Origin of the sequence: Mycobacterium sp. URHB0044 (assembly GCF_000620625.1) — a bacterium.
Taxonomy (GTDB): Bacteria; Actinomycetota; Actinomycetes; order Mycobacteriales; family Mycobacteriaceae; genus Mycobacterium.
Map to the genome: position 1 here is coordinate 56,517 of NZ_JIAW01000013.1, position 170,035 is coordinate 226,551.

Sequence of the window (170,035 nt, forward strand, 5' to 3'; positions counted from 1 at the left end):
GCAAGGTCTCCTGGCTGGCACTGGGCACCCTGCTGATCATCGCCATCGTCATCGCGTTCATCGGTGGCTGGGTCGGCAACAAGACAGCAGAAACCGTCGAGGCGTTCACCACGTCGAAGGTGACGCTGGAGACGGACAACAACCCGGAGGCGCCGGCGGGCCGGTTCGCGACGGTCGCGTCCGCGGTCGCCGACTCGGTGGTGACCATCGAGGCCGTCAGCGACAACGAGGGCTCGCAGGGTTCGGGCGTCGTCGTCGACGGCCGCGGCTACATCGTCACCAACAACCACGTCATCTCCGAAGCTGCCAGCAATCCCAGTGCGTACAAGATCACCGTGGTGTTCAACGACGGCAAGGAAGTGCCCGCCAACCTGGTGGGCCGCGATCCGAAGACCGACCTGGCCGTGCTGAAGGTCGACAACGTCGACAACCTCGTCGTCGCGCGCTTCGGCGATTCCGAGAAGGTCAAGGTCGGCGAGGAAGTCATCGCTGCGGGCGCTCCGCTGGGCCTGCGCAGCACCGTCACGCACGGCATCGTCAGCGCCCTGCACCGGCCGGTTCCGTTGTCCGGTGACGGCTCCGACACCGACACGGTGATCGACGGTATCCAGACCGACGCGTCGATCAACCACGGCAACTCCGGTGGCCCGCTGATCAACATGAGCTCCGAGATCATCGGCATCAACACAGCCGGTAAGTCCTTGTCCGACAGCGCAAGTGGGTTGGGCTTCGCGATCCCCGTCAACGAGGTCAAGGACGTAGTCCAAACCCTGATCAAGGATGGCAAGGTCTCGCATCCGACCCTCGGCCTGAACGCCGTTTCGGTCAGCAACTCCGTCGCCTCCGGTGCGCTGATCAAGAACGTCGTGGCCGGCGGGCCCGCCGACCGGGCGGGCATCCTCGAGAACGACGTCGTGGTGAAGGTGGGCAACCGCAAGGTGGCCGACGCCGACGAGATGGTGGTCGCGGTACGTCAGCTCAAGATCGGCCAGGACGCGCCGATCGAGGTGGTCCGCGACGGCCGTCCCGTCACCCTGATCGTCAACCCCGGCCCCGACAACCCTGCCGCGTAGTCATGTTCGGCAACGTCGGCTGGGGTGAGATGCTCGTGCTGGTGGTCGCCGGTCTGGTGATCCTCGGCCCGGAACGGCTGCCCGGCGCAATCCGCTGGACGACGGGTGCCATCAAGCAGGCCCGCGAATACCTCAGCGGCGCGACCAGTCAGTTGCGTGAGGACCTCGGCCCCGAGTTCGAGGATCTGCGTCAGCCGCTCAGCGAGCTGCAGAAGCTGCGGGGCATGACGCCGCGCGCCGCCCTGACCAAGCACCTGTTCGACGGCGACGACTCGTTCATCACCGGCAACTTCGAGAAGCCAGTCTCGGCAACGCCTCCGACACCTCCGACGCCCCCTGCGGCCAAGCCTGAGCCGCCTGCCACGACGCCGTTCGACAGCGACGCAACCTAGCTCGCTAGCGGCCAGCCGGGTCCAGGCCCAGCGACATCCCGGCCAACCCCCGCTTGCGCGACGACAATGCGTCGGCGACCTTGCGCAGTTCCTTGCCTGCGGCGGAGTCGGGGGCACTGAGCACCAGCGGGACACCCGTATCGCCCGCGGCGACCAATGCCGGGTCGAGCGGGATCTGACCGAGCAGGGGCACGTCGGCGCCCACCGCGCGGGACAGGCTTTCGGCCACCAGCGCGCCGCCGCCCTCGCCGAACAGGTTCATCGTGGTGCCGTCGGGCAGCAGCAGGCCCGACATGTTCTCCACCACGCCGACGATCTTCTGGCGGGTCTGCAGCGCAATGGCTCCGGCACGTTCGGCGACCTCGGCGGCGGCCAACTGCGGCGTGGTCACCACCAGGATCTCGGCGCCAGGAATCAACTGCGACACCGAGATCGCGATGTCACCCGTCCCCGGCGGCAGATCGAGCAGCAGCACGTCCAGGTCGCCCCAGTACACGTCGGCGAGGAACTGCTGCAACGCGCGATGCAGCATCGGCCCGCGCCACACGACCGGAGTGTTGCCTTGGGTGAACATGGCGATCGAGATCACCCGCACGTCGTGCGCGATGGGCGGCAGGATCATCGACTCCACCTGGGTGGGCCGGTCCTCGGTGCCCATCATGCGGGGCACGGAGTGGCCGTAGATGTCGGCGTCGAGCACGCCGACCGACAAACCGCGTGCCGCCATGGCGGCAGCCAGATTGACGGTGACGCTTGACTTGCCGACGCCGCCCTTGCCCGACGCCACCGCGTAGACGCGGGTCAGCGAGCCGGGCTGGGCGAAGGGGATGACGGGTTCGCGGGAGTCGCCGCGCAGCAGCTTGCGCAGCTCGGCGCGCTGCTCGTCGTTCATCACGTCGAGGGTGACCTTCACCGCGCCCGTACCGGGAACGTCGGCGGCGGCGGCGCTCACGCGGTCGGTGATCTCGCTCTTCTTGGGGCACGCCGAGGTGGTCAGGTAGATCTCGACGTGCACGCCGGCATCGTCGTCGACGGTGACGTTCTTGACCATGCCGACTTCGGTGATCGGCCTGCGCAGCTCGGGGTCGATGACCTTGCCGAGCGCAGAGCGAACCGCGGATTCGAGGTCGGTAGGTGTAGGAGACATCGTCTCCGAGTCTAGGCCGCGTGCAACGGCCGACCGGGAGCGGTCAGGCCACGGGGCCCGGTGCAGGCCCGGTCGGCACCATGACGGGCGCCGGTTCGGGGGGCGGGGCGAACGGCAGGGGCGCCGGAGGTGGCGGTGGTGGGAACAGCGGTGGCGGGAACGGCGGAGGCGGCGCGAACGGTGCCGGAGGCAGCCCGAACGGTGCAGGCGGCGCCACCGGAAGCGCGGCGGTCGGCGTCGCCGGCAGCTGTTGCCCCAGGCAGAACACCGCGCAGTTCTGCGGGGGTGCCTGCAGTGCGTCCGCCGGACCGGGAAGCGGACCCGGTGCGGGACCGAGCCGGCCGGCCATCTCGGGCATCATCGTCAAGAGCGCCAGCGGGTCCGTGGCAGGCAGTCCCGCCGCATTGAGCGGTAGGCCGGGACCCAAACCCTCTGGGTTGGCGTCGAGGTGCGCGTCGCCGAGGGCAGGTACCGGCCCGGTCAGCGGCGGCAGGTCGAGCGGAACCACGCCGGTGGCGTAGGCCGCGGCCCAGCCCAGCACGTTGCGGGCATAGGGCACCGAGTTGTTGTAGCGCAGGATGGCTGCCATCACCTGGGACGGATCACGCAGGTTGAGGTTGCCGCTGCACAGGTAGCGCGCGGCGGCGAGCGTCGAGTCGTACAGGTTCTGCACGTCGGCCTTGCCGTCGCCGTCACCGTCGGAGGCGTAGCGAGCCCACGTGCCTGGCAGGAACTGCATCGGGCCCATGGCGCGCGCATAGGTGACCCGCCCGGCCTGCACGCTCTGCACGATGACCTCGTTGCCTGCCAGCGTGCCGTCGAGGGAAGGTCCGTAGATGGGGCTGACGGGCGTACCACGGGAATCGGTGGCGCCGCCGTTGGCGTGCATCGACTCGATGCGGCCGATGCCGGCCAGCAGGTTCCAGCTGATGCCGCATCCAGGGACGGCGCCCGCCATCATGCGCTCGGCGTTCTGGTAGGCGTTCAGCGCCATCGCTGGAATACGAAGGCTGCCTGGGGCATTCACCACGATCGACGGCGGTGGGGCGGAGGTGCCAGGGGACGCGAAGCGGAACGGGGCGGGCCGCTTGATGGCGGCGACGACGGTGGCTCCCGAATCGTCGCCGGTGCTGGCGACGGCGGCCAGCGGGGTAATCCCGTTGTCGCCCATGGAGGTGTGACCGGTGTGCGACGACGCGCCGACCGCTCCGGCGAGCACCATCGGGGCGAGCACCGCGACGCCGAAGGCAGGCGTCCGCATGACGCGCTCCACGCGACGCCGCACCTTCGCGAAGGCGTCGCTTCCGCCTATGGGCACTCAACCGTCCTAGCGTGATCGAGCAACGTTGTGAACCAAGTCACCATACCTACTGAAGATTGTTGCGTTGCAGCAATGCCCGACCACGTTTCAGCTCAGTCGCTTGGACCGTTTGTCCGCACCGTCGACCTTGCCCGGTTTCTCCTTGCCCGCGCCGTCCTGCGGGGGCCGCAGCTCGTTGATCAGCTCACGCAATTCCTCGAGTTCACGGCGAAGGTAATCACGCGTGGCGACCTCGCCGACGGCCAGTCGCAACGCCGCCAATTCGCGGGCCAGGTACTCGGTGTCGGCCTTGGTCTGCTCGGCACGGCGCCGGTCCTCCTCGAGTGCCACCCGGTCGCGGTTCTCCTGTCGGTTCTGCGCCAGCAGGATCAATGGCGCGGCGTAGGCCGCCTGCGTGGAGAAGGCCAGGTTGAGCAGGATGAACGGATACGGGTCCCAGCGCAGCGTCACCGCGAACAGGTTCAGCAGGATCCACACCACCACGAACACGGTCTGGATCGCCAGGTAGCGCCCAGTGCCGAGGAATCGGGCGAAGGACTCGCCGAAGCGGCCGGCGGCCTCGACGTCGAACTGCGGCGTGAACCGTCGTCGCGACGTGCGCGGCGTGTCGAGCCGTTGGCGGGCCGACAGGTCGCTCACGACCCGGCTCCGGTGGCGGCGCTACCGGTGGGCAGTTCGGGTTCGTCGGCGCTGAGGCGCCAGTCGTGCGGCAGCAAATGATCGAGCACGTCGTCGACGGTGACGGCGCCAAGCAGATGGTTCTCCGCGTCGACGACCGGCCCGCACAACATGTTGTAGGCGGCGAAGTATCGCGTCACGGCCGCCAGGGAGGTGTCGGGGGTGAGGTTGGGCAGGTCGCTGTCGATGATCCCGCTGACGAGCGCCGCGGGTGGCTCTCGCAGCAGCCGCTGCAGATGCACGCACCCGAGGTACCGCCCGGTCGGGGTGGACGTCGGAGGCCGCACGACGAACGACAGCGACGCCAGCGCGGGCGTCAGGTCGGGGTCGCGCACCCGCGCCAGGGCCTCGGCCACGGTGGTGTCGGGCGCGAGCACCACGGGCTCCGGGGTCATCAGACCACCGGCGGTGTCGGGAGAGTGCTTGAGCAGCCGTCGAACGGGCTCCGAGTCCTCCGGATCCATCCGGGCCAGCAGCACCTCGGCCCGCGATGCGCCGAGTTCGCCGAGCAGATCGGCCGCGTCGTCGGGGTCCATCTCCTCGAGCACGTCGGCGGCGCGGTCGGTGTCCAGCTGCTCGAGGAGCTCGGCCTGCTCGCTCTCGGGCAGCTCCTGCAGGATGTCGGCCAGCCGCTCGTCGTCGAGGGCGTTGACGATCTCGTAGCGTCGCTTGGCAGGCAGCTCGCGGATGGCGTCGGCGACCTCGATGGGGCGTTGCCCCTCGAACTGGGCAAGCAGCTGCGCGACGGCCTGGCCGGGCAGCGCAAGGGCCGACGGAGTCAGGCCCGCCACGTGCTGCCAGTCGACGACGTGCACGGTGGTGCGGCGCCCGAGCCGGCGGTGGCTGCGCACGGCGATTCTGGTGACCATCCAGTCGCGCGAGCGCACCTGCTCGATCGCCAGGTCGGCGACGACCACGTCCATTCCGGCGAGGTTCTCGAGCTCCGGATCGGTGACCCGCACGCGGGTGTCGAGCACCTGGCCAAGCACCAGCACTTCACCGGGGCGCTGTGCGAACCGGCGCAGCGACACGTTGGCGGTGGTCAGCGTGACGGCGTTGGGTTCGATGGCGGTCACGCGCAGGATGGGAACGAAAATCCTTCTGCGACTGAGCAATTCGACGACGAGGCCGAGCACGCGAGGCTGTTGGCGGACGCTGCTGATGCTGATCACCACGTCGCGGACACGTCCGATGGACTCGCCGTCCGGGCCGAGCACCACCATCCCCGCTAGTCGGGCCGCGTAGACCCTGTTCACCGCCACCATGACTCAAAGGGTAGAGAGTGAACGCGTGGACAACCTGTATCGCCCCCGTCGAACGTGCCTTTCGGTTCCAGGCAGTAGCGACAAGATGATTGAGAAGGCCAAGGGCCTGCCCGCCGACGAGGTGTTCCTCGATCTGGAGGACGCCGTCGCACCCGACGCCAAGGCGGAGGCTCGTGCTCGGGTCGCGGCAGCCCTGGCACAGCCCGGCTGGTCGGGCCAATTGCGCGGCGTAAGGGTCAACGACTGGACCACGCCGTGGACCCATGCCGACGTCATCGAGGTCGTCGCCGCGGCGGGTGAACACCTCGACCTCGTCGTGTTGCCGAAGGTGACCGACGCCTCCCATGTTCACGCGCTCGACCTATTGCTCACCCAACTCGAGACCATCCACGGGCTGCCGCCGGGGCGCATCGGCATCGAGGCGCAGATCGAGAACGCCAAGGGCCTGACCAACGTCGACGCGATCGCTGCCGGTCCGCGCGTTCAGGCGCTGGTGCTCGGGCCCGCCGACATGATGGCGAGCCTGAACATGCGGACGCTCGTCGTCGGCGAGCAACCGGAGGGCTACGACGTCGGCGACGCCTACCACCACGTGTTCATGCGCATCCTGATCGCCGCGCGCACCCACGGCATCAACGCCATCGACGGGCCGTACCTCAAGGTGCGCGACGTCGAGGCGTTCCGCCGGATCGCCGGACGTTCGGCCGCGCTCGGCTACGACGGCAAGTGGGTGCTGCACCCCGATCAAATCGACGCGGGCAACGACATCTTCAGCCCGCGCCAAGACGACTACGACCACGCCGAGCTGATCCTCGAGGCCTACGACTGGCACACGTCGCGGGCCGGCGGCGCAAGGGGCGCAGTGATGCTCGGCGACGAAATGATCGACGAGGCCAGCCGCAAGATGGCATTGGTGATCGCGGGCAAGGGCCGGGCAGCCGGCATGTCGCGCACCGGTGAACCGTTCCGGCCGCCTGAGTAGCCGCTAGACCAACGACCAGCCGCTGGCGTACAACCCGATGAAGAGCAGCAGGTAGAGCACCCACCCCACCGTCACCAGACCGCCGATGATGGTGCCCGCCAGCGCGATGCCGTAGCCGTCCTGGCCCGTGCGCTTGGTCTCGCGCATCGCGATGACGCCGAGGAAGAGCCCGATGATCGACGGCAACCCGCAGAACAGCAGGCCGGCCAGCGCGGTCGCGAGCGCACCGATCGCCTTGCCGTTGGTGCCCAGCGGCTTCACCGGCCGGTACGGGTCGTACGGATCCGTCGCATACGGGTAGCCGCCGGCGTAGGGCGGATAACCCGGCGGCGGATATCCGGGTGGCGGATACCCGGGAGGTCCGGAGTAGCCGGGCCCGTAGACGGGCGGAGGCAGCCCGACGTTGTTCGGGTAGTCCACCGGTGCGTACGGGTCGTGCTGGCGCGGCGAGTTCTCCAGTGGCGGGTATTCGCCGCCTCCCGGATTGACGTACGGCTGGTCCGGGCCGCTGGTCACGGTCAGGAAGCCAGTACCGAGATGGTCCAGATCAGACTGATCAGCAGCGACGCCGCACCGATGGCGATACCCGCGATGGCAAGGCCGCGGCCGTTCGCGCCGGTGGCCTTGATCTGGTTGAGCGCGATGATGCCCAGCACGATGCCGATGATCGAACCGATGCCGCAGAAGAACCCGATCACCGACGCGACCACGGAGGCGATCGCCATGGTGTTCGTGGACGCGGTCGGTGCGCCGTACGGGTTGTAGCCACCGCCGTATGCCGCCGCCGGCGGGGGACCGTAGCCCGGAGGGGGGCCGTAGCCGGGCGGGGGACCGTAGCCGGGGGGAGTGCCGTAGGACGGCGGAGGCGGCGGCGGGTAACCGGTGCCGTAGCCGGGCGGCGGATACGCCTGCGGATCACCCGGTGGCGGGTAGGCCCCAGGAGGCGGGTAGCCGCCTTGGTCGCCGGGCGGCGGGTAGCCGCCTTGGTCGAACGACGGCGGCGGGTAGGCCGGGGCATCGTAGGACGGGGCATCGTAGGACGGCGCGTCCGTCGATGGCGGCGGGTACGCCGGAGGTTGCTGGGACTGCTCGATTGGCGGCGCCTCGTAGCCACCCGACGCCGGCTCGCCTGCGCCCGCTCCTGTCTCGGGTGACGGCGTCTGGCCTGCGTCTCCGCCCGGATTCGTCATGGCGTCAAACCTAGCGCACGCGCCGATTGCCGGTGGCCGGTCCACATTCGGGGCACCATTGGGTGTGCCCGGGCGTTGTCCGACTGGACGTTCGACTGGTTGGCTGTCCGAAGGCCGGAGGAGAAGACAAAGATGACCAGTCCGCTACAACCTGGACAGAAGCCGGGCCGCGGCGGCCCCGCTGGACTGCCGACGCCGCCGAAGGGATGGCCGATCGGCTCCTATCCCACCTACGCCGAGGCGCAACGGGCGGTGGATTACCTGTCCGACCAAGAGTTTCTGGTGCAGCAGGTGACCATCGTCGGCGTCGACTTGATGCAGGTCGAACGCGTGACGGGACGGCTGACGTGGCCGCGGGTACTCGGCGGCGGTGCGCTGACGGGCGCCTGGCTCGGCCTGTTCATCGGGCTGGTGCTCGGCTTCTTCAGCCCCAGCCCGTGGGGTTCGTTGATCGCTGGGCTGGTGGCCGGTGTGTTCTTCGGACTCATCACCTCGGGCCTGCAATACGCGATGGCTCGCGGCACAAGAGATTTCAGTTCGACGATGCAACTGGTTGCCGGCCGCTACGACGTGCTGTGCGATCCCCAGGGCGCAGAGCAGGGTCGGGATCTGCTGGCGCGCTTGACGATCTGAGCCCGTCGCCGCCCATCTCCGATGCCGTTCTGGTGAACCCTGAAGTTCGCTGACCCGGGGGCCCGCAGGTCACGATTGCGACGCGCGGGGCGAAAGTGTTGCACATCACGCGTAATTCGCTCTACGGTTTGCGCGCGGGACGAACTCGCACGGACAGGAGGCGGGCGGTGCGCGCTCTGCGGCTGCGGGCTGCGGTGTTGGCTGCGCTGACGACGGCGTCGATGGTGTCGGCGTGCGGGTCGCAGTCCAACGGAATCGTCATCAACTACTACACACCGGCCAGCGAGATGGCCACGTTCACGGCCGTGGCGAAGCGCTGCAACGAAGAGCTCGGTGGGCGCTTCACCATCAAGCAGATCAGCCTGCCCAAGGGCGCCGACGATCAGCGTCTGCAGCTGGCTCGCCGGCTCACCGGCAATGACAAGACGCTCGACGTGATGGCCCTCGACGTGGTGTGGACCGCCGAGTTCGCGGAGGCCGGTTGGGCGTTGCCGCTCTCCGACGACCCGGCGGGCAAGGCGGAGGCCGACGCCAAGAGCAATACGTTGCCAGGACCGCTCAAGACGGCGGAGTGGCAGGACAAGTTGTACGCCGCGCCGATCACCACTAATACCCAATTGCTTTGGTACCGCGCTGATTTGATGGACGAACCGCCAAACACGTGGGATGGCATGGTGTCCGAGGCGGCACGTCTGCACGCCGCGGGGAAGCCCAGCTGGATCGCGTTGCAGGCCAAGCAGTACGAGGGCCTGGTGGTGTGGTTCAACACGTTGCTGGAGAGCGCCGGAGGCCAAGTGCTCTCCGACGACGGCAAGTCCGTGACGCTCACCGATACCCCAGAGCACCGCGCGGCGACGGTGAAGGCGCTGCAGATCATCAAAGCGGTTGCCACGGCCCCAGGGGCCGACCCGTCGATCACGCAGACGGACGAAGGCACCGCGCGCCTGGCGCTGGAACAGGGCAAAGCCGCCCTCGAGGTGAACTGGCCGTTCGTGTTGCCGTCGCTGCTGGAGAACGCCGTCAAGGGCGGCGTGTCCTTCCTCCCGCTCAACGACGACCCCGCGCTGGCCGGCAGCATCAACGACGTCGGGACGTTCTCGCCAACCGACGAGCAGTTCCGAGCCGCCTACGACGCCAGCAAGAAGGTGTTCGGCTTCGCCACCTACCCCGGCGTGCAGCAGGGCGAGCCCGCCAAGGTCACGATCGGCGGCTTGAACCTCGCGGTCGCGAAGACCAGCCAGCACAGGGCTGAAGCCTTCGAGGCCATCCGGTGCATGCGCAACGTGGAGAATCAGCGGTACACCTCGATCGAGGGCGGCTTGCCCGCCGTACGTGAGTCGCTCTACGACGATCCGGCGTTCCAGGCCAAGTACCCGCAGTACGAGATCATCCGCCAGCAGCTGACCAACGCCGCGGTACGACCCGCGACGCCCGTCTACCAGGCGGTGTCGACACGCATCTCGGCGACGCTGGCGCCGATCACCGACATCGAACCCGAGCGCGACGCCGACGAGCTCGCCGATCAGGTACAGAAGGCCATCGACGGGAAGGGGCTGATCCCGTGACGGCATCCGTCGCAGAGCAGGCTGCAGCGCCCGGCGACGCCACCGACGACAGTCGTTCGGACCGACGGCTGGCGTTCTGGTTGGTGAGTCCGGCCGTCATCCTGATGATCGCCGTCACCGCGTACCCGATCGCCTACGCCGTATGGCTCAGCCTGCAGCGCTACAACCTGGCCGCACCCGACGACACCAAGTTCGTCTGGTTCGCCAACTACCAGACCATCCTCACCGACCGGTACTGGTGGACCGCGTTCGTGGTCACCCTGGCCATCACCATCGTCTCGGTGGCCATCGAGTTCGTGCTCGGCATGGCGCTGGCCCTGGTGATGCACCGGACGATCTTCGGCAAGGGCGCCGTGCGCACCGCGATCCTGGTCCCGTACGGCATCGTCACCGTCGCGGCGTCCTACAGCTGGTACTACGCCTGGACGCCCGGGACCGGATACCTGGCCAATCTGCTGCCCACCGGCAGCGCGCCGCTGACCGAGCAGCTGCCCTCGCTGGCGATCGTCGTGCTGGCCGAGGTGTGGAAGACGACGCCGTTCATGGCGCTGCTGCTGCTCGCCGGGCTGGCGCTGGTGCCGCAGGACCTGCTCAACGCCGCACAGGTCGACGGTGCCGGCGCGTGGAAGCGCCTGATCAAGGTGATCCTGCCGATGATCAAGCCGGCCATCCTGGTGGCGTTGCTGTTCCGCACCCTCGACGCGTTCCGCATCTTCGACAACATCTACGTGCTGACCGGCGGGGCCAACGACACCGGCTCGGTGTCGATCCTGGGCTACGACAACCTGTTCAAGGCATTCAACCTCGGACTCGGGTCGGCGATCAGCGTGCTGGTCTTCCTGTCCGTCGCGGTGATCGCCTTCATCTACATCAAGGTGTTCGGCGCGTCGGCGCCCGGCTCGGACGACGAGGGGAGCCGCTGATGTCCGATCGGGTCGGCCCCGGCCGTGCGACGGGGTGGACCGTCGTCAACGTCCTGGTGGTGCTCTACGCCCTGTTCCCCGTGCTGTGGATCCTGTCGCTGTCGTTGAAGCCGACGTCAAGTGTCAAGGACGGCAAGCTGATTCCGGCGCAGGTGACGTTCGACAACTACAAGGCCATCTTCCAGGGCAACATCTTCAGTTCGGCGCTGGTGAACTCGATCGGCATCGGGCTGATCACCACGGTGATCGCGGTGCTGCTGGGCGGAATGGCGGCGTACGCGATCGCGAGGCTCGCGTTCCCCGGCAAGAAGGCATTGGTGGGCGTCGCGTTGTTGATCGCGATGTTCCCCCAGATCTCGCTGGTGACACCGCTTTTCAACATCGAACGCCGGCTCGGGCTGTTCGACACCTGGCCGGGCCTCATCCTGCCGTACATCACGTTCGCGCTGCCGCTGGCGATCTACACCATGTCGGCGTTCTTCCGGGAGATCCCATGGGATCTGGAGAAGGCGGCCAAGATGGACGGCGCCACCCCGGGGCAGGCCTTCCGCAAGGTGATCGCGCCGCTGGCGGCGCCGGGCATCGTGACGGCGGCCATCCTGGTCTTCATCTTCGCCTGGAACGACCTGTTGCTGGCGCTGTCGCTGACGGCGACGCAGCGGGCGATCACGGCGCCGGTGGCGATCGCGAACTTCACCGGCAGTTCGCAATTCGAGGAGCCGACCGGATCCATTGCCGCCGGCGCGATGGTCATCACCGTGCCGATCATCATCTTCGTACTAATCTTCCAACGACGGATCGTCGCCGGTTTGACGTCCGGTGCGGTGAAGGGGTAATTCGATGGCCGAAATCGTGCTCGACCACGTGTCCAAGAGCTATCCCAATGGCGCTGTGGCGGTTAAGGATCTGTCAATCAGCATCGCCGACGGGGAGTTCATCATCCTGGTCGGGCCTTCGGGCTGCGGGAAGTCGACCACGCTCAACATGATCGCCGGGCTGGAGGACATCAGCTCGGGCGAGCTCAGCATCGGCGGCGAGCGGGTCAACGAGAAGGCCCCCAAGGACCGCGACATCGCGATGGTGTTCCAGTCGTATGCGCTCTACCCGCACATGACCGTCCGGCAGAACATCGCGTTTCCGCTCACGCTGGCCAAGGTGAGCAAGGCCGACATCGCGACCAAGGTCGAGCAGACGGCGAAGGTCCTCGATCTGACCGAGCTGCTCGACCGCAAGCCCGGGCAATTGTCCGGCGGGCAGCGCCAGCGGGTGGCGATGGGCCGCGCCATCGTGCGGGACCCGAAGGCGTTCCTGATGGACGAACCGCTGAGCAACCTCGACGCCAAGCTGCGCGTGCAGATGCGTTCGGAGATCGCGCGTTTGCAGAACCGGCTCGGCACCACGACGGTCTACGTGACGCACGACCAGACCGAGGCGATGACCCTCGGCGACCGCGTGGTCGTCATGCTGGCGGGCGTCGCGCAGCAGATCGGCACGCCCGAGGAGCTGTACAACCGTCCTGCGAACCTGTTCGTGGCCGGCTTCATCGGGTCGCCGGCGATGAACTTCTTCCCGGCCACCCTGACCGACGTGGGAGTGCGGTTGCCGTTCGGCGACGTCACCCTGACCTCTGAGGTCCACGACGTGCTGGGGCTTCATCCCAAGCCCAACAACGTGATCGTCGGCGTACGCCCCGAGAACATCGAGGACGTCGCGTTGATCGACACCTACGCGCGCATCAGGGCCCTGACGTTCACCGTCACCGTCGACTTCGTGGAGTCGCTTGGCGCCGACAAGTATCTGCACTTCCACACCGAGGGCGAAGGCGCGGAGGCCGCCCAGCTCGCCGAGCTGGCGGTCGAGTCCGGGGCCCCCAAGAACCAGTTCGTGGCAAGGGTTTCCGCCGAGTCGACCGTGACCGCAGGGCAGACCGTCGAGCTCGCGTTCGACACGTCCAAGCTGACGTTGTTCGACGCGGACACGGGAGTCAACCTGTCCATCCCGCCCGCCGAGTGACCGACGTCCTCACCGAGGTCCGCGCGCGTCTGACCGAACACTTCGCAGCGGCCGGGATCACCGCCGAACCCGTTTCGGCCAGTGTGACGTTCCTTGGCGCGGAGTCCATCGAGGTGCTGCGTTACGGACCGGTCGGGCGCGATGTCTATCACTATGTGTCCCTTGGCTGTTCACGTCACCCGATGATCGAGCCCACCGAGATGGTGGCCGACCCCACGGCCGGTCCGCGCGCCGAGGTCGTGGTGTCGCTGCGCGGCCCGACGCCCACCGGACTGGCCCGATCCATTGCCGTGGTCGCGGCGGCTCCAGCCGTCGAAGGTTTGGTGCTCGGTCCCGACGCGCTCGTCGACCTCGAGACCCCCTTGTGGGAGGGCGCTCCGTTCACTGCGATGTTGTTGGGCGCCAGCGACATCGATGACGTTCGGCTGCCAGCACCCCTTGATGCGGTGACGGTGTTGTCGGCCACTCCGATCACCGCGACTGAGGCGGCCTGGGTGCGGCTCAAGGGAGCCGAGGCGATGCGGGAGGCCTGGCGGGTGGACGGTGTCGACGTGCTCGATCCTCGGCGGCCGGCCGCTCAGCCGCGCTAGCGCTACGGGGCGATTCGACTGAGGAGAAGAACGCCGTGACGACCGGAAATCTGGCCACCCACTACCACCGCTACCTGCAGTGCCTCAACGAACGGCGCTGGGACGACCTGCACGAATTCGTCGACGACGAGTTGACCTACAACTCGACGCGGATGCGCCTGGCCGACTATCGCGCGGCGCGGCAAGCCGAAGTCCTAGCGATTCCGGATCTTCGGTTCACCGCAGAACTCGTCGTCGCCGACACCGATACCGTCGCGGCGCGGCTGTACTTCCGGTGCACCCCGCAGCAGCCCTTTCTCGGGTTCGAGCCAACGGGCACGCTGATGTCGTTCGCGGAGCACGTCTTCTACAGGTTTCGCGACCAAAGGATCACCGAGGTGTGGTCATTGATCGACACCCAAGCCATCGCCGAGCAGATCGCCCGGCAAGGTGATCGCTGAGTCCCTTAAGGCGATCGATCAGAAGTCTCCCTCGAGGCGATTGCTCTCCACCTTGGCGACGGTGTTGCCGCTCGCGTCGAGTAGCCGTGCGCCGACGTAGATTTCGTCGATGCCGCCGTCGCCGATGTTCTCGAACGTCCCGCTGTCCTCGTCCAGCTGCGCGTGCTTCAGCGCGGTCGCGCGCTGGAAGTGCAGGCCGTCGGGCGCCGCGAAGAGGTCGGCAGTGACGGGCCCGAAGAGCAGGTCGTCGTCGTTGGTGTCGTCGCCCCAGTATCTCAGCGCAATGGTGTAGTTGCCGTGGTTGATGGTGTCCTGTGCCGCAGCCTGACTCATCGAAACCAGGCCGTCGACGTACACGACCTGCTCCATGTAGTTGCCGCCGGGAGAACGGGTCGAGTCACTCACCGCCATGCGGATGCTGCTCGACATCGCCAGTGTGGTCGGGCCGGCGTGCGCCAGCGCCGGTGGTAGCACAACGCCGACAGTCATTGACAGAGCGACGAATGCGGCAGCCTTGATCACCGGGTGATTCGTGGACATGGTGTTGTTCCTCGCGTTCGGTTGGGTGTTCGGGGCGGAGATCGGCGACGTACACGATGTCCGTTCACAGTGAATACGCAGGCGGCCGGTGAAAGGTTCAGACATCGCCGGTCGACGGGTCGATCACGGAGCCGACCAGGTGGATGGCGTCGGCGGGCAGGCCGGCAAGTTGGGCGTGCTCGCGGATGGCATCGGGATCCTCGGCGATGTAGACGCAGAAGATCTTGTCGGCGGTGACGTAGCTCTGTTGCCACTTCACGCGGGGCGAGAGCGTGGCCAGGGCTTCGTTCGATACCGCGGACGCGGCGCGCAGCTCTGCCGGTGAGAGCCTGCCGGCGCCGGGCATGGTGCGTTCGATGACGTATTTCGACATTGCTTCGTTTCCTCGTGAATTCGGCCCGGTTTCGGGTTCTGGTGTGTGACACCATCAGCCTCTAGGGGTGGAGGGAAGCAGCCAATGACCGATCAACCCGAACTCCGTGCCGAAACACCGGATTACGCGGATCCGGCACGATGACGGCCGTGGAGCCGACGCCGTTGCGTGCCGCTCTGGAGAATCTGCGCCTCGACGGCGTCATCTTCTTCCGCGCCGAGTTCACCGAGAACTGGGCATTCGAATCCCCGTTGCAGGACCTGACGAAGGCGCTGCGGCCGGGCGCCGCCAGCATGATCATGTTCCACATCGTCGCCGCGGGCCGGTGCTGGATCTCGTTGCCCGGCGGCGAAAGACACTGGGCCAACCGCGGCGACGTGATCGTGTTGCCCTACGGCGACGACTACCTGATGGGTGGGGAGGAATCGGCGGAGGTCGTTCCGCTCGTGCAGTTGATGAGCAGGCCGCCGTGGGAAACCATGCCGGTGCTCCTGCACGGCGCCGGTGGTGAGCGCACCGACATCGTCTGCGGGCACATGCATTCCGACGATCCGCTGTTCGATCCAGCCATGCGGGCGTTGCCACCGGTGTTCGTCGTGCGCGTCCCCGACGGACCTGCTGCGCGCTGGGTCGCTTCGAGCATCAACTACGCGCTCGAGGTCACCACCGACGCGCTGCCTGCGCCGCCGTCCTCGACGCGACTGCCGGAACTGTTGCTCACCGAGGTCCTGAGGATCCATCTCGCCACGGCGCCGATGGCCGAACACGGTTGGATCGCCGCGCTTCACGATCGGGTGTTGGCGCCGGCGATGGCCGCGCTACACGCTGCGCCGGAGAGGAAGTGGACGTTGACCGAGATCGCCCGTACCGCAGCGGTTTCCCGCTCGGTACTGGATCAGCGGTTCCGCGACGTCCTCGGCCGGTCGCCGATTCGGTATCTGACGGAATGGCGCATGCACGTCGCCGACGATCTGCTGCGCACGACCGACCTCAGCGTCAGCGCGGTCTCCCGACGTGTGGGGTACGAATCCGAGGTGGCGTTTAGCCGAGCGTTCCGGCGTAGCCACGGCAGCGCGCCGGGCGCGTGGCGCACCGCGCAGCAGCCGTCGAGCTGAGCTAGAGCCAGTGGTTGCGCCGGAACGTCGTGTAGAGCACCGTGCACACGGTCGCCATCACCACCAGCACCGCGGGATAGCCCCATACCTGGTGCAATTCGGGCATGTGGTCGAAGTTCATCCCGTAGATGCCTGCCAACGCGGTGGGCACTGCGGCGATCGCCACCCACGCCGAGATCTTGCGCATGTCGAGGTTCTGCTGCATCGACACCTTGCCCACCGCGGCCTGCACCAGTGAACTGAGTACCTCGTCGTAGCTGGAGATCCGGTCGGAGGCCTGCGTGTTGTGGTCGAGCACGTCGCGCATGTACCGCCGGACCTCCTTGGAGATCAGGTCGTTGTGGTCGCTGCCGATTCGCTGCAGCGCCAGCGTCAGCGGACCGACCGCCCTGCGCATTTCGACGACTTCCCGCTTGAGCAGATAGATGTGCTCGATGTCGGTGGGGCTGTCCGGTGAGAAGACGTTCTCCTCCATCGCATCGATGTCGTTCTCGACGAGATCGGTGACCTCCAGGTAGGAGTCGACGACGTGATCGGAGATGGCGTGCATCACCGCGTAGGGACCGAGCCTGCAGTTCGCCGGCGAGGTGTCCATGTGCCTGCGCACGCTGGCCAGCCCGCCGTGATCACCGTGCCGGACGGTGACGACGAAGTCGCGCCCGACGAAGATCATGATTTCGCCGGTCTCGACGATCTCGCGGGCCATGGCCACCGACTCGTGTTCGACGTAGTTCACGGTCTTCAGTACAAGGAACAATGTGTCGTCGTAGCGCTCGAGCTTGGGGCGCTGGTGCGCGTGCACCGCATCCTCGACGGCGAGTTCGTGCAGTCCGAACACGTCGGCCACGGCCTGCATCTGGTGTTCGTCGGGTTCGTGCAGACCGATCCACACGAACGCCGTGACGCCGTCCTGCTCGAGCTCGTGCACCTTTGTCAGCGCCGCGGCGTGGGTGTACTTGCCCGGTAGCCGGGCCCCGTCGGCATAGACGCCGCAGTCGACCATCGCACGCGCCACCGGCACGTGGATCGAACTGGGCAGAGGCGTAGTGGTCCTGCGGGTGTTGGGACGCAGCATCGATGGCTGCATGGAACGGAAAGACGGCATGCGCTGACCTCCCGTCGCGGCGACGCAGCCCACGTCGGGGCCTCGAAATCGACAGGGGTGATGCTACGCCCCAAGCCTGTTTACCGATCTGCTCACGAGTGGGGAACCCACCCGGGTGAGGTTGTTGTGTGAAGTACCCTGACGCCCGTGTCTAACGGAACCATTGATTCCTCGCGCTCGTCAGCGGAGCGAACGCCACAGGTCGTCATCGACGATGCGGAGATCTTCGCCGCCCACGAGGGCGGCAAGCTCTCGGTAGCGCTCAACGAGCCGCTGGACACCCAGCGCGCCCTTTCCATCGCCTACACGCCGGGCGTAGCCCAGGTCAGCCGCGCGATCGCGACCGACCACACGCTGGCCGCCAAGTACACCTGGGCCAACCGGCTGGTGGCGGTCATCAGTGACGGCAGTGCCGTGCTCGGCCTCGGCGACATCGGCCCCGCCGCGTCGTTGCCCGTGATGGAGGGCAAGAGCGCGCTGTTCAAGACGTTCGGCGGGCTGGATTCCATTCCGATCGTTCTGGACACCAAGGATCCCGACGAGATCGTCGAGACGATCGTGCGGCTGCGCCCGACGTTCGGCGCCGTCAACCTGGAGGACATCTCGGCTCCGCGCTGCTTCGAGATCGAGCGCAGGGTCATCGAGGCGCTGGACTGCCCGGTGATGCACGACGATCAGCACGGCACCGCGATCGTGGTGCTGGCGGCGCTGATCGGCGCCACCAAGGTCCTCGACCGGGACATCCACTCACTTCGGCTGGTGATCTCCGGCGCTGGCGCCGCGGGTGTGGCGTGCGCCAACATCTTGATCGCCAAGGGCATCACCAACGTCGTCCTGCTCGACTCCAAGGGCATCGTGCACAGCGGCCGCGACGACCTCAACCCGTTCAAGGCCGAGCTGGCCGAGAAGACGAACCCGGAGGGGCGAACCGGTGGGATCGCCGAAGCGCTCGACGGCGCCGACGTGTTCCTCGGCGTCTCCGCCGGGCTGGTTCCCGAAGAACTCATCGCGACGATGGCGCCGGGTGGCATCGTCTTCGCGCTGTCGAACCCCGACCCCGAAATCCACCCCGACGCGGCACGCAAGTACGCCGCCGTGGTGGCCACCGGGCGGAGCGACTTCCCGAACCAGATCAACAACGTGCTGGCCTTTCCCGGGGTGTTCCGCGGGGCGCTGGACGCGGGTGCGCGTCGGATCACCGAGGCGATGAAGGTCGCCGCGGCCGAGGCGATCTTCTCCGTGGTCGGCGACGACCTGGCCGTCGACCACATCGTGCCCAGCGCGCTGGATCCGCGCGTCGGACCGGCCGTGGCGGCCGCGGTGGCGGCGGCGTCGAAGGTCTGAGCCGCGCGATGCGCCGGCTGGCGGTCGCGCTGGTCGCGCTGCTGATCGCCGGCTGTGGGGGTCCGTCGGGGCCGCCGTCGATCGCGGTCGGCGCCGGCGATGATCCCGAATCGGTGCTGCTGGCCCACGTGTATGCGGCGGCACTGCGGTACTACGGCAGCCCGGCGCACGTGGAGTCGGGCTCCGACCCCGTCGCCGAGCTCGACACCGGTGACGTCACGGTGGTCCCGGGACTGACGGGCCGGCTGTTGAAGCGCTTCGCCCCCGATGCGGCGGCGCGCGCCGACGAGCAGGTGTACCGATCGATGATCTCCGCGTTACCCGAGGGCATCGGCGCGGGTGACTACGCCCAGTCGGCCCAGGACAAGCCCGCGTTGGCGGTCACCGAGGCGACGGCGCGGGCATGGAACGGGCACGACCTGACGTCAGCGGTCCGGCACTGCGGCGCCATCGAGGCGGGCGCCGTCGCCAGTGCAGATGCCAGTGCCGACCCTCCTGCCGCGATCGGCACCTGCCGGCTGCCCGCGGCGCGCGAATTCCCCGATGCCGCAACGTTGTTCGGCGCATTGCGGGCGGGTGAGGTGAACGCGGCGTGGACGTCGACCGCCGCTCCCAACCTGCCCGACGACGTGGTGGTGTTGTCCGACCGGACGGCGCTGGTCCGCGCGGAGAACGTGGTGCCGCTGTACCGGCGCAACGAGCTGACCGAACAGCAGGTCATCGCGCTCAACCAAGTTGCGGGTGAACTCGACACCGGGGGATTGGCCGACATGCGGCGTCAGGTTGCCGACGGCACCGATCCCGGCGCCGTTGCGGGCGCCTGGCTGGACGCCCACCCGCTGGGCCACTAGACCGCGTCAGTGCACCGACGGCATCTTGGCGAGAACCGTCGAGAACAGCTTCTGATACCCCGACCCGGTGAGCCGCACGATGACGTCGAGCGCCTTGGCATCGGGCCCGACGAGCACGCGCGCCTTGCCCTTGCGGACCGCGTCGAGAATGATCGTCGCGGCCTTCTCCGGCGTGGTCATGGTGAGCTTCTTGTCGAAGAAGTCGGTCAACGTCGCGGTGTCGACGCCTTCGGCGGCGGTCGAGTTGCGCATGATCGCGGTCTTGATGCCGCCGGGGTGCACGGTGGTGACCTTGACGGGGTGGCCGTTGGCCATCATCTCCTGGCGCAGCGCCTCGGTGAAGCCGCGAACGGCGAACTTCGCCGAGTTGTAGGCCGCCTGGCCGGGGACCGAGAAGATGCCGAAGAGGCTGGAGACGTTGACGACGTGGCCGTCGCCGGACTCGATGAGGTGCGGCAGGAAGGCCTTCGTGCCGTTGACGACGCCCCAGAAGTCGACGTCCATCACGCGCTCGATGTCCTTGAACGGGGTGACTTCGACGTCACCCACGTACGCGATGCCCGCGTTGTTGTAGATCTGGTTGACGTGGCCGAAGTGCGCCTTCACGGCGTCGGCGTACAGCAGGAAGGCCTCGCGCTCGGTGACGTTGAGCCGGTCGGCCTTGACCGGTGCGCCGATGGCCTTCAGGCGCTCCTCGGTGAGCGCGAGACCTTCGGTGTCGACGTCGCTGATCGCCACCTTGGCGCCCGAGCGGCCCAGCTCGAGGGCCAGTGCCTGCCCGATGCCGGAACCGGCTCCCGTCACCACGGCTACCTTGCCGGCGAACCCCTGCATGTGAACTCCTCGTGTCAGTTGACTCCCGTCGAGGGTAATCGGTACCCGCGGTCCCGCATACAGGGGGCCGGGGTCGTCAGCCCGGCTTCGTCGCGGTGATCAGGTGGGTGCCCATCCCCGGGCCCCACCACATGCGCCAGCCGAGGTCGCGGCGGGCGACATCGGTCCAGCCGAGCTCGCGCAGCTGGCGGACGTGCCGCCGCGTCGCCCAGAGGTCGGCGAGTACCAGGCGCCCACCCGGGCGCAGCACTCGAGCCGCCTCGCTGATCGCCTTCGCCCGGCCGGCGTTGGTCGGGATGTTGTGGACGACGAGGCTGCTGACGATCACGTCGAACCTGTCGTCGTCGAACGGCAGATCCGTGATGTCGGCGGTGTGCACCTCGACGCGGTCGGCAACCCCTTCCAACGCCGCGTTGGCCAACGTGTTGGTGGGGGAGTTGTCCGTCTGGTCGGCGCGCCAGATGTCGACGCCGATCGCCCGACCCTCCGGGAGCAGCTTGGCGGCGGCAAGCAGCACCGCGCCGCGTCCACACCCGAGGTCGAGCAGCGTCTCGTCACCGCGCAGCCCCAAACCCTCGAGGATCTGCGCCCATGCCTCGAACTTGCCGACGCGGGTGGTGCGGATGAACAGCGCCGCCGTCGCACCGAGGGTGGCACCCACGGCGCCCGTGACGGCCGCGGCGATCGGTCTGCCCTTGGCGAGATTGCGTGCCGCCACGGCCAGCAATGCCGCGTCGGTGGTGGCGACGACGGCGGCCACTGCCGGTGCGGGCACCGCGCGGTAGTCCCCATCGAAGCCGTAGTCGGCGTTGTGGTGGCGAAGGTCTACCAGAGTCATGTCTCTACGGTAAGGCGGCGCGAATCGACGTGGGGCGCCACCTCATCACCAGACGAGAGGACTCAGCTGAAGGCCTCGTCGAGGATCTCCTGCTGCTCGACGGCGTGCACCTTCGAGCTACCCGACGACGGCGCCGACATGGCGCGCCGCGAGATCCGCTTGATGCCGGTCAGCTTGTCCGGCAACAGCTCTGGCATCGAGAGCCCGAACGTCGGCCACGCGCCCTGGTTGGCCGGCTCCTCCTGCACCCAGAAGTACTGCTCGGTGTTCGGGTACTGGTCGAGCGTGGCGCCGAGGCGCCGCTTCGGCAGCGGGTAGAGCTGCTCGACGCGGACGATGGCGATGTCGTCGCGGTTGTCCTTGGCCTTGCGCGCCACCAGGTCGTAGTAGATCTTGCCGCTGGTCAGCAGGACCCGCTTCACCTTCGAACGGTCGCCGTCGCCCTCGGCGTATGTCGGCTCCTCGAGGATCGAGCGGAACTTCTGCTCGGTGAAGTCGCGGATGTCGCTGACGGCTTCCTTCTTGCGCAGCATCGACTTCGGCGTGAAGACGATCAGCGGCCGGTGAATCCCGTCCAGCGCGTGCCTGCGCAGCAGGTGGAAGTAGTTGGCAGGAGTCGACGGCATCGCGACGGTCATGGATCCCTCGGCGCACACCTGCAGGAACCGCTCGATGCGACCCGACGTGTGGTCGGGGCCCTGGCCTTCGTGGCCGTGCGGCAGCAGCAGCACGACGTCGGACAGCTGGCCCCACTTGGCCTCACCGGAGCTGATGAACTCGTCGATGATGGACTGCGCGCCGTTGACGAAGTCGCCGAACTGCGCCTCCCACAGCACCACCGCGTCGGGGTCGCCGACGGAGTAGCCGTACTCGAAGCCGACCGCCGCGTACTCCGACAGCGCCGAGTCGTACACCATGAACCGGCCGCCGGTTGGGGTGCCGTCGGTGTTGACGGTCAGCAGCTGCAGCGGCGTGAACTCCTGGCCGGTCTTGCGGTCGATGATCACCGAGTGGCGCTGCGTGAACGTGCCGCGCCGGGTGTCCTGGCCGGACAACCGGATGGTCTTGCCCTCGGCGACCAGCGTGCCCAGCGCCAGCAATTCGCCGAACGCCCAGTCCACCTTGCCCTCGTAGGCCATCTCGCGGCGCTTCTCCAGCACCGGCTTGACGCGCGGGTGCACGGTGAAGCCGTCCGGCACGGCCAGATGGGCGTCGCCGATCCGGGCGAGCAGCGACTTGTCCACCGCGGTGTCCAGCCCTTGCGGCGTGACCTGATCGGATTCCACCGACTCGCTGGGCTCGATCTCGTGCTTCTCGAGTTCGCGGACCTCGTTGAACACCCGCTCGAGTTGGCCCTGGTAGTCGCGCAGGGCGTCCTCGGCCTCCTTGATCGAGATGTCGCCGCGGCCGATGAGGGCCTCGGTGTAGGTCTTGCGGACGCCGCGCTTGGTGTCGATGACGTCGTACATGCCTGGTTGCGTCATCGACGGGTCGTCGCCCTCGTTGTGCCCGCGACGGCGGTAGCACAGCATGTCGATGATGACGTCCTTCTTGAACTGCTGACGGAAGTCGACCGCCAACCGCGCCACCCACGCGGCGGCCTCGGGATCGTCGCCGTTGACGTGGAAGATGGGCGCCCCCACCATCTTTGCGACGTCCGTGCAGTACTCGCTGGAGCGCGAGTCGTGCGGCGACGTGGTGAAGCCGATCTGGTTGTTGACGATGATGTGGATGGTGCCGCCGGTGCGGTAGCCGCGCAGCAGTGCGAGGTTCAGCGTCTCGGCCACCACGCCTTGGCCGGCGAACGCCGCGTCGCCGTGCAGCATCATCGGCACCACCGAGAAGCCGTCCGGGCCGTCGCCCTTATTCAGCAGGTCCTGCTTGGCGCGGACCAGGCCCTCGAGCACGGGGTCGACGGCCTCCAGGTGCGACGGGTTGGCCACCAGCGACACGTCGATGTCGTTGTCGCCGAACATCTGCAGATAGTTGCCGTTGGCGCCGAGGTGGTACTTGACGTCACCGGAGCCGTGCGCCTGCGACGGGTTCAGGTTGCCCTCGAACTCGCTGAAGATCTGCGACGAGGGCTTGCCGACGATGTTGGCCAGAACGTTGAGCCGGCCGCGGTGCGGCATGCCGATCACGACTTCGTCGAGCGCGTGCTCGGCGCTCTGGTCGAGGACGGCGTCCATCATCGGGATGACACCCTCGGCGCCCTCCAGCGAGAAGCGCTTCTGCCCAACGTATTTGGTCTGCAGGAACGTCTCGAACGCTTCGGCGGCGTTGAGCTTGCTCAGGATGTACTTCTGCTCGGCGACCGTCGGCTTGTCGTGCTTGACCTCGACGCGTTCCTGGATCCAGCGCTGCTGATCCGGCTCGAGGATGTGGGTGTACTCCACACCGACGTGGCGGCAGTACGCGTCGCGCAGCACCGAGAGCACGTCGCGCAGCTTCTTGTACTCGGCACCGGCGAACCCGTCGACCTTGAACACGCGGTCCAGATCCCACAACGTCAACCCGTGGGTCAGCACGTCGAGATCCGGGTGGCTGCGGAACCGGGTCTTGTCGAGCCGCAGCGGGTCAATGTCGGCCATCAGGTGACCGCGGTTGCGATAGGCGGCGATCAGCTCGATGACGCGCGCGTTCTTGTCCTCGATGGAGTCGGGGTTGTCCCTGCGCCAGCGCACCGGCTCGTAGGGGATGCCGAGCTCGCGGAAGATCTCGTCGAAGAAGTCGTCGGACAGCAGCAGCTCGTGCACGGTGCGCAGGAAGTCGCCGGACTCGGCGCCCTGAATGATGCGGTGGTCGTAGGTCGACGTCAGGGTGATGAGCTTGCCGATGCCCAGCTCGGCGATGCGCTCGTCGCTGGCGCCCTGGAATTCGGCGGGGTACTCCATCGCGCCGACGCCGATGATGGCGCCCTGGCCGCGCATGAGGCGCGGCACGGAGTGCACGGTGCCGATGGTGCCGGGGTTGGTCAGCGAGATCGTGACGCCGGAGAAGTCCTCGGCGGTCAGCTTGCCGTCGCGCGCACGCCGCACGATGTCCTCGTAGGCGGCGATGAACTGGCCGAAGCGCATGGACTCGCACTTCTTGATGGCCGCGACCACGAGCTGCCGGTTGCCGTCCTTGCCCTGCAGGTCGATGGCGAGGCCCAGGTTCGTGTGGGCCGGGGTGACCGTGTTCGGCTTGCCGTCGATCTCGCTGAAGTGGCGGTTCATGTTCGGGAACTTGGTGACCGCCCGCACGATCGCGTACCCGATGAGGTGGGTGAACGAGATCTTGCCGCCACGGGTGCGCTTGAGGTGGTTGTTGATGACGACGCGATTGTCGATCATCAGCTTGGCCGGGATGGCGCGCACGCTGGTGGCCGTCGGCACGTCCAGCGATGCGTTCATGTTCTTGACCACGGCGGCCGCAGCGCCGCGCAGCACGGCCGTCTCGTCGCCTTCGGCCGCGGGTGGTCCGGCAGCTGCCTTGGGCTTCGCAGCTTCGGGCGCCGGCTTGGCGGGCGGTGGGGTCTGCTTGGCGGGCTCGGCTGGGGGTGGCTTTGGTGCAGCGGGTGCTGCTGCGGCTGGCGTCGGAGTCGGTGCCTTCGCGGCGGGCGGCGGAGCGGGGGCAGGCGTCGGCGGTGTGATGGGCTGTCCGTTGCCGTTCGAAGCCGTTGTGTCCGTGGTCGGTTCGGGGGAGTAGTCGACGAGAAACTCGTGCCAACTGGGATCCACTGACGACGGATCGTCGCGGAATTTGCGGTACATCTCCTCGACCAGCCACTCGTTCTGTCCGAATGGTGATGGTGAACTGCTCACGGCAGCTACTCGCCTCGTTTCCTTCTGCCCCGGCGAGCGTCGTGTTCGCTCGCTGATCTCTTCTATGCGGTTACCCGCCCTTGCGCCGAATCAAGGCTATCCCTCGCAACGAGGGCAGACCACGGCAACGGGCTTGTGGTCATTGTGTTATTGACTACTTGGCGTTATTGACTCGTGGTATCGGCGACGCTTCGTTGCGGCGCCTACTTCGCCGGCTACTGCTTCGGTGGGGGAAGCACGAGCAACGTCGACGGCCAGCGTGGCGGCGGGTTGCCGAACGCCTGCCGGGCGTTGCCGATGATCTTGCGCCCCATCAGGCGGTTGCCGACGCCGCCGACGACCGCGCCGACGCCGACGGGAAGCATCTTGCCGAACGCGATCGCGCCGCGCTTGAGCGTGTAGCGCTTGACGAAGTACCTCAGCAGCCGCGAGTTGAGCTGGGACACCGCGGGCAGCGGCAACGACGCGGCACCGTCGGCCAGCCATGCGCCGCTGGTCCGCCCCGACCCGATGAGATCCGCGAGGGCGTGCTTGCTGTCCTCGCCGACCAGCACCGCGAGGACCAGCGCGCGCCTGCGCTCACGGTGTTCGGCGGGGATGCCGTGCACCTCGGCGACGGCGAGCACGAAGACGGCCGTCGCCTCGAGGAAGACCACCGTCTCACCGGCCACTGCGGACAGTGCGACGAGCGTGCCGATCCCGGGGAACGCCGCCGCGGAGCCGACGGCCGCGCCGCTGGCCATCACCGCGGCGAGGTAGTGCTTCTCGAGCTTGCCGATGATCTCGGCGGGCGTCGCGTCCGGATTCTGCTGACGGAGCCGTTCGACGTAGGCCCGCACCGCCGGCGCCTGCACCCGCGCCCCGCGTTCGATGATCTGGGACAGCGTCCGCGCCGCGACGCTCGGGTTGTCAGCCGAGTCATTGCCAACCGCTGGAACACGGCTCTTGGCGCTGGAACGAGCGCTCATCTCTCGGCCTCCCTGTGCGTTTCCGACTGATCATCAAGGCTACTGCGTCGACAACGAACGCCGTGGGGTGCGGTGTGCCCGCGAGTGACGGCGGTCACGGTTCGCGATCGTCGGACCATCTCGGGAAGAAAATATTCATACGCGGTGCTAACAATCTTCATGGCACCATCGCCCTTCGTGGACCTCAGGAGCGCCGAATCAGTGGCAATCGACAGCCGGTCGGAAGACGGGCCGAGGCCCAGCCGCACCCGGATGATCGTGGTGCTCGGCCTGCTCGTCGCCCTTGGCCCTCTGACCATCGACATGTACCTGCCCGCGCTGCCGGGCATCGCGAACGAACTCGGCGTCTCGTCGTCTGTGGCCCAGTTGACGCTGACCGGCACGTTGGCGGGGCTGGCGTTGGGGCAGCTCATCGTCGGCCCGCTGTCTGATTCACTGGGTCGGCGCCGCCCGCTGATGGCGGGAATCGTGTTGCACATGCTGGCGTCGCTGCTGTGCCTGATCGCGCCGAACATCGTCGTGCTTGGCGCCGCCCGCACGTTGCAGGGCATGGGCGCGGCCGCCGCGATGGTGGTGGCGATCGCGATCGTGGGTGACCTGTTCACCGACTCTGCTGCCGCCACCGTGATGTCCCGGTTGATGCTCGTCCTCGGCGTGGCACCCGTGGTGGCACCGTCGCTGGGCGCGGCGGTGTTGTTGAAGGCGTCGTGGCACTGGGTGTTCGCGGTACTCGTCGTGCTCGCGGGGCTGCTCCTGTTGCTCGCCGTGCTGGCGCTGCCCGAGACGCTGCCGCAGTCCCACCGCAGGCCGCTGCGGGTGGGCGGAATCTTCGCGACCTACGGCGAACTGCTGCGCGACCTGCGATTCGTCATCCTGGTGTTGGTCGCCGCGCTCGGCATGTCGGGCCTGTTCGCCTACATCGCCGGGGCGTCGTTCGTGATGCAGGGTCGCTACGGCCTCGATCAGCAGGCGTTCGCGCTGGTCTTCGGCGCAGGCGCGGTGGCGCTGATCGGTGCGACGCAGTTCAACGTCGTCCTCCTGCGCCGGTTCACGCCGCAGGTGATCGTGCTGTGGGCGCTGGTCGCCTCGTCGCTGTTCGGGGTCGTGTTCGTCGGGCTCGCCGTGGCGGGCGTCGGCGGACTTGCCGCGTTCGTGGTCCCGGTGTGGGCGATCCTGGCGGCCATGGGCCTGGTCATCCCGAATGCGCCCGCGTTGGCGTTGACCCGCCACGCCGACGCCGCCGGTACGTCGGCCGCGCTTCTCGGGGCCGCGCAGTTCGGCCTCGGTGCGGCGGTGGCGCCGCTGGTCGGCGTGCTCGGCAACGACGAGCTTGCGCTCGCGGTGGTCATGACCACCGGCGTGGTGATCGCCTTGTTCGCTCTGCTGGCCGCGGGCCTGCGCAAGTCCGATGCCGAGGACGACGCCGTCGCGGCCGGGATGGTCGGCGACCCGGCGTGATGGGCTCGGTGCGCTGAACATCCGACTTGTCGGGATAACGCCGGGTCCGTAGCGTCGGCTGGACAGCTCCGTTACGCATGCCCGAGTAGATGTTGCAGACAGTGCTTCCCCAGCTGGTGCCCCCACCCGTTCCGCACGCCGTCACGGCGCCGGGCGGTCACGTGACGGGAGCGGCGGTATGACGCGCCCGAGCGGGCTCGCCGTGGCGCCGGCGTCGACGGACAACCCGTGGCACGCGCTGTGGGCGCTGCTGGTCGGCTTCTTCATGATCCTGGTCGACGCGACGATCGTCGCGGTGGCCAATCCGTCGATCATGGATCACCTCGGAGCGGACTACGACGCCGTCATCTGGGTGACCAGCGCCTACCTGCTCGCGTACGCGGTCCCGCTGCTTCTTGCGGGCCGGCTCGGTGACCGCTTCGGGCCGAAGAACCTCTATCTGGTCGGGTTGGCGGTGTTCACCGCGGCATCGCTGTGGTGTGGGTTGTCGGGCAGCATCGAGACGCTCATCGCGGCGCGGGTGGTGCAGGGGCTCGGCGCGGCGCTGCTCACCCCGCAGACCCTTTCGACGATCACGCGGATCTTCCCGCCCGAGCGGCGCGGCGTCGCGCTGAGCGTCTGGGGCGCCACCGCGGGCGTGGCGACGCTCCTGGGTCCGCTGGCGGGCGGAGTCCTCGTCGACGGGCTGGGTTGGCAGTGGATCTTCATCGTCAACGTGCCGATCGGGGTGATCGGGCTCGGCCTGGCGTACTACCTGGTGCCCAGCCTGCCGACGAAGATGCACGACTTCGACGTGCTCGGCGTGGTGCTGTCCGGCACCGGGATGTTCCTCGTCGTCTTCGCGCTGCAGGAGGGCCAGTCGCATCACTGGGCCCTGTGGATCTGGGGCATGATCGCCGCCGGTGTGGTGTTCGTCGCCGGCTTCGTCTACTGGCAGGCGGTCAACCCGGGCGAGCCGCTCATCCCGCTGAAGATCTTCCGGGACAACGACTTCAGCCTCGCGAACGTGGGCATCGCCGTGATCGGCTTCTCGGTGACGGCCATGGTGGTTCCCGTGTTCTTCTACGCGCAGGCGGTGTGCGGGCTGTCGCCGACGCGGGCGGCGCTGCTGACCGCGCCGATGCCGATCGCGACGGGCGTGTTGGCGCGGTTCGTCGGCCAGCTCGTCGATCGTGCGCACCCACGACCGATCGTCGGATTCGGCTTCTCGGCGCTGTCGATCGCGCTGACCTGGTTGTCGGTCGAGATGACGCCGACGACGCCTATCTGGCGGCTGGTGCTGCCGTTCATCCTCATCGGCGTCGGCATGGCGTTCATCTGGTCACCGCTGGCGGCGACCGCGACGCGCAACCTGCCCGGTCCGTTGGCCGGTGCCGGCTCGGGGGTCTACAACACCACCCGGCAGGTCGGCAGCGTCCTGGGCAGCGCCAGCATTGCCGCGTTCATGACGTCGCGGATCAGCGCCGAGATGCCCGGCGGCGGCGCGGCGCCCGCGGCGGCCGAGGGTTCGGTCACCAAGCTGCCCGCGTTCCTGCACGAGCCGTTCTCGGCCGCGTTGTCGCAGTCGCTGCTGCTGCCGGCGTTCGTCGCGCTGTTCGGCGTCGTCGCTGCGCTCTTCCTGCGCGGATTCGGTGACGTGCCCGCTCAGCCGGCGGCGGACGAACCCGACCACCTCCCCGACGAACACGACTACTTCCCCGACGACGACGAATACGTCGAGTACACGATCGACTGGGACGAGCCACATCCGCCGCGTCGTGCTGCCCCATCCCCAGTGGTCGCCGTTCCCCCGCCCGCCGACATGCTGGACGTCGACCTGCTAGACGAAGGCGAAACCGAACCGCTGCCCACGCACGTCGAGCCCCCGTTGCCCGCACCCGCCGACAGCTGGCACGCCGGTCCCGTCGAGTCCTGGCACAGCCTGCTCGACGACGAACCCTTGGATGAGCCCGAACCGACGCCCTATCCCGAGCCGATCGGATTCGCGCACAACGGTTTTCACGTCGAGCACGAGGAACGCTTCCAGCCGCTGCCGCCCGAGCGAAGCGGCAGGCACTCCCGGAGTGGGGACGACGACGGGGGCACCTACGGCAGGCACTCGACGCGGTTCCGCGACGAATGACTCAGCCGAACAGCACCGCGGGATTGAGGTAGCCGCGCGGGTCGAAGGCCGCCTTCACCGCCCGCATCGCGGCTATGTCGGCGTCGGTGCGCGACATCGACAGGTAGTCGCGCTTGCGGCTGCCGACACCGTGCTCTGAGCTGACGTTGCCGTGGAAGTCCGCGATCAACGCCATCATCGCCGAGTACAGCTGCTTCTCCCGCTCGCCGTCGAGCGCACAGCGCACCAGGTTCAGGTGCAGGTTGCCCTCGCCGACGTGACCGAACAGCACCGGTATGGCGTCCGGCGCGTACTCGGCGACGAGCGTGGTCGACGCGGCGGCGAACCCTTCGATCATCGACAGCGGCAGGGACACGTCGAACTTCAGCGGCGGCCCGTAGAGCCCGAGCACCTCGGCGACGGACTCGCGCACCTGCCAAAGGCGTTGTTGCGCATTGACGTCGATGCCGACGGCGGGCTCGCCCGCGAGATCGGCCCGCTCGAGCGCTTCGGCCAGCCGCTCGGTCTGGTCGGTGTCGCCTGCCAGTTCGATCAGCAGTTGCCAGGCGCCCTCGACCGGTGCGCCGACGCCGAGGTGCTCGGCCGTCAGCGCGCTCGCCCGGGCGTCGATCAGCTCGAGGGCGGCGATGCCGTCGGCGTCGCGGAACTCGCGGCCGACGGCGATCAGCGCGCCGAGGTCGGCGAACCCGACCACCGCCGTGACGCGGTGCGCGGGGGACGGGTGCAGCCGCAGGTCCACTCCGGTGATCACGCCGAGCGTGCCCTCGGCACCGATGAACAGCGACACCAGGTCGTAACCGGTGTTGTCGCGGCGGACCTCGCTGTGCCTGCGCACCAGCGCACCGTCGGGCAGCACCACGTCGAGTCCGAGCACCTGTTCGCCCATGTTGCCGTAGCGCACGGTGCGCAATCCGCCGGCGTTGGTGGACGCCATGCCGCCGATCGTCGCCGAGTCCCTGGCGGCGAGGTCGACCCCGAACAGGAGGCCCGCGTCGGCTGCCGCGCGTTGCACCGCGGCGAGCGTGGCTCCCGCGCCGACGCGGACGCGCCGCTCGACCGTGTCGACTTCGCCGATGTCGGTGAGCCGCTCGGTGGACAGCAGAACGTCGTCGTGTTCGGGCACCGTCCCCGCGACCAGCGACGTCCGCCCGCCCTGGATCGTCACGCAGACGCCGGCGGCATGGCAGGCGCGCAGGACCTCCGCGACCTCGTCGTCGGAGCCGGGCCGCACCAGCGCGCCCGCATGGCCGCGGTAGCGGCCGGTGTGGTCGACACTGCGGCCGTCGAGCACGTCCGGATCGGAGCTGACGTGACTTGCGCCGACGATCGCGGCGAGCCGGTCGGTCAGTGCCGGGGGCAGCGAATCCGTCATCCCGTGGGTGTATCACACGGCACGAGCGCCAGGAACGCACCGAGGTCGATCAGGCCCTGCGGGGTGGACGGCAGGTACTCGGTAAGCAGCGTCGACCGGACGATGATCGCTGCGTACTTCGCCCTGCTGATCGCGACGTTGAGCCGGTTCCTGTTGAGCAGGAACGAGATTCCGCGTGGCACGTCGTCCGCCGTCGAGGCCGTCATCGAGACGAACACGACCGCGGCCTGCCTGCCCTGGAACTTGTCGACGGTGCCGACCTCGACATCTGGGAGATCGGCGGCGTCGAGCCTGCGGCGCAGCATCACCACCTGCGCGTTGTACGGGGTGACGATCAGGACGTCCTGCTGGCCCAACGGCCGGGTGCCCGCCTCGTCGGTCCACGGGATGCCTAACAGGCGGCCGATCTCCGCGACGATCGCGTCGGCCTCCTCGGGGCTGTCGGTCGAGTTGCCGTCGTGGTCGACGGCCAGCACGGTCACGCCCGGCGCCACCCCGTCGAGGCTGCGGGCCCCGCTGACCTCTTCGCGGGACTGCAGCCGCCCGTCGTAGGACAGCCGCGACACCGGTGCGCATACCGCGGGATGCATCCGGAACGAGCAGTCGAGGAAGTAGCCGCGTTCGGCAGGCAGGATGTGGTGGCCCTCCACCAGCCAGCCGAGGGCGGACTCGTTCACCGGCTCCGGATGGGTGCCCTGACTCACCTGCGGCAGCTGCTGCGGGTCGCCGAGCAGCATCAGGTTCCTGGCCGAGGACGCCACCGCGATGGTGTTGGCGAGGTTGAACTGGCCGGCCTCCTCGACGACGAGTAGGTCGAGGGCGAGGCGGGGAACGCGGCCACGGTTGGCGAAATCCCAAGCGGTGCCCCCGATTACGCATCCTTCGTGGTCGGCGATGAACGACGCGTAATCCTTCTCGTCGACCTCGCGCCACGCTGCGTTCGGGGCCTTCTTCTTGCCGACGCAGTCCGGGTCGACGCCCGCCTCGATCACGCAGCCCAGGAGGTTCTCGACCACGGCGTGCGATTGCGCGACCACGCCGATGCGCCACCCGTGCTCCTTCACCAGTCGCGCGATGACCGTCGACGAGGTGAACGTCTTGCCGGTGCCTGGAGGTCCGTGCACGGCGAGGTAGGACGAGTCCAGATCGAGTAGTGCCCTGGTGATGTCGTCGGCGACATCGCCGTCCCGAGGCAGCGGGCCGCCGCTGATCGTGCGGGGCGCCCGGCGCAGCAGGACGTCGGTGACGGCATCGGCAGGCAGGTTCGGAAGCCCGGCCGCGACCATGGCCGCAGTGTCCGCGATGGAGTCCTGGAGCGGTTTGGTGTTGATGGGTCCGCCCGGCGTGAGGGCGAATGGCAACTGGTCGAAGACACCACCGTTCTTGGGCTGCCGCTCGACCACGACGGCCTCCGTGGGCGCCTCGGGGTTGTCGCACTCGACGACCGTCACCGTTCCGAACGCCCTGCGGTCCGGGTCGTCGGCCAATCCTTCCGGGGCAGGCGGGTCGTATAGCGCGAACATCTCCCTGCCGAGTCCGCCGTTGGCGAGTTCACCGATCAACTTGAGGTGGCGTTGGGGCTTGCGCGCCTTGGGCGGCTGGTGCCAGTCGGCGACGATCTCGATCCGGTCGGCGATGAAGACGTCGGTGTTGTCGGCCCACTCGTCGACGGGGTTGTTGACGCGGTCGAAGTGCGCCCACCAGAACGGCTTGTCCTCGCGCTTGTGGAAGCCACGGGCGGCGGCCACCATCGCGACGGCCGTCTGCGTGGGGGTGCGTTCCTCGATGCTGTCGCCCGCGAACTTGAGCAGTCGGCGTTCGAGTTCGTCCGCGGGCTCGGCTGCGGCTCCGTCGGTCACCACCAGCGGGCCGCGCGGGGGCACCCCCGACTCGATGGCGCGCGCCATCAACCAGTCGCGCAGCCTGCGCGTCGAACGGCAGTCGTAACGGTTGTAGTCCTCGATCTCCTTGAGCACGATGGCCGCCTCGTGGGCGCTTCCCGCGTCGCGCAGTTCGCAGAACCGGGCGTACTGGGTGATCGAGTCGGTGGCCGTGGTGACCTCGCCGCTACGGAGCTCGTTGCCCATGTAGAGCGGTTCGAGATACTTGATGCTGTAGCTCTCGGTGCCCACCCGAATGCTCTTGCGCACCAACGGGTACAGATCGACGAGGACGCCGTTGCGCAGCATTTCGTCGACATCGTGCTCGCCGACACCATAGCGTCCGGCCAAGCGCAGCAGCGTGCTCTTCTCGTATGCCGCGTAGTGGTAGACGTGCATGCCGGGGTACTTCTTGAGCCGTTTGCGCACCATGGCAAGGAAGTCGACGAGGGCTTGGCGCTCACTCGCCCGGTCGTGCGCCCAGTACGGGGTGAACTCGTCAGTGGTGGTCAGAACGCCCCACAGGTACTCGAGTCCCCACTCGTGGCCGTCGACCGTCCAGAGCGGGTCGCCCTCGAAGTCGAAGAAGAGATCGCCCTTGTTCGCGTCGGGCAGCACCATCAGCGGCTGGGCGTCGAGCACTTCGTACGGCGGCTTGCCGTCCACCCGAGCCGCGACCTGAAGGCGGGCCTGCGCGGTGAGCACATTCACCGTGCGGGCCGATAGTTCGGGCACGGGTCCGGTGTGGCCGGCCAGGTCGTGCAGGGTGCTCACCCCGGCGTCGATGAGCCGAGCCCGCTGGGTGACCCGCATGCCGGCGACGAGCAGCAGGTCGTCGTGCTCGCGGACCTGGACGTCGCATTCGGGGCAGCGGAAGCAGGCCCGCACCCGTTGGTCCTCCCACGTCACCGCGGCCCCGCCTGCGAGGTGGCCGTCCAGCAGCCGCTGCAACGCGGCCCGCCGCGGGAGGTAGACCGGGAGCAGCTCGTCGACCCGGTAGCTCGCGACCGCGCCGTCGCCGAGGACGAGCTCCACCTCGTCGGCCACCGGCACACCGGCTCTGGCGAGGGTGTCGGCGTAGGCGGCGAGTTGCAGCAGCGCCTCGACCTTCACCGAGCGTGCGAGCTTGGTGTCCCGCAGCCGGTAACGATCGCCGTCCAGCACCAGGAAGTCCGCGAAGCCGGCGAACCGGCCGTCGAACATCGCCGCCTGGTAGATGACGGGAGCGCGGCGCTCGACGGCACGCATGGTCTGTTCGGCCGCGGCGCGCAGTCCGGCGTCGGTGTAGGGCGGGCGGCCGATGATCGTGACGTCGCCGCCGAACTCGGTGCGCAGGTCGTCGAGCTGACGGCGCTCGTGGTCGTCACCGAGAGTCGCAGTGCGGGCGAGCAGTTCGTCGTCGGCCGAAATTCTGGGGCCCCGCCCGAGTTTCGCGTCGAACGCCCGCAACAACGCGTACTCACACCGCGCCGCGGCAGCGAGATCGGAGGCGCTGTAGATGACGTGGGCGTCGGCTCCCGCGTTGGATGTCGCCGCCGGGGCGGCTCCGGTGGACGTCAGGAACACGTCCGCCACTGTAGGGCAGTGCGCCGACGAATCCGGGGCGCTTCAGCCGGTGTTGCCGATGAGTTCCACGCCGTTGCCGTTCCAGTGGAACCGCACGACGCTCTTCAACCCCGTGGACCCTGGTGAGTACATCAGCGCAACGGTGTCACCGGTCGTCGCCTGGTCGTCGATGCCGTTGAAGCCGTAGGTGTCGGGAACGCCGGTCGGGATGAACTTGCCGAGGTGGAACATCACCGCACGCGTGTTGGGGTTGGCGGCGTTGGTGTTGGCCTTGACGATCACCACCGACAACGGCGCGCATTCGTTGAAGTTGCCCGCCAGCGGCTCGGGACTCCACGGCTGATTGCTGCGCGGGTCGCGCGGCAACTCGGACACGGCCCTGGCGATCTCGGGGGCGGCGAGGTTCTCCGCGCACGGATCGGCAGGGGGAGAGGTGGCGGTGGGGCCTGCGGCCACGGTCGGTTCGGGGGCAGGTCGGGCGGTCGGCGCGGTCGTCGCCGAGGCTTGCGGCGTCTTGGAGACGGTGGAGTCGCTGGACCCGCATCCGGCAAGCACGAACACCGCCGCCAGCATCGCGACCCACTTCACAACAGGGCACGGTACCGGTCGTGTTGCCGCTCGGCAGATGGCGCCAGGATCTACCCGTAGACTCCTACCTCGATGACCTCGCCTGACACCGACGCGCACGACGCCTCACCGACCTTCGCCGACCTGCAGATTCACCCAGCGGTACTGCAGGCCATTGCCGACGTCGGATATGAGTCCCCGTCGGCGATCCAGGCCGCCACCATCCCGGCGATGCTGGCGGGTTCCGACGTCGTCGGCCTGGCGCAGACCGGTACCGGCAAGACGGCCGCGTTCGCCATCCCGATCCTGTCCAAGATCGACACGTCCAGCCGCATCACGCAGGCGTTGGTGCTGGCGCCGACGCGTGAGTTGGCGTTGCAGGTGGCGGAGGCGTTCAGCCGCTACGGCGCGCATCTGAAGGTGAACGTGTTGCCGATCTACGGCGGCTCCCCGTACGGCCCGCAGATGGCCGGGCTCAAGCGTGGCGCCCAGGTGGTCGTCGGCACTCCGGGCCGCGTGATCGACCACCTCGAGAAGGGCAGCCTGGACCTCTCGCACCTGGACTACCTGGTGCTCGACGAGGCCGATGAGATGCTGCAGATGGGCTTCGCCGAGGACGTCGAACGCATCCTCGAGGGCACCCCCGAGTACAAGCAGGTGGCGCTGTTCTCGGCCACCATGCCGGGGGCCATCCGCAAGATCACGACGAAGTACCTGCACGACCCGGTCCAGGTCAAGGTCGAGTCCAAGACCGCGACCGCCGACAACATCACGCAGCGCTACATCCAGGTCGCGGGTCCGCGCAAGATGGACGCGCTGACCAGGGTGCTCGAGGTCGAGACCTTCGAGGCGATGATCGTCTTCGTCCGCACCAAGCAGGCCACCGAGGAAGTCGCCGAAAAGCTGCGGGCGCGTGGGTTTTCCGCGGCGGCGATCAACGGTGACATCGCCCAGGCGCAGCGCGAGCGCACCATCGCCGCGCTCAAGGACGGCAGCATCGACATCCTGGTGGCGACCGACGTCGCGGCGCGCGGGCTGGACGTCGAACGCATCTCGCACGTGCTCAACTACGACATCCCGCACGACACGGAGTCGTACGTGCACCGCATCGGTCGCACCGGCCGGGCCGGTCGTTCGGGCACCGCGCTGCTCTTCGTGTCGCCGCGGGAACGCCACATGCTGGCGGCGATCGAACGGACCACCCGTCAGAAGCTGGTCGAGGAGCGACTGCCGACGGTCGACGACGTCAACGCCCAGCGGGTGGAGAAGTTCCGCGATTCGATCACCGAGGCGCTCAGCGCGCCAGGAATCGAGTTGTTCCGCAAGCTGATCGAGGGTTACGAGCAGGACCACGACGTCCCCATGGCGGACATCGCCGCTGCGTTGGCGTTGCAGAGTCGCGGTGGCGGGGAGTTCCTGATGACGGAACCGCCGCCGGAGAAGCGTCGGGAGCGCGACGACCGTCCGGCCCGCGGGGACGGCCCGCCGCACAAGCGGCACGACCGCAATCGCGACGACCTCATCACCTACCGCATCGCGGTGGGCAAGCGGCACAAGGTCGCCCCCGGCGCCATCGTCGGTGCGATCGCCAACGAGGGCGGCTTGCACCGCAGCGATTTCGGCCACATCTCCATCCGGCCCGAGTACTCGCTGGTGGAACTGCCCGCGAAGATGTCCTCGGAGACCCTGAAGAAGCTGGAGCGCACCAGAATTCAGGGTGTGCTGATCAATCTCGAACCCGATCGCGGCCCCAAGCGACATAAGCCGAAGTGACGCTGCGGCACGGCCTCGATGCACAAGGCGGGCTGGAATCCGTAACGGCCAGCCGGGTGGACTCGCTGACCGGCATCCGCGCCGTCGCCGCCATCCTCGTGGTGCTGACGCACGCGGCGTACACCACCGGCAAGTACACCCACGGCTATGCCGGATTGATCTACTCCCGCATGGAGATCGGGGTGCCGATCTTCTTCGTGTTGTCGGGTTTCCTGTTGTTCGGTCCGTGGGTACGGGCTTCGAGGGACGGCAGGGACGGGCCCTCGGTGCGGCGCTATGCCTGGCACCGGGTGCGGCGCATCATGCCCGCCTACGTCGTCACGGTGCTGGCGGCCTACGTCGTCTACCATTTCCGCACGGCAGGACCGAATCCCGGGCACACCTGGCTCGGTCTCTTCCGCAACCTCACCCTCACGCAGATCTACACCGACGACTACCTGTTCTCCTACCTGCATCAAGGACTGACCCAGATGTGGAGTCTGGCGGTGGAGGTCGCGTTCTACGTGGCGCTGCCGGTGCTGGCCTGGCTGCTACTGGTGGTGCTGTGCCGAAGGCAATGGCGCCCAGTGCTCTTGATGGTCGGCCTCTCGGTGCTGGCGCTCGCCACGCCGGCGTGGTTGGTGTTGGTACACACGACGGACTGGTTGCCCGACGGCGCACGGCTGTGGCTGCCGACGTATCTGGCGTGGTTCGTCGGCGGCATGATGCTCGCCGCGCTGCGGGAGATGGGCGTTCGCGCCTACGCCCTGGTGTGCATCCCCTTGGCGATCGTCTGCTACTTCATTGCCTCGACGCCCATCGCGGGTGCGCCCACCACGTCGCCGTCGGAACTGCGCGAGGGGTTGGCGAAGGCCGCCTTCTACGCCGTCATCTCCACGCTGGCGGTGGCGCCGCTCGCGCTGGGCAATCGCGGGTGGTACGCGCGGTTCATGGCGAGCAGGCCGATGGTGTTCCTCGGCGAGATCTCCTACGAGATCTTCCTGATCCATCTGGTCACCATGGAGTTGGTGATGGTCGACGTCCTGCACTTCCCGATCTACACGGGCTCGATGCCCGCGTTGTTCGTGGTGACGATGGTGGTGACGATTCCGTTGGCATGGCTGCTGCACCGGTTCACCCGGGTCAAGACCTGAGCCTCGCGGCGGCCCAAACCCCGCCGAGACTGCTAGGAGATCGCGATCCGGCGTGATTTCGCGATCTCCCGGCAGTCTCGGCGCGTCGCGCTAGACCGCGTCTGGTTGGGTCGGCACGACCGTCGGCAACACGAACTCCTCGAGCATCGCCCGCTCGTCGGCGTCGTCGTGACCAGGAAACATCAGCAGCGAGATCATCACGCGCACCACCCAACGGGCCCGGTCCTCGACGTGATCGGTGCCCAGCGAGCGGAGGAACGCCTCGGTCAAACCCTTGATCACCTCGGAGCGTTCGGCCATCTCACCGCCGATGGGCCGCTGCGCGGGTGCGAACCACGCTGACAGCGCCGGGCTTTCGCGCACACTGCGCAGTGACGCGACGATGCCCTCGATCAGACGCTGCCGCGGGTCGGCGATGCTCGCGATCCGCTCGCCCATTCCGGCGAAGATGCGGTAGGTCTCGCGGTGCACGTATGCGGTGTACAGGGCGTCGCGGTTCTCGAAGTAGCGGTACAGCGTCGCCCTCGAACACCCTGCGGCCTTGGCGATTTCATTCATCCCGACGGCTGCGGCGCCTTTTTGCGTGAACAGGTCCTCGGCGGCGTCGAGGATGCGGTCGGCGGCTACCTCGGTCCGGCGGGCGGCCAGCCAGTTGCCCGGCATCAGGTCACCCTGAACGGCACCGACAGCGGCCGCCGCACGTAACTGCCACCGGCCCAGACGATCCCATCCTCGTCGACTTCGAAGTTCGGAATGCGGGCCATCAGCTCGGTCAATGCGACGCGGGACTGCATGCGTGCGGCCGCGGCGCCCAGGCAGTGATGCGCGCCGTGGCTGAAGGTCATGATGTTGCGCGGCTTACGGGTGACGTCCAATTGCGCTGCGTCGTCGCCGTATTGGCGCTCGTCGTGGTTGGCCGAGGCGTACAGCAGCAGTGCGCGTCTGCCTTCGGGAATGGTGGTGTCACCGATCGTCACGTCCCGGGTGACGGTTCTGGCCAGGCACTGCACCGGTGACGTCATCCGGAGGAATTCGTCGACACTGTCGGGGATCAGCTCCGGGTGGTCGGCCAGCAGCTTGCGTTGGTCGGGTCGCCGGTGCAGCAATTGTATTGAACCACCGAGCATTCCGGTGGTGGTGTCATTGCCGCCCGTGACCATCGTGAAGGTGAATGCAAGAATCGAAAGGGTGCCCGCGATGTCGCCGTCGGCACCCACTCCGGCGGCGACCAGGTGCGAGACGGTGTCGTCTGCCGGCTCGTGGCGGCGGCGTTCGATGAGTGCGGTGAAGTACGCCATCATCTCGCCGAGCTTGTCGCCGAGATTCTCCAGCGCCCCGCCGATGCCGCCCTCGGCGGTGTTGGCCGCGACGATCGCGTCGGTCCAGCCGTCGAACTGGTCGCGGTCCTCGTCCGGCACGCCGAGGTAGTGCGCGACGACCATCGACGGCAGCGGCTTGAAGAGTTCGGCGACGATGTCGCCTCCGCCGTTCGAGCGCAACCCCTCGATGCGCTCGACGACGAACTCCCGGACCTTCGGCTCCACCGCCTCGACCTGCCGCGGCGTGAAGCCGCGCGACACCAGCTTGCGAAATTCGGTGTGCGCGGGCGGATCCTGCATGACCATCGGCGGGTTGTCGGCCAGGCCGATCATCTCCAGCTCGCCGTAGTTGACCGTCAGCCCCTCCGCCGACGAGAACGTCTGATGATCGCGTGCGGCGGCGAAGACGTCGGCATGGCGGGACAGCACGTAGTAGTCGTGATCGGGCTTGTCGTCGGGAACCACGTGGTGCACCGGGTCGTGCTCGCGCAGCGCGCGGTACATCGGCCATGGGTCGGGCCAGGTGTCGGCGCCGGCCAGCCGGAACCTGGCTGACGTGGCGTGAGACAAGCTAGCTGACATGTCTCATGTTTACGACAGTTCAATGCTGATGTCAATGTTCCGCATCGTTGCGGTTCGTGGCTCCCAACGCCGGTCTTTTTGCTCAACGGCTGCGCTGACCTGCGCAGATGGACTTGTCACACCCCTTGGGCATACTTCGCACATACGTTCGAAGCAGGAGGTGATTACGGTGGCGGTCGATCTCGACGACGTGGCGGCTCGTCAGTCACGCTTGCTGGCTGCGGTCGCCGAGTTGGCCGCCTTGCCCTTCGAAGAGCTGCCCGCCGACGTGCTCGATTCCGTGTTGTGCAGCATCGAGTCCGCCGAGCGCGTTCTGTCGACCGTCGGGTACGACGCAATCAACGCCCTGCGCGCTCATTGGCCCAAGCGCCTCGGGCGGCTGCGTGATCACCTCGCCAACATGCTGCGAAATCCGTCGACCCCAGCCGTCAGCCACGGGCGAATGGGCATCACCGAAGGCCGAAGAAACCACCCGAACCAGACGCCGCTTGACCGCGGTTGCCGCCTGAGCAACCGGTGCGCGTGGGAGGTCTGCCACGACGCCAGCGGCCTGGCTGGGTCGTGGTGGTGGACATCGACCCGGCCACGGGGAAGGCGGTTACTCGCCGTTGACCCCACGGGTTTACGGCATGGACCGTCGCTGCCGAAAATCGGCGACGTCCGCCGATCGGTGGACAAGAGATTCATCCCCTCCCTCCACCGGACGCCCGACATACACCGCGTCACATCCAGGACACAGTTGACTCATCGCCGGAACTCGCCGGCGGACGACTGAAAAACCAGTCAACACAGAAGGATTGACGAAATGACACCCAAAGCGCACGCGTTCGCTCGATATTGCGCCCTGCCGTTGGCAATCGCCGCCGTCATGGGCCTCGGCGTGGCAGTCGGCTTGGCCACCATGGCCAAAGCCGACCCCGCAGCCCCCACCACTACGACGGTCCCGGCTGGCCCTGGCTACCAGTACTACCCGGACTACTACGCCACTCCCGCGCCGACGCAGGCGCCCGGCTGGCCGAGCCACCACGGCCCGGGCCACATGAACTAACACCGTCGGGCACGCCCTCCCACGACCGGGAGGGCGTGTTCATCGCCGGCCTAGATCGCGGCGCCCGGATTCAGGATGTTGTCCGGATCCAACGCCTTCTTGATCCGGTGGTTGAGCTCCATCGCCTCCGGCCCGAGATATCCCGCGAGCCAGGGCCGTTTGAGTCTGCCGACGCCGTGCTCGCCGGTGATCGTCCCGCCCAGGCCGACGGCGAGATCCATGATCTGGCCGAACGCCGTCTGGGCCCGCTCGGTCTCGTCGTGGTTGGTGGGGTCGTACACGATCAGCGGGTGGGTGTTGCCGTCGCCGGCATGCGCGATCACCGAGATCATCAGGCCGTGCTGCTCGGCGATCTTCTCCACGCCGGAGACGAGGTCGGCCAGCGAGGGCAGCGGCACTCCGACGTCCTCGAGCAGCAGCGAGCCCTTCGCCTCGACGGCAGGGATGGCGAACCGGCGCGCCGCGACGAACGCCTCGCCCTCGTCGGGGTCATCGGTCGAATAGACCTCCGTCGCACCGTGTTCGGTGAAGACGCGGGCCATGTACTCGGTGTCCTCGACGCCCGCAGCCCCGCGGTCGTCGGACGCGGCGACCATCATGGCGGCGGCGTTGCGGTCCAGGCCCATCTTCAGTTTGTCCTCGACCGCGTTGATCGCCACGGCGTCCATGAACTCGAGCATCGATGGCCGGATCTTGCCGGTGATCGTGACGACGGCGTCCGCAGCAGACGCCACCGAATCGAACGAAGCCACCACCGTGCAGCCCCTGTGCTGTGGCGGCAGCAGGCGCAGCGTCACCTCGGTGATCACGCCGAGCGTGCCCTCGCTGCCCACGAACAGTTTCGTCAAGCTCAGTCCCGCAACGTCTTTGAGCCGCGGCCCGCCAAGGCGGACGGCGGTGCCGTCGGCCAGCACCACCTGTAGGCCCAGCACGTAGTCGGTCGTGACGCCGTACTTCACGCAGCAGAGGCCCCCGGCGTTGGTGGCGATGTTGCCGCCGATGCTGCAGATCTCGAACGACGACGGGTCGGGCGGATACCAGAGGCCGTATTCGGCGACGGCCTTCTTGACCTCGGCGTTGAACAGGCCGGGTTGCGTGACGGCCGTGCGGGTCACGGGGTCGACGACGATGTCGCGCATGCGCTCGGTCGACAGCACGATGCCACCGTCGAGCGCGGTGGCGCCGCCCGACAGTCCGGTGCCCGCACCGCGCGGCACGACCGGCACGCGGTGTGCGGAGGCCCAGCGCAACACGGCCTGAACCTCTTCCGTGCGGCGTGGCCTGACGACGGCCATCGCGGTACCCGCATTCGGGTCGGCCGCGCGGTCCTGACGGTACGAGGCGACGATGTCGGGATCGGTGACGACGGTGCCTTCGGGTAGCTCGGCGATGAGTTCTTCCAGCGCGGAGTCCATTCCTCGATGGTAGGCGTCGGCGCGGATCCGACCGGGCTAACCGCCGAGCGCTCTTGCGAGCAGCGTCGCCAATTTGTCGAGATAGCCCGGCTCCGCGCGTCCACCGCGGACGGTGAGCCGCCAATAGATGGGCGCGGCCAGGACATCGAGCGCGAGCTCCAGGTCGGTATCCGGGCTCAGTTCGCCGCGCGCGATGGCACGCTGAAGCATTTCGCGACCCTGTTCGCGTCGTGGTTGGCCGATCATGCCGTCGACGAGCGTGTTCAGCTCGGGGTTTCGTGCCATCTCCGCCACCAGGTCGGGAAGTATCCGGGAGAACCGCGGATGGGACAGCCACCGCATGACTGCACCCAGCAACTCTCGGATGTCTCCGTGCAGCGACCCGGTGTCGGACGCCGGAGCCTGCGCGACGCTGAATTCAGCGACGACGGCCATCGCCATCTCCTGCTTGGACGGCCAGCGCCGGTAGAGCGCGCTCTTGCCGACTCCCGCGCGCTTGGCGACGGCTTCCATGGAGAGCCGCGCGTAGCCCTGGTCGGCCAATTCGTCGAGAACGGCCTCGGTGATGGCCGTGGTGATCGCGGGCTGCAGCACGGCTGCGCCGGTGGGCGCTCGACGGGTCATGGGCAGAGTATAGCGAGTGGACGATACGGACCCGTCCCGCGTATAGTTTACGATGGGACGGTACCGTATCGTCCGAACCTTGGGAGGTAAGCATGACGGCTGAGAAGCTCGTGAAGCACGCCCTGGAACTGCTACTCGCGCACGACGTGGCGGCCTTCGCCGCCCTGTGGGCCGAAGACGGCGTGCTGGAATTCCCCTTCGCTGCGCCCGGCTACCCGGCCAGAGTGGAAGGCCGCGCCGCGGTCGCAGAGTACATGCGCGGTTATCCGGACATTCTCGACATCAAGGAGATTCGGCAATTGGTGCTGCACCAGACCGTCGATCCCGAAGTCGTGGTCGTCGAGTTTGAGGTGGCAGGCGTCGTCGTCTCCAGCGGCGCGCCGTACCAAATGACCTACATCGCGGTGATCACGGTGCGGAACAACGAGATTCAGCGCTACCGCGACTACTGGAGTCCGTTGGCTGCCGCGGAACTGCTGGGCGGCAGCGACCAGTTGTCGAGCGCATTCGCATGGCCGGCGGATGACTGACGTCCTCGTCATGGGCGCTACCGGAACCACGGGCAGCCGGGTCGCCGCCCTTCTGGCCGGACGCGGCGTCACCACCCGGTTGGCGACGCGAACCCCGAAGTCGACCGGCCAGATTCGGTTCGACTGGTCCGACCGCGACACGTATGAGGACGCACTGCGCGGCGTTTCGGCGGTCTACCTCATCGCGCCGATCGGCGTCGCGGATCCAGTCCCGCTGGCCGAACCGTTTCTCGAAGAGGCGGTGCGGCAACGGGTCCGACGTGTCGTCCAGCTGAGCTCGTCGGCGGTTCCGGAGGGGTCGCCTGGTCTTGGCGCAATGCATCGCCTGGTCCGCACGGCCATGCCGGAGTGGGCGGTGTTGCGGCCCTCGTGGTTCATGCAGAACTTCTCCGGCGACCACCTCGTCGCGCGAGGTGTCCGCGACGGTGAGATCGTCACCGCAACCGGAGACGGCAGAGTGGCCTTCATCGACGCGGGTGACATCGCCGCCGTAGCGGCTCGCGCACTGACGGACGAAGTTCCGCACAACACCGAGCACATCCTGACGGGCCCCGAGGCGCTCAGTTACGCAGATGCCGCCGACATCCTGACCCGGCACACTGGCAGGACCGTCCGGCACCGGTCGGTGCCCGCCGACGAGGCAGCGCGCCGCATCACCGAACATGGCATCCCCGCCGATTTCGCACAGGTGCTCGCCGCGATGGACGTCGACATCCGCGACGGTGCCGAAGACCGCGTCACGAACACGGTCGAAACGGTCACCGGCCGTCCGGCTCGCAGTTTCAGTACGTTCGCGGCGGAGGAGTTCGAATCTGGTAGACCCTTGTACCGTGCGGATTCTGATCACGGGGAGTTCCGGGCACCTGGGCGAGGCGCTCTGTCGGGTCCTGGCGGCTGACGGTAACGAAATCGTGGGATTCGACGTTCTGCCGTCGCCCCACACCGCGGTCGTCGGCTCGATCGTCGACCGTGCCCTGGTGGGGCGTGTCATGGACGGCATCGACGCCGTCGTCCACACCGCGACACTGCACAAGCCGCACGTCGGAACCCACAGCCGATCCGATTTCGTCGAGTCCAACGTGACCGGGACGCTGAACCTGCTCGAAGCGGCCGCCGACGCAGGCGTGGGCAGCTTCGTCTTCACCAGCACCACCAGCACATTCGGGCGGGCACTGAGCCCACCGCCGGGCGAGCCGGCCGCCTGGATCACCGAGGACGTCGCGCCGGTGGTGAAGAACGTCTACGGCGCAACGAAGACCGCCGCGGAAGACCTGTGCGAGCTCGTTGCACGCGACCGGGGACTGCCGTGCGTGATCCTGCGTACGTCGAGGTTCTTTCCCGAAGCCGACGACCGCGACGACGTCCGGTCCGCCTACGACGATCTCAACCTCAAGGTCAACGAACTGCTGCACCGTCGCGTCGACCTCGACGACGTGGTCACCGCCCACCGCCTGGCCGTCGAACGTGCTCCCACACTGGGCTTCGGCCGCTACATCGTCAGCGCTACAACACCATTCGTCGTCGACGACGTCGCCGCGCTGGCACGGGACACGCCTGGCGTCGTGCGTCGGCTGTACCCGGACGTCGACGAGGTGTACGCGTCGCTCGGATGGACCATGTTCCCGGTGATCGACCGGGTGTACGTCAACGCCAGGGCGCGACGCGACCTGGGCTGGTCACCTCGCTACGACTTCCGCCATGCCCTGGACCGACTTGCGGAGGGTCTCGATCCGCGCAGTCCGCTCGCACTCGCCGTGGGCGCGAAGGGATATCACGCCACGAGCACGGGCGTGTACACGACCGGCTGATCAGGGCACCATCCACGACAACACGGGGGAGGCCTGCAGTCCGGACAGAATGCACAGCAGGACCAGGAACCCGAGGCTCCACAGGATGACGCGGCGGAAGATGTCGCCCTCCTTGCCGTTGAGGCCGACCGCCGCGGCGGCGATCGCGAGGTTCTGCGGCGAGATCATCTTGCCAAGCACGCCACCGGAACTGTTCGACGCCGCCATCAGCACGTCCGACAGTCCCGCCTGATTCGCAGCGGCGACCTGCAGTGCCCCGAAGAGCGAGTTGGACGAGGTGTCGGAGCCGGTGACGGCGACGCCGAGCCAACCGAGGATGGGCGACAGCACCGCGAACGCCCCGCCTGCCGCGGCCATCCAGGTGCCGAGCGTGATGGTCTGACCGGACAGGTTCATCACGAATGCCAGTGCGAGGACCGTCATTACGGTCAAGATTGCCCAGCGGAGCTGATGCAGCGTCGCGCCGTACGCCTTCAGCGCGCATGGCACCGACAGTCGCAGCGCCACCATCGTCAGGATGCCTGCGACGAGCATCTGCGTGCCCGGCGTAGTCAGCAGGTTGAGGGTGAACTTCGTCAGGGTCGACGGGTCGCCTTTGGCGTTGACGACGTGCAGGCCGGGCCAGTTGATCGCGAACGTCGCCTTGTCGAGCAGCTTTTTGATCGCGGGAATCTGGCAGATCACGAAGACCCCGATGATGATTGCGTAGGGCGCGTACGCCTTTGTCACCTCGGCGCGCGAGTCATGGTGGCCGTCTGTTTGTTCGACGCGTCGGGTTGAGTCGGCCGACGGTTCGTCGCCCGTCGGACCCGCAACGCCCGCCGATACCGCTTCCCCGGTCGCTCCGCTCCTGCCCGCCGAACCGGCGACCACGGGCTGCTCCGTATACGCGTGCCGGGGCTGCCAGACCCGCACCAACGCGACCACCGCGGCGGCGGACACCAGGGACGCCACGACGTCGGCCAACGGCACCGAGACGAAGTTCGACGTTGCGTACTGCGCGACGGCGAACACGAAGCCGCAGACCACTGCGGCTGGCCAGGTTTCGCGCACGCCACGCCAGCCGTCGACGACCATGACCAGGGCGAGCGGTACGAACAGCGCAAGCAGCGGCGTCTGCCGCCCGACCATCGCGCCGAGCGTGTCGACGGGCAGATCCGTGACCTTGCCCAACGTGATGATGGGCGTGGCCATTGCGCCGAACGCGACGGGCGCGGTGTTGGCGACCAGCGCGAGCACGGCGGCCTTCAGCGGCTTGAAGCCCAAGGCCATCAGCATCACCGAGGTCACGGCGACGGGCGTGCCGAACCCGGCGAGCGCCTCGATCAGCGCGCCGAACGAGAACGCGATGATGATGGACTGGATCCGCTGGTCGTCGCTGACCGAGGAGAAGGAGCGCCGCAGCACGTCGAAATGTCCTGTCTCGACGGTCATCTGGTAAACCCAGATCGCATTGATGACGATCCAGAGGATCGGGAAGAACCCGAACGCGGCGCCCTCGGTCCCGGCCAACAGGGTCTGCCCGATGGGCATGCCGTAGACCACGACGGCGATCACGATGCTCGTCGCGAGCGATATCAGTGACGCCACCCAGGCGGTCATCTTGACGGCGCCGAGCAGAACGAACAACAACAGCAGCGGTATTGCCGCAACCACGGCACTCCAGGCAAGGGAATTGGCGACCGGATCAAGAACTTGCTGGTACACGGCTGACCTCGATTGTGGCGTGAGTCACTAAGTGAACCGGTTTACCCGCGCCGCGGGCGGTTCTAACGCCCGCTAGGCGTGTTCGGGCGTGCGGTCGAGGTCGCGCAGCGACGGCAGCCCCAATGCGACGAGCCCCAGCACCACCATCGGCAAGGACAGCGCGAAGAACGTCGCCTTCAGGCCTGCCGCGTCGGCGAGCGGCCCCGCGAGGATCAGGCCCAGCGGTCCCGCCGCGTAGGTCAGCGAGCCCATCACCCCGACCACCCGGCCGCGCAGGTGCAGTGGCGCACGGGTCTGCATGACGTAGTTGTAGATCGGCGCCATCGGGCCGTAGACGAAGCCGACGACCGCGCACAACACCAGGATCACCGGCAGCGGCGGCAGGAACGCGATGATCGTCATCGCCACGCCCAACGTCAGCACGGCGATCAACATCGTGGTGCGCCGCTTGACGTACTTCGACGTCACCGCATATCCCAGCGCACCCACCAGCCCGCCGACCGACAGTGCCATCAGCACCCAGCCCAGTTGCGCGGGTTCGTCGCGGTCCGTGAAGTACTTCGGGAACAGCACGCTCTCCATCGGCATGTACAGCCCCGTCGCGGCGAGGTCGATGAACGCCAGCGTGCGCAACACCTTCAGGTTCCACACGAACGACAGCCCCTCGACCACCCCCGCCCACACGCCATCGGGCAGGGCATCGCGGTCCGGCTTGCCCGCACCCTCCAGGCGCAGCACGGCGATCGAGACGATCGACAGACCGAATGCCCCGGCCGTCACCCACATGGTGTTGACGCCACCCAGGGTGGTGATCAGGAGGCCGCCGATGCCGGGACCCACGATGTAGGCCAGGTTGAAGGTGGCCTCGTACACGCTGTTCGCGTGGTCGAGCGTCCAGCCGGCCCGCGTCGCCGCCTCGGGCAGCATCGTTTCGCGTGCGGTCATCCCTGCCGGGTCGAAGAATGCGCCGAGCGCGGCCAGACCGGCGAGCACCGCGACGTTGATCGCGTCCACCCCGAACATCAGGGCGATCACTGGGACCGCGGCCACCGACAGCGCCGACAGCGCGTCGGAGATCATCGACACCCGGCGCCGCCCGAGGTAGTCGACCGCCGCACCGGCGATCAGGGTCGCCACCAACAGTGGCAACGTCCCCGCCATGGCGACGATCGACGCGTCCAACGCGGATCCGTTGCGCTGCAGCACCAGCCAGGGAAAGGCGATCATCGAGATGCCGTTGCCCGCGCCGGCCGTCAGCGCAGCGAACAGGATCAGATACAGCGGGCCGCGCTTCTTGATGATCATGGGGTATCGCGGCTGAATGTAGCAGTGGCCGTCACCCGTCGGCGACGGATTTTCTGGGCGCAGGCACAGTAGTTGCGCAGTGCAGGGCACAGTGGAGTCGTGCAGTTGCCGCATCCGCGCACCGGCGCACCGTACGACTCGCCGGTGCCGCCCGGTTCCGGCTGGCCGGGAGACCCTGCCACACCGCACACCGCGGTGGCGTCGTCGGCGGCGCAGGTGGCGTCGCTGGCGGAGGCGGTCGCGACGCTCGACGAGCTCGACGCGCTGGTGTCGGTCTGCCGGGCCTGCCCGCGCCTGGTCGAGTGGCGCGAGGAGGTGGCGATCGTCAAGCGCAAGTCGTTCGCCGACGAGCCGTACTGGGGTCGGCCGATCCCCGGCTGGGGTGCGCCGCGTGCGCGGATCGTGATCGTCGGCCTTGCGCCTGCCGCGCACGGCGGCAATCGCACGGGGCGGGTGTTCACCGGCGACCGGTCGGGCGACTTCCTGTTCGCCGCCCTGCACCGAGCCGGTCTGGCCAACCAGGCGCCCAGCATCGACGCGGCGGATGGCTTGGCGCTCAACGATGTTCGGATGGCCGCGGCGGTGCGCTGCGCGCCGCCTGCCAACGTGCCGACGCCGGCCGAGCGGTCGACGTGCGCGCCGTGGCTCGATGCGGAGTGGCGTCTGCTCGGACCCGACGCGCGGGTCCTCATCGCGTTGGGCGGCTTCGCCTGGCGGGCCGCGCTCGACATGCTTCGCGCGGGCGGTGGAGTCGTCGGCGTTCCGCAGCCGAAGTTCGGCCACGGCGCGACAGCGGCGGTGTCCACCCCGTACGGCGAGATCACGCTCGTCGGGTGCTACCACCCCAGCCAGCAGAACACGTTCACCGGCAAGCTCACCCCGGCGATGCTCGACGACGTCTTCGCCACGGCCAAACGGCTGGCCAACGAGTGATTTGGGCACGTCTGGGTGCGGTGACCGCAACCCGACGTGCACAAATCGCTGGGAACGTATGGCAGACGACTGGCGTTGACCCACACGTGCGACTCTCCGTTCTCGACCTCATTCCCGTCCGCAGCGACCAGACCACCGCTGACGCCCTGCAGGCGACCGTCGGGGTGGCGCAGACCGCCGACGCGCTGGGCTACACCCGCTACTGGGTGGCCGAGCACCACAACATGCCCGCCGTCGCGGCCACCAGCCCGCCCGTCGTGCTCGGCTACCTGGCCGGGCAGACCCATCAGCTCCGGCTCGGCTCGGGCGGCGTCATGCTGCCCAATCACGCGCCTTTGGCAGTGGCCGAGCAGTTCGCGCTGCTGGAGGCCGCCGCGCCGGGTCGCATCGACCTGGGCATCGGCCGCGCGCCAGGCTCCGATCCGGTGACCTCCATGGCGTTGCGCGGCGCCGCGGGCCGCGACGACACGGACATCGAGAAGTTCCCGCAGTACCTCGACGACGTGGCCGCGCTGATGAGCGCCACCGGCGTGCACGTGTCGATCAGGGGCCGAAACCTGATGGAGGACAACTACGTTCTGAAGGCGACGCCAGCCGCGGGCAGCGAACCGCGGTTGTGGCTGCTCGGCTCGTCGCTCTACTCGGCGCACCTAGCCGCCGCGAAGGGGCTGCCGTACGTGTTCGCCCACCACTTCTCGGGGCAGGGCACCGAGGAGGCGCTGGCCGTCTACCGCTCTGAGTTCCGGCCAAGCGACCTGGCGCCCGCTCCCACCACGTTCATGACCGTCAACGCATCGGTCGCGGCCACCCGTGCCGAGGCGGAAGCCCTGATGCTCCCGAACTTGCACATGATGGCCTTGCTGCGCACCGGCCAGCCGCTGCGCGCGCTGGACCTCGTCGAGGACGCGCAGGGCCTGGTACTGAGCCACCAGCAGCAGGCCATCGTCGATGCGGGGCTGTCCCGCGCGATCGTCGGATCCCCGACGGAGGCCGCCGATCAGGTGCGCGAGCTGGCGGAGCACTTCGGGGTCGACGAGGTCATGGTCAACCCCGTCGCCTCCGCGTATCGCGGCGTCGACCCGGCGACCGCGCCCGCCCGCGAGACGACGCTCGAGCTGCTCGCCAAGGAGCTCTTCTAGGGCGCGACGGCGAGCCGTCAATTAGGCACGACGGCGAGCCGTCAATTAGGCAGAAGCCTGATGATCGGAATCGGCCGCGTGGTGCGTTCCTGATATCCCTTGTAGCGGTTCTCGTTGCCCCGCATGTTGTTGACGACCTCCCACAACCGCGGGTAGTCCGGGTCATCCGGCGTGATGGGCTTCGCCGTGACGGCGAATCGCTTTGGGCCGACGTTGATCTCGACGTTCGGGTTGGCCTTGAGGTTGTGGTACCAACCCGGTGCCTTGGGATCGCCACCCTTCGACGCCACGACCAGATAGTCGTCACCGTCATGGGCATAGCTGAGCGAGTTGGCGCGCTTCTGGCCCGTCTTCGCTCCGACCGTGTGCAGGATCAGTTGCGACGGGCCGCCGGGGATCGTGTGTCCGATCCGGCCGCCTGAGCGCTTGTAGACGTTGTCGTGCAGCATCAGCAGCGGTTTGCCGACGTTGTTCTCGAGCCAACGGGAGATGTTCATCGCCTCAGTCTGTCACCGGAGGCCGACGCGCTAGGCGTCGATTTCCGCCAATGCCTCGCGAAGGATGCGCCCGGATTCCTCGCGGTCGGGGTCGCGGCGCAGCAGCATGCCCTTGGCGAACGACAGTTTGTCGCCGTTGCGGCGGGGGACCACGTGCAGGTGGATGTGAAACACGGATTGGAACGCGGCCTTGCCGTCGTTGATGGCGATGTTGTTGCCGTCGGCCTTGAGCTCTGAATTCCGTGCCGCCTTGGCTATCCGTTGCCCGATGCGCACCATCTCGGCGATGGTGTCCGGAGGGGTATCCGTCAGGTCGACGGTGTGCTTCTTGGGGATGACGAGGGTGTGCCCGCGGGTGAAGGGGCGGATGTCGAGGATGGCGAGATACTCGTCGTCCTCGTAGACCCGGATCGCGGGTGCCTCCCCGGCGACGATGGCGCAGAACACACATGACATGCAGGCAACGTTAGCGTGATCCCGAAACGCCGAGTGTGATCCGTTGTACGTTGACGACGTGGCAGCAGACGTCGACTTGGAGGCGTTGGGCCTGCTCGACGGCCTCGAAGGGGAGGCACGCCAGGAGCGCGCCGAACTCATCGCGTGGCTGATCGACCGGGGCTTCGACGTCGACCAGATCCGCGGGTCGGTCGCCGCCCCGATGATGCTGCCGGCGAACAGGGTGCTCGGCGACGACGGGGACTTCGTGTCGGCGCGCGAGATCTGCGAGGCAACCGGTATCGACGTGGAGCTGTTGCTGCGCCTGCAACGCGCGATCGGCCTGCCCCGCATCGAGGATCCCGACGCGGCGGTGTTGTTGCGGTCGGATGCCGAGGCGGCGGCGAGCGCGAAATTCCTCGTGGACCTGGGTATGGCATCGGAGGACATCGTCGGCGTCATGCGCGTGGTGACCGAGAGTCTCGGTCACGCTGCGGCGACGATGCGTGAGGCGGCGCTGAAGACGGTGCTGCGGCCGGGAGCCTCCGAGATCGAGGTAGCCAAGGCGTCCGAGGATCTGGCGATCAGTGCGGCCCCGATGCTCGGGCCGATGATGGACAACCTCATCCGTCTCGAACTGCGGCACACGTTCGAGGCCGAGGCCGTGAATGCCGCCGAGCGGGCGGCTGGCAGATTGCCGGGGGCTCGGCTCGTGACGGTAGCGTTCGCCGACCTTGCCGGCTTCACCAAGCTCGGTGAAGCGCTACCTGCCGAAGAGCTGGAACACGTCGCCAGCAGGCTGGCCGAAATCGCACACGACGTGGTTGCCGCACCGGTGCGGTTCGTCAAGTCGATCGGCGACGCCGTGATGCTGGTGTGCTACGAGCCCGCGCCGCTGCTGGCGGCCGTCCTCGAACTCGCCGACGCCGCGAAGGCAAATGGCTTGCCGCGCCTGCGGATTGGCCTTTCCTCCGGGTGCGCCGTCAGTCGTGCCGGCGACTGGTTCGGCAGTCCGGTCAACGTGGCGAGCCGCGTGACCGGCGCGGCGCAGCCCGGAACGGTTCTGGTCGACGAGTCCACCCATGACGCCGTCGGCAACGCCAGGGGTTTCGATTGGTCGCCGGCAGGAGCGCGGCACCTCAAGGGCGTCCGCGGCGACGTCAAGCTCTTCCGCGTGCGCCGGGCCGCGCACGACGCTTAGAGGTTCTCCTTCGCCCAGTCGGCCAGCCGGCGGTCGCGCTCTTCGGCGTCGACGTTCTCAACCCGCGTCATCACCGCCCAGCGCTGCCCGAACGGGTCGACGATCGAGGCGAACCGGTCGCCCGTCACGAACGTCTGCACGTCCTCCCGGATCGTGGCCCCGGCCTTGGCGGCGCGGGCGACGACGTCGTCCACGTCCGCGCAGTACAGCACCATCGAATGGGTGACGGACTCCTTGCGTTCGGGCGCTTCGAGCTTGTAATCGGCGTTCGGGTCGGACAGTTGCAGGCGGCCGTTGCCGAAGTCGAGTTCGGCGTGCGCGATGGTTTCGTTCGGGCCGTCCATCTTCTCGGTCAAAGTCGCGCCGAACACGGACGTGTAGAACTCGATGGCTTCTGCGGCGCCGTCGACGACCAGGAACGGGGTCAGGCTGGTGTAGCCCTCCGGAATCGGTTTCACGTTCATGTCTGCCAGTTTCGTAGGGTCATCACCATGGGCGCTTGGAAAAACGCGTCACCTCAACTCGGCGTGGTCGGCCGGGCTGCCACCACGTCGGTGTTCGACCTCGACCGGTGGGCCCCGTCCGACGACGCTGCCCGCTGGGTCGAGCACTTCTGGTCGGTCAGCTGGGATCTGCGCGGCCGCCCGCCCTTCACCAGCGCCGTCATCACCTTCCCGGTCGTCCACCTCACCCACGAATGGGGCACCGACTCGCCACGCCACGGCTATCCACTGCCGAGCACCCTGATCCAGGGCGTCGTGGAGGAGGTCTTCACCACGACGCTGTCCGAGCGCGGCGCCGTGGTCGGAGCGCGCTTCTGGCCGGGCGGATTCGCGGCCCGGTTCGACCGGGATGCGGGCGCACTGACCGGCCGCACCGTCCCCATCGACGACGACCTGTTCGGCTACCGATTGGATCTGGAGGACGACCGAGATACGGCGTCGGCGCGGATGGATGAGGCGATCGCGGCGTACCGCGGCGACGACGACCCGACCTACCGCGCGTTGACCACGCTGGTGCACCGCATCCGCGACGACGACACGCTGCACCGCGTCGAGCAGGTGATGGCGCATTCACCGTGGAGCGTGCGCACCACGCAGCGCGTGTTCCGCCGCTACGTCGGCGTTCCGGTGAAGTGGGTGCTGTGCCGCTACCGGTTGCAGCACGCCGCGTTGGAGATCGAGACCAATCCGTCGGTCGACTTCGCCGACCTCGCGGTTCGGCGGGGCTGGTACGACCAGGCGCACTTCATCAACGACTTCCGGTCGATGCTCGGCTGCACGCCGGGCGAATACGCCACCAGACACGGCTAGCTGACCCAGACTGGGCCCGTGGACCCTCGCGACCTCGCCTACACCGGTGCCGCCGAGCAGGCTCGCCTGCTCGCCTCCGGTACCGTCACCGCACCCGCACTGCTGGACGTCTACCTGGACCGCATCGCGCGACTGGACGGCGAATTGCGTTCGTACCGGGTCGTTCTCGCCGACTCCGCCCGGCGGGAGGCGGCCGAGGCGCAGCAGCGGCTCGACGCGGGGGAGCGGCTGCCGCTGCTCGGCGTGCCGATCGCGATCAAGGACGACGTCGACGTCGCGGGTGAGGTGACCACCTACGGCAGCAGCGCGCACGGCCCGGCCCGCACGGCCGACGCCGAGGTGGTGCGACGGTTGCGCGCGGCCGGCGCGGTGATCGTCGGCAAGACCTGCGTGCCCGAGCTGATGCTCTGGCCGTTCACCGAGACCGTCACCTTCGGCGCGACCCGCAACCCGTGGAACACCGACTTCGCGCCGGGCGGCAGCAGCGGCGGCAGCGCGGCCGCCGTGGCCGCGGGCCTGGCCGCGCTGGCATTGGGCTCCGACGGCATGGGGTCCATCCGGATCCCGTCGACGTGGTGTGGGCTGTTCGGCATCAAGCCGCAACGCGACCGGGTGCCCCTGGCGCCGCACGACGGGGCGTGGTGCGGCCTCAGCGTCAACGGACCGATCGCGCGGACCGTCGCCGACGCGGCGCTGTTCCTCGACGTGACGGCGACGCAGGCGCCGGAGGATGGTTTCGCCGCGGCGGCGGCACGCGCACCGGGTCGGCTGCGAATTGCCTTGAGTGCCAAGGTTCCTCCGCCGCTGACGGCGTGGGTCGGCAGGGCGCAACGCACCGCGCTCGACGACGCAGGGGCGCTACTGCGCGACCTCGGCCACGACGTGGTCCGCCGCGATCCCGACTATCCGCCCAGCGCGGTGTACGGCCAGGGACTGCCGCGCTACTTCCGCGGCGTGCACGACGACGCGAAGGCGCTGCCGCGGCCGGAGCGGCTCGATCGTCGCACCCGTGCGTTCGCGCGGATCGGCGGACTGGTGTCGGAGCGGCGGGTGGCGTCGATGGCGGCCGCCGAGGGGGACGTGACTGCCCGAATCAACGCGATCTTCGACGACGTCGACGTGCTGATTACGCCGGGCACGGCGATGGGGCCGTCGCGGGTGGGCGCGTATCAACGTCGCGGCGCCGTCTCGACGTTGGCGATGGTGGCCGGCCGCGTGCCGTTCCAAGCCCTGTTCAACGTGACGGGACAGCCCGCCGCGGTGGTGCCGTGGGGGTTGGACGGCAACGGCATTCCGACGTCGATTCAACTCGTCGGCCGACCGTTCGACGAGGCGACGCTGCTGTCACTCGCCGCGCAGATCGAGGCGGCGCGACCGTGGGCGCACCGCCGGCCGCCCCTGTCATGAAGCCTGTGAACTAGGTGAGTGCCCCGACGACGTCGGGCTTCATGGCGAGGAGTTGCGCGCCCCAGTAGCCCCAGCTGTGCGTGCCGGTCGGCGGGAAGTTGAACGTCGCGTTCGACCCGCCTGCCCCGAGATAGGCGGCCTGGAAGTTGAGGTTGGACTTGAGCGTGAAGTTCTCGAGGAACTGCTGCGGAATGCCGCTCGTCGCGCCCTCCAACTCGCCGGGAGTTCCGCTGCCGCAATAGATCCAGAGCCGGGTGCCGTTGGAAACCAAGCTGCCCACGTTCACCGTCGGGTCGTTGCGCACCCATGCCGGATCGCCAGGCGGACCCCACATGGCACCGGCGTTGAAGCCACCCGAATCGTTCATCGCGAGGCCGACCAGCGGCGGCCAGAACGGATCGGACAGGTTCAGAAAGCCGGATAGTGAACCGGCGTAACTGAACTGGTTCGGGTGGTACGCGGCGAAGATCAACGCCGACGAGCCACCCATCGACAGGCCCACTACGGCGTTGCCGCTTCGCGAGATGCCCTTGTTGCTCGCCAGCCACGCGGGCAGCTCGCTGGTCAGAAACGTCTCCCACTTGTACGTCTGTGTGGTGCCGTTGCCGACGGCCGGCTCGTACCAGTCGGTGTAGAAACTCGACATGCCGCCGACGGGCATTACCAGTGACACCCCGGATTGGTAGTACCACTCGAAGGCTTGGGTGTTGATGTCCCACCCATTGAGGTCGTCCTGCGCCCGCAGGCCGTCCAACAGGTAGATGGCGTGGGGGCCACCGCCCTGGAATTCGATGCGGACGTTGCGGCCCATCGACGGGGACGGCACGTCCAGGTATTCGACGGGAAGGCCGGGTCGGGAGAATGCGTGCGCGGTACCCGCGCCACCGGTGACGACCGTCAGGCCGGCCACCACAACGAGCGCCAGGCCAATGCCCAGCGTCTTTCCGAGAATCCTGGGAATCACCCAAGTGCCGGTACCCACCCCGAACCGCTTGAAACCACCAAGATCAGAATTGGTTTTTCAGCCGACTTCACGCCACTGGGCGAGCTTGTCGGCGAACGTCATCGGCAGCGCGCCGCTAGTCGACGGAAGTCGGACGGTCGGCAACGGCGTGTCGACGTGGCGCTCGAACAGCTGATGTGCCGTCAACCCATTGACGAACACCCGCTCAATTCCGGGGTGAGCCATGAACAGCGGCCCGAAGTCGTTTACCACCAACGTCTTTCGGTCGATCTTGACGTCCATGCTGCCGACCCGCCTGCAGCTGTGCACGACGTCCCACAACGCCACCCCGTGACGCGTCACCGACTCGATCCGCTGCTCGTAGGTCGCGTCGGGGTCAAAGCCGAACACAGTGCCCAGCAGACGCCAGAACTGGTTGCCCCGGTTGGCGTAGTACTGGCCGGAAGCCAGTGACCGCTCGCTCGGGAACGAACCGAGGATCAACACCCGTGCGCCGTCGGCGACGACGGGTGCCAGTCCTTCACGTAGCGGCTCGGTCACGGTCCGAGGATAGATGCGCGACACTATCCGGCATGGCACTCTTCGGAAGCTCTGACGACGATCTGGCGCGCCGAGTCGAACAACTCGAGCAGCGGGTCGTGGCGCTCGAACGCGCCCTGGCACACGCGGGCATCGAACGGGCCGTGCCGCGGCCCGCCGGCGAGTTCAGCGACGGGTGGATCAGCGACGAGGTACGCAGCCTCGCCGCCAGCGGCAAGAAGATCGAAGCCATCAAGGTGCTGCGCGAACAGACCGGCCTGGGCCTCAAGGAGTCCAAGGACGCCGTCGAGCGGCTGTGAATCCTACGATGCGTGCACGCTCGGTCGCGCTCAACGCAACCGAGCGTGCACACGTCGCGCCGTTAGCTGAGGTGGTGTACCTCCTGCAGGCCGTACACGGGCGTCGGAATTCCCGCGTGGCGGGCCTTGAGTTGCAGTGCCAGATACAGCGAGTAGTGCCGTGACTGGTGCAGGTTGCCGCCGTGGAACCAGAGGTTGTCCTGCTGGGTGGGCTTCCACATGTTGCGCTGCTCGCCCTCCCACGGCCCGGGATCCTTGGCGGTGCCCGAGCCCAGCCCCCAGACCTTGCCGACCTTGTCGGCGACGTCCTGGCCGATGAGGTCGGCCGCCCAGCCGTTCATCGAGCCGTACCCGGTGGCGTACACCACGACGTCGGCGGGCAGCACCGTCCCGTCGGCCAGTACCACCGCGTCTTCGGTCAGGTGGTCGACCTGTCCGTGGGCCAGCTTGATGGTGCCGTCGGCAACCAGGTCGGAGGCGCCGACGTCGATGTAGTAGCCCGACCCGCGGCGCAGGTACTTCATGAACAGCCCGGAGCCGTCGTCGCCCCAGTCCAGGTCGAATCCGGCGGCGGCCAGGCGGTCGTAGAAGTCCTTGTCCCGCTCGCGGATTGCGTCATAGATGGGGATCTGGAACTCGTGCAAGATGCGGTACGGCAGCGACGCGAACGTCAGGTCGGCCTTCTCGGTCGTCATGCCGGCGGCCACCGCCCGCTCCGAGTAGAGGTCGCCGAGACCGAGTTCCATCAACGAGTCGGACTTCACGATGTGCGTCGAGGACCGCTGCACCATCGTCGTGTCGACGGCGTTCTCCACCAACGCCTTGCAGATGTCGTGCGCGGAGTTGTTGGAGCCGATCACCACCGCGCGCTTGCCGACGTAGCGGTCCGGACCCGGGTGGGCGCTGGAGTGGTGCTGGTCACCACGGAACACGTCCTGGCCGGGAAGCGTTGGCACGCTGGGCTTGCCGGACATCCCGGTCGCCAGCACCAGATGCGCGGGCCGCAGCGTCACCCGTTCGCCGTCCCGGTCCACCTCGACGGTCCACCGCTGCTCGGCGTCGTCGAAGGACGCCGACAGGCAGGTGGTCTTCGACCAGTACGGCACCTCCATCACCCGCGTGTAGAACTCGAGCCAGTCACCGATCTTGTCCTTGGGCGCGAACACCGGCCAGTTCGGTGGGAACGGCAGGTACGGCAGGTGGTCGTACCACACCGGGTCGTGCAGGCAGAGCGACTTGTACCGGTTGCGCCACTGGTCGCCGGGCCGTTCGTGCTTGTCGAGGACGATGGCCGGCACGCCGAGCTGGCGCATCCGCGCACCGAGCGCGATGCCGCCCTGGCCACCGCCGACGATCAGGACGAAGGGCTGCTCCGAATAGCCCAGTGACGCCTCTTCGGCGAGCCGCTTCTCGGCCCACGACCGGGTGTCGGGGTCGCTGCCGTGCACGGCGCCTAGGACGCGCGACGCACCCTTGCGCTCCTCGTGGCCCTTGAGTTCCTGCATCGCGGTCAACAACGTCCACGCCTGATCGTCCTTGAGCCGCAGGTGCCCGGTGCCCCGCCCCACCGCGGTCTCGAATTCGATGAAGGCGGACACGACGCCGTCGCCGTCGTCGGTTGCGGCCTCGCGGGTCCGGAAGCCGGCGGGGTCGGTGGCGGCCAGTCGCGCCGTCAGCATGTCGGCGATGCCGTCGCGGCCCTCGACGGTCTTGATGTTCCAGGTGAACGCGACCAGGTCGCGCCAGAAGGAGTCGACGGCGAACTTGCCGACGACCCGATCGATGTCGCGGGTGGCCAGTGCGAGCTCGAAGTCGGCCAGCCACGCGTCGATGCGGTCCTGGGGAGATCTGGTGGCGGCTGGAGGGGCATCAACGGTCTGAGTCATGTGAGCCACAACACACCATCTGCCGCACCCTCACAAGGGTTGCAACCTGGTGCAACTCTTCCGCTTGTGTGCCAGCTCACATAGAAACAGCGACATGAAAGCAGCTGTGTACTACGGACCGAACAAGCTCGAGGTCGCCGACGTGCCCGAACCGCAACCCACCGCGGGCACCGTCCAGGTGAAGGTGGGGTTCAACGGCATTTGCGGCACTGACCTGCACGAGTACTACGCGGGGCCGATCTTCGTGCCCACCGAGCCGCACCCGCTGACCGGTCAGCAGATGCCGCTGGTGATGGGACACGAGTTCTCCGGCGTCGTCACCGCCGTAGGCGAGGGGGTCACCGGCTACGCCGAGGGCGATCGGGTGGCGATCGAGCCGATCTACCGGTGCGGGCACTGCGGCCCCTGCCAGGCGGGCAACTACAACATCTGCGCCCAGATCGGCTTCCACGGACTCATGTCCGACGGCGGCATGGCCGAGTACACCGTCGTGCCGACCAACATGCTGCACCGGTTGCCCGACAACGTCTCGCTCGAACTCGGCGCGCTGGTCGAACCGATGTCGGTGGCGTATCACGCGGCGACGCTCGGTGAGCCCCAACGGGGCGGGACGGCCATGGTGTTCGGCGCAGGCCCCATCGGTATCGGGCTGTGGTTTGCGTTGCGTGGCAAGGGCGTCGACGACGTCTTCGTCGTCGAGCCGTCGGCCACCCGGCGCGCGGCCATCGAGGCGCTCGGCGCCACCACCCTGGACCCCGGCGGCGTCGACGTCGCCGCGTTCATCGCCGACCACACCAGGGGCAGCGGTGCCGACGCCGTCTATGACGCGGCCGGCGTGGCGCCTGCGGTGGCGACGGCCCTGGCGTGCGTCGGTGCGCGTCGGCCCATGGTCAGCGTCGCCATCTACGAGAAGCCGTTGACCACACCGCTGCTCAACCTCGTCATGAACGAATCCCGCATCCAGGGCTCGCTGTGCTACACGTCGGCCGACTTCGAAGCGGTGATCGGCCTGATGGCCAACGGCGTGTACGACACCACCGGCTGGGTGACGGCGATCGGCATCGACGACGTCGTCGACGAGGGGTTCGAGGCATTGCACGCGGGCACCAAGATGAAGGTCCTGGTCGACCCGTCCAAATGACTGAAAGGCGCAGGGAAATGACAAGATTCATGCAACCACCGCTCATCGACAAGGTGGCCTTGGTCACCGGGGCGGGCCGCGGCATCGGCCGCGGTATCGCGCTCGAACTGGCCCGCCAGGGCGCCGACGTGGCGCTCGTCGACGTCACCGCCGACGGGATCGCCTCGGTAGCCGACGAAGTGGCCGAAATCGGCTCGAAGGCAACCACCTTCGTGGCCGACGTTAGCGACCGTGCCGCAGTGTTCGCCGCGGTCGACCACGCCGCATCGGCGCTCGGCGGCTTCGACGTCATGGTGAACAACGCAGGCATCGCGCTGGTGGGCCCGATCGATGAGGTGACCGCGCAGGAGCTGTCCCGGCTGTGGGCCATCAACGTCGACGGCGTGCTGTGGGGAATCCAGGCGGCGGTCGCGAAGTTCAAGGCGCGAGGCACGCCGGGCAAGATCATAAATGCGTCGTCGATCGCGGGGCACGAGGGGTTCGCGATGCTCGGTCCGTACAGCGCGACCAAGTTCGCGGTTCGGGCGCTGACCCAGGCCGCGGCCAAGGAGCACGCAGTCGACGGGATCACGGTGAACGCCTACTGCCCGGGCGTGGTGGGCACCGACATGTGGGTGGAGATCGACAAGCGGTTCGCCGAGCTCACCGGTGCGGCGGTGGGCGAGACGTTCGAGAAGTTCTCCGCCACCATCGCGCTCGGACGCTCCGAGACCCCCGACGACGTCGCGGGCTTCGTGGCGTACCTGGCCGGTCCCGGAGCCGACTACATGACCGGTCAGGCCGGGCTGATCGACGGCGGCATGGTGTACCGGTGATGGAGCGACCCGTACCCGGCGTGACTGATCGTGTGACGTAGCGCACAATCGACATCGATGGCCAACTCATCGGCGATACCAGAGCCTGCCGTCGCGGCCGGTGACGACCCGCGCAGCTACGCCATGCTGCTGTCCGAGGTCTACGACGCGACGATGGCGGGCACCCGCGGCCCCGCACGGCCGAGGGACGTCATCGCCGATTCGTGGAACAGATTGTTGGGCAAGGGCATCGACCCCGATCGGCATTCACCGCCGGACGTCGACACCGGCGGCGTCGACGTCTTGCGGCAGACCTCCGGTTTGTTCGCCGTGCTGGACGACGTGTCGCGCGGGCTCGAGTCGGTGATCGAGGGCGGCGACAACATCCTGGTCGTGGCAGACGCGCGAGGCCGGGTGCTGTGGCGGTACGGCTCGTCGCGGGTGCTGAACAACGCCGACCGGCTCGGCTTCGTGGAAGGTGCCACGTGGAGTGAGAACGCCGTCGGCACCAATGCGATCGGCACCGCCCTGGTGTCGCACCGCGCCGTCCAGGTGTTCTCCGCCGAGCACTTCCTGCGCAGCCACCACCCGTGGACGTGCGCGGGCGCGCCGATCCGGGATCCGCGGACCGGCCAGGTGGTCGGCGTCGTCGACGTCTCCGGTCCCGCAGCCACGGTGCACCCCACGACGATCGCGCTGGTGGACCTGGTCGCCCGGCTGGCGGAATCGCAGCTGCGTGAGGTGCACGACCGCACGCTCAACCGCCTGCGCATGGTGGCCGCGCCCATCCTCGCGCGCGTCGGCAGACCCGCCCTGGCGGTGGATCAGCACGGCTGGGTGGCCGCGGTGGATTCGTTGCCACCGCACAATCGGATTCTGTTGCCGGACAACGGTGTTCCTGGCCGCACCTGGATCCCTTCGCTCGGCGCGTGCGACGTCGAATCCCTGCCGGGCGGCTGGCTGGTGCGCTTGGCCGATGAGGTTGGGGAGGGGCCCGAAGCGTCGCGGATCACCCTCGATCTGCGCGACGGCGCGGCACCGAGCCTCGAGTTGGTTGGGCAGTTCGGCCGCTGGCGGCGCGACATGTCGCCGCGGCATGCCGAGATCTTGCACGTGCTGGCGACCCACCGGCAGGGCCGCTCGGCGACCGAGTTGGCCGACGACCTCTACGGCGACCGCTCGCGCGTGGTCACCGTGCGCGCCGAGATGTCGCGGCTGCGCAGGCAGTTCGTCGGATTGGTGCTTGGCAGGCCCTACCGGTTCCCGGAGTCGGCCGTCGTCGACGTCCGGTATCCCGCCGACATGACCACGTTCCTGGCGTCGTCGACGGCGCCGGCTATCCGCGCGGTACGCGGTATACGTTGACCCGGTGCCCGAACACGTAGACGTCGAAGCGTCCGGTCTGCTCGACGGACTGGATGGCGACGCGCGCGAGGAACGCGTCGAGCTGATCGAGTGGCTGCTCGCGCAGGATTTCACCGTCGAGCAGATCCGGGATTCGTTCTCTCCCATACTGCTTGCGCCGCGGCGCATCCTCGGTGACGACGGGACCCTGGTGTCTGCCCGCGAGATCAGCGAGAAGACGGGCATCGACATCGAGCTGCTGCAGCGGCTGCAGACGGCCACCGGGCTGCCGAGGGTGGAGGATCCCGACGAGGCCGTCCTCCTGCGCGTGGACGGGGACGCGTTCGCCTATGCCAAGAAGTTCCTCGAACTCGGGATCAGTGCCGATCAGATCGTGCTCGTCATCCAGGTGCTCGCAGAAGGCCTGACCCGCGCCGCCGACGTCATGCGGTACGCCGGGTTGGCGGCCATTCTGGAGCCCACTGCCAGCGAACTCGACACGGCGAAGGCCGTCGAGGCGCTGATTCGGGACGTGGCACCGCTGCTCGGCCCGCTGATCCAGGACATGCTGCGCCTGCAGCTATTGCACGTGATGGATACCGAGGCGGTCACCACCACGGAACGCGCCGAGGGACTGCACCTGCCCGGTGCGCGTCTGGTGACGATCGGGTTCGCCGATCTGGTCGGGTTCACCCGGCTCGGCGAGGCGGTGCCGCCGGAGGATCTGGAGCAGCTCGCGCAGCGACTGGTGAACATGGCGCGTGAGGTCGCCGTCCCGCCCGTGCGCTACATCAAGAGCATCGGCGACGAGGTGATGCTGGTCAGCGCCGATCCCGTGGCGATGCTCGACGCGATGCTCGACCTGGTCGACGCCACCGAGACCGACGACGACTTCCCCCGCGTGCGGGTGGGCGTGGCGACCGGCATGGCGGTCAGCCGCGCCGGTGATTGGTTCGGCAGTCCCGTCAACCTCGCGAGCCGGATCACCGGAACCGCACGGCCCGGCACGATCCTCGTCTCGGAGCCGACGCGGGACGCAACCGCGGACGTGGACCGGTTCGCCTGGTCGTTCGCCGGCGCCCGGCGTCTGAAGGGCATCAGGGACGACGTGAAGGTGTTCCGGGCGCGGCGGGAGTCTCACTGACTCCTAGCTGTCGACACTGCTGTGAGATCGCGAAAACTCGCGAAAACGCGATCTCACCGCAGTCTCGAGCGGTTGGGCGGTGCGGGGGCGGCCGTCAGCCAGTCGGCTTCTAGGCTGGTGTCGAGCGAGCGTGACGTTGGGGCCTCTCGGGTCTGCGGCGAAACGCCCGCGCGACGATCGGAGAGTGCATGGCAAGCAAGAGAACTGAGGGCCGCATCGCGGCTTTCCTTGCCGCGCGGCCGTTTACGCGAGCGGAAGTGTTCACGGATCCGGGTCCGGTGCCCAGTATGCCGGGTGTCCAAGGCTGGTGGTTTCGCTCGATACCCGGAAACATCGACATCTCGGGCTGCCAGGAGCGCGACGGGCTGACGCTGCTCTACGTCGGGATCAGCCCGACGGCGCCGCCCAAGAGCGGCAAGCCTCCGAGCACCCAGGATCTGCGCAAGCGCATCCGCTATCACTTCGGCGGCGGCAAGGCGGACGCCGAGGGTTCGACGCTCCGCAAGACGCTCGGCGTGCTGCTTGGCGACGAGCTCGGCTTCAAACTGCGCCGCATCGGCGCCGGCGACCGACGCACGTTCGCCGGGGGTGAGGCCGTGCTCAACCAGTGGATGGCCGAGAACGCCCTGGTGTCGTGGCTGGTCCACCCCGAGCCGTGGTTGATCGAGGACGAACTGATCGCCGCTCTCGACCTCCCGCTCAACGTGCAGACCAGCAACAAGCACAACGCGTTCTACCCCGAGTTGACGCGGCTGCGTCGCGAAGCCGCGGTTGGCGCGAACAAGCTGCGCATCCTCAAGGAGTGGTGAACCCCGGACTCGCCGTCACTGCGTGGGGATCTGGATGCCCTCCGAGGGCTGGACGATGACGAAGCCCTGGCCGTAGAACGACACCTGCAGCGCCTCACCCGAACCGCGACCGATCAGCGCGCCCGCCTTGAAGCTCGTCTTCAGCTGCGTCTGCAGGTTCGCCGACCACGCCACCACCGCGTTGGTGTCGGCGAACGTCGGCGCCTCACCGGCGTTGAGCACCACCGGCGGGCCGTCGGTGGTCAGCGCCACCCACCCGGTCCCGCGCAGGGTCGTGTTGAACAGGCCGCCCGTCGCGATGCTGCCGCCCTTCACCCGCTCGATGTTCCAGTCGAGGCTCGTCGAGAACGCGAGCACGTTCTTGCCGCTGATCGACAGGCTGGAATTGTTCAGGTTCAACACGTGCACGTCGAACGCCCGCTCGGCGAGGAACACGTCGCCCTGGCCCTGACAGCGCATCAGCGGCAGGCCTTCACCCGTGAGTGCCTTCTTGATGAACTTGGACGCCCCGCCGCCCTCGAAGGCGAAGTCGACGTTGCCCTGATAGGCGACCATCGAGCCCTGCCGCGCCATGAACGGCTCGCCGAGCCGCACGCGGAGCAGCTTGGAGTTCTGGTTCGCGATCGGCTTCGCTTCCTTCTCGCTGAAGCGGCCGTCGATGAGATCACCGGTGATGCCGGAGAAACCGTCGCCGGAGGGCTGCCCGACCGGAGCCGCCTGCGCCGCGGACGGCTGCCCGGCAGGATCCGCATGACGCCCGCCACCCTGTGGCGGTGCCCCACCCATGGGTGCCGTTCCGGTCCGGCCTTGATGGGAAACCTGGTCTGTCCAACTCTGTCCGTCCCACCACCGGTATTCGTAGCGGCCTTCGGGGTCGGCCTGCCAGCTGCCTGCTCCAGGTCCAGTCACCGTTCGCTCCTCGGGTCGGGTGCGGCACAGCTTTCACGCCGCAGCTTCAGAAACCCTATGGCAACGGCATGAACGCCCATGTCGTGATCGTCCGGAGCGAGGCATGAACTGGCATCCTTGGCAGATGGCAGATGAAATCGACCGGGTGCGGGCCAAGAGCGCGCTTGCGGTCATCAAGCAGCACCCCGGCATGGTGCTGTTCCTCGCGTCACCGGGCATCGTCGCCTTGGGCGTCGTGTGGTTTCTGGTCGGTCCGGGCTGGGCGGCGATCCTGCTGGTTGCGCTCGTCCTGGCTGGTGGAGCGGCACTTCTCCGCAAGCGATAGGGGGCGACGAGTTCGCCCGCGGCGAAAGTCGGTCTGTTACCGCTGCAACGGTGTAATCATGTAATCATGAGACAACATCATCACAGTGGCCGACGTCCCGGACGTTCCGGCGGTTGGCAACAGTCACAGCAGCCCGACGCGGGCGACGCAGCCGAGTGGATCTCCGGTCGGCTTCCCGAAGGCTGGTTCACCGGCGACCCGGAGGTCGTCGTCGACCGCGAGGAAATCACCGTCGTCGGCCGGCTTCCCGAGCCCGACGGCGAGGAAAGCGAAGCCCGCGCCTCCGGGCGCGCGGCCCGCTTCCGTGAGGACACCCGCTCGGAGCGGATGCGCATCGCCGACGAAGCCGAAGCCCGCTATGGGCGCAAGGTCGCCTGGGGCGTCGAGGTCGGCACCGCCGAATCCCCGGAGCGCATCCTCTTCACCCACATCGCGGTACCGGTGATGACCCGGCTCAAGCAGCCGGAACGCCAGGTACTGGACACGCTGGTCGATGCAGGCGTGGCGCGGTCACGCTCCGACGCACTCGCCTGGTCTGTCCGGCTGGTCGGTGAGCACGCCGACGAGTGGTTGACGAAGCTGCGCGACGCCATGTCGACGGTCGAGGATCTGCGCGCCGAGGGGCCGGAGCTCTAACCAGCCCCCACCCGCTCGAGGCCGACGTAGGACGAGCTGAGCGTCGAGGTCTGCGACAACGGGTCGATCGACTCACCGTCGACCAGGAGGTTGCGGTTGACGCCGTAGGACTGGGGCGCATCGCCGCCGCGCGGGTCGAAGATCCGGGAACCCCAGCCGTGGTCGATCACCACCAGCCCGCGGCGTAGTCGCTCGGACAGCGTGGCATCGAGTTCGACCTCGCCGACCGAGGAGAACACCCGCACCCGGTCGCCGTCGCCGATGCCAAGGTCGGCGGCGTCGACCGGGTTGATCAGCACCTCGTTGCGCTTGCCCGCGGGGTGCAGACCCGGCAGCTCGTTGAGCCACGAGTTCATCGAATGTCGGTGTCGCTGGTTGCCGAGTTGAAACGGATACCGTTGCGGCGCAATGGGTGCGGTGGAATCGAGCAGCTCTCGTGTGCGTGCCACGAACTCCGGCGGCGCGACGTGCACGCGTTTGTCGTCGGTGCGCAGTGCGTCCTTGAAGTGGCCGAACTCGCGAGGGCCCAGCACCAGGCCGTGCGGGTTCCTCGTCAGGTCGCGCCATGCGAGCCTGCGGCCGTTGATCTTTCGTGACGTCGCGATCACCAGTCGATCGATCCAATGCGGGCCGAAGGCCAGGCCCGGCCTGCGGGTGAGCGTTGCGACTTTGCGCGAGGCCGTGATGAAGCCGTTGAGCCCCCTGGCGCGGAAGAGCGGGCGTCGCATGGCGATGGCGAGGTCGGTCCAGATCCGCCATTCCTCGCGGGCCCCTGGCGGCGGGTCGACGGCCTTGACCCCGTACTGCACGAACGGCTCGTCGTGCATGCTGCTGGTGAAGGCGGGCAGGTCGTTGCGTTCCAGCCAGTGCACGGCGGGCAGCAGCCAGTGCGCGTGCCGGTGGCTCTCCCGCTGGACGATGTCGATGGCCACCAGAAGGTCCAAGTCGGCAAGTGCCGCATCGAGTTTCGCCCCGTCGGGCCCGGACACGACGGGGTTGCCACAGTTGATCACCATCGCCCGGATCTGACCGCGCCCGGGGGTGGTGATCTCGTCGGGCAGTTCACTGAGCCCGTGCGCGCCGACCACCATCTCCCGCCCTCGCAGCCTGCTGCGGTGCGGCTCGGTCTTGACCATGTCGACCATGCGCAGCGCATCGACGTAACCACGTTCGAACCGCCGTCCGCCGGGCCGGTCCATGCGTCCGGTGATCACGTTCAGCACGTGACCGAGCCACTCGGCGACGGTGCCCGCCTCGTGCAGCGAGACACCGGTCCTGGTGACGACCATCGCCCCGCGTGCGGTGGCGAAACCCCGTGCTACCCGCTCGATGTCGTCCCGTCGCACCTCGCAGCGGGCGGCCAGGTCGTCGAGGTCGGTGTCGGCGACCAGCGCGCGGAGTTCGGGCACTCCGGTGGCCAGGTCGCGACAGTCCTCGGCGTGTTCGAGTCCCTCGTCGAGGATGACCTTCGTCATCGCCAGCAGCAGCGCCCAATCCTGCCCCGGCCGCACGGCGAGGTGCACGTCGGCCTTCACCGCGGTCTCGGTGCGGACCGGGTCGACGACCACGATGGTCGCGCCGGCCTTCTGGCGCTCCAGCGCACGCCGCCAGCCGCCGGGCACGGATTCCAGCCAGTTCCAGGCGCTGACCGCCGGGTTCGTTCCGACCAGCAGGAAGTAGTCGCACTGGTCGACGTCGGACACCGGCGACATGAGCTGTGAGCCGTACATCGCCGAGGCCACGACGTGCATGGCGTTCTGGTCGACCGAGCCGACGAAGTAGCGGCTGTGCGTGCCGATGGCGTCCAGCCACCCGTTCATGAAGATGATGTTCGACGACGAGAAACCCGACGGGTTGCCGTAGTAGACGCCTATCGCGTCGGGACCGTCGGCGTCGATCAGCCGGTTCATCCGCGCGGCAATGTCGGCGATGGCCTCGTCCCAGCTGGCCTCGACATACGAATCGCCAACGCGCCGCATCGGATTCAGAATCCGGCGTGGATGTTCGACGAGCTGGTTGGCGGTGCGTCCCTTCGCGCAGAAGTCCTGCCAGCTGTGCGGGTTCTGCTTGTCGGCCGAGATCTTGGTGATCGTGTTGCCCTGCACCGTCACGTCGATCCCGCAGGCTGCCAGGCAGTACCGGCAGAACGTGTGCACGGTGCCAGTACTCATGCGGTCATCCTGCCCGAACCGGCGGCACACCACGGGCGATTCGCATTGAGCGCACCGCTCACACCTGCGTCATCGACCAGTACTCACCGCGTCGGGCCAGCAGCTCGTCGTGGCTGCCGCGCTCCACGATGCGGCCGGCCTCCATCACCAGGATGACGTCGGCGTCGCGGATCGTCGAAAGTCGGTGCGCGATGATGAAACTGGTGCGGTCACGGCGCAGCTCGGCGGTGGCCTGCTGGATCAGGAGCTCGGTGCGGGTGTCGACCGAGCTGGTCGCTTCATCGAGGACGAGCAGCTGCGGTCGGGCCAGGATCGCCCTGGCGATGGTGATCAACTGCTTCTCACCGGCGCTGACGTTGCCGCCGTCGTCGGTCACCACGGTGTCGTAGCCGTTGGGGAGCATGTGCACGAACCGGTCGACGTGCGCGGCCTTGGCGGCGTCGATCACCTCGGCCTCGGTCGCGTCCGGCCGGCCATAGGCGATGTTGTCGTAGATGGTGCCGGCGAACAACCACGTGTCCTGCAGCACCATGCCGATCCGCGACCGCAGGTCGTGGCGGGTCAGCTCCGTGATGTCGACGTCGTCGACGAGGATCCGGCCCGAATCCACTTCGTAGAACCGCATCAGCAGGTTGACCAGGGTGGTCTTGCCCGCGCCGGTCGGGCCGACGATCGCGACGGTGCTGCCCGGCTCGGCGACCAGCGAGAGGTCTTCGATCACGGGAGTGCCGGGCCGGTAGCCGAAGTGGACGTGGTCGAACTCCACGCGGCCTGCGCCCTTGACGTCCACGCGTGCGGGCGTGGGCGATTCCGGCTGTTGCTCGTCGGCGTCCAGGAGGTCGAAGACCCGCTCCGCGCTGGCGATCCCGGACTGCAGGGTGTTGTACATCGCTGCCATCTGGGTGAGGGGCTGGTTGAACTGGCGCACGTACTGAATGAACGCCTGGATGCTGCCCAGAGTGATCTGGCCCGTCGCAACCTGGATGCCGCCGACGACGGCGACGGCCACGTAACTGAGGTTCCCGATGAAATTGGTGGCAGGCGACACCAGCCCCGACAAGAACTGCGCGCCGAAGCTGGCCTGATAGACGTCGTCGTTGAGCTCCCGGAACTTCTCCTCGGCGATGGCGCGGTGCCCGAACGTCTTGACCACGGTGAAACCGCTGTAGGTCTCTTCGATGTGCGCGTTGAGCCTGCCGGTGTTGCGCCACTGCGCGACGAACAGGCGCTGTGAGCGTCGCGCGATCGTCCGCGTCGCGAGCAACGACAGCGGCACGGTGAGCACGGTGATCAGCGTCAGCAGCGGCGAGATCGTCAACATAGCCACCAGTACGGCGATCAGCGTCAGCACCGAGGTGAGCAGCTGGGCGATCGTCATCGACAGCGACGATTGGATGTTGTCGACGTCGTTGGTGACGCGACTGAGCACTTCGCCACGCTGCCGGGAGTCGAAGTAGGACAACGGCATCCGATGGACTTTGTCTTCGACGTCGGAGCGCAGCTTCACCATGGTGCGCTGGACGACGACGTTGAGCAACCGGGCCTGCATCCAAACGAACAGCGCGGCAATGAGATAGAGGCCGAGCGCCAGAAGCAGGGTGCGGCCGACGGCCCCGAAGTCGACCCCTCGGCCGGGCACGACGTTCATCCCGGACAGCAGGTCGGCGAACGTCGTATCGCCGCGCGCCCTGGCCGCAGCGATGGCCTGCTCCTTGGTGAGTCCCGCGGGCAGTCCCCGGCCGATCACGCCGTTGAACAGCAGGTCGGTGGCGTGGCCAAGGATGCGCGGACCGACCACGCCGATCGCGATGCCGGCGACACCGAGCAGCAGCACCGTGACCGTCATCGCCCGTTGGGGCGTCAGCCGTTTCAGCAGCCGGATCGCCGAGCCCTTGAAGTCGCGGGACCGCTGCGTCGGCGGCTGCGCGCCGCCACGCATCGGGCGACCCATCGGCCCGGTCACGAGGCGCCAACGGACTGCGAGTCGGCGAACTCGGCGTAGATGGGGCAGTCGACGAGCAGTTCGTCGTGCGTGCCGGTGCCCACCACCGCGCCGTCGTCGACGACCACCACCTGATCGGCTTCGATGACGGTCGAAATGCGTTGCGAGACGATGATTACCGTCGCCTCCGCCGAGACCTCGCGCAATGCGGCGCGCACGCGGGCATCGGTGTGCACGTCGAGCGCGGAGAACGCGTCGTCGAACAGATAGATGGCCGGTCGGCGAATCACCGCACGGGCGATGGCAAGTCGCTGGCGCTGGCCGCCGGAGAAGTTGATGCCTCCCTGGGCGACCGGCATGGCCAGACCGTCGGGGTGTGCGGACACGAAGCCGTCGGCGGCTGCCACCCGCAGCGCCTCCCACATCTGCTCCTCGGTCGCGTCCGCCCTTCCGTAGCGCAGGTTCTGTTCCACGGTGCCGGAGAACAGGTAGCCGCGTTGGGGCACGAGGCCGATGGACGACCACAGGCGTTCGATGTCGTGGTCGCGGACGTCGACGCCGTCGATGGTCACCGCGCCGTCGGTCACGTCGTACAACCGGCAGATCAGTGAGATCAGAGTCGACTTTCCCGACCCGGTCGAGCCGACCACCGCGGTCGTGGTGCCGGGACGCGCCGTGAACGAAACATCTTGCAGCACCGGGCGATCCGCACCCGGATAGCGGAATGTCGCTGCCTTCAGCGCGATCTCGCCGGTGGCCGTTGCGGGTCGAACGGGATGCTGGGGACTGGTGATTGCCGGGGAGGTGGACAGCACCTCGGTGATGCGTTCGGCGCACACCGACGCGCGCGGCAGCAGCACCAGGATGATGGTCACCAGCAGCACGGCCATCAGGATCTGCATGAAGTAGGACAGGAACGCGATCAGTGAACCCACCTGCATCTGACCCGCGTCGATCGCCTTGCCGCCGAACCAGATCAGCGCGACGCTGGAGACGTTGATGACGAGCGTGGTGACCGGCAGCATCAACGCCTGCCACCGGCCGACCGACAGTGCCGTGTCCGACAACGCCTGGCTGGCCTGCGCGAAGCGGGCCCGCTCGAGGGGCTCGCGCGCGAATGCACGGATCACCCGGATGCCCGACAACTGTTCGCGCATCACCCGATTGATGCCGTCGATGAGTCGCTGCATGGCACGGAAGAGCGGCAGCAGATGTCCCACGATCCAGTAGTTCGCCAATCCGAGCACCGGGACGCTGACCACCAGCAGCCACGACAGCCGGGCATTCTGATGCACCGCCATTACGATGCCGCCGACGCTCATGATGGGCGCGGTGATCAGCATGGTGCACGTCATGGCCACCAGCAGCTGGATCTGTTGTACGTCGTTGGTGGTGCGCGTCAGCAGTGTGGAGGCGCCGAACCGCGCGGTCTCCTCCGCCGACAGCCCGGTCACGTGGTGGAAGATCGCCGACCGCAGATCGCGCCCGAACCCCATGCCGGCCCGCGACCCGTAGTAGACCGCCCCGACCGCGCACACCACCTGCAGCGCGGTGACGCCGAGCATGATGCCGCCGAGTTCGGTGATGGCGCCGGTGTCGCCCTTGGCCACCCCGTCGTCGATGATCGCCGCATTGATCGTCGGCAGGTACAGCGACGCGAGTGTGCTGATGACCTGGAGCACCGCGACGATGGTGAGCAGCCAACGGTAGGGCCGCACGTACTGCCGCAGCAGCGCCCAGAGCATCCGGTAACTCTCGCATACCGCCGATGACCGGATGGGGATCGGCCGTGCTTCACGGTTTGGCGAGGAAAGACCAGGTCAGTCGGCGTGTTGGTGGTTGTGGTGCGAGGCTGCCGCTACAGTTGCGGGCGTGATGGGACGACGCGGCGACCTGAGAAGCAGGCGCAACGCGAAAGCGCTGGCTACTCGGTTCCTCGTGTTGGTGGCCGCCACGGTTCCGATCCTTGCCGCCTGCTCGAGTTCGGATCAACCGACGGGACCGGGAGCTCCGTCGACGGCGGCGCAGTCCGACGGCGCCAAGCACGGGCCGATGTTCCCGGAGTGCGGCGGCGTCACCGACCAGACGGTGGCCGAACAGACCAGGATCACCGGACTGGTCAACACCGCCCGCAATTCGGTGGGCTGCCAGTGGCTGGCCGGCGGCGGCATCCTGGGTCCGCACTTCTCGTTCTCCTGGTATCGCGGCAGCCCGATCGGCCGGGAACGCAAGACCGAGGAACTGTCGCGCGCCAACGTGGAGGACATCAACATCGAGGGGCACAGCGGCTTCATCGCGATGGGCGACGATCCGACCCTGGGCACCAGCCTGTGTGAGATCGGCATCCAGTACGACGACGACTTCATCGAGTGGTCGATCAGCTTCAGCGAGAAGCCGTTCCCCGACCCGTGTGACATCGCCAAGGAACTCACCCGCCAGTCGATCGTGAACGCGAAATGATCCGGCGCAACGGAACCCGCAGGGTGTTGGCGGCCCTCGTGGCGCTGCTGTCGGCCATGACGTTGCTCTTGGGCTGTTCGCGCACCGTGGAGGGCACGGCGGCCCGAGCCGGTTCTGGCGACAACCCGCGCAACGAGGACTCGGAAAAGCAGTACCCGAACCTGCTCAAGGAGTGCGACGTCCTGACCCAGGACATCCTCGCGAAGACCGTCGGCGCCGACCCGCTCGACATCCAGAGCACCTTCGTGGGCGCGATCTGCCGGTGGCAGGCCGCGAACCCCGCCGGTTTGATCGACATCACCCGCTTCTGGTTCGAGCAGGGCAGCCTGGACAACGAGAAGAAGGTCGCCCAGCACCTGAACTACCAGATCGAGAACCGTTCGATCGCGGGCGTGCCGTCGATCGTCATGAAGCCCAACGACGGCAACGGTGCCTGCGGCGTGGCGAGCGACGCCGGCGGCGTGGTGGGCTGGTGGGTGAATCCGCAGACGCCCGGGATCGACGCGTGCGGGATGGCGATCAAGCTGATGGAGTTGACGCTCGCGACCAACTCGTAGGCGCTCAGCGCGGCACGTGGAACGCGATGAGCGCCGCCCCGCGCAGCGTGAGTTGGTCCCACGGTGCGGTGGTGCCGAGCATCGCGATCGCCGACGTGGGGAACTTCGTCGCAATGCGTTGCGCCGCCGCCTCGTTGCCGTCGGCGTTCAGTCCGAGTGCCAGGTGCGACATGGTCGGCTCGTGACCGACCACCAGCAGCGTCTCGACGTCGGCTCCGAAAAGTGAACTGACCCCGTTGATCACGTCGATGACGGTGCCCGGCACGGCGTCGTAGAGCCGGTCGACGTACTCCACCGGGGCGTCGATGCCCGTCCGCTCCAGGGTCTGGCGCGTGCGCGTCGCCGTGGAGCACAACACCGCGTCGACGCTGGGCGCGTTCGACCGGATCCAGTCGCCGGCCAGGGGCGCCTCGCGGATGCCCCGCGCTGCGAGTGGCCGTTCGTGGTCGGGCACGCCGGCCGGGTAGTCCGATTTGGCGTGCCGAAGCAACAGCAGTGTCCTGCTCATTGGACCCAACGTAGTCGTAGTGCTCTAGACGTAGTGCTTGGGACAGCCGGTCGCCCACATGCCGATCGAGATCCGCAGACTTGTCGGCACCCGGTCCTACACTCGCCTTGCCCCACCCAAAGAGAGAGCGAGGAGGACGCCGAGATGCGCTTCGTGCACACCGCCGATTGGCAACTCGGCATGACCCGTTACTTCCTCAATGGCGAGGCGCAGCCGCGATATTCGGCCGCCCGCCGCGAGGCCGTCGTGGCACTCGGACCGTTGGCGGCGGAGGTCGGCGCCGAGTTCGTCGTCGTGGCCGGCGACGTATTCGAACACAACCAACTCGCCCCGCGCGTGGTCAGCCAGTCGCTGGAGGCCATGCGTGCCATCGGCGTACCGGTGTACCTGCTACCCGGCAACCACGACCCGCTCGACGCGTCGTCGGTGTACACCAGCGCCCTGTTCCAAGCCGAGTGCCCCGACAACGTTACGGTGCTCGACCGTACGGGCGTCCACGAGGTGCGGCCGGGTCTCGAGATCGTCGCCGCCCCATGGCGTTCCAAGGCGCCCACCATCGACCTCGTCGGCGACGTGCTCGAGGACCTGCCTGCCGACGGCGTCACCCGCATCGTCGTCGGGCACGGCGGCGTCGACGTCTTCGAACCCGACCGGGACAAGGCGGCACTGATCCGGCTCGCGGCGGTGGAGGCAGCTCTGGCACGCGGAGCCGTGCACTACGTGGCATTGGGCGACAAGCATTCTCGCACCGAGGTCGGCACGACCGGCCGGGTCTGGTACTCGGGCGCCCCCGAAGTCACCAACTACGACCACATCGAATCCGACCCCGGTCACGCGCTCGTCGTCGACATCGACGAACGGGACCCGGCGCGGCCGGTGCGGGTGGACGCCCGCAGGGTGGGGCGATGGCGGTTCGTGTCGCTGCGGTTCACGGTCGACAACACCCGCGACATCACCGACCTCGGCCTGAACCTCGACCTGATGCCCGACAAGGACCGCACCGTCGTCCAGTTGGCGCTGACCGGGTCGCTGACCGTGACCGACAAGGCCGAACTGGACGCGTGCATCGACAAGCACACCAGGCTCTTCGCCGCGTTGACGTCCTGGGACAGCCAGACCGACGTCGTCGTGGTGCCCGCCGACGGTGAGTTCGACGACCTCGGCCTCGGGGGGTTTGCATCGGCGGCCGTCGAGGAGTTGGTGGCCACGGCGCACCACGACGGCGAGCAGGGCGACGACGCCCGCGGCGCGTTGGCATTGTTGCTGCGCCTGGTTGATCGGGGCAGCGCGGCATGAAACTCCACCGTCTCACCCTGCGCAACTACCGCGGAATCGCCCACCGCGACATCGAGTTTCCCGACCGTGGCGTGGTCGTGATCAGCGGTGCCAACGAGATCGGCAAGTCGTCGATGATCGAGGCGGTCGACCTGCTGTTGCACGCCAAGGACCGCTCCTCCAAGAAGGAGGTCAAACAGGTCAAGCCCACCCACGTCGACGAGGGCGCGGAGATCGCGGCGGTCATCTCGACCGGTCCGTACCGGTTCGAGTACTTCAAGCGCTTCCACAAGCGGCCCGTCACCGAGCTGACCATCACCGCTCCGCGTCGGGAGCAGCTCACTGGCGACGAGGCGCACGAGCGGGTGCAGGCGATCCTGAAGGAGACCGTCGACATCGACCTCTGGCAGGCGCAGCGGGTCCTGCAGTCGAGCGCCACCGCACCGGTCGACCTGTCCGGTTCCGACGCGCTGTCCCGCGCGCTGGACGTGGCCGCCGGGCAGGCGGTGGCGCTGTCGGGGGCTGAGCCACTGCTGGTCGACCGCATCGATGCCGAATACCGGCAGCACTTCACGGCGACCGGTCGGCCGACCGGCGACTGGGGCGCGGCGATCACCCGGTTGCGCGCCGCGCAGCAGGCGGTCGCCGACGGTGAAGCCGCGGTCGCCGAGGTCGACGACGCGGTGGCCCGGCACGCAGAGCTGACCGAGCAGTTGGCCCGGGTGACCGTCGAGCGCGCGAACGCCGCGAAGCGACTGGACTCGGCCGCAGCTGCGGCCGAAACCGTCAAGGAGCTCACTGAGCGGTTGGTCCACGCACGCGCCCTCGCCGAGGCCGCGGCTCAGAAGCGCGCCGCCTCCGTTGCCGCGCTGGAGGAACGACGACGGCTGTGCGCCGACCTCGACGTCCGAGCCGCCACCATCCTGGAACTGGAGCAGTCGGTCGAACAGGTGACGGCCGAGGAAGCGTCCGCCTGCGAGGTGAAGGATCTGGCCGACGCGGCGGTGGCCGAGGCGAAGGCAGCCGTCGATGCGTGCCAGGCCAGGGTTGAGGCCGCACGCCGTACCCTCGAGCAGATCGCCCATCGCGACGAAGTCGCCAGGCTGACGGCGAAGCTGGAGAAGATCGACGCCGCCGACCGCGAACTGCTTCGCATCGATCGCGAACTCGCAGGCATCGCCGTGACGGACGGCTCGATGCGCGACCTCGAGACCGCCGCCGCAGCGGTCCAGCTGGCCGCCGCGCGGGCCGAATCAGCTTCTGCCCGTGTCGAGTTGGTCTCGGCTGCCGACATCGAGGTGCTGGTCGCCGGCGAGGTCGTGGAGCTGGCCGCGGGTCAGGGCTGGTCGGCGAGCGCCGCGGGGCCCACCGACGTCGAACTGCCAGGGATGCTGACCGTACGCGTCGTGCCCGGCGAGCCGGCCGCCGACGCCCAGGCGGTTCTCGAAGCCGCCAGGGAGCACTTGACCGCTCGGCTGCAACGGGCCGGAGCGGCCGACGTCGACGCGGCTCGAGCGATCGATCAGCGGCGGCGCGAGCTGGTCGCATCCGCCGACCGCGTGCGGGCCGCACGGGATGCGTTGCGCGGCGACGATTCCATCGCGGTGATGCGGGCTCACCTCGCCGAACTGCGCAAGGAACAACCGGCCGACGTGTCGGGCGACGCCGAGGACGCGAAGGCCGAACTGAAGGCCGCGGTGGCCGACCATCGCCGGGCGGTCAGCGCGTGCGACCTGCGCTGCGAAGTGGCGACGGCGGCGGCGACGGCGGCGACCACCCAGGCCACGCGCGTGACGGTGCTGCGGGAGAAGCTGAGCAATGCCAGGACCGAGCTGGCCAAGGTCGGTGAACGCCTTGCTGCGCAACGGGAGTCGGAATCCGACGACGACCTGACGGCACGGGCGGAGGCAGAGAATGCGCGTGCCCGTGAGCTCGCGGCGGGGGTGCAGGCCGTAGAGACCGAACTCGCGGGCACCGCACCCGCGGCCGTCGCCGAAGAACTCGCCGAGGCCACACGCTGCCACGAGGCCTTCGTGCGTCGGCACGGGGAGATCGGCGAGCAGCTGCGCGACACCACTGCGCAGTTGCGCGCGTACGGCACGCAGGGCAGGCAGGGCCAGTTGGACGCCGCTCGGATCGAGCTGCAGCACGCGGTGGCCGAGCACGCCCGGTTGGGCCGACGCGCTGCAGCGGTGGACGTGCTGCGGTCGGTGATGCTGCGACACCGCGACGACGCGCGGCTGCGCTACGTGCAACCGTTCCGCACCGAGGTGGAGCGGCTGGGACGCATCGTGTTCGGCGCCGACTTCGAGGTGGAAATCGACGCCGAGCTGCGCATCTGCACCCGCACGCTGGCGGGACGCACGGTGCCGTACGACTCGCTGTCGGGTGGCGCTAAGGAGCAGCTCGGCATCGTGGCGCGGCTGGCGGGCGCGGCGCTGGTCGCCAAGGAGGACGGCGTGCCCGTGCTCATCGACGATGCGCTCGGATTCACCGATGCCGACCGGCTGACCAAGATGGGCGAAGTCTTCGACGCCGTGGGCGGTGACGGTCAAGTCATCGTGCTGACCTGCAGCCCGGAGCGGTACGCCGCGGTGGGCGACGCGCTGCACATCCAATTGACCGCGTAGCGGGCCAAGTACTCCTACACTCCGCGACGTGGAGGCGGACTACATCGTTGTGGGAACGGGCTCGTCGGGCGCCGTGCTTGCCAGCCGGCTCAGCGCCGTGCCAGGCGTTCGGGTGGCGGTGGTGGAGGCGGGGCCGCGCGACAAGGACAAGTTCATCCACATCCCCGCGGCCTTCTCCAAGCTGTTCCGCAGCCCGGTCGACTGGAACTATCTGACCGAGCCGCAGAAACACCTCGACGGTCGCCAGATCTATTGGCCGCGCGGCAAGATGCTCGGCGGCTCGTCGTCGATGAACGCCATGATGTGGGTGCGCGGGTTCGCCGCGGACTACGACGACTGGGGCGCGACCGCAGGCGAGGAGTGGTCCTTCGCAGGCGTCGAGAAGTACTTCGACCGGATCGAACGCGGACCGCTCGTCGTCTCGCCCCAGCGCAGCCCGCGCGGCTTGACTGCGGCGTGGCTTGCCGCCGTCGAAGAGCAGGGCCACCGGGTTGAAGCTCCGAATCAGGCGTCACCGGAAGGGTTTTGCCAGACGTTGGTCACCCAGCGCAGGGGAGCGAGGTGGAGCACCGCCGACGCCTACCTGAAACCGGCGCTGCGTCGGCAGAACCTGAAGCTGCTCACCAACGCCACAGTGACGCGGGTGCTGTTCGATGGCAACCGCGCCGTCGGGATCGAACTCCACATGGAAGGCCGGCGCGAAGTGATCCGGGCGCGGCGCGAAGTGTTGCTGTGCGCGGGTGCGATCAACACGCCCCAGCTGCTGATGCTGTCCGGCATCGGGGACCGCGATCAACTCGCCGAACACGGCATCGAAACCCTGCACCATGCACCGGAGGTCGGCTCCAATCTGCTCGACCACCTGGTGGTTCCGCTCGGCTTCAAGACACCACGCGACACCCTGATGGCCGCCGAGAAGCCGCTGGAACTGCTCAACTACTTCGGCAGGCGACGCGGCATGCTCACCTCGAACGTCGGCGAGGCCTACGGGTTCGTGCGGAGCAGGCCGGATCTCGCGCTGCCCGATCTGGAGTTGATCTTCGCCCCCGCCCCGTTCTTCGACGAGGGCATCGGCGAGCCGTACCCAGGCCACGCCGTCGTGATGGGGCCGATCCTGCTGAAGCCCAAGAGCACCGGCACCATTGCGCTGGCGTCGGCGGACCCGTTGGCCAAGCCGCTCATCGATCCGCGCTACCTGTCCGACGATGCGGGTGAGGACCGCGCGGCGTTGATGGAGGGGCTGCGGATCACCGCCAGGATCGCCGAGTCACCCGGGATGCGGGGCGTGATCACTGGCATTGCGCGGCCCGGCGGTGTCCGCGAGCTGACCGACGAGACGCTGGAGTCGGCGCTGAACACGGTGTCGCACACGCTGTATCACCCCGTGGGCACCTGCCGGATGGGCGCCGACGAGGGCAGCGTGGTCGATCCGCATCTGCGCGTGCGTGGCGTCGATGGGTTGCGCGTCGTCGACGCGTCGGTGATGCCGACGATCATCCGCGGGCACACCCACGCGCCGTGCGTGCTGATCGGCGAGAAGGCGGCCGACCTGATCCGATCGTCCCCGTAGCCCCTTAGCCCCCTCTTGTGATTTGGGCGTGATTCGTCACGCTGAACGCAACGGATCACGCCGAAATCGCAAAGGGGGAGAGGTCAGAAGTAGGCGTTGGCGGGAAGGGCGGTGCCGTGCAACAGGTTCTCGCCGATTACACGGGCCTTGTAGGCGACGGGATTGTGCAACGTGATGGTGCGGATGTTGCGCCAGTGCCGGTCGAGGTTGCGCTGCTTGCTCGCCGCGCTGGCGCCGCCGAGTTCGAGTAGCCGGGTGGCCGCCTCGGGGGCGACGTCGTCGAGGTGCACCTTGACCTTGGCGACCTTCAGCTGTGCCTCGGCGGCCAGTTGTGGGTCGGGCCCGTCACCGGTGTCCGACGCGGTGGCCCGCCCGATCGCCTCCGCGGCGTCGAGGACTGCGGCCCTGGCGATGTAGGCGGTGCTGGCCAGCACGCCGAGTTGACGCTGCAGCAGCGGATCGTCGGTGGGCTTCTCGGTCGGTGCGTGGCTGAAGCTGCGATCCCGCGACCGCAGGAGCGCCACCCCGTCGTCGACGACGGCCGCGAGGACACCGGCGACCACGGCGTGGATGTACAGCTGCAACGACGCGTACTGGACGGTCGGCACGGGATCCGCGTCGTAGGGCGAGTCGGACAACACCTCCTCGGCCGAGACGGCGACGTCGGTGAAGATCGTGGTACCGGTACCGGTGCGGCGCTGACCGAAGCCGTCCCAGTCGTCGACGATCTGCACACCCGTCCGGTCGGCGGGGACGATCACGATGGCCACCGAGTCGTGGTCGGTGGTCGCAGTCGCGGTGAGGTAGTCCGCGAACAGGGTGCCCGTGCTGTAGTACTTCTCGCCCGTCAGGCGGAAGCCGCCGGCGGGATCGGGTAGCAGTCGCGTGTTGAACACCAGGCTGCCAACGGCCAGCGAGCCCTTCTCGCTGAAGGCGTTGCCGAAGATCTTGCCGTCGGCGACCGCGCGGAGCCAGCGCTGCGCCACTTCGTCGGAAACCGAACGCAGGCGCTCTTCGGTGAACCAGAAATGGGTCCGGAAGATGTGCGCCACAATGGGATCGGCACGCGCCACGTCGATCACCGCGGAGAACACCTGCGGCACGGTGAATCCCGCGCCACCCAGCTCCGTCGGAAGCCGCAACGTGCCGAAGCCAGCTCGTTTGAGCGCGACGACTTGGTCAAAGGGGTTCTCGTCGTTGAGGTCTCGGTCCTTGGCGCCCGCAGCGATGCCGGCCAGTAGTTCGTCCCACTCGGGCGAACCGGGTAGGACTCGGGGCGTGTTCTCGACGGTGGTCATGACAACCGTTCTACGCAAGAGCCGCGGGTTCGAGCACGGCTTTGGATCACCCCGAACCTAAGAACGATGCTCGGAGGAGAAGAGTGCGGCGACGCGAGGCAGAATGGGAGGCGATGACCATGAACGCCAGTCGCCGCAGGGCCCACAACAGGCTGGCCGCGCTGCCCGGTGTCCGACCCGTTCGCCGCCCCATCGGCGGGTCGCGGGCCGACCAGGAATTCGACCTCTACTACGCGCGCACCGGCCGCAAGTCGGACCATCCGCTGGTCGTGATCCCGGGCGGACCAGGTGCGGCATCGGTGGCGCTGTATCGGGGGCTGCGGCGGCGCGCGGCGGCCGATGGGCTCGACGTCATCATGATCGAGCATCGCGGGGTCGGCATGTCGCGCCACGACGACGCCGGTGCCGACCTGCCGCCGGAGGCCCTGACGGTCGACGCCGCCGTGGACGACATCGCCGCGGTGCTCGACGATGCCCACGTCGAGTCGGCGGTGGTGTACGGCACGTCGTACGGCACCTACCTGGCGGCGGGTCTCGGCGTGCGGCATCCCGGCCGGGTGCACGCGATGATCCTCGATTCACCGCTGCTGTCGGCCGACGACGTCGACGCCGTGCGCACCGCGACCCGGCGCGTGCTGTGGGACGGTGCCGACCCGGACACCGCAGAGTTGGCGGCCAAGGTGCGTGCCCTCGTCGAGGACGGCGTACTCACGCCGGTCGCCGCCCAACTGGTCGCCGGCATGTACGGGTTCGTCGGTCCGAAGGTGCTGCGCCGCCAGCTCGATCTGCTGCTCCAGGGCCGCGGTTGGTTGTGGGGCGCCGTTGGGCTGGGCACCAGGCTGCTGCTCGACCGCAAGACGCCATACCACCACGAACCAGACCTCGTCGGGCGGATCGGCTACCGCGAGCTCAACTACGCGGCCGTGCCCGACGGCGGTCCGCTCGACCCGGCGGTGGCATTCCGCGAAACGGCCACCGGCGACGTCGATTTCGTCGCGGAGCCCTACGATCTGATCGCGGCGATGCCCGGCTTCGGCTGGCCCACTGCTGTCATCTCGGGGGGCCGCGACCTCGTCACCCCGCGCGCTGTGGCGCAGCGGATCGTCTCATTGCTTCCTGATGCCGCACTGGTGGATCTGCCCACCGCGGGTCACAGTGTCATCGACACCAGGGAGCGCACCGCGCTCGACGTCGTCAAGGCCGTCTACGCCGGCACCATGCACCAACTGCCAAGCCGCTCAGCGCAACTGGATGCGACGCCCGGGGGCATCGGCGTGCGGCTGCTGGTCCGCGCCATCGGCGCGGCCGCGGTCGCGGAAGCTGCGGTGCCATCCGTGGTACCCCGGGTGGTCCGCCGCGTCACTACTTCATGAAGCCGATCTTGGTGTAGTCGGCATCGGCCAGGCCGAACGCCCCGAAGTTCGCCAGATTGCTTCGCACCCCGACGTTTCCGGGTGACTGGGTCAACGGCAGGCTGAACACCTCTTCGAACAACATCTTGTCGACCTCGTTGGCCAGCGCGCGGGCCTTGGCGGGATCGAGCTCCGAGACGGTCTGTTCGATCTTCGCGTCGATCTCGGGGCTGCCGATCTTGCCGAAGTTGCTCTCGGAATTCGTGCGATAGGTCTGAGTCAGGCTCGACAGGGCAAACGCGTCGGCGCCCCAGCCGAATTGGGCGATGTCGAAGTTGCCGACCGTGACGTAGTCGGTGAAGAAGCCCGCCGCAGGTCTGACGTCGAGGTCGAGCTTGACCCCGATCTGGGCAAGGTTGTTCTGGGCGACCTGCCCGTATTGCCGGGTGCTGAGCGCGTCGAACAGCACGTCGCGGATCACCAACTGGCGCCCGTCCTTCTCCCGGAACTGGCCGTTCATCCGCCAGCCCAGCGCGTCGAGTTCCTGCTTGGCCTTCTCGGGGTTGTAGGCGACCGCCCCGCTGTTGTCCTGATAACCCTCCTGGCCGGGAACGTAGACGTGGTTGTTCAGCGGAGCGGGTTTGTCGACGAGGCCACGCAATACGACGTTGGCGATGGCCTGGCGGTCGATGCCCTTGGCGACGGCGCGGCGCAGCGCCGGATCTTCCAGAATCGACCCCTTGGCGCCGTTGAACGTGAAGTGATACCAGGCGAGGCCGGGTGCGCGTCGGATGCTGATGCCCTCGGTGCGTCGCGCGATCTCCATCTCGTCGAGCGTCGCGAGACCCGACGCGTCGATCGTGTTGTTCTGCAACGCGGGGATGCGCGCGGCGTCGTCGAGGATGAGATAGGTGATGCTGTCCAGTAGCGGCGGCGTGCCCCACCACTTCGGGTTGCGGGTCAACGTGATTCGCTGCGCACCCCGGTCGAGGTTGGAGATGATGAACGGCCCGGCAGACGGTCCGGGACCGGTGAGTTGCGCCTTGTTGAACGCCTCGGGCGTAGCCGTCATGCTCTTGGGCAACAGCACGGTGCTGCCGGAGAACATGCCGCGCCAATCGGCCCATGGCTTCGCGAAGGTGATGACCGCCTGGCGATCGTCCACGCCGCGGGTGACCGATCCGACACGGTCGCTGCCGTTGGTCGCCGCGATCCCGAACGCCTTGTCCTTGCCGCTGGTCGCGTTGATCTGGGAGGCGATGTCCTCCCACGTGAGCGGTGTGCCGTCGGACCACACCGCCTTGGGATTGATCGTGTAGGTGACGACCTGCGGATTGGTGCCCGTCAGTTCGACGCTGGTGAAGTAGTCGGTGTTCACGGTCGGGGAGCCGTCGGCGTTGATCCGGAACGCGCGAGGCATGGTGGGGCGCATCAGCGAGTGGGTGTCGGCGTCGTTGCCGTCGACGTGCAGCGAATTGAAGTTCGGTGGGAAGTCGGTCAGCGCCACCCGCAGGTTGCCGCCCTGCCGGAGGTTGGCGACGTCTTGGGGGTTGATGTCGTTGGTGCTGCTGACTTCGCCGCTGCCACCGGCCGACGGGGTCTCCCGGTTTCCGCTCGAGCAACTGGTCAGTACGAGTGCGGCGATGACGGTTGCCACAGCGAAGCGTCGGGTCCTCATGCGCACCGACTCTAACTGCGATCGGGGTTCGGCTGGGGAACTGCGGCAAGCAATCGGCGGGTGTAGTCGTGCTGCGGATCGTTGAACACCTGGTCGCCGTCGCCTTGTTCGACGATCGTGCCCTTGTACATCACCGCCACGCGGTGGGCGAGGTGTTTGACCACCGATAGATCGTGCGAGACGAACAAATAGGACAACCCGAACCGCTCCTGCAGTTCCAGCAGCAGGTTGATGATGCCCGCCTGGATCGATACGTCGAGCGCCGAAACCGGTTCGTCGAGCGCGAGGATCTTCGGTTGCAGCGCCAGGGCCCTGGCGATCCCGATGCGCTGCTTTTGTCCGCCGGAGAACTCGGCCGGATAGCGGCTGGCGTCCTCGCGGCGCAGCCCCACGATGCCGAGTAGTTCGGCAACCCGTTCGTCGGTGCGGCTCTTGTCGAAACCGTTGGCCTGCAACGGCTCCGCCAGAACGTCGAACACCGGCAGCCGAGGATCCAGCGACGCGACCGGATCCTGGAACACCACCTGCAGGTCCCCGCGCAGCGCACGCCTGCCCACACGATCGAGTGTGGCGACGTCGGAGCCAAGCACCTCGATCGAACCCGACTGTGGCGCGGACAGTTCCAAGATCTGGTGCAGCGTCGTGGACTTGCCCGAGCCGGATTCACCGACGATCCCGAGGGTGTGGCCCTGCTGCAGTTCGAGGCTGACGCCATCCACGGCGCGAACCTCGCCGACCTGGCGGCGGAACACGACGCCCTTGGTCAGTTTGTAGGTCTTCACCAGGTCGCGCACCGCCAGAACGACGGGCGCGTCGGCAGCAGGCACCGCGGCGGCGGGCTCGGTGGACACGCCGTAGATCTCGGCCGCGCTGCGACCGGCCACGTGTTCGGTGCGGATGCACGCCGCCCGGTGCGCGGGACCGATCTCCAGTAGCTCGGGTTCGGCGGCGCGGCAGTCATCGATCGCCAGTGGGCAGCGCGGCGCGAACGGGCAGCCGGGCGGCAGGGCAGCCAGCGATGGGGGCCCGCCTGGGATCGGCACCAGCCGCGCGCCGCGCGGTGCGTCGAGCCGCGGCACCGAGCCGAGCAGCCCCACCGTGTAGGGCATCCGGCGATCGCGGTAAAGATCACCAACCGAAGCCGTCTCGACGGCCCGCCCGGCGTACATCACCAATGCGCGGTCGGCGAATTCGGCGACCACGCCCAGGTCGTGGGTGATGATCAATACTCCCGCCCCCGTGACGTCCCGGGCGGTCTTGAGCACCTCGAGGATCTGCGCCTGCACCGTCACGTCCAGCGCGGTGGTCGGCTCGTCGCAGATCAACAGGTCGGGATCGTTTGCGATCGCGATTGCGATGACGACGCGCTGCCGTTCACCGCCGGAGAGTTCGTGCGGAAAGGCACGCGCCCGGCGGTCGGGCTGGGCGATGCCCACCAACTCGAGGAGTTCGATGGCGCGGGACCGGGCGGCGTGCTTGCCGACGTCGCGTCGGTGCACCCGAATGGCCTCGGCGATTTGGTCGCCAACCGTGTACACGGGGGTGAGCGCCGACATCGGGTCCTGGAAGACGGTGCCGATGGCCTTGCCCCGGACCTTGGACAGCTCCTGGTCGGACCGGCCGATCAGCTCGTCGCCGTGCAGCCGGATCGAACCCGACATCTCGGCGTATTCGGGTAGCAGGCCTGCAACGGCCATGGCGGTCGCGGACTTGCCGGCGCCCGATTCGCCGACGAGCGCGACGACTTCGCCACGGTCGACGTGAAAGTTCATGCCGCGCACCGCACTTACCACTTCGGTGTCGGTGGGAAATTTCACCGCGAGATCGTTGACCTCGAGGAGGCTCACTTGCGGGCCTTCCGCAGTTGCCGCGAACTGGGATCGAGCGCGTCACGCAGGCCGTCGCCGGTCAGGTTGGCGCACAACACGATCAACACCAGGACACCGGCGGGAAAGAGGAACACCCACGGGAATGTCGTCGCGGATTTGGTGCCGTCGGCGATCAACGTGCCTAGCGAAACGTCGGGCGGCTGGATGCCGAAACCGAGGAAGCTCAACCCCGTTTCGGCGAGCACCGCCACGCCGACGTTCAGCGCGGTGTCGATGATCAGAATCGAGGCGACGTTCGGCAGGATGTGACGGACGATGATCCGCCAGTTCTTCACGCCCATGTACCGTGCGGCAGCGACGAATTCGCGTTCCCGCAGGCTCATGGTCATGCCACGCACGATGCGGGAGCTGATCATCCAGCTGAACGCGGCCAGCAGGACGATCAGCCAGACGACACTGCCCTTGGTCCGCTGGATGACGATCGCGATCAGCAGGAAGCTCGGTACCACGAGCATCAGGTCGACGATCCACATCAGCGTGCTGTCGCGCCAGCCGCCGAAGTAGCCGGCGATCGTTCCCACCGTCGCGGCGATGATCGTGGAGATGAACGCGACGCAGACCCCGATGAGCATGGATTTCTGCATGCCACGCAGGGTTTGGGCCAGCAGATCCTGGCCAAGCCCGTTGGTTCCGAACCAGTGCTCGAGGGTGGGCGGCTGCTGCAGCGCGTAGAAGTCCAGGTCGCTGTAGCTGTACGGCAGCAGCGGGGGCAGGGCATAGCAGCCGATGAAGAGCAGGAGCAACACGGCGAGCGACGCCACCGCGGGCTTGTTGCGCAGGAAGCGGCGCAGCACCAAGGTGCGCCGTGACGCGAACGCCGCGACGTCGGCACCGGACTTCGCCGTGGTCGCGGATTCGCTGATGACGGGTTCGCTCATTGCGCCCTCACCCTCGGGTCGAGTGCGGCGTAGATGACGTCGGACAACAATCCGGCCGCCAGGATCATGATCGCCGCGAACACCGTGATCGTCGCGGTGATGTTGATGTCCTGACTGGTGATGCCCTGCACCACCCACTCGCCCATGCCGTGCCAGCCGAAGATCTTCTCGGTGAACACGGCACCGGTGACGAGTCCGGCGATGCCGTAGGCGAATAGCGTCGCCATCGGGATCAGCGCCGTCCGCAGACCGTGTTTGAACAGCGCTTGACGCCGGGTCAAACCCTTGGCGCGAGCGGTGCGGATGAAGTCCTGGCCGAGCACGTCGAGCATCGCGTTGCGCTGATATCGGCTGTAGACCGCGATGGCGCCGAGCGCCAGCGTGAAGGTCGGCAGCACCAGATGCTGTACCCGGTCGACGAATTGGTTCCACGCTCCACCGACCGCGTCGGGCGAGGTCTCGCCGGTGTACTCGAACAGCTGAACGCCCAGCACGGAATTGACGCCGAGCGCCCACAGGATCAGCAGGTTGGCCATCACGAACGTTGGCGTGCTGATCACCAACAGCGACAAGACCGTGATGACGCGATCGCTGAGCCGGTACTGCCTGATCGCCCCCCACGCGCCGACGACGACGCCGATCACCGTGCCGATCACCGAGCCGATGATCAACAGTCGCAGGCTCACTCCGATTCGGCGCCAGAGTTCGTCCGACACCGGTTGTCCGCCGATCGTGGTGCCGAAGTCGCCGTGCACCGCGCCCGAAACCCAGTGGCCGTACCGGACGAGGATCGGCTTGTCGAGATCCAACTCGGCGGCCTTCGCGTCGATCGTGGATTGCGGTGGCCGCGGGTTGCGCTGCTGCAGGCTTTCCAGGGGGTTGAAGGCGACGGAGGCGAGCGTGAAGGTCAGGAACGACGCCAACGCGAGCAGCACCACGTAGTTGAGCAACCGGCGCGCCAAGAAGCGCGTCACGTCGCGCCCGCCGGTTTCCGCATGGCCACAGGGTAGGAGATCGCTGCCCGGATGGCTGTGAACGGCGTGTGGGGCGCGGCGGGCCGCCTAAGTCAACTCGCACCCCGAGATCAGGGTGCTCACAGACCTGCGGCGTTCACTTTCGGTCAGATCCACGACCAACCAACCGACACGAGGACATGAGATGACTTCGACGAACCGCAAGAACGTCAAGATGCTCGCCGCGATCATCGGTGGCAGCGCGGTGGTGGCCATCGGCGCCATGAACCTGGCGCTGACGCAGGAGGCGCACACCGGTCAGGACCTGGCGAAGAGCACGACCATGACCATCGGTTCGACCAGCACGGAGACCACGCCACCCACCGCGCCGGCCATCGGCGAAGCAGCGCCGTCGATCAAGGGACCGGCGCCGCTGCCGTCCGAGGAGCAGGGTTTGCCCTGATCCGCGATGCTCTGACCGTCTGATTGCACCGGCGTTTGTTCTCCGTTCGATCCGGTTACCCGTCGGAGGAGGGGTCAGCCGACCCAACTGCGACGTGCGATCGAATTGGAGTGGTCAGAGGTGAAGTCGACCAAGTTGAAGTTGATGTCCGCGACCGTGGGTGCTGGAGCGGTGCTCGCGATGGGCGCCGTATCGGTGGCGTTCAGCGAGAGCAGCTCGGCCGATCCGGCTCCTCCCGGTCCGGTGGCGCCCAGCGAGGCCACCATCGGCGAGACGACGACCACGACGACGGCGCCGACGGAGCCGGAGACGACGTTCGCCACGCCGCCTGTGACGGCGACGACGCCCGAGGGCTTTGCGACGCCGTAGCTACCGCGGCGCCGTCCGCGCATAGGTGATCGTCGTCACCGATGCGGTCTGGCCGCTGCGCGTTCCTCTGATCGTGACGTCGTCGTTCACCGCGAACGGCGGCGTGACGCCCGCACCGTTGCTCGCCGCAGGAATGACGTACGTCTGGGTGTAGCCGTCGTCGCTGCGTGCGGTGACCGAGGTGGGCGAGATGGCGGTGATCCGGCCGGTCTGCGTCATCAACGTGGTGAATCCGCCGGTCCCGTCGGCAACGACGAACTCGCCGTGCACGGACGCCGAATCCGGGGCCGCTTCCCTGGCGGCGTCGTGAGCTGTTCCACCCAGCTGGGCGCCAGGTCCCGGGCCGGCGTGGCTGCCCATCATCCGGGGCCCACTGTCGGTGGCGGCGTAGACGGCCGCACCGCCCAGTCCGCCGATGACGGCCGCAACCCCGACGGCGGCGGCGGTTCCGCGTAGGCTCCAGGTGTTCATGTGACCACTCTGCGGGCCTCACTCGTGTGTCGGCTGTGTGCCGGATCTGCCGACGATGTGCGTTTCCCAGCGTTCACAGCCCGCACATAGAAACGCCACAGCGTCCCCCCATCGCGTGGGCGAAGAATGAAGAATCATGACCACCGCGAACGGATCCGTCCACGACAACGATCCTGGCCGCGTCGTGATGCGGCGGGCCGACGGCAAGCCGATCAACGTACTCGTCGTCGACGATGAGCCCGTACTGGCGGAGCTGGTCTCCATGGCGCTGCGCTACGAGGGCTGGGACATCGCCACCGCGGGGGACGGCGCGACGGCGATCTCCCTGGCCCGCGACAATCCGCCCGACGTGGTCGTGCTCGACGTCATGCTTCCCGACATGAGCGGGCTCGACGTGCTGCACCGGCTCCGCGAGCAGATTCCGGGTCTGCCGCTGCTGCTGTTGACCGCGAAGGATTCGGTCGAGGACCGGATCGCCGGCTTGACCGCGGGCGGGGACGACTACGTGACCAAGCCGTTCAGCATCGAAGAGGTCGTGCTGCGTCTGCGTGCGCTGCTGCGGCGCACGGGCGTGGCGAGCGAAGCCGGTGGCGCGCAGATCGTGGTCGGTGACCTGGTGCTCGACGAGGACAGCCACGAGGTCACCCGGGCGGGCGAGACCATCACGCTGACCGCCACCGAATTCGAACTGCTGCGGTTCATGATGCGCAATTCGAAACGCGTGCTGAGCAAGGCGCAGATCCTCGACCGGGTGTGGAGCTACGACTTCGGCGGCCGGTCGAACATCGTCGAGCTGTACGTGTCGTACCTGCGCAAGAAGATCGACAGCGGACGCGAGCCGATGATCCACACGTTGCGGGGCGCGGGGTATGTCCTCAAGCCAGCCCGCTAGGCCGGGAGGCGAAGGTCTGAGGACGTCGCGCACCAAGTTCTGGTCTCCGCGTACCTGGTCGCTGCGGGTTCGGCTGCTGGTCACCCAGGTGGTGTTGCTGGCCGTGGTGTGTGCCGGCATCGGCGTGGCGACCGAGTTTGCGCTGCAACGCTTCCTGTCGCATCAACTTGACGATCAGCTGCTCGAGGCGGGCAGGCGATCGGCGGCGATCTTCGACATGCCGCGACCACCCTTCGGCGGTCGGATGGTCATCCTCGGCCCGCCGGGGGAACCCGGTCCCGAGCACTTTCCCGGCCCGCCCCCCGGCCTCCCCGGTCGTCAGCACTTCCCTGGCCCGCCTCCTGGGTTTCCCGGATTACCGCCGGGGTTTTCGTATCGCGACGGCCTCGACCCGGAGGAGGGACCCGGCCCGGGCTTCCTCAATGCGCCGGGCCAGGCCGCGCGGACCGTCGGCGCCGTCATCGCCCGGGACGGTTCGGTGGACGCCGGCAAGATCACCGCCCAGGGTGGTCGATCGGCGGTGAGCGCCGCCGCCGCGGCCCAGCTCGCCAAGGTCCCACCGAACCGCAAGCCGACGACGATCGTGCTCGACGGGCTCGGCCGCTACCGGCTGATCGGGCTGCGCGCCCAGCACGGCGGCGAGACGATCGTGACCGGCCTGCCGACCGCGGTCGTCGACGACACGCTGCTGTGGGTGCTCGGCATGTTCTGCGTGGTGGCCGTCGTCGCGCTGATCGGTGCGACGACCGCTGGCGTCCTGATCATCCGTCGCCAACTCGCGCCGCTGTCAAGGGTTTCCGCCGCCGCCCGCGAAGTCGCCGACCTCGAGCTGGACAGGGGCGAGGTGCGGTTGCCCACGCCGATCGTGCGCGTCGACCCTGCCGGGGCGCACACCGAAATCGGTCAGCTCGGTTCTGCGCTCAACCGGATGCTCGACCGCATCGCGGGGGCGCTGTCGGCGCGGCACGCGAGTGAGACGCGGGTGCGCCAATTCGTCGCCGACGCGAGCCACGAGCTGCGCACGCCGCTGGCCGCGATCCGCGGTTACACCGAACTCGCCCAACGCAAGCGCGACGAATTGCCCGACGACGTCGCCCACGCGATGAACCGCGTCGAATCCGAAACCAGACGCATGACCCAACTGGTCGAGGACATGCTGTTGCTGGCCCGTCTGGACGCGGGCCGTCCGTTGATCCGCGAGCCCGTCGACCTGTCGCGGTTGGTCGTCGACACCGTCAGCGACGCCCACGTCGCGGGTCCCGACCACGAGTGGTCACTCGATCTGCCCGACGAGCCGCTTCTGGTCGTCGGCGACGAGGCCCGGTTGCATCAAGTGCTGGGCAACCTTCTCGCCAACGCCAGGATCCACACACCGGCCGGGACGACGGTCACCACGTCCCTTGGTCGCGACGACAACGGTGACGTCGTGCTGACGGTGGCCGACGATGGTCCCGGCATTCCGCAGGCGCTGCAGCCCGAGGTGTTCGAACGGTTCGCTCGGGGTGACTCGTCGCGCTCGCGGCGCGGAGGGGCCCCGGCGGCGACATCGGGGGCCGGAGCCGCCCCGGCGGCGACATCTGGCGTCGGCGGCAGCACCGGCCTCGGTTTGGCGATCGTCGCGGCCGTGGTCAAGGCGCACGACGGCAGGATCGATGTCCGAAGTGCGCCCGGCAGTACCGTGTTCGAAGTCCGCCTCCCCGCTGCTTCACAGGCGACCCACAGCTCAAGCAAATCCGACACCTAGCCGATCGGGTGAGAATCGACAGGGTGACCGCCGTACTGCCGCGCGCCTCGACGCCCGGCCTTCCCTCCGACTCGACGACCACGGCGCGCACCCGATTCGACGCGCGCGAGCGGATCGCGTTCGGCGTGCTGTTGGTGGTCACCGCGGCGCTCTACCTGTGGAACCTGTCCGCCAGCGGGTGGGCCAACGCCTTCTATTCCGCCGCCGCGCAGGCGGGCGGGCAGAACTGGACGGCGATGCTGTTCGGGTCCAGCGATGCGAGCAACGCGATCACCGTCGACAAGACGCCCGCCGCACTCTGGGTGATGGACCTGTCGGTGCGGCTGTTCGGGCTCAACTCGTGGAGCGTGCTGGTGCCGCAGGCGCTGGAGGGCGTGGCCGCGGTGGCGCTGCTCTATGCGGCTGTGCGCCGCGCCTCCGGTCCAGGAGCCGCGCTGCTGGCCGGCGCGGTGTTCGCGTTGACGCCCGTGGCGGCGTTGATGTTTCGCTTCAACAACCCCGACGCACTGCTGGTGCTGATGCTCGTCGCCGGTGCGTACTGCGTGCAGCGGGGCTGTGAGCGCGACGCCAGCCGCTGGTGGCTGGTCGGCGCCGGAGCCGCGGTGGGCATCGGCTTCCTGGCCAAGATGCTGCAGGCGTTCCTCGTGCTGCCCGGCTTCGGGGCGGCGTACCTGATCGCGGCTGCCGTGCCCCTGCGGACCCGGCTGCTACGGCTGGCTGGCGGCCTGGCGGCGCTGATCGTCTCCGGCGGTTGGTACCTGCTACTGGTCGAGCTGTGGCCTGCGTCGTCGCGGCCCTACGTGGGCGGCTCGCAGAACGACAGCATCGTCGAGCTTGCCTTGGGCTACAACGGCTTCGGCCGCCTCACCGGCAACGAGACCGGCGGCCTCGGCAACATGAACTTCGACGTGGGCTGGGGGCGTCTGCTCGGCAGTGGCATGGGGTCCTACATCGCCTGGCTGCTACCTGCTGCGGTGGTGTGCCTGGTCGCCGGTCTGCTCCTGACCCGTCGGGCGCCGCGGACCGATCCGCGGCGCGCAGCACTGATCCTGTGGGGCGGCTGGCTGGTCGTCACGGCAGTGGTATTCAGCTTCGCCAATGGCATCGTGCATTCCTACTACACCGTCGCGCTCGCGCCCGCCATCGCCGCGCTGATGGGAATCGGCGCAACGCTGTTGTGGCGCAACCGGTCCGATGTCCGGTCAGCCACGGCGATGTCGTCCACCGTGATCGTCACCGTCGTGCTCGCCGCCGTTCTGATGACCCGGCACGGAGACTGGCTGAACTGGTTGCGCCTCGGCCTGGCGGTCGGGGGAGTGGCTGTTGCGGTGCTGCTGCTGATCGTCGGTCGGCTTCCGCGGCGGCTGGCCGTGACCGCCGGCGGACTGGCCGTCGCGGCGTGCCTGGCCGCGCCGACGGCCTACACGCTGGCGACCGTCGCCACGCCGCACACTGGCGCCCTGCCGTCCGTCGGTCCGGCGAAGGGGCCGGGTGGATTCGGCGGCATGGGCGGCGGGCTGCTCGATTCGCCAGAACCGGGAGCAAGCCTCACGGCGCTGCTCGCGGCCGACGCGCAGCGCTACGCGTGGACGGCTGCCGTCGTCGGATCCAACAACGCCGCCGGTTACCAATTGGCCAGCGGCGCACCGGTAATGGCGGTCGGGGGATTCAACGGGACCGATCCGTCACCGACCCTCGAACAGTTCCAGGCCGACGTTGCCGCCGGTCGAATCCACTACTTCGTCCGCGGCCGGATGATGTTCGGTGGTTTCGGGGGTCACACCAACGGCGGCAGCCGCGAAGCCGCTGACATCGGCGAATGGGTGGAGAGTCACTACACCGCGGTGACCGTCGACGGCACGGTCGTCTACGACCTCACCGCGGCACCGCAGAACTCATAGCCGGCACATAGCTCTTGCCAACTACCACCACAACGGACCACTCGACCATGGATCTCATGACAGACACGGTCCTCTCCGAAGCACCTTCCGACGCCTTCGTGCCCACGGATCGGGCGCGCCGCTTCGAGTCCCGGCCCAACGCGGCGCGAGCCGCCGCCGCGCTCGGCGTGCCGGTGCTCGACGTGGTGGTCCCCGTGTACAACGAGGAAGCGGCCCTGGCCGGCTCGGTGCACCGGCTGCATCGCTATCTGCGGGACACGTTTCCGTACCCGGTGCGCATCACCATCGCGGACAACGCCAGCGTCGACGACACCCCCGGCATCGCCGCGCAGCTCGCCGACGAGCTCCCCGACGTCCGGGTGGTGCGTCTGGAGCAGAAGGGACGCGGTCGCGCGTTGCACCAGGTGTGGTCGGACTCCGATGCCGCCGTACTGGCCTACATGGACGTCGACCTGTCCACCGACCTCGCTGCGCTCGCGCCGCTGGTGGCGCCGTTGATCTCCGGCCACTCCGACCTCGCGATCGGAACCCGGTTGAGCCGGGGTTCGCGCGTCGTACGTGGTGCCAAGCGGGAGATCATCTCGCGCTGCTACAACCTGATCCTGCGCTCGACGCTGGCCGCGCGGTTCTCCGACGCCCAGTGCGGCTTCAAGGCCATCCGCGCCGACGTCGCCCGCGAACTGCTGCCGCATGTCGCCGACACGGGATGGTTCTTCGACACCGAGCTGTTGGTGCTCGCCGAACGCAGCGGGCTGCGCATCCACGAAGTGCCGGTCGACTGGGTCGACGACCCCGACAGTCGGGTGGACATCGTCGCAACCGCAGCCGCCGACCTGAAAGGGGTGGGTCGCTTGCTCCGCGGCTTTGCCAGTGGCTCCATCCCCGTGAATGCGATTGCCGCCCAGCTCGGTTCGTCGCGCCAGTCGGCGGCGCCGAATTCGTTGTTCCGCCAGGTGGTCAGGTTCGGCGCTGTCGGCATCGCGTCGACGGTGGCTTATCTGGTGCTGTTCATCCTGCTGCACGGTTGGATCGGCGCCCAGGCGGCGAACCTGGTGGCGTTGTTGCTCACCGCAATTGGCAACACCGCGGTCAACCGCCGGTTCACCTTCGGCGTGGCGGGCCGCGGCAAGGCTGCGCGCCACCACGTGGAGGGTCTCATCGTGTTCGCCATCGCCCTGGCCATCACCAGCGGTGCGCTGGCCGGACTGCACGGCATCGTCGAACAGCCCCACCGAATGCTCGAGATCACCGTCTTGGTGCTGGCGAACCTGGTCGCCACCGCCGTCCGCTTCGTCCTGTTGCGCGGCTGGGTTTTTCACCCACGCCGAGCGCGCTAACCACCCTCAACCCCACCGAACTCGAGGATCCCGATGACCACCATCACCGAAGCCGTCCGGCCGGACGTCAACGCCGACCCGGCGACGCCCGCGGACCCGCGATGGGCCAGACCAGGCCTCTTCGCACTGCTGGCCGCCACCGCCGTGCTGTATCTGTGGGGCCTCGGCTCCTCGGGCTGGGCCAACAGCTACTACGCCGCCGCCGCGCAGGCAGGCACCCAGGACTGGAAGGCCTGGCTGTTCGGCTCGCTGGACGCAGGCAACGCCATCACGGTCGACAAGCCGCCCGCTGCGATGTGGGTAATGGCATTGTCCGGCAGGCTGTTCGGGTTCAACGCGTTCACCATGCTGCTGCCCCAAGCGCTGATGGGAGTGGCCGCCGTGGCGGTGCTCTACGTCACCGTGAAGCGGTTCAGCGGCCCCGGTGCCGGCCTGATCGCGGGCGCCGTGCTGGCCCTGACGCCTGTGGCCGTGCTGATGTTCCGGTACAACAACCCCGACGCGCTGCTCGTTCTGCTGCTCCTCGTGGCGGCGTACTGCACGGTGCGCGCCATCGAGAACGGCAGCTACCGCTGGATGGCGCTCACCGGCGTCGTCGTCGGGTTCGCGTTCCTGACCAAGATGCTGCAGGCCTTCCTGCCGGTTCCCGCCTTCGCGCTCGCCTTCCTGATCGCCGCTCCCACGTCGATGTGGAAGCGGTTGGGCGCGCTGTTGGTGGGAGGTGTCGCCATCATCGTCTCGGCCGGTTGGTACGTCGCGTTGGTCAGCCTGTGGCCCGCGGATTCCCGGCCGTACATCGCCGGTTCCACCGACAACAGCCTGCTGCAGCTGGCGTTGGGATACAACGGACTCGAGCGCATCACCGGTGGTGGTGGCTCGCCCGGCGGTGGCGGTCCTAGTGGCGGTCCGGGTGGAGCCAACGTGTTCTTCGGTGGCGTACCCGGCATCACGCGGATGTTCGGCCCATCGTTCGGCGCAGAGGTGTCCTGGCTGCTGCCGGCGGCGCTCATCGGGCTGGCAGCAGGCCTGTGGTTGACGTGGCGGTCGCCACGCACGGGTCGGGTGCGCGCCAGCCTGCTGCTGTGGGGTACTTGGCTGCTGGTGACGGCCGTGGTCTTCAGCTTCATGGACGGCACCGTGCACCCGTACTACACCGTCGCTCTTGCACCGGCGGTAGCCGCCCTCGTCGGCATCTCGGTGACAGAACTGCTGCGCCGCAAGGACTCCTGGCAAGCCCGCCTGACACTGGCGGTCATGCTGACAGCCTCCGGGGTGTGGGCGTTCGTCCTGTTGGGTCGGACGCCGGACTGGTGGCCGGCACTGCGCTGGGTCGTGCTCGTCGGCTCGATCCTGGTGGCCGCCGTGTTCGCAGTCGGTACCCGGCGGCTGGGCCGGGCAACCGCAGTGGTCGCCGTCGCTGCCGCGATCCTCGGGCTCGCCGGGAGCACCTCCTATGCGCTGTACAACGCGACGCAGTCACACAGCGGGCCCGGCACCATGTCCGGCCCCGTGAAGGCGGACGTCTTCGGCGGCCCCGGAAAGTCGGACGGCCCCGATGCCAAGGGCCAGGGCGGCCCGTTCGGCCGGAATGCCGACAACGCCGCGCTGGAGGCCATGGTGAAGGACGCCGACAACCGTTGGGCGGCAGCGTCGGTCGGCTCGTTCACGGTGAGTGATCTGGAACTCAAGACCGGAGCGTCGTTGATGGCGATCGGTGGATTCACCGGCGGTGACCCGTCGCCCACCCTGGCCCAGTTCCAGCAGTACGTCACCGATGGCCAGGTGCGGTACTTCATCGACGGCGAACGCGGCGGACCGATGGGTCACCGCGAGGGTGCGGCCAGCGACATCACGACGTGGGTCGAGCAACACTTCACCAAGACCGACGTCGGCGGCACGACCGTCTATGACCTGCAGGCGCCGGCGTGATGGTTGGAATCTGCCCGATTCTCTCCATGGGAGACGGGGTAGCCGCGCAGTAGCGTCAACCGTCGACGTCTGCCCGCCCACGCCAGGAGGTCCACGTGTCCGTGACCGACGAGTACCTCAAGAACAACGAGGCGTACGCCGCCCAGTTCTCAGGTCCGCTGCCGCTTCCGCCGAGCAAGCACGTCGCGGTGGTCGCATGCATGGACGCCAGGCTGGACGTCTACCGGATCCTCGGGCTGGCAGACGGCGAGGCCCACGTCATCCGCAACGCAGGCGGTGTGGTGACCGACGACGAAATCCGGTCGCTGGCGATCAGCCAGCGGCTGCTCGGCACCAAGGAGATCATCCTCATCCACCACACCGACTGCGGGATGCTGACCTTCACCGACGACGACTTCAAGCGCGCGATTCAGGACGAGACCGGCCTCAAGCCGGAGTGGGCGGCCGAGGCCTTCCCCGACGTCGAGGAAGACGTGCGTCAGTCGTTGCGCCGCATCGAGGCAAGTCCCTTCGTGACCAAGCACGAGTCCTTGCGCGGCTTCGTCTTCGACGTTGCCACCGGCAAGCTCAACGAGGTCACGCTGTAGTCATTTTGGGCGAGCGCCCTAACCCGCTGTGGTCCGCCACCGCGACAGCCGGTTCTCGACGAACACCAGCACGCCGTTGAAGACGAGCCCGACCAACGCGATCGCGACGATGCCGGCATACATGTTGGGAATCTGGAAGTTCAACTGCGAAGCCGTGATCAGGTAACCCAATCCCGCCTTGGCGCCGACCATCTCGGCGGCGATCAGCACCAGGATCGACGAGGCCGCCGCCATCCGGAGACCGGTGAAGATCGTCGGTACCGCGGCGGGCAGGATCACCTTCTGGAACAGCCGGATCGGTGGAAGCCCCAGTGACTGGGCAGATTTGATCAGTAGCGGGTCGACGGTGCGCACGCCTGAGATCGTGTTCAACAGGATCGGGAAGGTCGACGCGTACACCACCAGCGCGACCTTCGAGGTCTCGCCGATCCCGAGGATGAGGATGAACACGGGCAGCAATGCCAGTGCCGCGGTGTTGCGGAACAGCTCAAGGATGGGGTTGAGGAAGTCCGCGACCGGTCGGTACCACGCGATCGCCACACCGAGGGGAATCGCGACCACGACGGCGATGGCGAAGCCGGACAGTGCCCGGGACAGGCTCGTCGACACGTGTTCGGCGAGTTGACCGTTGGCGATCAGCGTGAAGAACGTCTCCGCCACCTCGCTGAACGGGGGCAGGAACACCTTGTCCACCAGTCCGGTTCGTGGCGCGATCTCCCACAGCGCCAGGAACGCGACGATGGCGATGGCGGGTTTGACGACGCGCCACGCCACCGTGGCCACCCGCCTGCGGATCGATGGTTCCGCGGCGGCGGACGTGGAGGGGGCGGTGGTCGGTGCCGGTGGCGTCGTGGCGGGGACGGCGATGGCGCTAGACATGCTGTACCTCTTCGGTCGTCGAAAGCTGGAGCTCCTCGGAACGCGCGCGCTCGACCTCGTCGTGCAGCAGCGTCCAGATGTGGTGGCGCAGCGCGCGGAAGCCGGCATCCGAGCGCACGTCCTCGGTGCTGCGGTCGATGTTCACCTCGACCACCCGCTTGATTCGTCCCGGTCGCGAGGTGAGCACCGCCACGCGCTGACCGAGATAGATTGCCTCGTCGATGCCGTGAGTGATGAACAGAATCGTCTTGCCCGTCGCTTCCCAGATGCGCAACAGCTCATCCTGCAGCGATTCCCTGGTCTGCGCGTCGAGCGCGGCAAACGGCTCGTCCATCAGCAGCACTTCGGGGTCGAACGCGAGGCTGCGGGCGATGGCCACGCGCTGCTTCATGCCGCCCGACAGTTCGTGCGGGTAACGGTCGGCGAAGCCCTGCAGGCCGACCAACTCGAGGTAGTGCTCGGCGCGGACGCGACGTTCGGTGGCGGGTAGTCCCTTGGCCTCGAGCCCGAACTCGATGTTCTTGCGTGCGGTGCGCCAGGGGAGCAGCGCGTACTGCTGGAACACGATTCCCCTGTCCAGCCCGGGCCCGGTGATGGGCCGGCCGTCCAGCAGGATCTGGCCTGCCGTCGGTGTGGTTAGGCCGCCGAGCAGGTCGAGCAGCGTCGACTTGCCACATCCGCTCGGCCCGACCAGCACGAGGAACTCGCCATCGGCGACGTCGATGGATATGCCGTCGACGGCGGTGAAGCCCGCCTTCTGTCCCCGGATGGGGAACTGCTTGGTGACGTTGTCGAGTCGGAGCTTCGGTGGTGTGGTCATTTCGCTGCCAGTGACTTTCCGTCGGGACCGCTGGCCTCGGGGTAGGTGCCGTTGGCGTATGGGTTGAACTCGTTGGTGTACAGATCTCTTGCGGTCAGCTGACCCTGCTTCAGCTCGCCGTTGCGTACCAGCCAGTCGATCCAGGTCTGCAGTTCACGCTCGGCGATCACCCCGCCGGCGACCGGAATGCCCGAGCTCCGCCAATACTCGATCGACTGGTGATCTTCGTTGCGCTTGCGGTTGTCGATGATCTGGCGGAACTTGGCGACTACCTCATCGCGGGGAGTCACCTGTGTCCAGCGGATCGCCCTCGCCGTGCCCTGCACGAAATCCGCTGCGGCGTCCTTATTTTCGGCCACGAACTGCTTGCGCATCACGTACGTGCCGTAGCTGAAGGCGCCGAACAGCGCCTTGTCGGTGAACAGCGGCCGGATGCCGCCGCGTTCCTGGGCCGTCTCGCGATAGATCCCGTTGAGTGCGGCGACGTCGATCTGTCCGGCCCGCAGCGCCTGTTCGGTGTTCACCGGCGGCACCACGGTCAGGCTGACGGTCTTGATCTCGTCGGCGGACAGCCCCTCCTTGGCCAGCCATTCCCTGGTGAGGAATTCGTGGTGGGCGCCAAGCGTGTTCATGCCCACCTTCTTGCCGATGAGGTCACGGGCACTGCGAATGGGGCTGCCGTCCAACACGTAGTACCCGGTGTATTCGCCGTCGTCGGCACCGTACGAACTGATCACCGACGTGATCGGGGCGCCTGCCGCGTTGAGCTTGACGACGGCGCCGTTGAAGGCGGAGCCGAAGTCGGTGTCGCCGGTCGCGGCCGACTGAATGTCCTGTGGCCCGCTGGTGGTGTCACCCACCCATTCCAGCTTGACCTTGCTGAAATAGCCAAGGTCCTCGGCGAGTTCGGGGAAGGTGACCTCGCCGGTGCTGCCCTGATAGCGCAACACCGTTCTCCCGTCGGCGGTTTGGGTACCCTCTCCCGACGACCCGCACGCGGTCGCGCACATGGCGAGCAGAGCGGTGATCGCGCCGAGCACCGTCAATCGCCGTGACGCGCGGCGAGCCTTCGGAGGTGACGTCATGAGCCGCGAAACTCCGTACCCGCGACCGACACCGACGGCTTGCCGTCGGGTCCGAACGGAACGTCGCCTTCCAGCGTGGTCCGATACAGCACCCGGGTGACGTCGAGATGGTCGAGGTCGGTTGGGGCCAGGTGTGCGGTCGCGCGGTTGTCCCAGAACGCGATGCTGCCCCGCCGCCAGCGGAACCGGACCGTGTAGGCCGGGTTGGTCACCTCGTCGAAGAACAGGTCGAGCAGTCGGTCGCTCTGCGACGGCGATACGCCGAGGATGCGGGCGGTGAAGCCGGGCGTGATGAACAAGGCGCGCTCTCCGGTCACCGGGTGCACGCGGACCACCGGATGTTCCGTGACGAGCGGGTTCTCCCTGGTCTTCCTCGCGTAACTGCTGTCCTCCGACCATTGCGGCTTGCGTCCGCCGAAGCGGTGCTCGGCTCGCAGCCCGTCGGCAAGGCGCGCCAGCGGTTCGGGCAGGCCTTGATACGCGGCAACGAGATTCGTCCACTGCGTGTCACCGCCGATTTCGGGCACCAGGTGCGCGCGCAGGACGGTGCCTGCCGGCGGATTGATCAGCGCGGTCACGTCGGTGTGCCACTTGTTGTCGTAGCTGTACTTCACCCGGCCGAAACGCTCGGCGTACTTGCGGCTGTCGACGGCGAGGATCTCCGGGTGGTCGGCGGGGGCGTCGTCGTCGTACGGATGTGACGGTGTGACGTCCCCGAAGCGGCGCGTGAATGCCACCTGTTGCGCGTGGTCGATGTCCTGGTCGTGGAAGAACAGCACCTTGAAGCGGTGCAGCGCCGCCCGAACCGCGGTCACCTGCTCGTCGGTGAGTTCGGTGCGCAGGTCGAGGCCGGAGACGTCGGCCCCGATGTGCCCGGCTACTGGTGTGAAGACCGGCAGCGCCGTGACCGAATCCTCTTCTGCCTTCTGGCTTTCGACGGTGATGCTCATGAAACCTCCTAGTGCCCCAGCGCCGGTCGGCGCCGTTGATCCATGCTGGCTCTCGTGAACCGTTGAGAGAAGAGCGTTTTCACGATGCGAGATACCTTCAATCCGAGCTTTAGTCGTGCCTGGGTGTGTCAGTTCGGACGATGCGATTCGCATGGCGTCGGATCACCGGCAGGATGTCGTGCACGAGCTCGTCGGTGAGCCTGCGCCGCAATGCCTGCACGCCGACCGCGCCCCAGGCGTTCCCGTCGCGGCCGAGTACGGGGACCGCAATGGCGCGCACGTGGGCGCCCTGAGCGCCGGTGCCGTCGGCATAGCCACGGCGGCGGACGAGTGCCAGTTCCTGCTCCGCCGGGCGGCTGAACGCGAGGACCGCCATCCCCATTGCGCTGCGCGCCAACGGTTGTCGCGGCCCGGGCAGCTGATTGCCACAGAAGCGCCGTGCCGGCCTGGCGGAGAACACGGTCAACATGTCGTGGTGGTCGACCACCCCGAAGCTCGCCGTGATTTCGATGTCGGTGGCCAGCGACTGCAAGTGCGGTGCAAGGGTCTGGACGCTCAGCCGGTGCAGGGCGGGCGCGGCCAGCGCGACGAGGCCGGAACCGATCCGATAGCGGTCGTCCCCGTCGCCGGCACGTTCCAGCAATCCACTGTGCTGCAATGCCTGAGCGAGCCGGTAGGTGGTGCTCACCGGCAACCCGGTGCGCGCGGCGATGGATGTCAGCGAGAGTTCGGGATCGGCATCGCTGAACGCCGCGAGGATCGCGATGGCCCGGTGCACCGACTGCGGGCCGGCCTTCACCTCACTTCTCGGGCGCCTGGCCATCGGGTCCGGAGTTCTGCGGGTAGGTGCCGTTGGCGTAGGGGTTGTATTGGTTGGTGTAGAGATCATTGGCGGACAACTTGCCCCGCTCGAGCTCGCCGTTGCGTACCAGCCAGTCGATCCACAGCTGGATCTCCTTCTCGGCGATCACCCCGCCGGGGCCTGCGACGCCGGTGCTCTTCCAGTAGTCGGCCTTCTCCGCGCTTTCGTTGCGGCCACGGGCGGCGATGATCTGCTTGAACTTGGCGATCACTTGGTCGCGGGGCGTGATCTGGGCCCAGCGGATCGCGCGGGCGATGCCCTGGGTGAGATCGGCGACGGCATCCTCGTTGCGCTGCCGGAAGTCGTTGCGCACGATGTACGTGCCGTAAGTGAAGTCGCCGAACAGAGACCCGTCGGTGAACAGCGGCCGGATGCCGCCCCGGGCGATGCCCTGGTCGCGCCAGATGTCGTTGAGGGCGACGGCGTCGATCTGGCCCTGCCGCAATGACTGCTCGGCGTTGACGGGCGGTACCACGGTCAGTTCGACCTGCTTGACTTCGTCGTTGGATAGCCCCTGCTGTTGCAGCCACTCCCGCATGACGAATTCCTGATGGGCGCCCAGCGTGTTCATGCCGAACTTCTTGCCGATCAGATCGCGGGCCCCGTGGATGGGGCTGTCGTTCAGGACGTAGTAGCCGGTGAAGTTCTCCTTGTCCGAGCCGTAGTAGCCGACCACCGAGGTGATCGGAGCGCCGGCCGCGGCCAGTTTCACGACGGCGCCGTTGAAGGCACCACCGATGTCGGTGTCGCCGGTGGCAGCGGATTGGATGTCCTGTGGGCCGCTGGTCGTGTTGCCGACCCAGTGCAGCTTGACCTTGGCGAAGTAGCCCAGATTCTCGGCGAGTTCGGGATAGGTGACCTGGCTGGCCCAACCCTGGTAGCGGATCACCGTCCTGCCGTCCTCGGTGGTCGCGGTGTCCGACGACGGGCCGCATGCCGACGTCAAAGAGGCGACGACGAGAGCCGCAGACATCAGTCCGGCGATACGGAAACGCATCGCCCGATGATGGCGGCTGGGCCGATGGCGGGACAACAGTTTTGGCCACCGGCGATTTAAATCCTCGCGATCGCAGGCATAGTTCGCCACGAACCCTCGGCCTAACGTTGGGCACGTTCCGAAAAGTCCTGCCGCTGAATCGAACACGTTTGGCTGCGGGTTTTCACGATGTGGAAAGTGGGCCGCGACTTGTCGGACTCAATCGACCTTGCCGCCGACGTTCTGGTCGTCGGTGGTGGACCCGCCGCCACCTGGGCGGCACTGACCGCCGCACGCGAAGGCGCAGACGTGGTGCTCGCCGACAAGGGCTACTGCGGCACCAGCGGTGCGACGGCGTCGGCCGGCACCGGCGTCTGGTACGTGCCGCCGGATCCGGTGGCGCGGGAGGCCGCCATGGCGAGCCGCGAAGCCCTCGGCGGGTATCTCGCCGATCGGCGCTGGGCCACCCGGGTGCTCGACGAGACCTACGAGCGGATCAACGAACTCGCCGTCGCGCACCGCTTCCCGTTCCCCGTAGGTTCGGACGGGCACCAGTTGCGCACCGGCCTGCAGGGCCCCGAGTACATGCGGCGCATGCGAATCCTGGTGCGGCGCGCGGGCGTCCGGATACTCGACCACAGCCCGGTCACCGAATTGCTCGTCGACGCCTCTGGTGCCGCTGCGGGGGCCGTCGGCTACCAGCGCCAGGCCAAGCAGGGCTACCGCGTCCGGGCCGGCGCCGTCGTGCTCGCGACCGGTGGCTGCGCGTTTCAATCCAAGGCCCTTGGGTGCGACGTCAATACCGGCGATGGCGCCCTGTTCGCCGTCGAGGCCGGCGCGGAGCTGTCCGGCATGGAATTCTCCAATGCCTACGGCATCGCCCCGGAGGGCACATCGGTGACGAAGACGGCGTTCTACCACTTCGCCACGTTCTACAAGGCTGACGGCAGCGTTCTGGAGGGTGCGAGCGGTCAGAAGCGGTCGCCGATCGCTGCGGAGCTGTTGCGGGGCAAGGTGTTCTGCCGCCTCGACCGCGCCGACGCGCAGGCGCGGGAGGCCATGCGGCGCGCACAGCCGAACTTCTTCCTGCCCTTCGATCGCATGGGCATCGACCCGTTCACCACGAAGTTCCCCGTCACGCTGCTCGCCGAGGGCACCGTGCGTGGGACGGGCGGCATCCGCATCGTCGGGGACGACTGCACGACCACCGTTGCCGGTCTCTACGCTGCCGGTGACGCGGCGACGCGCGAGTTGATCTGTGGTGGCTTCAGCGGCGGAGGCAGCCACAACGCAGCGTGGGCCATCTCGTCCGGCACATGGGCGGGACGGGGTTCGGCGCGGTATGCCAGGTCGCTCGGATCGAACGCGGCAGCCAGGCGGCTGTCCGCGATCGGTGACGCCGGTGCCCGCCCTCGGGGGTCCCGCGCCTCGGCCGACCACCGGGCCGTGGTCGCCGCCGTACAGGCCGAGGTCTTGCCCTATGACAAGAACTATCTGCGCCGTGGCTCGGTGCTGGTCGCATCACTCGACGTGCTCGACGGAATCTGGTCGGACATAAGGGAATCGCTGGCGGGGGAGGGCGAGCAATTGGTGCGCAACCGGCAGACGGCGGCGATGACCGCACATGCGCGCTGGATGTATCACGCGGCGTTGGCGCGCACCGAAACCCGCGGCATGGCGAAGCGATTGGACTTTCCCGAGCAGGACGATGCGCAGCGTCGCCGCCTGACCACCGGCGGGCTGGACTCCGTCTGGGTGCGCCCCGAGGTGCCGACGCCCGTGGCCGCGGTGGCCTCGTGATCGAGTTGGTGTCGGCCGAGCGCTGCATCGCGTGTGACAAGTGCATCACCGTATGCCCGACGAACGTGTTCGACCGCGGCGTCGACGGGATTCCGGTGATCAGCCGCCACGGCGACTGTCAGACGTGCTTCCAGTGCGAGGCGAACTGCCCGGTCGACGCCCTGTTCGTCTCGCCGTACACCGCCCCGCAGCCCGACACGTCGATGGCCGCCGACGAGCAGGCGTTGGTGGACCACGGTCTGCTGGGTAGCTACCGGGAACGGATCGGCTGGGGCAAGGGCCGCCGGCTCGGCTCGCTGGATGCGATCGGGCCGTCGTTGGAATCCAGCGGCGCACCGTTGATCAGTTGAGCGCGCCTGATCAGTTGAGCGCGCCGAGCGGATCAATGCCCGGCAAATGCCCCGCGTGGGCGTCTGGCAGTCGATGATGTCGGGATGGTCTTGCAGAGCACGACGCCCGCGGACGAAGGTAGCGCCGCCGTACAGCTCAATACCGCCCCTGTTCCGCACACACCGAGCAACCTGCGGAACCCGTTTCCACCGATCGCGGACTACGCCTTCCTGTCCGATTGTGAGAACACCTGCCTGATCTCGTCGGCCGGATCGGTGGAGTGGCTGTGCGCTCCGCGCCCCGATTCACCAAGCCTGTTCGGCGCCATTCTGGATCGCGGCGCCGGACACTTCCGGATCAGCCCCTACGGCATCGCGGTGCCCTCCGCGCGCAGGTACCTGCCAGGCAGTCTCATCCTGGAGACGACGTGGCAGACCCACACCGGCTGGATGATCGTCCGCGACACCCTGGTGATGAGTCCGTGGCACGACGTCGAGCACAGGTCGCGAACCCACCGCCGCACGCCGATGGACTGGGATGCCGAGCACACGTTGCTGCGGACCGTGAAGTGCGTCAGCGGCACCGTCGAACTGGTGATGGACTGCGAGCCGTCGTTCGACTACCACCGCAACGTCGCCGAGTGGGAGTACGCGGCGGAGGGATACGGGGAGGCGATTGCCCGGGCGAAGCGCGACCCGGAAGCGCACCCGACCCTGCGGTTGACCACCAACCTGCGTCTCGGATTGGACGGGCGGCAGGCCCGGGCACGGACCAGGTTGAAGGAGGGCGACGATGTCTTCGTCGCGTTGAGCTTCTCCTCGAATGCCGCCCCGCAGACCTACGACGAGGCCTCCGACAAGATGTGGAAGACCAGCGAATGCTGGCGGCAGTGGATCAACATCGGCAACTTCCCCGACCACCCGTGGCGGGGGTATCTGCAGCGCAGCGCACTGACGCTGAAGGGGCTGAGCTACGCGCCGACCGGTGCACTGCTCGCCGCGAGCACCACGTCGCTGCCGGAAACGCCGCAGGGGCAACGCAACTGGGACTACCGCTATTCGTGGATCCGGGATTCGACGTTCGCACTGTGGGGTCTGTACACGTTGGGCCTGGATCGCGAGGCCGACGACTTCTTCGCGTTCATCGCCGACGTATCGGGTGCCAATCACGGTGAGCCGCACGAACTTCAGGTGATGTACGGCGTCGGGGGCGAGCAGCGGCTCGTCGAGGACGAGCTCAACCACCTGTCGGGTTACGACAACGCCCGTCCGGTGCGGATCGGCAACGGCGCCTTCGATCAGCGCCAGCACGACGTCTGGGGTTCGATGCTGGATTCGGTGTATCTGCACGCCAAGTCGCGCGAGCAGATCCCCGAGAACCTGTGGCCGGTGCTCAAGAAGCAGGTCGAGGACGCGATCAAGCACTGGCGCGAACCCGACCGCGGCATCTGGGAGGTGCGTGGCGAGCCGCAGCACTTCACCTCGAGCAAGATCATGTGCTGGGTGGCGCTCGACCGCGGCTCCAAGCTCGCCGAGATACACGGCTGGACCAGCTACATGCAACAGTGGCGGGCGATCGCCGAGGAGATCAAGGCCGACATCCTGGCCCACGGCGTCGACTCGCGCGGCGTGCTGACGCAGCGCTACGGCGACGACGCGTTGGACGCCTCGCTGTTGTTGGCGGTGCTGACCCGATTCCTGCCTGCCGACGATCCCCGGTTGAGGGCGACGGTGTTGGCCATCGCCGACGAGCTGACCGAGGACGGGCTGGTGCTGCGCTACCGGGTCGAGGAGACCGACGACGGATTGTCCGGCGAGGAAGGCACTTTCACCATCTGTTCGTTCTGGCTGGTGTCCGCGCTGGTCGAGATCGGCGAGGTCAGCAGAGCCAAGCACCTGTGCGAGCGGCTGCTGTCGTTCGCCAGCCCGTTGCATCTGTACGCCGAGGAGATCGAGCCGCGCACCGGCCGTCACCTCGGCAACTTCCCGCAGGCGTTCACCCACCTGGCGCTCATCAACGCCGTGGTGCACGTCATCCGCGCCGAAGAGGACGCCGACGCCTCCGGGGTATTCCAGCCGGCGAACGCGCCGATCTAGCCCACCTTGTACGTCGCCAACGCCTTGGCGACGAGAGTGCCTGCTGGATCGAGGATCTCGGCCTCGCAGTTGACCAACGACCGGCCCCGTCGCAGCACGCGGCCGACGCCGATCAGTTCGGTGGCCCGCGCAGGCGCCATGTAGTCCAAGGCCACCGACACCGTGACGCCGCGCATGTTGTCGGGCACCTGCGCACCGCACCAGGCGGCCGCCATCACCGTCAGATCGGCGAGCGTGGCGATCGCTCCGCCGTGCACCATGTCGCCGACCGTGGTGTTCGTCGGATCCCAGGGCAGGCGCAACCGCACCTCGTCGTCATCGAGCTTGTCGATCACCACGCCGAGCTTGGCGACGAAGGGTGATTGCGGGATGAATTGCGCCATGACGTCGGCGCCAGTGGGTGTGGACACCTGGTCATCCTGCCCGCCGAGGCAGAAGCGTTTCAATTACCTGTCGGGTAGGCGAGCTACGCCCGGGCCAGGGTGGCGAGGACCTGGGCCGTCCGGTCGCAGAATTCGTCCCGGTCGGTCAGGCCGCGGGTCATCGCGCGCGCGACGGTCATCGCGACGAGGACGTCGAACACCGTGTCGGCCCGGTCGGAGAGGTCGCCACCCTTCAGGTCGGGCAACGACGCGGACAACAGGCCCCGCATGAGCTCGCGCACGTCGGCCTCCGAGCGCAGCACCAGCCGCTCGTAGATCTCCTCGTCGAGGTGGTAGGCGGCGAGCAGGCCCGGAAGGGCGGCACGAGTGACCGGGTCCGCCAGGAAGTCGATGAACGTCGCCACCCATGCGCGCAGGTCGGTGTGCAGGTCACCGGTGGGTTCGGGAACCGGCGCCGGCTGCGGGTGGCCGAACGCCGCGTCCTCGACGAGCGCCTCCTTGGAGGGCCAGCGCCGGTAGATGGTGGGTGCACCGACGCCGGCGCGTCGTGCGATCGCGACCACCGTCGTGCCCGGATAGCCGACCTCGACCAGCAGGTCCCGGGTCGCCTCGAGCACGGCCACGTCCTTCGCGGGATTGCGCGGGCGGCCCAACGGCGTCACGACGGTCATGGCAGAAAACCTATCCGAAGCCGGAGCATTCTGTTACGTTACGCCTCATAACGTAATTACCTCGGAAGGAACGCCATGCTGACGCCGCACGACGAACTGCTCTGCCACCAACTGCCCACCACGTTCGACCACGTCGAACAGAGCGACCTGCGGTGGACCGAGCGCATCGTGATGTACGGGTTCGACCGCTCGGGTGACATCAACGTCATGACCGGAATGGCGCGCTTTCCCAACCGCAACGTCACCGACGCCTACGCGATGGTGACCAGGCGCGGCGGGCAGACCAAGGTGGTGCGGATGTCCACCGAACTCAACCCTGAGTCCGGTCCGCTGGGCTCCTACACCGTCGGGCCCTTCACCTACAGCGTCGAGGAGCCGCTGCGCACGGTGCGCGCGGTGCTCGCGCCCAACGAACAGGGCCTGAGCCTGGATCTCCGCCTGCGCGGCCAGTTTCCGACCTACGAGCAGACGCCCGCCTTCCATCGCAGCCGCGGCCGGGTCAGTGAGGATGCGCGCCGGTTCTACCAGAACGGCGACCTCGAGGGCTGGATCGAAATCGACGGCGAGCGCATCGAGATCGACACGGAGCGTTGGTGGTTCGGCCGCGACCACTCCTGGGGCATCCGCAACGGCCCCGGCGGCGGCAGCCTGTCCGAGGGCGCCAACCTGCAACCGCAGGAGATCCCCGAGGGGACGTTGTACTACATGGGCATCTTCGAGTTCGACGACGAACTGGTGCACTTCGCGCAGCGCGAGACCAGCACGGGGGAGCGCTGGCAGTTCGAAGGCGAGGTGCTCTACCCGTTGGCGACCGGCCGCGACGCCGGCACCATCATCGACGTCGAACACGACCTGAAGTTCCGCGACGACCTTCGCGTGGTCAGCGGCGGCACCTTCACCGTGCACCGCGGCGACCGGACCACCAGCACCATCGACGTGACCCCGCTGTGCGACTTCTGGCCCGGCCTGGCCGGCTACATGGAGGTCAACGGCTACGCCTCCGGGCATTGGCGCGGAAGGGATTTCATCGACGGGTTCACCGTCGACCCGGACGACCTCGACGCCATCCGACCGGTCAGCTTCCTGTCCGAGACGCTGTGCGAAGTGACGATGCAGGGTCCGACCGGACCCAAGACCGGTCACGGGCTGGTGGAGATGGTGTTCGTCGGGGCCTACCCCCGCTACGGCTACACGGGCTGGTGACGTGACGGGTTTGACACCGGCCCGCCTGGCCGCCGACCAGCTGCCCGCCGCGCTCGAAACCATGGTCCGCGACCGTCTTCCGGATGCCTCCAGGGCGGAAATCGCCAACTGGACGCCGTCCCCGGGTGGGTTCTCGACGGAGACGTTCCTGTTCGACGTCGTCGGTCTCGACGGCGGCGGGTCGGCGGGCCTGGTGTTCCGCAGACCGCCGGAGTACCAGATCCTGCCGGACTACGACCTGCGCAGGCAGTACCTCGTCATGCAACGGCTCGCGTCGTCACCGATCCCGGTGCCGACGGTGCGGTGGATCGACGCGTCGGCCGATGCGCTGGGCACCCCGTACCTGGTGATGGACCGCATCGACGACGTCGTCGGAGTCAGCGACGTTCCGCCCTACCACCAGGCCGGGCTGTTCGCCGAAACCGACGACACCGGTAGGGCGACGCTGTGGAACGGCTGCGTCGACCTGATCGCCGCCGTGCACCGGCTGGACGTGGCGGACTACCGGCTCGGCTTCCTCGCGCTGCCGTCCAACGGATCGCAAGCGCTGGCCGACTTCCTGCGGTACGCCATCGGCTGGGCGTACGGCGACAAGCCAATCCACCCGACGTTCCTGCGCGCGCTCGACTGGCTGGACGGGCACGCGTACGTGCCGGACCGGATCGGGCTGTGCTGGGGCGACAGCCGGATGTCGAACGTGTTGTACGGCCGGGACCTGGCGCCGGTCGCGGCGTTGGATTGGGAGATCGCCTATCTCGGTGATCAGGCCGCCGACATCGCGTGGCTGCTGATGACCGACTGGGTGAGTAGTCCGCTGCCCGACAACGCAGCCGCAGCGGGCACCCCGAGCCGCGACGAGACGATCGATCGGTACGAGAACGCGGTCGGCCATCCGATCGGCAACATCGGGTTCGGCGACGTCACGGCGCCACTGCTGCTCGCGGTCGCGCTGATCCGGCTCAACCGCATGTTCGCGATCCCCGGCGTCGACCTCGCCGACATCTGCGCGCGACGGATCGAGTTCGTACTGGGCAGCTGACCCAAGCCACAGCAGTGGCGCGAACTGGCTGGACTAGATTGCCTTCGGTGTCCAGACCTGAGAACCCTGCACGGTTCCCGCGCGGGATGGCACTGCTGGTGGCAGGCGCGTTCTTCATGGAGATCCTCGACGCCACCATCATCACGCCGGCCATCCCCCTGATCGCCTCGTCGTTCGGCGTCGACGCCGTCGACGTGAACGTGGCCATCTCCGCCTACCTCGTCACCGTCGCGGTGCTCATCCCGGCGAGCGGCTGGATGGCCGACCGGTTCGGCATCCGCCAGGTGTTCCTCGCGGCCATCGTGGTGTTCACCCTCGCGTCGGTCGGCTGCGCGCTGAGCACGTCGCTGCCCATGTTGGTGGGGATGCGGGTGGCCCAGGGCATCGGCGGGGCGATGATGGTGCCCGTCGGGCGGCTGGCGGTGCTGCGCTACAGCGCCAAATCGGACCTGGTCCGGGCGATCGCGCTGCTGACGTGGCCCGCGTTGGCGGCACCCGTGCTCGCGCCGGTGCTCGGCGGGGCGATCGCAACCCTTGGCAGCTGGCGGTGGATCTTCGTGGTCAACATCCCTCTCGGCATCATTGGGTTTCTGTTGGCACTCAAGCTGATTCGTGGTGCGCCGGCCCCGGCCACCAGATCACTGGACTGGCCCGGCATGGTGCTGCTGGGCGGCGGTATCGCCGCGGCCCTGCTTGCGCTGGAGAACGTCAGGGTCAGCGGCACTCACTGGTCCCTCGTTGCCGCCTGTGCGGCGGGTTCGGTGGTGCTGCTGAGCGTCGCCCTGTGGCATCTGCTGCGCTCGCGGGCCCCGCTGGTGGCGTTGCGGGTGCTGCGGGTGCGCACGCTGCGGATCACGGTCTCGGCGGGATCGCTGTACCGGATGGTGATCACCGCGGTGCCGTTCCTCTTACCGCTGCAGTTCCAGCTGGAGTTCGGCTGGACGCCGTTCGAAGCCGGGTTGATGGTGGCCGCGCTGTTCGCCGGCAATCTCACCATCAAACCGGCGACCACTCCGTTGATGCGACGGTTCGGCATCCGCACCGTCCTCCTGGTCAACGGCGTGGCCTCCGTCGGTTGTTTCGCACTACTGGCCGCACTGAAGCCGGGGCTCCCGGTCGCGGTCATCGCCGCCGTGCTGTATCTCAGCGGCGCGCTGCGCTCGATCGGGTTCACCGCCTACAACAGCCTGGCGTTCTCCGATGTCGACGGCGACGAGCTCACGCACGCCAACACGCTGAACGCCTCGGTGCAGGAGCTGGCCGCCGGGCTCGGCATCGCGGTGGCGGCGCTGCTGCTGAGTCAGCTGACGTCCTACCCGGCCACGTTCCTAGTCCTCGGTGGGCTGATGGCGGTCACGCTGATCGAATCGCTGCGGCTCCCGGGAGATGCGGGCGCGCACGTCAGCGGGGCCCGTACTTAGCTGCGTCATTGACACGGCGCGGGCGCGCCGGTTACATTCCTGGTTATGCTTGCAATTCTGGTTAACTCTACCAACTTAATGGTGAAGCAGTGACTGCGGTCGCGGACGTCGATCCGCAGTCGGCGCGTTACGAGCTGAGCCACCTGCGGGCGCTGGAGGCCGAGGCCATCCACATCATCCGCGAGGTCGCCGCGGAGTTCGAGAAGCCCGTGCTGCTGTTCTCCGGCGGCAAGGACTCGATCGTCATGTTGCACCTGGCGCTCAAGGCATTTCGGCCCGGCCGGTTGCCGTTCCCGGTGATGCACGTGGACACCGGGCACAATTTCGACGAGGTGCTGCAGGTCCGCGACGAGCTCGTCGCCGAGTCCGGGGTGCGCCTCGTCGTCGCCAAGGTGCAGGACGACATCGACGCGGGCCGGGTCGTCGAGACCATCCCGTCGCGCAACCCCATGCAGACCTTCACGCTGTTGCGGGCCATCCGCGAGAACAAGTTCGACGCTGCCTTCGGTGGTGCCCGCCGCGACGAGGAGAAGGCCCGCGCCAAGGAGCGCGTGTTCAGCTTCCGCGACGAGTTCGGCCAGTGGGATCCCAAGGCGCAGCGGCCCGAACTGTGGAACCTCTACAACGGGCGGCATCACAAGGGTGAGCACATCCGCGCGTTCCCGATTTCCAACTGGACCGAATTCGACATCTGGTCCTACATCGGTGCCGAGAAGATCAAGCTGCCGTCGATCTACTACGCGCACCCGCGCCAAGTCTTCGAGCGCGACGGCATGCTGCTGGCCGTGCATAAGTACCTGCAGCCGCGCAAGGACGAGAAGGTGATCGAGAAGGTCGTGCGCTTCCGCACCGTCGGCGACGTCACCTGCACGGGATGTGTGGAGTCGAACGCCGCCACGGTGTCCGAGGTGATCGCCGAGACCGCCGTGTCCCGCCTGACCGAGCGCGGGGCGACCCGTGCCGATGACCGGATCTCCGAGGCCGGCATGGAAGACCGCAAGCGAGAGGGCTACTTCTGATGGCTACGTTGCTACGACTGGCGACTGCCGGCTCCGTCGACGACGGCAAGTCAACGCTGATCGGTCGGCTGCTGTTCGACTCCAAGGCGGTCATGGAGGACCAGCTGGCCTCTGTGGAGCGCACCTCGAAGGAACGCGGAAACGACTACACCGACCTGGCTCTGGTGACCGACGGCCTGCGCGCCGAGCGGGAACAGGGCATCACGATCGACGTCGCCTACCGCTACTTCGCAACGCCCAAGCGGAAGTTCATCATCGCCGACACTCCGGGGCACACGCAGTACACCCGGAACATGGTGACGGGAACGTCGACGGCGCAGCTGGCGATCGTCCTCGTCGACGCCAGGCACGGACTGCTCGAACAGTCCCGGCGGCATGCCTTCCTGGCGTCGCTGCTCGGCATCCGGCACATCGTGTTGGCCGTCAACAAGATGGACCTCGTCGACTGGGATCAGGAGCGGTTCGAGAAGATCCGCGACGACTTCCACGAGTTCGCCGCGCGCCTGGACGTGCACGACGTGACGTCCATCCCGCTGTCGGCGCTCAACGGCGACAACGTGGTGACCAAGTCGGAGCGCACCCCGTGGTACGAGGGCCCGGCCTTGCTGAGTCACCTCGAAGAGGTCTACATCGCCGGCGACCGCAACCTTGTCGACGTGCGGTTCCCCGTGCAGTACGTCATCCGGCCGCAGACCCGCGAGCACGCCGACCACCGCAGTTACGCCGGCACGGTGGCCAGCGGCGTCATGCGTCCCGGTGACGAGGTCGCGATCCTGCCGGCGGGCAAGACCAGTCGCATCACCACGATCGAAGGCCCGAATGGGCCCGTCGCCGAGGCCTTTCCGCCGATGGCGGTGTCGATCAGCCTGGCCGACGACATCGACATCTCGCGCGGCGACATGATCACGCGGGTCAACAATCAGCCGCACGCCACGCAGGAGTTCGACGCGATGGTGTGCTGGATGGCCGACGACGCGGCGCTGGAGCCCGGCCGCGACTACGTCATCAAGCAGACCACCAGGACCACCCGCGTCAAGGTGACCGGGCTTGACTACCGGCTCGACGTCAACACGCTGCACCGCGACAAGGGCGCTACGGCGTTGAAGCTCAACGAACTCGGTCGCGTGACCCTGCGCTCGCAGGTGCCGCTGTTGCTCGACGAGTACTCCCGCAATTCGGCAACGGGCTCGTTCATCCTGATCGACCCCGACACCAACGGCACCGTCGCCGCGGGCATGGTCCGCGACACGTCACCCGCCGCGACCCGGGCCGCCACCCCGAACGCCGTGCGGCACAAGAATCTCGTCACGGCCGAGGACCGGCTGTCACGGGGAAGCACGGTGTGGTTCACCGGGCTGTCCGGCTCGGGCAAGTCGTCGGTGGCGATGCTCGTCGAGCAGAAGCTGCTCGAAAGTGGGCGTCCGGCATACGTTCTCGACGGTGACAACCTGCGGCACGGGCTGAACGCCGACCTGGGCTTTTCGATGGCCGACCGCGCCGAGAACCTGCGCCGGCTGGCCCACGTCGCGACCCTGCTCGCCGATTCCGGTCAGATCGTGCTCGTCCCGGCGATCAGCCCGCTCGAGGAGCATCGGGAGCTGGCCCGGCGGGTGCACGCCGATCAGGGTTACGACTTCTTCGAGGTGTTCTGCGATACGCCGCTGGAGGATTGCGAGCGTCGAGATCCCAAGGGGCTCTACGCCAAGGCGAGGGCGGGCGAGATCACCCACTTCACCGGTATCGACAGTCCGTATCAGCGGCCGAAGAACCCCGATCTGCGGCTCACCCCGGATCAATCGGTGGAGGATCTAGCCCAGCAGGTCATCGACATGATCAGTGCGCCGCGGTGACCGGGCAGGAGAGCACCGATCATCAGCTCGCCGCCCAGCTGGCCACCGAGGCCGGTGCACTGCTGCTCGCGGTCCGTGCGGAGCTCGCCGACGCTACCGGTGCCGAGCGGAAGGCCGCCGGGGACAAGCGTTCTCATGAGTACCTGATGGATGCGCTGGCCGAGCACCGCCCCGATGACGCGGTGCTGTCCGAGGAGGCGTCGGCGGAGGACAAGGCCAACTCCACGCGACTGAGCGCCGAGCGGGTGTGGATCGTCGACCCGCTTGACGGCACCCGGGAATTCTCCGAGCTCGGCCGCGAGGACTGGGCGGTGCACGTGGGGTTGTGGCAGTCGGGCGAGCTGATCGCCGGGGCCGTCGCGCTGCCCGCGCAGGGCGTCACGCTGGCCACCCCGGACGTCGCCGCCCCGGCCGCTGCGCCGGCCAAGCCGCGCATCGTGGTCTCGCGGACCCGGCCGCCCGCCGTGGCGCTCGCGGTGCGCGACGCCCTTGACGGCGTGCTGGTCGAAATGGGTTCGGCGGGAGCCAAAGTCGCCTCCGTCGTGCAAGGGTTGGCCGACGTGTACGTGCATGCGGGCGGACAGTACGAATGGGACTCCGCGGCGCCGGTCGCGGTGGCCCGTGCTGCTGGCCTGCACACGTCGCGCATCGACGGCTCGCCGCTGGTCTACAACCGGGCCGACCCGCTGCTGCCGGACCTCGTCGTGTGCCGGCCCGAACTGGCCGACGCGGTGTTGGCCGTCACCACGGCGCACTGACGGCCTGGAACGCTCGGCTAGCCGGCGAGGCGTTCACGAAATGTGTTGCGGTAGCTCTGCGGCGCCACCCCGGTGAGTCGGCGGAACTGTTCGCGGAAGTTCGCCGACGACGTGAACCCGACCTCCCTGCCGATTCGCTCCACCCCGTATGAGGTGCCTTCGAGCAGTTCCTGCGCGTGGCGGATCCGCACGCCGGCGACCCACTGCATCGGAGTCTGCCCGGTTTCGGCCTGAAACCGGCGATTGATCGTGCGGATGCTCATCGCGGCACGCTGGGCGATGTCGGTCAGCGTCAACTCGCGGTGCGCATTCAGCTCGATCCATGCGAGCAGGTCGTCCAGCTCGGTTCTTTCCCCGAGGTGCTTGGCGGGCAACTGGTTTCGCACGATGAACTGTGCCTGACCGCCGCTGCGGTGCAGGGGAGCGACGGCGAGCCGGGCCGCCGCGGCTGCCGCTGCGGCGCCGTGGTCGCGTTGCACCATGTGCAGGCACAGATCCAGCCCGGCCGAGGCGCCCGCGGACGTCAAGATCTGCCCCTCGTCGACGTAGAGCACATCGGGATGAAGGTTGACGGCGGGATACGTCGCGCGGAACAGGTCCGCGGCGATCCAGTGCGTGGTGGCGCGCCTGCCGTCGAGCAGTCCGGCGGCGGCGAGGGTGAACGCGCCCGAGCAGATCGATGCGATGCGGGTGCCTGCCGCGAATGCCGACCGCAGGGCGTGGATGACCCGCTCCGGGACGTCGACGGTGACGTCGTTGCAGCCGGGAACGATGATCGTGTCCGCCTCGGCCAGCGCCTCCAGTCCGTGGTCGGTGCCGATGCGCAGCGGACCCGCCGTGACGATCGGCTCGCTGCCGCACACCACGACGTCATATCCGTTGGTGCCGTCGGCAAGCGGGACGCGTCCGAACACCGCGACGGCGGTGGTGAGGTCGAAGGCGATGACGTCGGGCAGCGCCAGGACGGCCACGGTGTGCATGGCCGAACCGTACCAGCGGCGATGGCTAGATCTCCACATGCTCCGGGATATTGCCACCGAAGCCGCGATTGGCGGTGGTGATGCGGCTCGTCGTCGGCGTCCGTCGACGCACTAGCCTGACTCCATGACCAATCCCACCCTGCGCGCCCTTGCCGAACTCCCGCTCGAGCCCGCAGGTCTCGCCGAGTCGACGTTGATCCTGATCGACTGCCAGAAGACGTACACCACCGGTGTCATGGCACTCGACGGCGTACAGGCCGCCCTCGACGAGGCGGCCGCGCTGCTGGACCGCGCCAGGTCGGCAGGTATCCCGGTGATCCACATCCAGCACTCCGACGGCCCCGGTTCGCTGTATGACATCGACGGTGAGAGCGGTGCCATCGTCGAGCAGGTGGCGCCGCGCGACGGTGAAACCGTGGTGATCAAGCAGTACCCGAACTCGTTCGTGCAGACGGATCTCGACTCATGCCTGAAGACGGTTGGCGCATCGAATCTCGTGCTCGCCGGGTTCATGACGCACATGTGCGTCAACTCCACCGCACGTGGCGCGTTCAACCTCGGCTACGCGCCCACCGTGGTGGCGGCCGCGACCGCTACGCGCGCGCTGCCGGGCGTCACGGGGGAGACGGTGCCTGCCGCGGCGATCCAGTCGGCGAGCCTGGCGGGCATGGCCGACCTGTTCGCCGTCGTCGTACCCGGCACGTCGGGCATCCCGGACTGAGAATGGTCGGATGACGACGCCCTCCACCCGAGTCACCCGGCTCAACGAGAAGCAGGACACCTCCCGCAGCTCGCTCGACGAGCTGCTGGACAGCACACCGCTGGCCACGGTCGCGTTGGTCCGCGACGACCATCCGGTGATCTTCCCGACCGGCTTCGCCAGGATCGGCGACGACTTCGTCATTCACGGATCCACGGGCGCGCCATGGATGCGCGCGCTGGCGGCGGGCGCGGCGGCGGCGGTGTCAGTGACGACGCTCGATGGCGTCGTCGTGGCGCGCAGCGCATTCGAGTCGTCGTTCCGCTACCGCAGCGCCGCGCTGTTCGGTGTCTTCGAGCCGATTCCCGAAGACGAGAAGATCGCGTATCTGAATGCGCTGACCGACGCCTTCATTCCCGGTCGCGTCGCCGAACTGCGGGCCAGCAGCCGCAGGGAGTTGGCCGCCACGATGGCCTTGCGCCTGCCCATCGGCGAGGACAACTGGTCGCTCAAGGTCAGCGCGGGCTGGCCGGATGATCCCGACGAGGACGTCGCCGCCGACGCGTGGGCGGGCGTGGTGCCGATGACGGTCAGCTACGGTGCGCCGCAACCCGCTCCCGACCTCAGGCCGGGGATCGCGGTGCCCGGATCCGTTCTGGCCATGACCGAGCCGTCAGTCGAATAGTCCGGCCCGACGGTACAGGTCGATACGCCGGTCGCCGTGAACGTCGTTGTGCTCGTTGAACTTCTTGATCCGCGACAGCGCGAAGTCGACGTCGGCAGTGACGGTGCACGGCATGCCGAACTGGCCGATCGCCGCGGGATAGCCGTCGGCGTCGGTGATGATGCTGCCGCCGATCCAGTCCTGGCCGCGCTCGACGCCGGCACGGTCACACACCGCGATCGGCAACCGGTTCATGCCGGCCCCGGCCAGCACGCGGACCATCTCGGTCGGCCGCTCGCCCTCCGGGCGCGGTAGCAGCGGCCAGTTGACCGGGGCGCACAGCAGATCCGCGCCCGCCAGCGCCGCGACGCGCACCCACTCGGGGAATTCGACGTCGTAGCAGACCATCACGCCGATGCGGCCGTGCTCGGTGTCCACCAGCAGCGGCATGTCGTCGGCGCGGTCGAACACCGTGTTCTCGGAATCCCACAGATGCGCCTTGCGGTAGACGCCACGCAGTCCGGTCGGGTCGACGACCGCGGCGGCGTTGTAGATCTTGTCGCCCGCGTCCTCGGGAAACCCGGCCACGATCGTCACACCGAACGCCGAGGCGAGATTTGCCCATTCCGTGATCGTTGGCCCGTCGCGGGGCTCGGCGAGCGAGGCGAGCTCGGCGCGGTCGGCGAACATGTACCCCGACGACGCCAGTTCGGGCAGCACGACGATCTGCGCCCCGTCGGCGGCGGCCGCCTCGATGGCGTCCCTGGCGGTGGTCCGGTTTCCGGTGAGGTCGCCGATTCTCAGCGGGATCTGGCAGCAGGCGACGCGCGTGGTCATCCCTTGATCGTCGTCGACGGAGGGCAGGAGCGCAGCGACTCGGGAATTCAATCCGGCTTGCGGAGTTCGCAGCAACGTCGGTGGCACAATGCGCGATATGCGGATGTCGGCGAAGGCGGAGTACGCCATCCGTGCCATGGTCCAACTGGCCACCGTCGATGACGGTGTCCTGGTCAAGACCGACGACCTGGCCAAGGCGCAGGGCATTCCGCCTCAATTCCTCGTCGACATCCTGTCCGACCTGCGCACCGACCGGCTGGTGCGCAGCCACCGCGGCCGTGACGGCGGCTACGCGCTCGCCAAGCCCGCCGCCGAGGTCAGCATCGCCGACGTGATGCGCTGCATCGACGGTCCACTGGCCAGCGTCCGCGACATCGCGCTCGGCGACCTGCCGTACTCCGGGCCCACGGCGGCGCTGACCGACGTGTGGCGGGCACTGCGCGCCAGCATGCGATCGGTGCTCGAAGAGACCACGGTGGCCGACGTCGCGAACGGCGCGTTGCCCGATCACGTCAGCCGACTCGCCGGTGACTACCTCGCGCAGGAGGAGCGCCGCGGGCACGGTTGACCGTGTTTGCACGCCAGTGTCGTAATGCGCCTGCCGCCGATCGTCTTTCTAGTAGGAACGAAATACGTCCCGAACGAGGAGGAGGCACGGGCAGTGAAGTATGTGCTGTTGTTCGTCGAGACCGAGCAATTCGCGCGCGATCTCGAGGCCTTGAGCGACGCCGAGCGAGAACGGGCGTACGACCGCGTCAACGAATGGTTCGCCACCCACGCCGACAAGCTGCGCGGTGGAAGCAAGCTCCAATCGCCGGAGACGGCGACGACCGTGCGGCTCGACCGCGGCGAACCCGTCATCATCGACGGGCCGTTCGTCGAGGGCAAAGAGGTCGTGAGCGGATACGCCGAGATCGAGGTCGCCGATCTGGACGAGGCGTTGCAAATGGTCAAGACGTGGCCGGCGTGCCCGGTCGTCGAGATCCGCCCGCTGCAGGCATGAGCCCACATGGCTGACGCGTCGCATGCCGAGTTGTCCCGCGTGGTACGAGAACACGCGGGCGGGCTCGCGGCGTCGCTGATGCATCTGACGGGCGACTTCGCCACGGCGGAGGATCTCGTTCAGGACGCCGTCCTGGCAGCGCTGCGACACTGGCCGGTGGAGGGAATCCCGCAGCGCCCCGATGCGTGGTTGTTCACGGTGGCCCGGCGCCGCGGCCTGGATGCCCTACGGCGCGAAGACAATTACCGCACCAAACTGGCGCAGCTGCAGTGGCCCGTCCAGGCCGAGCCCGACGATCGGCTGCGGCTGATCTTCACGTGTTGCCACCCCGCACTCCCGCGGGAGGCGCAGATCGCACTGACCCTGCGGGTCGTGTGTGGCCTGACCACGGCACAGATCGCTCGGGCGTTCCTGGTGCCCGAGACGACGATGGCACGGCGAATCACCCGCGCCAAGCGGAAGATCACCGACGCAGGAATTCCGTACCGCATCCCGGCCGACGACGAGCTCGGCGCCCGGCTGACCGAGGTCCTCGCCGTGATCTACCTGCTGTTGAACGAGGGTTATCTGTCCACTGCCGAGCGGACACATGCGCACGATCTCGTCGATGACGCCGAGTGGCTGGCGGCGCTGTTGCACGAGCTGATGCCGAGCGAGCCGGAGGTGGCGGGCCTGCTCTCCTTGATCCGATTGCACCGCGCCCGCGCCGCCGCCCGCTTCGATGCCGACGGACACCTGGTGCTGCTGGAACATCAGGATCGATCCTCCTGGGACCGGCAAGCCATCGCGGATGCGGGTCAGCTGCTGGCCCGCGCCGCGAAACAGCAGCGGCCCGGCCCGTATCAGCTGCAAGCGGCGATCGTGGCCTGTCACGCCGAGGCCCGATGTTGGCAGGAGACCGACTGGGAGCAGATCGTGCTGCTCTACGACATGCTGCTGCACCTCGCGCCGTCCCCCGTCACCCGACTGCACCGGGCCATCGCATTGCGCTACACGGCGGGGCCGCAGGCGGCGATGTCCGAACTCGACGACCTCGCCGACGCGTTGGACCGCTATCACCTCTACCACGCCACTCGCGCCGACCTCCTGCGCGAACTCGGCCACCCGGACCAGGCCCGCGCCGCCGACCGTCGCGCACTCGACCTGACCGCAAACCCCGCCGAACAAGCCGTGCTCGAGCAGCGCATCGCGTGGACCTCGATCCCAACCTGAGAGGAGACTCCGACCGCCATGTCCGACATCACCCAGCTGCACCGCGCGCTCATCGCTCGCGTCCGTGACGGCAACGCGACGGCGCCAACTTCGTTGCGCCGGGCCGCCTTCGACGACGTTGGCCTCGACGAACCGGTGCGAACGCTGATCGACAAGGTCGCCCGTCACGCCAACCGGGTGACCGACGACGACGTCGCCGCCGTCCGGGCGACGGGCCTGACCGAGGATCAGATCTTCGAAATCATGGTGTGCGCCGCAGTCGGACAGGCGAGCCGGCAGTACGAGAACGCGTTGGCAGCGCTGGCCAGCGCAACGCAGGAGGGAAAGCGATGAGGCTCACCATCCTGGAGCGCGGCCACCGGCTGTCCAAGAAGGCGATTTTCGTGCTGATCCGGTTGGTTTCACGCCAGCCGGTGGTCGACGCCGTCAAGCTGGCGATGTACCGCCCGGAGTTCTACGGCGCCGGCGATCTCACCCACGAGGCGATGCGCGGACCGTCGGCCTGGTCGGTCGGTGACCGCGAGCTGATGGCGGCGTTCGTCTCGAAGGTCAACGAGACGCGATTCTGCGTCGCCGCGCATTCGGCGACCGCGGGCCTGTGGTACGACGACCAGGCCAAAGTGGTTGCCACGCTGGCTGATCTGGAGACGGCGCCCATCGACGAGCCCGTGCGGGCGACGCTTCGCATGCTTGGCAAACTCACGCGCGAGCATCGCGTCGATCCGGACGACATGCGGGCCCTTCTCGCCGAAGGTGTTACCCCCGAGCAGATTCGGGACGCCCTGGCCGTGTGCCTCGCCTTCAACATCACTGACCGGCTGGCCGATGCGTTCGACTTCGACCTCGCGACTCCCGAGGCCATGAACTCCGGTGCCCGGTACCTGTTGAAGCGTGGCTACCGCTGACTAGCTGCTGCGCAGGGCGATGCCGTCGAGCAGCATGCGCAGGCCGCCGTCGAAGTCGTCCTCGACCGACGTCCGCATCGCGACCTTCGACAGCGCCTCGATGTGCGGAAACTGTTGCCCCGCTACCGCACCGATGCGTGCTGCGGCCTCCTTCGCGTCGGCCGACCGGCCGCGCGCCAGCGGACCGGCCAGTTCCGCCTGAGCCGCGCCCGTGACGAAGCCCAGCACCGCATGGAAGGCGTAGAGCCGGTCCCGGTCGGTCAGCCCGGCCCGCCCGAGGGCGCCCACTAGCCCGTCGGCGATCGCGAACCCCGTCGCCGACGCCATCCGCCGCGTCAGCACCAGCGGAATGGCGGCCGGGTGGGCTCGCACACCGCGCCACATTGCCGTCGCGATCGCGTGGACGTCGTGGCGCCAATCGTCAGTCGGTGCCGGAATGGGGACGTCGGCGACCACGGCGGCGACGACGAGCTCCTCCAACCCCTCCTTGTCCGCGACGTAGTTGTACACGGTCATCGGCCCGGTGCCGAGCGCGGTGGCCAACGTACGCATGCTGAGCGCGCTGAGACCTGATTCGTCGACGATTCCCAGTGCCGCCGAAGCGATTTCGTCTCTGGTGAAACGCGCCCGCACCATCACGTGGCTCCCTTCGCGCATTGCTCCTTGACACGTACGACGTACTTGATGCACTCTAGCAACACGTACACCGTACTTATGAAGGAGCGGCCCATGGCCCAGGGCGACACGAAGGCGATCCCCACCGAACGCATCGACTTCCGTTCCGACGGGACGCGGTGCGCGGCGTGGCTGACGCTGCCGGCAAGGACAGCACCCCATCCCGCAATGGTGCTTGTGCACGGGCTGGGTGCCACGCACGACATGATGCTGGCGCAATACGAACAGCACTTCGCCGCCGCAGGCATCGCGGTGCTGGCCTTCGACTACCGCCATACCGGGGCCTCAGACGGCCAACCGCGCCAACGCATCTCGATGCGAAAGCAGCGGGCCGACGTGCACGCGGCGCTGTCGTATCTGGCGGCGCGGCCCGACGTCGACGCGGCGCGGCTCGGCCTGTGGGGGACCAGCCTGGGCGGGATGAACGTGGTCCGCGTGGCCGCCGATCGACTCGACCTCGCTGCGGCCGTGATCCAGTGTCCGATCGTGCACGGCCCGGGCGCGGCGCGCAGCCTGGGCATTTCGGGGCCGTTGCGGCTGACTCCCGCCATCGTCGAGGACGTCGGGCGCGCCGTGACGCGCCGCGGCCGCCGCTACGTGCCGATCGTGGGCCCGCCGGGAAGCCTCGCGATGGTGACTGCGCCGGGCGCGGAGGAGGGGTGGAATTCGACGGTGCCCTCGGGCGGCCGGTTCGACAACCGGATCGCCGCGGCCGATGCGGTGGCCATGGTGGCTACGTCGGCGCTGCGGCAGGCCCGCCGGGTCGCTGCGCCCCTGCTGGTCTGCGTGTCCGATCGGGAGAACCTGATGAATCCGCGCTACGCCGCGCTGGTGGCGCGACGGGCGCCGAACGGTGTGGCCCGCCACTACGAGTCGGACCACTTCGCCGTCTACCACCCGCCGCTGGTGAGCCGGGTGCTCGCCGATCAGACGGCGTTCCTCGTGGAGCATCTCGATGTCCGCGGGTGAGGTGTTGCGCTCCAACGACCTTCGGTTCCTCTCGGTCGCATCGACGTTGACCCCGCAGGACTGGGCCGCGCCCAGCCTGTGCGAGGAATGGTCCAACCACGAGGTGCTGGCCCACCTCGTCATCGGTTACCGGACCCGGCTTGCGACGGTGGCCGTCGAGATGGCCAGGCAGCGTGGTTCATTCGACCGCGCGAACACCGAACTGGCCCGCGCCTTGGCGGCGGTCCGCGGTCCCGCCGATCTGCTCGACGAGTTCGCGCGTCTGGTCGACCGGCCGCGCGGCATGGGCAGGTACTTCCCGAAGAACCTCCTGCTCGGCGATCACGTCACCCACGAACTCGACATCGTCCTGGCTCTCGACCGCGAGCCGACGATACCCGCGGACGTGCTGGTGTGTGTGCTCAATACCCAAGTGGCGCTGCCGAATCCGTTCGTTCCCGCGTACTTCAACGGCCGACGAATCCGCTTGGCAGCCGTCGATGCCGACTGGGCGCACGGTGACGACGGACCGGTCGTGACGGGTCGGGCCGCCGATCTGGTGTCCGTGCTGGGCGACCGGCCCAGGGCGCTGCCTCGGCTGAACGGCGACGGCGTGAGCGTGCTGTCGTCGCGGGTGTTCAGCCGCCAGAGCCGTACGGTCGCGTGATGATCTCCAGGTAGTGACCACTCGGATCCTGGAAGTAGACGCCCCGACCGCCGTCGTGGTGATTGATCTCGCCGGGATGTTGGCCCTGCGGATCGGCCCAATGCTGCTGTCCGCGTTCGCGAATGCGGCCGTAGATCGCGTCGAACTCTTCCTCGGACACGAGGAACGCGTAGTGCTGCGGATGGATGTCCTGGTCGTCGCGGGCGTTGGCGAAGTCGAGGCTGACGCCGTGATTGAGGGTCACCGCCAGGAAGGGGCCGAACTCCGCGGCGGGCGGAAGCCCGAACAGTTCGGTGAAGTAGTCCGCCGACTCCCGGCGGTTCTTGGCGGCCACGATGGTGTGGTTGAAGGTGATTGCCATGTCCATCCAGTGAACCACTTTCGGCGCCGTCAGCCCAGCGTTGCAGGATGGGGAGATGGCGAACCCCCCGACGTTGACCGGCCCACGCGTCACGCTGCGAGCACCGCACCTCGACGACGCCGAGGCGATGTTCGCCGTGGTGGCATCCGACGTCGAGGTCACGCGTTATCTGTCCTGGACTCCGCACCCGGACATCGGCGAGACTCGACGCGTGATCACCGAGCTCTTCAACGTCGGCGATGACCCGACCTGGGTCGTCGAGTGGCGCGAGACCGGTGAGCTGATCGGCACGTGCGGCTGGCGGCGGCCGCAACCCCACATCGTGGACCTCGGGTACTGCCTCGGCCGGCGCTGGTGGCGGCGCGGCATCATGTCGGAGGTGGCGCAGGTGCTGATCGACGAGGCCCGCCGCGACCCGGCCGTGTACCGGGTCTCGGCGCACTGCCACGTCGACAATGCGGGATCTGCTGGCGTTCTCCGGCATTGCGGCCTCAACCTCGAGGGCCAACTCGCTCGATATGCGGTGCTTCCCAATCTCGGTCCGGAACCGCAGGATTGTCTGATGTTTGGAAAGGCGGTGCGGTGATGGCCGGACTGGATCTACGCGCGCTGGCGGTGCCGGTGATCGTCGCACCCATGGCGGGCGGACCCTCGACCCCCGAGCTCGCCGCCGCAGGCACCAACGCCGGCGGCCTCGGCTTCCTGGCCGCGGGCTATCTCAGCGCCGACGCACTCGCCGAGCGGATCACGGCGGCGCGCGGTTTGACGTCGGGTCCGCTGGGCGTGAACCTGTTCGTCCCGCAGCCCAGTGCCGCACTGCCACAAGCGATCCACCGGTACGCGCAACAGCTCGAGGGCGAATCGGAGCGCTACGCCGTCAACCTTGGGGAACCGCGGTTCGACGACGACCAGTGGGCGGCCAAGCTGGAGGTGGTGCTGGATCTCAAGCCCGAGGTGGTGTCGTTCACGTTCGGGCTGCCCTCCGCCGACGAGTGTGAGCGGCTGCGTGGCGCGGGCATGACGACGGTGTCCACCGTCACCACGCTGGCCGAAGGGCAGATGGCCGTCGCCGTCGGCGTCGACGCGGTGGCGGTGCAGGGCCCGGCGGCGGGTGGGCACCGCGGCACGCTCGATCCCGTGGCGTCTCCGCCCACCCAACCGCTCGCGCAACTACTTCGAGCCACGACCGTCGGACTGGACGTGCCGGTCATCGCCGCGGGCGGCCTGATGACGGCAGTCGACGTGGCCGACGTGATGGCGTACGGGGCGGTCGCCGCCCAGCTGGGGACCGCGTTCCTACTCGCCGACGAAGCGGGCAGCAGCCCCGTGCACCGCGCCGCCCTGCAGGATCCACAGTTCACCGAGACCGCCGTGACCCGCTGCTTCTCCGGCCGGTACGCGCGGGGCCTGCGTAACCGCTTCATCACCGAGCACGACGCCGAGGCGCCGTTCGGTTACCCCGAAATCCACTACATGACCAGCCCGCTGCGCGCCGCAGCCGTGCGCGCCGGTGATCCGCACGGCACCAACGTCTGGGCGGGCACCGGCTTCCAGAAGGCCAAGGCGGCGTCGGTGGCCGACATCATGTCCGCCTTGGCCTAGAGGCCCTCCGTAGGAGGTCGGCTACTCGAGGACGAAGACCGGGATCTGGCGGTCCGTCTTGGTCTGGTACTCGGCGTAGGGCGGATAGGCCTCGACCGCGAGCTTCCACCAATGTTCGCGTTCCTCGCCGTCCACCTCGCGGGCGGTGAGTTCGACGACCTTGTCGCCGTCCTGCGCCGTCACCTGCGGATTGGCCTTCACGTTGTGATACCAGGAGGGGTGCTGCGGGTCGCCACCCTTGGAGGCGACCATGGCGTACTTGCCGTTCTCCTCGACGCGCATCAACGGCACGTAGCGCTTCTTGCCGGACTTGGCGCCCGTGGTCGTGAACAGGACCACGGGACGGTCCAGGATCTGGACACCGTCGGTGGTTCCCTGCTCCAAAATCTTTTCGGTCTGCTCGCGCACCCAGTCCGTCGGGCTCAATTCGGCGTTTTCGGTCACGGAGCCCGAAACACCGATCGTCGGCGAGATATTCCGCGGGCCGATTCCTTTTCGCGTCCGCCGCGGTCAACATGGGCATGACTCAACAACTGAACGACACGGCCCGCGAGATTCTGGACGGCCCACACACGGCCATGATCGCGACATCCAACGGTGACGGGCGGCCCCAGTCCTCGGTGATCTTCGTCAAGCGCGACGGTGACACGGTGGTGTTCAGCACCATCAAGGGACGTCTGAAGACACGGAACATGGCCCGCGATCCGCGGGTGAGCCTGCTGGTCGTCGGCAACGAGAAGGGCCGCTACGTGGAAATTCGCGGCACGGTCGAGATCACGGAGGACCCCGAGAAGCGACTGCTGCACGAGATGTACGACCGGTACATGGGCGGCACCCCGCCCCCACCCGAGCCGGACGCCGAGCGGCTCATCGTGCGGATCACCGCGGAGCGGGTCTATCAGTTCCCGCCGGTACCGGCCGCGGTATGACCGACCTCGATCGCCGGGTGCTGCCCTCCGGTTCTCATTCCCGGGTCGCTCCGCTCCTGCCCTCCGGTTCTGATTTCGCCCGCGATACCGAGCCGTTCCGCAGGGAGCTGCTTGCGCACTGCTACCGGATGCTCGGCTCGGCGCACGACGCCGAGGACGTCGTCCAGGAGACCTACATCAGGGCCTGGCGGTCCTACGACGCCTTCGAGAACCGGTCGTCGCTGCGGACCTGGCTCTACCGGATCGCCACCAATGCGTGCCTTACCGCGCTGAGCCACACCAGCCGACGGGTGCTGCCTTCGGGGCTGGGCGCGCCCAGCGACGACCCGAATCAGCCGCCGTCGGCCGCGGACGTCGACTGGATTGAGCCGATCCCCGATGCGTGGGTCACCGCGCCGTCCGACGATCCCGCCGCCATCGTGACGTCGCGAGAAGGCTTGCGGCTGGCGCTGATTGCGAGCCTGCAGCACCTACCCGCCCAGCAGCGGGCGGTGCTGATCCTGCGGGACGTACTGGCCTTCCCCGCCGCCGAGGTGGCCGCCATGCTCGACACCAGCGTGACGGCGGTGAAGAGCGCGTTGCAGCGCGCGAGGGCGCGGATGAAGGACGCGGCACCGAGTCCCGACGACGTGGTCGAGCCGTCATCGCCACAGGCGCGCGCCCTGCTCGATGGGTACATGGCCGCGTTCGGCAACGCGGATGCCGACGCGCTGGCCGAGGTGTTGCGACACGACGCCGCACTCGAAATGGTCGGCTCCCGAACGTGGTTCGCGGGACGGGCCACCTGCCTGCCCTTCATCGCCGACCACGTGCTTGGCGCGGCCGGCGACTGGTCGATGATCGGCGTCGCCGCCAACGGCCAACCCGCCGCCGCGGCGTATCAACGCGACGCGGATGGCGCGATGCGGGCCTTCGGTGTCGCCGTGCTCGTCGTGACCACGACCGGCATTGCCCGCATCGTCGTATTCGGCGATCCCCGTCTGGTCACGATGTTCGGGCTGCCGGACCTGCTGGACCGCTAAACGGATTCACACATTTGAATCCCCTTTGAGAACGTCGAATGCGAGCTGAATTCAATTACTCTGAAGGGTGTCGAATTCGGTACGCAGCGGATTGTTTCCGCCAATATAAAAAGGGGACTACGAAAATGAAGAATTTCGCCATTCCGGCAGCTGTTGCCGGCGCTTTGGTGGCCTCGGTGCTCGGCGTGACGGGGATCGCCACCGCGGCGCCCAGCGGGTCGTCATCGGCTGACGATACGGTGCGCACGCTGGAGGCCAGCGGTTATACGGTGATCGTCAACCGGTCCGGAGCCGGGGCATCGTCGTCGTGCACGGTGGCCTCGATCCAGCCGGGCCAGACCTACAGCACCGTCGATTCGCGTGGGAGTTCGTCGCCGAGTGAAACGATTCTGTCGAAGACGGTGCGTGTCGACTTGGCATGCTGACGGGTAGAAGTGCATTGAATGAGAATGGGAGTGTGACGCAGGATCACCGCGTCACACTCCCATTTTTTTAAATGGCTTTCATTCCGCCGGCTGGAGCAGATATCCGATGCCGCGCACGGTGTGAATCATGGGCGGGCGTCCGGCGTCGATCTTCTTCCTCAGATACGAGACGTAGAGATCGACGATGCCGGTTCGGCCACCGAAGTCGTAGTTCCAGACGTGGTCAAGGATCTGCTGGCGGCGCAGCGCCCGCTTCGGATGACGCATGAGATAGCGCAGCAGCGCGAACTCCGTGCTGGTCAACGAGATCGGGGAGCCGGCTCGGGTGACGGTCCGACTCCCGTCGTCGAGTTCGAGATCGCCGACGGTGAGCACCTCGTCCGCTGCTGACTCCCTGTCGGTCAGTTCCCGCAGCACGCTGCGCAGCCGGGCGACGAGTTCGTCGTCGTTTTCCCGGCCCTCGAAGCGCAGCGCCACCCGAATCAGACGGGTGAGGGCGCGCTCGTCATCGGCCAGCCTTGGCAACGTCGTATTCAATGTCGTACTCAATGTCGTACTCACGGTCCTTCGCCCCTTCGATGATCGCTCGACGGATTCACGAGTGGCTCACGTGCCGGTGGTCGACGACTACTCGTGCTCGCCGCGACCCAGCGTGGTGATGTCGACGTCGCCGTCGTCCGCCCGTACGGTGACCACGCCCGCCGCTGCCTTGCGGTCCGACGTCTGAGGCACCCGGACGACGGCTGCCGCGTCCCGATCGCCGGTGCTGGCGTTGACCAGGTACGGACCGGGGGCCGGCAGCGCGATGGCGATGCTGCCGTCGCGGGCGGTCACGTCGACGGTGCGCGGTGGCGCGTCCTTGAAGTCCAGGCCGACCTTGCCGTCCCTGCTGTCGACCCTGATCGACTCGGTGACCGAGATCGGATCGCGGGTGACCACCGCGCCGTCGCGGCTGTCGATCTCGATCCGTCGTGCCGAGCCGCTCAGGAACACGGCTCCATCACTCATCCGGGCGATCAGCTGGTCCAGATCGGCGTCGGCCCTCAGCGCGCCGTCCTCCTGCTGCACGGTGACCGACAACCGCTGGGCCAACGCGGGCGGCAGCGTCACGGTGAGCTCCCCACCGCGATGCCAGTCCATGAAGGCCCCGTGCGGTCCCGAGAAGCTGACCTTCGTGCCCGCGCCGTCGTTGACGACGTTCAGAGCAGCCTGCGCCGAGCGCGTCGAATCGACCTGGCGTAGGTCGACGCGGGGTTCGGCGGCGTTGCGGTCGGCGACGATGTGGACCATTGCCGGCGAACCGGTGGTGTCGATCGTCAGCGATCGCATGCCTGCCGGAAGGGCACTGGTGTCGTTGGTGACGCGCAGGGCGCTGAGCCCGAACGCGGAGACGCCGAGGCCGGCGACCGTGCCGATCACCAACACCGAGGCGGCCACGACGAGCAGCACCCGTACCGCGGTACGGCCGCCGGGGGTCAGTGGCGGCGGCGTGGCGGGCGCGGGCGGCGGGGGAGGGGTGGTTGTTACTGCGGAGGTCATCGGAAGCCCTTTCGGCGGTTCAGGATTCGAGGTAGCGCAGGACCGCCAGGACGCGGCGGTTCTCACTGTCGTCGGGAGCGAGGTCGAACTTGGTGAAGATCGAGGCGATGTGCTTCTCGGCCGAGCCGACCGAGACGTGCAGGGCCGACGCGATGGCCGAATTGGTCTTGCCCTCGGCCATCAGTTGCAGCACTTCCTGCTCACGTGGCGTGAGCTGGTCGACGGCCGACCGGCGACGCGACCGCACCAAGATCTGCGAGACGACCTCCGGGTCGAGCACGGTGCCACCGCCGCTGATGACGGCGACGGCGTCGAGGAACGTCGACACGTCGGCCACCCGGTCCTTGAGCAGGTAGCCGAATCCCCGGGTGTCCGAGGCGATCAGGTCCGAGGCGTAGCGCTCCTCGACGTAGTGCGACAGCACCAGCACCGGGGATTCCGGGTTCTGGCTGCGCAGCAGTGCGGCCGCCCGGATGCCCTCGTCGGTGAACGTCGGCGGCATCCGCACGTCCAGGATCGCGAGGTCGGGCCGCAGCTCGTTGACGATGCGCAACAGGTCCGTCGCATCCGACACCCCTGCAACCACCTCGTGCCCGGCGTCGGTGAGGATGCGCTCGATGCCGGTCCGCAGCAGCGCGGAGTCCTCGGCGATCACGATGCGCATGGCAGCACCGCCGTGACGATGGTCGGGCCGGTGGCCGGGCTGGCCACCGTGAAGGTGCCGCGGGCGGCGCGCACGCGTTCCTCGAGGCCGCGCAGCCCGGTGGCATCGTCTCCGTCCGAGACGCCCGCGCCGCCGACGCCGTCGTCGAACACCGAGACGTGCAGGGCGTTGCTCAGCGGATCGAACCGCACGGTCACCACGGCCTGGGTGGCCCGGGCATGTTTGGCGACGTTGGTCAGTGCCTCGGCGACGACGAAGTACGCCACCGATTCGACTTCGTCGGGAAGGCGGTGCGGCAAGTTGATGTTCAATGCCGTTGGCACCCCGGCGGTTTCGGTGCGCTGCACGACGGCGGACAGTGCCGCGTCGAGGCCTCGATCGGCCAGGATGGTCGGCGCGATGCCCCGCACCACGTTGCGCAACTCGACGAGTGCGCTCTTGGCGTCGTCGTGCGCCTCGGCGATGAGCGTGCGGGCGGTGGGGAGGTCCGAGTCCAGCTTGGTCTGCGCCAGGCCGATCGTCATGGCCAGCGAGACCAGCCGCGGCTGGACGCTGTCGTGCAGGTCGCGTTCGATGCGATGGCGTTCGGTCTGGGCCGACGACACCGCGCCCTGCCGGGCGTCGCTGAGCGCGCTCACTTCGTACTGCAGCGCTGCGGTGGGCGACGGACGCAGCAGCCAGCGGTCGATGGCCGCGTCCACCGCAGGTGCGAACACCACGATCGCGGCGGCGGCAACGAGCGCGACGGCGGCCAGCAGCCATGCCAGCGGCGGTGAGATGAACGACAGGCCGGCGGCGTCGTCGCTGCGGCTGATGGCGGTCGCGGCCGCGGGTCCGATGAACGCGAAGGCCAACAACGCGAATGCGACTGCCGTGGCGAGGATGTCGTAGATCAGCCGCAGGTAGTGATGCGCGGCCGACTTCCAGAACCTGACGCTGCTGACGTCGAGCCACAACTGGTGGGCCCACCGCTGAAAACCGGTGTAATGGGACAACTTCCGGTACGGCACGGGAATGCCGAGGCCGAACACCGCTTCACTGCGCATCCGCTCCACCCATTCGACGCCACGCATCAGGTAGACGAAGACGACGCCGGCGAGCAGGAAGCCGATCACCGACGGGATGGAGGAGACGGCGATGATCAGCAGTGTCAGGGGAATCCAGAACCACAACACCCCGATCGCGGCGCCGGTGATCATCGACGCGGTGGGGACCAGACCGAGCGGTCGATCTCGCGGGGTCTCGGCGGTAGTGACGGGGGACGCGGGAACCGCGTCGACTGGGGTGGTGACTGCAACCATGCCTTCAACCTATGGACTGACGGCCCCGCTCGACACGGCGATTCCCCGAGATTCTGGCGGGGGATAACCCCCGCACACCGGTCGCGATGAGTTTTCCGGCCGCCCCCGGTCTGCTCTGGTACGGAACACCCACCAGCGAGGAGAAACCACCATGACCATCGAAACCTCAACCAGCATCCCCACCGCCGCCGACACGAAGCGGCCGACGAGCCAGAAGGTCGGCATCGGAATCAGCGCGCTCGTCGGCGCCTTCCTGGTGTTCGACGCCGCGGGCAAGTTGGCGGGCGCACAACAGGTCAAGGAGGGCACCGCGGCGCTCGGCTTCCCCGCCGGCCAGGCGCTGGTGATGGGCATCGTGCTGAGCTTGTGCGTCATCGTGTACGCCATTCCGCGCACCGCCGTGCTGGGCGCGCTCGGCATCACCGCCTACCTCGGTGGCGCCGTCACGGCGAACATGCGGGTCGAGGCGCCGCTGTTCAGCGCGACCCTGTTCGCCGTGTACTTCGGCGTGCTGATGTGGGTCGGCATGGTCCTGCGTCGGCCGGAGCTGTTGAAGGTCGCGGGACTGCGCCGTTGAATCACTTGGGGGCGGACAGTTCCAGGGCGATGTGGTCCGGATCGCGGAACTCGAGGACGTAGCCGTGGCCGATGTCCTTGACCGGCTCGTGGGCAACACCCAAATCATCGAGATGCGCTGCGGCCGAAACCAAGTCGGCTCTGGACGCTACCCGAAGGCACAGGTGGTCGAGGCCGACGCGGTTCTCGTCGAACCGGTCGGTGGCGACCGGCCGCAGCCCGATCAGACAGTCGCCGAGGTTGTAGAGCACGCCGCCGAACAGGAAGCTCAACCGCTCGCGGGTCGCGTCGTCGGCGTCGGGCAGGACCTCCAGTGCCACGGGCCAACCGAACACGCTCTCGTAGAACTTCCGGGACCGTTCGATGTCGGTGACCGTCAGGCGGATGTGGGCCACGGCGTTCGCGTTGATCACGAGCCAATGCTGCCAGCGGGGGCGCTCGCCGCGAGCCGGGGGTTGGGGCGGGCGCGGCGGGCATCTCGTTTGCCCGCCTTGCAGCGACTTCCGCCGTCCGCCGGCCGTCGTCCCCATCAGCCCGTGTCAGAATCCGGACGTGCAGATCGGGATGACGATGCCGGTGATGGAACCCAACCTCGACGCCGCCACGCTGACGTCGTGGGCGCGCGTCGTCGACGGCGGACCGTTCTCGTCGCTGTGCTGGGGCGAGCGGATCGCGTTCGACAACCCGGATTCGCTGACGCTGCTCGGAGCGTTGGCGGCGCTGACCGACCGGGTGCGCCTGGTGACGACGGTGATCGTTCCGCAACTGCACGACCCCGTCATGCTGGCCAAGGCGCTGGCCACCGGCGACATGCTCAGTGGCGGTCGGCTGAGCGTCGGGTTGGGCGTCGGCGGTCGGCATGAGGACTACCAGGCCGTCGGCGCCGATCCGGCCACGCAAACCATCCGGGACATGGCCGACCGGGTCGCCATCATGAAACGGGTCTGGGCGGGCGAGAAGATCACCGAATCGGTGCTGCCGGTCGGCCCGCCACCGGCGCAGTCCGGCGGCCCGCGACTGCTGGTCGGCAGCCTCGGCCCCAAGACGCTGCGCAGCGCGGCGACGTGGGCCGAGGGACTGGCGGGCACCACCCTCGATCTCGACGTCGACAAGCAGAACGAGCTGTACGACGTCGCCCGCACGGCATGGGCCGAGGCGGGCAAGCCCAAGCCGCACCTGGCGACGTCGTTCTGGTTCGCGCTCGGTGACGCCGAGGAGGCCCGCGGGCAGGTGCATCGGCACCTCCGGCGGTACATGAACTGGATTCCCGCCGAGATCGTCGACGCCATGGCGCCGACCACCGGATGGGCAGGCACCGACGAGGAACTCCTCGCCGTACTGCACCGGTTCGAGGACATCGGCACTGACGAAGTGCACCTGATCCCGACGAGCTCCAACATCGACCAGCTGCGCCGCGTTGCAGAGGTGGTCAAGGAGTTCGCCTGAGCTCACCGCAGCAGCCGGTTGAATGACGCTACTGCAACTGGAGAGTTGCAAGTTGCGCTGACCTTTGGAAGTCTGGGGTGCACACCGTCCTCGACGCTGGAGAGTCAATGCCAACGAGCCCGACGCCACTGCCGCCCGTCGTCTCGCGTTCCGAGTGGGAGAAGGTGCGCGCTGAATTGCTGGTCCGGGAAAAAGAGCTGACCCGACTCAAGGACTCGGTCAGCGCCGCCCGTCGACGCCTCCCGATGGTGGAGATGACCGAGCCGTACACGTTCACCGGCGCGAGTGGTCCCGTGTCGCTACTCGACCTGTTCGACGGCCGACGGCAGCTCATCGTTCAGCACTTCATGTTCGGAGCCGACTGGGACGAAGGATGCAGCGGGTGCTCGATGATGGCCGATCACATCGGGCCGTTGTCGCACCTGTACGCGAAAGACACGTCGTTCGTGATGGTTTCGCGCGCGCCGCTGGCCACGCTGCTGGCATTCCGCGACCGGATGGGGTGGACGCTGCCGTGGGTGTCGTCCGGGTCGACCACGTTCAATGAGGATTTCCGGACGACCGTGGATGGCGAGGAGCGTCACGCGATCAGCGTGTTCCTCCGCGACGGTGACCGCGTCTTCCACACCTGGTCGACGTTCGACCGCGGCGAGGAGTCGTTCATGGTGGTGTGGGATCTGCTCGACCTGACCCCGTACGGCCGCCAGGAAACGTGGGAGGACTCCCCACCGAACTGGCCGCAGCAGCCGCCGTACGAATGGATGCGGCTGCACGACGCGTACTGACGCCGGCCCTCCGGCTTCGCCCGTGCCAATCGGATTGGCCCACGGCGTCCTGTCTTTCGGAGAATTCCGGTTGTGTGACGACCAGTGAATTGAGTAGGGTTCGCGGAATGTCGAGCCCTGAGGCAGCCAAGGTGGGGGCTTTCGGTCACGCCGTCAGCCCCCTGAACCCCTGAGTCCGTAGATCGCATCCCGGCAGCCGTTGCTGCCCGGGATATTGCGCGCGTTCGGGTGCCGACCGTGGTGACGAGACGACTCCTCTTCGTCCTCACTCATCTCGGAGTCTCCAATGCCTATCTCGCTGTACCTTCTCGCCTTGGCCGTATTCGCCATGGGCACTTCCGAATTCATGCTCGGCGGCCTGCTTCCGGACATCGCCACCAGCCTTGACGTGTCCGTCGGGGCCGCCGGCCTTCTACTCTCGGCCTTCGCGGTCGGAATGGTCGTCGGTGCGCCGCTGATTGCGGCCCTTGCGCGTCGGTGGCCCACCAGAGCAAGTCTGTTGTGCTTCGTCCTGGTCTTCGCCGCGACGCACGTAGTCGGTGCTCTGACAATGAGTTTCGAGATACTGTTGGCCACTCGCGTGATCGCCGCCTTGGCCAACGCGGGCTTTCTCGCCGTGGCACTTCGCGCGGCGGCAGAGCTCGTTCCGTTCAATCAGAAGGGTCGCGCGCTGGCGGTCCTGTTGTCGGGTACGACCGTGGCGACCATCGCGGGCGTCCCGGGCGGTGCGATGCTCGGCACACTGTTCGACTGGCGGGCGACCTTCTGGGCGATTGCAATGCTCTGCATACCGGCTGCGGTCGGCATCGTGATGGGCATCCCGGCAGCCCCTGCTGCCGAAAGCACGGGTGATGCGCCATCGCTGCGGACTGAGCTCGCGCAGCTGACAACTGTCAGACTTGCTCTGGTGATGGGGCTTGGCGGCCTGGTCAACGCGGCCACCTTCGCCACGTTCGCCTTTCTGGCGCCGCTCGTCACCGATACCGCCGGTATGGGAATTCCGTGGGTTTCGGTGGCCCTCATGCTCTTTGGAGTGGGGTCGTTCCTCGGCATCACCGTCGCGGGACGACTGTCGGACCATCGTCCCGGTCTGACCGTGGCGGCGGGTGGGCCACTCCTGTTTCTCGGCTGGGTCGGGTTGGCGATTTTCGCCGACCGGCCGGTAGGGCTCTTGGTCCTGGTGTTCGTTCAGGGAGCTCTGTCCTTCGCCGTCGGCAGCACACTCATCGCGAGAGTTCTCTACGAGGCGGCGAGCGCACCCACGATGGGTGGGGCCTACGCGACCGCGGCGCTCAACGTCGGCGCCGCGGGTGGCCCTGCCGTTGCGGCAGCAGCCCTCGACGCTCACGTCGGCTACACCGGACCCGTATGGGTGAGCAGCATCCTGGTTGCCCTTGCCTTGGTCGTCGCCTTGCCGCTGCTGCGGGTCATCGCACCGCGAACGCTTGGCTCGCCGTCGGAATGCCTAGGGTCGGAGGCCGCCGGCTAACCGCCGTGCCCTTCGCCCTTGCCCTTCTTGCCCTGGCCGCCCTTCTTGTCCTTCCCTGGCCCCTTCGGGCCCTCCTCGAATTCTGCCGACGTGGTGGGTGGCGGCGGCGTGGTCGTGGTCGTCGTCGTCGTCGTGGGAACCGGAGTGCTCGTCGTCACGGGTCGGGGTGTCGGCGGCGGATCGTCCGCGAAGATCAGGATGCTGCCGAGGATGAGGGCGAGCACCGCGGCCACGGCCATCAAGGTTTGCTTCCGGCTCGGCCGGTTCCGTCGGGGTGGCGGCATCGGGACGAAGGTCGCCGGCGGCGGTGGCACCGAGGTCAGCACCATCGTCGGTGGCCGCACCGCAGCGGCAGGCGGACCGGCGACCAATGGCCGGGAAACGTTGTCGGACAACGCCGCCCGCATCTGTCGCGCGCTCTGGAATCGGTGCAGAGTGTCGCGCGTCATCGCACGGTCGATGGCGGCCACCAAGGCCGGATCCGCATCCGGTCGCAATGCCAAGATGGGCGGCGGTTGTTCGGAGAGAATCGCCCTGGCGAGGGCGCCCATGTTGTCGTGCCGGAAGGGTGGGCGGCCGGTGAGCGCCTCGTAGCCCAGTACGCCGACGGAATACACGTCATCGAGGACAGTCGCGGGCTTGCCCTCCAGTCGGTCGGGGCTGACGTAACCCATCGTGCCCATGATCTGCCCGCTGGCCGTGGGTTCAGAGCCGGCGGTCTTCGCGATGCCGAAATCGGCGACCTTTACGTGACCCGACGTGGTGAACAGGATGTTGCCCGGCTTGACGTCGCGGTGCAGGATGCCGACGTCATGCGCGGCCGTCAGCGCGGCGAGCACGTCCGCGAGGACGTCGCGGAGGAGCTGCTGAGGCATCGGCCCCCGGGCGATCGCGTCGGCCAGTGTGTTGCCGGGCAGCCGCTCCATCACGATGAACGGCGCACCGTCGTGCTCGCCGTAGTCGTGCACGGCGACGATGTTGGGGTGACTGAGCGACGCCGCGGCGCGGGCTTCGGCCTCGAAGCGGCGCCGGTTGGCCGGATCGGCGCTGAAACGCGCGTAGAGCAGCTTGATGGCGACAGCGCGGTCTAGACGGGTGTCCCACCCGTCGTGGACTTCGGCCCAGCCGCCGCGTCCCAGAACCCCCCGCAGTTCGTAGCGGCCGGCGAGCATGACCGGCGCCGTCATGATGCCAACGCTAACGCAGGGGATGGGCGTGCGGCACCAGCGGTGCTGGTCACCTCACCGAGCAACGAACCGGAGACGGCAGTAACGGCAGCATCGCTACCCGCGTCACACCGATAGTTGCCGAGTGTGCAATGTCGTACGCAACACGCCGTCGCGCCGTACGCAGATGCACAGTCACCATGTCACGCGATCGCATACCCGCGGTTGCATCGAGAGGGATCGGTGGGCGAGGTTTGTCGGTGAATTGCGTTGTCGGAGTCAGTGGTTCACCAGTTCACTTCGACCGTCGACGCCGGTACGATCCTGTTGGAACATATCCTGGATAGCTCGTGTTCTAGTCGTTGCAAGTGCGGCCGCGCGGGCAGATGCTGCGATTTTGCGCAGGGTCGTCGTGCGGCGAAGAGTTCGGAGGTGTGTTGTGAAGTCGGCGAGAATGCTCAGGACGGCCGTTGTGGGTCTTGGTGCAGTGGCTGTGCCCGTGGTGATCGGGTTTGCCGGCGCCGCCCCGGCGTCAGCAGACCCGGGCCTGTGTGTGACCGGCCCGTTTGGATACGCGCAAGCATGCGTCGACGTGCCCGGGTGGCGCGGCGATTGGTATGACGGTCCGCGCTGGCGCGGCGGGGGCTGGGGCCACGGCCATGGGCACGGCGACCACGACGATTAGCGGCGCAACGGCGGGGATCCGGATCGGCGGTGCCCAGCGGGTGGGGCCAAGGCGCATGACGTAGATTGGTTATGTCTGCTAAGCAAACCGGAATCACCTCGATACCTGGAGTGTTGCGAATGTCCGTGCTGAGATCCCGCCTGACCGCCGCCGCCGTAGCCGGCGGCTTCATCGCAGCGACGCTGGGCTTCGGTGCCACGGCGAGCGCGGAACCCGCGCCACCGCCGCCGGCGCCCGTCGTGGGGGAAGTGCCGCCGGACTGGGCGCCCCGCAAGCCGGCAGAGACCTGGAACGGGGAACCGGTCGTGTGGTTCTCCGGATGGGGCGGCCGCTGGGGCGTCTGGAAGAACGGTCAGTTCATCACGCTGTCGTCGAACCCCGTGACCGGCGGCGGCTAGCCATACGACTGCAGCGGCACGACTGGGGGGTCCACCCCGTCGCGTCGATACTTGGGCGCTTTCGACAGCAGGACGACGTAAAGCGCGTCCAGGACCAGGATCTCGATGTAGATCACCAGCCAGAGGACGTTCCCCGGGTCGTAGAGGTACTGCGAGACCGAGGCGGTCAAGGTGCCCAGCAGCTTGCCCCAGGCGATCCACATGCTCTGGCCTCGCCGGTCTCCGCGGCGTACGAGCATGCTCAAGAACAGCGCTGACATGACGAGGTTGTCGACGAACGCCGTGTAGACGGAGCCGTTCTCGCGCCCGAAAACCGACACCGTGGCGACCATCATCGGGGTGACCATGACGAAGGTAAACGCGAACATGGGCCAGAAATACGTCTGCGGAAGGCTTTTCGCGTAGTCGGAGCGCCAGTACTTCAGGAAGATGGCGAGGATGGCGACGTCGGCGGCGAACCAGACTGCGTTGATGCCTTCCTGCATGATCCCGCCGACGGACGGATAGACGAAGGTGAACAGGAATTCCCAGGTGATGTTCATCGCCAGCGCGAGGAACGGCATCGCGTAGGTGCGGTCGAGCAGGCCCTGCCGTATCACGCACGCGTAGGTAATGATCCAGAAAATCCCGCTGGCAAGTCCGAAAGCGTCGATCAGTGACATCACGTCTCATTCCGCGGAAGGTGGATACAGACTAGTCGCGCCGGATCCAGTAAAGGCGCGTTCTAGCACCGCTTCCGCGACAAGACCGAGGGATTCGCGGCGCTGCTCGCCGAAGTCGAGGAGGAGGGTGTGCGCAGAGCCATTCGTTCGGTGGCATCAGATCGACGATCGCTACACGCTCGACGTCCGCGACCGGTTACTGCAACGCGGCGTGGAGGCCGGACCTCAAGCCGATGCCGGGAAAGCCTTGGGAGACAGTAGGACTACCGCGAAACTGGAGGCTATGAGCGCCGCGCCCACCCACGGCAACGACGCCAAGCCCATCGTCTGCAGCAGGCCAGCGCCAAGGGCCGCCCCGCCGGCAATGCCGGCGTTGGCAGTGGCGTTCACCCACGCGCCTGCCAGTTCGGGCGACAGCGCGTGTGTCCGTACCGCACACGCCTGGTAGATCGACGGCAAACCGCCGAATGCCCCATTCCAGATGACGGTTGCGACTAGTACCGTCACCAGAGTCGGCCAGGTGCCGCCGAGCGCGAGGACCGCTGCGATGACCACGACCAGGAGGACCACGGCGGCTCGTCGCGGGCTTCGATCGAGATTCCTTCCCGCCCACCACAATGCGAGCAACTCACATGCGCCGCACACCAGGAGGATCGGGCCGACGAGGGCAGGGCTGACTCCACTGGACAGCAGCAGCAGGCTGATGAAGGTGTACACCGTGAACTGTCCGAGAAACGCCAACAAGTTCGACGCCGATACCGCTGTCAGTGCGCGGCGACCGGAACCGGCGGACTCGCCGGAGGCCGACTCGTGATTCAGACTCGGCAGCAACCGGCGCACGACAAGGAACGTGAGAATCGACAGCACGGCGAGAAGTGTGAAGGGCGCCCGCCAGCCGGCCGCGGTACCGAACGACGTCGAAAGCGGCAAACCGAGCACCATGCCGGTCGTGGCGCCGCTGGCGGCGATGGCGAGCGCGCGCCCGACATCGGCCCTCGACACGAGTCGTGGCGCGTATCCGATCACCAACGAGAAGAACAGCGCATGCGTTATCCCGCCAAGTGTCCGGCCGATAGCGACAACGGCGAATACTGGCGCGGCGGCCACCAGCGCATTGCTCGTCGCGTAACCCAACAGGGTCGTGAGCAGCAGGGGCTTGCGACCGAACCTCGAGGTGGCGAAGGTCAGCGGCACCGCGAGCGCGGCGACCATTACGGCATAGAGGCTGACCAGGAGCCCGGTGACAGAGTCGGACACCGCGAACGTCGCGCCGATGCCGGGCAGCAGCCCCACGGGCAGTATTTCGGTCGTCACCGCCAGGCAGGAGGCAAGGCCGAGCGACAGCAGCCCCGGCATGCTCGCGCGAAGTCCGTACCCGGTAAGGCGTTCAGCGGATGAACTCACCCACCCTAAAATACTCGACCAACGAGCATATTCAAGTGGGATACTACCGTCGATGGCACGGAAACCGCGGCAAGCAGCACAGATGCGATGGCTGGGCGCAGCTCAACTGATCGCACTGCTGCGCTCCGAGCCGGGCATCACTCGGGCGGCGGCAGCGCAGCGGCTGGGCATCGGCAGCGGCGGCGCCACCGAACTCGTGGCGCGGATGCGTCAAGCCCGTCTGCTCGACGAGACGCCCGCACCGAGCAAGGGGCGCGGCAGGCCGACGACGGTGCTCGGCCCGCACGCTGAGGGGCCGTTGGTGCTCGCCGTCGACCTGCGCGCGGCGGATTGGCGCCTGGCTGTTGCCGATCTCGACGGCTCGCCTCAGATCGTGACGCAAGCCGGGTATGTGGGTGAGGATGTGAACGCCGTGCTCACGCCGATAGCGAATGCGATCGGCGCGATCTACCGACGGAAGTCCAAGCGACTCAGGGCAATCGCGGTCTCGGCTGCAGGGCCCATCAGCGGTGCCAAGCTCGGCCAGTTCACGCCTCGCGGGTGGCGCGACGCAGATCTTTCGGTGTTGACCGCGAAGATCCCCGAGCGTGCCGGCATCAGGCTGTTGCTGGGTAACGACGCCACGCTCGCCGGGTTGGCCGAGGCCCGCACCGGCGCGGCCCGCTCGGCCCCGACCGCGCTGTATCTGATGGTCGCGGAAGGCGTCGGCGGCACCTTGGTTGTCAACGGCGAGCCGCTGACCGGCGCGCATGGTGCGGCAGGCGAATACGGCCACGTCCCGTTCGGCGACCCGGCACTGGTCTGTCCGTGCGGTGCGCGGGGCTGCTGGGATCTCACCGTCGACGGGCGCGCGTTGGCCAGGCATCGCGGTGATGCGCCACCGGTCGACGCGGTTGAGTACGTGCACGAACTGCTCGGCATGCCCGTCCGAGACGAGTCCACCCGCCGGGCATTTGAAGCCGTCGCTGCGTCACTCGGCCGCGGTACCGGTGCTTACGTCAATGTGCACGACCCTGACGTCGTCACGTTGGGCGGCGTCGCGGCGCCACTGCGGGCCGTCGCGCCTCAGGCTTTTGACGAGGCGTACCTCGGGGCGCTGATGGCGTTTCGTAAAGGCTTTCCTCCTCCAGTGCGCGAAGCTGAGCACGGTGAGGACGGGCCGCTGCATGGCGCTGTCGCGCTGGCGTTCGACCATGTCACCACTGCCAGCGAGCTCGCGGATTGGGTTGGCAGTCAACGTGTCTGAAGTTCAATTGCGCGCGATCGTCTCGATCGGATCCGCGACGAGAACGCGTCCCGCCGAGGCCTGCAACCGCTTCGATGCCGCGTCGAGGCGGGCAGCCAGCTGCAGATGGTTGGAAGATTGTTGGGCCCTGCGGGCCAGGTCAGCCGATCCGCCCTATACCTGCTGGTGAGAGCTGGTTCTTGGCGTGGTGCCCCCGGCAGGATTCGAACCTGCGGCCTTCCGCTCCGGAGGCGGACGCTCTATCCCCTGAGCTACGGGGGCGCAGTGGTGAAACCGGTGCGCCTTTGGGCTCCGACAGCCTAACGCATGGTTGCAGCCCCATTCGCACCCCGCGTCACTGCTCCGTCGTGCCGGTCCCTGCGTCCGTGCACCAAAGAATGGATTCGGGGCGTGACCACACCAGACCATAGGATGGTCCATCGTGACCCCCGCCGACCTGGCAGAGCTGCTCAAGACCACCGCCGCCGCGGTCCTGGCCGACCACGGCCTCGACACCGCGGCGCTGCCCGCGACCGTGACCGTCGAGCGCCCCCGCAACCCAGAGCACGGCGATTACGCCACCAACCTGGCCCTGCAGGTCGGCAAGAAGGCCGGCGCCAACCCCCGCGAGTTCGCCGGTTGGCTGGCCGACGCCCTGGTCGCGAGCCCCGGCATCGCCGCGGCCGAGGTGGCCGGCCCCGGCTTCGTCAACCTGCGCATCGAGGCGTCCGCGCAGGCCGTCGTCGTCGACAACGTGTTGTCGGCAGGCGCCGCGTACGGCGGCTCCGACGAGCTCGCGGGCAAGAACATCAACCTGGAGTTCGTCTCCGCCAACCCCACCGGGCCCATCCACATCGGCGGCACCCGGTGGGCCGCGGTCGGCGACGCGCTCGGCCGCCTGCTGGCCACCCAGGGCGCCGGCGTGGTCCGGGAGTACTACTTCAACGACCACGGTGCGCAGATCGACCGGTTCACCAACTCGCTGATCGCCGCCGCCAAGGGCGAGCCCGCGCCCGAGGGCGGCTACGCCGGCAGCTACATCGCCGACATCGCGGCCCAGGTGATCGCCCAGGCGCCTGACGCGCTCGAGCAGCCCGCCGACCAGCAGCACGAGACGTTCCGCGCCATCGGCGTCGACCTGATGTTCACCCACATCAAGGAATCGCTGCACGAATTCGGCACCGACTTCGACGTGTACACCCACGAAGACTCGATGCACACCAGCGGCCGGGTCGATCAGGCCATCGCCAAGCTGCGCGAGACCGGCAACATCTACGAGAAGGACGGCGCAACGTGGTTGCGCACCAGCGAATTCGGCGACGACAAGGACCGCGTCGTCATCAAGAGCGACGGCAACGCCGCCTACATCGCCGGTGACCTCGCCTACTTCCTGGACAAGCGGCAGCGCGGCTTCGACCTGTGCATCTACATGCTCGGCGCCGACCACCACGGCTACATCGCCCGGCTCAAGGCCGCCGCCGCGGCGCTCGGTGACGACCCCGACACCGTCGAGGTGCTCATCGGCCAGATGGTCAACCTGGTGCGCGACGGCCAGCCGCTGAAGATGAGTAAGCGGGCAGGCACCGTCATCACGCTCGACGACCTCGTCGAGGCCATCGGCGTCGACGCCAGTCGGTACAGCCTCATTCGCAGCTCGGTCGACACGCCGATCGACATCGACCTGCAGCTGTGGTCGAGCGCGTCGGCCGAGAACCCCGTCTACTACGTGCAGTACGCCCACGCCCGGCTCTCGGCGCTGGCACGCAATGCCGCAGAACTCGGAATCGCCGCCGACACAGCGCATCTGGAACTGCTCACCCACGACCGGGAGGGCAAGCTGATGCGCAGCATCGGCGAGTTCCCCCGCATCGTGAAATCCGCTGCCTCCCTTCGTGAACCGCACCGCGTGTGCCGCTACCTCGAGGACCTGGCCGGCGACTACCACCGGTTCTACGACTCCTGCCGGGTGCTGCCCTTCGGTGACGAGGCACCTGGCGACCTGCACGCCGCGCGGCTGGCGTTGTGCGCCGCCACCCGACAGGTCATCGCCAACGGTCTGCAGATCCTCGGCGTCAGCGCCCCGGAGCGCATGTGAACGCACACCCCGCCGGACCACGGCACGCCGAGGAGATCCACCACGGCGGGGCACCCGCGCGTCCACAGTCGGCCACGGACATGCTGATGCTCGCCCCGAACGTGTGGCCGCGCAACGCCATCCGCGGTGAACACGGCGTCGTGTCCATCGCGGGCATCCCGGTGACGACGCTGGCGGAGGAGTACGGCACCCCGCTGTTCGTGATCGACGAGGACGACTTCCGGTCGCGCTGCCGCGACATCGCCGCCGCGTTCGGCGGTGGTGAGTACGTGCGCTACGCCGCCAAGGCGTTCCTGTGCTCGGAAGTCGCGCGCTGGATCGACGAGGAAGGCCTCTCGCTCGACGTCGCCAGTGGCGGCGAACTCGCGGTGGCGCTGCACGGCGGCTTCCCCGCCGAGCGAATCGCGTTGCACGGCAACAACAAGTCGGTCCCCGAACTGGTCGCCGCGGTGAAGGCGGGTGTCGGGCACGTCGTGCTGGACTCGCTGACCGAGATCGAACGCCTGGACGCCATCGCCGGAGCGGCCGGCATCGTGCAGGACGTCCTGGTGCGCGTCACCGTCGGCGTCGAGGCCCACACCCACGAATTCATCTCGACCGCCCACGAAGACCAGAAGTTCGGGCTGTCGCTCGCCAGCGGTGCGGCGATGGACGCGGTGCGCCGCGTGTTCGCCGCCGACAACCTCCGGTTGGTCGGCCTGCACAGCCACATCGGGTCGCAGATCTTCGACGTCGACGGATTCGAGCTCGCCGCCCACCGGGTGATCGGGCTGCTGCGCGACGTCGTGGCCGAGTTCGGCGTCGCGAAGACCGCACAGATCTCCACCGTCGACCTCGGTGGCGGCCTTGGCATCTCGTATCTGCCGCAGGACGATCCGCCGCCGGTCGAGGACCTGGCCGCCAAGCTGAGCGCCATCGTCGAGAACGAATCGGCCGCCGTCGGACTGCCGGCGCCGCGGCTGGTCGTCGAGCCGGGCCGGGCCATCGCCGGTCCCGGCACCATCACGCTCTACGAGGTGGGCACCGTCAAGGACGTCGCAGTCAGTCCGACCGCGCACCGCCGCTACGTCAGCGTCGACGGGGGGATGAGCGACAACATCAGGACGTCGCTCTACGGTGCCGAATACGACGCACGCCTGGTGTCCCGACTCAGCGACGCGCCGCCCACGCTGGCGCGCATCGTCGGAAAGCATTGCGAGAGTGGCGATATCGTCGTTCGCGACACGTGGGTGTCCGACGACGTCACGCCAGGGGACCTGATCGGCGTCGCCGCCACCGGCGCGTACTGCTATTCGATGTCGAGCCGCTACAACCTGCTCGGTCGGCCCGCCGTGGTCGCCGTGCGGGACGGGAAGGCACGACTGATCCTCCGTCGCGAAACGGTCGAGGATCTACTGAGCTTGGAGGTGAGTGGTCAATGAGTGAAACGGAAAAGCCCGTCGGCATCGCGGTGTTGGGGCTGGGCAACGTTGGCAGCGAGGTGGTGCGCATCATCGAGGAGAGCGCCACCGACCTCGCCGCGCGCATCGGTGCGCCCCTGGAGTTGCGGGGTATCGGCGTTCGCCGCGTCGCCGCCGACCGCGGCGTGCCGATCGAGTTGCTCACCGACGACGTCGACGCCTTGGTGTCCCGCGAGGACGTCGACATCGTCGTCGAACTGATGGGGCCGGTCGAACCGGCGCGCAAGGCGATCCTGACGGCGCTCGAACTCGGCAAGTCGGTGGTGACCGCGAACAAGGCGCTGATGGCGCAGTCCACCGGTGAACTCGCGCAGGCCGCCGAACTCGCCCGCGTCGACCTCTACTTCGAGGCAGCGGTTGCCGGCGCGATCCCGGTAATCCGTCCGCTGACGCAATCCCTGGCCGGCGACAGCGTGCTGCGGGTCGCCGGAATCGTCAACGGCACCACGAACTTCATCCTCTCCGCGATGGACGAGACCGGTGCGGACTACGACTCGGCACTCGCCGACGCCAGTGCGCTCGGCTACGCCGAGGCCGACCCCACCGCTGACGTGGAGGGTTACGACGCAGCGGCCAAGGCCGCGATCCTGGCATCCATCGCGTTCCACACCCGGGTGACCGCCGACGACGTCTACCGCGAGGGCATCACCAAGGTCAGCGCCGCCGACTTCGAGTCCGCGCGGGCACTGCGCTGCACCATCAAGCTGCTGGCCATCTGCGAGCGACTCACCAACGACGAAGGTCAGCAGCGTGTTTCGGCCCGGGTGTACCCGGCGCTGGTGCCGCTCGATCATCCGCTGGCAGCCGTGAACGGCGCCTTCAACGCCGTCGTGGTCGAAGCCGAGGCGGCGGGCCGGCTGATGTTCTACGGTCAGGGAGCCGGCGGGGCCCCGACGGCGTCGGCGGTAATGGGAGACGTGGTGATGGCGGCCCGCAACCGCGTGCAGGGTGGTCGGGGACCGCGCGAATCCAAGTACGCCCAGCTGCCGATCGCGCCCATCGGCTTCATCCCGACGCGCTACTACGTGAGCATGAACGTGGCCGACCGGCCGGGCGTGTTGTCTTCCGTGGCAGCCGAATTCGGCAAGCGCGAAGTCAGCATCGCCGAGGTGCGCCAGGAAGGCATGGTCGACGAGGGCGGTCAGCGTTGCGGCGCCCGCATCGTCGTGGTCACCCACCTGGCCACGGACGCCGCACTGTCGGACACCGTGGCCGCGCTGGCCGACCTCGACGTCGTGCAGAACATCAACAGCGTGCTCCGCCTGGAAGGAACCAGCGAATGAGCCATGCCCGTACCGCCGTACACCAACCGTGGCCCGGCCTGATCGCGGCGTACCGCGACCGGCTGCCGATCGACCCGCAGTGGACGCCCATCACCCTGCTCGAGGGCGGCACACCGCTGATCCACGCCAAGCAGATCAGCGAACTCACCGGCTGCACAGTGCATTTGAAGGTCGAGGGCCTCAACCCGACAGGCTCGTTCAAGGACCGCGGCATGACGGTGGCCGTCACCGAGTCGGTGGCCCGCGGCCAGAAGGCGGTGCTGTGCGCGTCCACCGGCAACACATCGGCCTCGGCCGCGGCGTACGCGGCACGAGCAGGCATCACCTGCGCCGTGCTGATCCCGCAGGGCAAGATCGCGATGGGCAAGCTCGCGCAGGCGGTGATGCACGGCGCCAAGATCATTCAGGTCGACGGCAACTTCGACGACTGCCTGGAACTGGCCCGAAAGCTGACCTCCGACTTCCCGACCATCGCGCTGGTGAACTCGGTGAACCCGTACCGCATCGAGGGCCAGAAGACCGCGGCGTTCGAGATCGTCGACGCGCTGGGAACCGCGCCCGACGTGCACGCGCTGCCGGTCGGCAACGCGGGCAACATCACCGCGTACTGGAAGGGTTACACCGAGTACCACCGCGACGGCCTGTCCGACCGGCTGCCCCGCATGCTGGGCACGCAGGCCGCGGGCGCAGCGCCATTGGTCCTGGGTGAGCCGGTCAAGAATCCCGAGACCATCGCCACGGCGATCCGGATCGGTGCGCCGGCGTCGTGGACGCAGGCCGTCGAGGCGCAGCAGCAGTCCGAGGGCCGGTTCCTGGCCGCCACCGACGACGAGATCCTCGCCGCCTACCACCTGGTGGCGCGCTCCGAAGGGGTATTCGTCGAACCGGCGTCTGCGGCCAGCATCGCGGGGCTGCTCAAGTCGGTCGAGGACGGGTGGGTGAAGCCTGGCTCCACGGTGGTGTGCACGGTGACCGGCAACGGGCTCAAGGATCCGGACACCGCGCTGAAGGGCATCCCCGTCGTCGAGGCCGTTGCGGTGGACCCCGTCGCAGTCGTCGCCAAGCTCGGACTGGTCTAGCGGAGTGGATAGTCCAGAGTGACGCGGATTCTGCCTGCCGGCCTGGCGGCCAACGCCGTGGTCGCGGCGTCGAGTGCGAACCTGGGGCCCGGCTTCGACAGCCTCGGCCTCGCGCTCAGCCTCTATGACGAGATCGACGTCGAGACAACCGGATCCGGACTCGTCGTCGAGGTCGAGGGGGAAGGCGCGGGCCAGGTTCCGTTGGACTCTTCGCACCTCGTCGTCCGAGCCATCCAAAGCGGATTGGCCGCGGCGGGGGTAAGCGCTGCCGGCCTGATCGTTCGCTGCCGCAACGACATTCCGCACTCCCGTGGCCTCGGATCGTCGGCTGCAGCGGTGGTCGGCGGCATAGCCGTCGCCAACGGGCTTGTCGCGCAATCCGATTCGACACCGCTGACAAACGACCAACTCATCCAGTTGTCGTCGGAGTTCGAGGGTCACCCGGACAACGCGTCCGCCGCGGTACTGGGCGGGGCGGTGGTGTCGTGGACCGATGGCGAGGGTCCCGCGGCCCGTTACGCGGCAGCGCCGCTGCGCCTGCACCCCGACATCCACCTGTTTCCCGCGATCCCGCAGGTCCGCTCGTCCACGGCCGAGACCCGGGTGTTGCTTCCCGAACAGGTGAGCCACGTCGACGCGCGGTTCAACCTCAGCCGCGCCGCCCTGCTGGTGGTGGCATTGACGGAACGGCCCGATCTGCTCATGGCGGCCACCGCGGACAGGCTGCACCAGGCGCAGCGGGCGGCGGCCATGCCCGCCTCCGCGGAATATCTCGCGCTTCTGCGGCGTTGTGGGGTACCAGCGGTGCTTTCTGGGGCTGGACCTGCGGTTATCGCGTTCAGCACGGAGTCGGAACTGCCGGCCGAAGCCCTGGAGTTCGGCACCGCGCATGGGTTCTCCGTCAGCGAGATGTCGGTCGGGCAGGGCGTCCGCTGGACGTCCGGTGTGCCGATTCGCAGTTGACACGCGTCACACGCGAATCAGGGGTGATTCTTGCTTCCCACACCGATGCGGGCTATTCTCGCTTTCGTCCAGCAATCGCAGCGGCTTTGCCCGCGCCGACACTAGGACGACCACCAATTCTTCTCGTGGATGACGGTTCGCCGTATCGCGGCGAAACCCGGCGATCACCGTTGCATTGGCGACGGCTTGACCTCCGCACTCAGCTGTTTGGCTGAGCGCGACGAACCCTCGCTTGAGGCGAATCAGCGGGGGAAAGAAAGGAAATCCGTGACTGATACGGACCTCTTCACGGCTGGCGGCAGCGACATCGAGTTGCCGGACTCCGTGAATTCAGACAGCGCTGCGAAGGTTGCCTCCAAGGAGCCCGCTGCGCCGGCTGCTGTCGAGACCGCGCCTACCGCCGACGTCGCCTCGGGCGATCGTGGCGATCGCAGCGCCTCGCTTACCGGGATGGTGCTGCCCGATCTACGGGCGCTCGCCAACCAGCTGAGCATCAAGGGCTCCTCCGGCATGCGCAAGAGCGAGCTGATCGCGGCCATCCGCGAGCACCGCGGCGAGACCAGCGGTAGCGCCACGCAGGCCGCGCCGGCCCCGGCCGTCGAAGCTCCGCCTGCCGAGAACGGCGCCGCGGCGCCTGCCGAACAGCCGACCCGGCCGCGCCGCGAACGCCGCGGTGCCTCGCGCCAGGCCGCGCCGCCCGCCGAGGCCGACGGCACCGCCGAGACCAAGGCCGAAGCCAAGGCTGACGCCAAGACCGAGACCGCCAAGACCGAAACCAAGGTCGACGAGGCCCCCAAGGTCGACGAGGCCCCCGAGGTCAAGACCGAAGCCAAGGCCGAGACCGAGACGAAACCGCCCCGGTCCGACGACAAGGCTGACGAGAAGCGCCAGAACTCCCGCCAGGACAATCGCTCCAACGACGGCGGCAACCGGTCGAACGACGGTGGCAACCGCTCGAACGACGGTGGCAACCAGGGCGGTGGCAACCGCTCCAATGACGGTGGCAACCAGGGCGGTGGCAATCGCTCCAACGACGGTGGCAACCAGGGTGGCGGCAACCGGTCGAACGACGGCGGCAACCGCAACAACAACGACGACGATGACGACGACGGCCGCCAGGGTCGCCGGGGCCGTCGATTCCGTGACCGCAGGCGGCGCGGTGAGCGTGGCGGCGAGACCGGCGGTGGCGACCGCGACACCGAACTGCGCGAAGACGACGTCGTCCAGCCCGTCGCAGGCATCCTCGACGTGCTCGACAACTACGCGTTCGTCCGTACCTCGGGCTACCTCGCCGGACCGAACGACGTCTACGTGTCGATGAACATGGTCCGCAAGAACGGCCTGCGCCGCGGCGACGCCGTGACCGGTGCGGTCCGGATCTCCCGCGAGGGCGAAGGCACCGGCGGTGGCGGCAATCAGAACCCGCGCCAGAAGTTCAACCCGCTGGTCCGCCTCGACACCATCAACGGCGGATCGATCGAGGACGCCAAGAAGCGCCCCGAATTCGGCAAGCTCACCCCGCTGTACCCGAACCAGCGGCTGCGCCTCGAGACCACTCCGGACCGGCTGACGCCCCGCGTGATCGACCTGATCATGCCGATCGGCAAGGGACAGCGCGCACTGATCGTGTCGCCGCCCAAGGCCGGCAAGACCATGATTCTGCAGGCGATCGCCAACGCGATCACCACGAACAACCCGGAATGCCACCTGATGGTGGTCCTGGTCGACGAGCGACCCGAAGAAGTGACCGACATGCAGCGGTCGGTGAAGGGTGAGGTCATCGCCTCCACCTTCGACCGCCCGCCGTCAGATCACACCGCGGTCGCGGAGCTGGCGATCGAACGGGCCAAGCGGCTCGTCGAGCAGGGCAGCGACGTCGTCGTCCTGCTGGACTCGATCACCCGCCTTGGTCGCGCGTACAACAACGCGTCGCCCGCGTCCGGCCGCATCCTGTCCGGTGGTGTCGACTCGACCGCGCTGTACCCGCCGAAGCGCTTCCTCGGCGCGGCGCGCAACATCGAGGACGGCGGCTCGCTGACGATCATCGCCACGGCCATGGTCGAAACGGGGTCCACCGGCGACACGGTCATCTTCGAGGAGTTCAAGGGCACCGGCAACGCCGAGCTCAAGCTCGATCGCAAGATCGCCGAGCGCCGCGTGTTCCCGGCCGTCGACGTCAACCCGTCAGGCACCCGTAAGGACGAGCTGTTGCTCGGCCCGGATGAGTTCTCGGTCGTGCACAAGCTGCGTCGTGTCCTGTCGGGGCTGGATTCGCATCAGGCCATCGACCTGCTGATGAGCCAGCTGCGCAAGACCAAGACGAACTATGAGTTCCTGGTCCAGGTCTCCAAGACCACGCCGGGAAACATGGATTCCGACTAAAACCCGAACGACGACGGAAGCCCCGCACACGCACGTGTGCGGGGCTTCCGCCGTTTTTTGACCCACGCACTAGTCAACCCTGAGTAGTGTGGAGCGCGTGACGACCGCAACCACCGTTCCCTTGCTTCCCTGCCTGACCGTTGACGCCAGCATCGCGTTCTACGAGGCCCTCGGATTCGACGTGGCCCGCACACAGACCCGCCCCTACCTCTACATGGCCTTCCGGCTGGGCGGCATCGAGCTGCACTTCAAGGACGCCGCGCCGCAGCTAGACCCATCCGACGAACTCTCCGGCGGCTGCCTGGTGATGGTCGACGCCGTCGACGGGTACCACCGGGACTTCACCAGCGGTCTGCGCCGCCGGTACGGACGGGTGCCCGCACAGGGCCTGCCTCGGCTGACTCGGTTGCGGCCCGGCCAGACGCGGTTCTGCCTGTACGACCCATCGGGAAACTGCGTCATCTTCATCAACCGCGACGAACCCGACATCGAATACGGCGGCTCCCGTTCGATGTCCGGACTGGCCAAGGCACTGGACAACGTCCGGATCCTGCGCGACTTCAAGAACGACGACGCGCTCGCCGCCCGAGCCCTCGACGTCGCACTGCGCCGCCATGGCGACGCCGCGTCGCGCGTCGACCTGGCCAGGGCGATCGCCAACCGAATCGAGTTGGCGATCGCGCTCGGCGACGCAGCCAGTGCCGCCGCCAGCCGCGGCCAACTGACGGCGATGGCGTTGAGCGACACCGAACGCGCCCAGATCGACGACGATCTGCGCGCGATCGACGAGATCGAGCGCTGGCTGTCGCACTGATGTCGACGGTCCGCCTGTTGGTCCTCGGCGTGGTGCGCACTCGCGGCGAGGCTCACGGTTACGCGGTGCACCAGGAGCTGATGTCGTGGCGGGTCGACACGTGGACCGCGGTCAAGCCGCCGTCGATCTACCACGCCGTCAAACAGCTCGAACGCGAAGGCCTGCTGACGGGGTCGGGATGGCAGGGCAGTCCGCGAGGACCGGCGCGGGTGGCCTACCGCGTCACGCCGGCAGGCGACCAGGAGTTCATCCGGCTGCTCGAGGAGGGGCTACGCAGCCCCGACATCGAGGAATTCGGCGCGGGCATCGCCTTCATGACCTGCCTGCCACGTGAGCGCGTCCTGCAGCTACTGGGGGAGCAGCTGGCCCTCACCAAGTCGGTCGACGTGCAGCTGGACGAGATGAAACCGAACTGGCCGGATCCGACGGCTCCGCCGCATGCGCAACACCTCCTGGATCTGTGGCGGGGCACCTTCGCGGCCCACGCGAGCTGGGCGACCGCGATGCTCGCCCGGATCTCGGCCGGTGAGTTCCGCTTCGCCGACGACGGAGACTAGACCGCGGGGTCGGCGCGCAAGCCGGGCATCACGTAGCGCCGAACATGGGCCAGCACCGCCTCGTGATCGTCGGCGTCGAGCTGTTGCCCGGGCACCGTCGCCAGCGAAATGACCGCCCGGGCAACCCATTCCGAAGCCTCGGCGATCGCCACGTCGGGATGGATCTGCCCCGAGTCGCGTGCGGCCACCAGGTAGCGCGACCAGAAATCGGCCAGGTCGGGCACCAGGCCTTGCACACCTGCGCCCGCGCATGCCGCGAACTCGTCGGGCTCCTCGAGACGCAGCTTCATCAGCAACGCGCCAGGATCGTCGTAGGCCGTGCGGCCGTGGCGGATGCCCGCGGCGATCTGCTCGTCCAAGCTCTCGACCTGTTCGAGCAGCGCGTGCGCCTCCGACCAGTACGCATTGTTGAGACGCACGATGGCCGCGCCGAGTAGCGACGTCTTGTCCGGGAAGTGCCGGTAGAGCCAGCCCCTGGACACCCCGGCGACCTCGGCCACTTCGGATACGGTGGTCGCGCGAATTCCCTTGGCGCCCAAGCACTCCTCGGCAGCATCGATGAGCCGGTCGCGGACCGTCTTGGCGGCGGTGGTGCCGGTCAACGGCGACTCCTGATCATTTCGCAGCGAGAGGGGGCGGGAAACGTTCATTCTGCCCAAGTGCCAGACGCTACCGTGCGGCGGGCCGAAGGTGGTAGACACTTTCCGATATCTGTTCACTCAACCGATCGAGGTGGCCAACGATGGCGGACACGCTCCAGCACCTGCTGCGCCAGCGGGCCGAACAGGACGGGCCGGCGGTCAAGTACGGCGACCGAACCTGGACGTGGCGTGAACACCTGGCAGCGGCCGCCGCGCAGGCCGCCACCCTGATCGAGGACGCCGACGCGCAGCGGCCGCTGCACGTCGGAACCCTGATGGGCAACAACCCCGACATGCTGACCGCGCTGGCCGCCGCCGGCCTCGGTGGGTACGTCCTGTGCGGCATCAACACCACCCGCCGCGGCGAGGCCCTGGCCCGCGACATCACCCGGGTGGACTGCCAGATCGTGCTCACCGACGCGGAGCACCGCCACCTGCTCGACGACGTCGAGTTGCCCGGGGTCAAAGTCATCGACGTCTCGACCGAGACGTGGGCCGACCGCGTGGCGTCCGCGCCCGCACTCGTCCCGCATCGCGAGGTGACGGCCGACGACACGTTCATGATGATCTTCACGTCCGGCACCAGCGGCGAACCCAAGGCGGTCGAGGTACCGCACGCCATGGTGCTGTTCGCCGGGAGCGCGCTGGTCGAACGGTACGGATTGACCGACTCGGACGTCTGTTACCTCGCGATGCCGCTGTTCCACTCCAACGCCGTCTACGCGGGCTGGAGCGTCGCGCTCGGCGCCGGTGCCGCGATGGCGCCCGCGGCGTTCTCGTCGTCGCGGTTCCTGGACGACGTCCGGCGCTACGGCGCGACGTACATGAACTACGTCGGCAAGCCGCTGGCCTACATCCTGGCCACGCCGGAACGGCCCGACGACGCCGACAATCCGCTGCGCATCGCGTTCGGCAACGAAGCCGCCGACCGGGACATCGAGGAGTTCGGCCGCCGGTTCGGCTGCACGGTGTGGGACGGCTTCGGTTCCACGGAGGTCGCGGTGATCATCACGCGGCCCGACGACTGTCCGACCGGGTCGATCGGGCAGGACTTTCCCGGCGTCGCGATCTATGACCCCGAGACCGTCCAGGAATGCGAGGTCGCGCGGTTCGACGAGGCCGGTGCCCTGGTCAACGCCGACGCGGCGACGGGTGAACTGGTCAACACATCGGGGAGCGGCCTGTTCCGGGGCTACTACAACGATCCCGGCGCCACTGATCAGCGCATGCGCCACGGCATGTACTGGTCCGGTGACCTGGCCTATCGCGACGCCGACGGGTGGATCTATCTCGCCGGCCGTACCGCCGATTGGATGCGCGTCGACGGCGAGAACCTCACCACCGCACCGATCGAACGCATCCTGCTGCGCCTGTCGGCGATCAGCCGGGTCGCGGTGTACCCGGTGCCCGACGAGTACGTCGGCGACCAGGTGATGGCCGCGATCGTCCTGCGCGACGGCGCTCAGCTGACCCCCGCCGAGTTCGAACAGTTCCTCGCCGCGCAGCGCGACCTCTCGCCGAAGGCCTGGCCACGCTACGTGTGGATCGCCGCCGACCTACCCACGACCGCGACCAACAAGATCCTGAAACGCGAGTTGATCGGCCTGGGCACCGACCCCGGGGGCAGGGTGATGTGGAAACGGGATGGGCGCGCGTTCCACCCGTTCGGCGAGCGCGCGATCAGCCGAACGGATCGGTGACCTCCCAGGAATAGCCGCCGGTCCGCACGCGTTTAGGAGGTTGGCGGTTGACCTGGCATAATGGGCCGCCGAACCCTCGGTTCCGGTTCACGCTCGAAAGCCATCAGGTTAGGGCTCGGGCGACCCGGCGACCAACTATTGAAGAGGACCAGAAATGAGATCGGGTATTCACCCCGCCTACGTCGAGACCACCGTGGTCTGCGGCTGCGGCAACACCTTCCAGACTCGTAGCACCAAGGAGAGCGGCCACATCGTGGTCGAGGTCTGCTCCCAGTGCCACCCCTTCTACACCGGTAAGCAGAAGATCCTCGACAGCGGCGGCCGCGTGGCCCGCTTCGAGAAGCGCTACGGCAAGCGCGCCACCGGCGAGAAGGCCAGCGCCGACAAGTAGTGACGTCACCGGCGCCCGTTCTGTCGCATCCGTGCCAGGCCGGGCGCCGGTTCGCGTTCGGGGAAGGAGGTCCGCGTGGCTGATACAGGGCCCGCAATCGAAGCGCTGTTGGCCGAGCACGCCGACCTCGAGCGTCAGCTCTCCGACCCCAACCTGCACGCGGACGCGGGGGCGGCCCGCAGAGTGGGCCGCCGCTTCGCGCAGATCGCACCAATCGTGTCGACCTTCCGCAAGCTCGAGGCCGCCCGCGGTGATCTCGAGGCCGCGCGGGAATTGGGCGCCGACGACGCGTCGTTTGCCGCGGAAGTGCCTGCGCTCGAGGCCAGCGTCGAGGAACTGAGCACCCGGCTCGCCGACCTGCTCGCACCGCGCGACCCGCACGACGCCGACGACGTCGTTCTTGAGGTGAAGTCCGGCGAAGGTGGCGAGGAGTCGGCGCTGTTCGCCGCCGACCTCGCCCGCATGTACATCCGGTACGCCGAACGGCATGGCTGGACGGTCACCGTGCTCGACGAAACGTGGTCGGACCTCGGTGGCTACAAGGACGCCACCATCACCATCGCCAGCAAGGGCGATTCCGCGGACGGCGTGTGGTCGCGGCTGAAGTTCGAGGGCGGCGTGCACCGCGTGCAGCGCGTGCCGGTCACCGAATCCCAAGGCCGGGTGCACACCTCGGCCGCCGGCGTGCTCGTCTACCCCGAACCCGAAGACGTCGAAGCCGTCCAGATCGACGAATCCGATCTGCGCATCGACGTGTACCGGTCCTCGGGCAAGGGTGGTCAGGGCGTCAACACCACCGACTCGGCCGTGCGCATCACCCACCTGCCCACCGGCATCGTGGTCACCTGCCAGAACGAGCGGTCCCAGCTGCAGAACAAGGCCCGCGCCATGGTGGTGCTGGCGGCGCGGCTGCAGGCACTGGCCGAGGAGCAGGCGCAGGCCGACGCGTCCGCCGACCGGGCCAGCCAGATCCGCACCGTCGACCGCAGCGAGCGGATCCGTACCTACAACTTCCCCGAGAACCGCATCGCCGATCACCGCATCGGCTTCAAGTCGCACAACCTCGACCAGGTTCTCGACGGCGACCTCGACCCGCTCTTCGACGCGTTGGCCGCCGCCGACAAAGAGGCGAGGCTGCAGCAAGCATGACGCGGCTGCGGCAGGCCATCGACGAGGCGGTCGACGCCCTGGCCGCGGCGGGCATCGACACGCCCCGCGTCGACGCCGAGCAGCTTGCCGCGCACACCGCCGGTGTCGACCGCGGACGCCTCAGATTTCACGAGCCCGACGAGCCGTTCTTCGGCCGCTACCGCGACCTGATCGACGCCCGCGCCCGCCGGATTCCCTTGCAACACCTGACGTCGACGGCGGCATTCGGTCCGGTGACGGTGGCCGTCGGACCCGGGGTGTTCATCCCGCGGCCCGAAACCGAGTCGATGCTGGAATGGGCGCTGGCGCAACTACTTTCAGGTCCGGCGGGCAGGAGCGAAGTGACCGGGGAATTACACAGCCCGGTCATCGTCGACCTGTGCACCGGTTCCGGCGCCCTCGCCGTCGCGCTGGCGCACGCCCGCCCCGACGCCCGGATCATCGCGGTCGACGACTCCGCCGAAGCGCTGGCCTACGCGCGCCGCAACACCGCAGGAACGTCGGTGGAACTCATCGCGGCCGACGTCACCGCATCGGGTCTGTTGGCCGACCACGACGCAACCGTCGACCTGATCGTCGCCAACCCGCCATACATCCCGGACGGCGCTCAGCTGCAACCCGAAGTGGCCCAACATGATCCGGAGCACGCGCTGTTCGGCGGCCCGGACGGGATGCGGGTGATCGGGCCGATCGTCGACCTCGCCGCCCGCCTGCTGCGGCCTGGTGGCCGCATCGCCGTCGAGCACGACGACACCACCGCCGACGCAACGACGGCGCTGTTCGAGGGGGCGGGTGGGTTCACCGACGTGGTGTCCCGCCGCGACCTGGCTGGGCGACCGAGGTTCGTCACGGCCACCGCGACGCCAGTGAGAAGCTAGGGCCTATGACTGAGACGTTCGACTGCTCCGACCCCGCCCAGCGGACGGCGGGCATCGCGTCGGCGATCAGCGCCCTGAAGAGTGGTCGCTTGGTCGTCCTGCCCACCGACACCGTCTACGGTATCGGCGCTGACGCGTTCGACAGTTCGGCCGTGTCCGCACTGCTCGCGGCGAAGGGCCGCGGCCGCGACATGCCGGTCCCAGTGCTCGTCGGGTCGTGGCACACCATCGACGGCCTGGTGTACTCGGTGCCCGACGCCGCCAGGGAACTGATTCAAGCGTTCTGGCCCGGCGCTCTGAGCCTCGTCGTGCGGCAGGCGCCGTCGCTGCAGTGGGATCTCGGTGACGCGCACGGCACCGTGATGCTGCGGATGCCGCTGCACCCCATCGCGATCGAACTCCTGCGCGAGGTCGGGCCCATGGCGGTGTCGAGTGCGAACATCTCCGGCAGGCCCGCTGCCGTCACCGCCGCCGACGCCCGCGAGCAGCTCGCCGACCTCGTCGAGGTGTACCTCGAGAGCGGCCCGTCGGCGAAACAGGCGGCCTCCACGATCGTCGACCTCACCGGCGCGCAACCGCAGGTGCTCCGGCAGGGGCCCATCAGTGCGGAGGCCATCGCCGACGTGCTCGGCGTCGAAGCCGAGTCGCTCACGGCCTGACCGCTTAGGTTCGTGCGCGCACGCCGAGGCTGTGAAAGACGTACTCGGGCGAGACGTCAAATGACAGTGCGCGTTTCGGTAGCGCCGCTAGTACGTCGGCAGACAGATCCGTCTTGAACGTCTCCGACACCTCGCCATGAAACCTGGCGTCTACTCGCCTCAGGTCGATCGTCAACACCACACCCGACTCATCGATCACAACCTTGGCCGGACCGTGCTGAGCGGCGTCCCACGCCTGGTCGACCACGGGCTGCGTCAATCGGCGCATGGTCGGGATCGACGCATACAGCCGCTGACGCGTGCACACGAAGAACCCGGTGTTCCAGCTCATGCCAACTGCGTCGTGGCGACCGGGAACCGAACCACTGAAACGTTGGCGCACGCGGACGTTCTCGGCGACCACGATGATCGCTTCCCGTTCCAACTCTTCCCGCAAGGCGGCGGGTAGGTCGCCGACTTTGGGCAGCCTGCCGAAGAACCACCGCATGGACGAACCGTAAGTCACCATCCGGCGTGTTGCTCGGCGCATTGACGACTTCGTGGGTCTCAGACTGTTCGACTACGGTTCACCGGGTGGTGAGCGAAGCGATTGTCGCGACGGGAACGCTTGCCCTCTCGGATCGCGGCGCGGGCGTCCCGCTGCGCGAGCTTGCCCTCGTCGGCCTCACCGCCGCAATCGTCACCTACTTCGCCACCGGCTGGGTCCGTGCGCTCGCCACCCGGTTGGGTGCGGTGGCCTATCCGCGCGACCGGGACGTCCACGTGCAGCCGACGCCCAGGATGGGCGGGCTCGCCATGTACACCGGCGTCGTGGCTGCGGTCCTGCTGGCATCCCAACTGCCCGCCCTGACGCGGGGCTTCGTGTACTCGTCGGGAATGCCCGCCGTCGTGGTCGCAGGCGGCCTCATCATGGCCATCGGGCTGATCGACGACCGCTGGGGCTTGGACTCGCTGACGAAGTTCGCCGGCCAGATCACCGCTGCCAGCGTGCTGGTCACCATGGGAGTGGCGTGGAGCGTGCTCTACATCCCGATCGGCGGCGTCGGCACCATCGTGCTCGACCAGGTGACGTCGATCCTGCTGACCCTGGCGTTGACCGTGTCGATCGTCAACGCGATGAACTTCATCGACGGCCTGGACGGTCTGGCCGCCGGACTCGGTCTCATCACCGCGGCGGCGATCTGCATCTTCTCGATCGGCCTGCTGCGCGACCACGGCGGCGACGTGCTCTTCTACCCGCCCGCCGTCATCTCCGTGGTGCTCGCCGGGGCATGCCTCGGATTTCTGCCGCACAACTTCCACCGCGCCCGCATCTTCATGGGTGACTCCGGCTCCATGCTGATCGGCCTGATGCTCGCCGCGGCGTCGACGACGGCGGCAGGCCCGATTTCGCAAACCGCCTACGGCGCGCGCGACGTGTTCGCTCTGCTCTCACCGTTCCTGTTGGTGGTGGCGGTGATGTTCGTGCCCGCCCTCGACACATTGCTGGCGATCGTGCGGCGGACCCGCGCGGGCCGCAGTCCGTTCAGCCCGGACAAGATGCATCTGCACCACCGACTGCTCCAGATCGGTCACTCGCACCGGCGCGTCGTGCTGCTGATCTATCTATGGGTCGGCATCGTTGCGCTCGGCGCTGCGAGCACGATCTTCTTCGATCCGCGCTATACCGGCGCGGTCATGTTGGGTGCCATCTTCGTGGCGATCGTCATCACGCTCATCCCAGTGCTTCGACGGGGCAAAGAGCTTCCCAGCGACCTGTCAGACTAGTAAGTACGACAAATAGTAGTAGGCCTTGTTTTAGGGCTGCCTATATGTGGTACCTTGCTGGTAGAACCCGAAAAACCTCGCGGGTTGCCGGCCCCCGGGCCCATCGGTTCACCGACCGATTGGCGCCGAACTACGACCGACAAAGGGAGCTACCCCTTGGGTGAATCCAGCGCGCCTGACAGCCTTCGATACGCTCGTCGGGCACGCACCGGAACATCGCTCGTCAAAGGGGACGGCTTCCGTGAAAGCGGAGATTGAGGTGAAGCAGTGACGACGCCAGCGCAGGATGCGCCGTTGGTGTTCCCGTCCGTGGCATTTCGGCCCGTCCGCCTGTTTGCCATCTGCGTCGCCCTGACCGGCGTTGCCATACTGGCCGCCGGCTACGCCGGCCACATCTTCTTCGGTGTCTTCTTCGGCGTCGGCCTGATCCTGGGTTTGCTCAACGCTCTCTTGGTCCGCCGCGCCGTCGAGGCCATCACGGCCCAGGACCATCCGCTCAAGAAGAAGATGGCCGTCAACTCGGCGACGCGGTTGCTCGTCATCACCGTCATCGCCATGACCATCGCGTTCCTCTTCAAGGCACACGGCGGCATCGCGGTGCTCTTCGGTCTTGCGATCTTCCAGGCACTGCTCGTGCTCAGCACCAGCCTGCCCGTGATGAAGAAGATCCGCACCGAAGGACTGAAAGTCATCGACACGGAATCGAAGGATTGAGCTGACACCAATGACTGAGTCCGTTCTCGCCGAGGGGGCAATCCACGTCGGGCACCACGAAGAGGTGCACTGGCTCGGCCTGACCTTCAACCTCGACACGATCATCGGGACGAGCATCGCGGCAGTCGTCGTCATCGCGTTGGCTTTCTTCCTGCGCGCCAAGGTGACCTCCACCGGTGTGCCCGGGGGAGTGCAGCTGTTCTTCGAGGCCATCACCATCCAGATGCGCCAGCAGATCGAGGCCGCCATCGGCATGAAGGTCGCGCCGTTCGTGTTGCCGCTGGCCGTCACGATCTTCGTGTTCGTCCTGGTCTCCAACTGGCTGTCGGTGCTGCCGGTGCAGTTCGCCGGTTCCGACGGGGTGGCCACCGAGCTGGTGAAGCCGCCTGCCTCGGACATCAACTACGTGCTGGCGCTCGCGCTGTTCGTCTTCATCTGCTACCACGCCGCGGGCGTCTGGCGTCGCGGCGCCTGGGGCCACGCCAAGAAGACGGTCAAGGGACACGTGGCGTTCATGGCGCCGATCAACATCGTCGAGGAGATCGCCAAGCCGATCTCGTTGTCCCTGCGACTCTTCGGCAACATGTTCGCCGGCGGCATTCTGGTCGGACTCATCGCGCTGTTCCCCTGGTACGTCCAGTGGGCGCCGAACGCCATCTGGAAGACCTTCGATCTGTTCGTCGGCCTGATTCAGGCGTTCATCTTCGCCCTGCTGACCATCCTGTACTTCAGCCAGTCGATGGAACTGGACCACGAAGACGAGAAAGCCGACCACTAGTAGACCTGCACGACCCGTTTGACCAGCAGTCCTGGTGGCGCCGCCACCAGCTACCAAGGAGGAAATAGGAATGGATGCAAACGCCCTCATCACGGCGGGCGCGCTGATCGGTGGCGGTCTGATCATGGGTGGCGGTGCGATCGGCGCCGGTATCGGTGACGGTATCGCCGGTAACGCCCTGATCTCGGGCATCGCTCGGCAGCCCGAGGCTCAGGGCCGGTTGTTCACCCCGTTCTTCATCACGGTCGGTCTGGTGGAGGCCGCGTACTTCATCAACCTGGCCTTCATGGCGTTGTTCGTCTTCGCCACGCCGGCCTACTCGGGCTAGTACACCGACAGCATGGGTGAATTGAGCGCAACGATCCTGGCGGCCAGCCAGGCAGCGGAAGAAGGCGGCGGGGGGCAGAGCAACTTCCTGGTTCCCAACGCCACCTTCTTCGTCGTGCTGGCCATCTTCATCATCGTGCTGGCCGTAATCACGAAGTGGGTTGTCCCACCGGTAAGCAAGGTGCTGGCCGAGCGGGAGGCCATGCTGGCCAAGACGGCTGCGGACAGCCGGAAGTCGGCCGAGCAGGTCGCCGCCGCACAAGCCGATTACGACAAGGCGATGGCAGGCGCGCGAAGCGAGGCATCGTCGATCCGCGACGAGGCCCGCACCGCGGGCCGTCAGGTGATCGACGAGAAGCGGGCCGAGGCCAGCGGGGAAGTCGCCGACACCCTGCAGCAGGCGGACGATGAACTGTCCCAACAGGGTTCGTCCGTGCAATCCGATCTGCAGTCGTCGGTGGACGGGTTGTCCGCCACGCTGGCCAGCCGGATCCTCGGCGTCGACGTGAACAACGGACGGAACCAGTAGATGTCGACCTTCATCGGACAGCTCATCGGCTTCGCCGTCATCGCCTTCATCTTGTGGCGATACGTCGTGCCGCCGGTGCGCACCCTGATGCAGAAGCAACAGGACGCGGTTCGTACCGCGCTCGCCGAAAGCGCGGAAGCGGCAAAGAAACTCGCCGAAGCCGACGCCGAGCACGCCAAGGCGCTGGAGAAGGCCAAGGCCGAGTCCGCCAAGGTCACCGACGAGGCCAAGCACGACTCGGAGCGGATCGCCGCGCAGCTCGCCGAGCAGGCTGGCGTCGATGCGGAGCGGATCAAGGCCCAAGGTGCACAGCAGATTCAGTTGATGCGCCAACAGCTCATCCGTCAGCTGCGCCAGGGTCTCGGAGACGAGGCCGTGCAGAAGGCCGCCGAGCTGGTGCGTGGCCATGTGGCCGACCCTGCTGCGCAAGCCGCCACGGTCGACCGCTTCCTCGACGAGCTCGAGCAGATGGCTCCGTCAGAAGCGGTCATCGAAACCAGTGCCACCGCACGCCTTCGCGCAGCCAGCCGGGAATCCCTCGCAGCTTTAGTAGCCGAGTTCGACCGGTCCGCAGACGGTTTGGACGCCGACGCGTTGATCAAGCTTGCCGACGAGCTCGGCTCTGTCGTCAGCCTGCTCATCGCGGAGCCTTCACTGAACAAGCACCTCGCGGAGCCCGCCGACGATCCGGCGCCCAAGGTTCGTCTCGTCGAGGCCCTGCTGTCCGGGAAGGTCGCCCAGCAGACGCTCGACATCCTGAAGAACGCCGTATCGCAACGGTGGTCAACGGAGGCGAACCTGATCGATGCGGTCGAGCACATCGGACGTGTGGCGCTGTTGAAGCGTGCCGAGAACGCGGGAGAGACCGACGACGTCGAGGAACGGCTCTTCCAGTTCGGTCGCCTGCTCGACGCCGAGCCGCGCCTGACGGCATTGCTGAGCGACTACACGGCGCCCGTCGAGGGCCGAATCGCCTTGTTGGACAAGATCCTCGACCGCGACCAGAGCTCGAATGACACTGCCGCGGCCTTGCTGCGTCAGACGGTCAGTCAGCTGCGGGGCGAGCGCGCCGACGAGGCGGTCATCGATCTCGCCGAACTTGCGGTGGCACGTAGGGGCGAGGTCGTGGCGCACGTCAGCGCCCCCGCCGAGCTGTCAGATGTCCAGCGCACCCGACTCACCGAGGTGCTCACCCGGATCTACGGGCACCCGGTGTCCGTCCAGCTCGACGTTGATCCCGATGTCCTTGGCGGTCTTTCGATTGCCGTCGGCGACGAGGTGATCGACGGCTCCATCGCATCCCGCCTGTCCGCAGCAGAGACTCAGCTGCCGGACTAACACCACGACTCATCACCCGGCTATACAACAAAGGTAGGAAGACGAAGAATCATGGCAGAGTTGACAATCTCGGCTGCTGACATCGAAGGTGCGATCGAGGACTACGTATCGTCGTTTTCCGCTGCCACTGAACGCGAAGAGGTGGGCACCGTCATCGATGCCGGTGACGGCATCGCCCACGTCGAGGGGCTGCCCTCCGTGATGACCCAGGAGCTCCTCGAGTTCCCCGGTGGCGTCCTCGGTGTCGCGCTGAACCTCGACGAGCACAGCATCGGCGCCGTCATCCTCGGCGAGTTCGAGAAGATCGAACAGGGCCAGCAGGTCAAGCGCACCGGCGAGGTGCTCTCGGTTCCGGTCGGCGACGCCTTCCTCGGACGTGTGGTGAATCCGTTGGGTCAGCCGATCGACGGCCAGGGTGACATCGAGTCCGACAAGCGACGCGCCTTGGAGCTTCAGGCGCCGTCGGTCGTTGAGCGCCAAGGTGTTTCCGAGCCGCTGCAGACCGGTATCAAGGCCATCGACGCGATGACCCCGATCGGCCGCGGCCAGCGCCAGCTGATCATCGGCGACCGCAAGACCGGCAAGACCGCGGTCTGCGTCGACACCATCCTCAACCAGCGTGAGGCGTGGGCCACCGGCGATCCCAAGCAGCAGGTGCGCTGCGTGTACGTCGCGATCGGCCAGAAGGGCACCACGATCGCCAGCGTCAAGCGCGCGCTCGAGGACGGCGGCGCGATGGAGTACACCACCATCGTCGCGGCGCCCGCGTCCGACCCTGCCGGGTTCAAGTGGCTTGCCCCCTACACGGGCTCGGCCATCGGCCAGGAGTGGATGTACGACGGCAAGCACGTCCTGATCGTGTTCGACGACCTCTCCAAGCAGGCCGATGCCTACCGCGCGATCTCGCTGCTGCTGCGCCGCCCGCCGGGCCGCGAGGCGTTCCCCGGTGACGTCTTCTACCTGCACTCCCGTCTGCTGGAGCGCTGCGCGAAGCTGTCCGACGAGCTGGGTGGTGGTTCGATGACCGGGCTGCCGATCATCGAGACCAAGGCCAACGACATCTCGGCGTTCATCCCGACCAACGTCATCTCGATCACCGACGGTCAGTGCTTCCTGGAGTCCGACCTGTTCAACCAGGGTGTGCGGCCGGCCATCAACGTCGGTGTGTCGGTGTCCCGTGTCGGTGGCGCCGCGCAGATCAAGGCGATGAAAGAGGTTGCAGGCTCGCTGCGACTCGACCTTTCGCAGTACCGCGAGCTGGAAGCCTTCGCGGCCTTTGCCTCCGACCTGGACCCGACGTCGAAGGCTCAGCTGGAGCGCGGTGTGCGTCTGGTGGAGCTGCTGAAGCAGCCCCAGTACAGCCCGTTGGCGGTGGAGGAGCAGGTCGTCGCGATCTTCCTCGGCACCAAGGGCCACCTCGATTCGGTTCCGTCGGAAGACGTTCAGCGTTTCGAGGCCGAGTTCCTGGAGCACATCAAGGCCAGCCACGAAGACGTCTACAAGGACATCCGCGAGACCAAGAAGCTTCCCGAGGAAGCCGAGCAGAAGCTGACCGACTTGGTCAACGAATTCAAGAAGGGTTTCTCCGCGACTGACGGCAGCTCCGTAGTGGTCAACGAGGCCGAGGCCGAGGCGATGGACGAAGAGGACGTCGAGAAGGAATCGGTCAAGGTCCGCAAGCCCGCACCGAAGAAGTAGGTAGGCGACCACATGGCAGCCACACTGCGCGAATTGCGCGGCCGCATCCGTTCCGCCGGGTCGATCAAGAAGATCACCAAGGCCCAGGAACTGATCGCGACCTCGCGAATCGCCAAGGCGCAGGCCCGAGTCCAAGCGGCTCGGCCCTACTCCGAAGAGATCACCAACATGCTCACCGAGCTTGCGAGTGCCAGCGCGCTGGACCATCCGCTGCTCGTCGAGCGTGAGACGCCTCGGCGTGCCGCCGTGCTGGTGGTGTCGTCGGACCGTGGTCTCTGCGGCGCCTACAACGCCAACGTGCTGCGGCAATCCGAGGAACTCTTCGCGCTCCTGCGGGACGAGGGCAAGGAGCCGGTGATCTACGCCGTCGGGCGAAAGGCGTTGGGTTACTACAGCTTCCGTCAGCGCGAAGTGAAGGAGTCGTGGACCGGCTTCTCCGAGCGTCCGACGTACGAGCAAGCCCGCGAGATTGCGGACACCCTCGTCGCGGCGTTCATGTCGGGCGCCGACGACGAAGGTGATGACGCCGGCGACGACGGCATCCTGGGCGTCGACGAAATCCACATCGTGTTCACCGAATTCCGGTCGATGCTCTCGCAGTCGGCGGTGGCCCGACGGGCTGCCCCGATGGTGGTGGAGTACGTGGGCGACGAGGAACCCGAAGAGGGCCCGCGGACGCTCTTCTCGTTCGAGCCGAGCGCGGAGACCCTGTTCGACGCACTGCTTCCGCGCTACATCGCCACCCGCGTCTACTCGGCGCTTCTCGAGGCCGCGGCGTCGGAGTCCGCGTCGCGTCGCCGTGCCATGAAGTCGGCCACCGACAATGCCGATGACCTGATCAAGGCGCTGACGCTGGAAGCCAACCGCGAACGCCAGGCGCAGATCACCCAAGAAATCAGCGAGATCGTCGGCGGCGCAAACGCCCTCGCCGACGCCAAATAGGCCCCGTAGGAAGCGAAGAGGAAATGACTGCAACCGCAGAGAAGACCGCAGGCCGGGTCGTCCGCATCACGGGCCCCGTCGTCGACATCGAGTTCCCGCGCGGGTCCGTGCCGGAGCTGTTCAACGCCCTGCACGCCGACATCACCTACAAGGAGATGGCGAAGACCCTGACCCTCGAGGTTGCGCAGCACCTCGGTGACAACCTGGTGCGCACCATCTCGATGCAGCCCACCGATGGACTGGTCCGCGGCGTCGAGGTGACCGATACCGGGAAGTCGATCTCGGTCCCGGTCGGTGACGGCGTCAAGGGCCACGTGTTCAACGCCCTCGGAGACTGCTTGGACGAGCCCGGCTACGGCAAGGACTTCGACCACTGGTCGATCCACCGCAAGCCGCCGCCATTCTCCGAGCTCGAGCCGAAGACCGAGATGCTGGAGACCGGTCTCAAGGTCGTCGACTTGCTCACGCCGTACGTGCGCGGCGGCAAGATCGCCCTGTTCGGTGGTGCAGGCGTCGGCAAGACGGTTCTCATCCAGGAGATGATCAACCGCATCGCCCGGAACTTCGGTGGCACTTCGGTGTTCGCCGGCGTTGGGGAGCGCACCCGCGAGGGCAACGACCTGTGGGTCGAGCTCGCGGACGCCAACGTCCTCAAGGACACCGCGTTGGTGTTCGGCCAGATGGACGAGCCGCCAGGCACCCGTATGCGCGTCGCCCTGTCAGCGCTGACCATGGCGGAGTACTTCCGCGATGAGCAGAACCAGGACGTTCTGTTGTTCATCGACAACATCTTCCGGTTCACGCAGGCCGGTTCCGAGGTCTCGACGCTGCTCGGCCGCATGCCGTCGGCGGTGGGTTACCAGCCCACCCTGGCCGATGAGATGGGCGAGCTGCAGGAGCGCATCACCTCGACCCGTGGTCACTCCATCACCTCGATGCAGGCCGTCTACGTGCCCGCCGATGACTACACCGACCCGGCCCCCGCGACGACGTTCGCCCACCTCGATGCCACCACGGAGCTTTCGCGTGCGGTGTTCTCGAAGGGCATCTTCCCTGCGGTGGACCCGCTGGCCTCCAGCTCGACCATCCTGGACCCGTCCGTGGTTGGCGACGAGCACTACCGCGTAGCCCAGGAAGTCATCCGAGTCCTGCAGCGCTACAAGGACCTTCAGGACATCATCGCCATCCTCGGTGTCGACGAGTTGTCCGAGGAGGACAAGCAGCTGGTGAACCGGGCGCGACGCATCGAACGCTTCCTGAGCCAGAACATGATGGCCGCCGAGCAGTTCACCGGCCAGCCGGGTTCGACGGTGCCGCTGAAGGAGACCATCGAGGCCTTCGACAAGCTGACCAAGGGTGACTTCGACCACCTGCCCGAGCAGGCGTTCTTCCTCATCGGTGGCCTGGAGGATCTGGCCAAGAAGGCCGAGAGCTTCGGCGCCAAGTTGTGATGAGCGCAGTGCTGGTGTCGAGTCGAAAGGCGGTGTGGCATGGCTGAACTCCACGTCGAGATCGTTGCCGTCGAGCGCGAGTTGTGGTCGGGTGACGCGACGTTCGTGTTCACCCGCACCACCGCTGGCGAGATCGGCATCCTGCCTCGACACATTCCCTTGGTGGCGCAGCTCGTCGACGACGCGATGGTGCGCGTCGAGCGAGAAGGTGAAGAGGACCTTCGCATCGCCGTCGACGGAGGCTTTCTATCCGTAACCGATGAAGCCGTCCGGATTTTGGTCGAGAACGCCGAACTGGAGTCGGAGATCAACGCCGATCAAGCCAAGCAGGACTCCGAGTCGGACGACGAGCGGACCGCAGCGTGGGGCCGGGCGCGCTTGCGCGCTCTAGGCCAGATCGACTGACAGCCGATGAGCGCGTCCATGGTGATCATGGTCGCGCTGGTCGGCGTGCTCCTACTCGTCGTCGTCGCGCTGTGCTACCGGCTGTGGAAGCTGCGTCAAGTGGGCGGCACGGCCGCGATCCTGCGTGACGTTCCCGCCGTCGGCGGCCACGGCTGGCGCCATGGTGTCGTGCGTTATCGCGGTGGGGAAGCGGGTTTCTACCGGTTGTCCAGCCTGCGCTGGTGGCCCGACCGTCGGCTCTCACGCCGGGGTCTTGAAGTCGTGTCGAGGCGTGCCCCGCGTGGCGATGAATTCGACATCATGACCGACGAGATCGTGGTGCTGGAATTGCGTGACACCAGCCCCGAGCGTCGGCGCGGCTACGAGATCGCCCTGGACCGCGGTGCTTTGACGGCGTTCACCTCATGGGTCGAGTCGCGGCCGTCGCCGCGGGCGCGCCGGCGTTCCTACTAGCCTTCGCGCAGGCGCTCATCCCGATCACAGTCTTCGCGCAAGCGCTCATCCGCCCGGTTTCCAGAGCACGTCCCCCTCGGGATTAGCTGCGCGCGACAGAATGAAGAGCAGGTCTGACAGGCGATTCAGATACTTCGCCGGCAGCACGCTGACCGAATCACCGTGCTGCTCAATGGCCCGCCATGCGGAGCGCTCCGCGCGGCGTGCCACCGTGCGCGCGACGTGCAGTAGCGCCGACAACGGCGTACCGCCCGGCAGCACGAACGAATTGAGCGCTGGCAGTGGCTCATTGAACTCGTCGCACCACGATTCCAACCGGTCGACGTATTCCTGGCGGATCCGCAGCGGTGGATGCTCGGGCTTTTCGACCACCGGCGTCGACAGGTCTGCTCCCGCGTCGAACAGATCGTTCTGAATCTGGCGCAGCACCTTGAGAATGCGCTCATCTGGCTGTCCCAATGCCACCGCGACGCCGATGGCGGCGTTGGCCTCGTCACAATCCGCGTACGCCTCGAGCCGTGCGTCGTTCTTCGACACCCTGCTGAAGTCGCTGAGTCCGGTGGTCCCATCGTCGCCGGTGCGGGTATAGATGCGGGTCAAGTGGACTGCCATGGCTGAAACCGTACTCGGGACACCCCGTCGCGAGACTGACACCAACCGCTGTGCTGTTTACACTTGCCCGCGTGAGCGAGCGATTCGTGGTGACCGGCGGTACCCGGTTATCAGGCGAAGTTGCCGTCGGGGGAGCCAAGAACAGTGTGTTGAAGCTGATGGCCGCGACGCTCCTAGCCGAAGGCACCAGCACCATTACCAACTGTCCCGACATCCTGGACGTCCCGCTGATGGCCGAGGTGCTCCGAGGGCTCGGGGCCACGGTCGAACTCGATGGAGCGACGGTCCGGATCACGTCCCCGGACGAACCCAAGTACGACGCCGACTTCGCCGCGGTCCGACAGTTCCGCGCGTCGGTGTGCGTCCTTGGCCCACTGGTGGGGCGCTGCAAGAAGGCCAAGGTCGCGTTGCCGGGTGGCGATGCGATCGGCTCGCGGCCACTGGACATGCACCAGGCCGGCCTGCGGCAGCTCGGCGCCCGGTGCAACATCGAGCACGGCTGCGTGGTCGCTGAGGCGGACCACCTGCGCGGCGCGGAGATTCAGCTCGAGTTCCCGTCGGTAGGCGCGACGGAGAACATCCTGATGGCCGCCGTGCTGGCCGAAGGCGTGACGATCATTCACAACGCGGCGCGCGAGCCCGACGTCGTCGACCTGTGCGAGATGCTCGTCCAGATGGGCGCCCAAATCGAGGGGGCCGGGGCGTCCACGATGACGATCACCGGCGTCGACCGCCTGCACCCCACCGAGCATCGGGTGATTGGCGACCGCATCGTCGCCGCCACCTGGGGTATCGCGGCGGCGATGACAAGGGGCGACATCTCGGTGACCGGTGTCGACCCGCAACACCTGCAGCTCGTCCTGCACAAGCTGCACGACGCCGGCGCCACCGTCACGCAGCACGACAACGGATTCCGCATCGTCCAGTACGACCGGCCGAAGGCCGTCAACGTCGCGACCCTGCCGTTTCCCGGCTTTCCTACCGACCTGCAGCCGATGGCCATCGGCCTGGCCTGCATCGCCGACGGCACGTCGATGATCACCGAGAACGTCTTCGAGGCACGGTTCCGCTTCGTCGAGGAGATGATCCGGCTAGGCGCCGACGCGCGGACGGACGGACACCACGCTGTGATTCGCGGCATGCCTCAACTGTCGAGTGCGCCGGTCTGGGCATCCGACATCCGTGCAGGTGCGGGGCTGGTTTTGGCTGGTCTGGTGGCCGACGGCGACACCGAGGTTCACGACGTTTTCCACATCGATCGCGGCTATCCGTTGTTCGTGGAGAACCTGGTGGCTTTGGGAGCGGAGATCGAGAGGGTAAGCTCTCCGTAGTACCCACGGCCCCGGCCGAAAAGCCGGAGGACGGGGTTTTGACCGCCCCCGCTGGATGTAGTACAGTAGTGGGGTTGCCTGCTCACCGGGAAAGTTCCGGTGAAAACGGGTGTGTTGTTTGAGAACTCAATAGTGTGTTTGGTGGTTTTTGTTTGTTGTTTTTTGCCATGCTTCAGCGTCCCGTGTTGGGGTGTGGTGTTGTTTTATAGATTGCCAGTTTTGACTGGTTGTTAGGTCAGATTTTTCTGATTCGAATTCACCTGTGCTTGTCATGGGTTGTTTTTGTTTGGAGAGTTTGATTCTGGCTCAGGACGAACGCTGGCGGCGTGCTTAACACATGCAAGTCGAACGGTAAGGCCCTTCGGGGTACACGAGTGGCGAACGGGTGAGTAACACGTGGGTGATCTGCCCTGCACTTTGGGATAAGCCTGGGAAACTGGGTCTAATACCGAATACACCTCT

At 67.7% G+C, this 170,035-nt stretch carries 165 protein-coding genes, 1 tRNA gene, 1 rRNA gene and 1 pseudogene (1 of these 168 running past the window's edge); 103 read left to right on the plus strand and 65 right to left on the minus strand.

Annotated features, from left to right (window positions below; all coding sequences use genetic code 11):
• Together N536_RS0124095 and tatB are read left to right on the plus strand one after the other, a co-directional pair.
• Window positions 1–1,073 carry the 3' portion of a S1C family serine protease gene (locus N536_RS0124095; protein ID WP_029115951.1) on the plus strand. It extends 418 nt beyond the left edge of the window, so the window shows 1,073 of its 1,491 coding nt (coding positions 419–1,491); its start codon lies beyond the left edge, outside the window; it ends in the stop codon at window positions 1,071–1,073.
• 2 nt (window positions 1,074–1,075) lie between these two features.
• Window positions 1,076–1,465 (plus strand): Sec-independent protein translocase protein TatB, encoded by a 390-nt coding sequence (gene tatB / locus N536_RS0124100; protein ID WP_029115952.1) that lies wholly within the window; start codon window positions 1,076–1,078, stop codon window positions 1,463–1,465.
• A gap of 4 nt (window positions 1,466–1,469) precedes the next feature.
• Here the strand turns inward: tatB and N536_RS0124105 are convergent, their stop codons facing one another.
• From N536_RS0124105 to N536_RS0124120, 4 genes are all read right to left on the minus strand, one after another.
• A complete protein-coding gene (locus tag N536_RS0124105) occupies window positions 1,470–2,612 on the minus strand; it encodes an Mrp/NBP35 family ATP-binding protein (protein WP_029115953.1) in 1,143 nt (380 codons plus the stop codon).
• A 43-nt stretch (window positions 2,613–2,655) separates the two neighbouring features.
• On the minus strand, window positions 2,656–3,930 hold the full coding sequence (locus tag N536_RS0124110) for a lytic murein transglycosylase (protein WP_036437483.1): 1,275 nt from the start codon (window positions 3,928–3,930) through the stop codon (window positions 2,656–2,658).
• A gap of 90 nt (window positions 3,931–4,020) precedes the next feature.
• On the minus strand, window positions 4,021–4,572 hold the full coding sequence (locus N536_RS0124115; protein ID WP_029115955.1) for a DUF1003 domain-containing protein: 552 nt from the start codon (window positions 4,570–4,572) through the stop codon (window positions 4,021–4,023).
• Window positions 4,569–5,876, minus strand: coding sequence for a magnesium transporter MgtE N-terminal domain-containing protein (locus N536_RS0124120; protein ID WP_029115956.1), 1,308 nt, complete (start codon window positions 5,874–5,876; stop codon window positions 4,569–4,571). Before N536_RS0124120 ends, N536_RS0124115 begins: the two co-directional genes overlap by 4 nt.
• 25 nt (window positions 5,877–5,901) lie before the next feature.
• On the opposite strand from N536_RS0124120, the gene N536_RS0124125 reads away from it, so the two are divergent.
• On the plus strand, window positions 5,902–6,858 hold the full coding sequence (locus N536_RS0124125; RefSeq protein WP_029115957.1) for a CoA ester lyase: 957 nt from the start codon (window positions 5,902–5,904) through the stop codon (window positions 6,856–6,858).
• Between the two features lie 3 nt (window positions 6,859–6,861).
• Here N536_RS0124125 and N536_RS0124130 read toward each other — a convergent pair whose 3' ends face one another.
• Both N536_RS0124130 and N536_RS0124135 read right to left on the minus strand, forming a co-directional pair.
• A complete protein-coding gene (locus N536_RS0124130) occupies window positions 6,862–7,374 on the minus strand; it encodes a DUF4190 domain-containing protein (RefSeq protein WP_029115958.1) in 513 nt (170 codons plus the stop codon).
• A gap of 2 nt (window positions 7,375–7,376) precedes the next feature.
• A complete protein-coding gene (locus N536_RS0124135) occupies window positions 7,377–8,048 on the minus strand; it encodes a DUF4190 domain-containing protein (protein WP_029115959.1) in 672 nt (223 codons plus the stop codon).
• A gap of 132 nt (window positions 8,049–8,180) precedes the next feature.
• Between N536_RS0124135 and N536_RS0124140 the strand changes: the two genes are divergently transcribed.
• The 7 genes from N536_RS0124140 to N536_RS0124170 all read left to right on the plus strand — a co-directional run bounded on the left by N536_RS0124140 (window position 8,181) and on the right by N536_RS0124170 (window position 14,212).
• Window positions 8,181–8,681, plus strand: a complete 501-nt coding sequence (locus N536_RS0124140; protein WP_029115960.1) for a general stress protein — start codon at window positions 8,181–8,183, stop codon at window positions 8,679–8,681.
• A gap of 221 nt (window positions 8,682–8,902) precedes the next feature.
• Window positions 8,903–10,246 (plus strand): ABC transporter substrate-binding protein, encoded by a 1,344-nt coding sequence (locus tag N536_RS0124145; RefSeq protein ID WP_197040223.1) that lies wholly within the window; start codon window positions 8,903–8,905, stop codon window positions 10,244–10,246.
• Window positions 10,247–10,314: 68 nt separating this feature from the next.
• Window positions 10,315–11,169 carry a carbohydrate ABC transporter permease gene (locus N536_RS0124150; RefSeq protein ID WP_369798467.1) on the plus strand — a complete coding sequence of 285 codons (855 nt, stop codon included), beginning with the start codon at window positions 10,315–10,317 and terminating at the stop codon, window positions 11,167–11,169.
• A complete protein-coding gene (locus tag N536_RS0124155; RefSeq protein WP_029115963.1) occupies window positions 11,169–12,005 on the plus strand; it encodes a carbohydrate ABC transporter permease in 837 nt (278 codons plus the stop codon). The genes N536_RS0124150 and N536_RS0124155 overlap by 1 nt, the downstream gene beginning before the upstream one ends.
• Before the next feature lie 4 nt (window positions 12,006–12,009).
• Window positions 12,010–13,182 carry an ABC transporter ATP-binding protein gene (locus N536_RS0124160; RefSeq protein WP_029115964.1) on the plus strand — a complete coding sequence of 391 codons (1,173 nt, stop codon included), beginning with the start codon at window positions 12,010–12,012 and terminating at the stop codon, window positions 13,180–13,182.
• The gene (locus tag N536_RS0124165) at window positions 13,179–13,772 is read left to right on the plus strand and encodes a suppressor of fused domain protein (RefSeq protein WP_029115965.1); all 594 of its coding nucleotides are present in this window, start codon (window positions 13,179–13,181) and stop codon (window positions 13,770–13,772) included. Before N536_RS0124160 ends, N536_RS0124165 begins: the two co-directional genes overlap by 4 nt.
• 35 nt (window positions 13,773–13,807) lie before the next feature.
• Entirely contained in the window at window positions 13,808–14,212 is a 405-nt protein-coding gene (locus N536_RS0124170; RefSeq protein ID WP_029115966.1) for an ester cyclase, read from the plus strand.
• Between the two features lie 18 nt (window positions 14,213–14,230).
• On the opposite strand, the gene N536_RS0124175 is transcribed toward N536_RS0124170, so the two are convergent.
• Both N536_RS0124175 and N536_RS0124185 read right to left on the minus strand, forming a co-directional pair.
• Complete coding sequence (locus N536_RS0124175; RefSeq protein ID WP_029115967.1) at window positions 14,231–14,752, minus strand: hypothetical protein; 522 nt, start codon at window positions 14,750–14,752, stop codon at window positions 14,231–14,233.
• A gap of 97 nt (window positions 14,753–14,849) precedes the next feature.
• The gene (locus N536_RS0124185) at window positions 14,850–15,125 is read right to left on the minus strand and encodes a DUF4242 domain-containing protein (RefSeq protein ID WP_029115968.1); all 276 of its coding nucleotides are present in this window, start codon (window positions 15,123–15,125) and stop codon (window positions 14,850–14,852) included.
• 140 nt (window positions 15,126–15,265) lie between these two features.
• On the opposite strand from N536_RS0124185, the gene N536_RS0124190 reads away from it, so the two are divergent.
• Window positions 15,266–16,240, plus strand: a complete 975-nt coding sequence (locus N536_RS0124190) for an AraC family transcriptional regulator (protein ID WP_029115969.1) — start codon at window positions 15,266–15,268, stop codon at window positions 16,238–16,240.
• Between the two features lies 1 nt (window position 16,241).
• Here N536_RS0124190 and corA read toward each other — a convergent pair whose 3' ends face one another.
• Complete coding sequence (gene corA, locus N536_RS0124195; RefSeq protein ID WP_029115970.1) at window positions 16,242–17,345, minus strand: magnesium/cobalt transporter CorA; 1,104 nt, start codon at window positions 17,343–17,345, stop codon at window positions 16,242–16,244.
• A gap of 147 nt (window positions 17,346–17,492) precedes the next feature.
• On the opposite strand from corA, the gene N536_RS0124200 reads away from it, so the two are divergent.
• The gene (locus tag N536_RS0124200) at window positions 17,493–18,689 is read left to right on the plus strand and encodes an NADP-dependent malic enzyme (RefSeq protein ID WP_231514617.1); all 1,197 of its coding nucleotides are present in this window, start codon (window positions 17,493–17,495) and stop codon (window positions 18,687–18,689) included.
• Between the two features lie 8 nt (window positions 18,690–18,697).
• Window positions 18,698–19,540 carry a glycine betaine ABC transporter substrate-binding protein gene (locus N536_RS0124205; RefSeq protein ID WP_029115972.1) on the plus strand — a complete coding sequence of 281 codons (843 nt, stop codon included), beginning with the start codon at window positions 18,698–18,700 and terminating at the stop codon, window positions 19,538–19,540.
• Between the two features lie 6 nt (window positions 19,541–19,546).
• On the opposite strand, the gene N536_RS0124210 is transcribed toward N536_RS0124205, so the two are convergent.
• The 4 genes from N536_RS0124210 to N536_RS0124225 all read right to left on the minus strand — a co-directional run bounded on the left by N536_RS0124210 (window position 19,547) and on the right by N536_RS0124225 (window position 25,986).
• Entirely contained in the window at window positions 19,547–20,374 is an 828-nt protein-coding gene (locus tag N536_RS0124210) for an SDR family oxidoreductase (RefSeq protein ID WP_029115973.1), read from the minus strand.
• Between the two features lie 76 nt (window positions 20,375–20,450).
• Window positions 20,451–21,212 (minus strand): class I SAM-dependent methyltransferase, encoded by a 762-nt coding sequence (locus tag N536_RS0124215; RefSeq protein WP_036437488.1) that lies wholly within the window; start codon window positions 21,210–21,212, stop codon window positions 20,451–20,453.
• A gap of 62 nt (window positions 21,213–21,274) precedes the next feature.
• Window positions 21,275–24,967 (minus strand): multifunctional oxoglutarate decarboxylase/oxoglutarate dehydrogenase thiamine pyrophosphate-binding subunit/dihydrolipoyllysine-residue succinyltransferase subunit, encoded by a 3,693-nt coding sequence (locus tag N536_RS0124220; RefSeq protein WP_369798468.1) that lies wholly within the window; start codon window positions 24,965–24,967, stop codon window positions 21,275–21,277.
• 266 nt (window positions 24,968–25,233) lie between these two features.
• A complete protein-coding gene (locus N536_RS0124225) occupies window positions 25,234–25,986 on the minus strand; it encodes a hypothetical protein (RefSeq protein ID WP_029115976.1) in 753 nt (250 codons plus the stop codon).
• Window positions 25,987–26,145: 159 nt separating this feature from the next.
• Here N536_RS0124225 and N536_RS39350 point away from each other — a divergent pair, with 159 nt between their 5' ends.
• On the plus strand, window positions 26,146–27,444 hold the full coding sequence (locus N536_RS39350) for a multidrug effflux MFS transporter (protein ID WP_036437533.1): 1,299 nt from the start codon (window positions 26,146–26,148) through the stop codon (window positions 27,442–27,444).
• A 178-nt stretch (window positions 27,445–27,622) separates the two neighbouring features.
• Complete coding sequence (locus tag N536_RS0124235; protein ID WP_029115977.1) at window positions 27,623–29,566, plus strand: MFS transporter; 1,944 nt, start codon at window positions 27,623–27,625, stop codon at window positions 29,564–29,566.
• Window position 29,567: 1 nt separating this feature from the next.
• Here N536_RS0124235 and N536_RS0124240 read toward each other — a convergent pair whose 3' ends face one another.
• The 3 genes from N536_RS0124240 to N536_RS0124250 are packed head-to-tail and all read right to left on the minus strand — an operon-like array spanning window position 29,568 to window position 34,957.
• Window positions 29,568–30,938, minus strand: coding sequence for an FAD-binding oxidoreductase (locus N536_RS0124240; RefSeq protein ID WP_029115978.1), 1,371 nt, complete (start codon window positions 30,936–30,938; stop codon window positions 29,568–29,570).
• A complete protein-coding gene (locus N536_RS0124245; RefSeq protein ID WP_036437535.1) occupies window positions 30,935–34,378 on the minus strand; it encodes a TM0106 family RecB-like putative nuclease in 3,444 nt (1,147 codons plus the stop codon). Before N536_RS0124245 ends, N536_RS0124240 begins: the two co-directional genes overlap by 4 nt.
• Window positions 34,379–34,426: 48 nt before the next feature.
• Window positions 34,427–34,957 (minus strand): LppP/LprE family lipoprotein, encoded by a 531-nt coding sequence (locus tag N536_RS0124250; RefSeq protein ID WP_036437537.1) that lies wholly within the window; start codon window positions 34,955–34,957, stop codon window positions 34,427–34,429.
• Between the two features lie 87 nt (window positions 34,958–35,044).
• On the opposite strand from N536_RS0124250, the gene N536_RS0124255 reads away from it, so the two are divergent.
• The gene (locus tag N536_RS0124255; protein WP_029115981.1) at window positions 35,045–36,724 is read left to right on the plus strand and encodes a DEAD/DEAH box helicase; all 1,680 of its coding nucleotides are present in this window, start codon (window positions 35,045–35,047) and stop codon (window positions 36,722–36,724) included.
• A complete protein-coding gene (locus tag N536_RS0124260; RefSeq protein WP_029115982.1) occupies window positions 36,721–37,857 on the plus strand; it encodes an acyltransferase in 1,137 nt (378 codons plus the stop codon). Before N536_RS0124255 ends, N536_RS0124260 begins: the two co-directional genes overlap by 4 nt.
• A gap of 90 nt (window positions 37,858–37,947) precedes the next feature.
• Here the strand turns inward: N536_RS0124260 and N536_RS0124265 are convergent, their stop codons facing one another.
• Window positions 37,948–38,520 (minus strand): TetR/AcrR family transcriptional regulator, encoded by a 573-nt coding sequence (locus N536_RS0124265; protein ID WP_029115983.1) that lies wholly within the window; start codon window positions 38,518–38,520, stop codon window positions 37,948–37,950.
• Window positions 38,520–39,758 carry a cytochrome P450 gene (locus N536_RS0124270; protein WP_029115984.1) on the minus strand — a complete coding sequence of 413 codons (1,239 nt, stop codon included), beginning with the start codon at window positions 39,756–39,758 and terminating at the stop codon, window positions 38,520–38,522. The genes N536_RS0124265 and N536_RS0124270 overlap by 1 nt, the downstream gene beginning before the upstream one ends.
• 169 nt (window positions 39,759–39,927) lie before the next feature.
• Between N536_RS0124270 and N536_RS0124275 the strand changes: the two genes are divergently transcribed.
• A complete protein-coding gene (locus N536_RS0124275; protein WP_029115985.1) occupies window positions 39,928–40,533 on the plus strand; it encodes a hypothetical protein in 606 nt (201 codons plus the stop codon).
• A gap of 30 nt (window positions 40,534–40,563) precedes the next feature.
• Complete coding sequence (locus tag N536_RS0124280; RefSeq protein WP_051574737.1) at window positions 40,564–40,806, plus strand: hypothetical protein; 243 nt, start codon at window positions 40,564–40,566, stop codon at window positions 40,804–40,806.
• A gap of 50 nt (window positions 40,807–40,856) precedes the next feature.
• On the opposite strand, the gene N536_RS0124285 is transcribed toward N536_RS0124280, so the two are convergent.
• Complete coding sequence (locus N536_RS0124285; protein ID WP_029115987.1) at window positions 40,857–42,221, minus strand: FAD-binding oxidoreductase; 1,365 nt, start codon at window positions 42,219–42,221, stop codon at window positions 40,857–40,859.
• 36 nt (window positions 42,222–42,257) lie between these two features.
• The gene (locus N536_RS0124290) at window positions 42,258–42,845 is read right to left on the minus strand and encodes a TetR/AcrR family transcriptional regulator (RefSeq protein WP_036437492.1); all 588 of its coding nucleotides are present in this window, start codon (window positions 42,843–42,845) and stop codon (window positions 42,258–42,260) included.
• Window positions 42,846–42,937: 92 nt separating this feature from the next.
• On the opposite strand from N536_RS0124290, the gene N536_RS0124295 reads away from it, so the two are divergent.
• The 3 genes from N536_RS0124295 to N536_RS0124305 are packed head-to-tail and all read left to right on the plus strand — an operon-like array spanning window position 42,938 to window position 45,183.
• Window positions 42,938–43,375 (plus strand): nuclear transport factor 2 family protein, encoded by a 438-nt coding sequence (locus N536_RS0124295; protein WP_029115989.1) that lies wholly within the window; start codon window positions 42,938–42,940, stop codon window positions 43,373–43,375.
• On the plus strand, window positions 43,368–44,273 hold the full coding sequence (locus N536_RS39355) for an NmrA family NAD(P)-binding protein (protein ID WP_051574738.1): 906 nt from the start codon (window positions 43,368–43,370) through the stop codon (window positions 44,271–44,273). The genes N536_RS0124295 and N536_RS39355 overlap by 8 nt, the downstream gene beginning before the upstream one ends.
• A complete protein-coding gene (locus tag N536_RS0124305) occupies window positions 44,206–45,183 on the plus strand; it encodes an NAD(P)-dependent oxidoreductase (RefSeq protein ID WP_029115990.1) in 978 nt (325 codons plus the stop codon). The genes N536_RS39355 and N536_RS0124305 overlap by 68 nt, the downstream gene beginning before the upstream one ends.
• Here the strand turns inward: N536_RS0124305 and N536_RS0124310 are convergent, their stop codons facing one another.
• Together N536_RS0124310 and N536_RS0124315 are read right to left on the minus strand one after the other, a co-directional pair.
• Window positions 45,184–46,890, minus strand: a complete 1,707-nt coding sequence (locus N536_RS0124310) for an L-lactate permease (RefSeq protein ID WP_029115991.1) — start codon at window positions 46,888–46,890, stop codon at window positions 45,184–45,186.
• A gap of 72 nt (window positions 46,891–46,962) precedes the next feature.
• Window positions 46,963–48,195 carry an MFS transporter gene (locus N536_RS0124315; RefSeq protein WP_029115992.1) on the minus strand — a complete coding sequence of 411 codons (1,233 nt, stop codon included), beginning with the start codon at window positions 48,193–48,195 and terminating at the stop codon, window positions 46,963–46,965.
• 99 nt (window positions 48,196–48,294) lie between these two features.
• Here N536_RS0124315 and N536_RS0124320 point away from each other — a divergent pair, with 99 nt between their 5' ends.
• Together N536_RS0124320 and N536_RS0124325 are read left to right on the plus strand one after the other, a co-directional pair.
• Window positions 48,295–49,128 carry a uracil-DNA glycosylase gene (locus N536_RS0124320; protein WP_029115993.1) on the plus strand — a complete coding sequence of 278 codons (834 nt, stop codon included), beginning with the start codon at window positions 48,295–48,297 and terminating at the stop codon, window positions 49,126–49,128.
• 86 nt (window positions 49,129–49,214) lie between these two features.
• Window positions 49,215–50,267 (plus strand): LLM class flavin-dependent oxidoreductase, encoded by a 1,053-nt coding sequence (locus tag N536_RS0124325; protein ID WP_029115994.1) that lies wholly within the window; start codon window positions 49,215–49,217, stop codon window positions 50,265–50,267.
• A gap of 41 nt (window positions 50,268–50,308) precedes the next feature.
• Here N536_RS0124325 and N536_RS0124330 read toward each other — a convergent pair whose 3' ends face one another.
• Together N536_RS0124330 and N536_RS0124335 are read right to left on the minus strand one after the other, a co-directional pair.
• On the minus strand, window positions 50,309–50,764 hold the full coding sequence (locus N536_RS0124330; protein WP_029115995.1) for a nitroreductase family deazaflavin-dependent oxidoreductase: 456 nt from the start codon (window positions 50,762–50,764) through the stop codon (window positions 50,309–50,311).
• 30 nt (window positions 50,765–50,794) lie between these two features.
• A complete protein-coding gene (locus tag N536_RS0124335; RefSeq protein WP_029115996.1) occupies window positions 50,795–51,220 on the minus strand; it encodes an HIT family protein in 426 nt (141 codons plus the stop codon).
• 58 nt (window positions 51,221–51,278) lie between these two features.
• On the opposite strand from N536_RS0124335, the gene N536_RS0124340 reads away from it, so the two are divergent.
• Entirely contained in the window at window positions 51,279–52,400 is a 1,122-nt protein-coding gene (locus N536_RS0124340; protein WP_029115997.1) for an adenylate/guanylate cyclase domain-containing protein, read from the plus strand.
• Here N536_RS0124340 and N536_RS0124345 read toward each other — a convergent pair.
• Complete coding sequence (locus tag N536_RS0124345) at window positions 52,397–52,864, minus strand: glyoxalase/bleomycin resistance/extradiol dioxygenase family protein (protein WP_029115998.1); 468 nt, start codon at window positions 52,862–52,864, stop codon at window positions 52,397–52,399. The genes N536_RS0124340 and N536_RS0124345 overlap by 4 nt on opposite strands.
• A 27-nt stretch (window positions 52,865–52,891) precedes the next feature.
• Between N536_RS0124345 and N536_RS0124350 the strand changes: the two genes are divergently transcribed.
• Window positions 52,892–53,713, plus strand: a complete 822-nt coding sequence (locus N536_RS0124350) for a helix-turn-helix domain-containing protein (RefSeq protein ID WP_029115999.1) — start codon at window positions 52,892–52,894, stop codon at window positions 53,711–53,713.
• Window positions 53,714–53,731: 18 nt separating this feature from the next.
• Window positions 53,732–55,120 carry an amidase gene (locus N536_RS0124355; protein WP_029116000.1) on the plus strand — a complete coding sequence of 463 codons (1,389 nt, stop codon included), beginning with the start codon at window positions 53,732–53,734 and terminating at the stop codon, window positions 55,118–55,120.
• A gap of 10 nt (window positions 55,121–55,130) precedes the next feature.
• Here N536_RS0124355 and N536_RS0124360 read toward each other — a convergent pair whose 3' ends face one another.
• Together N536_RS0124360 and N536_RS0124365 are read right to left on the minus strand one after the other, a co-directional pair.
• Window positions 55,131–56,051 (minus strand): alpha/beta hydrolase family protein, encoded by a 921-nt coding sequence (locus N536_RS0124360; protein ID WP_231514627.1) that lies wholly within the window; start codon window positions 56,049–56,051, stop codon window positions 55,131–55,133.
• A gap of 90 nt (window positions 56,052–56,141) precedes the next feature.
• A complete protein-coding gene (locus N536_RS0124365; protein ID WP_029116002.1) occupies window positions 56,142–56,624 on the minus strand; it encodes a DNA-deoxyinosine glycosylase in 483 nt (160 codons plus the stop codon).
• 32 nt (window positions 56,625–56,656) lie between these two features.
• Between N536_RS0124365 and N536_RS0124370 the strand changes: the two genes are divergently transcribed.
• Window positions 56,657–56,923: a ribosomal protein L7/L12 gene (locus N536_RS0124370; protein WP_029116003.1), complete on the plus strand. Its 267-nt coding sequence runs from the start codon at window positions 56,657–56,659 to the stop codon at window positions 56,921–56,923.
• Between the two features lie 62 nt (window positions 56,924–56,985).
• Here N536_RS0124370 and N536_RS0124375 read toward each other — a convergent pair whose 3' ends face one another.
• Window positions 56,986–58,809 (minus strand): NAD(P)/FAD-dependent oxidoreductase, encoded by a 1,824-nt coding sequence (locus N536_RS0124375; protein ID WP_029116004.1) that lies wholly within the window; start codon window positions 58,807–58,809, stop codon window positions 56,986–56,988.
• A gap of 94 nt (window positions 58,810–58,903) precedes the next feature.
• On the opposite strand from N536_RS0124375, the gene N536_RS0124380 reads away from it, so the two are divergent.
• The 5 genes from N536_RS0124380 (at window position 58,904) to N536_RS0124400 (ending at window position 64,041) form a co-directional block, all read left to right on the plus strand.
• A complete protein-coding gene (locus N536_RS0124380) occupies window positions 58,904–59,950 on the plus strand; it encodes a 2,3-butanediol dehydrogenase (RefSeq protein WP_029116005.1) in 1,047 nt (348 codons plus the stop codon).
• A gap of 17 nt (window positions 59,951–59,967) precedes the next feature.
• On the plus strand, window positions 59,968–60,765 hold the full coding sequence (locus N536_RS0124385; protein ID WP_029116006.1) for an acetoin reductase: 798 nt from the start codon (window positions 59,968–59,970) through the stop codon (window positions 60,763–60,765).
• A gap of 57 nt (window positions 60,766–60,822) precedes the next feature.
• Window positions 60,823–62,109 carry a helix-turn-helix domain-containing protein gene (locus N536_RS0124390; RefSeq protein WP_029116007.1) on the plus strand — a complete coding sequence of 429 codons (1,287 nt, stop codon included), beginning with the start codon at window positions 60,823–60,825 and terminating at the stop codon, window positions 62,107–62,109.
• Window positions 62,110–62,113: 4 nt separating this feature from the next.
• The gene (locus tag N536_RS0124395; protein WP_029116008.1) at window positions 62,114–63,232 is read left to right on the plus strand and encodes an adenylate/guanylate cyclase domain-containing protein; all 1,119 of its coding nucleotides are present in this window, start codon (window positions 62,114–62,116) and stop codon (window positions 63,230–63,232) included.
• A gap of 188 nt (window positions 63,233–63,420) precedes the next feature.
• The gene (locus N536_RS0124400; RefSeq protein ID WP_231514618.1) at window positions 63,421–64,041 is read left to right on the plus strand and encodes a GIY-YIG nuclease family protein; all 621 of its coding nucleotides are present in this window, start codon (window positions 63,421–63,423) and stop codon (window positions 64,039–64,041) included.
• Between the two features lie 15 nt (window positions 64,042–64,056).
• On the opposite strand, the gene N536_RS0124405 is transcribed toward N536_RS0124400, so the two are convergent.
• The gene (locus tag N536_RS0124405; RefSeq protein ID WP_029116010.1) at window positions 64,057–64,950 is read right to left on the minus strand and encodes an AIM24 family protein; all 894 of its coding nucleotides are present in this window, start codon (window positions 64,948–64,950) and stop codon (window positions 64,057–64,059) included.
• 124 nt (window positions 64,951–65,074) lie between these two features.
• Here N536_RS0124405 and N536_RS0124410 point away from each other — a divergent pair, with 124 nt between their 5' ends.
• The gene (locus N536_RS0124410) at window positions 65,075–65,275 is read left to right on the plus strand and encodes a hypothetical protein (RefSeq protein WP_029116011.1); all 201 of its coding nucleotides are present in this window, start codon (window positions 65,075–65,077) and stop codon (window positions 65,273–65,275) included.
• A 66-nt stretch (window positions 65,276–65,341) separates the two neighbouring features.
• A complete protein-coding gene (locus tag N536_RS0124415; protein ID WP_029116012.1) occupies window positions 65,342–65,911 on the plus strand; it encodes a hypothetical protein in 570 nt (189 codons plus the stop codon).
• On the opposite strand, the gene N536_RS0124420 is transcribed toward N536_RS0124415, so the two are convergent.
• Genes N536_RS0124420 through N536_RS0124430 form a run of 3 tightly spaced genes read right to left on the minus strand, consistent with a single transcriptional unit; the run spans window position 65,908 to window position 71,769 of the window.
• Entirely contained in the window at window positions 65,908–68,082 is a 2,175-nt protein-coding gene (locus N536_RS0124420; RefSeq protein ID WP_029116013.1) for a molybdopterin-dependent oxidoreductase, read from the minus strand. The genes N536_RS0124415 and N536_RS0124420 overlap by 4 nt on opposite strands.
• Window positions 68,083–68,140: 58 nt before the next feature.
• The gene (locus tag N536_RS0124425; protein ID WP_036437547.1) at window positions 68,141–70,033 is read right to left on the minus strand and encodes an ABC transporter ATP-binding protein; all 1,893 of its coding nucleotides are present in this window, start codon (window positions 70,031–70,033) and stop codon (window positions 68,141–68,143) included.
• A gap of 8 nt (window positions 70,034–70,041) precedes the next feature.
• Complete coding sequence (locus tag N536_RS0124430) at window positions 70,042–71,769, minus strand: ABC transporter ATP-binding protein (protein WP_036437497.1); 1,728 nt, start codon at window positions 71,767–71,769, stop codon at window positions 70,042–70,044.
• A 130-nt stretch (window positions 71,770–71,899) separates the two neighbouring features.
• Here N536_RS0124430 and N536_RS0124435 point away from each other — a divergent pair, with 130 nt between their 5' ends.
• Together N536_RS0124435 and N536_RS0124440 are read left to right on the plus strand one after the other, a co-directional pair.
• Window positions 71,900–72,484 carry a DUF3558 domain-containing protein gene (locus N536_RS0124435; RefSeq protein ID WP_064751585.1) on the plus strand — a complete coding sequence of 195 codons (585 nt, stop codon included), beginning with the start codon at window positions 71,900–71,902 and terminating at the stop codon, window positions 72,482–72,484.
• The gene (locus tag N536_RS0124440) at window positions 72,481–73,041 is read left to right on the plus strand and encodes a DUF3558 domain-containing protein (RefSeq protein ID WP_029116017.1); all 561 of its coding nucleotides are present in this window, start codon (window positions 72,481–72,483) and stop codon (window positions 73,039–73,041) included. Before N536_RS0124435 ends, N536_RS0124440 begins: the two co-directional genes overlap by 4 nt.
• Before the next feature lie 4 nt (window positions 73,042–73,045).
• Here N536_RS0124440 and N536_RS0124445 read toward each other — a convergent pair whose 3' ends face one another.
• On the minus strand, window positions 73,046–73,549 hold the full coding sequence (locus N536_RS0124445) for a histidine phosphatase family protein (protein WP_036437499.1): 504 nt from the start codon (window positions 73,547–73,549) through the stop codon (window positions 73,046–73,048).
• Between the two features lie 144 nt (window positions 73,550–73,693).
• Between N536_RS0124445 and N536_RS0124450 the strand changes: the two genes are divergently transcribed.
• The 3 genes from N536_RS0124450 to N536_RS0124460 are packed head-to-tail and all read left to right on the plus strand — an operon-like array spanning window position 73,694 to window position 79,024.
• Window positions 73,694–74,845, plus strand: a complete 1,152-nt coding sequence (locus N536_RS0124450) for an exonuclease SbcCD subunit D (RefSeq protein ID WP_029116019.1) — start codon at window positions 73,694–73,696, stop codon at window positions 74,843–74,845.
• Window positions 74,842–77,454 (plus strand): ATP-binding protein, encoded by a 2,613-nt coding sequence (locus N536_RS0124455; RefSeq protein WP_029116020.1) that lies wholly within the window; start codon window positions 74,842–74,844, stop codon window positions 77,452–77,454. Before N536_RS0124450 ends, N536_RS0124455 begins: the two co-directional genes overlap by 4 nt.
• A 28-nt stretch (window positions 77,455–77,482) precedes the next feature.
• Window positions 77,483–79,024 (plus strand): GMC family oxidoreductase, encoded by a 1,542-nt coding sequence (locus N536_RS0124460; RefSeq protein ID WP_029116021.1) that lies wholly within the window; start codon window positions 77,483–77,485, stop codon window positions 79,022–79,024.
• 83 nt (window positions 79,025–79,107) lie between these two features.
• On the opposite strand, the gene N536_RS0124465 is transcribed toward N536_RS0124460, so the two are convergent.
• Window positions 79,108–80,322 (minus strand): acyl-CoA dehydrogenase family protein, encoded by a 1,215-nt coding sequence (locus N536_RS0124465; protein ID WP_029116022.1) that lies wholly within the window; start codon window positions 80,320–80,322, stop codon window positions 79,108–79,110.
• 113 nt (window positions 80,323–80,435) lie between these two features.
• On the opposite strand from N536_RS0124465, the gene N536_RS0124470 reads away from it, so the two are divergent.
• Window positions 80,436–81,695: an alpha/beta fold hydrolase gene (locus tag N536_RS0124470; protein WP_029116023.1), complete on the plus strand. Its 1,260-nt coding sequence runs from the start codon at window positions 80,436–80,438 to the stop codon at window positions 81,693–81,695.
• On the opposite strand, the gene N536_RS0124475 is transcribed toward N536_RS0124470, so the two are convergent.
• The 4 genes from N536_RS0124475 to N536_RS0124490 are packed head-to-tail and all read right to left on the minus strand — an operon-like array spanning window position 81,685 to window position 87,093.
• On the minus strand, window positions 81,685–83,352 hold the full coding sequence (locus N536_RS0124475) for an ABC transporter family substrate-binding protein (RefSeq protein WP_029116024.1): 1,668 nt from the start codon (window positions 83,350–83,352) through the stop codon (window positions 81,685–81,687). The genes N536_RS0124470 and N536_RS0124475 overlap by 11 nt on opposite strands.
• A gap of 11 nt (window positions 83,353–83,363) precedes the next feature.
• The gene (locus tag N536_RS0124480; protein ID WP_029116025.1) at window positions 83,364–85,199 is read right to left on the minus strand and encodes an ABC transporter ATP-binding protein; all 1,836 of its coding nucleotides are present in this window, start codon (window positions 85,197–85,199) and stop codon (window positions 83,364–83,366) included.
• Window positions 85,196–86,119, minus strand: coding sequence for an ABC transporter permease (locus tag N536_RS0124485; protein ID WP_029116026.1), 924 nt, complete (start codon window positions 86,117–86,119; stop codon window positions 85,196–85,198). Before N536_RS0124485 ends, N536_RS0124480 begins: the two co-directional genes overlap by 4 nt.
• Entirely contained in the window at window positions 86,116–87,093 is a 978-nt protein-coding gene (locus tag N536_RS0124490; RefSeq protein WP_029116027.1) for an ABC transporter permease, read from the minus strand. Before N536_RS0124490 ends, N536_RS0124485 begins: the two co-directional genes overlap by 4 nt.
• 184 nt (window positions 87,094–87,277) lie before the next feature.
• On the opposite strand from N536_RS0124490, the gene N536_RS42650 reads away from it, so the two are divergent.
• Complete coding sequence (locus N536_RS42650) at window positions 87,278–87,535, plus strand: hypothetical protein (protein ID WP_029116028.1); 258 nt, start codon at window positions 87,278–87,280, stop codon at window positions 87,533–87,535.
• Between the two features lie 74 nt (window positions 87,536–87,609).
• Here N536_RS42650 and N536_RS42315 read toward each other — a convergent pair whose 3' ends face one another.
• Both N536_RS42315 and N536_RS0124505 read right to left on the minus strand, forming a co-directional pair.
• Window positions 87,610–87,927, minus strand: a complete 318-nt coding sequence (locus N536_RS42315; protein WP_036437503.1) for a hypothetical protein — start codon at window positions 87,925–87,927, stop codon at window positions 87,610–87,612.
• Complete coding sequence (locus N536_RS0124505; protein ID WP_029116030.1) at window positions 87,905–88,375, minus strand: hypothetical protein; 471 nt, start codon at window positions 88,373–88,375, stop codon at window positions 87,905–87,907. Before N536_RS0124505 ends, N536_RS42315 begins: the two co-directional genes overlap by 23 nt.
• 187 nt (window positions 88,376–88,562) lie before the next feature.
• Between N536_RS0124505 and N536_RS0124510 the strand changes: the two genes are divergently transcribed.
• The 6 genes from N536_RS0124510 to N536_RS0124535 all read left to right on the plus strand — a co-directional run bounded on the left by N536_RS0124510 (window position 88,563) and on the right by N536_RS0124535 (window position 96,765).
• A complete protein-coding gene (locus tag N536_RS0124510) occupies window positions 88,563–89,267 on the plus strand; it encodes a response regulator transcription factor (RefSeq protein WP_036437552.1) in 705 nt (234 codons plus the stop codon).
• On the plus strand, window positions 89,245–91,011 hold the full coding sequence (locus N536_RS0124515) for a cell wall metabolism sensor histidine kinase WalK (protein ID WP_029116032.1): 1,767 nt from the start codon (window positions 89,245–89,247) through the stop codon (window positions 91,009–91,011). The genes N536_RS0124510 and N536_RS0124515 overlap by 23 nt, the downstream gene beginning before the upstream one ends.
• Before the next feature lie 14 nt (window positions 91,012–91,025).
• On the plus strand, window positions 91,026–92,912 hold the full coding sequence (locus tag N536_RS0124520; RefSeq protein ID WP_051574748.1) for a glycosyltransferase family 39 protein: 1,887 nt from the start codon (window positions 91,026–91,028) through the stop codon (window positions 92,910–92,912).
• A 47-nt stretch (window positions 92,913–92,959) separates the two neighbouring features.
• Window positions 92,960–94,249, plus strand: coding sequence for a bifunctional glycosyltransferase family 2/GtrA family protein (locus N536_RS0124525; protein WP_029116034.1), 1,290 nt, complete (start codon window positions 92,960–92,962; stop codon window positions 94,247–94,249).
• Between the two features lie 33 nt (window positions 94,250–94,282).
• The gene (locus tag N536_RS0124530; protein ID WP_029116035.1) at window positions 94,283–96,178 is read left to right on the plus strand and encodes a glycosyltransferase family 39 protein; all 1,896 of its coding nucleotides are present in this window, start codon (window positions 94,283–94,285) and stop codon (window positions 96,176–96,178) included.
• Window positions 96,179–96,273: 95 nt separating this feature from the next.
• Window positions 96,274–96,765 carry a carbonic anhydrase gene (locus N536_RS0124535; RefSeq protein WP_029116036.1) on the plus strand — a complete coding sequence of 164 codons (492 nt, stop codon included), beginning with the start codon at window positions 96,274–96,276 and terminating at the stop codon, window positions 96,763–96,765.
• Between the two features lie 18 nt (window positions 96,766–96,783).
• On the opposite strand, the gene N536_RS0124540 is transcribed toward N536_RS0124535, so the two are convergent.
• The 6 genes from N536_RS0124540 to N536_RS0124565 all read right to left on the minus strand — a co-directional run bounded on the left by N536_RS0124540 (window position 96,784) and on the right by N536_RS0124565 (window position 102,358).
• Window positions 96,784–97,644, minus strand: coding sequence for an ABC transporter permease (locus tag N536_RS0124540; RefSeq protein WP_029116037.1), 861 nt, complete (start codon window positions 97,642–97,644; stop codon window positions 96,784–96,786).
• Window positions 97,637–98,464 carry an ABC transporter ATP-binding protein gene (locus tag N536_RS0124545; RefSeq protein ID WP_029116038.1) on the minus strand — a complete coding sequence of 276 codons (828 nt, stop codon included), beginning with the start codon at window positions 98,462–98,464 and terminating at the stop codon, window positions 97,637–97,639. The genes N536_RS0124540 and N536_RS0124545 overlap by 8 nt, the downstream gene beginning before the upstream one ends.
• Window positions 98,461–99,474 carry an ABC transporter substrate-binding protein gene (locus N536_RS0124550; protein WP_231514629.1) on the minus strand — a complete coding sequence of 338 codons (1,014 nt, stop codon included), beginning with the start codon at window positions 99,472–99,474 and terminating at the stop codon, window positions 98,461–98,463. Before N536_RS0124550 ends, N536_RS0124545 begins: the two co-directional genes overlap by 4 nt.
• Window positions 99,475–99,545: 71 nt before the next feature.
• A complete protein-coding gene (locus N536_RS0124555) occupies window positions 99,546–100,499 on the minus strand; it encodes a TauD/TfdA family dioxygenase (RefSeq protein ID WP_029116040.1) in 954 nt (317 codons plus the stop codon).
• A gap of 109 nt (window positions 100,500–100,608) precedes the next feature.
• Window positions 100,609–101,298, minus strand: coding sequence for an IclR family transcriptional regulator (locus tag N536_RS0124560; RefSeq protein WP_231514619.1), 690 nt, complete (start codon window positions 101,296–101,298; stop codon window positions 100,609–100,611).
• 1 nt (window position 101,299) lies between these two features.
• A complete protein-coding gene (locus tag N536_RS0124565) occupies window positions 101,300–102,358 on the minus strand; it encodes an ABC transporter substrate-binding protein (protein WP_029116042.1) in 1,059 nt (352 codons plus the stop codon).
• A gap of 189 nt (window positions 102,359–102,547) precedes the next feature.
• Here N536_RS0124565 and N536_RS0124570 point away from each other — a divergent pair, with 189 nt between their 5' ends.
• From N536_RS0124570 to N536_RS0124580, 3 genes are all read left to right on the plus strand, one after another.
• Window positions 102,548–104,137, plus strand: coding sequence for an FAD-dependent oxidoreductase (locus N536_RS0124570; protein ID WP_029116043.1), 1,590 nt, complete (start codon window positions 102,548–102,550; stop codon window positions 104,135–104,137).
• Window positions 104,134–104,487, plus strand: a complete 354-nt coding sequence (locus tag N536_RS0124575) for a ferredoxin family protein (protein ID WP_029116044.1) — start codon at window positions 104,134–104,136, stop codon at window positions 104,485–104,487. The genes N536_RS0124570 and N536_RS0124575 overlap by 4 nt, the downstream gene beginning before the upstream one ends.
• 84 nt (window positions 104,488–104,571) lie before the next feature.
• Window positions 104,572–106,563: a glycoside hydrolase family 15 protein gene (locus N536_RS0124580; RefSeq protein WP_029116045.1), complete on the plus strand. Its 1,992-nt coding sequence runs from the start codon at window positions 104,572–104,574 to the stop codon at window positions 106,561–106,563.
• On the opposite strand, the gene N536_RS0124585 is transcribed toward N536_RS0124580, so the two are convergent.
• Both N536_RS0124585 and N536_RS0124590 read right to left on the minus strand, forming a co-directional pair.
• Window positions 106,560–106,946: a PaaI family thioesterase gene (locus N536_RS0124585; RefSeq protein ID WP_051574749.1), complete on the minus strand. Its 387-nt coding sequence runs from the start codon at window positions 106,944–106,946 to the stop codon at window positions 106,560–106,562. The two genes, N536_RS0124580 and N536_RS0124585, sit on opposite strands and share 4 nt — an antisense overlap.
• Window positions 106,947–107,029: 83 nt before the next feature.
• Window positions 107,030–107,617, minus strand: a complete 588-nt coding sequence (locus tag N536_RS0124590; RefSeq protein WP_029116047.1) for a TetR/AcrR family transcriptional regulator — start codon at window positions 107,615–107,617, stop codon at window positions 107,030–107,032.
• Window positions 107,618–107,692: 75 nt separating this feature from the next.
• Here N536_RS0124590 and N536_RS0124595 point away from each other — a divergent pair, with 75 nt between their 5' ends.
• From N536_RS0124595 to N536_RS0124620, 6 genes are all read left to right on the plus strand, one after another.
• Window positions 107,693–108,820, plus strand: coding sequence for a hypothetical protein (locus N536_RS0124595; protein WP_029116048.1), 1,128 nt, complete (start codon window positions 107,693–107,695; stop codon window positions 108,818–108,820).
• A 1-nt stretch (window position 108,821) separates the two neighbouring features.
• On the plus strand, window positions 108,822–109,859 hold the full coding sequence (locus N536_RS0124600; RefSeq protein ID WP_369798466.1) for a phosphotransferase family protein: 1,038 nt from the start codon (window positions 108,822–108,824) through the stop codon (window positions 109,857–109,859).
• A 14-nt stretch (window positions 109,860–109,873) separates the two neighbouring features.
• Window positions 109,874–111,280 (plus strand): MFS transporter, encoded by a 1,407-nt coding sequence (locus N536_RS0124605; RefSeq protein WP_231514620.1) that lies wholly within the window; start codon window positions 109,874–109,876, stop codon window positions 111,278–111,280.
• Window positions 111,281–111,369: 89 nt separating this feature from the next.
• Window positions 111,370–112,299: a sulfate adenylyltransferase subunit CysD gene (gene cysD, locus N536_RS0124610; protein ID WP_029116051.1), complete on the plus strand. Its 930-nt coding sequence runs from the start codon at window positions 111,370–111,372 to the stop codon at window positions 112,297–112,299.
• Complete coding sequence (gene cysN / locus N536_RS0124615; protein ID WP_029116052.1) at window positions 112,299–114,149, plus strand: sulfate adenylyltransferase subunit CysN; 1,851 nt, start codon at window positions 112,299–112,301, stop codon at window positions 114,147–114,149. The genes cysD and cysN overlap by 1 nt, the downstream gene beginning before the upstream one ends.
• On the plus strand, window positions 114,146–114,907 hold the full coding sequence (locus N536_RS0124620) for a 3'(2'),5'-bisphosphate nucleotidase CysQ (protein ID WP_029116053.1): 762 nt from the start codon (window positions 114,146–114,148) through the stop codon (window positions 114,905–114,907). The genes cysN and N536_RS0124620 overlap by 4 nt, the downstream gene beginning before the upstream one ends.
• Before the next feature lie 17 nt (window positions 114,908–114,924).
• Here the strand turns inward: N536_RS0124620 and N536_RS0124625 are convergent, their stop codons facing one another.
• Complete coding sequence (locus N536_RS0124625) at window positions 114,925–115,887, minus strand: GlxA family transcriptional regulator (RefSeq protein ID WP_029116054.1); 963 nt, start codon at window positions 115,885–115,887, stop codon at window positions 114,925–114,927.
• A 124-nt stretch (window positions 115,888–116,011) separates the two neighbouring features.
• Between N536_RS0124625 and N536_RS0124630 the strand changes: the two genes are divergently transcribed.
• Together N536_RS0124630 and N536_RS0124635 are read left to right on the plus strand one after the other, a co-directional pair.
• Complete coding sequence (locus N536_RS0124630; RefSeq protein ID WP_029116055.1) at window positions 116,012–116,608, plus strand: isochorismatase family protein; 597 nt, start codon at window positions 116,012–116,014, stop codon at window positions 116,606–116,608.
• Window positions 116,609–116,618: 10 nt separating this feature from the next.
• Complete coding sequence (locus tag N536_RS0124635; RefSeq protein WP_029116056.1) at window positions 116,619–117,272, plus strand: pyridoxamine 5'-phosphate oxidase family protein; 654 nt, start codon at window positions 116,619–116,621, stop codon at window positions 117,270–117,272.
• Here N536_RS0124635 and N536_RS0124640 read toward each other — a convergent pair.
• Window positions 117,261–118,088, minus strand: a complete 828-nt coding sequence (locus N536_RS0124640; protein ID WP_029116057.1) for a nitrilase-related carbon-nitrogen hydrolase — start codon at window positions 118,086–118,088, stop codon at window positions 117,261–117,263. The genes N536_RS0124635 and N536_RS0124640 overlap by 12 nt on opposite strands.
• A gap of 97 nt (window positions 118,089–118,185) precedes the next feature.
• On the opposite strand from N536_RS0124640, the gene N536_RS0124645 reads away from it, so the two are divergent.
• The 5 genes from N536_RS0124645 to N536_RS0124665 all read left to right on the plus strand — a co-directional run bounded on the left by N536_RS0124645 (window position 118,186) and on the right by N536_RS0124665 (window position 121,208).
• Window positions 118,186–118,656, plus strand: coding sequence for an RrF2 family transcriptional regulator (locus tag N536_RS0124645; RefSeq protein ID WP_029116058.1), 471 nt, complete (start codon window positions 118,186–118,188; stop codon window positions 118,654–118,656).
• Between the two features lie 93 nt (window positions 118,657–118,749).
• Entirely contained in the window at window positions 118,750–119,091 is a 342-nt protein-coding gene (locus N536_RS0124650) for a YciI family protein (protein ID WP_029116059.1), read from the plus strand.
• Window positions 119,092–119,097: 6 nt separating this feature from the next.
• Entirely contained in the window at window positions 119,098–120,303 is a 1,206-nt protein-coding gene (locus tag N536_RS0124655) for an RNA polymerase sigma factor (RefSeq protein ID WP_029116060.1), read from the plus strand.
• An 18-nt stretch (window positions 120,304–120,321) separates the two neighbouring features.
• Window positions 120,322–120,636, plus strand: coding sequence for a hypothetical protein (locus N536_RS0124660; RefSeq protein WP_029116061.1), 315 nt, complete (start codon window positions 120,322–120,324; stop codon window positions 120,634–120,636).
• Window positions 120,633–121,208, plus strand: a complete 576-nt coding sequence (locus N536_RS0124665) for a carboxymuconolactone decarboxylase family protein (RefSeq protein ID WP_029116062.1) — start codon at window positions 120,633–120,635, stop codon at window positions 121,206–121,208. The genes N536_RS0124660 and N536_RS0124665 overlap by 4 nt, the downstream gene beginning before the upstream one ends.
• Here N536_RS0124665 and N536_RS0124670 read toward each other — a convergent pair whose 3' ends face one another.
• On the minus strand, window positions 121,209–121,841 hold the full coding sequence (locus N536_RS0124670) for a TetR/AcrR family transcriptional regulator C-terminal domain-containing protein (RefSeq protein WP_029116063.1): 633 nt from the start codon (window positions 121,839–121,841) through the stop codon (window positions 121,209–121,211). It abuts the gene before it with no gap.
• Window positions 121,842–121,937: 96 nt separating this feature from the next.
• Between N536_RS0124670 and N536_RS0124675 the strand changes: the two genes are divergently transcribed.
• Together N536_RS0124675 and N536_RS0124680 are read left to right on the plus strand one after the other, a co-directional pair.
• Complete coding sequence (locus N536_RS0124675; RefSeq protein WP_051574751.1) at window positions 121,938–122,852, plus strand: alpha/beta hydrolase; 915 nt, start codon at window positions 121,938–121,940, stop codon at window positions 122,850–122,852.
• A complete protein-coding gene (locus N536_RS0124680; protein ID WP_029116065.1) occupies window positions 122,839–123,498 on the plus strand; it encodes a maleylpyruvate isomerase family mycothiol-dependent enzyme in 660 nt (219 codons plus the stop codon). The genes N536_RS0124675 and N536_RS0124680 overlap by 14 nt, the downstream gene beginning before the upstream one ends.
• Here the strand turns inward: N536_RS0124680 and N536_RS0124685 are convergent.
• Window positions 123,470–123,859, minus strand: coding sequence for a VOC family protein (locus N536_RS0124685; protein WP_029116066.1), 390 nt, complete (start codon window positions 123,857–123,859; stop codon window positions 123,470–123,472). The genes N536_RS0124680 and N536_RS0124685 overlap by 29 nt on opposite strands.
• A gap of 55 nt (window positions 123,860–123,914) precedes the next feature.
• Between N536_RS0124685 and N536_RS0124690 the strand changes: the two genes are divergently transcribed.
• Complete coding sequence (locus tag N536_RS0124690) at window positions 123,915–124,445, plus strand: GNAT family N-acetyltransferase (RefSeq protein ID WP_029116067.1); 531 nt, start codon at window positions 123,915–123,917, stop codon at window positions 124,443–124,445.
• Window positions 124,445–125,461, plus strand: a complete 1,017-nt coding sequence (locus N536_RS0124695) for a nitronate monooxygenase (RefSeq protein ID WP_029116068.1) — start codon at window positions 124,445–124,447, stop codon at window positions 125,459–125,461. Before N536_RS0124690 ends, N536_RS0124695 begins: the two co-directional genes overlap by 1 nt.
• 21 nt (window positions 125,462–125,482) lie before the next feature.
• On the opposite strand, the gene N536_RS0124700 is transcribed toward N536_RS0124695, so the two are convergent.
• Window positions 125,483–125,905 (minus strand): nitroreductase family deazaflavin-dependent oxidoreductase, encoded by a 423-nt coding sequence (locus tag N536_RS0124700; RefSeq protein ID WP_029116069.1) that lies wholly within the window; start codon window positions 125,903–125,905, stop codon window positions 125,483–125,485.
• Between the two features lie 77 nt (window positions 125,906–125,982).
• Here N536_RS0124700 and N536_RS0124705 point away from each other — a divergent pair, with 77 nt between their 5' ends.
• From N536_RS0124705 to N536_RS0124715, 3 genes are read left to right on the plus strand one after another with little or no spacing between them, the layout of a single operon-like run.
• Window positions 125,983–126,390: a PPOX class F420-dependent oxidoreductase gene (locus N536_RS0124705; RefSeq protein WP_029116070.1), complete on the plus strand. Its 408-nt coding sequence runs from the start codon at window positions 125,983–125,985 to the stop codon at window positions 126,388–126,390.
• A complete protein-coding gene (locus N536_RS0124710) occupies window positions 126,387–127,412 on the plus strand; it encodes an RNA polymerase subunit sigma-70 (protein WP_081809363.1) in 1,026 nt (341 codons plus the stop codon). The genes N536_RS0124705 and N536_RS0124710 overlap by 4 nt, the downstream gene beginning before the upstream one ends.
• Window positions 127,413–127,450: 38 nt before the next feature.
• The gene (locus N536_RS0124715; RefSeq protein ID WP_231514621.1) at window positions 127,451–127,837 is read left to right on the plus strand and encodes a hypothetical protein; all 387 of its coding nucleotides are present in this window, start codon (window positions 127,451–127,453) and stop codon (window positions 127,835–127,837) included.
• A gap of 78 nt (window positions 127,838–127,915) precedes the next feature.
• On the opposite strand, the pseudogene N536_RS39365 reads toward N536_RS0124715, so the two are convergent.
• The 4 genes and pseudogenes from N536_RS39365 to N536_RS0124735 form a co-directional block, all read right to left on the minus strand.
• A pseudogene (locus N536_RS39365) lies at window positions 127,916–128,281 on the minus strand (transcriptional regulator); the annotation flags it as partial.
• 183 nt (window positions 128,282–128,464) lie between these two features.
• Window positions 128,465–129,376 (minus strand): hypothetical protein, encoded by a 912-nt coding sequence (locus N536_RS0124725; RefSeq protein ID WP_029116074.1) that lies wholly within the window; start codon window positions 129,374–129,376, stop codon window positions 128,465–128,467.
• 19 nt (window positions 129,377–129,395) lie between these two features.
• Complete coding sequence (locus tag N536_RS0124730; RefSeq protein WP_029116075.1) at window positions 129,396–130,040, minus strand: response regulator transcription factor; 645 nt, start codon at window positions 130,038–130,040, stop codon at window positions 129,396–129,398.
• Window positions 130,028–131,341, minus strand: coding sequence for a histidine kinase (locus N536_RS0124735; RefSeq protein ID WP_029116076.1), 1,314 nt, complete (start codon window positions 131,339–131,341; stop codon window positions 130,028–130,030). Before N536_RS0124735 ends, N536_RS0124730 begins: the two co-directional genes overlap by 13 nt.
• Window positions 131,342–131,492: 151 nt before the next feature.
• Between N536_RS0124735 and N536_RS0124740 the strand changes: the two genes are divergently transcribed.
• Complete coding sequence (locus N536_RS0124740) at window positions 131,493–131,918, plus strand: DoxX family protein (RefSeq protein ID WP_029116077.1); 426 nt, start codon at window positions 131,493–131,495, stop codon at window positions 131,916–131,918.
• Window position 131,919: 1 nt separating this feature from the next.
• On the opposite strand, the gene N536_RS0124745 is transcribed toward N536_RS0124740, so the two are convergent.
• Complete coding sequence (locus tag N536_RS0124745; RefSeq protein ID WP_029116078.1) at window positions 131,920–132,330, minus strand: VOC family protein; 411 nt, start codon at window positions 132,328–132,330, stop codon at window positions 131,920–131,922.
• A 151-nt stretch (window positions 132,331–132,481) separates the two neighbouring features.
• Here N536_RS0124745 and N536_RS0124750 point away from each other — a divergent pair, with 151 nt between their 5' ends.
• The 3 genes from N536_RS0124750 to N536_RS0124760 all read left to right on the plus strand — a co-directional run bounded on the left by N536_RS0124750 (window position 132,482) and on the right by N536_RS0124760 (window position 135,637).
• Window positions 132,482–133,363, plus strand: coding sequence for an LLM class flavin-dependent oxidoreductase (locus N536_RS0124750; protein WP_029116079.1), 882 nt, complete (start codon window positions 132,482–132,484; stop codon window positions 133,361–133,363).
• Window positions 133,364–133,470: 107 nt separating this feature from the next.
• Entirely contained in the window at window positions 133,471–134,148 is a 678-nt protein-coding gene (locus N536_RS0124755) for a DUF899 domain-containing protein (protein WP_029116080.1), read from the plus strand.
• Between the two features lie 286 nt (window positions 134,149–134,434).
• The gene (locus N536_RS0124760) at window positions 134,435–135,637 is read left to right on the plus strand and encodes a Cmx/CmrA family chloramphenicol efflux MFS transporter (RefSeq protein ID WP_029116081.1); all 1,203 of its coding nucleotides are present in this window, start codon (window positions 134,435–134,437) and stop codon (window positions 135,635–135,637) included.
• Here N536_RS0124760 and N536_RS0124765 read toward each other — a convergent pair.
• The gene (locus N536_RS0124765; RefSeq protein ID WP_029116082.1) at window positions 135,634–136,824 is read right to left on the minus strand and encodes a serine/threonine-protein kinase; all 1,191 of its coding nucleotides are present in this window, start codon (window positions 136,822–136,824) and stop codon (window positions 135,634–135,636) included. The two genes, N536_RS0124760 and N536_RS0124765, sit on opposite strands and share 4 nt — an antisense overlap.
• A gap of 783 nt (window positions 136,825–137,607) precedes the next feature.
• Between N536_RS0124765 and N536_RS0124775 the strand changes: the two genes are divergently transcribed.
• Entirely contained in the window at window positions 137,608–137,886 is a 279-nt protein-coding gene (locus N536_RS0124775; protein WP_029116083.1) for a hypothetical protein, read from the plus strand.
• Here the strand turns inward: N536_RS0124775 and N536_RS39370 are convergent.
• Both N536_RS39370 and N536_RS0124785 read right to left on the minus strand, forming a co-directional pair.
• On the minus strand, window positions 137,883–138,548 hold the full coding sequence (locus tag N536_RS39370; RefSeq protein WP_051574740.1) for a hypothetical protein: 666 nt from the start codon (window positions 138,546–138,548) through the stop codon (window positions 137,883–137,885). The two genes, N536_RS0124775 and N536_RS39370, sit on opposite strands and share 4 nt — an antisense overlap.
• Window positions 138,549–138,773: 225 nt before the next feature.
• Complete coding sequence (locus N536_RS0124785) at window positions 138,774–139,904, minus strand: MFS transporter (RefSeq protein WP_051574741.1); 1,131 nt, start codon at window positions 139,902–139,904, stop codon at window positions 138,774–138,776.
• A gap of 100 nt (window positions 139,905–140,004) precedes the next feature.
• On the opposite strand from N536_RS0124785, the gene N536_RS0124790 reads away from it, so the two are divergent.
• The gene (locus N536_RS0124790; protein ID WP_029116085.1) at window positions 140,005–141,198 is read left to right on the plus strand and encodes an ROK family transcriptional regulator; all 1,194 of its coding nucleotides are present in this window, start codon (window positions 140,005–140,007) and stop codon (window positions 141,196–141,198) included.
• 185 nt (window positions 141,199–141,383) lie between these two features.
• On the opposite strand, the gene N536_RS0124795 is transcribed toward N536_RS0124790, so the two are convergent.
• Window positions 141,384–141,459: transfer RNA gene (locus N536_RS0124795), tRNA-Arg, on the minus strand.
• 160 nt (window positions 141,460–141,619) lie between these two features.
• Between N536_RS0124795 and argS the strand changes: the two genes are divergently transcribed.
• The 8 genes from argS (at window position 141,620) to N536_RS0124835 (ending at window position 151,810) form a co-directional block, all read left to right on the plus strand.
• A complete protein-coding gene (argS, locus tag N536_RS0124800; protein ID WP_029116086.1) occupies window positions 141,620–143,272 on the plus strand; it encodes an arginine--tRNA ligase in 1,653 nt (550 codons plus the stop codon).
• A gap of 35 nt (window positions 143,273–143,307) precedes the next feature.
• A complete protein-coding gene (gene lysA, locus N536_RS0124805; RefSeq protein ID WP_369798469.1) occupies window positions 143,308–144,693 on the plus strand; it encodes a diaminopimelate decarboxylase in 1,386 nt (461 codons plus the stop codon).
• Window positions 144,690–146,015 carry a homoserine dehydrogenase gene (locus tag N536_RS0124810; RefSeq protein ID WP_029116088.1) on the plus strand — a complete coding sequence of 442 codons (1,326 nt, stop codon included), beginning with the start codon at window positions 144,690–144,692 and terminating at the stop codon, window positions 146,013–146,015. The genes lysA and N536_RS0124810 overlap by 4 nt, the downstream gene beginning before the upstream one ends.
• Entirely contained in the window at window positions 146,012–147,094 is a 1,083-nt protein-coding gene (gene thrC / locus N536_RS0124815; protein WP_029116089.1) for a threonine synthase, read from the plus strand. Before N536_RS0124810 ends, thrC begins: the two co-directional genes overlap by 4 nt.
• 18 nt (window positions 147,095–147,112) lie before the next feature.
• Window positions 147,113–148,057, plus strand: coding sequence for a homoserine kinase (thrB, locus tag N536_RS0124820; protein ID WP_029116090.1), 945 nt, complete (start codon window positions 147,113–147,115; stop codon window positions 148,055–148,057).
• 267 nt (window positions 148,058–148,324) lie between these two features.
• Window positions 148,325–150,439 (plus strand): transcription termination factor Rho, encoded by a 2,115-nt coding sequence (gene rho, locus N536_RS0124825; RefSeq protein WP_029116091.1) that lies wholly within the window; start codon window positions 148,325–148,327, stop codon window positions 150,437–150,439.
• A gap of 97 nt (window positions 150,440–150,536) precedes the next feature.
• Window positions 150,537–151,253, plus strand: coding sequence for a glyoxalase (locus tag N536_RS0124830; protein WP_036437564.1), 717 nt, complete (start codon window positions 150,537–150,539; stop codon window positions 151,251–151,253).
• Window positions 151,253–151,810: a PadR family transcriptional regulator gene (locus N536_RS0124835; RefSeq protein ID WP_029116093.1), complete on the plus strand. Its 558-nt coding sequence runs from the start codon at window positions 151,253–151,255 to the stop codon at window positions 151,808–151,810. The genes N536_RS0124830 and N536_RS0124835 overlap by 1 nt, the downstream gene beginning before the upstream one ends.
• Here the strand turns inward: N536_RS0124835 and N536_RS0124840 are convergent.
• Window positions 151,807–152,460 carry a TetR/AcrR family transcriptional regulator gene (locus N536_RS0124840; RefSeq protein ID WP_051574742.1) on the minus strand — a complete coding sequence of 218 codons (654 nt, stop codon included), beginning with the start codon at window positions 152,458–152,460 and terminating at the stop codon, window positions 151,807–151,809. The two genes, N536_RS0124835 and N536_RS0124840, sit on opposite strands and share 4 nt — an antisense overlap.
• Window positions 152,461–152,552: 92 nt before the next feature.
• Here N536_RS0124840 and fadD1 point away from each other — a divergent pair, with 92 nt between their 5' ends.
• From fadD1 to N536_RS0124865, 5 genes are all read left to right on the plus strand, one after another.
• On the plus strand, window positions 152,553–154,151 hold the full coding sequence (fadD1, locus tag N536_RS0124845) for a fatty-acid--CoA ligase FadD1 (protein WP_029116095.1): 1,599 nt from the start codon (window positions 152,553–152,555) through the stop codon (window positions 154,149–154,151).
• A 154-nt stretch (window positions 154,152–154,305) separates the two neighbouring features.
• Window positions 154,306–154,542: a 50S ribosomal protein L31 gene (gene rpmE / locus N536_RS0124850; RefSeq protein WP_029116096.1), complete on the plus strand. Its 237-nt coding sequence runs from the start codon at window positions 154,306–154,308 to the stop codon at window positions 154,540–154,542.
• Window positions 154,543–154,617: 75 nt separating this feature from the next.
• Entirely contained in the window at window positions 154,618–155,691 is a 1,074-nt protein-coding gene (gene prfA / locus N536_RS0124855; RefSeq protein ID WP_029116097.1) for a peptide chain release factor 1, read from the plus strand.
• Complete coding sequence (gene prmC, locus N536_RS0124860) at window positions 155,688–156,569, plus strand: peptide chain release factor N(5)-glutamine methyltransferase (RefSeq protein WP_029116098.1); 882 nt, start codon at window positions 155,688–155,690, stop codon at window positions 156,567–156,569. Before prfA ends, prmC begins: the two co-directional genes overlap by 4 nt.
• A 5-nt stretch (window positions 156,570–156,574) precedes the next feature.
• Window positions 156,575–157,228 (plus strand): L-threonylcarbamoyladenylate synthase, encoded by a 654-nt coding sequence (locus tag N536_RS0124865; protein WP_029116099.1) that lies wholly within the window; start codon window positions 156,575–156,577, stop codon window positions 157,226–157,228.
• 4 nt (window positions 157,229–157,232) lie between these two features.
• Here the strand turns inward: N536_RS0124865 and N536_RS0124870 are convergent, their stop codons facing one another.
• Window positions 157,233–157,715: a hypothetical protein gene (locus N536_RS0124870; protein WP_029116100.1), complete on the minus strand. Its 483-nt coding sequence runs from the start codon at window positions 157,713–157,715 to the stop codon at window positions 157,233–157,235.
• Between the two features lie 86 nt (window positions 157,716–157,801).
• Here N536_RS0124870 and N536_RS0124875 point away from each other — a divergent pair, with 86 nt between their 5' ends.
• From N536_RS0124875 to N536_RS0124925, 11 genes are all read left to right on the plus strand, one after another.
• Complete coding sequence (locus tag N536_RS0124875; protein WP_029116101.1) at window positions 157,802–158,995, plus strand: glycosyltransferase family 4 protein; 1,194 nt, start codon at window positions 157,802–157,804, stop codon at window positions 158,993–158,995.
• A 267-nt stretch (window positions 158,996–159,262) separates the two neighbouring features.
• Window positions 159,263–159,709 (plus strand): ATP synthase subunit I, encoded by a 447-nt coding sequence (locus N536_RS0124880; protein WP_029116102.1) that lies wholly within the window; start codon window positions 159,263–159,265, stop codon window positions 159,707–159,709.
• Between the two features lie 10 nt (window positions 159,710–159,719).
• Window positions 159,720–160,487, plus strand: coding sequence for a F0F1 ATP synthase subunit A (gene atpB / locus N536_RS0124885; RefSeq protein WP_029116103.1), 768 nt, complete (start codon window positions 159,720–159,722; stop codon window positions 160,485–160,487).
• Window positions 160,488–160,557: 70 nt separating this feature from the next.
• Window positions 160,558–160,815: a F0F1 ATP synthase subunit C gene (locus tag N536_RS0124890; protein WP_036395845.1), complete on the plus strand. Its 258-nt coding sequence runs from the start codon at window positions 160,558–160,560 to the stop codon at window positions 160,813–160,815.
• A gap of 12 nt (window positions 160,816–160,827) precedes the next feature.
• Window positions 160,828–161,343 (plus strand): F0F1 ATP synthase subunit B, encoded by a 516-nt coding sequence (locus tag N536_RS0124895; protein ID WP_029116105.1) that lies wholly within the window; start codon window positions 160,828–160,830, stop codon window positions 161,341–161,343.
• Window positions 161,344–162,681 (plus strand): F0F1 ATP synthase subunit B/delta, encoded by a 1,338-nt coding sequence (locus N536_RS0124900; protein ID WP_029116106.1) that lies wholly within the window; start codon window positions 161,344–161,346, stop codon window positions 162,679–162,681.
• A 51-nt stretch (window positions 162,682–162,732) separates the two neighbouring features.
• Window positions 162,733–164,379 carry a F0F1 ATP synthase subunit alpha gene (gene atpA / locus N536_RS0124905; protein ID WP_029116107.1) on the plus strand — a complete coding sequence of 549 codons (1,647 nt, stop codon included), beginning with the start codon at window positions 162,733–162,735 and terminating at the stop codon, window positions 164,377–164,379.
• 12 nt (window positions 164,380–164,391) lie between these two features.
• Window positions 164,392–165,321: a F0F1 ATP synthase subunit gamma gene (locus N536_RS0124910; protein ID WP_029116108.1), complete on the plus strand. Its 930-nt coding sequence runs from the start codon at window positions 164,392–164,394 to the stop codon at window positions 165,319–165,321.
• Window positions 165,322–165,344: 23 nt separating this feature from the next.
• Window positions 165,345–166,772, plus strand: a complete 1,428-nt coding sequence (gene atpD, locus N536_RS0124915; RefSeq protein WP_029116109.1) for a F0F1 ATP synthase subunit beta — start codon at window positions 165,345–165,347, stop codon at window positions 166,770–166,772.
• Between the two features lie 39 nt (window positions 166,773–166,811).
• Window positions 166,812–167,177 (plus strand): F0F1 ATP synthase subunit epsilon, encoded by a 366-nt coding sequence (locus tag N536_RS0124920; protein ID WP_029116110.1) that lies wholly within the window; start codon window positions 166,812–166,814, stop codon window positions 167,175–167,177.
• Between the two features lie 6 nt (window positions 167,178–167,183).
• Entirely contained in the window at window positions 167,184–167,630 is a 447-nt protein-coding gene (locus N536_RS0124925; protein ID WP_029116111.1) for a DUF2550 domain-containing protein, read from the plus strand.
• A 45-nt stretch (window positions 167,631–167,675) separates the two neighbouring features.
• Here N536_RS0124925 and N536_RS0124930 read toward each other — a convergent pair whose 3' ends face one another.
• The gene (locus tag N536_RS0124930) at window positions 167,676–168,242 is read right to left on the minus strand and encodes a cob(I)yrinic acid a,c-diamide adenosyltransferase (RefSeq protein WP_029116112.1); all 567 of its coding nucleotides are present in this window, start codon (window positions 168,240–168,242) and stop codon (window positions 167,676–167,678) included.
• A 71-nt stretch (window positions 168,243–168,313) separates the two neighbouring features.
• On the opposite strand from N536_RS0124930, the gene murA reads away from it, so the two are divergent.
• On the plus strand, window positions 168,314–169,573 hold the full coding sequence (gene murA, locus N536_RS0124935; protein ID WP_029116113.1) for a UDP-N-acetylglucosamine 1-carboxyvinyltransferase: 1,260 nt from the start codon (window positions 168,314–168,316) through the stop codon (window positions 169,571–169,573).
• Window positions 169,574–169,856: 283 nt separating this feature from the next.
• Window positions 169,857–170,035 (plus strand): 16S ribosomal RNA (locus tag N536_RS0124940); the annotation flags it as partial.

Coding starts and splice junctions, on each gene's coding strand:
- N536_RS0124485 (WP_029116026.1), bottom strand. CDS start 86,119: ATGAGCGAACCCGTCATCAGCGAATCCGCGACCACGGCGAAGTCCGGT.
- N536_RS0124525 (WP_029116034.1), top strand. CDS start 92,960: ATGGATCTCATGACAGACACGGTCCTCTCCGAAGCACCTTCCGACGCC.
- N536_RS0124280 (WP_051574737.1), top strand. CDS start 40,564: ATGACACCCAAAGCGCACGCGTTCGCTCGATATTGCGCCCTGCCGTTG.
- cysN (WP_029116052.1), top strand. CDS start 112,299: ATGGCTACGTTGCTACGACTGGCGACTGCCGGCTCCGTCGACGACGGC.
- N536_RS0124445 (WP_036437499.1), bottom strand. CDS start 73,549: ATGAGCAGGACACTGCTGTTGCTTCGGCACGCCAAATCGGACTACCCG.
- N536_RS0124840 (WP_051574742.1), bottom strand. CDS start 152,460: ATGAACGTTTCCCGCCCCCTCTCGCTGCGAAATGATCAGGAGTCGCCG.
- N536_RS0124515 (WP_029116032.1), top strand. CDS start 89,245: ATGTCCTCAAGCCAGCCCGCTAGGCCGGGAGGCGAAGGTCTGAGGACG.
- N536_RS0124715 (WP_231514621.1), top strand. CDS start 127,451: ATGCGAGCTGAATTCAATTACTCTGAAGGGTGTCGAATTCGGTACGCA.
- atpD (WP_029116109.1), top strand. CDS start 165,345: ATGACTGCAACCGCAGAGAAGACCGCAGGCCGGGTCGTCCGCATCACG.
- N536_RS0124370 (WP_029116003.1), top strand. CDS start 56,657: ATGGCACTCTTCGGAAGCTCTGACGACGATCTGGCGCGCCGAGTCGAA.
- N536_RS0124710 (WP_081809363.1), top strand. CDS start 126,387: ATGACCGACCTCGATCGCCGGGTGCTGCCCTCCGGTTCTCATTCCCGG.
- N536_RS0124790 (WP_029116085.1), top strand. CDS start 140,005: ATGGCACGGAAACCGCGGCAAGCAGCACAGATGCGATGGCTGGGCGCA.
- N536_RS42315 (WP_036437503.1), bottom strand. CDS start 87,927: ATGCGCGGACGGCGCCGCGGTAGCTACGGCGTCGCAAAGCCCTCGGGC.
- N536_RS0124385 (WP_029116006.1), top strand. CDS start 59,968: ATGACAAGATTCATGCAACCACCGCTCATCGACAAGGTGGCCTTGGTC.
- N536_RS0124420 (WP_029116013.1), bottom strand. CDS start 68,082: ATGAGTACTGGCACCGTGCACACGTTCTGCCGGTACTGCCTGGCAGCC.
- N536_RS0124415 (WP_029116012.1), top strand. CDS start 65,342: ATGAGACAACATCATCACAGTGGCCGACGTCCCGGACGTTCCGGCGGT.
- N536_RS0124925 (WP_029116111.1), top strand. CDS start 167,184: ATGAGCGCGTCCATGGTGATCATGGTCGCGCTGGTCGGCGTGCTCCTA.
- N536_RS0124315 (WP_029115992.1), bottom strand. CDS start 48,195: ATGATCATCAAGAAGCGCGGCCCGCTGTATCTGATCCTGTTCGCTGCG.
- N536_RS0124705 (WP_029116070.1), top strand. CDS start 125,983: ATGACTCAACAACTGAACGACACGGCCCGCGAGATTCTGGACGGCCCA.
- fadD1 (WP_029116095.1), top strand. CDS start 152,553: ATGGCGGACACGCTCCAGCACCTGCTGCGCCAGCGGGCCGAACAGGAC.
- N536_RS0124240 (WP_029115978.1), bottom strand. CDS start 30,938: ATGACGGATTCGCTGCCCCCGGCACTGACCGACCGGCTCGCCGCGATC.
- N536_RS0124930 (WP_029116112.1), bottom strand. CDS start 168,242: ATGGCAGTCCACTTGACCCGCATCTATACCCGCACCGGCGACGATGGG.
- N536_RS0124680 (WP_029116065.1), top strand. CDS start 122,839: ATGTCCGCGGGTGAGGTGTTGCGCTCCAACGACCTTCGGTTCCTCTCG.
- N536_RS0124690 (WP_029116067.1), top strand. CDS start 123,915: ATGGCGAACCCCCCGACGTTGACCGGCCCACGCGTCACGCTGCGAGCA.
- N536_RS0124205 (WP_029115972.1), top strand. CDS start 18,698: ATGCGCCGGCTGGCGGTCGCGCTGGTCGCGCTGCTGATCGCCGGCTGT.
- N536_RS0124270 (WP_029115984.1), bottom strand. CDS start 39,758: ATGTCAGCTAGCTTGTCTCACGCCACGTCAGCCAGGTTCCGGCTGGCC.
- prmC (WP_029116098.1), top strand. CDS start 155,688: ATGACGCGGCTGCGGCAGGCCATCGACGAGGCGGTCGACGCCCTGGCC.
- N536_RS0124750 (WP_029116079.1), top strand. CDS start 132,482: ATGACGATGCCGGTGATGGAACCCAACCTCGACGCCGCCACGCTGACG.
- N536_RS0124585 (WP_051574749.1), bottom strand. CDS start 106,946: ATGGCGCAATTCATCCCGCAATCACCCTTCGTCGCCAAGCTCGGCGTG.
- N536_RS0124425 (WP_036437547.1), bottom strand. CDS start 70,033: ATGGGTCGCCCGATGCGTGGCGGCGCGCAGCCGCCGACGCAGCGGTCC.
- N536_RS0124440 (WP_029116017.1), top strand. CDS start 72,481: ATGATCCGGCGCAACGGAACCCGCAGGGTGTTGGCGGCCCTCGTGGCG.
- N536_RS0124810 (WP_029116088.1), top strand. CDS start 144,690: ATGAGTGAAACGGAAAAGCCCGTCGGCATCGCGGTGTTGGGGCTGGGC.
- N536_RS0124250 (WP_036437537.1), bottom strand. CDS start 34,957: ATGCTGGCGGCGGTGTTCGTGCTTGCCGGATGCGGGTCCAGCGACTCC.
- N536_RS39355 (WP_051574738.1), top strand. CDS start 43,368: ATGACTGACGTCCTCGTCATGGGCGCTACCGGAACCACGGGCAGCCGG.
- N536_RS0124390 (WP_029116007.1), top strand. CDS start 60,823: ATGGCCAACTCATCGGCGATACCAGAGCCTGCCGTCGCGGCCGGTGAC.
- N536_RS0124735 (WP_029116076.1), bottom strand. CDS start 131,341: ATGGTTGCAGTCACCACCCCAGTCGACGCGGTTCCCGCGTCCCCCGTC.
- N536_RS0124785 (WP_051574741.1), bottom strand. CDS start 139,904: ATGCCGGGGCTGCTGTCGCTCGGCCTTGCCTCCTGCCTGGCGGTGACG.
- N536_RS0124265 (WP_029115983.1), bottom strand. CDS start 38,520: ATGCCGGGCAACTGGCTGGCCGCCCGCCGGACCGAGGTAGCCGCCGAC.
- N536_RS0124225 (WP_029115976.1), bottom strand. CDS start 25,986: ATGAGCGCTCGTTCCAGCGCCAAGAGCCGTGTTCCAGCGGTTGGCAAT.
- N536_RS0124655 (WP_029116060.1), top strand. CDS start 119,098: ATGGCTGACGCGTCGCATGCCGAGTTGTCCCGCGTGGTACGAGAACAC.
- N536_RS0124590 (WP_029116047.1), bottom strand. CDS start 107,617: ATGACCGTCGTGACGCCGTTGGGCCGCCCGCGCAATCCCGCGAAGGAC.
- N536_RS0124755 (WP_029116080.1), top strand. CDS start 133,471: ATGCCAACGAGCCCGACGCCACTGCCGCCCGTCGTCTCGCGTTCCGAG.
- N536_RS0124765 (WP_029116082.1), bottom strand. CDS start 136,824: ATGACGGCGCCGGTCATGCTCGCCGGCCGCTACGAACTGCGGGGGGTT.
- N536_RS0124455 (WP_029116020.1), top strand. CDS start 74,842: ATGAAACTCCACCGTCTCACCCTGCGCAACTACCGCGGAATCGCCCAC.
- N536_RS39370 (WP_051574740.1), bottom strand. CDS start 138,548: ATGTCACTGATCGACGCTTTCGGACTTGCCAGCGGGATTTTCTGGATC.
- N536_RS0124865 (WP_029116099.1), top strand. CDS start 156,575: ATGACTGAGACGTTCGACTGCTCCGACCCCGCCCAGCGGACGGCGGGC.
- N536_RS0124595 (WP_029116048.1), top strand. CDS start 107,693: ATGCTGACGCCGCACGACGAACTGCTCTGCCACCAACTGCCCACCACG.
- N536_RS0124465 (WP_029116022.1), bottom strand. CDS start 80,322: ATGACCACCGTCGAGAACACGCCCCGAGTCCTACCCGGTTCGCCCGAG.
- N536_RS0124760 (WP_029116081.1), top strand. CDS start 134,435: ATGCCTATCTCGCTGTACCTTCTCGCCTTGGCCGTATTCGCCATGGGC.
- atpB (WP_029116103.1), top strand. CDS start 159,720: ATGACTGAGTCCGTTCTCGCCGAGGGGGCAATCCACGTCGGGCACCAC.
- N536_RS0124400 (WP_231514618.1), top strand. CDS start 63,421: ATGGCAAGCAAGAGAACTGAGGGCCGCATCGCGGCTTTCCTTGCCGCG.
- N536_RS0124675 (WP_051574751.1), top strand. CDS start 121,938: ATGGCCCAGGGCGACACGAAGGCGATCCCCACCGAACGCATCGACTTC.
- N536_RS0124215 (WP_036437488.1), bottom strand. CDS start 21,212: ATGACTCTGGTAGACCTTCGCCACCACAACGCCGACTACGGCTTCGAT.
- N536_RS0124105 (WP_029115953.1), bottom strand. CDS start 2,612: ATGTCTCCTACACCTACCGACCTCGAATCCGCGGTTCGCTCTGCGCTC.
- N536_RS0124140 (WP_029115960.1), top strand. CDS start 8,181: ATGACCAGTCCGCTACAACCTGGACAGAAGCCGGGCCGCGGCGGCCCC.
- N536_RS0124175 (WP_029115967.1), bottom strand. CDS start 14,752: ATGTCCACGAATCACCCGGTGATCAAGGCTGCCGCATTCGTCGCTCTG.
- thrC (WP_029116089.1), top strand. CDS start 146,012: ATGAGCCATGCCCGTACCGCCGTACACCAACCGTGGCCCGGCCTGATC.
- N536_RS0124190 (WP_029115969.1), top strand. CDS start 15,266: ATGACGGCCGTGGAGCCGACGCCGTTGCGTGCCGCTCTGGAGAATCTG.
- N536_RS0124530 (WP_029116035.1), top strand. CDS start 94,283: ATGACCACCATCACCGAAGCCGTCCGGCCGGACGTCAACGCCGACCCG.
- N536_RS0124410 (WP_029116011.1), top strand. CDS start 65,075: ATGGCAGATGAAATCGACCGGGTGCGGGCCAAGAGCGCGCTTGCGGTC.
- N536_RS0124740 (WP_029116077.1), top strand. CDS start 131,493: ATGACCATCGAAACCTCAACCAGCATCCCCACCGCCGCCGACACGAAG.
- N536_RS0124430 (WP_036437497.1), bottom strand. CDS start 71,769: ATGCTCTGGGCGCTGCTGCGGCAGTACGTGCGGCCCTACCGTTGGCTG.
- N536_RS0124895 (WP_029116105.1), top strand. CDS start 160,828: ATGGGTGAATTGAGCGCAACGATCCTGGCGGCCAGCCAGGCAGCGGAA.
- N536_RS0124330 (WP_029115995.1), bottom strand. CDS start 50,764: ATGAACATCTCCCGTTGGCTCGAGAACAACGTCGGCAAACCGCTGCTG.
- N536_RS0124725 (WP_029116074.1), bottom strand. CDS start 129,376: ATGACCTCCGCAGTAACAACCACCCCTCCCCCGCCGCCCGCGCCCGCC.
- N536_RS0124920 (WP_029116110.1), top strand. CDS start 166,812: ATGGCTGAACTCCACGTCGAGATCGTTGCCGTCGAGCGCGAGTTGTGG.
- N536_RS42650 (WP_029116028.1), top strand. CDS start 87,278: ATGACTTCGACGAACCGCAAGAACGTCAAGATGCTCGCCGCGATCATC.
- N536_RS0124580 (WP_029116045.1), top strand. CDS start 104,572: ATGGTCTTGCAGAGCACGACGCCCGCGGACGAAGGTAGCGCCGCCGTA.
- N536_RS0124545 (WP_029116038.1), bottom strand. CDS start 98,464: ATGACCACACCACCGAAGCTCCGACTCGACAACGTCACCAAGCAGTTC.
- N536_RS0124645 (WP_029116058.1), top strand. CDS start 118,186: ATGCGGATGTCGGCGAAGGCGGAGTACGCCATCCGTGCCATGGTCCAA.
- N536_RS0124380 (WP_029116005.1), top strand. CDS start 58,904: ATGAAAGCAGCTGTGTACTACGGACCGAACAAGCTCGAGGTCGCCGAC.
- N536_RS0124185 (WP_029115968.1), bottom strand. CDS start 15,125: ATGTCGAAATACGTCATCGAACGCACCATGCCCGGCGCCGGCAGGCTC.
- N536_RS0124890 (WP_036395845.1), top strand. CDS start 160,558: ATGGATGCAAACGCCCTCATCACGGCGGGCGCGCTGATCGGTGGCGGT.
- rpmE (WP_029116096.1), top strand. CDS start 154,306: ATGAGATCGGGTATTCACCCCGCCTACGTCGAGACCACCGTGGTCTGC.
- N536_RS0124910 (WP_029116108.1), top strand. CDS start 164,392: ATGGCAGCCACACTGCGCGAATTGCGCGGCCGCATCCGTTCCGCCGGG.
- N536_RS0124625 (WP_029116054.1), bottom strand. CDS start 115,887: ATGCACACCGTGGCCGTCCTGGCGCTGCCCGACGTCATCGCCTTCGAC.
- N536_RS0124290 (WP_036437492.1), bottom strand. CDS start 42,845: ATGACCCGTCGAGCGCCCACCGGCGCAGCCGTGCTGCAGCCCGCGATC.
- N536_RS0124375 (WP_029116004.1), bottom strand. CDS start 58,809: ATGACTCAGACCGTTGATGCCCCTCCAGCCGCCACCAGATCTCCCCAG.
- N536_RS0124870 (WP_029116100.1), bottom strand. CDS start 157,715: ATGCGGTGGTTCTTCGGCAGGCTGCCCAAAGTCGGCGACCTACCCGCC.
- N536_RS0124640 (WP_029116057.1), bottom strand. CDS start 118,088: ATGACCACGCGCGTCGCCTGCTGCCAGATCCCGCTGAGAATCGGCGAC.
- N536_RS0124510 (WP_036437552.1), top strand. CDS start 88,563: ATGCGGCGGGCCGACGGCAAGCCGATCAACGTACTCGTCGTCGACGAT.
- tatB (WP_029115952.1), top strand. CDS start 1,076: ATGTTCGGCAACGTCGGCTGGGGTGAGATGCTCGTGCTGGTGGTCGCC.
- N536_RS0124285 (WP_029115987.1), bottom strand. CDS start 42,221: ATGGACTCCGCGCTGGAAGAACTCATCGCCGAGCTACCCGAAGGCACC.
- atpA (WP_029116107.1), top strand. CDS start 162,733: ATGGCAGAGTTGACAATCTCGGCTGCTGACATCGAAGGTGCGATCGAG.
- N536_RS0124335 (WP_029115996.1), bottom strand. CDS start 51,220: ATGTCATGTGTGTTCTGCGCCATCGTCGCCGGGGAGGCACCCGCGATC.
- N536_RS0124900 (WP_029116106.1), top strand. CDS start 161,344: ATGTCGACCTTCATCGGACAGCTCATCGGCTTCGCCGTCATCGCCTTC.
- N536_RS0124685 (WP_029116066.1), bottom strand. CDS start 123,859: ATGGCAATCACCTTCAACCACACCATCGTGGCCGCCAAGAACCGCCGG.
- N536_RS0124120 (WP_029115956.1), bottom strand. CDS start 5,876: ATGGTGGCGGTGAACAGGGTCTACGCGGCCCGACTAGCGGGGATGGTG.
- N536_RS0124555 (WP_029116040.1), bottom strand. CDS start 100,499: ATGAGCATCACCGTCGAAAGCCAGAAGGCAGAAGAGGATTCGGTCACG.
- N536_RS0124630 (WP_029116055.1), top strand. CDS start 116,012: ATGACCAATCCCACCCTGCGCGCCCTTGCCGAACTCCCGCTCGAGCCC.
- N536_RS0124235 (WP_029115977.1), top strand. CDS start 27,623: ATGACGCGCCCGAGCGGGCTCGCCGTGGCGCCGGCGTCGACGGACAAC.
- N536_RS0124730 (WP_029116075.1), bottom strand. CDS start 130,040: ATGCGCATCGTGATCGCCGAGGACTCCGCGCTGCTGCGGACCGGCATC.
- N536_RS0124835 (WP_029116093.1), top strand. CDS start 151,253: ATGTCGACGGTCCGCCTGTTGGTCCTCGGCGTGGTGCGCACTCGCGGC.
- N536_RS0124665 (WP_029116062.1), top strand. CDS start 120,633: ATGAGGCTCACCATCCTGGAGCGCGGCCACCGGCTGTCCAAGAAGGCG.
- N536_RS0124145 (WP_197040223.1), top strand. CDS start 8,903: ATGGTGTCGGCGTGCGGGTCGCAGTCCAACGGAATCGTCATCAACTAC.
- N536_RS0124155 (WP_029115963.1), top strand. CDS start 11,169: ATGTCCGATCGGGTCGGCCCCGGCCGTGCGACGGGGTGGACCGTCGTC.
- N536_RS0124345 (WP_029115998.1), bottom strand. CDS start 52,864: ATGAACGTGAAACCGATTCCGGAGGGCTACACCAGCCTGACCCCGTTC.
- corA (WP_029115970.1), bottom strand. CDS start 17,345: ATGCCGTCTTTCCGTTCCATGCAGCCATCGATGCTGCGTCCCAACACC.
- N536_RS0124505 (WP_029116030.1), bottom strand. CDS start 88,375: ATGAACACCTGGAGCCTACGCGGAACCGCCGCCGCCGTCGGGGTTGCG.
- N536_RS0124135 (WP_029115959.1), bottom strand. CDS start 8,048: ATGACGAATCCGGGCGGAGACGCAGGCCAGACGCCGTCACCCGAGACA.
- N536_RS0124160 (WP_029115964.1), top strand. CDS start 12,010: ATGGCCGAAATCGTGCTCGACCACGTGTCCAAGAGCTATCCCAATGGC.
- N536_RS0124210 (WP_029115973.1), bottom strand. CDS start 20,374: ATGCAGGGGTTCGCCGGCAAGGTAGCCGTGGTGACGGGAGCCGGTTCC.
- N536_RS0124695 (WP_029116068.1), top strand. CDS start 124,445: ATGGCCGGACTGGATCTACGCGCGCTGGCGGTGCCGGTGATCGTCGCA.
- N536_RS0124775 (WP_029116083.1), top strand. CDS start 137,608: ATGTCCGTGCTGAGATCCCGCCTGACCGCCGCCGCCGTAGCCGGCGGC.
- N536_RS0124450 (WP_029116019.1), top strand. CDS start 73,694: ATGCGCTTCGTGCACACCGCCGATTGGCAACTCGGCATGACCCGTTAC.
- N536_RS0124475 (WP_029116024.1), bottom strand. CDS start 83,352: ATGAGGACCCGACGCTTCGCTGTGGCAACCGTCATCGCCGCACTCGTA.
- N536_RS0124660 (WP_029116061.1), top strand. CDS start 120,322: ATGTCCGACATCACCCAGCTGCACCGCGCGCTCATCGCTCGCGTCCGT.
- N536_RS0124550 (WP_231514629.1), bottom strand. CDS start 99,474: ATGTGCGCGACCGCGTGCGGGTCGTCGGGAGAGGGTACCCAAACCGCC.
- N536_RS0124470 (WP_029116023.1), top strand. CDS start 80,436: ATGACCATGAACGCCAGTCGCCGCAGGGCCCACAACAGGCTGGCCGCG.
- N536_RS0124255 (WP_029115981.1), top strand. CDS start 35,045: ATGACCTCGCCTGACACCGACGCGCACGACGCCTCACCGACCTTCGCC.
- N536_RS0124295 (WP_029115989.1), top strand. CDS start 42,938: ATGACGGCTGAGAAGCTCGTGAAGCACGCCCTGGAACTGCTACTCGCG.
- N536_RS0124540 (WP_029116037.1), bottom strand. CDS start 97,644: ATGTCTAGCGCCATCGCCGTCCCCGCCACGACGCCACCGGCACCGACC.
- N536_RS0124350 (WP_029115999.1), top strand. CDS start 52,892: ATGGGCGCTTGGAAAAACGCGTCACCTCAACTCGGCGTGGTCGGCCGG.
- N536_RS0124220 (WP_369798468.1), bottom strand. CDS start 24,967: ATGTACCGCAAATTCCGCGACGATCCGTCGTCAGTGGATCCCAGTTGG.
- N536_RS0124565 (WP_029116042.1), bottom strand. CDS start 102,358: ATGCGTTTCCGTATCGCCGGACTGATGTCTGCGGCTCTCGTCGTCGCC.
- N536_RS0124635 (WP_029116056.1), top strand. CDS start 116,619: ATGACGACGCCCTCCACCCGAGTCACCCGGCTCAACGAGAAGCAGGAC.
- N536_RS0124435 (WP_064751585.1), top strand. CDS start 71,900: ATGGGACGACGCGGCGACCTGAGAAGCAGGCGCAACGCGAAAGCGCTG.
- N536_RS39350 (WP_036437533.1), top strand. CDS start 26,146: ATGGCACCATCGCCCTTCGTGGACCTCAGGAGCGCCGAATCAGTGGCA.